Source organism: Paraburkholderia sp. GAS42 (assembly GCF_050436565.1).
Lineage (GTDB): Bacteria > Pseudomonadota > Gammaproteobacteria > Burkholderiales > Burkholderiaceae > Paraburkholderia.
The window spans coordinates 1-230,686 of record NZ_JBNDML010000004.1 but is presented as its reverse complement, the minus strand read 5'-3'; the positions used below and the strand labels follow the sequence as shown (position 1 = coordinate 230,686).

General features: G+C 62.0%; 199 protein-coding genes, 1 tRNA gene and 10 pseudogenes (1 of these 210 cut by a window edge). 77 read left to right on the top strand and 133 right to left on the bottom strand.

What is annotated here, in order from left to right:
* The 6 genes from P3T16_RS08385 to glnT form a co-directional block, all read right to left on the bottom strand.
* Positions 1–919 carry the 5' portion of a bifunctional protein-serine/threonine kinase/phosphatase gene (locus tag P3T16_RS08385; RefSeq protein WP_429341871.1) on the bottom strand. Its footprint begins 899 nt before the window's first position, so the window shows 919 of its 1,818 coding nt (coding positions 1–919); its start codon is at positions 917–919; its stop codon lies beyond the left edge, outside the window.
* A complete protein-coding gene (locus P3T16_RS08380; RefSeq protein ID WP_429341870.1) occupies positions 920–2,356 on the bottom strand; it encodes an APC family permease in 1,437 nt (478 codons plus the stop codon).
* 79 nt (positions 2,357–2,435) lie between these two features.
* The gene (locus P3T16_RS08375; RefSeq protein WP_429255963.1) at positions 2,436–3,797 is read right to left on the bottom strand and encodes an FMN-binding glutamate synthase family protein; all 1,362 of its coding nucleotides are present in this window, start codon (positions 3,795–3,797) and stop codon (positions 2,436–2,438) included.
* 25 nt (positions 3,798–3,822) lie between these two features.
* Entirely contained in the window at positions 3,823–4,512 is a 690-nt protein-coding gene (locus P3T16_RS08370; RefSeq protein ID WP_429341869.1) for a protein glxC, read from the bottom strand.
* Positions 4,500–5,408 carry a class II glutamine amidotransferase gene (locus P3T16_RS08365; RefSeq protein WP_429341868.1) on the bottom strand — a complete coding sequence of 303 codons (909 nt, stop codon included), beginning with the start codon at positions 5,406–5,408 and terminating at the stop codon, positions 4,500–4,502. The genes P3T16_RS08370 and P3T16_RS08365 overlap by 13 nt, the downstream gene beginning before the upstream one ends.
* An 11-nt stretch (positions 5,409–5,419) precedes the next feature.
* Complete coding sequence (gene glnT / locus P3T16_RS08360) at positions 5,420–6,808, bottom strand: type III glutamate--ammonia ligase (protein ID WP_429341867.1); 1,389 nt, start codon at positions 6,806–6,808, stop codon at positions 5,420–5,422.
* Positions 6,809–7,032: 224 nt separating this feature from the next.
* On the opposite strand from glnT, the gene P3T16_RS08355 reads away from it, so the two are divergent.
* On the top strand, positions 7,033–7,635 hold the full coding sequence (locus P3T16_RS08355) for a helix-turn-helix domain-containing protein (RefSeq protein WP_429255967.1): 603 nt from the start codon (positions 7,033–7,035) through the stop codon (positions 7,633–7,635).
* A gap of 248 nt (positions 7,636–7,883) precedes the next feature.
* Here the strand turns inward: P3T16_RS08355 and P3T16_RS08350 are convergent, their stop codons facing one another.
* Positions 7,884–8,849, bottom strand: coding sequence for a LysR family transcriptional regulator (locus tag P3T16_RS08350; protein WP_429341866.1), 966 nt, complete (start codon positions 8,847–8,849; stop codon positions 7,884–7,886).
* Between the two features lie 186 nt (positions 8,850–9,035).
* On the opposite strand from P3T16_RS08350, the gene P3T16_RS08345 reads away from it, so the two are divergent.
* The 5 genes from P3T16_RS08345 to P3T16_RS08325 are packed head-to-tail and all read left to right on the top strand — an operon-like array spanning position 9,036 to position 14,295.
* Positions 9,036–10,223: an NAD(P)/FAD-dependent oxidoreductase gene (locus P3T16_RS08345; RefSeq protein ID WP_429341865.1), complete on the top strand. Its 1,188-nt coding sequence runs from the start codon at positions 9,036–9,038 to the stop codon at positions 10,221–10,223.
* Positions 10,224–10,247: 24 nt separating this feature from the next.
* Entirely contained in the window at positions 10,248–11,021 is a 774-nt protein-coding gene (locus tag P3T16_RS08340) for an electron transfer flavoprotein subunit beta/FixA family protein (protein WP_429342053.1), read from the top strand.
* On the top strand, positions 11,018–11,959 hold the full coding sequence (locus tag P3T16_RS08335) for an electron transfer flavoprotein subunit alpha/FixB family protein (protein WP_429341864.1): 942 nt from the start codon (positions 11,018–11,020) through the stop codon (positions 11,957–11,959). Before P3T16_RS08340 ends, P3T16_RS08335 begins: the two co-directional genes overlap by 4 nt.
* Complete coding sequence (locus P3T16_RS08330) at positions 11,956–12,612, top strand: HutD/Ves family protein (RefSeq protein ID WP_429341863.1); 657 nt, start codon at positions 11,956–11,958, stop codon at positions 12,610–12,612. Before P3T16_RS08335 ends, P3T16_RS08330 begins: the two co-directional genes overlap by 4 nt.
* A 9-nt stretch (positions 12,613–12,621) precedes the next feature.
* A complete protein-coding gene (locus P3T16_RS08325) occupies positions 12,622–14,295 on the top strand; it encodes an electron transfer flavoprotein-ubiquinone oxidoreductase (protein ID WP_429341862.1) in 1,674 nt (557 codons plus the stop codon).
* A 50-nt stretch (positions 14,296–14,345) separates the two neighbouring features.
* Here the strand turns inward: P3T16_RS08325 and P3T16_RS08320 are convergent, their stop codons facing one another.
* From P3T16_RS08320 to P3T16_RS08245, 16 genes are all read right to left on the bottom strand, one after another.
* The gene (locus P3T16_RS08320; RefSeq protein WP_429255973.1) at positions 14,346–15,272 is read right to left on the bottom strand and encodes a flavin reductase; all 927 of its coding nucleotides are present in this window, start codon (positions 15,270–15,272) and stop codon (positions 14,346–14,348) included.
* Positions 15,273–15,283: 11 nt separating this feature from the next.
* Positions 15,284–16,111, bottom strand: coding sequence for an alpha/beta fold hydrolase (locus P3T16_RS08315; RefSeq protein WP_429255974.1), 828 nt, complete (start codon positions 16,109–16,111; stop codon positions 15,284–15,286).
* Positions 16,101–16,688, bottom strand: a complete 588-nt coding sequence (locus P3T16_RS08310; protein WP_429341861.1) for an amino acid synthesis family protein — start codon at positions 16,686–16,688, stop codon at positions 16,101–16,103. The genes P3T16_RS08315 and P3T16_RS08310 overlap by 11 nt, the downstream gene beginning before the upstream one ends.
* Before the next feature lie 186 nt (positions 16,689–16,874).
* Positions 16,875–17,567: a GntR family transcriptional regulator gene (locus tag P3T16_RS08305; RefSeq protein WP_429255976.1), complete on the bottom strand. Its 693-nt coding sequence runs from the start codon at positions 17,565–17,567 to the stop codon at positions 16,875–16,877.
* A 91-nt stretch (positions 17,568–17,658) separates the two neighbouring features.
* Positions 17,659–18,741 (bottom strand): ABC transporter ATP-binding protein, encoded by a 1,083-nt coding sequence (locus P3T16_RS08300; protein ID WP_429341860.1) that lies wholly within the window; start codon positions 18,739–18,741, stop codon positions 17,659–17,661.
* Complete coding sequence (locus P3T16_RS08295) at positions 18,738–19,535, bottom strand: ABC transporter permease (RefSeq protein WP_429341859.1); 798 nt, start codon at positions 19,533–19,535, stop codon at positions 18,738–18,740. Before P3T16_RS08295 ends, P3T16_RS08300 begins: the two co-directional genes overlap by 4 nt.
* A gap of 1 nt (position 19,536) precedes the next feature.
* Positions 19,537–20,370, bottom strand: a complete 834-nt coding sequence (locus P3T16_RS08290) for an ABC transporter permease (protein ID WP_429342052.1) — start codon at positions 20,368–20,370, stop codon at positions 19,537–19,539.
* A gap of 85 nt (positions 20,371–20,455) precedes the next feature.
* Positions 20,456–21,499 carry an ABC transporter substrate-binding protein gene (locus tag P3T16_RS08285; protein ID WP_429314817.1) on the bottom strand — a complete coding sequence of 348 codons (1,044 nt, stop codon included), beginning with the start codon at positions 21,497–21,499 and terminating at the stop codon, positions 20,456–20,458.
* A gap of 78 nt (positions 21,500–21,577) precedes the next feature.
* A complete protein-coding gene (locus P3T16_RS08280) occupies positions 21,578–21,892 on the bottom strand; it encodes an NIPSNAP family protein (RefSeq protein WP_429255978.1) in 315 nt (104 codons plus the stop codon).
* A gap of 10 nt (positions 21,893–21,902) precedes the next feature.
* Entirely contained in the window at positions 21,903–23,375 is a 1,473-nt protein-coding gene (locus P3T16_RS08275) for an aldehyde dehydrogenase (RefSeq protein WP_429341858.1), read from the bottom strand.
* Between the two features lie 47 nt (positions 23,376–23,422).
* On the bottom strand, positions 23,423–24,469 hold the full coding sequence (locus P3T16_RS08270; RefSeq protein ID WP_429341857.1) for an LLM class flavin-dependent oxidoreductase: 1,047 nt from the start codon (positions 24,467–24,469) through the stop codon (positions 23,423–23,425).
* Between the two features lie 910 nt (positions 24,470–25,379).
* Positions 25,380–27,383 (bottom strand): sigma-54-dependent Fis family transcriptional regulator, encoded by a 2,004-nt coding sequence (locus P3T16_RS08265; protein WP_429342051.1) that lies wholly within the window; start codon positions 27,381–27,383, stop codon positions 25,380–25,382.
* Between the two features lie 485 nt (positions 27,384–27,868).
* Positions 27,869–28,375 carry an acetone carboxylase subunit gamma gene (locus P3T16_RS08260; RefSeq protein ID WP_429341856.1) on the bottom strand — a complete coding sequence of 169 codons (507 nt, stop codon included), beginning with the start codon at positions 28,373–28,375 and terminating at the stop codon, positions 27,869–27,871.
* A 43-nt stretch (positions 28,376–28,418) separates the two neighbouring features.
* The gene (locus tag P3T16_RS08255) at positions 28,419–30,743 is read right to left on the bottom strand and encodes a hydantoinase B/oxoprolinase family protein (RefSeq protein ID WP_429255983.1); all 2,325 of its coding nucleotides are present in this window, start codon (positions 30,741–30,743) and stop codon (positions 28,419–28,421) included.
* Between the two features lie 10 nt (positions 30,744–30,753).
* On the bottom strand, positions 30,754–32,901 hold the full coding sequence (locus P3T16_RS08250; protein ID WP_429255984.1) for a hydantoinase/oxoprolinase family protein: 2,148 nt from the start codon (positions 32,899–32,901) through the stop codon (positions 30,754–30,756).
* Between the two features lie 415 nt (positions 32,902–33,316).
* Positions 33,317–35,347, bottom strand: coding sequence for a sigma-54-dependent Fis family transcriptional regulator (locus P3T16_RS08245; protein WP_429341855.1), 2,031 nt, complete (start codon positions 35,345–35,347; stop codon positions 33,317–33,319).
* A 551-nt stretch (positions 35,348–35,898) separates the two neighbouring features.
* On the opposite strand from P3T16_RS08245, the gene P3T16_RS08240 reads away from it, so the two are divergent.
* The 4 genes from P3T16_RS08240 (at position 35,899) to P3T16_RS08225 (ending at position 40,255) form a co-directional block, all read left to right on the top strand.
* A complete protein-coding gene (locus P3T16_RS08240; protein WP_429255986.1) occupies positions 35,899–36,141 on the top strand; it encodes a hypothetical protein in 243 nt (80 codons plus the stop codon).
* 585 nt (positions 36,142–36,726) lie between these two features.
* Positions 36,727–38,283, top strand: coding sequence for a histidine ammonia-lyase (gene hutH / locus P3T16_RS08235; protein ID WP_429341854.1), 1,557 nt, complete (start codon positions 36,727–36,729; stop codon positions 38,281–38,283).
* 114 nt (positions 38,284–38,397) lie between these two features.
* Positions 38,398–39,234 (top strand): transporter substrate-binding domain-containing protein, encoded by an 837-nt coding sequence (locus P3T16_RS08230; protein WP_429342050.1) that lies wholly within the window; start codon positions 38,398–38,400, stop codon positions 39,232–39,234.
* A 91-nt stretch (positions 39,235–39,325) separates the two neighbouring features.
* The gene (locus P3T16_RS08225; protein WP_429255989.1) at positions 39,326–40,255 is read left to right on the top strand and encodes a LysR substrate-binding domain-containing protein; all 930 of its coding nucleotides are present in this window, start codon (positions 39,326–39,328) and stop codon (positions 40,253–40,255) included.
* A gap of 194 nt (positions 40,256–40,449) precedes the next feature.
* On the opposite strand, the gene P3T16_RS08220 is transcribed toward P3T16_RS08225, so the two are convergent.
* The 4 genes and pseudogenes from P3T16_RS08220 to P3T16_RS08205 form a co-directional block, all read right to left on the bottom strand.
* On the bottom strand, positions 40,450–41,580 hold the full coding sequence (locus P3T16_RS08220) for a lipocalin-like domain-containing protein (RefSeq protein WP_429341853.1): 1,131 nt from the start codon (positions 41,578–41,580) through the stop codon (positions 40,450–40,452).
* Positions 41,580–44,150, bottom strand: a complete 2,571-nt coding sequence (locus P3T16_RS08215) for an FtsX-like permease family protein (RefSeq protein WP_429341852.1) — start codon at positions 44,148–44,150, stop codon at positions 41,580–41,582. Before P3T16_RS08215 ends, P3T16_RS08220 begins: the two co-directional genes overlap by 1 nt.
* Entirely contained in the window at positions 44,143–44,859 is a 717-nt protein-coding gene (locus tag P3T16_RS08210; protein ID WP_429341851.1) for an ABC transporter ATP-binding protein, read from the bottom strand. Before P3T16_RS08210 ends, P3T16_RS08215 begins: the two co-directional genes overlap by 8 nt.
* Before the next feature lie 119 nt (positions 44,860–44,978).
* Positions 44,979–45,146: pseudogene (locus P3T16_RS08205) on the bottom strand (RidA family protein); the annotation flags it as partial.
* A 4-nt stretch (positions 45,147–45,150) separates the two neighbouring features.
* On the opposite strand from P3T16_RS08205, the gene P3T16_RS08200 reads away from it, so the two are divergent.
* On the top strand, positions 45,151–45,321 hold the full coding sequence (locus tag P3T16_RS08200; RefSeq protein ID WP_429341850.1) for a hypothetical protein: 171 nt from the start codon (positions 45,151–45,153) through the stop codon (positions 45,319–45,321).
* Between the two features lie 71 nt (positions 45,322–45,392).
* Here P3T16_RS08200 and P3T16_RS08195 read toward each other — a convergent pair.
* Positions 45,393–45,653 (bottom strand): annotated as a pseudogene (locus P3T16_RS08195) (LysR family transcriptional regulator); the annotation flags it as partial.
* A gap of 142 nt (positions 45,654–45,795) precedes the next feature.
* Positions 45,796–46,779, bottom strand: a complete 984-nt coding sequence (locus P3T16_RS08190) for a D-alanyl-D-alanine carboxypeptidase family protein (protein ID WP_429341849.1) — start codon at positions 46,777–46,779, stop codon at positions 45,796–45,798.
* Positions 46,780–47,476: 697 nt separating this feature from the next.
* On the opposite strand from P3T16_RS08190, the pseudogene P3T16_RS08185 reads away from it, so the two are divergent.
* Positions 47,477–47,626 (top strand): annotated as a pseudogene (locus P3T16_RS08185) (DUF3455 domain-containing protein); the annotation flags it as partial.
* A gap of 340 nt (positions 47,627–47,966) precedes the next feature.
* Here P3T16_RS08185 and P3T16_RS08180 read toward each other — a convergent pair.
* A complete protein-coding gene (locus P3T16_RS08180; RefSeq protein ID WP_429341848.1) occupies positions 47,967–48,566 on the bottom strand; it encodes an NADPH-dependent F420 reductase in 600 nt (199 codons plus the stop codon).
* Positions 48,567–48,668: 102 nt separating this feature from the next.
* The gene (locus P3T16_RS08175) at positions 48,669–49,403 is read right to left on the bottom strand and encodes an SDR family NAD(P)-dependent oxidoreductase (RefSeq protein WP_429261043.1); all 735 of its coding nucleotides are present in this window, start codon (positions 49,401–49,403) and stop codon (positions 48,669–48,671) included.
* Between the two features lie 127 nt (positions 49,404–49,530).
* Here P3T16_RS08175 and P3T16_RS08170 point away from each other — a divergent pair, with 127 nt between their 5' ends.
* A complete protein-coding gene (locus tag P3T16_RS08170) occupies positions 49,531–50,106 on the top strand; it encodes a TetR/AcrR family transcriptional regulator (protein WP_429261044.1) in 576 nt (191 codons plus the stop codon).
* A gap of 363 nt (positions 50,107–50,469) precedes the next feature.
* Positions 50,470–50,841, top strand: a complete 372-nt coding sequence (locus P3T16_RS08165) for a YciI family protein (RefSeq protein ID WP_171929655.1) — start codon at positions 50,470–50,472, stop codon at positions 50,839–50,841.
* 402 nt (positions 50,842–51,243) lie between these two features.
* Here P3T16_RS08165 and P3T16_RS08160 read toward each other — a convergent pair whose 3' ends face one another.
* From P3T16_RS08160 to P3T16_RS08150, 3 genes and pseudogenes are all read right to left on the bottom strand, one after another.
* Entirely contained in the window at positions 51,244–51,501 is a 258-nt protein-coding gene (locus P3T16_RS08160; protein WP_429341847.1) for a DUF4242 domain-containing protein, read from the bottom strand.
* A gap of 60 nt (positions 51,502–51,561) precedes the next feature.
* Complete coding sequence (locus P3T16_RS08155) at positions 51,562–55,185, bottom strand: AAA family ATPase (RefSeq protein WP_429341846.1); 3,624 nt, start codon at positions 55,183–55,185, stop codon at positions 51,562–51,564.
* A 320-nt stretch (positions 55,186–55,505) separates the two neighbouring features.
* Positions 55,506–57,574: pseudogene (locus tag P3T16_RS08150) on the bottom strand (putative bifunctional diguanylate cyclase/phosphodiesterase).
* Positions 57,575–57,647: 73 nt separating this feature from the next.
* Here P3T16_RS08150 and P3T16_RS08145 point away from each other — a divergent pair.
* Entirely contained in the window at positions 57,648–58,100 is a 453-nt protein-coding gene (locus tag P3T16_RS08145; protein ID WP_429341845.1) for a hypothetical protein, read from the top strand.
* 464 nt (positions 58,101–58,564) lie between these two features.
* Here P3T16_RS08145 and P3T16_RS08140 read toward each other — a convergent pair whose 3' ends face one another.
* Positions 58,565–59,131: a hypothetical protein gene (locus tag P3T16_RS08140; protein ID WP_429341844.1), complete on the bottom strand. Its 567-nt coding sequence runs from the start codon at positions 59,129–59,131 to the stop codon at positions 58,565–58,567.
* Between the two features lie 100 nt (positions 59,132–59,231).
* Entirely contained in the window at positions 59,232–59,729 is a 498-nt protein-coding gene (locus P3T16_RS08135; RefSeq protein ID WP_429341843.1) for a cupin domain-containing protein, read from the bottom strand.
* Between the two features lie 45 nt (positions 59,730–59,774).
* Between P3T16_RS08135 and P3T16_RS08130 the strand changes: the two are divergent.
* Positions 59,775–59,906, top strand: a pseudogene (locus P3T16_RS08130) (AsnC family transcriptional regulator); the annotation flags it as partial.
* A gap of 32 nt (positions 59,907–59,938) precedes the next feature.
* On the opposite strand, the gene P3T16_RS08125 reads toward P3T16_RS08130, so the two are convergent.
* The 3 genes from P3T16_RS08125 to P3T16_RS08115 all read right to left on the bottom strand — a co-directional run bounded on the left by P3T16_RS08125 (position 59,939) and on the right by P3T16_RS08115 (position 63,275).
* A complete protein-coding gene (locus P3T16_RS08125) occupies positions 59,939–61,024 on the bottom strand; it encodes a branched-chain amino acid ABC transporter substrate-binding protein (protein ID WP_429342049.1) in 1,086 nt (361 codons plus the stop codon).
* A gap of 110 nt (positions 61,025–61,134) precedes the next feature.
* Positions 61,135–62,199, bottom strand: a complete 1,065-nt coding sequence (locus P3T16_RS08120; RefSeq protein ID WP_429341842.1) for an ornithine cyclodeaminase — start codon at positions 62,197–62,199, stop codon at positions 61,135–61,137.
* 44 nt (positions 62,200–62,243) lie between these two features.
* Positions 62,244–63,275: a histone deacetylase family protein gene (locus P3T16_RS08115; RefSeq protein ID WP_429341841.1), complete on the bottom strand. Its 1,032-nt coding sequence runs from the start codon at positions 63,273–63,275 to the stop codon at positions 62,244–62,246.
* A gap of 117 nt (positions 63,276–63,392) precedes the next feature.
* Between P3T16_RS08115 and P3T16_RS08110 the strand changes: the two genes are divergently transcribed.
* Both P3T16_RS08110 and P3T16_RS08105 read left to right on the top strand, forming a co-directional pair.
* Positions 63,393–63,887, top strand: coding sequence for an Lrp/AsnC family transcriptional regulator (locus P3T16_RS08110; RefSeq protein WP_429341840.1), 495 nt, complete (start codon positions 63,393–63,395; stop codon positions 63,885–63,887).
* Between the two features lie 485 nt (positions 63,888–64,372).
* The gene (locus tag P3T16_RS08105) at positions 64,373–64,711 is read left to right on the top strand and encodes an HdeA/HdeB family chaperone (RefSeq protein ID WP_429256004.1); all 339 of its coding nucleotides are present in this window, start codon (positions 64,373–64,375) and stop codon (positions 64,709–64,711) included.
* A gap of 206 nt (positions 64,712–64,917) precedes the next feature.
* On the opposite strand, the gene P3T16_RS08100 is transcribed toward P3T16_RS08105, so the two are convergent.
* The 4 genes from P3T16_RS08100 to P3T16_RS08085 all read right to left on the bottom strand — a co-directional run bounded on the left by P3T16_RS08100 (position 64,918) and on the right by P3T16_RS08085 (position 68,603).
* Complete coding sequence (locus P3T16_RS08100; RefSeq protein ID WP_429341839.1) at positions 64,918–65,358, bottom strand: MarR family winged helix-turn-helix transcriptional regulator; 441 nt, start codon at positions 65,356–65,358, stop codon at positions 64,918–64,920.
* A gap of 11 nt (positions 65,359–65,369) precedes the next feature.
* A complete protein-coding gene (locus tag P3T16_RS08095) occupies positions 65,370–67,277 on the bottom strand; it encodes an FAD-binding monooxygenase (protein WP_429341838.1) in 1,908 nt (635 codons plus the stop codon).
* Between the two features lie 102 nt (positions 67,278–67,379).
* Positions 67,380–68,153 (bottom strand): SDR family oxidoreductase, encoded by a 774-nt coding sequence (locus tag P3T16_RS08090; RefSeq protein WP_429256007.1) that lies wholly within the window; start codon positions 68,151–68,153, stop codon positions 67,380–67,382.
* 36 nt (positions 68,154–68,189) lie between these two features.
* Positions 68,190–68,603 (bottom strand): acyl-CoA thioesterase, encoded by a 414-nt coding sequence (locus tag P3T16_RS08085; protein ID WP_429256008.1) that lies wholly within the window; start codon positions 68,601–68,603, stop codon positions 68,190–68,192.
* 113 nt (positions 68,604–68,716) lie between these two features.
* On the opposite strand from P3T16_RS08085, the gene P3T16_RS08080 reads away from it, so the two are divergent.
* From P3T16_RS08080 to P3T16_RS08060, 5 genes are all read left to right on the top strand, one after another.
* Positions 68,717–69,421 (top strand): Crp/Fnr family transcriptional regulator, encoded by a 705-nt coding sequence (locus P3T16_RS08080; RefSeq protein WP_429256009.1) that lies wholly within the window; start codon positions 68,717–68,719, stop codon positions 69,419–69,421.
* A 144-nt stretch (positions 69,422–69,565) separates the two neighbouring features.
* Positions 69,566–70,933: an MFS transporter gene (locus tag P3T16_RS08075; protein WP_429341837.1), complete on the top strand. Its 1,368-nt coding sequence runs from the start codon at positions 69,566–69,568 to the stop codon at positions 70,931–70,933.
* 59 nt (positions 70,934–70,992) lie between these two features.
* On the top strand, positions 70,993–71,913 hold the full coding sequence (locus P3T16_RS08070) for a 3-keto-5-aminohexanoate cleavage protein (protein ID WP_429341836.1): 921 nt from the start codon (positions 70,993–70,995) through the stop codon (positions 71,911–71,913).
* Between the two features lie 3 nt (positions 71,914–71,916).
* Positions 71,917–72,858: a 3-hydroxyacyl-CoA dehydrogenase NAD-binding domain-containing protein gene (locus P3T16_RS08065; protein WP_429341835.1), complete on the top strand. Its 942-nt coding sequence runs from the start codon at positions 71,917–71,919 to the stop codon at positions 72,856–72,858.
* Positions 72,859–72,982: 124 nt separating this feature from the next.
* On the top strand, positions 72,983–73,270 hold the full coding sequence (locus tag P3T16_RS08060) for a GYD domain-containing protein (protein WP_429256013.1): 288 nt from the start codon (positions 72,983–72,985) through the stop codon (positions 73,268–73,270).
* A gap of 266 nt (positions 73,271–73,536) precedes the next feature.
* On the opposite strand, the gene P3T16_RS08055 is transcribed toward P3T16_RS08060, so the two are convergent.
* On the bottom strand, positions 73,537–73,884 hold the full coding sequence (locus P3T16_RS08055; RefSeq protein WP_429341834.1) for an MTH938/NDUFAF3 family protein: 348 nt from the start codon (positions 73,882–73,884) through the stop codon (positions 73,537–73,539).
* 337 nt (positions 73,885–74,221) lie between these two features.
* Positions 74,222–74,527, bottom strand: a complete 306-nt coding sequence (locus tag P3T16_RS08050; RefSeq protein WP_429341833.1) for a hypothetical protein — start codon at positions 74,525–74,527, stop codon at positions 74,222–74,224.
* Between the two features lie 430 nt (positions 74,528–74,957).
* Here P3T16_RS08050 and phaZ point away from each other — a divergent pair, with 430 nt between their 5' ends.
* The 7 genes from phaZ to P3T16_RS08015 all read left to right on the top strand — a co-directional run bounded on the left by phaZ (position 74,958) and on the right by P3T16_RS08015 (position 83,706).
* Positions 74,958–76,193, top strand: coding sequence for a polyhydroxyalkanoate depolymerase (gene phaZ / locus P3T16_RS08045; RefSeq protein ID WP_429341832.1), 1,236 nt, complete (start codon positions 74,958–74,960; stop codon positions 76,191–76,193).
* Between the two features lie 512 nt (positions 76,194–76,705).
* Positions 76,706–78,346, top strand: a complete 1,641-nt coding sequence (locus P3T16_RS08040) for a DUF3300 domain-containing protein (RefSeq protein ID WP_429341831.1) — start codon at positions 76,706–76,708, stop codon at positions 78,344–78,346.
* A gap of 781 nt (positions 78,347–79,127) precedes the next feature.
* Entirely contained in the window at positions 79,128–80,276 is a 1,149-nt protein-coding gene (locus P3T16_RS08035) for a c-type cytochrome (RefSeq protein WP_429341830.1), read from the top strand.
* 13 nt (positions 80,277–80,289) lie between these two features.
* Complete coding sequence (gene ctaD, locus P3T16_RS08030; RefSeq protein WP_429341829.1) at positions 80,290–82,044, top strand: cytochrome c oxidase subunit I; 1,755 nt, start codon at positions 80,290–80,292, stop codon at positions 82,042–82,044.
* Positions 82,041–82,652, top strand: a complete 612-nt coding sequence (locus P3T16_RS08025) for a cytochrome c oxidase subunit 3 (RefSeq protein WP_429341828.1) — start codon at positions 82,041–82,043, stop codon at positions 82,650–82,652. Before ctaD ends, P3T16_RS08025 begins: the two co-directional genes overlap by 4 nt.
* Positions 82,649–83,356 (top strand): heme-copper oxidase subunit III family protein, encoded by a 708-nt coding sequence (locus P3T16_RS08020; RefSeq protein ID WP_429341827.1) that lies wholly within the window; start codon positions 82,649–82,651, stop codon positions 83,354–83,356. The genes P3T16_RS08025 and P3T16_RS08020 overlap by 4 nt, the downstream gene beginning before the upstream one ends.
* An 8-nt stretch (positions 83,357–83,364) precedes the next feature.
* On the top strand, positions 83,365–83,706 hold the full coding sequence (locus tag P3T16_RS08015) for a cytochrome C oxidase subunit IV family protein (RefSeq protein WP_429341826.1): 342 nt from the start codon (positions 83,365–83,367) through the stop codon (positions 83,704–83,706).
* A 19-nt stretch (positions 83,707–83,725) separates the two neighbouring features.
* Here P3T16_RS08015 and P3T16_RS08010 read toward each other — a convergent pair.
* Positions 83,726–83,860: pseudogene (locus tag P3T16_RS08010) on the bottom strand (PLP-dependent transferase); the annotation flags it as partial.
* Between the two features lie 75 nt (positions 83,861–83,935).
* Here P3T16_RS08010 and P3T16_RS08005 point away from each other — a divergent pair.
* A pseudogene (locus P3T16_RS08005) lies at positions 83,936–84,121 on the top strand (IS3 family transposase); the annotation flags it as partial.
* A 95-nt stretch (positions 84,122–84,216) separates the two neighbouring features.
* Here the strand turns inward: P3T16_RS08005 and P3T16_RS08000 are convergent.
* Together P3T16_RS08000 and P3T16_RS07995 are read right to left on the bottom strand one after the other, a co-directional pair.
* Complete coding sequence (locus P3T16_RS08000) at positions 84,217–84,774, bottom strand: hypothetical protein (RefSeq protein WP_429256022.1); 558 nt, start codon at positions 84,772–84,774, stop codon at positions 84,217–84,219.
* Between the two features lie 95 nt (positions 84,775–84,869).
* Positions 84,870–85,001, bottom strand: a pseudogene (locus tag P3T16_RS07995) (DUF1488 domain-containing protein); the annotation flags it as partial.
* A gap of 379 nt (positions 85,002–85,380) precedes the next feature.
* Here P3T16_RS07995 and P3T16_RS07990 point away from each other — a divergent pair.
* Positions 85,381–85,902, top strand: a complete 522-nt coding sequence (locus tag P3T16_RS07990) for a hypothetical protein (protein WP_429341825.1) — start codon at positions 85,381–85,383, stop codon at positions 85,900–85,902.
* A 315-nt stretch (positions 85,903–86,217) separates the two neighbouring features.
* On the opposite strand, the pseudogene P3T16_RS07985 reads toward P3T16_RS07990, so the two are convergent.
* From P3T16_RS07985 to fdnG, 12 genes and pseudogenes are all read right to left on the bottom strand, one after another.
* Positions 86,218–86,325 (bottom strand): annotated as a pseudogene (locus tag P3T16_RS07985) (SAM domain-containing protein); the annotation flags it as partial.
* Between the two features lie 413 nt (positions 86,326–86,738).
* Positions 86,739–87,383 carry a hypothetical protein gene (locus tag P3T16_RS07980; RefSeq protein ID WP_429341824.1) on the bottom strand — a complete coding sequence of 215 codons (645 nt, stop codon included), beginning with the start codon at positions 87,381–87,383 and terminating at the stop codon, positions 86,739–86,741.
* Positions 87,384–87,687: 304 nt separating this feature from the next.
* Entirely contained in the window at positions 87,688–87,897 is a 210-nt protein-coding gene (locus P3T16_RS07975; protein WP_429341823.1) for a hypothetical protein, read from the bottom strand.
* Positions 87,894–88,334, bottom strand: a complete 441-nt coding sequence (locus P3T16_RS07970) for an SET domain-containing protein (RefSeq protein ID WP_429341822.1) — start codon at positions 88,332–88,334, stop codon at positions 87,894–87,896. Before P3T16_RS07970 ends, P3T16_RS07975 begins: the two co-directional genes overlap by 4 nt.
* An 855-nt stretch (positions 88,335–89,189) precedes the next feature.
* A complete protein-coding gene (locus P3T16_RS07965; RefSeq protein ID WP_429341821.1) occupies positions 89,190–90,092 on the bottom strand; it encodes a PDDEXK nuclease domain-containing protein in 903 nt (300 codons plus the stop codon).
* 316 nt (positions 90,093–90,408) lie between these two features.
* Positions 90,409–90,501: transfer RNA gene (locus P3T16_RS07960), tRNA-Sec, on the bottom strand.
* A gap of 35 nt (positions 90,502–90,536) precedes the next feature.
* Positions 90,537–92,459, bottom strand: a complete 1,923-nt coding sequence (selB, locus tag P3T16_RS07955) for a selenocysteine-specific translation elongation factor (RefSeq protein ID WP_429341820.1) — start codon at positions 92,457–92,459, stop codon at positions 90,537–90,539.
* A complete protein-coding gene (selA, locus tag P3T16_RS07950) occupies positions 92,456–93,892 on the bottom strand; it encodes an L-seryl-tRNA(Sec) selenium transferase (RefSeq protein WP_429341819.1) in 1,437 nt (478 codons plus the stop codon). The genes selB and selA overlap by 4 nt, the downstream gene beginning before the upstream one ends.
* A gap of 14 nt (positions 93,893–93,906) precedes the next feature.
* Positions 93,907–94,833, bottom strand: a complete 927-nt coding sequence (gene fdhE, locus P3T16_RS07945; RefSeq protein ID WP_429342048.1) for a formate dehydrogenase accessory protein FdhE — start codon at positions 94,831–94,833, stop codon at positions 93,907–93,909.
* 828 nt (positions 94,834–95,661) lie between these two features.
* The gene (locus P3T16_RS07940) at positions 95,662–96,288 is read right to left on the bottom strand and encodes a formate dehydrogenase subunit gamma (protein ID WP_429341818.1); all 627 of its coding nucleotides are present in this window, start codon (positions 96,286–96,288) and stop codon (positions 95,662–95,664) included.
* Positions 96,278–97,198: a formate dehydrogenase subunit beta gene (gene fdxH / locus P3T16_RS07935; RefSeq protein ID WP_429256030.1), complete on the bottom strand. Its 921-nt coding sequence runs from the start codon at positions 97,196–97,198 to the stop codon at positions 96,278–96,280. The genes P3T16_RS07940 and fdxH overlap by 11 nt, the downstream gene beginning before the upstream one ends.
* Positions 97,199–97,218: 20 nt before the next feature.
* Positions 97,219–100,290 (bottom strand): formate dehydrogenase-N subunit alpha, encoded by a 3,072-nt coding sequence (gene fdnG, locus P3T16_RS07930; RefSeq protein WP_429341817.1) that lies wholly within the window; start codon positions 100,288–100,290, stop codon positions 97,219–97,221.
* Positions 100,291–100,545: 255 nt separating this feature from the next.
* Between fdnG and P3T16_RS07925 the strand changes: the two genes are divergently transcribed.
* Together P3T16_RS07925 and P3T16_RS07920 are read left to right on the top strand one after the other, a co-directional pair.
* Positions 100,546–101,838: a YhjD/YihY/BrkB family envelope integrity protein gene (locus tag P3T16_RS07925; RefSeq protein WP_429341816.1), complete on the top strand. Its 1,293-nt coding sequence runs from the start codon at positions 100,546–100,548 to the stop codon at positions 101,836–101,838.
* Positions 101,839–102,241: 403 nt separating this feature from the next.
* On the top strand, positions 102,242–103,399 hold the full coding sequence (locus tag P3T16_RS07920; RefSeq protein ID WP_429256033.1) for a porin: 1,158 nt from the start codon (positions 102,242–102,244) through the stop codon (positions 103,397–103,399).
* 154 nt (positions 103,400–103,553) lie between these two features.
* Here P3T16_RS07920 and P3T16_RS07915 read toward each other — a convergent pair whose 3' ends face one another.
* The 16 genes from P3T16_RS07915 to P3T16_RS07840 form a co-directional block, all read right to left on the bottom strand.
* Complete coding sequence (locus tag P3T16_RS07915; protein ID WP_429341815.1) at positions 103,554–104,438, bottom strand: peptidase; 885 nt, start codon at positions 104,436–104,438, stop codon at positions 103,554–103,556.
* Positions 104,439–104,566: 128 nt separating this feature from the next.
* Positions 104,567–105,367: a transglutaminase family protein gene (locus P3T16_RS07910; RefSeq protein ID WP_429256035.1), complete on the bottom strand. Its 801-nt coding sequence runs from the start codon at positions 105,365–105,367 to the stop codon at positions 104,567–104,569.
* A gap of 13 nt (positions 105,368–105,380) precedes the next feature.
* Positions 105,381–106,331: an alpha-E domain-containing protein gene (locus P3T16_RS07905; RefSeq protein ID WP_429256036.1), complete on the bottom strand. Its 951-nt coding sequence runs from the start codon at positions 106,329–106,331 to the stop codon at positions 105,381–105,383.
* A 134-nt stretch (positions 106,332–106,465) separates the two neighbouring features.
* Positions 106,466–107,875 (bottom strand): circularly permuted type 2 ATP-grasp protein, encoded by a 1,410-nt coding sequence (locus P3T16_RS07900; RefSeq protein WP_429256037.1) that lies wholly within the window; start codon positions 107,873–107,875, stop codon positions 106,466–106,468.
* 383 nt (positions 107,876–108,258) lie between these two features.
* Positions 108,259–108,705, bottom strand: coding sequence for an HU family DNA-binding protein (locus P3T16_RS07895; RefSeq protein WP_429256038.1), 447 nt, complete (start codon positions 108,703–108,705; stop codon positions 108,259–108,261).
* Between the two features lie 308 nt (positions 108,706–109,013).
* Positions 109,014–110,474 (bottom strand): PLP-dependent aminotransferase family protein, encoded by a 1,461-nt coding sequence (locus P3T16_RS07890; protein WP_429341814.1) that lies wholly within the window; start codon positions 110,472–110,474, stop codon positions 109,014–109,016.
* Positions 110,475–110,507: 33 nt separating this feature from the next.
* Entirely contained in the window at positions 110,508–111,446 is a 939-nt protein-coding gene (gene panE / locus P3T16_RS07885) for a 2-dehydropantoate 2-reductase (RefSeq protein ID WP_429341813.1), read from the bottom strand.
* 135 nt (positions 111,447–111,581) lie between these two features.
* Positions 111,582–112,766 (bottom strand): thiolase family protein, encoded by a 1,185-nt coding sequence (locus P3T16_RS07880; RefSeq protein WP_429256041.1) that lies wholly within the window; start codon positions 112,764–112,766, stop codon positions 111,582–111,584.
* 35 nt (positions 112,767–112,801) lie between these two features.
* Entirely contained in the window at positions 112,802–114,253 is a 1,452-nt protein-coding gene (locus P3T16_RS07875; RefSeq protein ID WP_429341812.1) for an efflux transporter outer membrane subunit, read from the bottom strand.
* A 10-nt stretch (positions 114,254–114,263) separates the two neighbouring features.
* Positions 114,264–115,844, bottom strand: a complete 1,581-nt coding sequence (locus tag P3T16_RS07870; RefSeq protein WP_429341811.1) for a DHA2 family efflux MFS transporter permease subunit — start codon at positions 115,842–115,844, stop codon at positions 114,264–114,266.
* The gene (locus P3T16_RS07865) at positions 115,841–116,947 is read right to left on the bottom strand and encodes an HlyD family secretion protein (protein ID WP_429341810.1); all 1,107 of its coding nucleotides are present in this window, start codon (positions 116,945–116,947) and stop codon (positions 115,841–115,843) included. Before P3T16_RS07865 ends, P3T16_RS07870 begins: the two co-directional genes overlap by 4 nt.
* Positions 116,948–117,052: 105 nt before the next feature.
* Positions 117,053–117,469 carry a MarR family winged helix-turn-helix transcriptional regulator gene (locus P3T16_RS07860; protein WP_429256045.1) on the bottom strand — a complete coding sequence of 139 codons (417 nt, stop codon included), beginning with the start codon at positions 117,467–117,469 and terminating at the stop codon, positions 117,053–117,055.
* A gap of 79 nt (positions 117,470–117,548) precedes the next feature.
* Entirely contained in the window at positions 117,549–117,971 is a 423-nt protein-coding gene (locus P3T16_RS07855; RefSeq protein WP_429342047.1) for a MarR family winged helix-turn-helix transcriptional regulator, read from the bottom strand.
* A gap of 86 nt (positions 117,972–118,057) precedes the next feature.
* The gene (locus P3T16_RS07850) at positions 118,058–118,948 is read right to left on the bottom strand and encodes a transglutaminase family protein (protein WP_429341809.1); all 891 of its coding nucleotides are present in this window, start codon (positions 118,946–118,948) and stop codon (positions 118,058–118,060) included.
* Positions 118,945–121,563: a circularly permuted type 2 ATP-grasp protein gene (locus P3T16_RS07845; RefSeq protein ID WP_429341808.1), complete on the bottom strand. Its 2,619-nt coding sequence runs from the start codon at positions 121,561–121,563 to the stop codon at positions 118,945–118,947. The genes P3T16_RS07850 and P3T16_RS07845 overlap by 4 nt, the downstream gene beginning before the upstream one ends.
* Positions 121,564–121,589: 26 nt before the next feature.
* Positions 121,590–125,066 (bottom strand): DUF2126 domain-containing protein, encoded by a 3,477-nt coding sequence (locus P3T16_RS07840; RefSeq protein WP_429341807.1) that lies wholly within the window; start codon positions 125,064–125,066, stop codon positions 121,590–121,592.
* A gap of 284 nt (positions 125,067–125,350) precedes the next feature.
* Here P3T16_RS07840 and P3T16_RS07835 point away from each other — a divergent pair, with 284 nt between their 5' ends.
* Positions 125,351–126,481 carry a zinc-binding metallopeptidase family protein gene (locus tag P3T16_RS07835; RefSeq protein WP_429341806.1) on the top strand — a complete coding sequence of 377 codons (1,131 nt, stop codon included), beginning with the start codon at positions 125,351–125,353 and terminating at the stop codon, positions 126,479–126,481.
* A 93-nt stretch (positions 126,482–126,574) separates the two neighbouring features.
* On the opposite strand, the gene P3T16_RS07830 is transcribed toward P3T16_RS07835, so the two are convergent.
* Positions 126,575–126,985 (bottom strand): phasin family protein, encoded by a 411-nt coding sequence (locus P3T16_RS07830; protein WP_429341805.1) that lies wholly within the window; start codon positions 126,983–126,985, stop codon positions 126,575–126,577.
* A gap of 303 nt (positions 126,986–127,288) precedes the next feature.
* On the opposite strand from P3T16_RS07830, the gene P3T16_RS07825 reads away from it, so the two are divergent.
* Positions 127,289–128,713 (top strand): cytochrome P450, encoded by a 1,425-nt coding sequence (locus P3T16_RS07825; protein ID WP_429341804.1) that lies wholly within the window; start codon positions 127,289–127,291, stop codon positions 128,711–128,713.
* 27 nt (positions 128,714–128,740) lie between these two features.
* On the opposite strand, the gene P3T16_RS07820 is transcribed toward P3T16_RS07825, so the two are convergent.
* Together P3T16_RS07820 and P3T16_RS07815 are read right to left on the bottom strand one after the other, a co-directional pair.
* Positions 128,741–129,277 (bottom strand): carboxymuconolactone decarboxylase family protein, encoded by a 537-nt coding sequence (locus P3T16_RS07820; RefSeq protein WP_429256053.1) that lies wholly within the window; start codon positions 129,275–129,277, stop codon positions 128,741–128,743.
* Positions 129,278–129,562: 285 nt separating this feature from the next.
* Positions 129,563–131,206 (bottom strand): alkaline phosphatase family protein, encoded by a 1,644-nt coding sequence (locus P3T16_RS07815; protein WP_429341803.1) that lies wholly within the window; start codon positions 131,204–131,206, stop codon positions 129,563–129,565.
* Between the two features lie 211 nt (positions 131,207–131,417).
* Between P3T16_RS07815 and P3T16_RS07810 the strand changes: the two genes are divergently transcribed.
* From P3T16_RS07810 to P3T16_RS07785, 6 genes are all read left to right on the top strand, one after another.
* The gene (locus P3T16_RS07810; protein WP_429341802.1) at positions 131,418–132,344 is read left to right on the top strand and encodes a LysR family transcriptional regulator; all 927 of its coding nucleotides are present in this window, start codon (positions 131,418–131,420) and stop codon (positions 132,342–132,344) included.
* Between the two features lie 159 nt (positions 132,345–132,503).
* Positions 132,504–133,772, top strand: coding sequence for an MFS transporter (locus P3T16_RS07805; RefSeq protein ID WP_429341801.1), 1,269 nt, complete (start codon positions 132,504–132,506; stop codon positions 133,770–133,772).
* Positions 133,773–134,137: 365 nt separating this feature from the next.
* Complete coding sequence (locus P3T16_RS07800; RefSeq protein ID WP_429256057.1) at positions 134,138–134,323, top strand: hypothetical protein; 186 nt, start codon at positions 134,138–134,140, stop codon at positions 134,321–134,323.
* A 70-nt stretch (positions 134,324–134,393) separates the two neighbouring features.
* On the top strand, positions 134,394–134,828 hold the full coding sequence (locus P3T16_RS07795; protein ID WP_429256058.1) for a universal stress protein: 435 nt from the start codon (positions 134,394–134,396) through the stop codon (positions 134,826–134,828).
* Between the two features lie 33 nt (positions 134,829–134,861).
* Complete coding sequence (locus tag P3T16_RS07790) at positions 134,862–135,134, top strand: hypothetical protein (RefSeq protein ID WP_429341800.1); 273 nt, start codon at positions 134,862–134,864, stop codon at positions 135,132–135,134.
* Between the two features lie 32 nt (positions 135,135–135,166).
* Entirely contained in the window at positions 135,167–135,307 is a 141-nt protein-coding gene (locus P3T16_RS07785; RefSeq protein ID WP_429256060.1) for a hypothetical protein, read from the top strand.
* 414 nt (positions 135,308–135,721) lie between these two features.
* Here P3T16_RS07785 and P3T16_RS07780 read toward each other — a convergent pair whose 3' ends face one another.
* Positions 135,722–136,039 carry a DUF1840 domain-containing protein gene (locus P3T16_RS07780; protein WP_429256061.1) on the bottom strand — a complete coding sequence of 106 codons (318 nt, stop codon included), beginning with the start codon at positions 136,037–136,039 and terminating at the stop codon, positions 135,722–135,724.
* 297 nt (positions 136,040–136,336) lie between these two features.
* Between P3T16_RS07780 and P3T16_RS07775 the strand changes: the two genes are divergently transcribed.
* A complete protein-coding gene (locus P3T16_RS07775) occupies positions 136,337–136,960 on the top strand; it encodes a LysE family translocator (RefSeq protein WP_429256072.1) in 624 nt (207 codons plus the stop codon).
* A 39-nt stretch (positions 136,961–136,999) separates the two neighbouring features.
* Here P3T16_RS07775 and P3T16_RS07770 read toward each other — a convergent pair whose 3' ends face one another.
* On the bottom strand, positions 137,000–138,406 hold the full coding sequence (locus tag P3T16_RS07770) for a PLP-dependent aminotransferase family protein (protein WP_429341799.1): 1,407 nt from the start codon (positions 138,404–138,406) through the stop codon (positions 137,000–137,002).
* Between the two features lie 159 nt (positions 138,407–138,565).
* On the opposite strand from P3T16_RS07770, the gene P3T16_RS07765 reads away from it, so the two are divergent.
* Positions 138,566–139,894, top strand: coding sequence for an aspartate aminotransferase family protein (locus P3T16_RS07765; protein WP_429341798.1), 1,329 nt, complete (start codon positions 138,566–138,568; stop codon positions 139,892–139,894).
* A gap of 265 nt (positions 139,895–140,159) precedes the next feature.
* Positions 140,160–140,411 (top strand): hypothetical protein, encoded by a 252-nt coding sequence (locus tag P3T16_RS07760; RefSeq protein WP_429256076.1) that lies wholly within the window; start codon positions 140,160–140,162, stop codon positions 140,409–140,411.
* Positions 140,412–140,479: 68 nt separating this feature from the next.
* On the opposite strand, the gene P3T16_RS07755 is transcribed toward P3T16_RS07760, so the two are convergent.
* From P3T16_RS07755 to P3T16_RS07715, 9 genes are all read right to left on the bottom strand, one after another.
* A complete protein-coding gene (locus P3T16_RS07755) occupies positions 140,480–141,688 on the bottom strand; it encodes an ABC transporter substrate-binding protein (RefSeq protein ID WP_429256077.1) in 1,209 nt (402 codons plus the stop codon).
* A 275-nt stretch (positions 141,689–141,963) separates the two neighbouring features.
* Positions 141,964–142,677, bottom strand: coding sequence for an ABC transporter ATP-binding protein (locus P3T16_RS07750; protein ID WP_429341797.1), 714 nt, complete (start codon positions 142,675–142,677; stop codon positions 141,964–141,966).
* Entirely contained in the window at positions 142,674–143,471 is a 798-nt protein-coding gene (locus P3T16_RS07745; protein ID WP_429341796.1) for an ABC transporter ATP-binding protein, read from the bottom strand. Before P3T16_RS07745 ends, P3T16_RS07750 begins: the two co-directional genes overlap by 4 nt.
* Entirely contained in the window at positions 143,468–145,408 is a 1,941-nt protein-coding gene (locus P3T16_RS07740) for an ABC transporter permease (protein ID WP_429341795.1), read from the bottom strand. Before P3T16_RS07740 ends, P3T16_RS07745 begins: the two co-directional genes overlap by 4 nt.
* Before the next feature lie 99 nt (positions 145,409–145,507).
* Positions 145,508–145,906 carry a 4-carboxymuconolactone decarboxylase gene (gene pcaC, locus P3T16_RS07735; protein WP_429256081.1) on the bottom strand — a complete coding sequence of 133 codons (399 nt, stop codon included), beginning with the start codon at positions 145,904–145,906 and terminating at the stop codon, positions 145,508–145,510.
* A gap of 2 nt (positions 145,907–145,908) precedes the next feature.
* Entirely contained in the window at positions 145,909–146,694 is a 786-nt protein-coding gene (pcaD, locus tag P3T16_RS07730; RefSeq protein WP_429256082.1) for a 3-oxoadipate enol-lactonase, read from the bottom strand.
* A 5-nt stretch (positions 146,695–146,699) separates the two neighbouring features.
* The gene (locus P3T16_RS07725) at positions 146,700–148,082 is read right to left on the bottom strand and encodes a 3-carboxy-cis,cis-muconate cycloisomerase (protein WP_429341794.1); all 1,383 of its coding nucleotides are present in this window, start codon (positions 148,080–148,082) and stop codon (positions 146,700–146,702) included.
* 110 nt (positions 148,083–148,192) lie between these two features.
* Positions 148,193–148,855: a 3-oxoacid CoA-transferase subunit B gene (locus P3T16_RS07720; protein WP_429341793.1), complete on the bottom strand. Its 663-nt coding sequence runs from the start codon at positions 148,853–148,855 to the stop codon at positions 148,193–148,195.
* 13 nt (positions 148,856–148,868) lie between these two features.
* Positions 148,869–149,558, bottom strand: a complete 690-nt coding sequence (locus tag P3T16_RS07715; RefSeq protein WP_429341792.1) for a 3-oxoacid CoA-transferase subunit A — start codon at positions 149,556–149,558, stop codon at positions 148,869–148,871.
* Between the two features lie 375 nt (positions 149,559–149,933).
* On the opposite strand from P3T16_RS07715, the gene P3T16_RS07710 reads away from it, so the two are divergent.
* Together P3T16_RS07710 and folE are read left to right on the top strand one after the other, a co-directional pair.
* On the top strand, positions 149,934–150,857 hold the full coding sequence (locus tag P3T16_RS07710) for a LysR family transcriptional regulator (protein ID WP_429256086.1): 924 nt from the start codon (positions 149,934–149,936) through the stop codon (positions 150,855–150,857).
* Between the two features lie 58 nt (positions 150,858–150,915).
* Positions 150,916–151,542, top strand: coding sequence for a GTP cyclohydrolase I FolE (gene folE, locus P3T16_RS07705; protein ID WP_429341791.1), 627 nt, complete (start codon positions 150,916–150,918; stop codon positions 151,540–151,542).
* 60 nt (positions 151,543–151,602) lie between these two features.
* On the opposite strand, the gene P3T16_RS07700 is transcribed toward folE, so the two are convergent.
* From P3T16_RS07700 to P3T16_RS07685, 4 genes are all read right to left on the bottom strand, one after another.
* Positions 151,603–152,514, bottom strand: coding sequence for a DMT family transporter (locus tag P3T16_RS07700; RefSeq protein ID WP_429341790.1), 912 nt, complete (start codon positions 152,512–152,514; stop codon positions 151,603–151,605).
* 142 nt (positions 152,515–152,656) lie between these two features.
* On the bottom strand, positions 152,657–153,475 hold the full coding sequence (locus tag P3T16_RS07695; protein WP_429341789.1) for an AraC family ligand binding domain-containing protein: 819 nt from the start codon (positions 153,473–153,475) through the stop codon (positions 152,657–152,659).
* Between the two features lie 42 nt (positions 153,476–153,517).
* A complete protein-coding gene (gene epsC, locus P3T16_RS07690) occupies positions 153,518–154,444 on the bottom strand; it encodes a serine O-acetyltransferase EpsC (protein ID WP_429256090.1) in 927 nt (308 codons plus the stop codon).
* Positions 154,445–154,553: 109 nt separating this feature from the next.
* Positions 154,554–154,787: a hypothetical protein gene (locus P3T16_RS07685; protein ID WP_429256091.1), complete on the bottom strand. Its 234-nt coding sequence runs from the start codon at positions 154,785–154,787 to the stop codon at positions 154,554–154,556.
* Positions 154,788–155,082: 295 nt separating this feature from the next.
* On the opposite strand from P3T16_RS07685, the gene P3T16_RS07680 reads away from it, so the two are divergent.
* Both P3T16_RS07680 and P3T16_RS07675 read left to right on the top strand, forming a co-directional pair.
* Positions 155,083–155,538 (top strand): DUF3005 domain-containing protein, encoded by a 456-nt coding sequence (locus P3T16_RS07680; RefSeq protein WP_429341788.1) that lies wholly within the window; start codon positions 155,083–155,085, stop codon positions 155,536–155,538.
* A 230-nt stretch (positions 155,539–155,768) separates the two neighbouring features.
* On the top strand, positions 155,769–156,374 hold the full coding sequence (locus P3T16_RS07675; RefSeq protein ID WP_429341787.1) for a short chain dehydrogenase: 606 nt from the start codon (positions 155,769–155,771) through the stop codon (positions 156,372–156,374).
* Here the strand turns inward: P3T16_RS07675 and araD are convergent, their stop codons facing one another.
* The 8 genes from araD to P3T16_RS07635 all read right to left on the bottom strand — a co-directional run bounded on the left by araD (position 156,375) and on the right by P3T16_RS07635 (position 166,354).
* Positions 156,375–158,150 (bottom strand): L-arabinonate dehydratase, encoded by a 1,776-nt coding sequence (gene araD / locus P3T16_RS07670; RefSeq protein ID WP_429341786.1) that lies wholly within the window; start codon positions 158,148–158,150, stop codon positions 156,375–156,377. It lies immediately after the preceding gene.
* Positions 158,151–158,163: 13 nt separating this feature from the next.
* The gene (locus tag P3T16_RS07665; protein ID WP_429341785.1) at positions 158,164–159,105 is read right to left on the bottom strand and encodes an ABC transporter permease; all 942 of its coding nucleotides are present in this window, start codon (positions 159,103–159,105) and stop codon (positions 158,164–158,166) included.
* Complete coding sequence (locus P3T16_RS07660) at positions 159,105–159,983, bottom strand: ABC transporter permease (protein WP_429256096.1); 879 nt, start codon at positions 159,981–159,983, stop codon at positions 159,105–159,107. The genes P3T16_RS07665 and P3T16_RS07660 overlap by 1 nt, the downstream gene beginning before the upstream one ends.
* Positions 159,980–161,059, bottom strand: coding sequence for an ABC transporter ATP-binding protein (locus P3T16_RS07655; RefSeq protein ID WP_429341784.1), 1,080 nt, complete (start codon positions 161,057–161,059; stop codon positions 159,980–159,982). The genes P3T16_RS07660 and P3T16_RS07655 overlap by 4 nt, the downstream gene beginning before the upstream one ends.
* Positions 161,060–161,199: 140 nt before the next feature.
* Entirely contained in the window at positions 161,200–162,354 is a 1,155-nt protein-coding gene (locus tag P3T16_RS07650; protein WP_429342046.1) for an extracellular solute-binding protein, read from the bottom strand.
* A gap of 283 nt (positions 162,355–162,637) precedes the next feature.
* Entirely contained in the window at positions 162,638–163,576 is a 939-nt protein-coding gene (locus tag P3T16_RS07645) for an SMP-30/gluconolactonase/LRE family protein (RefSeq protein WP_429256098.1), read from the bottom strand.
* A 178-nt stretch (positions 163,577–163,754) separates the two neighbouring features.
* Positions 163,755–165,335: an aldehyde dehydrogenase (NADP(+)) gene (locus tag P3T16_RS07640; RefSeq protein WP_429341783.1), complete on the bottom strand. Its 1,581-nt coding sequence runs from the start codon at positions 165,333–165,335 to the stop codon at positions 163,755–163,757.
* Between the two features lie 77 nt (positions 165,336–165,412).
* The gene (locus tag P3T16_RS07635) at positions 165,413–166,354 is read right to left on the bottom strand and encodes a dihydrodipicolinate synthase family protein (RefSeq protein ID WP_429341782.1); all 942 of its coding nucleotides are present in this window, start codon (positions 166,352–166,354) and stop codon (positions 165,413–165,415) included.
* A gap of 430 nt (positions 166,355–166,784) precedes the next feature.
* On the opposite strand from P3T16_RS07635, the gene P3T16_RS07630 reads away from it, so the two are divergent.
* Positions 166,785–166,940, top strand: coding sequence for a hypothetical protein (locus tag P3T16_RS07630; protein ID WP_429341781.1), 156 nt, complete (start codon positions 166,785–166,787; stop codon positions 166,938–166,940).
* A 35-nt stretch (positions 166,941–166,975) separates the two neighbouring features.
* Complete coding sequence (locus tag P3T16_RS07625) at positions 166,976–167,680, top strand: helix-turn-helix transcriptional regulator (protein ID WP_429342045.1); 705 nt, start codon at positions 166,976–166,978, stop codon at positions 167,678–167,680.
* Here the strand turns inward: P3T16_RS07625 and P3T16_RS07620 are convergent.
* The gene (locus P3T16_RS07620) at positions 167,664–167,987 is read right to left on the bottom strand and encodes an XRE family transcriptional regulator (RefSeq protein WP_429256101.1); all 324 of its coding nucleotides are present in this window, start codon (positions 167,985–167,987) and stop codon (positions 167,664–167,666) included. The two genes, P3T16_RS07625 and P3T16_RS07620, sit on opposite strands and share 17 nt — an antisense overlap.
* A gap of 159 nt (positions 167,988–168,146) precedes the next feature.
* Between P3T16_RS07620 and P3T16_RS07615 the strand changes: the two genes are divergently transcribed.
* A complete protein-coding gene (locus P3T16_RS07615; RefSeq protein WP_429256102.1) occupies positions 168,147–168,740 on the top strand; it encodes an acyl-homoserine-lactone synthase in 594 nt (197 codons plus the stop codon).
* A gap of 83 nt (positions 168,741–168,823) precedes the next feature.
* Here P3T16_RS07615 and P3T16_RS07610 read toward each other — a convergent pair whose 3' ends face one another.
* Positions 168,824–169,513, bottom strand: coding sequence for a FadR/GntR family transcriptional regulator (locus P3T16_RS07610; protein ID WP_429256103.1), 690 nt, complete (start codon positions 169,511–169,513; stop codon positions 168,824–168,826).
* A 302-nt stretch (positions 169,514–169,815) separates the two neighbouring features.
* Here P3T16_RS07610 and P3T16_RS07605 point away from each other — a divergent pair, with 302 nt between their 5' ends.
* From P3T16_RS07605 to P3T16_RS07595, 3 genes are all read left to right on the top strand, one after another.
* Positions 169,816–170,301: a universal stress protein gene (locus P3T16_RS07605; RefSeq protein ID WP_429341780.1), complete on the top strand. Its 486-nt coding sequence runs from the start codon at positions 169,816–169,818 to the stop codon at positions 170,299–170,301.
* A 98-nt stretch (positions 170,302–170,399) separates the two neighbouring features.
* Positions 170,400–171,161 carry a helix-turn-helix domain-containing protein gene (locus tag P3T16_RS07600; protein WP_429341779.1) on the top strand — a complete coding sequence of 254 codons (762 nt, stop codon included), beginning with the start codon at positions 170,400–170,402 and terminating at the stop codon, positions 171,159–171,161.
* A 143-nt stretch (positions 171,162–171,304) separates the two neighbouring features.
* Positions 171,305–172,612, top strand: coding sequence for an SUMF1/EgtB/PvdO family nonheme iron enzyme (locus P3T16_RS07595; RefSeq protein WP_429341778.1), 1,308 nt, complete (start codon positions 171,305–171,307; stop codon positions 172,610–172,612).
* Between the two features lie 102 nt (positions 172,613–172,714).
* Here P3T16_RS07595 and P3T16_RS07590 read toward each other — a convergent pair whose 3' ends face one another.
* Entirely contained in the window at positions 172,715–172,888 is a 174-nt protein-coding gene (locus P3T16_RS07590; RefSeq protein ID WP_429341777.1) for a DUF2970 domain-containing protein, read from the bottom strand.
* Positions 172,889–173,150: 262 nt separating this feature from the next.
* On the opposite strand from P3T16_RS07590, the gene P3T16_RS07585 reads away from it, so the two are divergent.
* Positions 173,151–174,941: a nitrite/sulfite reductase gene (locus tag P3T16_RS07585; RefSeq protein WP_429341776.1), complete on the top strand. Its 1,791-nt coding sequence runs from the start codon at positions 173,151–173,153 to the stop codon at positions 174,939–174,941.
* A gap of 26 nt (positions 174,942–174,967) precedes the next feature.
* On the top strand, positions 174,968–175,315 hold the full coding sequence (locus tag P3T16_RS07580; RefSeq protein ID WP_429256316.1) for a DUF934 domain-containing protein: 348 nt from the start codon (positions 174,968–174,970) through the stop codon (positions 175,313–175,315).
* 54 nt (positions 175,316–175,369) lie between these two features.
* Here the strand turns inward: P3T16_RS07580 and P3T16_RS07575 are convergent, their stop codons facing one another.
* From P3T16_RS07575 to P3T16_RS07525, 11 genes are all read right to left on the bottom strand, one after another.
* A complete protein-coding gene (locus P3T16_RS07575) occupies positions 175,370–176,809 on the bottom strand; it encodes a PLP-dependent aminotransferase family protein (protein ID WP_429256108.1) in 1,440 nt (479 codons plus the stop codon).
* Positions 176,810–176,880: 71 nt separating this feature from the next.
* A complete protein-coding gene (gene scpA / locus P3T16_RS07570; RefSeq protein WP_429341775.1) occupies positions 176,881–179,025 on the bottom strand; it encodes a methylmalonyl-CoA mutase in 2,145 nt (714 codons plus the stop codon).
* Positions 179,022–179,846, bottom strand: a complete 825-nt coding sequence (locus P3T16_RS07565; protein WP_429341774.1) for a Pnap_2097 family protein — start codon at positions 179,844–179,846, stop codon at positions 179,022–179,024. Before P3T16_RS07565 ends, scpA begins: the two co-directional genes overlap by 4 nt.
* A gap of 13 nt (positions 179,847–179,859) precedes the next feature.
* Positions 179,860–181,158 carry an MSMEG_0569 family flavin-dependent oxidoreductase gene (locus P3T16_RS07560; protein WP_429341773.1) on the bottom strand — a complete coding sequence of 433 codons (1,299 nt, stop codon included), beginning with the start codon at positions 181,156–181,158 and terminating at the stop codon, positions 179,860–179,862.
* Between the two features lie 78 nt (positions 181,159–181,236).
* Entirely contained in the window at positions 181,237–181,521 is a 285-nt protein-coding gene (locus tag P3T16_RS07555) for an MSMEG_0570 family nitrogen starvation response protein (RefSeq protein WP_429256112.1), read from the bottom strand.
* A gap of 25 nt (positions 181,522–181,546) precedes the next feature.
* Positions 181,547–182,719, bottom strand: coding sequence for an MSMEG_0565 family glycosyltransferase (locus P3T16_RS07550; RefSeq protein WP_429341772.1), 1,173 nt, complete (start codon positions 182,717–182,719; stop codon positions 181,547–181,549).
* Positions 182,716–183,702, bottom strand: coding sequence for a sll0787 family AIR synthase-like protein (locus tag P3T16_RS07545; protein WP_429341771.1), 987 nt, complete (start codon positions 183,700–183,702; stop codon positions 182,716–182,718). Before P3T16_RS07545 ends, P3T16_RS07550 begins: the two co-directional genes overlap by 4 nt.
* On the bottom strand, positions 183,699–184,262 hold the full coding sequence (locus P3T16_RS07540) for an MSMEG_0567/Sll0786 family nitrogen starvation N-acetyltransferase (RefSeq protein ID WP_429341770.1): 564 nt from the start codon (positions 184,260–184,262) through the stop codon (positions 183,699–183,701). Before P3T16_RS07540 ends, P3T16_RS07545 begins: the two co-directional genes overlap by 4 nt.
* A 2-nt stretch (positions 184,263–184,264) precedes the next feature.
* Positions 184,265–185,419: an MSMEG_0568 family radical SAM protein gene (locus tag P3T16_RS07535; protein ID WP_429341769.1), complete on the bottom strand. Its 1,155-nt coding sequence runs from the start codon at positions 185,417–185,419 to the stop codon at positions 184,265–184,267.
* Entirely contained in the window at positions 185,373–186,410 is a 1,038-nt protein-coding gene (locus P3T16_RS07530) for a Nit6803 family nitrilase (RefSeq protein ID WP_429341768.1), read from the bottom strand. Before P3T16_RS07530 ends, P3T16_RS07535 begins: the two co-directional genes overlap by 47 nt.
* A gap of 20 nt (positions 186,411–186,430) precedes the next feature.
* Positions 186,431–186,913, bottom strand: a complete 483-nt coding sequence (locus tag P3T16_RS07525) for an MSMEG_0572/Sll0783 family nitrogen starvation response protein (protein WP_429341767.1) — start codon at positions 186,911–186,913, stop codon at positions 186,431–186,433.
* A gap of 384 nt (positions 186,914–187,297) precedes the next feature.
* On the opposite strand from P3T16_RS07525, the gene P3T16_RS07520 reads away from it, so the two are divergent.
* The gene (locus P3T16_RS07520) at positions 187,298–188,689 is read left to right on the top strand and encodes a PLP-dependent aminotransferase family protein (protein WP_429341766.1); all 1,392 of its coding nucleotides are present in this window, start codon (positions 187,298–187,300) and stop codon (positions 188,687–188,689) included.
* A gap of 147 nt (positions 188,690–188,836) precedes the next feature.
* On the opposite strand, the gene benD is transcribed toward P3T16_RS07520, so the two are convergent.
* The 5 genes from benD to catA all read right to left on the bottom strand — a co-directional run bounded on the left by benD (position 188,837) and on the right by catA (position 193,564).
* On the bottom strand, positions 188,837–189,613 hold the full coding sequence (gene benD / locus P3T16_RS07515) for a benzoate diol dehydrogenase BenD (RefSeq protein WP_429341765.1): 777 nt from the start codon (positions 189,611–189,613) through the stop codon (positions 188,837–188,839).
* Positions 189,610–190,632: a benzoate 1,2-dioxygenase electron transfer component BenC gene (gene benC / locus P3T16_RS07510; RefSeq protein WP_429341764.1), complete on the bottom strand. Its 1,023-nt coding sequence runs from the start codon at positions 190,630–190,632 to the stop codon at positions 189,610–189,612. The genes benD and benC overlap by 4 nt, the downstream gene beginning before the upstream one ends.
* 39 nt (positions 190,633–190,671) lie before the next feature.
* A complete protein-coding gene (gene benB / locus P3T16_RS07505) occupies positions 190,672–191,160 on the bottom strand; it encodes a benzoate 1,2-dioxygenase small subunit (protein WP_429341763.1) in 489 nt (162 codons plus the stop codon).
* Entirely contained in the window at positions 191,157–192,515 is a 1,359-nt protein-coding gene (locus P3T16_RS07500; protein ID WP_429341762.1) for a Rieske 2Fe-2S domain-containing protein, read from the bottom strand. The genes benB and P3T16_RS07500 overlap by 4 nt, the downstream gene beginning before the upstream one ends.
* Positions 192,516–192,628: 113 nt before the next feature.
* A complete protein-coding gene (gene catA / locus P3T16_RS07495) occupies positions 192,629–193,564 on the bottom strand; it encodes a catechol 1,2-dioxygenase (RefSeq protein WP_429342044.1) in 936 nt (311 codons plus the stop codon).
* A gap of 175 nt (positions 193,565–193,739) precedes the next feature.
* Between catA and P3T16_RS07490 the strand changes: the two genes are divergently transcribed.
* The 3 genes from P3T16_RS07490 (at position 193,740) to catC (ending at position 196,261) form a co-directional block, all read left to right on the top strand.
* On the top strand, positions 193,740–194,663 hold the full coding sequence (locus tag P3T16_RS07490) for a LysR family transcriptional regulator (protein ID WP_429341761.1): 924 nt from the start codon (positions 193,740–193,742) through the stop codon (positions 194,661–194,663).
* A 105-nt stretch (positions 194,664–194,768) separates the two neighbouring features.
* Positions 194,769–195,896 carry a muconate/chloromuconate family cycloisomerase gene (locus P3T16_RS07485; RefSeq protein ID WP_429341760.1) on the top strand — a complete coding sequence of 376 codons (1,128 nt, stop codon included), beginning with the start codon at positions 194,769–194,771 and terminating at the stop codon, positions 195,894–195,896.
* Between the two features lie 86 nt (positions 195,897–195,982).
* Positions 195,983–196,261 carry a muconolactone Delta-isomerase gene (gene catC, locus P3T16_RS07480; protein ID WP_429341759.1) on the top strand — a complete coding sequence of 93 codons (279 nt, stop codon included), beginning with the start codon at positions 195,983–195,985 and terminating at the stop codon, positions 196,259–196,261.
* Between the two features lie 119 nt (positions 196,262–196,380).
* On the opposite strand, the gene P3T16_RS07475 is transcribed toward catC, so the two are convergent.
* From P3T16_RS07475 to P3T16_RS07450, 6 genes are all read right to left on the bottom strand, one after another.
* A complete protein-coding gene (locus P3T16_RS07475) occupies positions 196,381–197,208 on the bottom strand; it encodes an ABC transporter permease (protein WP_429341758.1) in 828 nt (275 codons plus the stop codon).
* A 27-nt stretch (positions 197,209–197,235) separates the two neighbouring features.
* The gene (locus P3T16_RS07470) at positions 197,236–198,489 is read right to left on the bottom strand and encodes an ABC transporter permease (protein ID WP_429342043.1); all 1,254 of its coding nucleotides are present in this window, start codon (positions 198,487–198,489) and stop codon (positions 197,236–197,238) included.
* Between the two features lie 67 nt (positions 198,490–198,556).
* Positions 198,557–199,603 carry an ABC transporter substrate-binding protein gene (locus P3T16_RS07465; RefSeq protein WP_429256130.1) on the bottom strand — a complete coding sequence of 349 codons (1,047 nt, stop codon included), beginning with the start codon at positions 199,601–199,603 and terminating at the stop codon, positions 198,557–198,559.
* Position 199,604: 1 nt separating this feature from the next.
* Positions 199,605–200,786, bottom strand: a complete 1,182-nt coding sequence (locus P3T16_RS07460; RefSeq protein WP_429256131.1) for an ABC transporter ATP-binding protein — start codon at positions 200,784–200,786, stop codon at positions 199,605–199,607.
* Between the two features lie 32 nt (positions 200,787–200,818).
* Positions 200,819–201,967 carry an SRPBCC family protein gene (locus tag P3T16_RS07455; protein ID WP_429341757.1) on the bottom strand — a complete coding sequence of 383 codons (1,149 nt, stop codon included), beginning with the start codon at positions 201,965–201,967 and terminating at the stop codon, positions 200,819–200,821.
* Positions 201,968–202,155: 188 nt separating this feature from the next.
* A complete protein-coding gene (locus P3T16_RS07450) occupies positions 202,156–203,082 on the bottom strand; it encodes a LysR family transcriptional regulator (protein ID WP_429341756.1) in 927 nt (308 codons plus the stop codon).
* Positions 203,083–203,316: 234 nt separating this feature from the next.
* On the opposite strand from P3T16_RS07450, the gene P3T16_RS07445 reads away from it, so the two are divergent.
* The 4 genes from P3T16_RS07445 to argE are packed head-to-tail and all read left to right on the top strand — an operon-like array spanning position 203,317 to position 207,002.
* Entirely contained in the window at positions 203,317–204,666 is a 1,350-nt protein-coding gene (locus P3T16_RS07445; RefSeq protein ID WP_429341755.1) for a flavin-containing monooxygenase, read from the top strand.
* A 54-nt stretch (positions 204,667–204,720) separates the two neighbouring features.
* Positions 204,721–205,158 carry a RidA family protein gene (locus P3T16_RS07440; protein WP_429256135.1) on the top strand — a complete coding sequence of 146 codons (438 nt, stop codon included), beginning with the start codon at positions 204,721–204,723 and terminating at the stop codon, positions 205,156–205,158.
* A gap of 10 nt (positions 205,159–205,168) precedes the next feature.
* Entirely contained in the window at positions 205,169–205,846 is a 678-nt protein-coding gene (locus P3T16_RS07435) for a DUF1028 domain-containing protein (RefSeq protein ID WP_429256136.1), read from the top strand.
* Complete coding sequence (gene argE, locus P3T16_RS07430; protein WP_429341754.1) at positions 205,839–207,002, top strand: acetylornithine deacetylase; 1,164 nt, start codon at positions 205,839–205,841, stop codon at positions 207,000–207,002. The genes P3T16_RS07435 and argE overlap by 8 nt, the downstream gene beginning before the upstream one ends.
* Here the strand turns inward: argE and P3T16_RS07425 are convergent.
* Positions 206,981–207,382 carry a hypothetical protein gene (locus P3T16_RS07425; RefSeq protein ID WP_429341753.1) on the bottom strand — a complete coding sequence of 134 codons (402 nt, stop codon included), beginning with the start codon at positions 207,380–207,382 and terminating at the stop codon, positions 206,981–206,983. The two genes, argE and P3T16_RS07425, sit on opposite strands and share 22 nt — an antisense overlap.
* A gap of 94 nt (positions 207,383–207,476) precedes the next feature.
* Here P3T16_RS07425 and P3T16_RS07420 point away from each other — a divergent pair, with 94 nt between their 5' ends.
* Positions 207,477–208,526: an alpha/beta fold hydrolase gene (locus P3T16_RS07420; protein WP_429341752.1), complete on the top strand. Its 1,050-nt coding sequence runs from the start codon at positions 207,477–207,479 to the stop codon at positions 208,524–208,526.
* 26 nt (positions 208,527–208,552) lie between these two features.
* On the opposite strand, the gene P3T16_RS07415 is transcribed toward P3T16_RS07420, so the two are convergent.
* Positions 208,553–209,701 carry a branched-chain amino acid ABC transporter substrate-binding protein gene (locus tag P3T16_RS07415; RefSeq protein WP_429341751.1) on the bottom strand — a complete coding sequence of 383 codons (1,149 nt, stop codon included), beginning with the start codon at positions 209,699–209,701 and terminating at the stop codon, positions 208,553–208,555.
* A 795-nt stretch (positions 209,702–210,496) separates the two neighbouring features.
* On the opposite strand from P3T16_RS07415, the pseudogene P3T16_RS07410 reads away from it, so the two are divergent.
* A pseudogene (locus P3T16_RS07410) lies at positions 210,497–210,664 on the top strand (transposase); the annotation flags it as partial.
* 624 nt (positions 210,665–211,288) lie between these two features.
* On the opposite strand, the gene P3T16_RS07405 reads toward P3T16_RS07410, so the two are convergent.
* Positions 211,289–212,059: a TetR/AcrR family transcriptional regulator gene (locus P3T16_RS07405; protein ID WP_429342042.1), complete on the bottom strand. Its 771-nt coding sequence runs from the start codon at positions 212,057–212,059 to the stop codon at positions 211,289–211,291.
* 551 nt (positions 212,060–212,610) lie between these two features.
* Between P3T16_RS07405 and P3T16_RS07400 the strand changes: the two genes are divergently transcribed.
* Genes P3T16_RS07400 through P3T16_RS07390 form a run of 3 tightly spaced genes read left to right on the top strand, consistent with a single transcriptional unit; the run spans position 212,611 to position 218,311 of the window.
* A complete protein-coding gene (locus P3T16_RS07400; RefSeq protein WP_429341750.1) occupies positions 212,611–213,675 on the top strand; it encodes an efflux RND transporter periplasmic adaptor subunit in 1,065 nt (354 codons plus the stop codon).
* On the top strand, positions 213,672–216,845 hold the full coding sequence (locus tag P3T16_RS07395; RefSeq protein ID WP_429341749.1) for an efflux RND transporter permease subunit: 3,174 nt from the start codon (positions 213,672–213,674) through the stop codon (positions 216,843–216,845). The genes P3T16_RS07400 and P3T16_RS07395 overlap by 4 nt, the downstream gene beginning before the upstream one ends.
* 2 nt (positions 216,846–216,847) lie before the next feature.
* Positions 216,848–218,311 carry an efflux transporter outer membrane subunit gene (locus tag P3T16_RS07390; RefSeq protein ID WP_429341748.1) on the top strand — a complete coding sequence of 488 codons (1,464 nt, stop codon included), beginning with the start codon at positions 216,848–216,850 and terminating at the stop codon, positions 218,309–218,311.
* A 439-nt stretch (positions 218,312–218,750) separates the two neighbouring features.
* Here the strand turns inward: P3T16_RS07390 and P3T16_RS07385 are convergent, their stop codons facing one another.
* The gene (locus tag P3T16_RS07385) at positions 218,751–219,506 is read right to left on the bottom strand and encodes a TetR/AcrR family transcriptional regulator (RefSeq protein WP_429341747.1); all 756 of its coding nucleotides are present in this window, start codon (positions 219,504–219,506) and stop codon (positions 218,751–218,753) included.
* Between the two features lie 212 nt (positions 219,507–219,718).
* Here P3T16_RS07385 and P3T16_RS07380 point away from each other — a divergent pair, with 212 nt between their 5' ends.
* The 7 genes from P3T16_RS07380 to P3T16_RS07350 all read left to right on the top strand — a co-directional run bounded on the left by P3T16_RS07380 (position 219,719) and on the right by P3T16_RS07350 (position 229,067).
* The gene (locus tag P3T16_RS07380) at positions 219,719–221,326 is read left to right on the top strand and encodes a bifunctional 3-(3-hydroxy-phenyl)propionate/3-hydroxycinnamic acid hydroxylase (protein ID WP_429341746.1); all 1,608 of its coding nucleotides are present in this window, start codon (positions 219,719–219,721) and stop codon (positions 221,324–221,326) included.
* 13 nt (positions 221,327–221,339) lie between these two features.
* Complete coding sequence (locus P3T16_RS07375) at positions 221,340–222,410, top strand: VOC family protein (RefSeq protein ID WP_429341745.1); 1,071 nt, start codon at positions 221,340–221,342, stop codon at positions 222,408–222,410.
* Positions 222,411–222,444: 34 nt separating this feature from the next.
* A complete protein-coding gene (locus tag P3T16_RS07370; RefSeq protein WP_429341744.1) occupies positions 222,445–223,401 on the top strand; it encodes a fumarylacetoacetate hydrolase family protein in 957 nt (318 codons plus the stop codon).
* Positions 223,398–225,419, top strand: a complete 2,022-nt coding sequence (locus P3T16_RS07365) for an acyl-CoA synthetase (RefSeq protein ID WP_429341743.1) — start codon at positions 223,398–223,400, stop codon at positions 225,417–225,419. Before P3T16_RS07370 ends, P3T16_RS07365 begins: the two co-directional genes overlap by 4 nt.
* Before the next feature lie 509 nt (positions 225,420–225,928).
* Positions 225,929–226,669 carry an OmpW/AlkL family protein gene (locus P3T16_RS07360; RefSeq protein WP_429341742.1) on the top strand — a complete coding sequence of 247 codons (741 nt, stop codon included), beginning with the start codon at positions 225,929–225,931 and terminating at the stop codon, positions 226,667–226,669.
* Positions 226,670–226,856: 187 nt separating this feature from the next.
* A complete protein-coding gene (locus P3T16_RS07355) occupies positions 226,857–227,564 on the top strand; it encodes a TetR/AcrR family transcriptional regulator (protein ID WP_429341741.1) in 708 nt (235 codons plus the stop codon).
* A gap of 480 nt (positions 227,565–228,044) precedes the next feature.
* Positions 228,045–229,067 carry an IS110 family transposase gene (locus P3T16_RS07350; protein ID WP_429341740.1) on the top strand — a complete coding sequence of 341 codons (1,023 nt, stop codon included), beginning with the start codon at positions 228,045–228,047 and terminating at the stop codon, positions 229,065–229,067.
* 227 nt (positions 229,068–229,294) lie between these two features.
* On the opposite strand, the gene P3T16_RS07345 is transcribed toward P3T16_RS07350, so the two are convergent.
* Complete coding sequence (locus P3T16_RS07345) at positions 229,295–229,639, bottom strand: hypothetical protein (protein ID WP_429341739.1); 345 nt, start codon at positions 229,637–229,639, stop codon at positions 229,295–229,297.
* 9 nt (positions 229,640–229,648) lie between these two features.
* Positions 229,649–230,446 (bottom strand): substrate-binding domain-containing protein, encoded by a 798-nt coding sequence (locus P3T16_RS07340; protein WP_429341738.1) that lies wholly within the window; start codon positions 230,444–230,446, stop codon positions 229,649–229,651.
* Positions 230,447–230,686 lie beyond the last annotated feature (240 nt).

Here is a 230,686-nt window from a genome sequence, read left to right as displayed (position 1 = left end):
CATCAGGCACCGCCGGAATCGGCAAGGCGCCGACCACCCGCTCAAGGTAACCGACATCGAGCAAAGGCAGGGCGCCCACATCGAGCACCGCGCTCGTCACGTCGTCCTGCGAGCCGCGTGTGACCGCCAGCGCGCCGAGCCGGCGCGCAGTTTCGAGCGCACCGCCGCGCGCCGCCAGCGCCGTCTGCAGTTCGCGCATCGGCACCCGGCGATAGAGCCCGTCGGAGCACATCAGCAGGCGGTCGCCCTCGCGCAGCTCAAGAGTTTCGATGCGAGTCACCAGCGTCGGAAGCATGCCGACCGCATGCGCCACATAAGAACCGAAGGCGACCGGCACCACATCGTCGTCACCGATCTGGATCAGTTGGCCATCGCGCAGCAGATAGAGCCGCACATCGCCGGCCGCTACCAGATACGCGGTTGCGCGGCGCACGATCAGCGCCGCAAAGGACGCGGCCATCTGCTTCAGTGCGGGGTCGACGCGGCCGATCTGATGCAGCCAGCCGTGTATTGCCTCAAGCGCGCGCGCAGCGGCCACGCCGGGCTGCAAGGTGTCGGCGAGCCCGTAATAGGCATCGATAAAGGTCCGCACCGAGAGTTCGGCCGCGACCCGCCCGCCCGTGCTGCCGCTCACGCCATCGGCCAGGGCAATCACGCTGCCACGCGCAGCGCGTGCCGCCAGATCGCCGAGCATCACGCCGACATAGTCTTCGTTGATGTGATCCTGCCCGCGGGCGCGGGCAGGGAAAGAAACACAACCGATCTCGAGAGCGGCGCACTCGCCGCGCTCCGGCCGCAACTGCAGATCGATTTCCTGGCCGCCCATTCCGCGACCGCTAGCGGGCCTTCCCTCTGGATCGTCTGGCATCCGGCCCGTGTTCGGTGCGGGCAAGCTATCCTCGGAGAAGGGTTCACTCATTTACTTTTTGCCGTGGGTCATCACGTCGCTTGTTTCCAGATCGTGCTCGATCTTCTCGAGCACCTGCGGCGAGCGCTTCTTGAGCATCATCAACCAGACTGCGCCAACCAGCATATACGCAACGAACAGATAGGGCAGGATGTTATACGGATAATCGGGCACCGGATACACGCTGCCGATCACCGCACCGACCATCGCCAGTGCGCCGAGCACGCCCCACACGACGTTGCTCGTCTTGAGCTCGCCCTGCTTCTTCAGATAAACCGGTGCCGCGATTGCGACCAGGAAATACACGACCAGGAAGCCAAAGGTCGCAAACGTACTGGTATAGCCGAAGGTGTTGAGCGGCCCCGTGCCGAGCATCGCGATGCACACCACGAAGGTCACGATGGAGGAAAACGCAACGGCGAGGTACGGTGTCTGGTGCGTGCGGTGCACCATGCCCATCGAGCGGTGCACGAACTGATAGCGGCCCATCGAATACAGCAGGCGGCTGGACGAGTTGATGCACGCAAGCACGCACGAAAACGCGCTGACCGAGGCAATCAGATAAAACACCGGACCGAGCGGCGAGGCGCCGACGCTCGTGAGCAAGGTGCTGAGCACAGCCGAATCGCCGCCGAGCCTGGCTGCGTCGTCGTGGTAGGCGATCATCATCGAATAGGCCACAAACATGAAGAACAGGCCCGACAGGATCACGCACCAGACCACCGCACGCGGAATGACGCGCAGAGGGTTCCTGGTTTCCTGGCCGAGCGAGGCCGCGCTCTCGAAACCCACGTACGAGAAGATGCCGAGCACCATGCCCTGTGCCATGCCCTTACCGCTCACGCCCTGCAGCCCCAGTTGCGTATGGTCGATGATATGGTCCGGATGCAGTGCGAGCACATAGATCAGCACACCGCCCACGATCACCACCGAAGCGGCTTCGATTGCCAGCGACAGGCGCGAGGAGAGCTTCACGTCACGTGCCGAGAAGAACCAGGCCAGGCCGACAAAGATCGTGTAGACCGCCCACGACGGGATATTGATGCCCCAGGCCGAAAAAGCGTTCTGCACGAACACTACGCCTGCGGCGCCAACCCCCATTGCAGTGCCCACGTAAGCCGCGATCAGGCCCCAGCCGGCAATGCCACCCGCCATCGGCCCAAGCGCGCGCGAGATATAGATAAAGAACGAACCAGCCGACGCGATCCGGCTCGAGAGCGCGATGATGCTCATGCTCACCAGCAGCAGCCCGAGCGTCGAAAGACCATAAATCAACCATGTCCCCGCGCCGGCCAGCGCCGCGATCGCGGTCACGTTGATCGACGGCGTGAAGGTCGGAGAAAGGTTCGCGATGGATTGGCCGATGACCTCGGGAAAACCTAACGTACCGGCACGCAGGCCGCCGGATGATGCCGGCGCTGCTTGCGTGCTGCTTTGCGGAGTGCTCATGTTGGGTTCCTGATAGATTGGTGAATCGAGTTGAATGCACTCAACTCTTCCACAGTCAAAAATCTCGAAACAACTTAATTCATTCGGTCCATCCGGGAATCCACGAAGTACCCGCGAGCGGAATGCGCGCCATTGCCGCGGCCTCGACCGTCAGCGCGACCAGATCCTCCGGTTCGAGGTGATGGACGTTCTGCTTGCCGCACGCTCGCGCGATCGTCGTCAGTTCCATGTTCAGCGTCTTCAGGTAGTTGCGCACGCGGCGTGAACCTTCATCGGGCTGCACACGCTGTTCGAGCACCGCGTCCTGCGTGGTCACGCCGACCGGGCACTTGCCCGTGTGGCAGTGATGGCAGAAACCCGGCGACGTGTTCAGCGCCGCGTAGTCCGCCGCCGCCGAATGCAGCGCGCCGTTCTGAAAGTACGTATCGCTGTTGCAGCCGAGCGCCATCAGCATGCCCTGCCCGATCGCCACTGCGTCCGCGCCGAGCGCCAATGCTTTCGCCACGTCAGCACCGGTGCGAATGCCGCCCGAGACGATCAGTTGCACCTGGCCTTTCATATTCAGATCTTCGAGCGCGTCCACAGCCTGGCGAACCGCGGCCAGCGTCGGAATGCCGACGTTCTCGATGAAGCAGGTCTGTGTCGCCGCCGTGCCGCCCTGCATCCCGTCGATCACCACCACGTCCGCGCCCGCATGCACCGCGAGCTTGACGTCGTTGAACGTGCGGGTTGCGCCGACCTTTACGTAGATCGGCTTCTCCCAGTCGGTGATTTCGCGCAGTTCCTGAATCTTGATCGCCAGATCGTCCGGGCCGGTCCAGTCCGGGTGACGGCTCGCCGAACGCTGATCGACGCCGGCCGGCAACGTGCGCATCGAGGCGACACGCGGATTGACCTTCTGCCCGAGCAGCATGCCGCCGCCGCCCGGTTTCGCGCCCTGACCGATCACGATTTCGATCGCATCGGCGCGGCGCACGTCGTCCGGGTTGAAGCCGTAGCGCGACGGCAGGCACTGATAGACCAGCGTCTTCGACGAGCGGCGTTCTTCCTGCGTCATGCCGCCGTCGCCGGTAGTGGTCGAGGTGCCCATCGCGGTCGCGGCCTGGCCGAGCGCTTCTTTCACGTTCGCGGACAGCGCGCCGAAGCTCATGCCGGCAATCGTGATCGGAATGTCGAGCACCACCGGCTTCTTGGCGAAGCGCGTGCCGAGCACTGTCTGCGTCGCGCATTTCTCCCGATACCCTTCGAGCGGATAGCGCGACAGCGAGGCGCCGAGAAACAGCAGATCGTCGAAATGCGGTACGCGGCGTTTCGCGCCCAGACCGCGAATTTCGTAGAGGCCGCGCTGCGCGGCGCTGTGGATATAGTCGATCGTCTTGCGGTCGTAGCCTTGCGACTCTTCCTGCTGCAAGCGGGCGAAGTGAACGGGTTTGGCTTCCATGGGAACCTTCTTCGAGAGCGTGTGTTCAATATTCCTGGTTCGCGTCGGCGTTCCAGTGATAGAGCGTGCGAGCGGAGGCGATCCGTTTGAACGACGCCGGGTCGTGGTCCATGCCGGCGGCGGCGAGCAAAGCGCGTACCGCGTCGATATCCGCCTGCGTCATCTGCTCGTACTGCGCGTCCGCGCCGAGCGATTTCACTTCGCCGCGCACGTACAGCACCGCTTCGTAAAGCGAGTCGCCGAGCGCATCACCCGCATCGCCACAGATCACCATGCGGCCCGCCTGCGCCATGAACGCCGAGAAGCTGCCCACCGAGCCGCCCACCACGATGTCGCCACCCTTCAGCGAAATACCGCAGCGCAGGCCCGCATCGCCGTCGATCACCAGCAGGCCACCGTGCGCCGAAGCGCCCGCGCCGTTCGACGCGAAACCCTTCACATGCACCTTGCCGCTCATCATGTTTTCCGCGACGCCGGTGCCCGCGCTGCCGTCGATCTCGATCGTCGCGTGTTTGTTCATGCCGCCCGCGTAATAGCCGGCGTGACCGGCGATCGTCACTCGCACCGGCGCATCCACACCGACTGCGAGGTTATGCGCGCCGTTTGGCGCGACGACCGTCACCGCCTGGCCCTCCAGTTCGCTCGCCGGTTTGTGCAAGAACTGGTTCAGCTCACGGACTGTCGTGCGCTCCAGATCGAAAGTCAGGCTTTCCATACATACATCTCCTCAGGTGCGGGTTCGAAGACCCTGGCGTTTTTGATATCGGGCAGATGCGCGAGCGAACGGAACTCGGAAGCGATAGCGACGTAGTCGTCGTTTTCCGCGACCACCGCCGGCTTGCACGCGAACGGATCGCGAATCAGCGCGAGTTCGGTCGAGGTGCCCATCAGGAACGTGTAGAAACCGTCGAGTTCTTCGAAACCCTTCTGCAATGCCACCGGCAACGTGTCGCCTTCCCGCAGCCGCCATTCGAGAAAGCGGCAGGCGGCTTCGGTGTCGTTGTCGGTATCGAAGTGAATGCCTTGCGGTTCGAGCTTGCGGCGCACGCCATGCGCGTTCGACAGCGAACCGTTGTGGACGAGGCAGAAGTCGTCGCCGGCCGTGAACGGATGCGCGCGGTCGGGCGTCACCGCCGATTCCGTCGCCATGCGTGTGTGGCCGACCAGGTGCGAGCCTTTCAGGTTCGCAAAGTCATAACGCCCGGCGACTTGCGACGGCGAGCCAATATCCTTGTACAGATCGATCGAGCGGCCGCTCGACAGCAGATACAGCTTCGGATAGCGCTCGCGCAGCCACGTCTTCACGCGCTCGACATTGCCTTGCACCGTCAGTACCGCATGATTGCCCTTCGCATCGACACGGGCGGTCACGTCCATCGCCGCGTTCAATGCGTCCAGCAGCGGTTGCCATGCGAAGTCCGCGCCTTCGTCGGTGAAGCCCGCGTAGATGCTCAGCTTGCGCTGACTCGCATCGACCTGTTTGCCGAACACCGCGAGGCCCGCCGAATCCGGTCCGCGTTCGGTCATGCCGATCAGCATCGGCACCATCAGTTCGCCGAGCCGTTCGCGCAATGCCGGCGTCTTGACCAGCAAGCCTACAATTCCGCACATAGTGCTTCTCCTTAGAAAAATTCGAGGTAGGTCTTCAGTTCCCAGTCCGAGACGTGGCGCATGTATTCGAGCCACTCCATCCGTTTGAGCTTGAGGAATTCATTGGCAACCGGGCCGAGCGCGTCGCATATCATGCGGTCGCTTTCGAGCGCATCGAGCGCCTGCTCGAGGTTTTGCGGCAGCACGCCGATGCCGTGTTCGGAGAGTTTCGCGGGCGACCACTCGTAGAGGTTCTCGTTAGCCGGTTCGCCCGGTGACAGACCACGGTCGATGCCGTCCAGCCCCGCGGCAATCACGGCCGCCGTCGCGAGATACGGATTGCACGCACCATCCGGCAACCGCAGTTCGATGCGCTCGCCGGGCATGCGCACCATCGTCGAACGGTTGTTGTCGCCGTAGCTGATGTAGGCCGGCGCCCACGTTGCGCCTGTCAGCGAGCGGCCAACAACGAGGCGCTTGTACGAGTTCACCGTCGGATTGCACAGCGCGGTCAGCGCCGGTGCATGCGCGAGCAGGCCGGCCGTGAACTGGTAGCCGAGCGACGAAAGCCCCATGCCAAGCTTGTCGGCAGCATCGGCGAACAGGTTGCGTTCGCCGTCGCCGATCGACATATGCATATGCATGCCATTGCCGGGGCGGTTCGCGAACGGCTTCGGCATGAACGAGCAGATCATGCCGAGTTCATTGGCGATCTCGGAGGCGGCCATCTTGAAGAACACGTAGTGATCGCACGACGTCAGGCAATCGGTGTACGTGTAGTTGATTTCGAACTGCCCGTTCGCATCTTCGTGATCGATCTGATAGACGTCGATCCCGACCGCGCGCATCGATTCGGTGAGCTTTTCCAGGAAGACGCGCGTACGCGAGAGTCCCTTGTAGTCGTAGCACGGCTTGGCGAGCGTATCGCTCGGATCGCATGGCTCCAGGACGCCCGATGCCGAACGGCGCAGCAACGAGAATTCCGGTTCGAGACCCGTGAAGAGCGTCCAGTTGCGCTCGGTCATCCGTGCGACCTGCTTCTTCAAGGTCACGCGCGAATCGTATTGCCACGCTTCGCCATCCACATGACCGTCGCAGACGATCCGTGCCAGGCCCGGCTGCCACGGCACCAGCGTGAGCGTCGCCAGATCGCCGACGGCCATATAGTCGGGGCCGTTCGGCTCGATACCTACGCCCCAGATCGCAAACCCCGCGAAACCGGCACCCGCTTTCAACACGCTCTTCAGATGACTGACCGGCACCGATTTCGCCTTGGCCACGCCGTGAATATCGACAAACTGCGCCAGCACGTACTTCACGCCCTGCTGCGTCAGATAAGCTTGCGCCTCTTCCGCCGAGCCGAAGCGGGGCACGCATCCGAGTTCGTTGACCGGCAGCTTGCTCGCATCGTTCAGGTTCATCGCCACTCCTTGCAACAACATCCTTTGTGGTTTGGAAAAGCCACACGCAACGCATGTGACCAGGCTATGCAACACGCTTCCGAACGCCGGTTTCGGCGCGCTTCAAGCTTGTCTTCAATCAAACAGAAACTTTATTGGTGCGCAACTAAGCTTCCCACTGTGAAACTCTTCGCACGCGACCCGGCGCTGCAATCTGCTACGCTTCCCTTTTCCGTGAGGCCTACATGCAAACCGGTGAAGACAATAAAACGCCGCTCGAGCGCTACCTCGGCATCACCATCCGCGAACTACGCCAGCGTCACGGCCTGACGATCGCTCAGGTCTCCGCGCAGGCCGGCATCAGCCGCGGCATGCTTTCGAAGATCGAGAACGCGCAGACCTCCGCAGGTCTCGAGGTGCTCAACCGCATCGCCCAGGCGCTCGGCGTTTCGCTCTCCACGCTGTTCCGCAATTTCGACGTGCCGCAAGGCGGTGCACAACTCGTCAAAAAAGGCGCCGGCATGGAGGTGGTCCGCAAAGGCACCAAACGCGGTCACACCTATCACCTGCTTGCCTACGACCAGGGTCCGCGCAAGCTCTTCGAACCCTTCCTGATCACGATGGAGGACGAGGCTGAACGTTTTCCTGTGTTCGAGCACCCGGGCACCGAATTCATCCACATGCTCAAAGGCGTGATCGAATACCGCCATGGTCAACAAACCTACATCCTTAATCCCGGCGACACGCTCACCTTCCAGGGTGAGATACCGCACGGTCCTGAGCGTCTGATCAAGACGCCCATTCAATTCCTGTCGATCTTTGTGTATCCGCAGTCGAGCGCTGACTGATCGCTCGCTGCGGCCGTCGCAGTCGACGCCTCTATCAATGCAACGTTTGTGCCATGTTTATCTGAGTGAATCAAAGATTCCCACCAATAAACGCTTTGGGCGCCATGCACTGTTCCCGATATCGACGCTGAAAGGCTCATCAGCCTGACTGCGGTGCACATCGTCGTTGTGACTGGTGCGACTTTGCACAAAAACGAGGTGTGCGGTTAAGCAGCGTTAAAAGCAACGCTTATACAAACGGGCGCTATTCAGCGCAATGCATCATCCGGCAGATCGGGCAGCGCCCGCGCCAGCGACGGCTGGATCGCGTTGTCCAGCACGCCGCGCGTCAGCATGACGATGTCGGCGGCGAACTGATCCCATTCACCCTGGCGGTGCAACAGAAAGAAATCGCGCCGCCCAAGACGGCTCGGCGGCAACGGCATCACCGCGATATCGTCCAGATAGTGTCGTGCCTGCCACAGACACAAGGGCGTCGAAATCGCAAAACCCACGCGAGCCGCCACCAGACTCAGCAGCGGATCGGTCGCATCGAACTCGTAACGCCGCGGACTGTTGATACCCAGATGTCGCGCGAAACGCTCGATCTGCTGGCCGATCACTGAGCGCGCCGTATAGCGGATCAGTGGCAGTTCGAGCGCGAGCGTGCGCCAGTCCATATTGCGGCGCCCGCCCAAGTGGCTACGCGCAACCACCACCACGAACGCCTCGGAAAACAGCGGCACTTCGACGATCCGTGCGTCGTTCAGCGTGGTCTGCGTGCAGATCGCGATATCCAGTTCGCGGTCGTGCAACTGTTTGCTCAGGCTCGGCGTGAGACCGGACCACATCGAAATCTGCCGCTCTGAATTCGACACCGCGCGAATCAACTCAGGCCCAACAGTGGCCGCGAACGAATCGACGCAACCCAGGCGCACCGGCATCTTGCCGGTATGCGAGGCATCGCCGATACGGGCGCTCACCATCTGCGCGTGTTCGATCAACGGCCCCGCCAACTCCAGCAACGCGCGCCCCGCTACATTCGGGCGCGGCGGACGGCTCTCGCGATCGAACAGCGTCAGGCCCTGATCGCGCTCCAGCGCGGCAATCGACTGGCTGATGGCGCTCTGGCTCACGCCGAGCTGCTTCGACGCGCCCGTCATCGAGCCGCTGTCGCAGACAGCCACAAAAGCCTGCAACGCGCGCAGATCGATCGGGGTCGGGGTTCGTCTCATGAAATGCTCCGCTCGCGTGGGTGACATGCCGGTCATCCTGTGCGGTACGACAGCATGGTGCCGAGGTTCGCAGGGTTGGTGTGCAGGATGAGAAATTGCATTGGCTCGCCATAAGTTTGCCTAATACAAAATTGGCGCGGCCAACGTTTTCCTAGAATTCGCCTCATTGCCCACACAGAGGTCCACATGAGCCACTACGATTTCATCGTGATCGGCGCTGGTGTCATCGGCGCGTCGGTCGCCCATCATCTCGCCGCCCTGGGCGCGCAAAGCGTGCTGGTTATCGAACAGGGCACGATCGGCGCGGGCACCACGTCACAGTCGTCCGGCCTGTTGCGCACGCACTATTCGGTGCGCCAGAACGTGGAACTCGCGCGCTCCTCGTGGTGGGCATTCAATAACTTCGCCGAGTATCTCGGCGATGACGAAGCGTCCTGTGGTCTCGTCAAATGCGGCTATCTGATCTGCGCGCCCGACGGCGACAAGCTGGAACCGCTGCGCGCCTCGCTCGCCGCGCAGCAGGATATGGGCATCGAAGTGCAACTACTCGACAAGGCGCAGGCGCACGAGCGCCTGCCGATCGCGAACTTCGACGACGCCGCGCTGATCGGCTATGAACCGGAGGCGGGTTTTGCGGATGCCTATCTGGTGGCGACCGGCTTCGCCCGTTCGGCGCGCCGCCGCGGTGTCAAGATCATGGAAGGCGTGACGGTCACGGGCATCGTCCGCGAAGGACGCCGGATCACCGGGGTCGCAACCAGCGCGGGCAACTTCAGCTGCGGCACCCTGATCAGCACGCAGAACATCTGGACGCCGGAACTCGCCGGCTGGATCGGTGTGCCGCTGCCGGTCAAGCCGGAGCGTCACACGGTGCTCGCACTCGAATGCCACGGCGCCGCGTATTCGTTCAAGATGCCCGCGTTCAAGGACCTCGGCTCGGCCGGCATGCTCTATTACCGCAGTTACGGCGGCAGCCAGATGCTGGTGTCGGAAGGTGTGGTGGGCGAAACGCTGAATTCGCCGGAAACGGAACAGGGCGATATCTCGCTCGACTATGTCGCCGAAGTCGGCGCCCAGGTGGCCGAACGCTTCCCGGCTTATGAGGCCGCGGGGCTGGCTTCGTCATGGACCGGTGTGTACGACGTGACGCCCGACTGGAATCCGGTGTTGGGCAAGGTCGGCGATATCGAGGGTCTCGTGGTCGGTTTCGGTTTTTCGGGGCACGGCTTCAAGCTGTCGCCGGGCATCGGCAAGATCCTCGCCCAACATGCGCTCGGCCTGCCCACCGATGTTTCCCTCGCGCCCTACGCGCTCGACCGGTTCGCAAGTGGCGCACTGCTGGTGGGCAAGTACGGCTCGGGCGCGGTCTCCTGATCGAAGGATGCTCCCGTCATGACAATCAACATTCTGGTTCCAGTCAAGCGCGTCGTCGATGCCAACGTACGCGTGAGGGTCTCGGCGAACGGTTCGATCGACACCACCGGCCTCAAGATGTCGCTCAACCCGTTCGACGAATGCGCGGTCGAAAAGGCATTGCAACTCAAGGAAGCCGGCGTTGCGTCGAAGGTGACGGTGATCACGTGCGGCACGAAAGCCAGCCAGGACGTCTTGCGCACGGCGCTGGCAATGGGCGCGGACGATGCCGTGCTGGTCGACACCGCAACGGCGACTTCCACGCTCGATTCTCTGGCGGTGGCGCGTCTGCTGAACGCTCACATGGCGAGTCGGGAATACGGCCTCGTGCTGTGCGGCAAGCAGGCGATCGACGGCGACATCGGCGGTGTCGCCGCCATGCTCGCCGCCCTGCTCGACTGGCCGCAGGCGTTGAACGCAGGCGCACTCTCGGCGGATGGCACAGGCTGGTCCGTCATGTGCGAAGACGACACCGGCACGGCGACGTGGCTGCTCGAGGGTCCGGCTGTCGTCAGCGCGGATCTGCGCCTCGCCGACCCGCGCCGCGTGACCTTGCCGAGCATCGTCAAGGCGAAGCAGAAGCCGCTCGCGATCGTGGACGCCGCCACGCTGGCAATCGATCTGACGCCCCAGAGCCATATCGTCAAGCTCAGCGATCCGCCGGTCCGCCAGCCCGGCATCAAGGTCGCCGACAGCGCCGCGCTCATCGCAGCGCTCACAGAACGGCGCGTATTCGATCAGGCAGGAGTCCCCGCATGAGAAGCCTTGTCGTAGCTGAAAGCGAAAACGGCCGCCTTGCCGAAGCGACGCTTCGCGTTATCACTGCGGTGATGCAACGCGGCCTGCCGGTCGATGTGTTCTTGCCGGATGCCGCGCTTGCATCCACGGTCGAAAGAATCGCCGGTGTCGAGCGCGCTCTCGTGATGGCTGGCGCGACGAGCGAGGACGTTGTGCCTGAAACGCTCGCCGCGCAGTTGTACGCGATGCACGGACCGTATTCGCTGATCGCCGCGAGTCATCGGACGCTCGGCCGTAGCGCCCTGCCGCGCGCCGCGGCGCTTGTCGGCGGTGCATTCATTCCAGATGTGATCGCCGCGGAAGGCGAAGGCGCGTTCGTGCGCAGCCTTTATGCGGGAAGCGTCATCGCCAACGTGAACACGGCCAGCGCCGTGACGTTCGCGACATTTCGGGCGTCGTCGTTCGCGCCGGCGGCCGACAGCGGCGGCAACGGGCAACGCGTGACGCTCGAACCGGCTGCGGGCTTTAGCCGGACGAAGCTCGTCGAGCGCCAGGCATCGGCACAGACCGGCCGCGAGCTGCCTGACGCGCGGATCGTCGTCGCGGGCGGGCGTGGTCTGGCATCGAAGGACAGTATGGACCGGCTCGGCGAACTGGCGGAAAAGATGGGCGCGGCGCTCGGCGCATCGCGGGCCGCGGTGGATGCCGGCTACGCGCCGAATACCGCACAGGTCGGGCAAACCGGCAAGATGGTCGCACCCGACGTCTACCTTGCATTCGGCATCTCCGGCGCGATTCAGCATCTGGCCGGGATGAAGGACTCGAAGACCATTGTCGCAATCAATAAAGATCCGGACGCGCCGATCTTTTCGGTCGCGGACATCGGGCTCGTCGGCGATCTGTTCGAGGTGGTGGGCGAGATCGAAGCGCATGTCGGCGCGGGAGGCACGAGCCGATGACACTTCATCTGTCGGGCGCGTCAACCTCATTGGCCAATGACAAGGCATCGCCGCATCCGGCTACGGGATCACAGCCTGCAGTACGTTTTTTCAATTGCGCCAGTCTGGTGCACGAACCGTGGGCGAACGGCGGCGGCGTTACACGGACCATCGCACGCGGGCCCGAGGATGACACGGGCGTCCATTGGCGCGTCAGCCTGGCAACGCTGAGTGGCGCGGCCAGGTATTCGCAGTTTCCCGGATTCGATCGAACGCTGGTGCTGCTCGATGACGGCTCAGTCGATCTGCATTCGCAGGATGGCCAGTTAATCGCCCACGCGGGGCAACCGGTTCAGTTTTCCGGCGATCTGCATGTGTGGGTCACGTTGGCCGCCAGGCCGGTTCATGTGCTCAATGTCATGACACGGCGCGAGGCGTGCCGCGCGACCGTCAGCATCCACACGCATTCGTTGCGCGTGACGCCCGCAGCCAGTCAGTTGCTGTTATCAGTCGACGGTCAATGGACGCTCTCCAGTTCTCTGCTTCGCAACGTCTCGCTGGCGCCGATGAATGGAATATGGCTCGAAAAACGGCACGAAGCGCTGGATCTCAGTCCGCTCGGACCGGGTGCGAAACTGCTGTCGATCGCGATTGAACCGCTGGCGGACCGCTAGGAGAACCCTATGGCAAGCAACGCACTGATCGAACAGTACGGCCCGCGCGAGTCGATCGAATACGACGTGGTGATTGTCGGCGGCGGCCCCGCTGGGCTGTCCGCGGCGATCCGTCTGAAGCAGCTCGCGGCCAGGAAAGGCGTCGAGATTGGCGTGTGCGTACTAGAAAAAGGCTCGGAGATCGGGGCGCATATCCTGTCGGGCGCGGTGATGGATCCGCGCGCGATCACTGAACTGATCCCCGACTGGAAGGAAAAAGGCGCGCCACTGACGGTGGACGTGACCGAAGACAAATTCCTCTTCCTCACCGAAACCGGCTCGAAGAGCGTGCCCACCTGGGCGCTGCCGGATAACTTCAAGAATCACGGCAACTACGTGATCAGCCTCGCAAATGTGACGCGCTGGCTCGGGCAGCAAGCTGAAGCGCTGGGTGTGGAGATTTTCCCGGGCTTTCCGGCTGCTGAGATTTTGTATCACGACGATGGCTCGGTCAAAGGTGTCGCCACTGGCAATCTGGGTATCGGCAAGGACGGCCAGCCGACCGAGAATTTCCAGCTCGGCATGGAGCTGCACGCGAAATACACGCTCTTCTGCGAAGGCGCGCGCGGGCATCTGGGACGGCAGCTGAACGACCGGTACAAGCTGCGTGACGGCGCCGATCCGCAGGTCTACGGCATCGGCATCAAAGAGCTGTGGGAAATCGATCCGGCCAAGCACAAGCCAGGGCTGGTGATCCACACGGCCGGCTGGCCGCTCGAGAGCGACACCTACGGCGGCTCGTTCCTCTATCACATGGACAACAACCAGGTGATGGTGGGCTTTGTCGTGGGGCTCGGCTATTCGAATCCGTATCTGTCGCCGTTCGAGGAATTCCAGCGCTACAAGACGCATCCGTCGATCCGCGCGTTTCTCGAAGGCGGCAAGCGGGTGTCGTACGGCGCGCGGGCAATCACCGCGGGCGGCCTGATGTCGCTGCCGAAACTGGTATTCCCGGGCGGTGCGCTGGTCGGCGACGATGCGGGCTTCCTGAATGCATCGCGGATCAAGGGTTCGCATGCGGCGATCAAGACCGGCATGCTGGCGGCCGATGCGGCATTTGAAGCCGTGCAGGCTGGCCGTCAGGCGGACGAACTCGCCGCCTATCCGGAAGCGTTCAGGACGTCGTGGCTGCACACCGAACTGTACCGTGCGCGCAACTTCAAGCAGTGGATGAGCAAGGGCCTGTATCTCGGCACGCTGATGGTGGGGCTGGAGCAGAAGGTGCTGGGCGGCAACGTGCCGTGGACGCTGCATCACCAGCATTCCGATCACGAGATGCTCAAGCCCGCATCGCAATGCAAGCCGATCGTCTATCCGAAGCCCGATGGCAAGCTGACGTTCGACCGCCTGTCGTCGGTGTTCATCTCGAACACCAACCATGAAGAGAATCAGCCGGCGCACCTGACGCTGAAAGATCCGGGCGTACCGGTAAACGTGAACCTGAAGACGTATGCGGGGCCGGAGTCACGCTTCTGCCCGGCAGGTGTCTACGAGTTCGTGAAGAACGATCAAAACGAAGACCGCCTGCAGATCAACGCGCAGAACTGCGTGCACTGCAAGACGTGCGACATCAAGGACCCGACGCAGAACATCGTGTGGGTCACGCCGGAAGGCGGTGGCGGACCGAACTACGCGAACATGTGAGCGCCGCAAAAAAGGCGGCTTCGGAGTTCGAAGCCGCCTTTCTTATGCATTCACGCATTCGCCACCAGCGATTGCACGGTCCCTTTTTCGACATCGCCGACATAGATGCCAAACGCATCTTCGGTCCGCTCCTTCACGTAGCGGCGCAGCATCGACTGCACGGCCGGGTCGCGAATCTCGTTCCATGGTATCGCGTCGAGCGGCACATAACGAACGTCCGCGACTGCCGGCGCGTCGTCGACCACGCGCCCGCGATAGTAGATGTGCGTGACGCCCTTCTCCTCGAACACCGCGAACAGAAAATCGAGGTTGACGTTCAGTTTCAGACCGTCAAGCACGCCGCGCAAACTCGTAGCGTCCGCCAGCGGTTCGAGCCGCGTGCCGGTAGGCAACTGCAATCCGCTCGCGGTCCTGGTCAGCACGAGCCCTCTGGCATGTTCGAGAATCGCACCGACCTGCGCACGTTGGCCAGTCGCCGCCAACGCTTCCTGCGACAAACTGAAATCCACATACGCGCCGCGGCAATACCCTAATGGCGTCGCGCTGGAATGCGTGAAGTCCACCACGCGCCCGATCAGGATGATGTGATCGCCGGCGTCCACCACCTGATGCGTCTCGCAGTCGAAGCTCGCCGCTGCGCCGTCCATCACCGGGCTGCCGGTGCGCCGCGCGTGCCACGCGACCTGTGCGAACTTGTCCGCGCTCTTCGACGCGAACACGCCCGACACCGGCCGCTGATCTTCCGCAAGCACACTGACCGCAAAACGCTGCGTCTGCGAAAACACCGGATGGCTCGACGCGGTCCTGGCGATGCACACGAGGATCAACGCGGGATCGAGCGACACCGACGTGAACGAATTCGCTGTAAAACCGCGCGGCGTGCCATCCGGCTGGATCGTCGTCACCACCGTCACGCCGGTGACGAACGCGCCCAACGCGCGGCGAAACTCGATGACGTCAAAAGAAGAATCGGTCATGGTGCTGCTCCTCAGGACTGACGGCTCGCATCGCGAATAAAGTGCAGAAGCCGCTGATTCACAATCGACGGCGCGGTAACGTTCATCATGTGCCGTTCGTTGGCAATAATCTCGGCGCGGCCGAGCGGCGCTGCGGCCGCCATTGACTCCGACATCGCCGGACTCGAATTCGGATCGCATTCGCCGGTCATGAACAGCGCCGGTATCGCGAGTTGCGGCAAGCGGCCCAGATGCGCCTGGTCCGAACTCGCAAACAGCCGGTACGTGCGCGCATAGCCTTCGAGATCGACGCTCTCCAGCAACGAGCGCACGAGCTCCGCGACGTTCGCCAGATGACCCGGCACCGGATCGTCGAACCAGCGGGCGATCGTGGCATTGATGCTCGGCTGGTCGAGCCCGCCGTTCAGCGACGCCGCGCGCTGCATGACGGCGGCCCGTTGCGACGGCGTGCGGTCGTACACCGCGTTGAGCGCGGTGACGCTCGTCACCCGCGACGGGTAACGCAACGCGAATTCGAGCGCGATCAGCGAACCCATTGAATGACCGACGACATGCGCCGTCCTGATGCCGAGGTGATCCAGCAGCGCCAGCAACTGCGCCGCGTATTCGTCCAGTTGCGGCGACGCGGCCGGCAGCCGGCTCGCCCCGTGTCCCAGCATGTCGTAGCTGACGACGCGAAAGTGCGCCCTCAACGCTGCGACCTGCGGTTCCCACACGCAGCGATTCATCCCCACGCCATGGATCAGCACGAGGACATCACCCTCGCCGGCCACGCTGTAGGCCGTGCCGTCGAACACGCCGCTCATCGACGCATTTGCGATGTCGGTTTCACGCTTCATTGGAGCCCAGCTCCTTCAGATCCTGATAGCGGTCGCCGATCCGGTGGTGCGGCCGCCCGCCAATCGACGCGCCGAGCGCAATCACGAGTTCGTCCGGCGCAGGCGCGTCGACGATCGAAAACTGGATGGTCAGGTAGTGCGAGCGCATGCCTTCGTCGCCCTTGTGCATCAGCGGGATCGTGACCGGGCAGTTCGGGCCGCCACGCAGGTTCGTGAAGCTCAGATAACTTTTGGCGCCGACCGCTTCGCGAAACTTGTTGCCAAAGCGCAGCGTATGAATCAGCGCCGATGCGTGCTCGACTTCACCCGACGTCCCGACGATCGCCGCCTTGCCGTAACCCTCCACCGCTTCGCCGGAACCGGCGATGCGCAGAATCTCGGCCGTCAGCACTTCACCGAGTTGCGGCCCGAGCGCGTGAATCTCCGGCTTCAGGTCCTCGACGAAGCCGCGCCCGGCCCATGGATTGCGCAGCACCGCCGCAGCCGCGAACAGTTTCAACGGCCGGGGTGCGGCTTTGCCGCCTTCGATGAACGTGTCTTCCACATAGGTGACCAGCTTGCGAATCTCGAGCTTCATCAGACTTCCTCCGGAGACAGGTGCGCCTTGGCTCAGTGCGCGACGCGTTGGAAGTATTATGGTATTCCATATTAGCGTATGCAAGATTTTTCATCCCGATGACGGGTTTACGAGACTCTCCTTCGATGCACGGACGAAAAAAAACCGTCGCGCGCGACGGTTTTTCTGACGAACGAAACGAGGTGTTCAGGCGCTTTCGCTTTGATCCGTGACCTGCTCGGCGAGCGCGGCCATGGCGATGGCTGCCGTGCGCCGCACATGCTCGAACGACGCGGCAGCGGCCGCAGTGCCGTCCTTCTTTGCAATCGCGGTCAACAGCTTGTTCATTTCGCGATTCGAGTCCACGCCGCGCCCCGGCGACGAGATCGTCACCGAACGCAACTGGTTGATGCGGCCGTTCAGCGATTTGACCACCTGATGCATCATCAGCTTGTGGCCGCCCGTGAACATCGCTTCGTAAAAGCGTTCGGTGTAAGCCAACACCCGGCGGAAGTCGGACTTGTCGAAAGCGTCTTCGATTTCCTTGCGGATTTCGCGCAACTGCTTCACGAGCGCGGGTGTTGCAAGCTCGGCGCAGGCCCGCGCCGCCTCCGACTCGAGCAACGCCCGAATCTCGTAGATTTCCTGCACCTGTTCCGGGTCGAGCCGCGCGACGATGGGACCGGAATGCGCGACCGTCTCCACCAGCCCTTCCGTTTCCAGATGGCGCAGCACTTCGCGCACCACGGTGCGGCTCACGCCAAGCTGATCGCACAATGTTCGCTCGATCAACCGGTCGCCGGGACGATAAAAGCCCTGCGAAATGGCCTCGCGCAGCTTCTCGAGCGTGAGTTCGCGAAGGGTCGGTGCACTACGGTCAACGCGCATCTGTTCGATCATGGCGAGCTTCCCAAGCGAGATTCTGGGTCAGTTGGTTTTTGGAATACCATAGTATCGCACAGTCGTCGGCTACGGACCGCGATGCCGCGCGTCATGCGGGAAACACCTGCGCGTGGGCGCGGTCCCAGTCGAGCCAGGCTTGCGCGCCCACCGCGAGTCCCGCCTCGTGGGCGCCCGCCGCTGTGCGCACCGCGATCTCCTGCTGCCAGGGCGTCGCCACCGAATAGTGCATCGTGTCGCCCAGATACGTGATGTCACGCACGACGACCGGCAAGCCATCGTTCGCCACGTGCGGCGCCTGCACGCGGATACGGATCTGTTCGGGCCGCAGCATCAGCGCGCCGCCGTCGCCCGCGTTAAGCGCGCGGTCGCAGCCCGCGATCGGCACCGGCCTGCCGTTGGGGAACACCGCATGCGAGTCCGAATGGCCGCTGGCCAGCGTGACCGGCAGGAAGTTCGAATTGCCGATGAAGCTTGCCACGAAGCGCGACGCCGGCTTTCGGTACAGATCCTCACCCGTACCGACCTGCTCGATGCGCCCTTTGTTGAACACCGCGATCCGGTCGGACAGGCGCAATGCCTCTTCCTGATCATGCGTCACGTACAGGATCGTGACACCGGTTTGCTGATGAATGCGCCGCAGTTCGGTCTGCAGTTCCTCACGCAGCTTCTTGTCGAGCGCGGACAGCGGCTCGTCCATCAGCAGCACCGGCGGATCGTAGGCCAGCGCACGCGCAATCGCGACACGCTGTTGCATGCCGCCCGACAACTGCCCGGGCATCCGGTCACGGCAATCGGCCAGATGCACGAGCTTGAGCATTTCATCGACTTTCGCACGCACTTTCGCCTCCGCCCAGCGTCGCACGCGCAACGGAAACGCGACGTTCTCGCCGACCGTCAGATGCGGAAACAGCGTGTAGCGCTGAAACACCATGCCGATGTTGCGGCGGTTCGGCGCGACCGACAGCAGCGGCTTGCCGTCGAGCAACACACGGCCGTCGGTCGGCGACTGGAAGCCCGCGACGATGTACAGCGTGGTGCTCTTGCCCGAGCCAGACGGCCCGAGGAAAGTCATGAACTCGCCCTTCTCGATGTCGAGCGACACCTGATCGATGGCGACGACCTGATCGTAGGTCTTGCGAAGACGCTGAATCTGCAAAAACGGTGAGCTCACGATTTACCTCTCTTCAGTACAAGGCTCAGCAACATCAGGACGACGGTCAGACCGACGAGCAATGACGACGCGGCGGCGATCACCGGTGTCAGATCCTGCCGCAGCGTGCTCCAGATGCGCACCGGCAACGTCTGCAGCGTCGGGCTGGCCATGAAGATCGACACGACGACCTCGTCCCACGACGCAAGAAACGAGAAGATTGCCGCCGCGAACAGGCCGAGCCGGATACCCGGCAGCGTGACGCGCCATTTCACTTCAAGCGGCCCGGCGCCGCAGATCAGCGCGGCATCCTCGAGCGACGTGTCGAAACTTTCCAGCGAGTTGCTGATCGCGATGATCGAAAACGGCAACGCGATGATCAGATGGCCGATCACGAAACCGACCAGCGTGCCGGTCAAGCCGATACGCAGGAAGAAGCCATACAGCGCGACGGCGAGCACGACGACGGGCAGCACCATCGGCGTCAGAAAGAACGCCTTGAGCAAGGCACGTCCACGAAAATTGCCGCGTGTCAGCGCCAGCGATGCGAGCAGCCCCAGCACCACCGAAAGCACCATCACGACGAGCCCCAGTTCGACGCTCGTCAGCAGCGAGTCGAGCCAGCCCGGATCGGCAAACAGCGTGCCGTACCACTGCAGCGTCCAGCCGGGTGGAGGAAACATCAGCCATTGCGAATTGCCGAACGAGAGCGCGACGATGAACAGCACCGGCAGCAGCAGGAACAGCGACACCGCGCCGCCGACGCTCAGCAACAGCCAGCGCAACGGGCCAAGACGATCGAAATCGAGCAGCATGTCAGTGAACTCCTGTGGCGCTCACGGCGCGGCTCGAGAAGCGAAGCTGCACCGCGTACAGCGACAACGTGACGAGCAGCAGCACGAACGCGGCCGCCCCCGCCAGCCCCCAGTTGAGCAACTGCTGGACAAGTTGGGCGATCAATTCGGCAAGCATCATGTATTCCGGGCCGCCCAACAGCGCGGGTGTGACGAAGTAGCCGAGCGCCATCACGAACACCATCAGCGCGCCGTTGGCAATGCCAGGCATCGCGAGCGGCACCAGCACCCGCCAGAATGCCTGCCAGCGGGTCGCGCCGCAGATTGCGGCGGCGCGCAGCGTGGTCGGATCGATCGCACGCAAGGTGGCATGCAACGGCATCACGAGAAACGGCAACATGATGTAGGTCATGCCGATTGTCACACCGGTGAGGTTGTTCACGAGCGTGAACGGCTCATGGATCACGCCGAGCCACATCAGCAGACGGTTGACCGGACCAGTCTGTTGCAGCAGCACCATCCATGCGAAAGTGCGCGCAAGCAGATTGGTCCACATTGACAGCAGCAGGATCGCGAACACCAGCTTGCCGATCCAGCGCGGCGCGATCGCGAGCAGCCACGCGGTCGGAAAACCGATCACAACCGTCACGACGGTCACCACCGAAGCGACGAAAAACGTATTGCCGAACACACGCAGATAGGTGCTCGAGCCGAATAGCTGCGCGTAGTTCTGAATGCCGGGCGTCGGCTCCAGCACGCTGCGCAGCAGCAGCGAGAGCACCGGCAACAGGAAAAACACGACCAGCAGCAACAGCGCCGGCGCGATCAGCCGGATTTTCCTGAGGCCGACGGTCATCTTCGGCGCCACGACCGGCGGTTCCGCGATAGTACTGACTGCATTCGACATGATGACTCCTTCGCTGGGTTTGTCCGGCCGCGCTTTACTTCGACTGCCACGCGTACCAGCGCTTCGCGATTTCATCGCGGTGATCGGCCCAGTACTTCATGTCGAGATTGATCTGCGTCGCTTTGTACTGATCCGGCTGGGTCTTCGCGACATCCGGCGGCAGGAGCGCGGCGGATTTCAGATTGACGGGCGCATAACCGGTTGCCGCCGCGAAATCCGCCTGGGCCTGCGCACCCGTCGCGCTGGCAAGGAACTTCATGGCCTCGGCTTTATGTTTCGTGCCCTTCGGCACGACCAGCATGTCGGCTGCGGTCAGGTTCTGATTCCACGATATGCCCACGTCCACACCGGTCTGCTGCAATGCATGCAGCCGACCGTTCCAGAACACGCCGATCGGCGCTTCGCCAGATGCCATCAATTGCTGCGACTGCGCGCCGCCGCTCCACCAGACGATCTGGCTCTTGATCGTGTCGAGCTTTTTGAAGGCGCGATCGAGATCGAGCGGATAGAGCTTGTCGGGCGCGACGCCGTCGGCGAGCAAAGCGACTTCGAGCACGCCGGGCGCAGACCACTTGTAGAACGTGCGCTTGCCGGGAAAGCGCTTCGTGTCGAACAGATCGGCGTAGTTCGCCGGCGCGCCGCTCTTGTACGCCGCCTTGTTGTAGCCGAGCACGAACGAATAGTAAAAGCTGCCCACAGCGCCCGCCGACATGAAGCGCGGGTCCAGTTGCGCCTTGTTCACCACCGAATAGTCGATCGGTTCGACGAGGCCGTCACGCAGCGCCGCATACGCGAAATCGCCTTCGACGTCGACCACGTCCCACTGCACGTTGCCGCTGTCGACCATGGCCTTGAGCTTGCCGTAATCGGTCGGGCCGTCCATCAGGACCTGAATGCCCGATGCCTGCGTGAACGGCTGCGTCCAGTCCTTCTGCTGAGCCGACTGCGTCGTCCCGCCCCAACTGGCGAATACGATCGGCGCGGGGGCCGCTGACACCGGCGCATGGATCAACACGGCCGATGCGGCGGCCACGGCGGTAACCACTGTGACGGCCACTGCGCGCGCCCGCGCGGGCATACGTAGCGCTTGCTTCATGACGACTGCTCCTTGAAAGGATACGGCTGGCTTCGAGAGGACGGTTTGCGAATGCGGTGCTTACTTCAGCGGCGAAAACGCGGCGGGCTTCATGATGTTGCTTTCCATCGTTTCCATCAGCGCCTGAATCTTCGGAATGAAAGCCTGCCATGCGGGATCTTCCGCGAGCCGTTGACGGCGCGCTTCGCGTTCGTCGAGACCCGGATATGCCCACATGTGGACGATCTGGTTCAGCGGCCCGATCTCCGAGAAGAAGTAGCCGACGAGTTCACCCAGATAGCGCTTCTGCAGTTCGATGCCCTCTTCCTCGACCAGCTTCAGATACGCGGGCACCGCGCCTGTTTTGATCTTGTACGTGCGGATTTCGTAGTACATGTCAGCCTCTTTAGCGCATGACGAACGGGTCGGCGATCGGGTCGTCCGACGTGCGGATCCAGACGGATTTGGTACGTGTGTAGTCGAGCACCGCATCGAGGCCGCCCTCGCGCCCGAGGCCGCTCAAGCCATATCCGCCGAACGGCACGATCGGCGACACGGCGCGATAGGTATTGACCCACACGATGCCTGCACGCAATTGCCGCGTAAGCCGATGCGCGCGCGTCAGATCGCGCGTGAACACGCCCGACGCAAGGCCATACTTCGTATCGTTGGCGAGCGCGAGCGCTTCGGCCTCGGTGTCGAAGGTCATGACGCTCAGCACTGGACCAAACAGCTCCTGCGCGACGCTTGGAACGGTGGATGACGGGCAATCGACGATGGTCGGTTCGAAGAAGAAGCCCTCGCCGCGTCCTTCTGGACGGCCGCCACCCGTCAGCAGCGTGGCGCCCGCTTCGAGACTGGCAGCGAGCACGGCTTCGATGTGATCGCGTTGCTTGCGCGTCGCGAGTGGTCCCATTTCGGTATCCACGTCCTGCGGATCGCCGATCCTGATCGCACGTGCTTTTTCGACGATCCGCGCGAGCAGCCGGTCACGGATGCCGCGTTGCACCAGCAGGCGCGAACCCGCCACGCAACTTTGCCCGCTCGCGGCGAAGATGCCTGCGATCACCGCGTTGCTGGCGCTGTCCACATTGGCGTCGTCGAAGACGAGCACCGGCGATTTGCCGCCCAGTTCCAGCGACGTCGCCGCGAGGTTCTCGGCGGAGTTGCGCACGATCTGACGCGCGGTGTCGGGGCCGCCCGTGAACGCGATCTTCGACACGAGCGGGTGACGCGTCAGCGCGCGGCCGCAGTCCACGCCGAAACCGGTCAGAATATTGACGACGCCCCGCGGAAAGCCCGCCTCATGCACGAGTCTGGCGAATGCGAGCAGCGGCGCGGGGCCTTCCTCAGACGCCTTCAGCACGATCGTGCAACCGGCGGCGAGCGCCGGTCCGATCTTCACGGCCGAGAGAAACAGCTGCGAATTCCACGGCACGATACCGGCGACCACACCCACCGGCTCGCGTCGCAGGAAAACGTCCATATCGGGTTTGTCGACGGGCAGGCAGGCGCCCTGGATCTTGTCGGCGACGCCCGCGTAATAGCGGTAGTACTCGGCGACGTAGCCGATCTGGCTGCGCGTCTCGCGAATGATCTTGCCCGTGTCCGCCGTTTCGAGTTGCGCGAGCTCCTGCGCATTCGCCGCGACGAGGTCAGCGAGCCTGTATAGCAGCTTGCCGCGCTGGCTAGCCGTCAGGCCCGCCCACTCCGGCGCGAACAACGCGCGGTCCGCGGCGTTCACCGCGCGGTCCACGTCCGCCGCGCTGGCCGCGGGCATCGTCGCCCATGCGGCGCCGGTCGCGGGATTCACGCTGTCGAAGGTGTCGGCCGCCTCGCTGAACTCACCGTCGATGTAATGCTGGAACGACTTCAACATAACTTCTGCTCCTGAGTGCAGAACGTCGATTCAGGGACGACCGGCAATCAGCCGTGCGCGGCGAAGGCGGGCATCACATCGGAGATGAAGCGTTCGAGCGAGCAGCGCTTGCGCTCGAAGCTCATGTTGCTGTCGACCCAGAAGCTGTATTGATCGAAACCGAGTTCCTCATACTGTTTGAGACGGTCGATCACGGTGCCCGGCTGGCCGATCACGAGATTCTTGCGAATCTGCTCCGGCGCGTATTGCGGGAACGACGCGATGTCGGCGTCGGTCAACGGCTCGATGAAGCCCTGCGTCGCCGGACGCTCGTTTTTGAACCACTTGCTGAAGTAGCAGTAGAAGCGCGACAGGTCTTCGACGGCCGTGTCGACTTCGGCGGCATCCGCGCCGACGAAGGTGTGCATCAGCATCATGATCTGCGGCCGCGGAACATCGGGGTTCGCCTTGCATGCTGCGTTAAAGCGTTCCATCAGACTGACGACTTCGCCGTCGCCCGCGGCTAGCGAGGTCACCTGCACATTGCAGCCGTTGCGCACCGCAAACTCATGCGAGTTCGGATCGCGCGCGGCCAGCCACATCGGCGGATGGGGCTGCTGGACAGGACGCGGTACCGGCGTGGTGGACGGCCACGACCAGAACTCGCCCTGATGCGCGTAATCGCCCTTGAACAACTGGCGCAACGCAGGAACCAGTTCACGCATTCTGGCGCCGGCGCCGAAAGCATCGAGTCCGGGCAACAGACGTTCATATTCGAACGAGTAGGCGCCGCGCGCAATGCCCAGGTCGAGCCGCCCGTTGCTCGCGACGTCGACCATGCCAGCCTCGCCCGCGAGGCGAATCGGATGCCAGAACGGCGCGATCACCGTGCCCGTGCCGAGGCGAATCCGCTCGGTGCGTGCGGCCAGATACGAAAGGTTGATGAAGGGATTGGGCGCGATCGTGAATTCCATCGCGTGATGCTCGCCGATCCAGGCGGTTTCAAAACCGCCCTTTTCCGCGATCTGGACGAGCTCGGTCAGTTCGTCGAAGAGTTGCCGGTGGGGCGTGGCAGCGTCGTAACGCTCCATATGAACAAACAACGAGAATTTCATGATCGACCTGTATGCAGAAAGCTGGGAGTCGGTCCTGCCGCGACCGGCGCTCATTGAAGGACGCCGTCGCTCCGTGTCGACCGCTGGGACGCCGCGGTTGGTATTACGGTATTCCACCCGAGCGCTCAGATCAAGCGTTTCAATATTATGGAATACCATAATATCTCGCGCTATCGCCACGGGGCGCCCCAAAGCGATGGTGCAGGCGTGGTCGGCGAAGAACAGTACTCGCCGAACCTGCTGCAGCGAGCGGCACGGGTCACGTTCAGGCAGGGGTGCGGCGTCGATTTCGTCTAGAGGGGATCAGGGTCCGGCGTCCGTCATCTCACGTGCGCTCAGACGCACCCAGGCGCCGCACCCATCCGGCCTCCCGCGGAGGCTGTTGCCCTGGAAAAAAATCCGTTGCTCGGGGCAAGCAGCTTCTCGCGTACGCTGGAACACGGCGAATGCGCGCAAGCGTTGCGCTGATCGCCGATATCTTTTCGGAAATGCGTGACGACGCGCTCAATCGAACTCATGCTCGAAACCCAGTTGGTCCCGTACTGCAACCGACGAGTCGCGGATGACCGCACCGACAACTTGCCGGATCGAGTCTGTACCTGAATGTCCGGTACCTGGTTGCGGATCCGACGTTCAAATGTCCACGTGAAAACGCAAGCCAATGGCGGCAGTTGGCCCGACTGCCGCCCCACGTGGAGACCTGTAGCCAACCAGCCTCTCTTGCACTACCGAACCCGCGATCGGCCGTCGCCATCTGTGCGAGTGACAGGTCCGCTCGCTTCATGAAGCTGGCGACGTACTTGATTCGCTTCGCCCAAACGTTTGTCCGTAAGGATCGGCAGATACGCGAACGTCGTGTCATCGCGAGTTGACACGTCTACTGCCGCAAAGGCGACAGATTGAATACGGACTACGGTACCGGGTACGGTGAACGCCCGCTCCCCACCTGACTGCCCTCCCCTCGGGCATCGATCAGCGTACGATCCAGACCATATTTCCTGAGCTTCTGATACAGCGTGCTCTTCGCTATACCCAGGTGCCGGGCCGCGGATGTCAGGTTCCCATGAGAGATGATGATCGCGTTGCGAATCGCACCATGCTCCGCCGTTTCCAACGTAACGCGACCGTCGCGCGAAACCGTCTCGTCACCGCCGGCGCTCACCTGCCCGTTGCTCAAACGCAGCTCCGGAGGCAGATCATCGAGCGTCAGCGTCTCTGCGCTTGCTGTGAGAAGCATGCTCTCGACCACGTTGTGAAGCTCCCTGACGTTCCCTGGCCATGAATACGCTTCGAGCGCCTCGATAACGCCGGCGTCAATCGTAGGGCTCGCGCTGCCTTGCCCGGTCGCGAACTGGCGGACAAGATGTTCGGCCAGGCGGCGAATGTCCCCCGGCCGGTCGCGCAACGGCGGAATACGGATACTCGTCACGGCGACGCGATAGAAGAAATCCATCCGGAAACGTCCTTCTGCGACCTCCTTTCTCAAGTCGCGATTGGTCGCCGCAACGAGCCGAAAGGTTACCTTCCTCGGAACGTTTTCACCGAGCCGATAGATTTCCCCCTGTTCGAGTACCCGCAGGAAATGCGGTTGCAGATCTACTGGCATTTCGCCGATTTCGTCGAGAAACAAGGTCCCGCCATTAGCCGCTTCGATCTTGCCAAGTGCGCCGCCTCGGCGTGCGCCAGTGAACGCGCCATCGCCATAGCCGAATAGTTCGCTCGCAAGCAATTCGCGGGACAGGCCACCACAATTGAGCGCAACGAAGGGACCATCGTTCGCCTGGCTTGCCTCGTGAATGCCCCTCGCGAACAGTTCCTTGCCCACTCCTGTCTCGCCTAGCAGCACGACCGGCGCGCGAGAACGGGCGATCTGACGAGCCCTGTCGACGGCGTCGAGCAGTGCTGAGGCCTGGCCCAGAATGCGCTCGAAACCAGCCGCCGCTTTGCCATCAGCGCGGCCATGTGATGTGCCGACAGACCTGCTCGCGGAGGCAGTGTGACGCGCGAACGGAATGATAAGCAAACTGCCGATGCGCCTGCCGTCGTCGATCACCGGCTCGATCCAGTCGGGCTGGATCCAGTGAGGCAGATCAGCTGGCGAGACGTGTGTGCTTGACGAGTCCGTAGCGAGTGCAAGGATGCGCCTCGGTCGGGTGAGAGAAAGATCGCCGCCGGCGGCCGCAATCGCAGCTTCGGCGTGTTCGTTGACCTTGATCGGATAGCCGCCGTGATCGAACACAACCGCGCCATCGGACGCGAGCTTCGCCATTCGGCTTACGCAGCGATCGAGTAGCCGGTAGCGAAGCTCCATGGTCCGCGCAGCCAGACGGCTTTCAATACGGCTGGCGGCTGTGACGACGAGTGCCAGGCTATGACGATTGTAGGATTCAGACAACCCGGACACATCGATGACGCCAATGATCGTGCCGTCGCGCGGATCGCGGATCGCGTTGGCCGAGCAGGTCCAGCGCTTGATGCCGACGCAGAAGTGCTCGGCAGAATGGATCTGCACAGGCTGGCCAACCTCGATCGCGGTGCCGATCGCATTGGTGCCGCAAATCATCTCGTTCCAGGAAGCGCCGGGCAGGAGCTGGATCCCGTGGGCCGACGCGATCGCGGCCGGGTCGCCTTCCAGGTTCAGGATGGTGCCGGCCGGTTCGGCAAGTGCCATGACCGTTTCGGTCTGTGCCAGAAAATCGCGGGCGTGCGCCATCACCGGCGCGCTTGCCTCAACCAGATCGCGATGATTCCGCTGCAACGTGTACAGCAGGTGCTCTTCAAGTGGCGGCGGCGCGTGACCCAACCTGGGATCGACCTGTCGCTCGACGCAGCGTTGCCACGATGTGTCAACGAGGTGCCGCACGACACTGTGCGGTGCTTCCCCGCCGTTCAGGAATCGCTCCCATGCAGCCATGATGACCGCTTCGTCGCCAGGGTTCGAGAACATCTGGGTGGCATCCGACATGCCCATACTTGTCTCCTTTTTCATATCGCCTTGTGCTGACGGTTGGGCGTGTCATGCGGCTTGCGCGGTCATCGCTGCCGCGCTGCAACATGTCAAACCCATTCGGCTCATGCAAGGTGAAGGGCAAGATCGATGCCATCGATTGAATGCCGCAGGAGAATGTTCAGTACGCCACCTGGCGTTCGATTTCCGGACGACCGACGGACAGGCACCGTTCGATTTTCGAACAGTGCCTGCGCGGCAGGGCGCTCATTCGGACAATTCTTTTTGCGCCGCATCAAACTGCGCCGCGCATGGAGCGGCGCGTGAACGCAGCCATGCCGCGCCGCCTTGTCAGGATATGTGTCCGTCCACGCGACTGCGCCACCCGGCAGGATGGCGCAGTCGCGTGCGGGACAACCGGGCGCAATAAAAGCCGCGTCCTCCCCTTTACGCTAGTCAGCGCGCTCGGGAACCGGCAACTGCAACCACTCCTTGTAGAACGCCTCGATATCCGGTTCGAAATCGTGAATCACCGGATACCACGGCGTCGGCGCTTCGACGTCGTGCATGGTTGCGCAACCTGGACAGTAATACTCGCGGTAGACCTGCCACTGTGTGTCGGGCGCCATGAGCTTCGGATAGACCTCGAGCATAGCCTCTTCGGTGTCGCGCACGTAGACATTGGCGTGCAATTTCCAGTTTTCCCGGTAATCGCAGAACTCATGGCCACAGTCGCACTTGATGACCCAGTGCTTGCTCTTCGCGGCCTGCACGATATGCAGGTGCGGCCCAAGCGGCAAGACGATCTTGTCGGGCCATGCGACCTTGCCCTGCAATACTTCGAGGTACTGGCTAAAGCGCTCGTGATCTTTCGGCATGGACAACATGCGCACGGTCGTATCCCAGTCGAGTCGTCCGTCGACCAGATTGCTGACCTGTTCTTTCGTGTAAGCAGACATTTCGATACTCCTTGATTCGCTTCGATATCGATACCGGTATGGATTACTCTTCGACCTGAACCACCGTGGTCACGTCGGGCAACAACGAAAGATCCATCCGGTATTTCGAGCCGTAGGACGGAACGTCCAGCTCTGCCTCGGTCATATTCCAGTCGGCAGGCAGGTCCCAGAACTTGCGGAAGTCGTTGAGGAATTTCTCCGACAACCCGAAGCTGGTCGCGAACATGTGACGCACTGGGCGCGACGCATGTTTGGTAAGGACGCGCTCGCGCTCTTCCTTCATCCATTCCCGCGTCGGCAACGAGCGCGCGAGCCGCTCCTTGCGGATTTCGCCGCGACGCTTCACGGTTTTTTTCGCATCGACCGTCCAGATACCCGTTGCGTCCTGCGACAACACCGCGCCGTAGACCTTCTCGGCAAACTCGGGGAGCAGAAAGCCGTTGTTGAGATCCTTCGCAATCGCTTCCGTCTCCCGATCGAGCGGGTCGCCAAAGCCCGGACCTCCGCGCAGGTAATTGAGGTACAGGTCGTGGTTTTCGTAGCAATCCTCGGTGGTCATGCATTGCTTGTCGCGTTTGACCCTGGAAGTCGCATCGATGTGCCGCTCGTAGTCCGGTGCGTCGGGATTCGTGTCGCCGCCGAGCGGCAGCGAGAGCCCTTGCGCGATGCGCTCTTTCAGACCCGTCTTGTGCGCTTCGAACCGGTAGCCGGTGGCAGACGGATAGCCGCCCATAAACCCCCAGTCGCTGTTCATGTAGCCATTGCCCATGAAGAACATGGTCCAGTCCTGGGCCTTCCAGACCATGCGCAGGGTTTCGAAACCACACCCGCCGCGGTATTTGCCGTAGCCGCCGGAATTGGCTTTGACGTTGCGCCCGAGATAGAGCAACGGCTCAGCCATCTCCCAGATCTCGATGTCGCCCATGTCGCCTTCCGGGTTCCAGATCGCCGCGGCGTGATTGAGGCCGTCCTTGATGGCGCCGGCGCCCGTGCCGCACGAGGAGGCCTCGAAGCTGTTGACCGCGTGCACCTCGCCGTCCTGGTTGATGCCGCCGCCTTGCAGCCAGTTCGACGTATTGGCGTTGCCCGCGTTGACTTCTTCCAGATAGCCACGGCTGAAATACGCCTGGCCGAGCCCCCGCCACATGGCGCTCCACCCCGACACCAGGAAGTGCCATGCATAGGCGTGACCGGTGCGGCGATCGTCCGGATTCATCCATGTGCCCTTGGGCAAGCGGAACTCGGTGCCGAAGTAGGCACCGTCGTTGATGCGCTGGGTCGGCACCAGGGTCTGGGTCATCATGACCCAGATACCGCTCGTGAATGCCACGTGGTGCGCGTTATAGGTGTGCCAGCCCCAGCGGCTCGCGCCTTCGAAATCCAGCCGCCACGTGGCGTCGGGGCGGATCGTCATTTCCACCGGCGAGTGCATGATGGTGTCGATCTTCGCGAAAGCCGAAGGCGTCTGGATATCTTCGTGGGCGTAGGGCACATCCACGAAGGCGACCTTGCGGTATTTGCCGGGCAGCGTCATCGCCTTGATGCGGCTTTGCAACCCGCGACGGCCCTCTTCGATGACCTCGTAGCTGAACTTCTCGTAGGCTTCCAGCCCCTCGGTGGCGATGATCTCCTCCACCATGTCGCGGATCATGTGGCAACCGGCGATCCGGGTGCGCTCGTCCAGGATCCAGTATTTCGGCGTGCGCACCGAACGCTGGCTTTCATGAAGCCAGTCGCGCAGCGGCTGGTCGTTCACGCCGGTCTTGCGGCAGGTGATCTGGTAGCCGTCGCCGAAGCGCTGGACCTGGCCCGTCGACATCGATCCCGGCGTTACCGCACCGGTGTCGATCACGTGGGTCACACCGCCCACCCAGCCGATCAGTTTGCCGGCCCAGAAGATCGGCACGATCGTCGCGATGTCGCAAGGGTGAACGTTGCCGATCGAGCAGTCGTTATTGGTGAACATGTCCCCCGGGTTAATGCCCGGGTTGTCCTCCCAATTGTTCTCGATCATGTACTTGATCGCGGCGCCCATCGTGCCGACGTGGATGATGATGCCGGTCGAAGTCAGCACGCAATCGCCGACCGCGTTGTACAGCGTGAAGCACAGTTCGCCCTCCTGCTCCACGATCGGCGACGCAGCGATCTTCTTCGCGGTTTCGCGAGCATGCACGAGTCCGCCGCGAATCTTGGAGAACAGCTTCTCGTAGCCGATCGGGTCCTTTTCGCGCAACTCGAGTCGCGCGAGCCCGTTGTAGTGGCCCGTCTTGCCAGTGCGCTCCATGATCTCGGCGCGGAACGCTTTCAGCGTCTTGCCGTTGGCGAGCAGCTCGGGTTGGCCGACTTCCTTCGATGACATGAGGTTCATTTTCGTCTCCTTACTTTACTTCTTGCAGATGGAACAGACGATGCTTGTCGAGCGTGGTTTCGAAACCATTGGGCACAACGAAGGTGGTGGACGCGGACTCGATGATGGCCGGCCCCACGATGTGGTTACCCGCCAGGAGCGACTCCATCTGCCAGATTTCGGCTTCGACCCACTTCTTGTGGCGATAGAACGGGCGCTTGCCCAGATACGCAGATTTGGGCGGTACGATGCCCGCCTCCGGGTCTTCCGGCAGCACAGGCTTCTGCGTGGCGACAAGACCGCGCATGATGGCACCGGTGGCGCTGAAGCCCAGTTCCGGTGAGCGGGCAGAACTCGCGTACACCCTCGAGTAGGTTTCCTCAAACGCGTCGGTGATCTTCTTCCAGTCCGCTGCGGTGGTTGCGGCGTTGATCGGCGCGGTGATCTCCAGATCGTTCAGTTGTCCCATGTACTGCATCCGGTAGCCGGGCAACAGCGTGATGTCTTCCAGCTTGAAGCCGTTGATGACGAACTCCTCGACGACCTTGTCGGCCAGTTCCTTCCACGCGTCCTGAATCACCGAGCAGGCCGCCGCTTTCTGTTCATCGGGGGCGTCCGGCGCGACCGCGATATCCACGCTCTTGTCGTAGCGGTACTCAAAATCGGCGCATGCGCAACCGAACGCAGAAAACCCGGCTGCCCACGCGGGGACGATCACGTCCTTGAAACCGAGGCCTTCCGTATATCCGTAGGTATGCACCGGCCCTGCCCCGCCATACGAGAAGCACACGAAGTCGGTAGGGTTGTAGCCCTTCGCGCTGATGTTGGCACGCAGATACTCGTGCAGGCTGAGATCGAGCAGTTCGATCACGCCCGCTGCGGCGTCTTCCACGGAGAGGCCAAGCGGATCGGCGATCTGGGCCTTGATGTGTTGCCGCGCGCGTTCGACGTCGAGCTTGATGGCCCCGCCGAGGAAGTTAAGGGGGTTGAGATAGCCCAGCACCACATGGCAGTCGGACACCGACACCGTATCGAGTCCGCTTTCCGGCCAGCATGTGCCGACGCGATAGCCCGCGCTGTCGGGCCCGAGTTTGATGGAACCGCTGTAGGGATCAAGCCGCACAAAGCTACCCGCTCCCGCGCCCACCGAATCCATCGCCACCAACGGCAGCGACAGCACGAGACGCGCCATGTCCGGATCGGAGGCGATCGCAAAGTTGCCCTTGGTTATCAGCGCCATGTCGAAACTGGTGCCGCCGATATCGCTGCATGCGATGTTCTCGTAGCCCAGTTTTTCGCCAAGCAGGCGCGAGCCGATCACGCCGCCGATCGGACCGGAGACGATCGTGCGGGCGAGCTCCTTGGCCTTCCAGCTGATCGTCCCGCCGTGCGTGGCCATCACGCGCAGGTCGAACTTCGCGCCGTGCTTCCTGAAACGATCACTGACCTTCTTCAGTGTCTGACGGGACGGCTCAGCCGCGTAGGCTTCGAGAATGGTGGTGTTCGTGCGGTGGCTTTCCTTGCGCGACGGGTAGTAGTCGACTGATGCGAAGACCGGGATGTCCACGCCGATTTTCTTCAGTTCGTCGAGACAGACATCGCGAGCGCGCTTTTCACTCGACTCGTTCTTGTGGGACTGAAGGAGGCAAATGGCAATCGCCTTCGATCCGGCGTTCACGAGTTCCCGCGTCGCCTTGCGTACTTCGTCTTCGCGCAAGGGAATCACGATTTCACCCTGAACATCGGTGCGTTCCGTCACACCGCGGGTGCGCGTAAGCGGGACCAGCGGTTCGTCGTAGCGGTGGGTGTTGAGGTGGATGCGCTCTTCCAGCGCGTAGCCGAGATAACTCTGAATGGCCCGCCCCATCGAGTGAATCTGTTCGAAGCCTCGATTGCAGATGAGTCCGGCATCGAGGCCTTTGCGCTGAACCACGCGATTGAGCATCGCCGTACCGGAATAGACGCAGGTCACCAGTTCAGGGTAGACCTCGTCCACTTCGCGGGCCCACTGCGTCAGCGCGTCTTTTGACGATTCCAGAATGGCCAGTGACTCATCCGCGGGATTGCTTTGGGCTTTGCCGACCACGAAGCGGCCATCCGAACGCACGAAGAAGGTATCGGTCATCGTGCCGCCGGCATCGATGCCCAGTACCTGGACGTGTGAAAGTTGCTGTTCCATTAGTGTCTCCAGCTCTCCTTGATTGAACATCGCCTCAACGGGAGGCGCGATGCGAAGCGAGCATTGCGATTCGCTTCGGAGGAGATAATTGCAAGGGGTGTGCCACTGGACGGCCGAATCCACACGTAATCGCCAGGCCCCTGACTGGCGTGGCTCTTCAGGGCGTCTGCTGATGGACTGGAAATGGACGACGCGTTCGTGCAGCGTCCGATTCCCAGACGGTCGGCCGTTTGGAGAGCGGATTTCGAACGCAGGTCTGAAGGGGTGAGCGAAGCGCAGGAGGATCTGCGTGAATGCGTGTTACCGCGGCCGCGGCAGCGGTGGACCGCGAGGTTCGGTGGCGCATCGCCACAGCCAGCTCAAGCGGGGGATTCAGCGCAGCGGCGTCGAGATCCCCTCTCGCAGTCGACGACGCTCAATGTCGCCGGGTGATCTGCCGGGTGGTTCCGAGGTCCTGCGTCAGCGCGTACTTCCTGATCTTCTGATACAGCGTGCTTTTTGCTATGCCTAGCTGGGCAGCTACCTGGGTCAGGTTGCCCCGGCTTTGCTGGATTGCAACGCGGATCGACTCGGCTTCTGCCATTTCCAGCGAGCGGACCTTCTGGAGCGCAAGCGAGGATTGCGCGGAGGGCGCCTTATCTCGCGCGCCAGCCGGAACGGCTGACGCGCCGATTTCGGGCGGCAAGTGGTCTACCGTAATGATCCCGTCCCCGGCCATAAGCACCGCGCCCTCGATCGCGTTGCGCAACTCGCGTACGTTGCCGGGCCATGCATAGTTCAGCAGACATTCGTACGCGACATCGTCGAAGACGACATGGGCAACGTCGTAGCGTTGACGCGAGACGCGCACCCAATGCGTGATCATGTCGGGCAAGTCCGCCTTGCGTTCACGCAGGGGTGGTATCGAGATGTTCGTGACAGCCAGCCGGTAATACAAATCCATGCGGAATTTGCCATCGGCCACGTCGGCACGCAGGTCTCGATGCGTGGCAGCGATCAGGCGGAAGTTGACCTTACGAGGCGTGTTCTCGCCCAACCGATAGATCTCCCCTTCCTCCAGTACGCGCAGCAAATGCGGCTGGATGTCGAGCGGCATTTCGCCGATTTCGTCGAGGAACAGCGTGCCGTGACTGGCCGCTTCGATTTTCCCCGTCATGCCGGATTTGCGCGCGCCAGTGAATGCTCCTTCCGCATAACCGAACAGCTCACTGGTCAACAGGTCGCGGGACAAGCCGCCACAATTCAGGGCGACAAAGGGGCCGTCAGCCCTCGCGCTCGCCTGATGGATGCCTTGCGCAAACAACTCCTTGCCGACGCCCGTCTCGCCGACAAGCAGCACCGCGACCGTGGCTTTGGCAAGCTGCTGCGCTTTCTGGACAGCCGCAAGCAGTGCGGGACTCGTGCCGACGATACGGGAGAACGCCAGCGTGGGCGCGGCTTCAGCGGTCGGCACCGCGTCAGGCAGCACAGCGGCGCGCCGGCTAGCAGCCGGGGCGATCAGTATGAAGCCGAGTGTATCGCCGTCTTCCTTGACTCGCTCGATTCGTGCGACGCGCAGCCACGCCGGTGATTGCGGCGACATGGCGCCATCGGCAATCTTCGCGATGTCGGGGATGGGAAAAGCGCCTTCCAGTGCGCCTGACAGACCGAGACGAGCAAATGCGGCTGGCGCCTGCGGGTTGGCTTTGACAAGCCGTCCGCACTCGTCCACCACCACGACGCCATCCGCACGCCCGGAACAATAGGCCATGCACCGCTCCATCAGGCGCAGGCGTCGCTCCATGGCGAACCTGGCGAGCCGGCTCTCGATACGCCCTGCCATTGAGACGATGAACGCCAGACTATGCTGGCTGTAGGTTTGCGCCAGCCCCGAGACGTCCAGCACGCCGAGCACCCGGCCATCCAGCGGATCGCGGACCACCGTGGCGGAGCAGGTCCACTGCTTGATGCCGGCGCAGAAATGCTCGGAACCATGGATCTGCACCGGTTGCTGCAAAGCGAGGGCCGTGCCGATCGCATTGGTGCCGCAACTGAGTTCTGTCCAGTTGCAACCGGGTATCAAGCGGACTTCGCCTGCCGGCTCAACGATGCGCGTATCGCCAGCCAGGTCGAGGATCATGCCGTCGGGATCGGCGAGCAGCAGGATGGTTCCCGTCTGCGAAAGGAACTCGCGTGTCTGCTGGATAAGCGGCACGCTGGCATGCATCAGGCGGTCGTTCCTGGCTCGCAGGTCGAACAGACGCCCTTCTTCCAGAGGCGGAGGCGCAGAAGTCGTACCGGGGTCCACGCTTGCGTCCAGGCAGCGGCGCCAGGAATCGTCTACCACCCCACGCAGGGCACCATCGGCTGACTTGTCACCTTGAATCAAACGTTCCCACGCCGCCATGACACTAGCGTCGCGATCCGGACTGGAGAACCAGTCCATTGGCGTACCTGTCTCTTTCATGCCGTCTCCGTATGAGCATGACTATCTCGCCTGACCAGCGGGCTCACCCTGCCTCATGGTGTTTTTCTTTTTTTGGTCGTGAAGCGCGATTGGCCCGGTTGATATCCCGACGCCTCCGGTGCACGGCGGTGAGCGCTGGGACGGCCTCGATGGCTCGAGCGTAGTGTTTTCGAACGCTTCGCTGTCCGATGCAGACCGATGCGCTATCGGAGCCGTCGGTCAGGCCATTCCTGAAGCCGTGGCTGCGCTCATCAGCGCTCTGTCACGACGCAGTCGCCATGCAGACACGGGCCTCCGTCCAAATTCTATCCCTGAAATACAGGACCGTCCGGAAATCGAACGATTTGTGCAACTGGCGCCCGTTTGAGCGGCAGCCTTACAGAACAAATATGCATCGAATCAATAACTTACTAACGAATCGGAGATGCTGGCATAGCCCATGCGATTAACTGGGCGGAGGCGGGCCGCAATGGTCGTTTCCGGGTTCGGTCCGGTAGCCGAAGCAGCGGTTGACGGAGCACTTGACGACAATCAGGTTGAAGGAGAAGGCGATGAACACCGGTCAGATGTCCTTGCGTTTGCTGGTCGACAAATGGTTGGCGCCGACCCCGGCGATGCCTGTTCGTGTCACACGCTTCAGCCGCACGAGCTCGAACCACAGACGCTATGTACGCGTCGAGGCATTGCGTCCGACCGGCTTGCTGGCCATTCTTTTCTTCAGGCACGACGACGGCTCGTGGTGTGTATTCCCGCCCAGCATCGAAAGTGAACGGCCAGCCATGAGGTTGTATTAGTCTGGATAACGAACTGATCCATCGCATTCCCAAGGCAAGGCTCCCACAAGGCCGCGCCCTGGGGGAGCCACGCTTGCCGTTCTTCCACTTGGTCAGCACGCTGTAACGCTGTCAACGCAGCGCTGAAAGCCTTAAGCCTGGGAATCTTTTGTGTCGCAACGGCGCAAAAGGGCTGACACCTGGGGCCGCGCCGGAATAGCCGCTCTTCCGACTGCCATTTCGTTGACGACGCGGTCCTTTCGGTCGAGCAAGCGGCCGCGTATCCCTGCCCACCCAGGAATTCAAGAAAAACATTTACATAGATCAAAAATCGAAATATCGAGATTTTCTGGTAACCCCACAATAGTCCGAGAAAATTATTTTCTCGAATTAAACAGAACTCATCCTTTAGACAGTCAAATTTAATATGACGCAACAAATCCGACTTTAGAAAAACTAAACACGAGACTCAAATCAAATCGTTTGTGCGCCAACACCGCCGACGCTACTCTGCCCTGCAATGATCTTCGGCAAACATCGCGCTTTGAAGCTGATTTTGCCACCCCCTTCATTTCATGTATTCGACAGAGGAAATTCAGAATGAGTTTGGCGCACATCGAATCTCGACCAGGCAAGATATCCGAAGTTCAGCTCGGAGAATCCGATATTTCGATCGAGCAATTCATTGCCGTAGCCCGACATGGCGCACAGATAAAGTTTTCCCCTGTCTATCGCGAGCGCGTGTTGAATTCGCGCCGCCTGGTCGATCTTTTTCTGAGCGAGAACCGGCTTGTCTATGGCGTGACGTCTGGCTTTGGCGCAAATTCGACACGCGTCATCAGCCCGGACGACGCCGAGCAGCTTCAGCGAAATATCGTGCGCTCCCATGCCGTCTCGGTCGGCGAACCGCTGCCTCGTGAAGTTGTCCGAGCCACGCTCCTGATGATGCTGATCAGCCTCGGCAAGGGTTATTCCGGCGTAAGCCTCGAATTGCTGCAGCAAATCGCCGGGCTGCTGAACAACGACATCACGCCGTTCGCGCCGGGCGACGGATCGGTCGGTTATCTCGCGCCCGAGGCACATATGGCGCTCGTGCTGATCGGCGAAGGAGAAGCTTTCTGCCGCGGTGAACGCATGAGTGGCGCCCAAGCATTGGAGCGAGCGGGGCTGAAGCCGCACTCGCTGCGCTGCAAGGAGGGGCTTTCGCTCACCAACGGCACCACGTCAGTGACCGCGATCGGGATGCTGGCGCTTTACAACGCCATCGAACTTTCGAAAGTTGCGGACATTGCCGCATCGATGTCCCTGCAACCGCTCAAGGCCACCACGCGCTCGCTGGATGCCCGATATCACTCCGTCAAGAAACATGTCGATCAGAGGAACACGGCCGACAACATCCGGCGGCTGCTGGCCGGAAGTGCGCTATGCGATCGCTTTGCCGATTACCGACTGCAAGACGCCTACAGCCTTCGCGGCATTGCTCAGGTACATGGGGCGTCCAGGCGGGCGATCAAGGACGCGTACGACGCCATTCTCGATGAAGTGGGGTCGTGCGGCGACAACCCTGTCATCCATCCCGACGGCGAGGATGGTACCGCGATATCCGGTGCCAACTTCGACGGTACGTTCGTCGGCATCGCGTGCGATCTCCTCTGCATCGCCATGACCACGCTCGCGAAGATCTCGGAGCGCAGGACGGACCGCCTCGTTAACCCGTACTTCAGCGAACTGCCCGCGTTCCTCGCGAAGGATCCCGGGCTGAACAGCGGTTACATGATCATTCAGTACACGGCGGCTGGATTGCTGGGCGAGATGCGCACGCTCGCTCAACCAGCAAGCGTCGACAGCGTGCCGACGAGCGGCAACCAGGAAGACCCCGTGAGCTTCGCCTATCACGCGGCACGGAAAGCCTACGCAACTTCGCAGAAGTTGCAGCACGTGCTGGCAATCGAGCTGCTCACCGCCGCCCAGGCGCTGGACTTCTTCGATCCGGCCGACGCATCACCGGCAACCGCGGCGGTGTATGCGCGAATTCGACAGGTTGCCCCGACTGCAGAAGGCGATCGGTTTTTCTATCCGGACATGATGGGAGTCCACCGGCTCGTCGAACAGGGCGACTTGCTGAGCATCGTGGAAAACATCGCCGGCACATTGCACAGCTGAAGCCGGTAGCGCGCGCAATCCCGCGGAGCGTGACGATCCGGGTATTTCCAATCCAGGCACGACCTTGATTCGGCACTATGGAGGTGTAATGTGAATACGATTTCCACAAAAATCCTGAAGGCTTCTCTCGTCACCTTTCTCGGCGCGCTGGTACTGGCAGGAAACGGCGCTCAAGCAAAGGAATGGAAGACCGTGAAGGTTGCCCTGGAAGGCAGTTATGCTCCGTGGAATCTGACCTTGCCGAACGGAAAAATCTCGGGATTCGAACCGGAATTAATCGACAATCTGTGCAAGCGGGTCAACCTGCAATGCGAAACAGTCGCCCAGGACTTTGACGGCCTCATTACCGGCCTGCAGGCCGGCAAATTCGATGTTGTGATGGATGCCCTTGCAATCACACCAGAACGTCAACAGGTCATTGCCTTCTCCAGGCCCTACGCTGCAACGCCGGCCGCATTTGCGGCGGTAGACGGGCATGGATTGGCGAACACGACAGGAACAATCTCTTTCCTCAAGCTGACTGGCGACCCCAAAATCGACGGACCCATGATCGCCCCGCTGCGCGATCAACTGAGAGGGAAATCGATCGGCATTCAATCCGGCACGGTGTACACCAGGTTCATCACAGACAACTTCAAGGACATCACTTCCGTACGCCTCTACAAGACCTCGGCCGAACGTGACCTCGACCTGGTCAACGGACGCGTCGACATAGCCTTCGACGACGTAACCTACTACGCCGGGATCGCCGACAACAAGGAGACCGCCCGAATCCGGATCGCCGGACCAATGATCGGTGGTGCGGTTTGGGGGCCGGGAGAAGGTCTTGGGTTTCGCAAACAGGATACGGATCTGAAAGCAAAATTTGATGCAGCCATCACGGCAGCACTTGCAGACGGGACCGTGAAGCGGTTGTCGGAAAAGTGGTTCAAAACCGACGTGCAACCGTAATCGTGCGGCATTGCAGGAAGCCGTTGCGCGTCGAGGCGGAGATCAGTCTTTGCTAGACTGGCTTCACGATGGCATTTGCCAGGTCAACGACATGAACCGCCTTCCTCCTCTTCGAGCCTTGCAGATATTCGATGCCGTCATTCGTTACGGGGGCGTCGTGGCCGCCGCGGAAGCGCTTCACGTGACGCCCGGTGCGATTAGTCAGCAGATTCGCGTCCTTGAAGACTTTCTCGGGGTCGCGCTTTTCGAGCGGGAAAACACGGGCCTGCGACCGACCCCGCTCTGCGAGCTGTACCACTCGCACATCTCCCGGGGATTCGAGTGCTTTCATAGCGCCCAGGCGGCGCTCAAGGCGCAGACGGGCCGCCGACTCACCCTGATGACATTTCCGTCAGTCGCGACCCATTGGCTTGCCTCCAGATTGGATACGTGGCACACCATCTGCCCTCACGTGCAGGTCCATGTCGAGGTCGTCGACCACGAAACCAGTATCGGCGCGAGAAGTGCCGACGTCCGGCTAACGTATGGCGCACTACCGAATGACGGAACGCCCTATCACGTCGTCTTTACGGACAGGGTTGCACCCGTGTTTGCACCCTCGCTGTTGCAGGCGGAAAAACCAGTCTCGCAACCGGCGGATATCTTGCGCTACCCGCTGATTCACGTCGAGTGGGGATGGGCAAACTTGTCACCACCAACGTGGGGACACTGGTTGCATGCGGTTGGCGTGCCTCTACCCGAGGTGTTGGCGCCACTCACTTACTCCGTTTCCGGCATGGCAATCGATGCGGCAATTCGGGGAAGAGGCATTTCGTTGGGACAGGGCTTTTTTGCCATTGATAGCATCAAGCGACACGAACTTGTCGCGCCGTTCAAGGTCGCCCTACCCATGCCGTTCCCATACTTCATTTGCTGGAAGCGAACTGCGGCAGACTCCCCTGCAACCAGGCAATTTCTCGACTGGCTAATTGAGGAAGCCGAGCAGACGGGACGCGACATAAAAGCCATGTTTGGCGACTGAGGCGCGCAAGTCATCGGCCTTTGCGGTCATCCGCACCCCACCAGATTCCATGCTCAACGAACGGCTGCTTACGCGCGAAGCCTGGGACCGGAGTCGACCCCATGCCGTCATTCAGGTCGACGCGACGGCAACGGCCGTTCTCCAGGCTTTCTGAAGAAGGGTTAACCCCCTAATTCGTATCTAAAAGCGCCGAACTAGCGCCGTTCGAGCTTCAACGCCTTCGCATAGCCCGTCAGCTCGAGGTAGCCGCGGCCGACCGGTTGTCCATCGCGGGACAGATTCACCGCCCCTTCCCAGTACACCGCGCCCGTCGATTCGCGCGAATCGAGTTCCTGATCGTCGAGCAGCGGCGTAAGTTGCCAATGCAGGTCGCCGGTTTTGACCGTCGTCGCGACGGGATACAGTGTATTCGTGCGCGGCGACCGCCATTGCCGGATGGGCGTGAAATCGACTTCACCGGGGCCGTATTGCGTCACCCGTCCGTCGGCGCGGCGCAGTGCTGCGTGCGCCCACACCGCATGGCCGTCGACGCCGCGCACCTTGAACGCCATCAGCGCCGAGCCGTCCGCGAGGTTCGCGCCGAGCCAGTCCCAGCCGGACGCGTCGGCGGCGAGCAGCGTGCTCGACCATTCGTGATCGAGCCATGCCGAGCCGGTGACGGGTGTAGCCGAGGCCGCGCGGCCGCCGCTCGTAGCAGGCCGCGTCACGCTGCCGCCGACGCGCAATTGCGGCTCGCTGTAGTAGTTGCTGGCCTGCTCGGGCAGCGGACCTTTGCGCGAATAGCCGCGCTCGCCCTGGAGCAGCGGCGGTTGCGTCGGCGTGAGCGTCAGATGCAGCGCGAAGTCGGCGGCATCGACGCTCACGTCGTAGTGGCCGTCGGGCGCGCGCACCATGCGCCATTCCTCGAGGCGCACGTCGGTGTTGTCCGGCTTCGCAGACGCAAGACCGAAACCTTGCCGCGCGATCTTCTGGTCATGCACGAGGCGCCCGAACGCCGGATCGCTCAGCGCGGCGTGCGCAATGATCAGCTGCGTCGGCGCGAACGCACTCGGGTCGGCCGAACTGTGGCCCGTCGCCGAACGAAAGAACGTGATCTGGAAGCCGAGCGGCTTGTGATCGGGCATGTCGAGCCAGCCCGTCGCGTACCACCACTCGGTGCGATACGCCGGATGCGCGCCGCTGTCCTGCGGGAACGTCACGGGCCGGTCCGGCGACACGGCGGCGAATTCGTGCTCGGCGCCGGGCGAGGGCAGCGCGAACAGCGTGCACAGGGCAAACGATGAGACCAGCACGAGCCTGCGTGCAATCCGCATCCGCATCGGCATCACCAGTCCTCCCTGACGGCGCGCACGGCATCGATCGACACCGCGCGGCGGCCCGCCGCCACCGCCGTCGTACATGACGACGCGAGCATCACGAGCGCAATCACCGACAGCAGCGCCCACGGAATATGCAGCGACATGCTCCAGTGGAACGATTGAGGATTGACGACGAACACGAGAATCAGGCTGATCGCGAAACCGAGCGCGCAGCCCATCGCGATGCCGAGCGCGGTCAACAGACCGCCTTCGGCGGCGAGCAGCGCGAGGATCTGGCCGCGCGTCACGCCGACGTGCCGCAGCATCCCGAACTCGCGCGAACGCGACAGGGTCTGCGCGGAGAACGTCGCGGCGACGCCGAACAGCCCGATCACGATCGCCACTGCTTCGAGCAGATACGTGACGGCAAAGCTGCGATCGAAGATCGTCAGCGTGCGGGCGCGGATGTCGCCGGGTTGCGAGAAGTCGAGCGCCGCGGCGAACGGCAGCGCGCGCAAGGCGGGAATCGCCTGTTCGGCGCGCACGCCGTGTTCGAGCGTCAGTGCGGCGTCGGTGGCGTTCGTGTCGCCCGTCAACTGGCGATAGTCGGCGAGACGGATTTGCAGCGCGCCTGTCTGCCGCACGTAGTCGCGCCATACGCCCGCGACGACGAACGTGTGGCCGTGCTCGCCGAGCGGCAGCGAGAGCCGCTGGCCGACACGGTAGCCATATAGATCGACCATCGCTTCCGATGCCCACACCGGTGTTTCGTCCCGACGCCAGGCAGTGGGCGTCAAGGTTGCGCCCGTCAGTTGCAGGTTCGCGCCGGGATCGGTCGCGTCGATTTCACGCGCGAGCAGCGCGACGGGCGGACGCGACGGATCGAGCGTCAATTGCGATGTGCGCGCGAATGCCGCGTGTCTGATGCCGGGCGTCGCGGCGATCAGCGCCTGCTGGTCGGGCCGCAAGCCGCCGGTGTCGCCGTTCGGCGCGACGCGCACGTAGACGTCGGCGGACAGCAGATGTACGAGCCATTCCTCGACCGACACGCGAAAGCTCGACACCATGATCGCCATCGCGACGATCAGCGTGAAACTCGACAGCACGCCGCCCATCGCAATCGACACCTGGCCCGGCGCGTTCGCGAGCCGCGCGAGCGCGAGCGTCATCACGGGTGCGCCCGCGCGAGATGTGCGCGTGCGGCTGAACGTGCGGAACAGCATCGACGTCAAGCGCGGCATCAACGCAATCCCGCCGATCAACAGCAACGCGACGGCGAGATACCCGGCAATCGGCGTATCGAAGACAGGCGGCGCCTGCGTCAACGCCGCCGCGAGCGCGATGCAGACCAACGCGGGCCACGGCGTCGTGAGCCGCCCGAGCGCGCTCTCTTCGCCGCCTGCCTTCAATGCGGGGGCAGGGTGCGCGCGCGCCGCTTCGAGCGCGGGAACGAGACTGCCGAGCAGCGACACGCCGATGCCGAGCGCGAGAAATATCGCGCTCGCAACCGGCTCGAAGCCGACCGTCGGCTGCACGCCGGGAAAGTAACCGCCGCCGAGATCGCTGCCGAAAAAGCGCAGCACGACCGACGCCATCGCGAAGCCGACCGCGATGCCTGCCACTGCACCGAGCGTGCCGAGCAACGCGCCTTCGAGCAGGATCTGCCGCAGCAACTGCGCGCGCGTGATGCCAAGCACGCGCAGCATCGCGAATTGCGCGCGACGCCGCACGACGCCCAGCGCCTGCGTCGAAAACACGAGGAACGCGCCGGTGAAGAGCGCGACGAGCGCGAGCACGTTCATGTTGATCCGGTACGCACGCGAGAGCCGATCCGTGCGGCTTTCGACGTCGCGCGTTTCGGACACCACGAAGCGGTTGCCGAGCTGTTCTTGCAGCGTGCGCCGAAAGCGTTCGCGATCGACGCCGCGCGCGAGTTGCAGATCGACGCGCGACAGCTTGCCGACACGTCCAAAACGCCACTGCGCGGCGGCGATGTCCATTACCGCGATCCGTTGGCCGGGGCGCGTGCGCACAATGCCGCCCGCGACGCGCAAGCGCACGATCGACGTGCCGCTGCGCAGCGCAACCGGATCGCCGACATGCACGCCGAGCCATTCCTGCGCAGCCGACGACAGGAAGATCGCATCGTCGGCGAGCGTATCGAAGGGCCGTTGACTGTCCGGCACGCCCGTCAGGTCTGGCGCGATGCGGCTCGCTCTGAACACGTCGATGCCAAGCACCTTGAGCGGCGCGTTGCGGTCGGGCACGGTCACGTCGAGTTCGAGCACAGGGCTGGCGAGAGCGACACCCGCATGCGTCGCCAGTGGCGGCCAGGCGCTGTCCTCGAACGTGGGCTGCGCGCTGCGCACCTGCAGATCGGCTTCGCCCGACAGGCTGCGCGTCGCCGCCGAAAACTCGTTGAAGGCCGCGCTGTTGATCAGCTGCACGGCATAGCCGAGCGCGACGCCGAGCGCGATTGTCGCAATCGCAATCAGCGCGCGGCCTTTGTGGCTGCGCCATTCGGCGGCAAGCAGCCAGCGCGTGAGCGTCCGCAGTCCGTGCGTGTGCGCGCCTCGCCGGCTTGCGACGTCACTCATGCGAAGGACGCAACGCGTGCGAGGACGAAAAATCGGCGGCGTGCAACTTGCCGTCGCTCAGAATGAGGACGCGGTCTGCGACGGCTGCCGCCGCTTCCGAATGCGTGACCATGATCGTCGCCGCGCCATTCGTCCTGGTTTCGGCGCGCAGCAGCGCGAGCACTTCATACGCGGTATCGGGGTCGAGATTGCCGGTGGGTTCGTCGGCGAGAATCAACGTCGGCTGGTGGACGAGGGCGCGTGCGATCGCGACACGCAGCAATTCGCCGCCCGACAGCTGACGCGGCAGGTCGTCGCCGCGTCCTTCGAGGCCGACGGCCGCCAGCATGTCCAATGCGCGCGCCGGCGCAATGCCGTTCAGCAGCAGCGGCAGCGCGACGTTCTGCGTGAGCGTCAGATGCGGCAGCACATGAAACGCCTGAAACACAAAGCCGAGCTTCTGACGCCGGAGACGCGTGGCCGCGTCGTCATCGAGACTGGAAACCGGCAAGCCGTCAATCAGCACGTCGCCGCTATCGGCATGATCGAGGCCCGCGATCAGGTTCAGCAGCGTCGATTTGCCGACGCCCGAATCGCCCATGATCGCGACAAATTCGCCCGCGCCGAGTGCGAAATCGAGGTGGTCGAGCACGACGCGTTTTGCATCATATGTTTTACTCAACGCGCGGCATTCGAGCGCGGGCAGGACATGACTGTCTGAAGGCTGCATGGGTCTCCGGCTAAGCGGCATGGATGCGTGAGAGCGTTCGCATCATCCGTGCTGCACGCGTGAACGCCCGCCGATCGCCGCAGTATAGGCGGGATTTACGTCGCGAGGATTGGGCCGCGCTAGCGCTTCAGTTCGAAGATGCTCTCGATCTCGACGGGAATGCCCATCGGCAGCGTCGCCATGCCGAGCGCGCTGCGTGCGGGCAGTTTCTCTGCGCCGAACACATCGAGCAGCTGGCCGTTCGCACCGTCCGCGACTTTGGGATGCTGCGTAAAGGACGAGACGGCGGCGTTGCTGCGCGCCGGGCTCAACGAGAATCACGCGCGGCTCATCACCGAGCTCTACGACGCGCAGAACGCGGGACGAATCGATGTCGAAGTGGGCAACAGCGAGCGGCGTTTCGGTGAGACCGAGCTGGTCGAAGTGTTTGCCTCTTTGAGGGCTGCGCTCAACGCAAGCTGATCGTGAATCGATTTCAAGGGAGGCACCCGATCGGCCGTGATTGAGGCAACCGGGCCTTTCGACCCTGAGTGCTATTTCTTTTGCTGCACCCTTGCTTTGCGGACATCCGTTGCCGTGTCCGCAAACAGATCGATCACTACTCCGCGCAGCCAGCCTTTGCCTTCGTCCTGCTGGACTCGTGTGTGCCAGAGCAGATGAATCGGCGCGGCGGGCAGCGCCATGGGCAACGCGCGCAGGCTGAGCGAGAAAGGTGTTGCCAGTTGCAGGGCAAGTCGCTCCGGCACCGTGGCGATAAGATTGGTGCGTTGCAGGATGTAGCCCACGCTCATGAAGCGACCAGAGTCCGGCCATCACGAGCCATTGGGTGCGAGTCGCATCCGGCACGGTTGAGCCGCTCCGCGAAGCTGCGGATGTGCGTCGAACTCATGCAGGAATATTTCGCGCGCGTGGCGCGAGGCGTCATATAGCCGTAGCTCAGGCGGCAACAGGCGTGTGGTGTTCCCGCTTGCCGGCATGGTGCTTGACGGTCTGCCGGTGCGCGCCGGACGCCGAATCTGTCCGGTACGATGCGAACCGCACCTTGACGCGATGCGAACGCGCGAGCATCGAATGGTGATGATGCAGCCGAGCGTTTGCGTAATAGGGCGGCTCGACGACCGGCGTTTCGTCGCCGTTCAGCCATCGGCGTATCGTGACGAGATCGGTGGAGCGGCCCCATGATGTTTGCGAGCCGAGCAGCGCAATCATCACCTGGCCATTCGGCATGTTCGCATCGACCACGATGCAGCGCCCCGCCTCGCGGATATAGCCGGTCTTTGCGACCAGAACGTCCCAATCGGCTGCGCGGACTATCGGGTCGGTGTTGTGATAGAACCTCGTCCTCGTGCCGATCTCCTCTTCATAGCGGGGAAGCGTCGTGTATTCGCTGATCAACGGATAGTGCGCCGCGGCTTCCGCCATCTTCGCGACGTCGCGTGCCGTCGAGAGATTGTCCGGCGAGAGCCCGGTTGGATCGTCGAAGTGCGTATTGGCCATATGCAGCGCGTGCGCCTTTTCGTTCATCTTCTGGATGAACGCAGGCTGGCCGCCCGGGAACGCACGCGATAGCGCGGACGCCGCGCGGTTCTCGGACGACATGAGCGCAAGGCGCAGCATCTCTCCCCGTTCGAGTGACGCACCGATCGGGATGCGGGACCCCGAGTGCTTGAGCCGATCGATGTCGTCATCGTCGACGGTCACCGTGTCTCCCAACGACTGGGCGCTGTCCAGCACGACCATCGCCGTCATCAGCTTGGTGAGCGACGCGATCGGCTGGACGTCGTCGGCGTTCTTTTCCAGCAGGACTTCGCCGCGCCCGACGTCGTAAACGATTGCGCTACGTGAATAGAGGAATGGCGTTTCGGCCCACGCGACGAACGGCGCAGAGGCGAGCAGTAGCGCGCTGAGGAAGTTCTTCATGGCGTTCACACCTTGGAACAGCAATCAGGTGATGGCGGGTCCAACGTGCAGGATTGTCCCCAACAACTAAACTGTAGTTGCTCATTGCAGGGATGAGTGTGTGAAAGAGGAAGGAATTTTTTGTCCCTGGAAGACCAACGATGAGGCCTGACGCTGGTCCGGCGAAGCCTGCTGAAATAGCGGACGGATGTCCGCGCTCTCGGGGCCGATCCAATCAATGGCCTCGAACGCGCTTGGGCCACCTACCGGTTCAGGAAAACCGCTCCCTGGCATGTGCGATATACGCCACCTCCCGTCTGGGAGCGCTTTGCCCGGCTTCGAGCAGCGCAATTTCAGCCCGTGACACATCAAACAGCGCCCTGACGGCGGCCCCCCACTTCGTCGTCACGATCCGGCCGTGGTCGTCAGGAAGGCCTCAAGCGTCCCACGTTCGGATTTGATCCGATGCAGTCTCATGTGCGCCTGGCAGCGCCGTCAATTCATCCTCGCCGACGCCCGGCGAAGGTGAATCCTTCGCGATCGTGGCCGTCCACTTCCGCAAACGGGCTAGCGCGGCCCGTGCTGCTGGATCCTGTCCGAAGTTCAGGATCTCTTCCCAAGGCGTGTCTGCGTTCGGTTCGGGCAAGGTGTCCAGGATCATTCGGATCACCGTCGAAGGGCCCGACTCAACGGGTGAGTCCTCCACACCGGTCGCAACGCGGCGAACGTTCCCAATGGCACGCTCTCCGGCGTACGCTTCGTCCAACGGCTCGACACCGCTGGCGGTATGCCACTAACTGCTTCCTGCCCCGCCGGGCACGCGATGGCGCGCTTTCCGTATTTCGCGCGATACGTGTTTTTTAAGTGATCGGCAGAATCTCTCGCGCCTGCCAGAGCTGTTCGCGCGAAGCGCGAAACAGTTCCACGGACCGGACGTGGGCACCGGACCGCTGCCCGACAAGTCGATCTTGCGACGACGGGCTGCAGTCGACCCCGAGCCGTCATTCGGGTCACCGTGTTGGCAACGGCCGCTTTCCAATTCCGAACGGACATCCGTCCGCACCACGTCTGCAGTACGGGCGCTCGCGGCCGACGGGTCGCGAGCGGCCATCATGCACTCGCTCAGAAGCGCCAACGGAATCTCGGTCAAATCACCAGCAAGCGTTTAGCGATGTGCGTGGCCGCTGTGACTTCGTCGTGAGGCGCCGCTATTTGAACTTGACGAGATCCTTGAAGATCAGTTGACCCCAGGTATTCCCCCTGCCTTGGACAAGCAAGCCGCCATCCTTGAGCGGTCCTAGCGCAATCGGCGCGAAACCGAGTTGTTCGGCCAAAGCAGCGACCGGTGCCACCGCATTTTCGTCATCGCTCGACAAAAAAACGACGCGGCTTCCGCCATTCACGCTCGGATCAGCGGCCAGGGCGGCAGCAGGCAGATGGTTAAAGCCCTTTACGAACCTGGCGCCGGTAAACGCCTTGGCGACAACCGCGGCCGGCGGCTGACCTTCCAGGTCTTCAACCGGAACACCGAAAGCATTTGTCGTGTCGATGATCGTCTTGCCCTGCCAGGTTGTGATCTGCTTCGCGACTTCGCGATGGTCCCAAAACGGAACCGCGAGGAAGATCGTGTCGGACGCAATTGCATCCTGCAGCGTCCCGGGGACAACGGTGGGGCCGATCGCTCGTGCCCGTTGCATCAGCGTCTCGGGAGGGCGCCGGCTGGCGACGGTCACATCGATGTTCTTTCTTGCAAACGCTCGGGCGAGGGCCTGGCCTACCGCGCCGAAGCCAATAATCGAATAGTTCATGCGAACTCTCCATTCAGTATGGTAAGAAATCCATATTTATTGACACAAATCAGATCACCTTCGTCGAGTTGAAAGATCCTTCTACACGCTTTCGGCGCGATTTCAGATGGCCGAGAAGCCGCCGTCGACAGACAACTCCACCCCATTCACGAAGCTCGAATCGTCTGAAGCAAGAAACAGCGCGACCGTCGCAATTTCCTCAGGACGCCCCATCTTTCCCCGCGGGATCAGGGATTCGAACATCCGCTTCGCCTCCTCGGTGAGAACCTGGTCCTGCATCGGTGTGGCGATCGGCCCCGGGCTCAGCACGTTCACCCGGATATTCCTGCCCTTCAGTTCGTTAAGCCACGTGCGTGCGAATGAGCGCAACGCCGCCTTGCTCGCCGCATACACGCCATAACCAGGAAAACCTTTCACCGAAGCAACTGACCCGGTCATGAAGATCGACCCGCCATCGTTGAACAGCGGCAACGCCTTCTGAACCGCAAACAGCGTTCCGCGCGTATTCAGACCGAAGGTCGCATCGAAGTGCTGCTCGGTAATCTCGCCCAGAGGGACGGCTTCGCCCGTGCCTGCGCTCGCGAACAGGATGTCAATCTTGCCCTTTTCCCGCTTGACTGTATCGAACAGGCGGTCGAGGTCGTCCAGATTGGCCCCGTCGCCGCGCACGCCGGTCACGTTCCGGCCAATCAGCTTGACGGCCTCGTCGAGCGCCTCCTGCCTCCGGCCCGTGATGAAAACATACGCGCCTTCTTCAACGAACCGCTTGGCGCTCGCCAGCGCCATGCCGCTCGATCCACCCGTGATGACTGCAACCTTACCCTCAAGCTTTCCCATGACATCTCCTTTCGTGGTGTCGTCTGCGCCTGTTCCCATCTGCACAAATGTGCTGTATCTTGTGGATCACTGATCCGGATACAGGTTCATTATATTCGGATCACTGATCCGTTTGTCAAGGCAATTTATGCGAGCTGACGCCAGAAAGAATTACGACCATCTCCTTGCAGTCGCGCGTGACGTCGTCACCGAGCATGGTGCCGATGCGTCCATGCGAGATATCGCCCGCCGGGCCGACGTCGGGCTGGCCACACTATTTCGCCATTTCCCGACACGAGAAGCCTTGTTCGAAGCGTTGCTGCGCATGAACGTGGACGAACTGATACAGCAGGCGGCCGAACTCGAAACGTCGAACCCACCTGACGAAGCGCTGGTGTCCTGGTTTCGCGAAGGGGTTGCATTCGTTCATACCTATAACGGTATTTGCGCCTTGTTTGCGACCGCGCACGCGGACCCGGACTCCGCGCTTCACGCTTCGAGCACAGCGCTGCGTTCAGCGGGTGCGCGACTACTGCTCCGCGCTCAAGCCGAGGGAACGGCGCGCGCCGATATCGATGGGGTCGACCTGTTCGCCCTGATGTCGGCGCTCGGCTGGCTCGTCGGCCAGCCCGGATTCGCGCCACGGGGGGATCATCTCTTTCACGTTATTACGAGCGCCATCCTGACAAATCGGCCTGGCAACGATATCAAGAAGGCAACGTAACCGAGTCCAACGAATTGTTGTCTGCATTGCGTCGGATGGCGTCCTCTATGACCGACGCCGGCGACACTATGCGCAAAAGTCTTGGCAAAGGTGACGAATGCAACTGATCGTGTTGGGAGTTTTGAGCGGCTGTTGACGAAGGCGATAAGACGTTGGAGCGGCTGAGCTGTCGCACTACCCAGCGACCGCACATGGCCGACCTCTGCCTCACGCGATCCGCATGTGCAGCACGAGCCCGGCGGTCGGCACCGCGCGACCCCAAAAGCGGACAGTCTGGCGAGACCCGCTACAAACTTTTCAGAAGATTGTCGATTTTCGATCATCAGCTTCGTCGTCAGGTTATTCACACCCAAAGGATCTCCCATGAAATACCTCGGCTTGGCCTACTTCACCCCCGATAAATTCGCCGCGATGGCGCCAGACGACGTCAAGAAATTGGTGAGCCAATGCCCCGCATTGGACGACAAGATGCGGGCTACCGACAAGGTACTGATTTCCGCATCGCTTGGCGATCTGGACAACTGGAGGACGCTCCGCCCGCGCAGTGGCAAGACGCACGTCACCGATGGGCCCTATACCGAGTCGAAGGAAGTCGTGGGCGGCCTGTTCATCATCGAGGCGGATACCCATGACGAGGCGTTGCGCATCGCCTCCATGCACCCGGCGGCCACGCTGGGCGAAGAAGGTGGATGGGTCGTCGAGCTTATCCCCGTGGATTTCTACTGGTCCCGATGAGGGCTTGGACGCGTGTCTCAAATATGCGTTGGGGCTCTGTTCTCCTCAAACACCTTCACGGCTTCGTGAGTCATCGCGACAATGCTACTTCTGGGCCGAGCGGCGACGCCTGTCGACCCAACTCGGCCACCGGACGAGGCTTGATATCAATGGCGGCTTCCAATGTACAACGGTCATCTGCATGTTCTCAACGGCCGGCATGTCCGAGGCCTTTTCCGCCTCTCGGTGCCTCGACCTCTACGGCCCAACCCGGTCTCCGGCCCCCGGGTAAATTGTCACGGCTCCCTGTTATGGCTCGAGCCATTCGCTCCAGCGTTGTCGCCGCTCCCATGGCGCGAGCAGGGTTCCTCCTGTCGTTGCCTCCTCCTCTGCGAGACAACGCTGGCTCTTGCACCCAGTCTTCTAGTTGAACATTTCCGGCCGCAAGTCACTCACCTCGATGATCACATCAGCCGGCAGGTTCGCCCGGCGTGCGGCAGTGCGGATGGCTTCAGCATTGGGCGCCTCGTACAGGCAGTAAGTCTTCTTCTTGTCCGCGCTGAGAAATGAAAAGAGCCATTCGATGCCCTCCTCGTCGTTGATCCGCTTCACAGCGTCCGCACTTTCTCTGGTGACCTCGAGCTGTTCTGCAAAGCTTCGTTCAATCATAAAACGTGGCATGAGATTCTCCTGAGAGTAATGGCCACATCGCCGCAGTTCGAACTGCGCGATAGGCGTGCACTAGTTTCCGAGCGCTGTGTTCGCACACACGCCAGCGATGCGCTCGACGAGAGCAAACATCTTCAGTTCCTTCGCAGCGGCGGCCGCATCGGCTAGCAAGGTCTGTGCCCGCGCCCTATCTCCTACACCATTGCGCGCTGCCAGCATTCGCGCGAATTCGTACCGGCCATGCGCGAGCCAGGGCCACGCTCGCAAGCGCTCGTCCATGCGTAGCCCGTATTCGAAATGCTCTTCGGCGGCAGACCAATCGCCCAGTGCATGGGCGAGCATGCCGAGATACCGTGCCGCGGATCCGCAGCACAGCGTAAAGACAGGAACGGTGACGACCTGATCCCGGAACGGCAGGAGAAGGGTATAAACCTGTTCGGCGCGCTCGACGTCTCGGAGCCGCGCAGCAACTTCCGCCAGATACGTCAAGGTCACGAGCCGCTTGCTGTCGAGAGGGATGCTGGAATCCGATTCTGCGAGCCGATCGAGATTGTCGCGGGCCTGCGCTTCCAGGCCGAGATCGCTGCAGAGCAACATGAGCCCGGGCCGCCACGCTGAGTTTTCGGAATGCTCGTCGACGAACCGCTTGAAGAGCGGCGCTACCTCGGCGAGCCGTCCTTGTTCGCGGCGTATTGTGAACATCTGCATGCCGTACACGCCCGTTGCGAGTGTCGCGTCGACGGTCTGCGCCATCTGGAACGACTCTCGCGCCTTGTGCTCCGCCACGGCGAAGTCCCCGACGAGTACGGCGCGCATTGCCTGCGCACCAGTGACGCACCACTTGTCGACGAAGTGCTGTCCACTGGTGGCAATTTCCCGATACCTTTCCAGGGCACTCTCGAAGCGTTCTACGTCGCCGATCTCCAGGTAGCCGGCAAGACATCGAGCGCATGCGTGACCTATGGTGTCCGCATCACCGAGATCTTCTGCGATCTGGCGCAGCTCCTGCAACACGCTTTGGCGCTCCGCAAACTTGCCCACATTTAAAGGACGGGCCCCGACATGCATCATCTCGCACACCAATGCGTCGAATAAGCTCGGCAGGTCGTTCAGGCGTCTGGCGAGGGCGACAGCCTCCAATGCCAATTCGCCAGTTTGCTCACGCGCACCGGTCATGTGAACGGTGCGGACCAGTCGACTCAACAGGCGACAACGCTCGATCGACTCCTCGGTTCCGATCAAGGCGAGCACCTCTTTGAGCAAGGAAAGCGATGCTTTGCCGGAGCCTTCGAGGAACGTTTCCGCGGTGTCGAATCCCAAGGCCGCCTGCACAAGAAACGACAGAAGCTTCTGTTCGCGGGCAATCTGCGCCGCCTGGCGGAAGGTCGCTTTCGCTTCGAGAAGGCCCAATCTGAACTCCGCTCCACCTCTTGTCAGCAGCAAGGGTAATAGGTGCGCGGCCCGATCCTGATCACCGTAGGTGCATCGATTGAGCAGTTCAAGCCCGTGCTGTGCATGTGCGATAGCCTCCTCGTAGGCCGCGCCCGAAAGTGCCCGTTCTCCGGCACGCTGCCAGTAGCTGACTGCGCGAACCGGCAGGTCTGCCGCAGTGAAGTTCTGAGCGATCAGTTCAGGTTGCCGCTCGGCTATTTCCGGATAACGGTCCTCCAGAGCAACCGCGATCAGCGCATGGTATTGGCGACGGCGCGCAAGCAACAGGGATTGGTACGCGATCTCCTGGACCAACGCGTGCCGAAACTGATACGTGTCTCCCTCCGCTGGCGTACCGGAAGCGGGCACGATGATTTCCGCCGCAACAAGGCAGTCAAGTGTGTCCTGCAGTTCATTCTCTGGCTTCGATGCAATCAGGCCAAGCAGCTTCCTGCCGAACTCCCGCCCCACTGTGGCCGCGATCTGGGCGGTTTCCTTGACGGTCGGCTCCAGCCGGTCGAGCCGCGATAGCAGGGAGCCCTGCAGCGTGTCCGGAATCGCAATTGTCTGCGGCGTTCCTTTCAACTCGTAGCTGATGCCAGCATCCTGCAACCAATCGCCCTGCAGGACGGTCTTCGTCAGCTCCTCGACGAAAAGCGGCACGCCGTCCGTTTTTGAGACGATCTGATCGAGTACGAGACCCGGAAGCCGTTTTCCATCCGTCAGCCGTTCGATCATCGCGATGCAATCGCGGCGCGAGAGCCGATCGAGATTGATTTGTACGAGATGAGGGGAAGCCCATCCTGGTTCGAACTCGGGCCGCGCCGTGAGCAGTACAAGCAGCGGGGCGGCCACCAGGCGCTCGAGCACGAGCCGGACGAGCTCCTGTGAAGACGGATCGATCCAGTGCGCGTCCTCGACAACGACGAGCACCGGCTGAACCCGGGTCGACCTTTCGACGATGGCGACGAGCACGTCCAGCGTCCGTCGTTTGAAGGAAGGAGATGAGACGTCGGTCGCCTGATGGCGCGCGGCCGCCGGAATTCCCAGCAAGGTTGTGAGTACGAGAACCGTTTCGTCGACATCGACTCCTAGTCTTGCGATTCCAGCCTCCAGCAGTTCAAGATCCGAAGCGCGGGGCGGGTCGAGTCCGAGCTCAAAGACGCGCCGTAGCCAGCGCAACACCGGCCAAAAAGGGCTGTTGCGATAGTACGGGGAACAGTGGAGCGAAATGACCGCATGGGTGTCTCCACTGATGCTGTCGCCGAATGCTCGCAGCAAGCGGGATTTTCCGATTCCCGGCTCGCCGATCAGCAGCACGCAGCGCATCTCGCCGTCGACGCTCTGCTTCCAGCGCTGCCGGATCATGTCGAGTTCCGCGGCCCGTCCGATGAGCGGCGTCATGCCGTAGCCCGCCCTGACTTCGAAGCGGTCGATCGCATCCAGTTGCGCGAGCACGCGCTGGACCTGAACCGGACCGGAAACCCCTTTCAGTTCTTGCCTACCGAGGTTTTCGAGCAGGAACGATCCTTCGATCAGGCGTTGCGTGGCCGGGCCCACGACGACCGCGTCGGGCGGTGCGAGTGCCTGCAGCCTTGCGGCGAGGATTGGCGCCTCTCCGACAATCGCCTGGCGATCCAGCGAAGATCCAGCGCCAATCGCGCCGGCGACGACCAGTCCCGTCTCGATCCCGATACGTACCTGTAGTCGTACGCCGTGCTCAACTTCGATGCGATTGTTGGCCTCGCGAAGCGCCGAAACGACGGCGAGCGCGGAAAGTACCGCGCGCACGGCATCGTCTTCGTGTGCATTCGGGTAGCCGAAATAAACGAGCAGTCCGTCACCGAGGTAAAGCGCGATGTGACCTTCATGAGCTTCGATCGCCCTTGCGCAGGCTTGATGGTAGAACCCTAGCAGGCGTCGCATGTCCTCAGGATCGAATCGTTCCGCGAGCCCCGTCGAATCAATAAGGTCGACAAACATCACAGTGAGCTGCCGCCTCTCGGCCTCGACGGCTACGGACGCAGATGACGAAGGTCGTTCTCTTCGTTCCCCCGCGCGTTCGAGCGATCGCGCGTGAGCGTCGGCCAGTGCCGCAAGTCCTTTCGCGAGCCGCTTGCGGTCACCGAGCGTCAGGCCGAGCTCCTTCAGCTCATGATCGGAAAGATCGCCGAGGACATCCCAGTCGATCCCTTCCGAGGCGAACTTCGCAGCGTGCTCACCGAGGCCGATCTGCACCAGCCATGTCGTCAGATCGTCGGTCATCGCTGGATCTCTGGCATACCATTTAGGCTATGATCGGCGAGGGAACCCAACTTGTCCATGCGCCTTCGCACGCGTTCCAACGATTGCTTGATAAAGCGCCGTACATGGCAGGCGCGTGCGTCGATATCGCTTAAGTAAGAGCACCGGACATTGCGCTGTGTGGTGATTCGGCGAGTATGGATATGAGGCTCTTCACACGTTCGGCGGGAAGCCGACGTTCGAATGCTCGTCTTGACGGGCAGGCCAGCGTCCACAACTGGCCGGCTGCCGTCCCATGTCTGATCACCCCGGAACGGGCTTTCGGGATGGTCAGGACGGCATCAGACACTGGCCGTACGCGCCTGCAGCAGTGCGCCGAACGCGTCGGCCGTGAGCGGCCGGCCGAGCAGAAACCCCTGCATTTCGTCGCACATCAGGGCTTTCAGCTGGTCGTGCTGGGACGCGGTTTCGACGCCTTCGGCCACCACGTCCATCCGGAGGGAGTGCGCGAGCGCAATGATTGCCGAAACGATCGCGCTGCCCTCCTGGCCGTGCGCGTCCAGGCCGTCGGTAAAGAAGCGGTCGATCTTCAGCTGTTTGACGCGAAAGCGCTGCAGGTAGGCCAGACTCGAATAGCCGGTGCCGAAATCGTCGATCGCGATCTCGAATCCGCTGGCCTGGAACGCGCGGATCATCTCGATCGTCCGGGGCGCATCCTGCATTGCCACGGTCTCGGTAATCTCGAACATGATCCGGTCGCATGGAACCTGTTCCGACCGGACGATATCGAGCATCGTCGCGATCAGATCCGACTGCGCGAGCCGCCGCGGCGACAGGTTGATGGCCACCTTGATCGCTGGCAGGCCGGTTATTTGCCAGCGGCGAATCTGCCGGCAGGTTTCGAGGACGACCCAATAGCCGATCTGCACGATCTGGCCGGAGCGCTCGGCAATCGGGATGAATTCCAGCGGGGGCAGCGACCCAACCTCCGGGTGGTTCAGACGCAGCAACGCCTCGGCGCCCGCCAGGTCGCCATTGCTGCCGCGGAATTTCGGCTGGAAGTGCAGTGAGAAATAGCCCGCGCCGAGCGCCTCGTGCAGCGCACGCTGGATCTGTAGCGTACGGGTGGCCGCCTCGTTCATGCTCGCCTCGAAGAAGCGGTAGGTGCTGCGCCCGCCGCGTTTGGCTTCGTACATCGCGGCGTCCGCGTGCTTCAGCAGCGCGTCGACGGCCTCGCCATCCTGCGGGAACAGCGCAATGCCGATGCTGGGCATCACCTGCAGGGGCTGGCTGTCGGCCCAGACCCCTCGCGCATCCGTTCAAGCACGCTCTCCGTCATCTTGCCCGCATCATCCGGCGACGCGAGATTGTCGAGCAGGACCACGAATTCGTCGCCGCCCAGCCGGGCCACCGTGTCGCCGCCGCGCACGCAGTGCAGCAGCCGCTGCGCGAAGGCCTTCAGGACTTCGTCGCCGATCGTGTGCCCGAGCGAGTCGTTTATGGTCTTGAAGCCATCGAGATCCATGAACAGGATCGCAAACAGGGTCTGCTTCTGCCTGGCCGTCTGAATCGCGCGTTCGATCCGTTCTGTAAGCGTCCGGCGGTTCGGCAGATCGGTCAGCGTATCGAAGGTCGCCATGCGCACGATCTGGCCGTTCAACTGCGACACCGAACCGACCAGCAGGGTGGTTCTCGCATCGAAGCGCGACAGCATTAGCGTTACGGTCAGGATCGCGAACGTGAACAGCGTGATTGTGACAGCAAGCCAGTGGCCATCGAGGGCATTGGCCGCACCGCAGATCGACCCAAGCGGGAATTCTGCCGCAGCGCTCCCGGTATAGTGCATGCCGGTGATCGCAATCCCCATCACGAACGCGGCGCCGACACGCTTGGCGATCAAGTGGCGCTGATCGGCTGCGCTGAGCGTTCGCGCGATCCACAGTGCCACGCTGAACGCGGCGATTGCGATCGCGATCGAGGCGATAAACAGCACCGGGTCGTACTGGATGGGGGGCTGCATGCGCATCGCAGCATCGCCGGTGTAGTGCATCCCGGCGATCCCGAAACCCATCAGGATGCCGCCGCTAACGAGCCGACGCAGGGTCAGTTTGTTGCGTGTGATCACATACAGCGCAAAGTACGACACCAGCATCGCGATCATGAGCGAGAAGGCGGTGATGCCCAGATCGTAGCCCAGCGGGATCGGCAGCGAGAATGCCAGCACGCCGATGAAGTGCATCGACCAGATGCCGACTCCCATCGCGGCGGCGCCGCCCGCGAGCCATGCGTGGCGCAGTCCCGCCTGGGATAGCTGGGAAATACGGCCTGACAGATCCAGTGCGGTGTACGAGGCGAGCGTTGCGACGACCAGCGACAGCGCAACCAGCCAGAGGTTGTAAGTGGCGTGCATGTCGATTCCGTTATCAGGATTTTGATCGCTATCAGTTTGATATCGGCAGCACAGCCATTTTCTTTATGGCGTGGTGACGTCGATTCAGACGAGGCATATCGCGCGTTGCCTGTTCCTGATTCGCGTGCTATTTAAAACCCATACCGGACGGCAGCAAAATGGCCCTTCAAAACGTGCCATTATTTGCGGCTGCAGGATGAATAATAAAAACGCGATAAATACCGATACTGACGCAGCCAGATCCGGGAAGCCTGAATCAGGCCTGCAGCCCCACGAGGTGCCGGTCGGGACGCCGCTCGACTGGCCGGTGGTCGGCGCCGGCGGCATGCCGCTGTTCGGTCGCGGAGCGATCCTCGCACGCCCCGAGGACCGCGACTTCCTGTTCCGGCACTTCCAGCCGCACCGGGAGGATCGGGTCACCCAGTCTGCGTCCGTTTTCCGGAGCGGAGCGGCGATCGACCCGCATTCTCCGGCAGCCCGCTCGCCCCCACGCCGGGCGATCGCCTGCGCGTGGCTTTCCGGATAAGGGCCGACGACGTCAGCCTCGACATCGAGGCGGTGGCGATGCTGCGTAGTACGCATACCTCTATTCATCGGTCGGCGGGACGGAGGGAGCTGACGACTCGGGGCCTGGCGATACCCTGCTGGGATACTCGTTCGCCCTGACGGACACATCCGGGCGCGGCCTGCCAGGTTAGGACGCGGTCAGGTTTTCCGCTCGGCCTCACCGCAGATCGAGCGTCTCGTTTCGGTCCGAACTCGGCGCTTCGACGCAGTATCGGGATTGCGCAAACGAACGTTTGTGCAACAATGCAATGCTCTAGGCTGTGACTTTCGGCAATAAATGGCGGGGAAATTCCAGCGCTATGTGACGCCGATAACGAGGGTGCTGCGGGCGGCTTCGACGCGATGATCCAAGGGCAGTTCGCGACCCAAAGCGGTCTTCGGACGTCGTTACTCAATCCACTCAGTAGCGGACACTCATGGAGTTCAAATTTGCGTATCGCCTTTGAGCCCGTCGCGGAACTGGTCGATCACAGCACGTAGATCCTTGGTCGCGACCACCATGTCAGTGAACACGGTTTTCGCCTTGTCGCGGAGACGAAGTTCTTTCGCACCACCAGCGAACGCGCCATAGGTTGCGTGTTTGGGGTCGATTAGTTCAAGGCGCGTAGACGGAGGGCGCTTGCCCCATAGGTTCGTGTCCATGGCGAAGTGCATCGCCACATAGTCCAAGATACCTTCGGGCGTATTCGAGTTGCCAAGCCGCTCGGCAGCCTCTGCCCAGATCGACCCGCTGGCGCGGGCTTCCTCATAGGCGATTCGAGCAGCGTCCGGGAGCGGAATGCGACCTCCAAATCGCATGATGCGGAACCCATCAAGCTTGCGCCGGAAGTGCGTCGGCCACTCCCACCACCTGATAACAACATAGGCTGCCATGGCAAGTGTGACGACCCAGCACACGTAGCCTAGCTGTTTGCTGTGCACATCGCCAAGCTGCAGCGCAGTGCCGACGACGAACAACAGCACAGTCAGGAAGTTTGGGTTCGCAAACATGGGCCGACTCCCGTAGTTGTGGCTGGCATTCTACCCTGGCGACGGGCCGCTCTTGGCCGGTTCATGCCTGACGTGGCCAACGCTGTATGACCCTAAACCGTCATCCGCGTAAGCCTTGGTCAGGCATCCCGTTATGGTCACCGAGCGGTCTGGTCGGCCAGTCCGTCCAGCGGTCCGCGCGCGTAAGTTCGTGCGCTTCGTTGAGCGGATACCGGATACGGTTGTCATCGCGCGGACGTTCGCCGATCACCATCAGCCTGACTTCATCTTTGGTATTGTTGATAAAAGTGTGGCAGATGCCGGTGCCTGCCGGAAACGCAACTGAGTCGCCTTCAGCAACAGGGTGCAGCACGCCGTCGATCCAGACATCGGGCCTGCCCTGAAGCACATAGACGAACTCCTGCTCGGTACTTTCGGCGTGCGGATATGAAGTGCGCCGACCCGGCAAAAGCCTCACATGATGAATGCCAATCCGCGTAATGCCCATCGCAGCGGAAAGCGGCGCGTCAAAGCCCATCGGCTCAGAATCGCCGCGATAGCAATGCGCATGGGGTTCTTCCAGTTCGGTCCAGTGTTTGATGAAATCCGGGCGGCGCATCGCTTGTTCTCCTTTAGGACGAGCAACGATGATAGCGGGTTGCCGGATATGGAGCAGTTCAACGAGCTGACCCGACAACTGTTCTTCTCGAACAACAACGTCAAGCGCCTCAAGACCCTGGTCAGCATGAGCCGGGGCAAGGTCGACCCGACGGTGTCGGTCGACCTCAAAGACTAGCGGACAGCCCATCATCCGCCTCTCGCACCGCGTTACATCCGCACGATGTCCAGCAGTGCTTTCTTGCCGCCCTGGTATGAGAACACCGAAATGGCGCCGTGCTTCAGGTCGCCTTGCGCGTTGAAGCTCGTTTCACCGATCACGCCTTGATAGTCGGTCGACGGCATCGCGGCAAGCACCCTGGCGGCGTCGATTGAATTCGCGCGCTTCATCGCGTCGACGATGATGTACACCGCGTCATAGGCGAACGGCGCATAGACCTGCAACGGCTGATGGAATCGCGCCTCGTACTTGCGCACGAACGCCGCGCCGCCCGGCATCTTTTCGAGCGCCATACCCGCCTCCGAGCAAATCACGTTGTCGGCAGCCGGGCCGGCCAGATTGGGCAGGTCGGTCGAGCACACCCCGTCGCCGCCAAGTATCTTTCCGCGTACGCCGAGTTGCCGCGCCTGCCTGGCGAAAGGGCCGCCCGTTGCGTCCATGCCACCGTACATGATGGCGTCCGGATTCTCGCCTTTGATCTTCGTGACGATCGCCCGGAAGTCGACGGCTTTATCATTCGTCGCGTCGTGCGACAGCACCCGCAGGCCCGCCGCCTTCGCCGCCTTCTCGAACTCGTTCGCCAGTCCCTGGCCATAAGCGGTCGAGTCATCCACGATCGCAACCGTCTTCACATGCAGACTGTTTGCCGCGTAGGCGGCGAGGGCCGGTCCCTGCTGGGCGTCGGTGGCGACCACCCGGTACGTGGTCTTGAAGCCCTGTTGAGTGTACGCAGGATTGGTCGCCGCCTGTGATATCTCGACAATCCCCCCATCGCTATAGATTCGCGATGCCGGGATCGACGTCCCCGAGTTCAGATGACCCACCACGCCGACAACCTTGTCGTCCGCGAGCTTTTGCGCCACCTGCGTAGCCGTGCGCGGATCACCGGCGTCGTCCTGCGGATCCAGTTGCAGCGTCACACGCCTGCCGCCGATCGACAGCCCCTTCGCGTTGATTTCCTCGACCGCAAGGCGCGCACCGTTCTCGCTATCCTTGCCGAGGTGCGCAATCGCTCCCGTCAGCGGACCCACGTGCCCAATCCGCACGACTTCGTCTGCGTTAGCCTTAAGCGTCATACTCAATAACGTCACGGCCACTGCAATGCGTGCCGCGGACTTCTGATTCATTTGCATGATTGTTTTTCCCAGGAACGTTTTACGCCATCTCGTGTTGTACGCCGGGCCGTTCAGGCTGCCGTCATGCAGGCAACGTCATGCGCCGGCGCTTGAACGTTGCGGCCCATTGCCACGCCATATAGATCTTTCGGATCGAGCGGCGCGGGGATCAACTCCAGCTCGGTGCCGATGTTCCGCCCGGACGAAACCGCGCTGAGATAGCGCAGCGCCGAAAAATCCTCCAATGCAAAACCCACCGAATCGAAAACCGTGACCTGTTCATCGGTTTCACGGCCTTTCTCGTCGCCGCGGACAATCGTCTGGAACTCTATGACAGGAAAGTCAGCGGACAATTGCTGGATATCGCCTTCGATACGCGTCTGAGGTTCGTATTCGACAATGACGCGCGCGCGACGCAGTATGTCCGCATGAAGCTCCGTCTTGCCCGGGCAGTCTCCGCCTACCGCATTGATATGCATGCCCGGTTCGATCATGTCTGGCGTGAGTATCGTTGCGTTCGTCTTGTCGGCCGTGACGGTGGTCACGATATCGGCGCCGCGCACGGCGTCCGCGGCGGAATTCGCCCTGACGACGCGCAAAGTCCTGAACGGCGCAAGGTTGCAGATGAGCTTGTCAGTCGCGGCCTCGTCGACATCGAACACGCGGATTTCTTCGATGCCCAGCATGTCGTGGAAAGCAAGCGCCTGAAATTCACTTTGCGCGCCGTTGCCGATCAGCGCCATCGAACGCGAATCGCGGCGCGCAATGAAGCGCGCAAAGAGCGCCGACGTTGCCGCCGTGCGTATTGCGGTCGTCAATGTCATTTCGCTCAGCAGCAACGGATAACCCGTATCGACATCGCACAGCACGCCGAACGCCATCACCGTCAGCAAGTCCGCCTTCGTATTCTTCGGATGGCCATTCACGTACTTGAACGAGTACAGTCGAGCATCGGAAGTCGGCATCAGCTCGATTACACCGTCCGTTGAGTGACTCGCCAGTCGCGCGGTCTTCTCGAAGGCATCCCAGCGCCGGTAGTCCTGCTCGATGTACGAAGCCATCGTCCTGATTACGTTGGCGATGCCGACCTCCGACACCAGTTTCGAAACATCCTTCACGTCTATGTATCGCGTCATGCCAGTTGCTCCTTTGTTAGCGGTCGACGCATGCATCGAACCGATTACGCGCGCCCTTCAAAACCGAGCAGCACGTTTACCGCGTTAATGCCGATTTCGTCGACCATGTAGCCGCCCTCCATCACAAACAGCGTGGAGACGTTGAATTTCGCAATTGCCTCGCCGATGCGCAGGAAGTCCGGCGTGCGCAGGCTGAAGTGGCTGATGGGATCGTCTTCGAATGTGTCGACGCCGAGCGAGACGACAAGCACATCGGGTGCATGGGCGGCAATCGCGCCGCCGGCATCGCGCAGCGCCTGTTCGTAGCCGCGCCAGGCGGTGCCCTTCGCCAGCGGCAGATTGACGTTGAAGCCCTGTCCCGCGCCCGCGCCACGCTCCGACGCGTGTCCGGAAAAGTAAGGGAACGACACGGCGGGGTCGCCGTGAATCGACACGAACAGCACGTCCGCGCGATCGTAGAAAATGTCCTGCGTGCCGTTGCCGTGGTGAAAGTCGATGTCGAGTACCGCGACGCGTTTCGAGCCGTTACGCAGGGCGTGCTGCGCGGAAATGGCCGCGTTGTTCAGATAGCAATATCCACCCATATATTCGCGGCCCGCGTGATGCCCCGGCGGACGGCACAGCGCGAATGCCGAGCGCGCCCCGGCGGATAGCGCATCGACGCCGGTCAGTGCGCAGTTCGCGCTCGCACGCACGGCATTCCAGGTGCCGGCGTTGATCGGAGATCCGGCGTCCATCGAGAAGAAACCCAGCTTGCCGTCGATAAAGTCGGGCAACTCCACACTGGGCAAGCCGCGTACCGGCCACACGAGCGGCAACGCCTGGCACATACGCCCCGACGCGGTCCACTCTTCCCAGGCGCCGGCCAGAAAATCGACGTAACGCCGGCTATGCGCGCCGACGTAGTGCTCGCGCCGATAGCGCTTTGGATCGATCACATCGCCGAGCTCTGTTGCGCGCACCTGCGCCAGCACGGTCTCGGCGCGGCTGGGTTGTTCGAACGACGGCGTGATCGCGCCGTCCTTCAGTTCGACGCCGTGATGCAGGCGGTGATCGCCGCTGTAGATGGTAAGCATGGTTGACTGTCGCGTTGAAAACAGCCACCAGTTTACGGAGAGGCAGGAGCATTAACTTTGCTTTCGTTTGCGCCAGACCCTACACTTAACGCACAAATTATCTAACCATGATCCAGAATGGGCACAAATCGTTCAAAAGTCGAACTGGATGCAGTCGACCGTTCAATGCTGCGTCTCTTGCAGGACGACGCGTCGATGTCGAACGCGGCGTTGGGCGAGAAGCTGTCGCTCAGCGTGACGCCGTGCTGGAGACGGCGCAAACATCTGGAAGACACCGGCGTGATCACGGGCTACCAAACGACCATCGATCGACGCGCGGTCGGCATGAACCTGTTTGCATTCGTGCATATCGTCTTCAACATGCATTCGGATAAAACGGCGGACAACTTCGAAGCGGTGATTCGCAATCGCCCGGAAGTCCTTTCGTGCCACAAGATCACCGGCCAGGCGGATTACATTCTGCAGGTGGTCGCGACCGACCTCGATGCGTACGGTGAGTTTGTCGAACGAGTGTTACGCAGGCAAGCCGGCATCGCATCGATACAGTCGAGCCTGTCGCTGCGTGAGGTGAAGCTCTCGTCGAAGATACCGATTCCTGAAGCGGACGATTGAACGTGTCGGCCATTAGCCTATGTAATTGGGCGGTCACGAAGATGGTCGGACACTCCTGGAATCGCAGAACCAACTGTGCAAAGGAGGCTGTGATGACTTACTACACCGGGCTGGATGTGTCGCTGCGTTCTGAAAATACGGAATGCCCCGGAACCCTTGCCGGGCGGAAGGCAGCAGGAGTCGAACCTGCCAGAGAGTGTCTGACACCCCCAACTGGGTTTGAAGCCCGGTCTTTTTGCCCGGCCGCCAAGGGTTCTGTGGTTTTAAGAGGAAATTGGACCTTGGTCCAATATAGGCATCCCCACTAACCACCTAGTCTATTGCGTAGGTGAACGTGGTTGAAAGTGCGTTCCGGCACGAGGCGCTCGGAGGAAATCAAGGACCAGGCCATCTCGACAGGAGCGAGGACTCCGGCGCCGCCGTTCGCGGATGCCGCCATCGCTCAATACCGGAACCGATTGTTACTGTTACTAGAGGAGAGAGACGTGAACACGAGCAAAGCAGCAGTCTGTCTCATTGGTATCACCCTGTCGGTGTCCTGCCTTGCCGATGCCAACAAGGAAATGAAACCAGCCAAAATGACATGCCAGGACTTCATCGTGATGGATGATGTGTACAAGCCACAGATGGTGTACTGGATGGACGGCTACAACAACAAAGGCAAGCTGCAAACCGAAGATGTCGTCATGGTCGGTCAGGACGAAACCGTTGCCGCTCTGGTTGAGGAATGCAAGGCGACGCCGAAGCAGTCCTTTGCCAAAAAGGTGAAATCTTTCTTTGCGCACGGCAAAACGCCGATCAGCAAGACCTATGCGCACGAGTGACGAACTGGCGTCGAGAGTGGGTGCGCCGGGAGACCGGCAAGGAGTAAGGGGTGAAAGTCCGGTCCTGTGGCACGGACCCGCGTGTGCCGCTCATGTGACACAGGCACCTCGATCGGTCCGAGTTGGTGCAGTTTGTGCTTTGCATTCTCGAACTGCTGGCGTATCAGCCACAATCCCGAGCCCACTCACTTACGTGAGACTGAACGCTATTCCCCCGGCGGCAACAGTGCCGAAAGCAGGCGCCGCAACTCCAGACATTCGCGTGAAGTCAATCGCGCAGTGAGAATGCGCTCGACCTCCTCGACACGTGGACGCAACGTCGCAAGATTTCTCTTGCCTTCGGAGGTAAGGAACAGCACATAGCTACGTTTGTCGACGGGATCGTCCGAGCGTTCGATCAAATCATTGCGAACCATGCGCGCGACGAGATCGGCGATAGTCGAACGGTCCACGTCGAGTTCATCGCCGAGTTGTCGTTGATTTATGCCGGGCGTTTTCTGCAAGATTTCGAGCGCCGCGTACTGGACGCTCGTGATCTCGGTAGAGACTTCGCTGAGCCATACCGCTACGTGGCGCTGCTGGGCGCGGCGTACCAGGCTGCCCGTGAATTTCGAAAGCGCTTCGGGGTAGTTGTGTTTGGTTGGCAATTTCCAGGCGTTTAACGAGAAGGTGTGTTCGTTCGGAAAATGGGCCGCAAAAACGCATGCAATTCGGCGTAGGCGTCCAGCGGAAGTACATGCGCGACGTACTGGTCCGGACGGACCACGACGAGCGCGCCCCGTTCGCGGTCGATGCCGCGCGCATTGAAGATATCAGTCGATGCGTCGCTCGTAAATGCTTTCTCGTAGTCGATGAGGCCGTAGCGGCCCTTGCGCGGCACCAACAACGCATGTAGATCTTCGAGTCGTACTTCGCGATGAGGCCGCTGCAACACCGCGCGCAGATCGAAGACGCTATCCGCATCGGCACCTTCTGGCGTGAAAAGACGCAAGACAGAATCGGGCGACGTGGCGAGATGTTCGCACAGCGCATTGAGCGCGCTTTCGTTCGCGTCCGAAAAAGCGTACAGGCGCCAGCGACCGTCGGCGCGTGCCGTGTGGCCGAGCTGCATCGGTTTCGCATCGGCGAGACGAACAACCGGCGAAGAATGAAAGCGCGTGCCGATGGTGAAGCCGCTGGCGAGCGTTTGATATGTCGATTCGCCTGTCAACGCGCCCGGCCGATATCGCGTCGCGACGCCCGCCGTATAGCGGCCCGCACGCACGAAGTAAGCCTGAAGCTCCGCGGGATCGACACCGCCCGCTTCGGGTCGACTGGGATCTTTCGGCGGCGCGGCCATCATCGCCGACCATTCCTTGTCGAAGTCGATCAGCTCTTGCGCGATGGGCTGGCGTTCATCGGAATACGTGCGCAAAAGGTCGATGCCGGCAAGTCCTTGCAGCGCCGCGCCGAGCTTCCAGCCGAGATTGAAGCCGTCCTGCATCGAAACGTTCATGCCCTGACCCGCTTTCGCGCTATGCGTATGACAGGCATCGCCGGCGATGAATACGCGTGGCTCGCGAGATGTTCCGTCGGCGTCGATTGCGTCGTCAAAGCGATCGGTCAACCGCTGTCCCACTTCATAAACCGAGAACCACGCAACCTCCTTCACGTCAAGCGAATAGGGATGCAGAATCCGCTGCGCCGTCTGAATGATGCGCTCGACCGTGATCTGCCTGATGGCGTCGCGATTCTCAGGCGTGACTTCGCCGAGATCGACGTAAAAGCGCACGAGATAGCCGCCTTCGCGCGGAATGATGAGCAGATTGCCCTTGCTCGCAGATTGAATCGCAGCCTTCAGCCGGATGTCCGGAAAGTCGGTCACGGCGAGCGCATCCATCACGCCCCACGCATGATTGGCGGCATCGCCGCGCAGCGTTTGGCCGATGGCCGAGCGCACGCGACTGCGCGCGCCGTCGCAGCCCACGACATAGCGCGCACGCACGACGACCTCTTCATCGAGTCGCGCTGCGCCCGTGCGACGTAGCGTGACGCGCACCGGATACTCGCCCTCGCTATCGCGTTGCACGTCAACGACTTCGAGATCGTAATCCGGCTCGAGCCGTTGCGCGGAACGGCGCATCACATCGAGCAGATAGTCCTGCACGCGCGCCTGATTGACGATGACGTGCGGGAATTCCGACATACCTGTTTCGGTATCCTGAACACGTCCGGTACGCTTGATCGCGCCACGGTCATTTGCATCGGGTCGCCAGAAGACCGTCTCGTTGACCCAATAGGCTTCGCGCAACAAGCGGTCGCTCAGGCCGAATGCATTGAACATCTCGACCGTGCGGCACGCGACGCCATCCGCTTGCCCCATCATCAACGGTCCCGAGCGACGCTCGACGATACGCGTCGTGATCGACGTAAACTGCGACAACTGGGCTGCAAGCACGAGCCCGGCTGGACCGCTCCCGACGATGAGCACATCGACCGTATCGGGCATGTCGACGCGAGGCGCGCCATCGGCGGCAGGCTCGATCGTCGGGTCACCGACGCGGAAACCGTTGAGATTAAATTGCATGATGTCTTCCTCCAATCTGTCTCGACCATCTTGATGACGAATATACTCCGTACACCAACTATTTAGAAGCACTTCATGTCGTTATGGATGTTTACCCTGATCTCAGGAGGCGCTTTGCGAATCGCCGTCAATCGGGATCATTTGCCCCGAAATGGAACGCCCGGCATCGGACGCCAGAAAAACAGCGAGCGCCGCGATGTCCGCGGGATCGACGAAATGCCTGATGGACTGATTGGCAAGCGCAGCCGCCTCTTCCTGCGCGACGGTGCGGCCGCTGGCTGATGCGCGTCCCGCCAGCACCTGCTGAATTCGCGGACCTTCCACGGCGCCCGGCAGGATCGCATTGACTCGTATGCCGAATTCGCCCAGCTCACGTGACAAGGTCTTTGCGAATCCGATGAGCCCCCATTTGGTCGTTGCGTACGGACTGCGGTTCGGGTAACCGAAGCGGCCGGCGAGCGACGACATGATGAGAATCACGCCCGCGCCCGATTGCTTCAGGAAAGGGATGGCCTGTTGCGTAACCATGAATGTGCCGGTGAGGTTCAGACGAAGCACAGCTTCCCACGCGTCCGGATCCATCTCCGCGACACTCGCGGTCGGTCCAGCAATCCCCGCGTTGTTGATCAGGACGTCCAATCCGCCGAGAGCGGACGCGGCGTCCGCGACCATGCGCGAAGCCGCCACGCGATCGGCGATGTCGCACACCGATGTCCTGACGCCCGGCAATTGGGCCTGCATCTGTTGAAGCGCTGCTTCGTCGATGTCGCAGACAAAGACGCTCGCGCCCGCAGATACGAATGCTTCCGCGATGGCGCGCCCTATCCCGCCTGCACCCGCCGTCACCAGCACGCGCAGGCCTTTCGATGTGGTCATGAAATCCTCTTTTCTGACTTGGGTCACGCACGCCGCTCAATCGCAGGCGGCACGTATGAACTCGGGCACGGGGACGGCCTTCAGCCGTCCATCGTCCTGTTTGATACACAAAGCGCGTGTCGCGCGACCCTCGCAGATCAGCGTATCGTTGCGCATGATTCGATGGCTTTGGATAAAGACTTTGCCTCGCCATTCCTCAATGCGGGTATGCACATCCAGACTTTCGCCGTAGGTCGCCGAGGTGTGAAAGCGAGTGTGCACCTCCAGCAGCGGCGCACCAATGCAATGGGGCAGCGTTTGCATCTCCCGCCATGGCGGCAGCCCGCACTGTATAAAATAATCGTGCGAAGCGGCGTCCATCCAGCGCGAGAAGTTCGGAAAAAAGACGATTCCCGCCGGATCGCAATCGCCGAATTGCACGTCGACACGATAGACAGTTTCTTTACTCACGGACCTATGCTCCAGTTTCCAGTCCGACCATTGTGCGTGCATTGCACCCGCAACACTGTCACTGCGGCGACAGTTCGCGTTGACCGCCGGACGAGCGGCCCTGGGAGCAGGGAATGACCAGACAAAAGCGGATGGTCACTGTTTCGCTTACGCTCGACGAACTACTCGCACAGTCGCCGTGGTTCGTCGGGCTGGACGAACCCGTGAAGGCTCGCGTGCGCGCTGACGCGTCGGAGCGCGCCGTCGCCGCAGGTCAGACCCTCGGGCACCACGGCGAACGACAACATGTGTGGTTCGGCATGCTCGAAGGCCTCATCAAGTGGTCGATCACCGCGCGCGACGGACAGACGGTGACTTTAGGCGGACAATCCGTAGGCAGCTGGTTCGGAGAAGGCACCCTGATTCGCAACGCGCCGCGCGAGTCCGATCTCATCGCGTTGCGCGACAGCCGCGTCGCGCAGATTCCACGCACGACGTTCAACTGGCTGCGCGAGCATCAGCCGTCGTTCAACGAATTTCTGCTGCTCCAGGTCAACGAGCGTCTGCACTGGTTCATGGGCGCCGTCGCCGCGCACGGATTGCTCGACACCGACAGTCTTGTCGCACGGGCGCTGGTGGGCATGGTGCAACCATTGTCGAATCCGGGCGGCGTGGGGCATCTGCCGATGTCTCAGGAAGAACTCGCCAACCTGGCCGCCGTGTCGCGTCAAACCTGCAACAAGGCCATGACCCGCTTCAAGAACGCTGGCCTCGTGCGCACGGAGTACGGCGGCATCGTCGTGCTGGATTTACCTGGGCTTCACGCCTTGGCACGCTAGCGCCGCGTATCTTTCTTCGCGAATCGTTGCCGACGGCGTTCGTGCATTGCCTGGTGTTTACGCTGACTCCAACTGTCGCGCGATCGACAGTCGTGGCAGCGGTCGCTCGAAATAATGCGTGTCATACAAGACCAGGAGACACGCATGATTCCCGCTCGTCCGCTGCCCGCCGCAGCCGCGTTCGTCGAGAGCCCGACGAATCACATAGTCGAAGACGCCGTCTTTCGTAAGATCAGTTGGCGCGTCATGCCGCTCGTCTTGATCGCGTATGTCTTCGCGTTCCTCGATCGGATCAATATCGGATACGCGCAGCTGCAGATGAAGCAGGACCTTGCTTTCTCCGATGCTGTGTATGGACTCGGCGCGGGGGTCTTCTTCGTCACCTATCTGCTGTTCGAGGTGCCCAGCAATCTGCTACTCGAAAAGATAGGCGCGCGACTAACCTTCCTGAGGATCATGGTGCTGTGGGGCCTCGCGTCCGCGGCGACCGCTTTCGTCACGGCACCGTGGCAGTTCTATGCCATCCGGTTGCTGCTGGGCATGTTCGAAGCAGGCTTCTTCCCGGGCATCATTCTGTATCTGACGTACTGGTACCCGAGCCAGCGCCGCGGTCGTGTGACGGGTCTGTTCCTGTTCGGCATGCCGATCACGGGTGTCCTGGGCGGCCCACTGTCGGGAACGATCATGAGCGGCATGGAAGGCCTCGGCGGCATGCACGGATGGCAGTGGCTATTCCTCGTCGAAGGCTTGCCGACCGTTCTGCTTGGGTTCGTGCTGTATCGCATGCTTCCGAACGGGCCGGCCCGCGCGCCGTGGCTGAACGACGCCGAGAAAGTGCTGGTCCAGTCGATCCTTGATGCTGACCACCTGGGCGAGCCAAAGGCTGGACATCATGGCAGGCTCGCCGCGGCGCTGGCGGACCCGAAAACCTACGTGCTGGCCTTCGTCTACTTCTGCTGCGCTTGCGCTGTCTACACGCTCACGTTCTGGCTGCCGACCATGATCAAAGGCCTCGGCATCGCACCCATCGCGACGATCGGCTGGTACACGGCGGTGCCCTATATCTTCGGTGCGCTTGGCGTACTCATCATCAGCCGCAGTTCGGATCGTTTCAAGGAGCGTCGCTGGCATGTCGGCGGAACTCTGGTCTTCGGCGCGGTGGCTCTCGCCTCCACCTCCTTTCTTGGCGCCGCGGTCATCCCGGTGATGGTCCTGCTGTGTGTTGCCTCGTTCTTCATCTTTGGCGGCGGCTCGCTGTTCTGGTCGATTCCGCCGACCTACCTTGGCCGCGACGCAGCCGCAGCTGGCATCGCGGTGATCAGTTCACTGGGCATCCTTGGCGGCTTCGCCAGCCCGACGCTGATCGGCTGGATCAAGGGCTCGACGGGCAGCATCCAGATGGGTCTGCTGGGCTTGATCGCACTTGTCATTGGCGGCGGCCTGACGATCCTGCTGGGCCTGCCAAAGAGCGCGGTCCGCGTGGGCCCCGGCGATGGCGCGAGCGTGCACTGACCCGGCAGCCATAGTCAATTTTGTCCTTTAGACCCATTTCTTCTCCGGAGAAGACCAGCATGAGCAAGCCCAAAGTCATCGTGACGGTTGCCCCGACGGGCGGCATGGCCAACAAGAAAATGAACCCGAACCTGCCGACACAGCCCCAGGAGATCGCCGACGACACCTACCGCTGCTACAACGCAGGTGCGAGTGTCGTGGCAGTGCATGCACGGCGTCCCGACGACGAGGCCACCTGCGATCCCGCCATCTATAGCCACATCAACCGGCTGATTCGCGACCGGTGCGACATCGTTCTGAACAACTCCACCGGCGGCGGCATCAACGGCGACATGGTTCGCGAACTCGACAACGGCCTGTGGGAAATCCAGTGGGAAGAACGCCTCAAAGGCATGCAGGGTGACGGCGTCGAGATGTGCACGCTCGATGCACAGACCGTGATCGCAAGTTTCAGCGGTAAGGAAATCCTGGTGGCGACGCCGCCCTCGCGAATCCGGCAGATCGCCGAGATGATGAAAGCGCGCGGCATCAAGCCGGAATGGGAAGTGTTCGGTCTCGCCGACATCGTTCAGGATGTTCAGCGGGCCATCAACGAGGGCCTCGACGATGCCCCGCACTTCATCAATATCGTCATCGGTGCCAATGCCTTCCAGGGCGCATTGCCCTACACGCCTCGCCTGTTGCAGACTATGGTCGACCATCTGCCCCGCAACACCGTCTTCAACGTCAGCGCCATCGGCGCGGCGCAGTTGCCCGCCGCGATGAACTCGCTGTTACTGGGAGGCCACGTGCGCGTCGGGCTCGAAGACAACCTGTATTACAGGCAGGGCGAGTTGGCCACCAATGTGCAACTGGTCGAGCGGCTCGTTCGCCTCGTGCGTGAGATGGGTTACGAGCCGGCCACGCCGGCTGAGGCACGGGAGATCATCGGGCTGCGGCCGTTGCGCGAAACAGTCAACGCTGCCTGCCTGGAGAGTTAGATCATGACAAAGCAAGCCGTTAACATCGCCATTGTCGGCACGGGCGTCATTGGTGCAGGCTGGGCGACACACTTCCTGGCGCAGGGTTTCGCGGTCACGGCGACGGATCCCGCCGACGGGGCCGAGACGCGCCTGCGCAACTGGATCGACGACAGTTGGCCTGTTGTCGAGAGACTCGGGCTGGCGAATGGCGCCTCCCGGGAAAACCTGACTTTCTCGACTGATGTGGGCGCGGCGGTGCGCAACGCGGACTTCATTCAGGAAAGCGGCCCCGAACGACTGGACGCCAAACACGCATTGATCGCAAGCATCGAATCGGCCGCAAGGGCAGACGCGATCATCGCGTCGTCATCGTCGGGGCTGGCAATCAGCGAGATTCAGGCAGGCGCGAAACATCCGGAACGAATTGTCCTTGGTCATCCATTCAATCCGTCCCACATCATTCCGTTGGTAGAGGTCGGTGGCGGCAGCCTCACATCGCCCGAAAACATAGCGAGAGTGATGGCGTTCTATTCGTCAACGGGCAAGAAGGTCATCAGGATCAACAAAGAGGTCAAGGGCCATATCGCCAACCGTCTACAGGTGGCGATATGGCAGGAAGCCATTAGTCTGGTACAGCGCGGGGTCGCCTCTGTGGAGGACATCGACGCGGCGATCTCCTACGGCCCGGGCCTGCGCTGGGCGTTGCTCGGACCGTTTCTCAACCTTCACGCTTCCGGAGGCCCCGGCGGGATCACGCATGTGCTACAGCACTTAGGCGCGGCTCAACGCGAGTGGGCCCGGGACCTGGGCACGTATCCCGAGACAGACGATTACATCGAGTCGATCGCGAAAGGCGTCGAGGCGGAACTGCAGGCGTACGATTTTCCAGAAATGCTGCGCCAGCGCGATCAATTGCTGGTTCAGCTACTGGAGACGAAGCGAAATCTCTCTCAGATTCCGTAGGTAAACGGACATGGGGCACAACTATAATCAACAAGCACGGGGACGCTTCCGGTTGACGGGAGGCTATTCCCGCGTGTGTCTGCCATGCCCAATTACGGGTCAATTTTTTGTACGGAGGTATTCCATGGCCACGTACGTCATCCTCAGCCGCTTGTCTCCTGACGCGTTCAAAGACCCCAAAGACCTGAAACAGCTCGCCGCCACCGTTGCCGAGAAAATCAAGGCCGAATGTCCTGCGGTCACCTGGAAAGACAGCTATCTGACACTCGGGCGCTTCGATGTGGTGGACATCGTCGAGTCTGACGATCTGAAACAGCTCGAGAGAGCGGCGTTGATCATCCGCGCCTGTGGACACGCCACCACCGAGACCTTGCAAGGGACCGCGTGGGACGAGTTTATCGCGACGCTATAACGGGGTTGCCCGCCACCCCGTTGCAAAAGCGCCGAGACAAGGTCGCCCGCCAGGCGCTTCGCGACAAGGCGTCCTGGCGACCTGTGGCGTTTCAGTCGGGTTGTCGGCAAAAAAGTGAGAGCACCTGGGGCGCACTGAAGCGACGCCACTTTCCGCTCGAGGCGGTCCTCATCAGGGAGCGCTGGTGCGCCGCGTACGTATGCCGGCGATGGAATGCTAGCGGTTTTCGGCACCTCGTGTCGTTGAGGGCTGGCACGCCAAATGGCCTAGCACGTGACATGCAGGATGGCATTGGCCTCGTCAGGGTGCTCCTTCAGATTGGCGATGGCCTCTGCTGTCGGCAGGATGACCAGTTCGACTTGCCGACGCCGGGCCTCGAGCTTCACCTCTTCCATTACCGGTAACGCCCCGGTGCCGGTACCTATCACCAGCCGCCCGCATTTCCAGGGTATGTCCTCCGCCACTGACAGCGGTGTGTGCCCAAAGGTCTCGCGGAACGCCTTGGATGGATTCTTCTTGCGTTTGCGAACCTGTCCGTGCTCGATCACCACGTCATGCTGGTAGGTGACGCCATCAATACGGATGGAACCAAAGGAAAATGCTTCGAAGCGCATGCCCATCTCCGCCGCTTTTGTGCTGGTAGCCACTCATTGCGCCAAGACCCAACAGAGTGGTCGTCCAACACAATCATTATAGGTTGGAGGCAGCGTTGTGCGGATGTGTCCCGCCGGCGACCACGAGAGGTAAGCAAGCGCTTCGTGAAGCGCCGACAGTTGGCTCGGCGGATTTTGTGGCGGGGTCTGACGGCATCGTATTCTCCCGATGACTGGGGAAAATCCCCATCACCACACTAGCACTGAACATCCGGCGTGGCTTGCGCGCGGAACGCCTGGACTACCAGCCGCGCATTGGTGGCAGATGCTACGATGGCTGAAAATCGCTGCGGAGGTCTCAATGCAAAGCCCCGCTCTGTTCCACGTGCTTCTCGATCACCTCGAAGCGAACGGCACCCAGCCTGTCGACATTCAGCGGTTCATTGACCGGTGGCACCGACTTCGATCGCACGACGCGTTTCCGTGCCCAGTCTGCTACCTCGCCGGCGAGGAACAGCCGCTCGCAGCATTGCCGGCGCAAGGTAGCTTCGAGCCATTCAAATGCCCAGGTTGTCGAACGCAGTTCGACGTACCAATCGACGGGTAACGCCACGTCTTCCGAAGTGAAAGGGACAGGGAAAAACGCGGGTTTCCACGAGCGCATCGCCTAAAATCCAGGCATGCGGGCGACCTGGCAAGGACGCTGCCATGGTCGTGTCGATGACGGGAGTGCTGTTCGGGGTGATCGCGCCGATCATGGCTGCAATATTGGTAGCAGAGCACTACCCATGAATGAAGATCCCTGTTCATCACGGAGTTCGAGGGCATCAATGACAACGCGGCGTGGTTCATACACGTGAAATTCCAGGCCTTCGGGCCAAGCCATGTTAACCACCGGCGCCACAGTCCAGCGGTCGCGTCGTCCGGCATGCCATCAGATGGACGCTTCATTCGATCCGAAAACGCGACGCCGGATCGCTTGCGTCAGATCAACAATTTCGCGGCGTGTGGATCGCCGTTAAGCGCCGTTCGTTCCCATTTATCCGGTGGCCCTCCGGCCTCGACGGCGGAAGGAACGAGACGCTGGAGACAGCATGTGGTACGCGTGCATTGAAGCTCAGCGTGACCTGATACAGTCGATCAGTGACTGGGCGATGCTGGGATGCGACGTCTGGACGTCGCCGGCGATGTCTTGCACGCCCGTCGCTGCTGCCGGCTATGACTGGCTGTACCGGCTGGTTCGACCGCCGCCCGAGCCACCGCCGTTCGGCATCCCGGTGGTGACGGTCGGCGACCGGTCGGTACCCGTGGTCGAACGGGTGGTCGACAGCACGCCGTTTTGCGCGCTGCGGCAATTCATGCGCGCGCCGGCGCCAGTTGCACCCAGGCGCGGTCAAAACCGCACTGCGCCACCGGATATCTTCCTCTGCACGCCGCTCGCGGGACACCACGCGGTCATGCTGCGCGAGACCGTCGAAACGCTGCTACAGGACGGCGATGTGTACGTTACGGACTGGGCCAACGCGCGTGACGTGCCACTTGCCGCAGGCCGCTTCGGACTCGACGACTATGTGTTCGCGCTCGAGCGCTTTCTGCGAAAACTGGGCTGCGCGCATACGCACGTCATCGCCGTTTGCCAGGCTACCGCTCCGACCCTTGCGGCAGCGGCATTGCTGGCGAGACAAGGAGAAGCGCCGCCGCTCAGCCTGACGCTGATGGGCGGGCCGATCGATACGCGCCTCAATCCGACGGCCGTCGACCGGTTGGCGCAAAGCCACAGCCTCGACTGGTTTCGCGACACGGTGATCGAAACCGTTCCGCCCCGCTACGTCGGTTCCGGTCGCCGGGTCTGTCCGGGCTTCATCCAGCATGCGGCGATCGTCGCCGCACATCCGCACCGCCAGTTGGCACTCGAATCGCGCTACTGGTCGAGCCGCCTCTCAGCCGATGCGGCGGCCATCGCGAACAGCCTGCGTTCATTGAACGAATACGCCGCGGCCCTCGACATGACTGAAGATTATCTGCTCGACACGATCCGCGTGATCTTTCAGGAACAGCACCTTGCCCGTGGGGAATGGCGCGTCGGTGGAAGCTGTGTGCAGCCGCAGGATCTCGCATCCATGGCGCTTTGTACCGTCGAGGGCGATCGCGACGACATTGCCGGCGCGGGCCAGACGCATGCCGCTCACACGCTGTGCAGTGCGATCCCGGTACAGCAGCGCTGCCGTTGGACGATATCGGATTGCGACCACTACGACCTGTTCACTGGACCGAGGTGGCACGAGGTGATTCACCCCGCCGTGGTCCGGTTCTGGGCGTCGGTGCGCTGACCGGGGTGCCCTTCCTTGTAAGTACGCCCGAATCTCTGCCATCGTCACAGGCAAACCGCAAGAAATGCCGAGGGAGATGCGGGTAGAGGATGGCCAAAAAAGCGAACGCCGCCCTGCAATCTGGCGGGCAGGGATTGAGCTGCGCGGCGACATCATCCCACGCGAAAGCGGGCAGACTCGACCAGGGCGCCGCAGGCGGGCGTCACTCACGATTCGGTCCGACCTCGAGCGTTCGACGCTGCGCACCGCGCATCCCAACATCCCAATGTAATCGCCCTGACGACGGCGCAATCCCCGCGTTGGAACCCGATCGCGCGGGCGGCGCTGGAATTTGCCACCCGTCCCGATCGTTCTTTCCACTGTAACAGCGGTAACGATTTTGACCGGGCAGCAGCCCCGCGTTCGCGAATTCGCACGTTCGAACGGAGTCAAAAGTGCAACAGACCAGCGATGTCTGGTTCGAGGGCGATCCGCAGCCGATCTGCGTGGATCGCGCCTTGCGAGGAGGGAAAATGAAGTCGACCATGTTCCGGATTCTCGCCGGGATGCTGGCAAGCCTGATCCTCGGAGCATCATCGGGAGTGCATGGTGAGAGCGAGGTCCAGCTGGCGCCGCAGGCCGCCGCGCCGTTGACGGCAGAGCAGCTCGATCAAATGCTCGCGCCGATCGCGCTCTATCCTGATCCGCTGGTCGCCCAGATCCTGATGGCGGCGACCTATCCGCTGGAAGTCGTCGAAGCCGATCGCTGGGTTCAGCAGCCGGGCAACGCAGCGCTCCAGGGCGGGCAGTTGACTGACGCGCTCGAGCAGCAGCCCTGGGATCCGAGCGTGAAGTCGCTCGTGCCGTTTCCACAGGTGCTGAGGATGCTCGATGACAATCTCGAGTGGACCGAGCACATTGGCGACGCCTTTCTGGCCAGCCAGCCGGCGGTCATGGATTCGATCCAGCGCCTTCGCCAGCGTGCGCAGGCGGCAGGCACGCTGCAGTCGATACCGGAGGAGGCGGTCAACAAGGTCGGGCAGGACATCACGATTCAGCCCGCCAGCGCGGACACCGTCTACGTTCCGGTCTACAACCCGACGGTCGCCTATGGCGCCTGGCCTTATCCCGCTTATCCGCCCTACTATTTCCCAAATAACTTCTACGACGCGGTGCCCGGTCCGTTCGGTTTCGGCTGGGTGAGCGTAGCCATAGTCGTTCCGCTGTGGGGTTGGGAGCATTGTGACTGGCATCGGCACCACATCGACCTCGACCGCGACCGCTTCGCCGACCTGGACCGCCACCATCGGCCGTCGGGAGTCGAGTGGACGCACGATCCGTGGCATCGGCACGGCGTTCCGTACCGCGACCCGGTCGTGCAGAGCCGGTTTGCGTCGAACGCCGCGTCGCCGGATGCGCGTCCGGCCTCGCGCGGAAATCCGGCAGCGTTGGCCGCTCCTTCATCGCGCACCGTGCCGGCCGTCGCGGGGATGCCGGGAGGCGCGCATCCGCAGGCGGCTCCGGTGCCGGCGCCGCAGGGTCCTCATGCGCAGATGCCTCAGGTATTGACGACGCCCGGCGCACAGGTGCCCGAGTCACCGCAGGGTCCTCATGCGCGGACGCCTCGGGTGTGGACAGCGCCCCACGCAGCGGTGACGTCGGCTCCACAGGTTCCGCACGCGCAGATGCCTCAGGTATGGACGGCGCCGCGCGCGCAGATACCTCAGCCACCGCAGGTTCCGCACGCGCAGACGCCTCAGGTATGGACGGCGCCCCGCGCGCAGGTACCTCAGCCACCGCAGGTTCCTCACGCGCAGACGCCTCAGGTATGGACGGCGCCCCGCGCGCAGGTCCCACCGGCGCCGCAGGTTCCTCATGAGCAGATGCCTCAGGTATGGGCGCCCCGCGCACAGGAACCTCTGTCACCGCAGGTGCCCCACGTACAGGCGCCTCAAGTACTGCGGGCGCCTCCAGCGCAGATGCCGCCCCCGATGCCGCGGCCAGCCGCTGTGGTGATGCCGCACGTCGCGCCAGGCTTCGTGTCGTCCGGTCGCGGCCTTGGCATGCAGGCGCCAGCCATGCCCGGACGCGTCAGCGGCATGCCAGCGCCCGTATTCCGTCCTGCGGGCGGGGTGACGCGGCCGGCGACGTCGGACGGCGCCGGGGCACACTGAAGAGCGGCATATCGGCCGCCTGCGGACAACCACGAACAGCGCATCCGGCACAGGCGTCTGACGTATGGGACCTGCAACGATGGACGGCCAGCGGCAGCCCGGATCGGATCCGCGCGTTCACACGTCATCCGGAATCGGGTTGCAAGAGCTGATGAACCGATCAGGCTGATCGAGAGTCATCGAGGAAAAAAAACGAGTGAAGACAACGGTTGCCCAGCGAGGCTGCCAATAACTATTGAAGCAGCTTACGGCCTGAACCGCTGTGAACTTTTGTCAAATGCGCGAGGCAATGACCGATTTGCTGTTGCCTTCTGGCGTATCGGCAGGACCGGCGCAATGCGCGCTGACATCCTGATGTGACGAGCTGGCCGCAGACAATCAACGTCGACATTTTTCCCCGCAGTTGTGACCTGGAAGAGCGGCGGTGTCATGCCCGATGCGCGCTTCATGCAGTTCAACGCGAATCAGGTTCGCGCCTTTTCGAAGTGTTCAGAAATGCTGACTTTGGTGGCGCCTCAGAAGCACGTTAGTGGGCGATCGTCGCAAAACGGCTGGAGGCGGCCGTTTTGCATTGCATCGCAGCAAGTGACTCCTCCATTTGCGCGATCCGTATACGGGGCACGCTTCCCCCTTGCGCTGCCTTGCACGATGCAGAGGAGAGGACTACCTTTGCTCTAGAGACGTGCCGGCGCAGACAGTACCGAAGTACGGCAAGGCGGCACAACGACGCCTGGAGCGTTTTGTTAGCGGCTCCAGCGAGTGACACGCAGCGAGGTGACCTATGTCGCTTGCGATTGCCTTGATCCTGATCATCGTATTGGCGGTGGGGTTTCACTTTGCCAGTCCCTGGTGGATCACGCCGATCGCCTCGAACTGGGTGCGCATGGACGACATGCTGACGATCACGATCGTCATTACCGGCGCGCTCTTCATCGCGATCAACCTGTTCATCGTGATCGCACTGGTGCGCTACCGCCACCGCAGGGGTCATCGCGCTGCTTACGAGCCGCACAACAAGCGGCTGGAATGGTGGCTGATCGGCCTGACCTCTGTCGGCGTGGCAGCGTTGCTGGCCCCGGGGCTCTTCGTCTACGCGGACTACATACGGCCCCCGCCCAACGTGCTGCAGATGGAAGTGCTCGCCCAGCAATGGCAATGGCGCTTCCGCTTTGCCGGCCCCGGTGGCAAGCTGGGCACGACGGACGTGCGCTACATCAGCAACGACAACCCCTTCGGCCTGAACCCCGGCGACCCCAACGGCCGTGACAACTACCTGATCGAGTCGCCCGAGGTGCACCTGCCGCTCAACCGGCCGATCCTGGTCCTGACACGGTCGCGCGACGTGCTGCACGACTTCTACGTACCGCCGTTCCGTGCGCGCATGAACATAGTGCCCGGCATGGTGACCACCTTCTGGTTCACGCCGACCAAGGCAGGGCGTTACGACATCCTGTGCGCGCAGCTTTGCGGTATCGGGCACGCCAACATGCGCGGCGTGGTGGTGGTGGAAGACGAAGCATCGTTCTCGCGCTGGCTGGCGCGGCAGAGCACGTTCACTCAGCGGCAGCAGGCCAGGGTGCAGGCCGCACCCGCCGCTGCAGGCGGCAGCGCCCAGGCGCTTGCTGACCAGGGCAAGGCCCTCGCAGAGGCCAAGGGCTGCATCGCCTGCCATACCGTGGACGGCAGTCCGCGCGTGGGCCCCACCTGGAAGGGCCTGTACGGCAAGACCGAAACGATGGCCGACGGCAGCACCGCGAAGGTGGACGAAGCCTATCTGCGCGCCTTCATCCGTGACCCGAAGGCTCGCGTCGTGAAGGGCTTCTCACCCATCATGCCGAACTTCGACCTGAGCGAGCAGGAGCTGACCGCGCTGGTGACCTACATCGAATCGCAAGGCGGCCCGGCCGCCAGCAGCGCAGCCCAACCCTAGCGGAGCAGACGCAATGTCCTACGCGCACACCGACCACGTCCCGCAAAGCTTCTGGACCCGCTATGTCTGGAGCCAGGACCACAAGGTCATCGCCGTGCAGTATTCGCTGACGGCCATCTCCATCGGCCTGGTCGGCCTTGTGTTGTCGGACCTGATGCGGTTGCAGCTCGGCTTTCCGGGCAAGTTCAGTTTCATCGACGCCAACCACTACTACCAGTTCGTCACCATGCACGGGATGATCATGGTGATCTACCTGCTGACGGCGCTGTTTCTGGGCGGCTTCGGCAACTACCTGATCCCGCTGATGCTGGGCGCGCGCGACATGGTGTTCCCGTTTCTCAACATGCTGAGCTACTGGGTCTACCTGCTAGCCGTGCTGGTGCTGATGGCGAGCTTCTTCGTGCCAGGCGGGCCGACCGGCGCGGGCTGGACGCTGTATCCACCCCAGGCCATCCTGCCGGGCACGCCGGGCGTGGAATGGGGCATCGTGTTGATGCTGGTGTCGCTGGCGATCTTCATCGTCGCGACAACGATGGGCGGCTTGAATTACGTCACCACCACGCTGCAGGCGCGCACGCGCGGCATGACGCTCATGCGCATGCCGCTCACGGTGTGGGGCATCTTCGTGGCGACCATCATGGCGCTGCTGGCGTTTCCGGCGCTGTTCGTGTCGGCGGTGATGATGCTGCTCGACAAGACACTCGGCACCAGCTTCTTCATACCGGCCGTGGTGTCGATGGGGCAGACGCTCAAGCATGCCGGCGGCAGCCCGCTGCTGTTCCAGCACCTGTTCTGGTTCTTCGGGCATCCGGAGGTCTACATCGTCGCGCTGCCGGCCTTTGGCATCGTGTCGGACCTCATCAGCACGCACGCGCGCAAGAGCCTCTTTGGCCACAAGATGATGGTGTGGGCCATCATCATCATCGGTGCGTTGAGCTTCGTGGTCTGGGCGCACCACATGTTCATCGCCGGCATGAATCCGTACTTCGGCTTCTTCTTTGCCACCACCACGCTCATCATCGCCATCCCGACCGCCCTCAAGGTCTACAACTGGGTGCTGACGCTGTGGCGCGGCGATATCCACCTGACCGTGCCCATGCTATTTGCCATCGGCTTCATCAGCACCTTCGTCCTGGGTGGGCTGACCGGGCTCTACCTCGGCAACGTGAGCGTGGACATTCCGCTGTCGAACACGTACTTCGTGGTGGCGCACTTCCATATGGTGATGGCCGTGTCGCCGATCCTTGTGGTGTTTGGCGGTATGTACCACTGGTATCCGAAGGTGACGGGCCGCATGCTCAACGACACGCTCGGGCGCGTGCACTTCTGGGTTACCTTCCTCGGCACCTATGCGATCTACTTCCCGATGCACTATCTCGGCATCCTGGGCATGCCGCGGCGGTATTACGCGTATGAGGGCTACAGCTTCATTCCGTCTTCGGCGCAGACGCTCAACACCTTCATCACCGTCGTTGCGCTGATCGTTGGGGCGGCGCAGTTGCTGTTCTTGTACAACCTGGCGTGGAGCCTGGTGCGCGGCAAGCGTGCCGACAGCAACCCCTGGCGGGCCACCACGCTGGAATGGCAGACGCCGCAAACGCCGCCAGTGCACGGCAACTGGGGCGCCGCACCGCCCGTCGTCTACCGCTGGGCGTACGAATACAGCCCGCCGGGGCACGAGGAAGACTTCGTCCCGCAAAACCAGCCGCCTGCGACGGCGCCTGAACCGGTCCACCCGACGCTTGAACCCGGCGAGGCACGCGAATGACCACACTGCGCCGCTCCTTCGTTCCTGACGCGCCACCTGTCTTGCCGAATGCGAGCCGCATCGGCCTGATCGTCTTCATGGCGGTGGCAACGACATTGTTTTCACTGCTGCTGTTCGCCTATGCAATGCGCATGCGCGAGCCCGACTGGCAGCCGATCCCGCATCCGGCGCTGCTGTGGTGGAACACCTGCGCGCTGGTGCTGGCAAGCATTGCCATGCAGCGTGCCCGGCAGCTGACCTTACACCGCGCGGCGTGGCTGGTGTCCAGCGGTGTGCTGGCGGCCGTGTTCGTGATCGGACAACTGACCGCCTGGCGCATGCTGTCGGCGGCCGGGCAGACCGTCACCGTCAATCCTTCCAATAGCTTCCTCTACCTGCTCACCGGCCTGCACGGGTTGCATGTGCTGGGCGGACTGGTGGCCTGGGCCGTGACGATCGCGCGTCTCCAGCGCGGGGACCCCTTCAGAACCCAGCGCGCCATCGCGCTGTGCGCCATCTACTGGCATTTCCTGCTGGCTGTCTGGCTCGTGCTGCTGGCGGCGATGTGGTGGATCACCCCTGGGTTCGTCGCCGCCATCTGCGGGCCGCTGTATGGAGCCGCGCCATGACCACGCCCACGCTCCCCACCGAATCCGCTGCCACCACGCCCACCGACGCCGGACCTGACGGCTGGCGCGGCATCGTCACGGACTGGTCGGCCGACCGCGAAGCCTTCAAGGTGCCGTGGGGCAAGGCAATGATGTGGATCTTCCTGCTGTCGGACACCTTCATCTTCAGCAGCTTCCTGATCGGCTACATGACGGTGCGCATGTCGACCACGGTGCCGTGGCCTGACCCTTCCAAGGTGTTCGGGCTCACTGTGGGCGGCGTGGATGTGCCCTTGCTGCTGATCGCCATCATGACGTTCACCCTGATCACCAGCAGCGGCACCATGGCGATGGCCGTCAACTTTGGCTACCGGCGCAACGCAAAGCGCGCCGCCGCACTGTTGCTGGCGACCGCGCTGCTGGGCGTGACCTTCGTGTCGATGCAGGCCTTCGAATGGACCAAGCTGATCGTCCATGAAGGTATCCGCCCCTGGGGCAACCCGATGGGCGCGGCGCAGTTTGGCGCGTGCTTCTTCATGATCACCGGGTTCCACGGCTTTCACGTGAGCTGCGGTGTGATCTACCTGCTGCTGATCGCACGCAAGATCCTGCAGCCGGGGTTCACCGGGCACGGCAACTTCCAGATCGTCGAGATTGCCGGCTTGTACTGGCACTTCGTCGACCTGGTGTGGGTGTTCATCTTTGCGCTGTTCTATTTGTGGTGAGGCAGACCATGGACCACACCGATCCTGCCCATCGGCCCGACGCCGCGCACGGCCAGCAGCATCCGATCGGCATCTACCTGAAGATCTGGGGCCTGCTGTTCGTACTGAGCACGATGTCGTACATGGTGGATTACTTCCACGTGCAGGGCCTGCTGCGCTGGGCGCTGATCGTCGTGCTCATGATCGCCAAGGCCGGGCTGATCGTGTCGATTTTCATGCACATGATGTGGGAGCGGCTGGCGCTGGTGTACGCCATCCTGATACCGCCCCTGTGCCTGCTGGTGCTGCTGGTGCTGATGGCTGCCGAAGCCAATCACACCTTCGGCATGCGGGAACTCTTCTTCCACTGACCCCTGCGCCGACCGTTCCTCAGGCGACGGGCGTTGCGTCCAGCGCCTGGGTGAAATCAGTCAGCAGGTCGGCTTCGTCTTCAATGCCGACCGAGACGCGCACCAACGAATCGGCAATGCCCATCGACGCGCGACGCTCGGGGCCCATTTCCCAGTTGTTGTGGCGCCCGTCAGAGCGCCAGCCGCTTACTACCGATAGATTTCGACTCATGCCGATTAACGCCTGGCCGCGGTCATGGAGAGCTTCTTCGGCACACTGAAGTCCGAGTTCTTCCGGCTCAACCGCGCCGCCAATATCGAGCAGTTGCAGGCCGGACTGCGCCGCTACATCCACTACTACAATCACGAGCGCAGCAGGCTCAAACTAAACGGGCTGAGTCCTGTGCAATTCAGGACCCAGCCCGTGGCCGCGTAGCTTTTAACTGTCCAACTTTGAGGTGTCAGTTCACAAATGCCGAGCCGTTTTTGTTTCCGTGCTCGCTAAAAATCTCAGCGAAAAACGCCTTCAAATCAGGCGTGCTTCTCACTGGATTCGTTGAGCGGCACAGGCTGCTTGAGCGGATCGAAGTCGGCCCACCGCCCTTGTTGCCAGCGGCCGGTTGCGCGTTCGATCGCCGCGCCTCCCGCATCGCGCAGCACCCGTGCGGCGTCCGACTGGCTGTCCGGCGACACGTGTACGGCCACCAGCACGCCGGAATCACGGGTTTCCTCGTTGCTGGCTTCAAGCGTGCGCATCATCGCGCCGACCAATGAACCGACATACGCACTCACCCCGGCCGCGACCAGCGACATGATAAGCGGCGCCGAAAACGCCGCGAAGATCCCGACGCCGACCACGGCGCCAACCGCTGCGCCAATCGCGACGCCTATCTCGGCACCCTTCGGCGCCTCCCTCGCGTTTGCGTCGCTGCTGGTATCGCCGCCGGGCCGAAAACGTGCGTGCTGGCCGGGCGGATTGACGAAAAACAGTGTGACGTCCTCCTCGACGAAACCGGCATTGAAGAGCCGTTGCGCCGCGTCTTCAGCGGCGGGGAATGTCGTAAAGCGTGCTGCGACGATGAGTGACATGTGGCCTCCTTCTATCGTTGACTAGCGGTTGCAGACTATGCGGCCCCACCTCACCCGCGCCGAGGCACAGGTGCATGCGGTGGCACGCGCCGGGACTATGCCGTGGTGCCGCGACCGGGTTCCATGCCGTCCACTCTGAACAGTCCGCTATGTAACACTACGCCTTTGCCGCCGTTCTGGTCGATCGCTTCCGCGCAAACCGAACGGATACGATTGCGGTCGCGCTCGGCGGGCCACGTCAGCAGTCTGCGGTTTCGCTGAAGGCAGCCGGATACGGGGCTTGGGGCGCTACGTTCTGCGTCTCCGATCGAAGTAAGATGGCGGTTGCCGGTCACGTCAGCATAGGAGGAAATCATGCCCTCAGACCCGACCACACGACCGATTCACCGGCCCGGGCTTCCGGACCACCCCGTCCACGGCGTTACGCCAGGCACCAGGTCGCCGGCGCCGAAAGCCACGCCGGGCACTCCGGGTGACGTTCCGTCGTCGCCAGAACGAAGATCATCCGTCGGGGTGGCGATAGCCATGCGGCGCTATCAGTCTCGCGGGCTGGAGGACTAGAATGAATTATCCTAATCAATCGGGAGAGAAATTGTGCAACTTCACATGGATTCCCATCATTTCACACACGGCCAGCCCGACTGGCGGGCAGCCGTGCTGGCAGGCGTCATCGCGGGCGCTGTGTTCCTGGCGCTAGGGGTTATCCTGATGGCACTGACGACGGGCGGAAGTCTGCTGGAGCCCCCACGCATGGTCGCCGCGATCATTCTGGGACGAGGCGCATTGCAATCGCCGCAAGCATTCTCAATTGGCATCGTGCTCGCGGCCTTTATGGTGCATTTTGCCCTTGCCATCGTATTTGCGCTTATCCTCGGTCTGATCATGACGTCATTCAACCTTGACTCGAGCATGGGGATGGCTTCACTGGCGGGTGGCGCTTTCGCTGCAGCCGTTTACCTGATTAATTTCTACGGCATGACACAGTTTTTTCCGTGGTTCGCAGAAGCGCGCAACGGGGCCAGCCTGTTCGTTCACCTCGTCTTCGGTATCGTGGCGGCGAACCTGTACATGAGACTGGAGCGCAACACATCCCGCAGGGTCAAGGCGGACGCGGGCGGCCCGTCGTAGATAACCAGAATAGGCCAGCACACCATCACCCATGTACTGGGCAATGAAGCCACCGGCCTTGGTAATGATATCCGCGCAACCCCGGTAATAGGCGCCGAGGATCTTCCGCATGTCTTCCGGATCGAGCCGCTTCGAGAGGGCAGTCGAGCCGACGAGATCGCAAAACATGACGGTGAGCTGGCGTCGGTCCGCGTCATCACGTGGTACGGGCGCGGCTGAGATTGGAAATATTGCAACGGCGCTGTCGCCAGGTTGGGCGATAGCGCGTAGCATTTTGCGGCGATGCCCAAGCAAGACGCCAAGATCCTTGAGATCCTGGTCCGTGAGATCGCGAAGGACCGAGCGATCGATACCATTCTCGGCAAAGAGCTGGGCATACTCGGACAAGCCGAGTGATGCTAACCACTCTGCAATGCTCCCCACCGCTTATCTCCTGAAGGCGGCTGCCTCATGCAATGGTAGGAAAAATATTTGTTCCGCGCTTGTCGACAATCAGCGCGGCGGCCGGCTGCAACCAGAAGTGGTTGATTCTCTATTCGTTGTGCGGTGCGGCTAACGTACGATTTATTCCGCTTCCTGACGGCACGCGAACCTGACTGTGAGATTGTTGCTTGCCCGTGGATCCGGGTCCAAACCTGCGTGTCAGATCTTCCCGCGGAGGCTGAGGCGCGGGACGTCTGTTATCTGACCGGAACGGTCCTCTGAATGGCGGTGTAAGGACGAGGGCGAACGGCTGCAGTTGGCCGAACTCGGAAGCCCCCTCAAGCGATGACCCTTGCTTCCGCCTCCGTCGAACCGGGTGCAGTAGACGCGAGAATAGAGCCCCAAGAAATAGCTTAGCTCTGGATGTTTTCCTCGCAATCTTCCCAGTACCGCAGCGGGTCGCGATGTTGTGGATAGTGCAAGTTGAGCCACGCCGACAGCCTGCTCCAATCTGGATGGTTCGTACCAGTTTGGGCAGACCAGATCGACGACCTCTCAAGAATCTGACCGTTCACGCGATCACGGACAAGCAAGCTGCCTAGTCCGCTTGAACTGTTCGCCTGTGATTCAACCAGATACCGCGGCAGAATCCTGAGCTCAGCATCCTCGGCCCACCCGTATAAGGCGCGGACCACGCCGGAGGGATCTCGCAGCTCTATGGGTCCGCTTTCCGGGCGAACGGCTGTCCATCCTTCAGGAAACTCAGTAACAACCTCGGTTTTGCCTTCCCTCACCCACTTCACGCGCCATGCCCTCGCCATCGACTCGCGCATGCGAGATACCGACTCGTAGCCAGCAGGCAACTCGATCGCCATCGGAAGAGTAATGAGGTTGTCTTTCCAGAGTCTGGTTTCGTCGTCGACGCGCTCGACCACATCGAACGCCCCTGCTTCGAATGGGTTCTCCGGCCGGCTCGATACTCTCACGTTCCCGTGAGGCAGTCCCTCGAAAAGGCGCTCGGCATCATGACGGGTAAGTTTCGTCTTTCCTTTCTTCATTGGTTTCTCTGCGCCTCGCGGATTCAAGAAAATAGCGGCAAGGATTCGACAACCATTTCGCGTCGACGTCGCGAAGGTGCCCGCCGACTGGTCCGCGCAGCAGCTTTATCGCTGGCCGCGCCGAGTGATCGGTTCAACGCCGACAGTGCCCGGCAGACAGACGTGCGAGGAGGTGTCACCTTTAAGGCCACTTCGAGCTGGTCGAGCAGTGCCGGCAGATTCGTTTCCGTTGTCCTGGAATGTGCAAAGTTCCTTGTTTGCATAAGGCCGCCCTCCTTGTTCTGCCGTTCCCATCAGCATGGCGTCACTGCACGTCTTCAAGATCGAGCAACATTTGATCCGTCGTGTTCGCGCGATGGGTTTCCACGGATACGATTTGCGTCTGCAGCGCCATTTTCAGCACATCGAGATGGAAAACGACTCCCGCGCCGATCCTGACAGTCGAAGGTGGCAGGTCACCGCCGTTCCCGGCGCTGACCTGTTTTTCTTTCACCTTCTCAACCGGCGTGTTCAAGCGGCATTCGCCAACATTGAGCGACGGCAGCCGGCCGCCGCACACTGGCACGCGTATTGGCTTCGAACGCCCTCGTCCAGAGGATCGTCTACCGAGAGCAGGTATTCGATGAACAGTTCTTCGCCTGCCCGGATTGGCCGGAGCGTATAAATGTAGATGCGGCCGGCGTCTTCGATTGTCTCGCAATTAGGCGCGCACGCGTGGTTGAGCCATCGTGCGCTATTGCCGCCGCGGCTGCCGTCGATCACGCGTCCATCCGACAGCCCGAAAAGGAACGTATGCCCCTCGATCCCATCGCGCCGGTGCCGGCGCACGGCTTCCCGCCAGCTTGTTATCTCACCCTTATATTCGAACACGCGCTCACCCGCCCCGAGCGATCGCATCGCAAACACACCCTTGCCATGAATTGACGAACGCCGGACGATCACGCGCCGCATACTGTTTCCTTCACTGATATCCGCACCAGTATAGACGCGGCCAATTTCTGCATCCACTGCTCCGTGATGTACGAGTCATAGCCCGATCGGGCTTTCCGCTCAACGTTGAAGTGAGAGATGCAAGCGGCTCAATCCGCTGGCGAGCATCCCATGTGGGTGTCCAAGCAAATGGGGCACACGGACCAGACGATGATCGCGAGAGTATATGGACGATGGATGCCCGAAGCAGACCGCGGAGCCGGCTCGCGCGCCGTCGCCATGTTCTCACCGACAAAAGTGGCATGAGAGCGTCATTCCAATGAAGAAATTCGGGGGAACCGGGGGAACGATTTGCATCGGAGTGAGTTCTCGTTTGCCCGCAAACCCTAATAAAATCAAGGGCGGAAGGCAGAAGACCGCAACAACCGCCCGGAAAGCCCCGCTAGATTTGGCTCCTGCATTCCTGGAGGGTGGCTATCCATACTCCTACCCATATTGCGAAGGTGCATGCCGCGGCGGCTTACCGTCACGGCACCCGGCCCCTCCCATCGCTCCTGCGTAGTAGCCTCCCCAGTCGGTCGAACGACGAGCACGGATCGAATGCCACTTATCGCCAACAGGCGCAGAACGGTCATCTACCGACGGCGTCCAACGCTGCAGCATGGAGGTTCGAACTTCGGCTTCACCCAGACAACGGATCTTCGTGCTCGAATCATGTCCGCCAGGTTGTCACCAATGACGCGACGGTCAAGTGTGGCACCGAAACGCCAGTTGCCAAAAGTAGGCGAAACGTTCGAGCGACCGAGCCGACCGGCGCATTCTCGCGTCACCCCGGAGGGGCCTGGCCAATCGAGATATACCGCCCCTTTCGCGAAGTCACGACTCGTCCTCTTTGCCGCCTTGTAGACGTCGCCGGTCCTCGAGTTCTTGCCGCGAACGCTGCAACGCATCGGCAATCAGTTGCTCGTCGGGCAGCACCGTCTGGTACTCTGCTGCCAGAACCTTATTGGGCAGATTGTCGAGGGCGTAGTGTGCCTCGGCCGCCCCCTTCTCTGCGCACAGGATGAGACCCACGGGCGGATTCTCGCCAGGCATCATCCAATGCTCCCTGGCGTAATTGAGGTAGAGATGCATTTGCCCGGCATCGGCGTAGCCGAAGCGCCCAGCCTTCAAATCGATAATGATCAGGCAGCGAAGACGGCGGTGGAAGAAGACGAGATCCACGCGAAACCATGTGTCATCGATGCGCAATCGCCGCTGACGACCAATGAAGGCGAACTCATCGCCCAGTTCCAGGAGGAAGTCCGCCAGACGCTGAATCAGCGCGTCTTCCAGGTCGCTTTCAGAGTACTCGTCCTTAAGGGCTAGGAACTCGAGGACGAAGGGATCCTTGATCGCCGCCTCCGGAGTCACCAGGTCAGGAGGCTCCGCGAATTCGGCCGTCTTTAGCATTGCCGCCTTGTTCTTTGACACCGCGATCCGCTCGTAGAACTGGCTTTCGATCTGCCGGTCGAGTTGTCGCACGGACCAGCCACACCGCAAAGCCTCGGTCTGGTAGAAGGCGCGAGCGCCTGGATTCCTGACAGATAACAGTCGTACATAAGCTGACCACGGAAGTGGGAAGCATGCGGCGAGCTTCGCGAGATCCAGGATTTGGAGGTGACTCGTCTGCGTCGGTGATTTTTCAGACACCGTCTGAAGTTTGTCCACGTCTCGCCCCTCGCCGGCCTGCTCAAACTCGATGATACGTCGGCCCACCAGCCAGTATGCGGCAGTCATGACCGCATTGACGTGGCGCACGGCGGCTTGGCGCGCGGACTCGACAACGCCAATATATCGGCTTGAATCCCGGCATAGGTCGCTGGCGCGATGTCGAAGTTCTTCATGGAATACTCACCCCATCATTAGCTGCTTGCCAGCGGTGTGTCCCGCCGACGCATCTTCGGTCTGCGGCGTTTGCCCCATATTTCCAGCAGAAATTCTGCGAGGCGGAACCAGCATCCGCAACACGTCGCCTCCCTCGAACCCGCACAATATCCAGAGTCCGTGAGCATCGACGAGAACGAGGGTGTGAGAAAGTTTGGGGCCATTCGGGCGGAAGGCAGCAGGAGTCGAACCTACCAGAGAGCGTCTGACGCCCCCAACTGGGTTTGAAGCCCAGCCGCACCACCGGATACGGATGCCTTCCTTCGGTGAGAAATCACAAGCTGCGCAACAGAACGGTCAAACCACATCCAGCAGACGGCTATCGATACGCAACAGGTGGACGTCGCGGTGGAAGCGAGTATATCCAACGCGATCGAAGAACTCCAGAATCTGGATCGATCGCTTGCGCCCAAGGCCCGTCAAGTCACGGAATACCGATGCGCTCACTGCACCATCGTGCTGCTGCGCCAGGTCGCTCACCGCGCGCGCCATCTCACGCACCACGTCACGGTGATAAAACAGATCGCGCACGACCTGATGCACATCGCCCTGTCGTGCGAGTTTTCGCATCAGGAGCCGCACGCGCTCTTCGGGCTCGCCTAGCTGACCTGCAAGATCGCGCACCCATGGCGGATCGAAGCGTCCCTGCGCGACCAGCGGCAAGAGTGAACGGGCGAGCGCTTCTTCGGCCGCGTCGAGCGTCACCGCATGATCCGGCAGATGCAGCCACGGCCCGCTCTTCGCGATCGCACCGTCCGCGATCATGGCGTCGATCAGTGCGCTCCATATTGCATCGGGCCACAGCGGCGCCGCTATTCGCCGCAGACGTGCCGCGTCAGGCCCCTGCTCGTCGGGCGAGCGCGCATGGAAATTCGACAACGCCTCGATCGTTCGCTGCTGCATGCTGCCAAAATGATGACGCATGACGATGAACGCATCGTCGGCGGTCTTGCCGTGCAGCGGAATTTCGATTGCATCGACAGGCAAGCGAAGCGCCTGCGATGGCATGCCCGTGAGGTGCATCAGCATCGAGCGCAACATGCCGCGCGGCGACTGCGTCAGCAGCGGTTCGAGACGTGCTTCGTCGAGCCATGTCGTCAGCGCGTCGAGCCACGCGCGCCGCTCCGGCGTGCGTCGTTTGCGCGCGGGACCGAACGGATCGAGAACCCGACCGCCGCCGACAGTGCGCGTCGCCTGCGCATTGCGCACGATGAAGCGATCGCCGGGCAACGCGCTTATTGGCGTATCGAACACGAGTTGCACGCGTGCCTGATTGCCCGTCGCCAGCGCATCGCCTTCGAGTAGCGCGACATGTGCGACGTGATGCGTCGTTCCCAGGTGCACGTGCAACGGTGCCCAGTGTTGCAACGTCATGCCTGCGTCCGGCAGCAACGTCAGCTCGACATCAAGCCGCTCCGATGGCGTAGCAAGACGCGCATCCACGATCCAGTCACCACGGGAAATGGCGTCCTTGTCGATACCGGCAAGATTTAAAGCGCAACGTTGGCCCGCACGCCCGACGTCCGCCGCGCGGTTCTGCGCGTGAATGCTACGCACGCGCACGGAAACGCCCGCAGGCGCGAGCGTCATCGTTTCACCGGTTGCGACCTGACCCGCGAAAACGGTGCCCGTTACGATCGTGCCCTGCCCCGCGAGCGTGAATACACGATCGACAGCGAGACGGAACAGACCATCGTCGCGACGCGCGTTCCACGCCATCGCGGCCGATCGAAGATATGCATTCAATGCGGCGACACCAGCGTCGTCCGCATACATCGCATTCGTTTCAAAGATGGGCGCGTCGACGAATGAAGTTGCCGCGAGAAAAACAGCAATTTCATTGCGCACTTCGACAAGCCGCGCTGCGTCGACGCGATCGGTCTTCGTGAGAGCGATCGCGCCACGTGTGACGCCAAGCAGCTGGAGAATCGCGAGATGTTCACGCGTCTGCGGCATGACGCCGTCATCGGCGGCGATCACTAGCAATGCGAAGTCGATGCCGCATGCACCCGCGGTCATCGTGTGAACGAGCTTCTCATGACCGGGTACGTCGATCAGACCGAGGACGTCGCCATTGTCGAGCGGCGTGTACGCGTAGCCGAGTTCGATCGAAATGCCGCGCGCTTTCTCCTCCTTCAGACGGTCGGTTTCGACGCCGGTCAGCGCGCGCACCAGCGTCGTCTTGCCATGATCGATATGGCCGGCGGTGCCAACGATCATGCGCGCAGCTCCACGCATTGCGCAATGAAGCGCGCTTCATCATCGGCTTCGAGACAACGCAGATCGAGTCGAAGCGCATCGTCGGCGATACGGCCGATGACCGGACGCGGTAATTCACGCAGTGCCTTCTCCAGCTTCAGCAGCGCGCTGCCGCTACGTTTGCCGGATGCATTGCGCACGACAAGCCCGTAACCCGGCAACTGGTCGACCGGCAATGCACCACTGCCGATCTGGCTGGACATGGGCTCGGCAGCGACGCTATACCGCTCGCCTAGCGCCTGCTGCAAGGCAGGCATCACACGTTTAGCGGTGGCGTGAATCTCCGCTGCAGGACGCGTTAGCAGACGCAGCGTCGTCAGACGTTCACGCAAAAATTCCGGCGATTGATAGAGACGCAGTACCGGTTCAAGTGCGGCCAACGTCAGCTTGCCGACGCGTAGCGCACGCTTGAGCGGATGCTTCTTGATCTTCGCAATCAGGTCCCTGCGTCCGACGATGAGTCCTGCCTGCGGCCCACCAAGCAACTTGTCGCCGCTGAAGGTGACGAGATCAGCGCCGGCGGCGATCGTTTCGCGCACGGTCGGCTCGCTGGGCAATCCCCATTGCGTGAGGTCCACGAGCGTCCCGCTGCCGAGATCGACCGCAACCGGCAAGCTGTGCGCGCGGGCGAGCGGCACAAGTTCATCGAGCTCGACCGATCTGGTGAAGCCGCTGATCGCGTAGTTGCTGCAATGCACTTTCATCAGCATCGCCGTCCGCACGCTGATCGCTTCCTCGTAATCCTTCAGATGCGTGCGATTGGTCGTGCCGACTTCGCGCAGCCGCGCGCCGGCACGGTTCATGATGTCGGGAATGCGAAACGCGCCGCCAATCTCGACGAGTTCGCCGCGTGACACGATGACCTCTTTCTTCGACGCCAGCGCGGATAGCGTCAACAGCACGGCTGCGGCGTTGTTGTTGACGACGGTCGCGGCTTCGGCGTCGGTGAGTTCGCAAATGAGCGCATCGATCAGGTCATCGCGATCGCCACGCTGTCCTGTCGCGAGGTCGAACTCGAGATTGACGGGATGCGTCAGCGCGTCGACCACGGCGCGCACGGCTTCGTCGGGCAACAGTGCGCGACCGAGATTCGTATGAAGCACTGTGCCTGTGAGATTGAACACGGCGTGAACCCGGCTTTGCGCGCGTTGTGCGAGCAGGCGGGCGACGTCGGTGGCGATGCGGGCTTCGTCGAGCGCTGCAGCGGAGGCGTTCGCCGTGCCCGCCTGTAAGTGGGTTCTGAAGTCGTCGAGGGTCGCGCGCACGGCGGCGAGCACCTGCGTGCGGCCGTATTCATCGATCGACGGCTGCATGGCCGCCGACGACATCACGCGCTCGACCGAAGGCACGCGCGCCAGCAGCGCATTCAATCCGTTACCCGACACTTCGCTCACTCGCAGTTCTCCGCTTACGCCTCGGACGGCAGTTCAGGCCATAGTAGCGGATTTGGCGCACTGCGCTGATAACCGGCGTCGTTCATCAGCAGATCGAGCATGAGGCTGGCGAGATCGTCGGCGAGCGGTTCGATGTCGTAGTCCTTCTCCTGATAGCCGATCTTGCGATACGTGTGGCATTCGTCGCACGATTCCGCCTTGAGCGCCTCGTTGCCACCTTCAATGCCGTGATACGCGATGCCTTTGGTCGAATCGCAATTCGAGCATTTTGCGCGGACCATGTGCCATTCGTTCGCACACAGGCCGCATTGCAGATAGCGATAGCCCTGGTACTGTCCGCCAACGCGCACAATGCTTGCGACCGGCAGCGAACCGCAGACGGGGCAGACGCCTGGGGCGTCGACATAGGGAATATCGCGTTGATCAAGACGGCTTGCGAGGTCTGTCCACACGACCTGCAGCGCAGCCATGATGAACGGCGCGGCGGCGGGTTCGATTTCGTTGTAGCGGTACGCGAGGATGGCGTCGGCTTGCGCGTCGAGATCCGGTCTTGTTTTTGCCCGCAGCGCGTCGAGGACTTTCGCGAGAGGCGGTGTGATGGCGCCCGCAGCTTCTACGCTGTCCAGCAGGCGGTAGAGGATGCCATGCCATGCCTGGCTTGATGCTTGCGCGGGGATCAGCGGCATGGAGTGTTCCTGTGCCTGTTTGATCGTCGCTTCCGATGGCATCGGGGTTTCGGCTTTTTCTACGAGCTTTTGCTGGGCGTCTGCCAGCGTTGCCATCAGTCTGACGTAACCGCCGATCGGGTTTGTGTCGGCGAGTTTGCGCATGCGCGCGGCTCTTGCCGAGAACGTTGTGGCCCGTTCGGGCAGGCGGTTTCGTGGGATCGATGTGTGGTCCAGCGATTCGATCTGGCCTGGGTCTAGTATGCGTTGCACCATGGTTTGCTTCCATTTCATTTCAGCTGTTTCTGGAGTTCGTTTTTTTGCTGCGCTGGTCTGGATGGGGTTGGTTTTTGCTTTCCGGTGGTTGGGGCTTTGCTTTGCTTTGCCTTGCTTTGTTGGCCTTTCCTTGTGTTCATGTCGGTCTATTTGCGTCGCCCCTGTGCGGGGCGGCACCTACTTTTCTTTGTCCTTGCCAAAGAAAAGTAGGCAAAAGAAAGGCGCCGAAAACTCCGCTCTTCCGGGCTGTGTGACACGCCGGGAACGGCACCCCATGAGATGTCGCCATCGCATTTCACCCGGCATCGGCCCGCGCACGATCGGATTCCTCGCGCAGCACACCTCGTGACAAAGGGCTCATCCACTCCACTCCGCACTACGTGCGTCGCCGCCCAGCAATAATCTTCGCCCCCCCGGCCGCGCCCAGTTCGTCATCTATCGCTGACCTAACCGCCCGCGTCCCGCTATCGCCTGCCCCCTCCGCGGCGCACGCAGTGCGAAGCGGCGTGAATGAACGCCTTGTCGCCAGGTTAAAGGGCGCGGGTGACCAGATCGTGCGCGGACCGGTGTCGCGTGAGGCGCGGGGACGACACTTCATGGGGTGCCATTCCCCGCGTGCGACACAACCCGGAAGAGCGGAGTTTTCGGCGCCTTTCTTTTGCCTACTTTTCTTTGGCAAGGACGCCCCGAAGGAAGTCCCCTTGGGGGACAAAGAAAAGTAGGTGCCGCCCCGCACAGGGGCGACGCCAATAGACCGACATGAACACAAGGAAAGGCCAACAAACCAAAAACCAACCCAAACCCAAACCCAAACCCAAACCCAAACCCTTACTTAACACTCTCCCGAAACCACCGCGGATGATGCTTCCGCGCCCACCCATAGGTAACGGTCCCCCTCACCATAGCGCCGATAGACCCCTTGATCCAAAGCGCAGCGTAGATATGCACAACAATCCCACAGATAACAACAAACGCAGCAACAGCATGAACAACCGCCGCAAGGCGAATCACATCGACAGGAAAGTAGAAAGAAAAATACCGTCTCCAGATCACAATCCCGCTGCAAAGCAGCAAAACCAGACACGCGACCATAACGAAGAACAAAAGCTTCTGCCCGGCGTTATATCGCCCAATCTCGGGCAACCGATCCTCCCGATTGGCAAGCACATCATCGATCTGCTTAAGCCACTGAACATCGCTGCGATCCAGGTAGTTGTGATGCCAGAACCTCAAGACCAGAACAAGGAACGACAAAAACATCACAATACCCACAAACGGATGCAGAATCCGCGTCCACTGCCCTCCGCCAAAGAGCGCCGACATCCAGAACATCGAAGGATGAAACATCGACAGCCCGGAAAGCGCGAGCAATACAAACGTGATCGCCGTAATCCAGTGGTTCGTGCGCTCATTCGGCGTGTAACGCACAATCAACCCAGGTTCGTCATGTCTCATCTGCGCGCTCCCTGATCCGGCGCGCCTCGTCATGAGCGGCCAGTTCTTCCTCTTCCGTCACTTCGTTCGGACCAACCCTCGTGTAGTGGAAGAATCCCGCCAGCGCGGTCAACGCAATACCCGCCACCGCCAGCGGCTTCGCAATCCCCTTCCACAACTGCACCATCGGGCTGATCTTCGGATTGTCCGGCAACCCGTGATACAGCGACGGCTTGTCCGCGTGATGCAGCACATACATCACATGCGTGCCGCCGACGCCCGCCGGATCGTACAGCCCGGCATGCTCGAAACCGCGCTCCTTCAGGTCGACAATCCGCTCGGCCGCGTGCTGCTTCATGTCGTCCTTGGTACCGAACACGATCGCGCCAGTCGGACAGGTCTTCACGCACGCTGGCTCCTGGCCTGCCGCGACACGATCCGAACACAGCGTGCATTTGTACACACGATGATCCCGCTTCGAAATGCGCGGAATGTTGAATGGACAGCCGGCGATGCAATAGCCACAGCCGATGCAGTTTTCCTCATGGAAATCGACGATGCCGTTCGTGTACTGGACGATCGCGCCCGGCGAAGGGCACGCCTTCAGGCAGCCGGGATCTTCGCAATGCATGCAGCCGTCCTTGCGGATCAGCCATTCGAGGTTGCCATCCGGATTCTCGTATTCGGCGAATCGCATCACCGTCCACGAGTGCTCGCTCAGGTCGGGCGGGTTATCGTAGACGCCGACGTTCGTGCCGATTTCGTCGCGCAGGTCGTTCCACTCCATGCATGCCGTCTGACATGCCTTGCAGCCGATGCACTTGGTGACGTCGATCAGCTTCGCGACGCTGCCCGTAGCCGGCTCGCGCACTGACGGCGGCTGCACCGTGGTGGCCGACACGCGCCTGATATCGAGCGATTGCAGTGCCATCGTGTTCTCCTATCGCGTGTTCAAGCTTTCTCGACTTTCACGAGGAAAGACTTGAATTCCGGCGTCTGCGTATTGCCGTCGCCAACCACTGGCGTGAGCGTATTGATCAGATAGCCCGGCTTCGCGAGGCCCTTGAAGCCCCAATGCAACGGAATGCCGACGGTCTGCACCTTCTTCCCGTCAATCATCAGAGGTTTGATGCGTTTGGTGACCACTGCAACCGCAACGATGTGTCCACGATTGGACGACACCTTCACGCGGTCGCCCGCCACCACGCCGACCTCCTTCGCGAGATCCTCGCCGATCTCGACGAACTGCTCCGGCTGGATGATCGCGTTCAGCCGCACGTGCTTGGTCCAGTAGTGAAAATGCTCGGTGAGCCGATAGCTCGTCGCTGTATGCGGGAAATCCGCCGCCTTGCCGAACGCCGCGCGATCGTTCGGGAACACACGGGCGGCCGGGTTGCTCGTCGCCTGCGCATTTTGCGGATGCAGCGGGTTGTAGCCGAGCGGCGTCTCGAACGGCTCGTAGTGCTCAGGGAACGGACCTTCGGCCATAGCGTCACGCGCAAAAAAACGCGCCACACCTTCCGGGTTCATGATGAACGGCCCCATGCCGGTTTCGGGCGGTTCGTCCGCCTTGTAGTCCGGCACGTCGGCGCCGCTCCACGTCTTGCCGTTCCAGGCGATCAGCTTGCGCGTCGGATCGAACGGCTTGCCGTTGACGTCGCACGACGCGCGGTTGTACAAAATCCGCCGGTTCGCCGGCCACGCCCACGCCCAGCCAAGCGTCTGGCCGATGCCCGTCGGGTCTGCATTGTCCCGTCGCGCCATCTGGTTGCCCGCTTGCGTCCATGCGCCGCAGAAGATCCAGCAGCCGCTCGACGTGCTGCCGTCGTCTTTCAGTTGCGCGAAGCCTGCGAGCTGCTCGCCCCTCTTCACGAGCACCCTGGTCGGGTCCTTCGGGTCCGTCAGGTCTGCCAATGCCTTGCCGCTGAATTCCATCGCTATTTCTTCCGGCGTCGGCGCCGACGGAGTCGCATAGGGCCAGCTGAGATTGACCATCGGATCCGGGAATTTGCCGCCCTGATTCTTGTACAGCTTGCGGATCAGCACGAACAAGCTCCCCATGATCTCCAGATCAGTCTTCGCCTCGCCCGGCGGCTCGGCACCCCGCCAGTGCCATTGCAGCACGCGCCCGGAATTGACGAGCGAGCCGTTCTCTTCGGCAAAGCAGCTTGTCGGCAGCCGGAACACTTCGGTCTGGATCTTCGACGCATCGACGTCGTTGAACTCGCCATGGTTCTTCCAGAACTCCGACGTCTCGGTCGCGAGCGGGTCCATGATGACGAGCCACTTCAGCTTCGAAAACGCGACGGTCATCTTCGCCTTGTTCGGTGCAGCGGCAAGCGGGTTGAAGCCCTGCGCCAGATAGCCATTGATCTTGCCCTGAGACATCAGTTCGAACACCTGCAACATGTCATACGGCTTGTCGAGCTTGGGCAGATAGTCGAAACCCCAGTTGTTCCCGGCGGTCGCCGCGTCGCCCCACCACGCTTTCATCAGACTAACGAAGAAGCCCCGATAGTTCTTCCAGTAGCTCAACTGGTTCGGTCGCAACGGCTGCGCTGCGCGCTTTGCGATGTAGGCGTCGTAATCCTGCTCGGCTTGCGACGGCAGCGTCATGTAGCCCGGCAGCAGGTTCGACAGCAGGCCGAGATCGGTCAGCCCCTGGATGTTCGAGTGGCCGCGCAACGCGTTCATGCCGCCGCCCGCAATGCCGATATTGCCCAGCAGCAGCTGCACCATCGCGCCCGTGCGGATCATCTGCGAACCGACCGAATGCTGGGTCCAGCCAAGCGCATACATGATGGTGGCGGCGCGCGTCGGCGACGCGGTCGAGGCGAGCATTTCGCACACCTTCAGGAACTTGTCCTTAGGCGTGCCGCAGGTCTTCTCGACCATCTCCGGCGTGTAGCGCGTGTAGTGCTGCTTCAGCAGGTTGTACACGCAACGAGGATGTTGCAGCGTCGTGTCGACCTTCACGAAGCCGTCGTCGCCCCGCTCGTAGTCCCACGTCGATTTGTCCGGGTAGCCGTGTTTCTCGGCGTCGTAGCCGGAAAAGATGCCGTCGTTGAACGCGAAGTCCTCGCGCACGACGAACGGCAGGTCCGTGTAGTTCTTCACGTACTCGTGCTGGATCTTGTCGTTCGTCAGCAGGTAGTTGATGACCCCGCCTAGGAACACGATGTCCGTGCCGGTGCGAATCGGCGCGTAAAAGTCAGCGACAGATGCAGTGCGCGTAAAGCGCGGGTCGACCACGATCAGGCGCGCCTTGCGGTGTGCCTTCGCTTCCGTGACCCATTTGAAGCCGCACGGGTGCGCCTCGGCAGAATTGCCGCCCATCGCCAGAATGACGTCCGCATTCTTGATGTCGACCCAATGGTTCGTCATCGCTCCACGGCCAAACGTCGGGGCAAGACCTGCCACCGTCGGACCGTGTCAGACACGCGCCTGGTTGTCGAATGCAAGCATCCCCAGACTGCGGGCCACCTTGTGCGTCAGGTATCCTGATTCGTTGCTGCTTGCCGATGCCGCCAGCATGCCCGTGGTCAGCCAGCGATTGACCTTCTTGCCGTCTGCCGTGTTCTCGACGAAGTTCGCGTCGCGATCTTCCTTCATCAGCTTCGCGATGCGGTCGAGCGCGTCATTCCACGAGATGCGCTGCCACTGGTCCGAACCCGGCGCCCGGTATTCCGGATGCGTGAGACGGCTCGGACTGTGGATGAAGTCGATCAGGCTGGCACCCTTCGGACACAGCGTGCCGCGATTGACAGGGTGATCGGGGTCGCCTTCGATGTGGATGATGCTGGAGACCGCGTTCTTCGCGCCATCGCCGAGGCCATACATCAGGATGCCGCAGCCGACAGAGCAGTACGGACACGTATTGCGTGTTTCAATGGTTCGCGCCAGTTTGTACTGCCGGACTTCAGCGAGCGCGGCGTCCGGTGAGAAGCCCATCAGGGCTAGGCTCGATCCGGCCAGCGTGGTCGCTGTCACCTTCAGGAACTGACGCCGGGACATCTGGAGCATGATTGCCCTCGGCCTGTGTGTGGGTACTCAAAAGTATATGTGGTTTGCCGTGTCGTGACAGCATCACGAGCAAAAGTGTTAAGGAAAGCGTTTTATTTGATCTGACCTGGCCAGACGGTCATGGGCGGCGTGCGTTGATATAGTGGGAGGCATACGGTTTGCGGCACTGCATCTAAACGCCTGAACGCCTCTACGCCAGGGCAACGGGCCGGCAGGCGCCGCATCGACGCAACGATTCCGCGACGAAGGACGGCCATGGATACCCTTTCCACCGACAAGCTGCAGACTGCCGCCCGCAAGCACGCATCGTGGGCCGTCGGCGCGTTCAAACAGTTCGCGGAAGACCGTTGCGCGGCGATGGCCGCGAGCATTGCGTTCTACGCCGCCTTCTCGCTGGCGCCAACCCTGGTGATGGTGATCGCGGTCGCCGGCTGGTTCTTCGGCGCGGACGCGGCGCGCGGCGAGCTGTTTCGCGAAGTGCATGGCGTGCTTGGCGACGACGCCGCAGCCGGCGTGCAGACCATCGTGCAGAACGCCCACCACAGCGGAAGCGCCGGCGGCATCGCGGCGATCATCTCGTTCGTACTGCTGGCTGTGGGCGCGTCCGCGACGTTCTCTTCGCTCAACAACGCACTCAATATAGTGTGGCCCGCCACGGGGCCGCGCACGTCGAGCGTGATCGCGCTCGTTCGTGTCCGGCTGATCTCGTTCGGGCTGGTACTCGGCGTCGCATTTCTGCTGATCGTTTCGCTCGTGCTCGACGCCGGCATCACGTTCGTCGGCAACTGGCTACTCGGCGATTCACCCTACATCGTGATCGCCAATCTGCTACAGCTGGTAGTCGGCCTGCTGGTGCTGGCCGTCGCCTTCGGGGGGCTGCTCAAGTTTCTGCCCGATGCGCCCGTGCAGTGGCGCGATGCGATGGTCGGCGGACTCGTCGCAGCCGCGCTGTTCTCGGCAGGCAAGAAGATGTTCGCGCTCTATCTGGCGCATGCCGGCATGGCGAATTCATTCGGCGCGGCTGGCTCGCTGGCGGTGCTGCTCATGTGGCTGTATTTCTCGGCGGCCGTGCTGCTGCTCGGCGCCGAGTTCTCGGCGGCCCGTGGAAGGCTGCACGATCCACGCGGACCATGGGCCATGCATGACGACACACCGCCACCGGGCAGCCGGGCGATGCTCGCTTCAGTGATGGCGGCTTCGACGATGCCGGCGGTGTTGGCGGGCAGCGCGCAGAAAAGTGGAGTAACGGCTGCTGCCGCTGATACCGGTATGGTGCCAGCCGGTAACGTGGCCATGGCAACTGACGCAATGCGTGGCTCGCGACCGTCGACGGCGGAGACGGCGATGAACATCGGCCGCTCGGTGGCGCGCGCCGAAACGAACGCGACTCGCGCAGCCGCCGGAACGATTATCCAGACCGACCGCTACGTTCGAAAGCATCCGTGGGGTTCCGTGCTGCTCGCAGTTGCGGCGGCGTTCGTCGTCACGACCTTCGCAGGACGTCGCGATGCGGGGAACGTGGATCCGGGCGCCATCGATCATCCTTAAGCGCCGCGGATCGCGCCTTAAAACACGTCTACCGCCAACCCGACAGACGCGGAAACCCGCAGCCGTCCGCAGGCGCCCAGCCAGTCAGTCTCTACTGGCCCCAAAAGCGTCGACCGGCCCACGCAACACGCGACCCGATTAGCCGACTTATTTACAATTTACCTTCAACACAGCAACATTTTCAGCAATTGTCGACGATCACTGTCAACGAAACAACAATATTGCGCGGTCAACGATTCAATATTGCTGTTTTAGCAATACTGGCTGGCAAGCTTTATTTATAAGGCGTCTGGCCCTGTGTCACTTTTTAGAGACACTCATTTTTTTTCAGTTCTTACCTTAAGACACACTGAGCTATTCTCCAATCCGCAACAACTAAACCAATCATTTGCGTGGAGAAATGATGAAACGATTCGCACTATCTACCCTCTCGCTGGCACTGCTGGGCACCGCGGGTGCGGCGCACGCTCAAAACAGCGTTACCCTCTACGGCGTGCTGGACGACTCGATCCAGTACGTTTCGAACGTCGGTGGCCACAGCCTGTGGAACATGGCTGCAGGTAACCTGCAGGGCAATCGCTGGGGCCTGAAGGGTACGGAAGACCTGGGCGGCGGCCTGAAGGCGATTTTCCAGTTGGAAAGCGGTTTTGACCCGAACACCGGTAAATCGAATCAAGGCGGCCGCTTGTTTGGTCGTCAATCGTACGTCGGCCTGACGGGCGACTCGTGGGGTACGGCTACCATCGGTCGTCAGTACGATCCGGTGGTTGACCTGGTCCAGCCGCTGACGGCTGATAACTACTGGGGCAGCACGTTCACCACGCCAGGCGACGTCGACAACAACGACAACAGCTCGCGTACGAACAACGCAATCAAGTACGCTTCGCCGGTTTGGGGTGGCTTCCAGTTCGAAGGTATGTACGCGCTGGGCGGCGTCGCAGGCAAGACGGGCTCGGGCCAGACGTGGGCCGCTGCTGCAACGTACGCAACGGGTCCGTTCGCGATCGCTGCTGGCTACATCCGCATGTCCAACACGTCGACGACCGCAGTCGTTCGTCCGGGCTGGAGCAGCACGTCGGACGGTACGTTTGACGGCGGCATCGAAAACTCGGCCTACGCTGGCGCCAAGTCGATCGGCATTGGCTCGGTCGCTGCGCAATACGTGGCAGGTCCGTTCACGTTCGGTCTGCGTTACAGCAACGCACAATACAAGTCAGACGCGCAATCGGGCTTCGGTTCGACCGAGCGTTACAACGTCGGTGCAGGCTTCGTGAACTATCAGGTCACGTCGGCAGCGCTGGTGGGCTTTGGCTATACGTACACGCACGGCGCAGGCGACTCGAGCGCGTCGTACAACCAGATCTCGCTGGGCGGCGACTACAACCTGTCGAAGCGCACGGACGTGTACCTGGTCGGCGCATGGCAACATGCTAACGGACACCAGCGCGATGCAGCTGGCGCTCCGCTGACGTCGTCGGTGGCGTCGGTGGCTGACTATGGCTTCAACTCGGACAGCGTCAACCAGACGATCGTCAGCCTGGGTATCCGTCACAAGTTCTAAGCACAGAACCTGTTACGCAGCTGAAGCAGACGCTGTAGAAAGCCAGCCGGAGGCGCAAGTCGATGGCTGGCTTTTTTACTTCCGCCGAAGCTGGCGTCAGAAAGCAGAAAAGCCGGACAATGTCCGGCTTTTCTGCTTGTAGCGGTTCGGGTAACTAGCGCTGCTTCTTCTGCGCATCCGCCTGCGCAAGCGTCTGCGCAGGCTGCATGTCCGCGTGCCCGGCCAAATTGTCGGACGCCTCATGCGGCGACACGACCGGCGCCCGGCCGCGTTTGCGCAGCGGCACGTCACCCGAGTTCTCCCACGCCGGATCGGGGATCCCGCTGAACACCTGGCGCAGCTGCTCGCCCCACGTGCGGTGAATCATCTGATAGTAAGCATTGTCCTGATCGACGGAGACGAAGCGCGTCACACGCAGCGTGTCTTTTTCGTAGACGAGCAGATCGAGCGGCAGCCCGACCGACAGATTCGAGCGCAGCGTCGAATCCATCGAAATCAGAGCACATTTGGCTGCTTCATCGAGCGGCATCGACGGCGTGAGCACACGGTCGATGATCGGCTTGCCATATTTCGACTCACCGATCTGGAAATACGGACTGACGCTCGACGCCTCGATGAAATTGCCCGCCGAGTAGATCATGAAGAGACGCGGCGCTGAAGCCGCGCCGCCTTCCGCCGACTCGATCTGTCCGCCCAGAATGAAGCTGCAGTTGAAGTCGACGCCGAATTCCTGCAATGCCTGCGCCTCACGCTGATACACCTGGCGCACGGCATCGCCGACCACGCGGGCCGCTTCCGGTACCGTTGCGACCGTCCACAACGTCGGTTTGCCGGGCTCCGTGGGCTCGCTGAGCGCCTGGAGCACCGCCTGGGTCAGCGAGAGATTGCCGGCGCCCAGCAGCACGAGCACGCGCTCGCCGGGCTGTTCGAACACGGACATCTTGCGCGCCGTGCTGATGTGATCGACGCCCGCGTTGGTGCGCGTGTCCGAGAGAAACACGAGCCCTTCATCCACGCACATCGCCACGCAGTAAGTCATGATTGCCAACCTGGAAAACGACAGAACGCCGCTATTGTAATGCGCCGGCACACTGCCTCTGACGCTTCCTTCGGTATTGCGGCGCTTCAGCGGCCTTTTGAAGGCCGCATCAACCCCTGGATGAAGCTCTACTGCGGCGTCTGCGCGCTGACCGACACCGACACATGGAGCTTCTCTTCCCGGCCGCCGATCCGTCGACCGCGCACGGGCGACGCGGCTTCATAATCGCGGGCCACGGCAAGCCGGCAATAGATTTCGCTGGCGAAAGCCGCATGCGTCACGTCGATCGACGTCCAGCCCACCCCATCGATCCACACATCGACCCACGCGTGGCTCGCGCCATGCTCGACGTCGCCGGGTTCGATATAGCCGCTCACATAGCGCGCCGGCACGCCGCGCGCGCGGCAGCACGCAAGCATCAGATGCGCGTGGTCCTGACAGACGCCCTTGCCGAGCGCCAGCGCTTCAGCCGCGGTACTCGTGACCTCGGTCACGCCCGGCTGGAACTGCACGCGCTGCATGATCTGCTCCGACAACGCGATCAGCGAAGCCGGCGTATCGAGCGAAGCCACCGAAGCCGCAAGTTCGCGCACCGCCGCATCGCATTCGGTCAGGGGCGTCGAGCACGTGAAGTGCTCCAGTGGAATCGGGCCGACGCCATCGGGCAGCAGGCCATTGATCAGCGGAAAGGTGTCGATTTCCCCGGACACACGCACGCGAATCTCATTGTGCGGCTTGTTCAGCACGAGCGTGTGCAGCACGTTGCCATAGGCGTCGAGCGTGGAATCGAGCTTGCCTGGCGCATCGAGCGTCCAGCGACGCACGACCTGCGCCCCGCCGCTTGCGGGCGTCAGGCGCAATTGCTGGATCGAATAGTGGACCGTCGCTTCATAACGGTACGAGGTGTCGTGGCGAATCGTCAGATACATGAATAAGGCTCCGTCAGGCGACCGGCAACATCAGATAGGTGCGCGCGACCAGTCCGCCGAGTTCGAACACGCGGGCAAGAAACTGCGTCAGATACGCGTGCAATCCCGCCTCGAAAATCTGCCGGATGTCGGAATACACCAGTTCCGCTCGCAGTTTTCCGGCAAAACGCTCGCACTGGTTCGATCCCGACGTGCGCAGCATCGCGAGATTCGCGCACACGCCTTCGAGCGACGCGAGCAGCGAACGCGGCATCTGCGGATTCAGGATCATCAGTTCGACCACGCGCGCCGGCGTGACGACATCGCGATACACCTTGCGGTAGATCTCGAGCGCGGACACCGAGCTCAGGATCGACGTCCAGTAATAGAAATCTTCGAGCTGACGCGCAGCGTCGCGCGAATTCGGCTCGACGTCGGCGAAACGCACATCGAGAATCCGCGCGGTGTTATCGGCGCGTTCGAGGAACGTGCCGAGTTGCGTGAAGAAAAACGCGTCGTCCTGCAGCGCGGTGCCGAGCGTCACGCCGCGCGACAGATGCGAGCGGAACTTGACCCATTCGAAGAGCGCCACCGGATGCGCCATCAACTGCCCGGAAGACGCACGCTCGTTGAATTCGAGCCACGTATCGTTGATCGTTTCCCACCATTCGGTGGTCAACGTGCCGCGCACGGCGCGCGCGTTTTCGCGCGCCGCCTGCAGGCATGAATAGATACTCGACGGATTGTCGGCATCGGCGACCATGAAATGCAGCACATGTTCGCGCGTGGGCTCGTCGTAGCGCTCTGCAAACGCGCCTTCGAGTTCGGAGATGCGCAGCACCGAACGCTGCGCACGCGCTTCCTGTTCAGGCGTCTGCGGCAGCAGCAGCGCTTTCAGGTTGATGTCGAGCATGCGGGCAGTGTTCTCCGCGCGCTCCATGTAACGGGCCATCCAGAAGAGATGATCGGCAGTGCGGCTTAGCATGACGGCTTTCCGTTATCGATGAGCGCAAGACTTGAAGCCTCAAGGCCTGCGCTGGTTACCGGGCATTTTCCGTTCGTCACCGGCGAAATATCTAGCCGGCGCGTTCCTCACTGGTTGCAGATGCAACCACCCTTTCAGTCGACCATCCACGTGTCTTTGGTCCCGCCGCCCTGCGACGAGTTGACGACGAGCGAGCCTTCCTGCAACGCGACACGCGTGAGACCGCCTGCCACCATCGTCGTTGTCTTGCCGGACAGCACGAACGGCCGCAGATCGATGTGACGTGGCGCGATGCCCGATTCGACGAACGTCGGACACGCCGACAGCGCCAGCGTCGGCTGCGCGATATAACCGGCCGGCCGCGCGATCAGCCGCGCGCGGAACGACTCGATTTCAGCAGCGGTCGAAGCCGGCCCGACCAGCATCCCGTAGCCGCCCGCGCCGTGCACTTCCTTCACCACGAGCTCGGGCAGATGCGCGAGCGTATAGGCGAGATCGTCAGGCTTGCGGCACTGGAACGTAGGGACGTTATTGAGGATTGGCTTTTCGCCGAGGTAAAACTCGATCATCTCCGGTACGTACGGGTAGATCGATTTATCGTCGGCGATACCCGTGCCCATCGCATTCGCGAGTGCGACACGGCCGGCGCGATACGCCGTCAGCAGACCCGGCACGCCCAGCGCGGAATCGCTGCGGAACGCAAGCGGATCGAGAAAGTCATCGTCGACACGGCGGTAGATCACGTCGACGCGCTTCGGCCCCTGCGTCGTGCGCATAAACACGTAGTTGTCGTCGACGAAGAGATCCTTGCCTTCCACCAGTTCGACGCCCATCTGCTGCGCGAGGAACGTGTGCTCGAAATACGCCGAGTTGTACATGCCCGGCGTCAGCACGACGACCACGGGTTCATCGACGCCTTCAGGCGCGACCGAGCGCAGCGTATCGAGCAGCAGGTCAGGATAGTGCGCGACCGGCGCGATACGGTTCTGTACGAACAGCTCCGGGAACAACCGCATCATCATCTTGCGGTTTTCCAGCATGTAGGAGACGCCGGACGGCACACGCAGGTTGTCTTCGAGCACGAAGAACTGGCCGTCGTCGCCCGCGCGCACGACGTCGACGCCCGCAATATGCGCATAGATGCCGAGCGGCACCTTCACGCCCTGCATTTCCGGCCGGTACTGTGCGTTCGTATACACCTGCGCCGCGGGCACAATCCCGGCGCGCACGATGTTGCGATCGTGATAGACGTCGTGGATGAAAAGGTTGAGCGCCTGCACGCGCTGGCGCAGGCCCGCTTCGAGCGTTTGCCACTCGCTACGCGGAATGATGCGAGGAATCAGGTCGAAAGGGATCAGCCGTTCAGTGCCGGAAAGATCGCCGTTGACCGCAAAGGTGATCCCGACGCGCCGGAACAGCAGGTCTGCTTCGGCACGCTTGCGGGCAATCGCATCCCCGCCCTGCTGGACAAGCCAGCGTTCAAACCGCGCATAGTGCGGCCGCACGACCTCGTCGTGATGACGCATCTCGTCATAGCATCGCATGTCACGCCCCGCTCTTTTTGTCGGATAGAAGGCGAATGCGCTGCGCATTCGGTGTTCGACAACAGTAAAGCTTCAAGCAAGCGCTATGCCATTCACTTTCACGCTAAATTCGGGCGCTCAATGCACCCGAAGAGCGCATCCGGCCGGCATGGACGACATCTCCATCGTACCGCTGCGCAGATCAATGCGCTACTGCGGTGCATCAACGTCTGCCGGAAGTTCTGTGACAAAACCGTCGTTCGGGCGGCGGAAGGGGAAAACGACCCAAAAAGGGCGGACGAAAAAAATCCCCCCGGACTTTCGCCCGAGGGGACTCTTGTGCTGCATCTTGCGTGACAGATCGCGACCGCCGCCCGAAAGCGACCGGTCGGAACCTGAAACACCTAGCCGCCTGCTGCGTCCTTCAGCTTCTTCAGCGCGCGTGCCTTGATGCGCACGCTAGCCGGCTTGGCCGGGAACCAGCGCTCTTCACCCGAGAACGGGTCCTTGCCGAAGCGCTTTTTCTTCGCCGGCACGGCTTGAACAACGATCTTCAGAAGACCGGACAGCGTGAATTCGCCAGCGCCCTTCTTGTGCACGGCGCCGAGGATCGTATCTTCGAGCGCGGCCAGGACAGACTTGGCAGCCTTCAGATCAACAGCGGAACGTTCTGCGACGTGTGCAGCCAGCGAGGCCTTCGTGAAGGTGTCCTTGATCGGCGACGGTGCGCCGGACGCCTTCACGGCGACCTTCTTAGCTGCTACTTTCTTCGCAGGCACTTTCTTCGCTGCAACCTTTTTGGCCGGTACAGTGGCAGCCTTCTTGGCCACCTTTTTTGCGGAAGTCGGCATGTTTCTCCTACCTGTTGTGGTCAGTGAATGCACTTGAAGAGCACGCGGTATGCGCGCACTTCAACGCCGGATTCTACAAGCGCTCTAGCGTTTCGCGCGAATCTTTTATGCATAACACCGCAGGTTTGTTGCGTGGCGCAGACTCCGTGACACATTTTGACGCCTGTTTTAGCGGGTAAAACGTATATCGGGGATCGCTGGACGGATGTCCTGGAGAGTGAGGTAAACACCAGGGCATCGCGAAATCAACAGCGCGATGACAGGTAGAAACGAGCGAATGAGCGCCTGTATCAGGTGCTTTTCGAAGATCAGCGCGCGAGCTTCGGCATCAATCTGGCGAGCGTGGTGAGCGCCGTGTCGATCTGCTCGACGCCGATTCCACCGTAGCCAAAGATCAGCCCGGGCCGCGCCTTTTCGCGCACGTAAAATGGCGCGATCCCATACAGCCCGATCGATGCGGCGCGTCCTGCCTCGACCACTGCGGCTTCGGTAAGCGGCTCTCTGAGCCTTGCGGCAAGGTGAATGCCTGCGGTCGGCACGATCGGATCGAACCACGGCGCGAGCCCGTTTTGCAGATGCGAAAGCAGCATCGCGCGCCGCGCCGCGTAGTGTTTGTGCATGCGCCGCAGGTGTTTTGCGAAGTCGCCGTTGAGCATGAACGTGGCGAGCGCGGTCTGCGTCAACGTGCAGCCGTGCCAGTCGCCGACCTGCCGCGCGCGGCGAAGTGGTCCCAGCAGCGAAACTGGCGGCACGACATAACCCATGCGCAACTCGGGAAAAATGGTCTTCGAAAACGTGCCGACGTATGCAACGAGCCCCGCGCGATCAAGGCTCTTAAGCGGCTCCATCGGACGCCCTTCAAAGCGGTATTCGCAGTCGTAGTCGTCTTCGATGATGACGGCGCCGCGTTGCTGCGCCCATTCGAGCAGCTCGACGCGCCGCTCCAGACTCATCGGCATGCCAAGCGGAAACTGGTGCGAAGGCGTGACGTACACGACGCGCGCATTCTTCGGCAGCCTGCTCACGACGAGCCCCTGTTCGTCGACGGGAACCGTTACCACCTTCGTGTCCAGCGCGGCAAAACATGCACGCGCGGGCGGATAACCGGGGTCTTCGACCGCGACGACTTCACCGCGGCGCAGCATCACGCGCGCGACCAGATCGAGCGCCTGCTGCGCGCCCTGCGTGATGATGACGTCGTCCCAGTTACTTACCACGGCGCGGTTGAACGCCAGGTAGCGTGATACGGCAAGCCGCAATTCCTGCTCACCCGCGGAGTCGTGATAGGTCCCGCGGCCGCGCGCCTGCGCGCGCAGCGCGTGATTGATGCAGGTACGCCACACGTCGAACGGAAACAGCGCTTTGTCCGTCACCCCGCCGACAAAATCGAACGTTGCCTGTGCGTGCTGCTGTGGGAGCGCGAGCGGAACGGCAAGCTCGTCCCAGATCTCGCGTGCTTTTGCCCTGGGTTGCACCTTCGCCGCTTCGGCGGCTTTAGCGTGCGACGACTTTTCGCCGGGCAGGCGCTGCAAGCCATCGGCGACGAACGTACCGGCGCCCGCCCGCGCCGACAGAAACCCTTCAGACAGCAGACGCTCGAACACATCGAGCGTCGTCTTGCGCGATACACCGAGTTGCGTCGCCAGATCGCGTGTCGACGGCAACTGAACGCCACCCGCCAGCCGGCCTTCGACAATGCCCGCCCTGAGCTGTCGATAGATCTGCCCGGCCAGATCCTGGCGACCCTGAATCGTGATGTGGATGTCCATCCGGCTGGCTACCTGAAATATGCATGCGGGCGATTATGCTTCGCGCGCCTGCCGCGCTTCGTAAGCCTTCAGATGGTTGTACGCAAGACGCAGAAGCGAGAGCTGCGCGTCGTTGTGCTGCTCGACGCCGCCACGGCGGATCAGGTCACCGAGAATGTGATCCGCCTCGATGCGCGAGCGGTTTTCGACATCGCGCAGCATCGACGCCGTCATCGGCGAGCCCTCGGCGAAGAGCGTGCCGCTCACGCGCGCCACGAAGTCCTCGCCCATCGGGTAGCCATTGTGCGCGGATACTGCCCGACACTCCGACAGAAAGCCTTCAATCACACGCCTGCCATCCGGCGCCGCGAGAATATCGCCGACAGATGCACGAAAAAGACACGTGCTGGCCGCGAGCGTCGCGAGAAATACCCACTTTGCCCACATCTGCTGAAGAATGGATTCGCTCGCCGCGACGTCGAAGCCTGCGCCCTGCAAGGCTTCGTCGATAGCGCGGGAACGGTCGCTCGAACCGCCCGCCAGTTCGCCAAACGTGATCGAATGCAAGTCGTTCAGATGCACGATTTCGCGCTCGCGGTTCAACGTCGCGGCGATCACGCACTGGCCACCCAATACCTGCGAAGCGTCGAATTTCTCTTTAAGCGCATCGATATGCGCCATGCCGTTCAGAAGCGGCAGAATCGCCGTGGACGGCCCGACGAACGGCGCAAATGCCTTCACCGCATCGTCGAGGCTGTACGCCTTGCAGCTGAGCACGATGAGATCGAACGGTTCGGCCGTATCGCTGGCCTGAATGGTTTTGACGTCACGCAGCGTGAGATCGCCGCGCGGGCTTCTGATCACAAGCCCCGTGCGCTTCAGTTCTTCCGCCCGTTGCGCGCGAACCAGAAACGTCACGTCGCGTCCTGCCGCGGCCAGACGCCCGCCGAAATAGCCGCCCACTGCGCCCGCGCCCACCACCAGTATTCGCATCTTGTCTCCCTGGGATAAACCGTTCAGCGCGTGCGCGCCGTCCGTCTGTGCTTATGCAGAATGTAGCAAAGTTTCTTCTGATGCATGGACGGCAACGCACGCTGCATTACGCCATCGAACGCGCTCCGGATGACGTCAAAGCACTTCGAGCGCGAGCGCAATGCCCTGCCCGCCACCGATACACAGCGTGACGATACCGCGCTTCAGCGCGTCGCGTCGCATCGAGTGAATCAGGCGCGTGGTCAGCACCGCGCCGGTTGCGCCGATCGGGTGACCATGCGCGATTGCACCGCCTTCGACGTTGATGATGTCGTCCGGCAGACCGAGTTTTTGCGCGACGGCGATCGGAACGGCAGCGAATGCTTCGTTGATTTCGACGCGTTCGATATCCGCGAGCGTCCAGCCCGCCCGTTCGAGCGCCATCTGCACCGCCGGAACCGGACCCAGCCCGAACATGCCCGGCTCGACCGCCGCCACGCCATAAGCCACGATCCGCGCGAACGGTTCGATGCCGTGCGCTTCCGCAAAGCCTCGTTCAGCGACGAGCATCGCCGCCGCGCCGCTATTCAGGCCCGGTGCGTTGCCCGCGGTGATCGTGCCGTCCGGGCGAAACGCAGGACGCAGTTTCGCGAGAATCTCGACGGTCGTGTCACCGCGTGGCTGTTCGTCGCGCGCGAAGCGTACGGGCTCCTTGCGTCCCTTGACTTCGACGGTGACGAGTTCCGCGTCGAACGCGCCGCGTTCCTGTGCGGCGACAAAGCGTTGCTGTGATCGTGCGGCCCAGCGATCCTGCGCTTCGCGCGTGATCGAAAGCTGCGTCACCAGATCTTCAGTGTGCCAGCCGGAATGCTCGCTGGAAAACGCGTCGACAAGACCGTCGCGCAGCATGCTGTCGTAAATCTGCGCGTTACCCATGCGATAACCGTGGCGGCCACCGTCGAGCAGATAGGGCGCGCGATCCATATTCTCCATGCCGCCGGCGACAGCCACATTGCCGAGCCCAAGCGCGATCTCCTGTGCCGCCGAAATGACCGCCTGCGCGCCCGAACCGCACACCCGGTTCACGGTCAGCGCAGGAACCGCGACGGGCACACCGCCGCCAATCGAGGCCTGCCGCGCCGGGTTCATCCGGTTGCCTGCCTGAATCACATTGCCCATCACCACCGAAGCGAGGCCTGCCGCATCGATACCGCTGCGGCGCAGCGTTTCGCGCACGGCGGCCGCGCCGAGATCCGTTGCGGGCACATCCTTCAGCGTGCCGTTGAAGGCGCCAATCGGCGTTCTGACCGGGTTGCTGATCACAATTTCACGTGTACTCATGGTCGTCTCTCTCTGGTTGAGTTTCAGGTTCAGCTTCAGTTCGTCACGGCGGGCGTGACGGGAGTGCTCGCGACATCGGTGGAATCCTGCGCATCCCAACCCCCGCCCAGCGAGCGATACAAGGCAACCGCGGCAAGCGCATGTTCGCGCTTTGCCTGGTTCAGCGATTCCGAGTCCTGCAGATACGCTTCCTGCGCTGCGAGCACATCGAGAAAACTCGACGCGCCGCCCTTGTAGAGTTCGCTCGACAGACGCAGCGCCTGGTTCGACGCGTTGAGCGCACCGCCAAGCCGTTGCACCTGCTCCGAACTGCTGACGAGATCGCTGCGCGTGTCCTCGACCTCCTTCAGGGCCTCCAGCATCGTCTGACGCAGGCCGAGCTGCGATTCACGCATGCGGCTCTCGCTTTCATCAATGCCCGCATTGATGCGACCGGCGTTGAAAATCGGGCTCGTCGCACTCAGGGCCGCGCTGAAGAGGTTGTCAGTCAGCGTCGGCAGACCGAGATACGACGCGGCAAGCAAACCGTCCGAGAGATTGAGCTTGAACTGCGGATAGCGCTGCGCCTTCGATACGCCCACTTCCGCAGCGCGTTGTTCGACGCCCGCATACGCGGTGCGCACATCCGGGCGACGCAGCAACGCCTCGGACGGCAGCGTCTGCGGCACGCTTTGCGACGGCACGGGGATCGCCTGCGCGTTGGCGAGCAACAACCCGTCGACGCTCTCCGGCGTGCGGCCCGAATACACCGCAATCAGGCTGAGTTGATGCTGGATCGTCGACTGCACGCGCGGAATCTGCGCCTGAAGATCGGACAACTGGTTCTGCGCACGCGCTACGTCGAGCTGCGTCGACAGACCGTAATGCAGGCGCTCCTGCGTCAGACGCAGCGCGCGGCTACGGATCTGCTCGTTATCCTTGACGATCTGCAGCTGCGATTGCGCCCAGCGGAGGTCGATATAGGCAGCCGCCGTGTTCGCGGCAAGCGCGAGGCGCAACGCGTTCAACGCTTCCTTGCGGCCCGATACCTGCGCCTGCGCCGCGAGCAGCGCGAGACGCTCACCGCCGAACACGTCGGGTGTCCAGCTGGCGTTGAGGCCGATGCCCGCCTGCCGCACATAACCCAGCGGCGGCGGTGTGTTCTGGCGTGTATCCGATGCCCGCGCGACTGCGTCGAGTTCAGGCAGCAGATCCGCGTGACGTTGCGTCGCGATCGACTGCGCCTGCTTGACGCGCTCAGCGGCGGCCTGCACGTCGAGGTTGCCGTCCAGCACCGACGCCACCAGTTGATGCATGACCGGATCGCCGAAGTCGTTCCACCACGCGTCAGCGTTCACGGAGGCCTGCGGGGCGTCGACGCTCCACGCGTCGGGCGCAACCGTCTGCACCGTTTGCGACAGATCGGCGTGCGTTTCGGGCTGCACGGCGCAGCCGGCGAGACTCAGCACGGCGACGCCTGCCAGAGCCTTTGCAATGATCGATTTCATGTCGGGTACCTTAGTGAGCGTCGGGAGGCGGCGCGGTGTTGCCGAACGGGCGCGAAAACAGCACGCTAGCGAGGCCCACCACAAAGCAGAGCGCAACCGCGAGGAATGCGTCAGAGAAAGTCAGCACGAGCGCTTCGCGGATCAGCAAAGTGTGCAGAACGTCGAGACCGGCTGTTGCTGCGTTGAGCGCATCGCCGCCCACTGCGGCCAGATGCGCAGCCTGTTGACGAAGCACAGCTTCGATAACGGGCCGGCCAGCCGTCACATGCTCGTCGAGACGTTCGTAATGCAGGTTCAGCCGGTCGTTGAGCATCGTGCTGGCAACGGCGATGCCGATGGCGCCGCCCAGATTGCGCATCAGATTGAAAAGCCCGCTGGCGGATTTAAGCCTGGACGGCGGCAGCGACCCGAGCGCCATCGTGACAATCGGCGGAATGCAGAACTGCTGGCCGATACCGCGTAGCGCCTGAGGAATCAGCAGTTCCTGCCAGCCCCACTGGTTCGTCAGCGGCACGTAGAGATACAGGCCGACGCCAAAGCATACGAGACCGAACACCATCAGCCAGCGCATATCGATCACGCGAGCGAGCTGCGAATAGGCCACCAGTGCGACAAGCTGAAAACATCCGACCGACAGCAGCGCAAGCCCGATCTGCAGCGAATCGAAACCACGGACGCGGGCAAGGAACACTGGCGTGAGGAACACCGCGCAAAAGATGCCGATGCCGGTAATGAACGACAGCAGGCTGCCGATACCGAAGTTGCGGATCGCAAGTGCGCGCAGATCGACAATCGGCTCTTTCGCCGTGAACGCATGCACGAGGAAGAGAAATCCGCAGATACCGCAGATCCATGCACACGTCAGGATCACGTGATCGCCGAACCAGTTCTTGCGCGGACCTTCCTCAAGCACATATTCAAGGCAGCCCAGAAAGCCCGACATCAGCACAATGCCGGGATAGTCGCCCTTCTTCAGAAGCGAAAGATCGACGTCATCGATGTGGACGAACTTCGGCACCAGCACGGTCACAAAGATACCCGGCACGAGGTTCAGATAGAACAGCCAGTGCCACGACCATTGAGACGTGATCCATCCGCCGATCACCGGGCCAATCGTCGGCGCAAGCGATGCGAGCGCGCCGATCGTCGTGGACGCAACCAGCCGCTGCTTGCCGGGAAACAGCACGAAAGCCGTGGTAAACACGGTGGGAATCATCGCGGCGCCGAGCGCGCCCTGCAAGCCACGAAACAGGATCATCGAGTTGATGTCCCACGCCAGGCCGCACAACATGCTCGTGATCGTGAAGCCAAGCGCGGATGCAGCGAACAGCCAGCGCGTCGAGAACACACGCGTGAGCCAGCCGGACATCGGAATCACCAGGATTTCGGCGATCAGATACGACGTCTGCACCCAGGATAGTTCGTCCTGACTGGCGGACAGGCCGCCGCCAATGTCCCTCAGCGATGAAGCGACGATCTGGATATCGAGCGTCGCCATGAAGAACCCGAGGCACATCAGCGCGAACGCGAAGACTTTCGTGCGCATGGGCTGATCGGCGGGGTTGGCGGGGTGCGCGTGTGTGCGGTTCATGATGGGGCGCCTTGCGCTTCCGCGTGACCAGCGAGGTGAACCTTCACCGTCGCCGAGAGACCGGGACGCAGCACGCCCTGCATTTCCTTCGGCACATCGAGACGGATACGTACCGGCACACGCTGCACGATCTTCGTGAAGTTGCCGGTGGCGTTTTCCGCGGGCAGCACGCTGAAGGTGGCACCCGTCGCCGGCGCGAGGCTTTCGACGACGCCGTGGATCGCCTCACTGGATGCATCCAGATCGACATCGACGCTGTCGCCGGCGCGCATCTTCTTTAGCTGGTCCTCCTTGAAGTTGGCGTCGATCCACAGACCGTTCGACGGCACGACCGTCAGCAGCGAAACACCCGTATTTGCGAGCAGACCGACGCGCGCGGTGCGGTTGCCGACGTAGCCGTCGATCGGCGAGCGGATCGTCGTGTACTCGACGTTGAGCGCCGCCACGCGCTGCGCCGCCTGTGCGGTGGCGATACGCGCCTCTGCATCGCCGATCTGCGCGTCGAGCACGGCCAGCTGGCGCTGTGCGGCGATGAAAGCGGCATTGCTGCGGTCAACGGCGGCATGCGCCTTCAGCAGATCCGCGTCGGCACGTTCGACGACCTGGTTCGATACTGCGTCGTCTTTCACGAGTTCGCGATAGCGCGTCTGGTCGGCTGCGCTGCGCGTCAGCTCGGCGCCGGACGCCCGCACTTCCGCCGACTGTTCGTTGATCGTCGCGAGCTGCAGCGATTTCTTTGCCTGCAGTTCGGTGACCGCTGCTTTCGCGCTGTCCACTTCCGCGTCGGCCTGTGCGAGCCGTGCGTCGTAGTCGCGCGCATCGAGCCGGATCAACACCTGATTCACATGGACATGCTCGTTGTCTTTCACGAGCACGTCGGTCACGAAGCCATTCACCTTCGGCGCCATCACGGTGACGTCGCCCCCGATGTACGCGTCATCGGTGGTTTCGACGAAACGGCCGGCGAAGAACCAGTACGATCCGGCCGCAACCAGCACGACGAGAACCGCAACGACCGCAAGCAGCATCCATGGGATACGCCGGGCGGGATTGGCACGGTCCGCCGCGCTGGCGGGTGCGATAGTCGAAGGAGTAGTGGACATGTTGATATGTGCGTATGCACTTCGTTACCTGAAAAAATCGGCGCAATGGAAGCGCCGGCCGGATGCTGCTTTCCCGCCTTGCGCGGGCTTTAAATCTTCAAATCGCTAGTCTCGGGTCATGGCGAACAGTTCGCGTCGCAACGCTTCAGCACGCTCAGCGCCGAAGCGCTTTTCGAACTCTTCCTGCGCGGCATACCAGTGAACACGCGCCGCAAGGATCCGCGCTTCGCCGGCTTCAGTCAGACCAATCGACAGTTCGCGCCGGTCTGGTTCGAGCGCTTCGCTAAACACGAGTCCGTCGCGACGCAGCGGCTGGATCGCGCGTACCAGCGTCGTACGTTGCATCACCATCTCATCAGCAAGCTGCTTCATCGTCGCGCGGCGTGCGCGCCGGATTCGGCCCATGATCGAAAACTGCGTCGTCGTCAGACCCACCTGCGCGAGATGACGGTCGTAAAGCTGGGAGACATACCGGGCCGCCTGACGGATAGCGAAGCAGTCGTCTTCTGTCGGAAATGACATGGATACAGATTCCATCTACAAGTGCGTATGCACACATTTAGGCGAAACAACCGCGGGCGAAAGCATCGCTCGCGGCGCGTTATTCCGTGATGTCGAACAGTTCCGAGCGCAGCGCTTTTGCACGGGCCCGGCCGAATTTGCTTTCGAACTCGTCCTGCGCGGCACGCCAGGCAATGGCGGCCTGATCGAAGGTCTTTTCGCCCTTTTCGGTGAGACTGAACACAAAGGTACGACCGTCATGTTCGGCCGACTCGGTGACAACAAGCCCATCGCGTTGCAGCGGCTTCATGGCGCGCACGAGCGTGGTGCGGTCCATGACCATCGCGTCCGCCAGATCCATCATGGTCAGGTTCGGCGTGCGCGCGAGCTTGGCGAGAATCGTGAAATGCGCCGCCGTCAAACCCACGGGCGACAAATGCCGCTCGTATATCTGCGTGACATGCCTCGCCGCCTGACGCAGCGCGAAGCAGTTGCATTCATCGTAGGAAAGAGGTCGGTTCATGAGAGTCAGTGTATATGTGCATACGCACACTGTCAAGTATTTTTGCTGAACGGCCACGAGGCTGGTTGATTCCTGCGCCTGCAGGATCAAAGCGCCAGCACGCTCACACCCACCTCGACGCGGTGCGCGCCGCCGCCGAGGATCATCCCGCGCAGCAGCGACACATCGCTGTAATCGCGGCCGGTGGCAAGCGTGACGTGATCCATGTCGGCGAGCACATCGTTGGTCGGATCGAGATCGATCCAGCCGCTGCCCGGACAATAGACCGACACCCACGCATGGGAGGCATCCGCGCCGATCAGGCGTGCCTGTCCGGGCGGCGGATCGTTGCGCAGATAGCCACTTACGTAACGCGCCGGCAGGCCGAGCGAACGCAGGCAGCCGATCATCACCTGCGCGAAGTCCTGACAGACGCCTCGCTTCAATTCGAACGCCCGTTCGGCGGGCGTATCGAACATCGTCGCCGAGGGTTTGTATTCGAAGTCCGCGTGAATGCGATGCATCAGATCGACCGCGCCCGCGGCGATCGGCATGCCCGGCGGAAAGCTCGATAGCGCGTACTCGCGTAACGCGGGACGCAGCACGATATTCGGCGACGCGAAACAGAACTCCGTTTCTGGCCTGAACTGTCCGCCGACGCTAAAGCGCAGCCCATCCGCCACCGCATCCCACTCCGGGGTCGACTCAGGATCGAGCGACGTCCAGCGCGGCGTCAACTGCACCGTCGTTTCACTGACGAGTTGCAGGCGCTCGTGCGGCGTATCGAGCGCGAAATACAGCACGTCGTTACCAAATGCGTCGATGCGGCTATGCAAATAGGATGGCGTCGGCTCGATGCGTTCGGTGTGGTTCACGACGCGCTGCCACTCGCACGCGAGCGGCCGGATCGTGGCCAGATGCTGGGCCGTTTCGACGAACGTCGAATAGCGATAGGTCGTGCGATGCGAGACCGACAGCACGGCATGCGCGGCCGTCATGACGACACCCGCAAGGCCAGCGTATTTGCGTGACTGAAATAGCGCGCGCTGATTTCATTCGCCGCGAGCGCGACCAGCGCGTTCAGTTCATTGCACAAATCGACGAGTTCCGTATGGACGCCGTCCTCATCGGTGGCGCAGAGCTGTTCGAGCGTCGGCAGACTTTCGGTGGGCCGCATGAGGCCGGAGAACGTCGTGTGCCGCGAACTGCCTGCGGCGACCGATATCTCATCGAGCTTGCGGCACAGACGCTCATAGACGCCATACAGCCCACGCGGATTGGTCGGCTCGACCACCAGCAGGTCGAGCAGCGCAGGCACCTCCAGCCGGCCCGGATAAAGCGAGCGATACGTCAGCGTGCTGTCGAAAAGTTGTAGCAGCAGATCGAAGCCCGCGGGCGTCGCGAGTTGCTGCCCCTCGGCGACGACGCGCAGATACGCCGTCATCGCCGACACGCGCTCGATATGTCGTCCGACGAATAGCAGACGCCACGCTTCATCGCGCGTCATACGGTCGCCCTGCGCACCGCTGATCGCGGACAGTTGCGTCGAAAGATGTTCGAGCGCGTTAATCAGAGTGACGCGATCGTAGCGGTCATGACGTCCAGCCTGCCCGGCCGCAAAAAGGGACAAAGACGCTGGCGAAAACGAAGAAGGCGTCAGCGTCGTCAACGCGTCGCGGAAATCATTGCGCGCGGCAACGATCGTGCGCCAGTGGTCGCTCGAGAGACGGCCGCGAATCTCGCCGCTCGCGCGCGCCTGCGACGCGAGATTCTGACCGACGCTGGCCGCGCCCGTGTGCTCATTCAGGTTCGCCACCAGCGTGCGCTCGAACGCCTGCGGCGAACGCTGTGCGAGCAGGTCGACCGCCGGCACGAGGCCGCTCTGCAGCGCGAGTTCGACGAGCGTCGAAAACATCGTGTCGGTGTCGTTGCTTTCCAGCGAGCCGAGGATCAGGCGCAACAGGCGCACGTTGTTTTCCGCGCGTTCGCCGTAACGTCCGGACCAGAACAGGTTCTCCGCGGCGCGGCTCGACACCGTGCGATGCTTGCGCGAAAGGTCGCCTGGTTTAATCGGCGAAGGCAACAGCGAAAACGTCGAGAGCGGCTGGCTCGACAGCACCCATGTATCGACGCTGCTGCCGCCGAACTGCATCGACACCGTGCTTTGACGTTCAGCGGCAAGACGCGTGAAGCCGCCCGGCATCACATGCCACACGCCGTTGTAATCGGCGATCGCGAACACACGCAGCACCGAAGGCCGGTTGCCAATCGTGCCGTCTTCATAGCGCGGCGTGCAGGAATAGGGCAGCGGTTGCTGGACCGTGAACGCGTCCGGCATCGTCTCAATGCGTTCGCGCCACACGTCGAGCCGCTGCGCGCCCAGCGCCATGCCAGGCGGCCCGTCGCGCTGCGATTCGGGCCACGTCGGCACGAGAAACGCTGCATCCTGCTGGGCGAAGACATCCGCGCGCGCGGCGTCTTCGCCGCACCACCACGTGGGCACATCGGGCAATACGAGTTCTTCGTCGAGCAGCGCATCCGCGATGCCCGCCATGAATCCATGCAGCGCCGGCGATTCGGCGAAACCCGCGCCGGGCACATTCGATACCACCACGTTGCCGGCCCGCATCACCTGAAGCAGACCGGGCACGCCAATCGTCGAATCGGCACGCAGTTCAACCGGATCGCAGAACGCGTCATCGAGCCGGCGCAGCACGACGTGCACGCGTTCCAGCCCTGCGAGCGTCTTCAGGAACAGCATGTCGTCGCGCACCGTGAGGTCCTTGCCCTCGACCAGCGTCACGCCGAGATAGCGCGCAAGAAACGTATGTTCGAAGTACGTTTCGCTATACGGCCCCGGCGTGAGCAGCGCGATATGCGGCGCCTCGTCGTGACCGGCGCGCATCGTGGCGCGCGCCAGCCGTGCGAGCGTGCCGACCAGTTGCGAGAACGACGAAGCGAGGCGGCTCACACGCATCGTACGGAACGGATCCGTGAAGAGGCCCGACACGATCATCCGGTTTTCGAGCGCGTAGCCGAGGCCGGACGGTGCTTCCGTGCGATGCGCCATCACGGTCCACCCGCCGTTCGGCGCACGTGCCAGGTCGATGGCGACGAACTGCAGATACTGGCCGCCCGGTGGCACGTAATCCTTCACCGCGCGCAGATAGCCCGGATGACCGAATACGAGCGCGGGCGGCAACAGGCCGCGCTGCAGCAGCGTCTGCGGACCGTAGACATCCGCGACGATCGCGTTCAGCAGGTGCGCACGCTGCGTGACGCCGCGCTCGATCTCCGCCCATTCCGCTTCATCGATCAGGAATGGCAGCAGGTCCAGCGACCACGGACGCGACTCGCCATTGTCCGCGTAGACGTTGTAGCTGATGTCGTTGTCACGGATCTGCTGGGCGATGGAAGCTGCGTCCTGATCGAGGTCCGCAACGCCCTCCTCGCCGAGCAGCTCGAAAAACCGGCGCCACGGCTCACGCAGCGTCCCTGACGCGTCGCGCATCTCGTCCCAATGTCCCTCGCGAACGGGCAGCGCGCGCAGGACCGCGAGCGCGTCGGCGAGGCCCGCGTTCGGCTCGAAGGGAAAAGTCGATTGAAAAGCCAAGATCGTGTCGCGTGTTGTTTTTCAGTTCACCAGTAGCGTAGATCCAGCGTGAAGGGAAATTCAAGGCTGCGCTGCGGCGCTTCGACGGAAAGCGGCCCCGGTGTATGGCCGATCGTGAAGAAGCGCGCGCGTCGCCGGCTCTCGGCTTCGTACGCGTTCACCGGGAACGTCTGGTAGTTGCGTCCACCCGGATGAGCGACATGATACTGGCAACCGCCGATGGAGCGCCCTGTCCACGTATCGACGATGTCGAAAGTGAGCGGCGCATCGACGCCAATCGTCGGATGCAATGCCGACGGTTGCGACCACGCACGAAAGCGCACACCCGCCACATGTTCACTGACGCGTCCTGTCGGTTGCATCGGCAGAGGCACGCCATTCACCGTGATCACGTGACGGTTTTCGTTCAGCCCGAGCGCACGCACCTCGATCCGTTCCACTGACGAATCGACATAGCGCACGGTGCCGCCGGGCGAACCTTCTTCGCCCATCACATGCCACGGCTCGAGCGCGCTGCGAATCGTCAGAGAAATGCCGCTCGTCGTGATTTCCCCGACCAGCGGGAAGCGGAACTCGAAGTGCGGCGCGAACCACGACGGGTCGAACGCGTAACCGGCCGCGTTGAGGTCGGAAAGCACATCGTCGAAATCCATCTGCACGAAACTGCCGAGCAGGAAACGGTCGTGCAGTTCCGTGCCCCAGCGCGTGAGACGCGTCGTGTACGGTTTGTCCCAGAAGCGCGCGACGAGCGCCCGCAGCAGCAGTTGCTGCACGAGGCTCATGCGCGCGTGCGGCGGCATTTCGAAGCCGCGCAGTTCCAGCAGGCCAAGGCGGCCGGTCGGGCCATCGGGCGAATACAGCTTGTCGATGCAGAACTCGGCGCGGTGCGTGTTGCCGGTCACGTCGATCAGGATATTGCGCAATGCACGGTCGACGAGCCACGAGGGCAACTGCCAGCCATCGCGTCCACCGAGCCGGTCGATCTGACGTTGCAGTTCGAGAAACGCCAGTTCAAGTTCATAGACCTGATCATTGCGCGCTTCGTCGACGCGCGGCGCCTGACTCGTCGGTCCGATAAACAGCCCGGAAAACAGGTACGAAAGCGAAGGATGGTTGTGCCAGTACGCGATCAGGCTCGACAGCAGGTCCGGGCGGCGCAGGAACGGACTGTCGGCGGGCGTCGCGCCACCCAGCACGAAGTGATTGCCGCCGCCGGTGCCGGTATGGCGGCCATCCAGCATGAATTTCTCGGTCGACAGATACGTTTCGTGCGCCGACTGATACAGGTATTCGGTGTGATCGACGAGCTGGTCCCAGTTCGACGCCGGATGGATATTCACTTCGATCACGCCCGGATCGGGCGTCACCTGCAGCATCTTCAGACGCGGGTCACGCGGCGGCGGATAGCCTTCGATAATGACCTTCATCTGCAATTCGGCCGCAGTGGCCTCGATCGCGGCGAGCAGGTCGAGGTAGTCGTCGAGCACGGTGAGCGGCGGCATGAAGACGTGCAGCAGCTTGCGTCCGCTGCCGAATTTCTCCGCCTCCACTTTCGGGCCCGCCGCGCGCGCCGGATCGCGTGCTTCGACACACAGCGCCGTGCGCGTCATCCAGCTCGCGGATTCGCCACGCTCGGGCATGCGCTCCGCGGCGCGCGCCCACGCGGCGGCGTCGCCATCGCCCTCGCCTGCGGGACCGCCTTCGTGCGACGCGCCGTTGTCCGCGCCGAACGCAGCGGCTGTCGCCGGCGCGACCGGTTTGCCTGTGAAACCCGCTTCGTATTGCATCCGCAACTGCGTAGCCGACCGCAACGGCGCAGGCGGCGCAAACGGATCGTGCGTGTGCTGCCACGGGTAATCATTCGACGACACCCACGGCAGCGATTCCAGTGGCAGCCGGTAGCCCATCGGCGAATCGCCGGGGATCAGATACATCCGCTGGTCGCGGAAGAACCACGGCCCGCTCGCCCACTTCGGCCCGTTCAGCGGCGTGTGGCTCGCGCGCGCCAGCGGCAGCACGTAGCCGGTCACGCTGGAAAGCCCCGCATCGAACACGCGACGTAGACGCACACGTTCGAGTTCGTCGTCCAGCTCCGATTCGAACGGGTCGACGTTCACCGGCAGGCGACGCTCGCGCCACAGGTAATACCAGGTGTCCTCGTAGCCGGGCTGGATCGTCTTCGCTTCGAGCGACAGCTTGCCGGCCAGATGATGGATAAAGCGCTGCGCGTCTTCCGCCGTATAACGGCCCGGGTCGCGTTCGTCGGCGAAGAGCGACGGATCCTGCCAGCACGGCTCGCCGTCGGCGCGCCAGTAAAGTGACATCGCCCAGCGCGGCAACTGCTCGCCCGGATACCACTTGCCCTGCCCGATATGCAGGAAGCCATTCGCGCCGTAACGCGTGCGCAGCTTGTCCATCAGCGCGACCGCGTAGCCGCGTTTGGTCGGCCCGAGCGCGTCGGTGTTCCATTCGGCCGCATCGCGATCGCGCACGGCAACGAAAGTCGGCTCGCCGCCCATCGTCAGACGCACGTCCATATCGGCGAGTTGCTGGTCGACCTGCGCGCCCATCTGCAGCACGTCGGTCCACACTTCTTCCGTGTAAGGCTTCGTCACACGCGGCGTTTCCAGCACGCGCTGGATCGTCATCGTGTGCTCGAACTCGACTTCGGATTCGTCGACCGCGCCCGAAATCGGCGCGGCGCTACCCGGCTCCGGCGTGCACGCAACGGGAATATGCCCTTCGCCCGCGAGCAGCCCGGACGTCGGATCGAGCCCGATCCAGCCCGCGCCCGGCAGATAGACCTCGCACCACGCGTGCAGGTCAGTGAAGTCGACTTCGGTGCCGCTGGGGCCGTCGAGCGATTTCGTATCGGGCGCGAGCTGAAGCAGATAGCCGGACACAAACCGCGCCGCCAGGCCCAGCTGGCGCAGCGTTTCCACCATCAGCCAGCCCGAGTCGCGGCACGAGCCCGACGCGTTCACGAGCGTCTCTTCCGGCGTCTGCACGCCTGGCTCCATCCGGATCAGGTAGCGGATATCGCTTTGCAGACGCTGATTGAGCTCGACGAGGAAATCGGCGGTCTTACGCGGCGTCCGGTCGATGCTCGCGACGAATTCCGCGAAACGCGGCGTCGGCTCGCGTTTCGCGCGGTACGGAGCGAGTTCGAGCGCGAGGCCCGGATCGTATTCGAAGGGAAATTTTTCCGCGGACGGTTCGAGGAAGAAATCGAACGGGTTGTAGACCGCCATCTCCGCGACAAGATCGACGGTTATCCTGAACTCGCGCGTCTTCTCGGGAAAGACGAGCCGCGCCTGATAGTTGGCGAACGCGTCCTGCTGCCAGTTGGTGAAATGCTCTTCCGGGTCGACCCGCATCGAATACGACAGAATGGGCGTTCGACAGTGGGGCGCCGGCCGCAGCCGCACCACCTGCGGCGAAAGTGCGACCGGACGGTCGTAACGATAATGTGTGACATGGGTCAACGCGACACGTATAGACACACCGGACTCCTGCGCAAGGGATGGCAGCCGCAAAAAGCAAGCTTCATGCCGTTTGTTGTGAGACCTCTTGGCCCCGCCCGACAAGGCGGGACGACCTGACCGAACAGATTCATACGACGCGACCGGCGCATTTCCGGTCCGCGCACCAAAGCGGCGCAGCGCTCATGCCCCATCATGCACATAATGCGTGAGAAAGAAATGTTCGGCGACAGGCGCGGCACGGAGATTGCGTCGATGACGCTTTCCGTCGCGCCTTCCCGCGTCCCACCTCTTCAGCGACATCCATGAAAACCTTCCATTGCAACCGGTGCTCACAGTTCGTCTTCTTCGAGAACGTGCTGTGCGAGCGCTGCAACGCGTTGCTCGGCTACGTGCCGGAGCTAAGCGAAATCAGCGCCTTCGAGGACGCGGGCGATGGCCAGTGGCGCAGCCTGCATCCGCGTGCCGGGGGCGCGTTGTACCGGCAATGTCACAACTATGAGGTCGAGAAAGTCTGCAACTGGATGATTCCGGCCGGTTCCGAGGACACGTTGTGCGCCGCCTGCCAGTTGACGCAGACCATTCCCAACCTCAGCGAGCAGGACAATCGCCTGTACTGGTTTCGCCTTGAGAACGCGAAGCGGCGGTTGCTTTACACGCTGGCATCGCTGGGGCTGGAGGTCGAATCACGGCAAAGCGACCCTGACCATGGGCTGGCGTTCGAATTCCTCGAAGATGGGGGCGATGGCGAGCGGGTCATGACTGGCCACGACAACGGCCTGATCACGCTGAACATCGCCGAGGCCGACGACGCGCACCGCGAGCGCGTGCGCAGTGCCATGGGCGAGCCGTATCGCACGCTGCTCGGGCATTTCCGGCATGAGAGCGGTCATTATTTCTTCGACCGGCTGATCGACGGAGGCAAGTGGGTCAAGCCGTTTCGCAAGCTGTTCGGCGACGAGCGGGCCGATTACGGCGAGGCGCTCGATGCCTACTATCAAAGCGGGCCGCCTGCCGACTGGAGCAACGCATATATCAGTGCGTATGCAACCATGCACCCGTGGGAGGACTGGTCCGAGACGTGGGCGCACTACCTGCTGATTGTCGATGCGCTGGATACGGCCGCGTCGTACGGTCTTGCGCTGCTGCCCGACGACCCTGATGAGCCGACGCTCACCGACGCGACGCCCGTTGAGGATGCGAGCTTCGATAACCTGATCAGGCGCTGGTTTCCGTTGACCAACGTGCTGAACAGCCTGAACCGGAGCGTCGGCGTGGCCGATGGCTATCCGTTCACACTGGCGACGGCCGTCATCGACAAGCTGCGCTTCGTGCATCGGGTGATCGTGGCGTCGGCGGTAAAGGACACGGCGCCCCCGAAGAAGGCAGTCCTCTCGCGGACGCCCCGTACCGCTGCGGCGCCGGGGAAGTCATAAGCCCATCAACCCATCAACCCATAAGAAAAGGGCCGCGACAGTCAGACTGTCGCGGCCCTTCCCTGTCGCCTGTTTCGAGGTGGGTGCGCGAGGCTACTTCTTCTGCTGCATCAACGTCCTCAACTCCTCGACGTTTTCCTCCACGCGCTTCTGGATCACAGCATACGACTCCGCCTGCGACTGATACGCAGCCTGCGCCAGTTGTTGCATGTTCGCGAGTGCCTTATGCAGCGTCTGCTGAACAAGTTCGGCCGCCTGAGGCGACGCGCCGCCGCCTGCTGTGGCCAGCGCCTGGAGTTCGCTCAGCGTCGTGCGCAGCATTTCGCCCTGCTTCTGCGCGAGCGACTGCATGCCCTGAAAGGCCGTCTGGTTGGCCGTGACGAGCGCCTCGACGTCCTTGCGCCGCGCTTCCATGATGGCGGGCACGTCGAAGCCAGGCAGTTTGAACTGCTCGAGCATTTTGGTGAATTCGCCAAACGGATTGGCGGTGTCAAATTTTTCCATGCTGGATCCTCCCGGGATTCGTGAACACACAGCCAGACGCGGACATTCAACCTGACCTGCCCGCACATACCGGCCGACCTTTGACATGACATGGCGCGCCGCCCTGAATCCCGATGCCTGCCGGGTAACGGGGACACGTCCCCGGATCATGCGCTTTCTGCCCGCGTTGCGCCAGCGAACGATTCCTGGACGGCAGCGCACACTGCATGGCGGAGACGGTCGGCATTCAAGGCTCAATGCACTATCCTCTGTAACTGGAGCGACGCGCCAGACACCCAGGCGGCGCCATGAGAGGGCCTGAATATGGATGCAGCGACGAGTAATGCGACCCGCATGCGGCGTGTCGCCGATCTGCCTTGCCCAAAGGGCTTGCCGCTGATCGGCAACCTGCATCAGCTTGCACCGGCGAAACTTCATCTGATCCTGGAGCGCTGGGCGGAAGAACTGGGTACGCCGTTCAGATTCCAGATCGCCGGGATGCCCGTCACCGTCTGGACCGATACCGAGCTTTGCCAGACCATCATGCGCGAGCGTCCGCACCGCTATCGCCGGTATGCGACACTCGAATCGACGCTGGAGGAAATCGGCTGCAACGGCCTCTTTTCCGCCGAAGGGGCGGCGTGGGAGCCGCAGCGGCGGCTCGTGATGCAGGCGCTTTCCATTCCGCATATCAAGGCGTTCTATCCGACGCTCAGCGCGATCACCGAACGCCTGCGCGTGCGTTGGGCACGGGCTGCTGAGCAGGGCAGCGTCGTCGAGATGACGGAGGACCTGAAGCGTTATACGGTGGACGTGACGAGCGCACTCGCGTTCGGCGAGGACCCGCATACGATCGAGAAAGACCGTGGCGTGATTCAGGAGCACCTCGCGCTGATCTTCCCGATGCTGATGACACGCATCAACGCGCCCTTCCCCTACTGGCATTACGTGAAGCTGCCGCGCGACCGGCGTGTCGACCGTGCGCTGGTCGAAGTGCATCGCTATGTGCGTCAGATGATGGAGCGCGCACGCGAGCATATGCGCGACGATCCGGCGGAAACGCCGCGTCATCTGCTTGAAGCGATGCTGATGATGCGCGACAAACCAGATTCGGGCATCACCGACGACCAGGTCGCCGCCAACGTGCTGACCCTTCTGCTGGCGGGCGAAGACACTACGGCCAATTCGATCGCATGGGCCCTGCTCTATCTCGCCAACGACAAGCCATTGCAACAGCGTATGGCCGATGAAGCGCGCGGCGTGCTGGGCACATCGCCCGTATGTCCGGACTATGGCGCGTTGAAGTCGCTGGATCTGTTCGAAGCGGTATGTACCGAAGCGAGCCGTTTGAAGCCGGTTGCCGCGGTGAACTCGTTCGAACCGCTGGAAGATGTGTGTCTGCAGGACGTGGTGCTGCCGACCGGTTCGAAGCTTTTTTTCCTGAACCGTCCCGCGATGCTCGATGCACGCAATTTTGCAGAGCCGCTGAAATATGATCCGGACCGCTGGTTGCACCAGCGCGATCCGTCCCAAGGTGCGCATGACATGCGTGCCTATCTGCAGTTTGGTGCGGGGCCGCGAGTGTGCCCGGGGCGACATCTGGCGAGCGTCGAAATGCGGCTTGTGCTGTCGATGCTGATGTCGAATTTCACCGTCGAACTGGCGGTCGACCCGGACACCATCGAAGAAATCTCTGCTTTTACGATGGTGCCCAGTTCGATGCCGGTGAAGCTGGCAGTGCGGCCTTAAGTGCTGCGGCCGCTTTAACGCGGCGTGTTACGCAACCGCCGGGAAGTCGAGCGTCGTGTCGTTCACGCGGTTCACGAGGTTCGTGAACGTAATCGACGCCACCGCCAGACAGATTTCGATCACCTGGCGTTCGCTGTAGCCTGCATCACGCACCGCGTCGAGCTCAGCGGCGGGCACGGTGCCACGCGTATCGACCAGCGTGCGAACAAAGCGCACCAGCGCGTCGCGCTTTGCGTCGCCGGTTGCATCGCCTGCGCGGACCTGCTTCATTGCGTCCTGTGAAAGACCCGCAAACTTGCCCATTAGCGTATGGGCGGCAATACAGTAGTCACAGCCTGCGATTTCGCTGACGGCAAGCTTGATGGTTTCAACGTCGGCCTTTTCGAGGCTGCCGTGCGAGATAACGCCGTCGACGGCGAGCATCGCACCGAGTCCTTCGGGGCTGTGCGTGCCGATGGTGGCGTAAGCGTTCGGCACCTTGCCGGCGGCCTTCCTGATCGCGGCGAACAGGTCGGCGGTAGCGCCGGTGGCTTCGTTAGGGTTGATAGCGGAAAGACGTGACATGATTGGCTCCATGAGTGTTGGGTTTCGTCTGCTAGCCATGTCATATGGCATGGAAGTCAGTTTAGGCAGACAACGTGAGTTGTTTAATGCCTCAACACTTCAAAGTTATGCTCAATCGGCTCACGCAATGACAGCGGCGCGGTTCGCCCTTTCCTGAGCAAACCGCGCCGCTTACATTGCAAAACTTCCGGACATCAGACGGCCAGCGCGTTCAGCTAACGCGCCGGAGCCGCCCGCCATCGCCACGCCGGGCGCTCCCGGCCGGCGGATCGCATCAAGCAGACGCTATTTGCGCTCGATTCCAAGACCCGGCAGGACCCGCGTCCCTTCTACCTGGACTGAGTGAAGCAGTTCCGGGTCAAGATCGAGAACGCGGAGAATCGTCGGCGCGACCTGTGTGGTGAGCACGGGCCTGGACACGGTTCGACCGTGCCGGAGTCCCGGGAACGACACCACGAGACCCAGGTGATTGTCGTCAGGCGCATTTCCGCCATGCTCCTCGTCCTTCGACATGCTGGACGTGTAGATCACACCGGGGTTCGGCTGCACGATGATGTCCGGGGTCCGGCCGCGTGCAGGATCGCCAAACAGGGCAGCAAGGCGCGGACCGTACAGGATGTACGCTTCGAGACCGTCCGCACAGATGCCTGGCGCGTTGCAGCTGCGGTTCGCGTTGAGCGTCTTCACAACCGCATCGAGCTGACTGCGGTTGCGCAGCCAGATGAGACCGACGTCGTCGGATTGCACCATGCCCGTATCAACGAGACCCGTACCGTCGTTCAGATTGCCCGACGTCGTGGCGTTCTGGCCAAAGTTGCCCTTGGGGTCGAGATAGTTGCTGGCTTCCAGCAGTTTCGTCAGCGTATCGCCGTTCTTCACCAGCTTCGTATGATCGGTGGGCGACTGACCATGCTTGGCCGTGACGATAATGACCGTCGAGGTATAGAGGTTTTTCTCTTTCAGTTCGGACACGATGCGGCCCAGTGCGTCATCCGCATAGGCAATCGCCTTTGAGACTTGAGGACCCGGCGTGAAACTCGCGTCGAGGTACCCCCCGCCTGTTTCTACGGTTGCCTTTTGAGCCACGCTCAAGGTCTGGAAGTTCGTACCGAACACCGTCGGCACCGAAGCAGCCTTTCCAGTCGAATCTTTACCATCGATCTGGTTGATGATCGCCTGCACGTGGAAGTTATCGAACTGCTCCGTGTGCGTATAAACGTCGGTGTAGTTCTTATTGGTCGCAGGGTCGATCGAGTTGATCTCGGTACGCGCCAGGTCGTCGACACCGCGCCCGGATGGTCCATTGACCCAGTCATAACCCCACGCATGCTTGTCCGCCCAGGCGGTACGCGCACCATGAATGTGTTCCTTGACGACTTCAAAAACGGTATTCGTCTTGATGTAGTTATGCGGGTAGACGGGCGTGCAGACGCCATCTTTCAATGCACGCGGAATGGCCTGCGGATTGAACGCGCCACCGCCGTCGAGATGGATCAGCGGACCTCCGTTCTGTCCGTCGATTCCGGTTGTCTCATCGAACACGACGTTCCATCCCTGCTTGCCCGTGCAGTGCGTATCCGACGGGGCATAGAGCGTACGGTCATACGACACGTCATAGAAGAGACCTGCGCTCTTCGGCGAGCCGCCTGTCACGAGTGCGGCAAGACCGGGAAAGGAATCCGACAGACCTGGCGTATGCGCATCCGTGTATGTCACGCCTGATTTCGCCAGCACGGCCAGATTCGGGCACGCGTTCGCGCCGATGCAGCGGGCGACATCCTGCTCATGCAAACCATCGATACTGATGAGAAGCACGCGTTTCGCGTCTTCCATTTCATGAGCCTGTGCCGCCGGGTGCACACCAGCCAGTGCCATCACACCGGCACCGAATGCTGCGCTGAACCCGGACCACTTCCTGGCTTTATCCATGTCTCACCTCGTTGTTGGGCATTGGGGGACCGACCTGCGCCGGCCGATCAATATGGATCCCGTCTGCGAACCTGTGATGAAGCGAGACTTTCAATTGTCTAACGGCTTGCGTGCCAGGTGTGCGCAATGTCGATGGCAGTCGGCCGTGGCGTACCCGACCCGCAAGACTGATACGATGGTCAATCCACTTTGTCATGACGTTACGTCAACGATGGATCGAATCGACGCGATGAAGGTATTCGTAGCCACGCTTGACGAAGGCAGCCTTGCCGCGGCCGGCCGGCGGCTCGGCCGCTCGCCCGCCGCGGTCAGTCGGGCCATCGCGTTTCTCGAAGCGCACGTCGGCATGGCGCTACTGCATCGCACGACGCGCACGATCAGGCTGAGCGAGGCGGGCGAGCGCTACGCCGCGTCGTGCCGTCGAATCCTGACCGACCTGGAAGAGGCTGATCTGCTGATTGCCGGGGAGCGCTCGGCGCCACGCGGCACGCTGACGCTAACCGCACCCGTTGCAGCGGGGCAGGACTTTCTGCGCCCGCTTCTCGATGAGTTCGTGGATAAGTATCCGGACGTCACGGCCCGATTACATCTGCTCGACCGCCCGGCGAACCTGATCGACGAAGGAATCGACGTCGCGCTGCGCATTGCGCATCTCGCCGATTCGACGCTCGTCGCACTTCCGCTCGGCGAAGTTCGCCGTGTCGTCGTTGCGTCTCCGCGCTATCTCGCCGGACATTCACCCATCGACGAACCCGCCGATCTCGCGAACCACCAGATCATCTCCATGACGCATTTCGGGGTCGATTCGTGGAGCTTTCCTTCATCGAACAATTCCGCCGTGCCTCAAACAGTGCAATTCACGCCACGTTTGATCGTCAACAGCGTAGCGGGCGCGGTGGCTTCCGCCGTCGAGGGACACGGCGTGACGCGGCTCTTTTCCTATCACGTCGCCGATCAGGTGCGGGACGGCTCGTTGCGGATCGTGCTCACCGGCCACGAACACGCGCCGCTTCCGGTTCATCTGCTCACGCCGCATGGCCGCCTGACCGTGCCGAAAGTCCGCTCGTTCGTTGACTTCGCGGTTCCGCGTCTGCGCGCGCTCTTCAGCGAACTAAAGGGCATCACCGATCCCGATTGAACCGCTGCACGGAAGAATGTCTACCGCACTGCGGCGATTCTCTCGCGCCGCGTTCGCATCTAGACTCCTTCCATCAGAAGCGGTGCCAGAGGAGTCAATCATGTCCCTTCAGAAGCGGCTCGATGCCATCAAGGCGGACTTCAACGTCGAGGAGGCCGTATGAGCCAGCCAGCCAATGTGCTTGCCCAGACGGCGAACTTCGCGGACCCGGCCAGCTATGCCGGCCGCAACACGCTCTACTGGCGCCGCAACCTCGTCATTTGCGTGATCGGCTCGTTCACCACGCTCGTCAGCCTGAGCATGTTGCTGCCGTTTCTTCCACTCTATGTACAGCAACTCGGCGTCACCTCGCCGGCGGCGGTAGTGCAGTGGTCAGGTGTCGCCTTCGGTGCGACCTTCCTTGGCACTGCCCTCACGGCACCGCTCTGGGGTCGTCTCGCCGACCGGTACGGCCGCAAACCGATGCTCGTACGGGCAGCGGTCGGCATGGCCATCGTGATGTCGTTGATCGGCATGGCGCACAACGTCTACGAACTCGTGGCGCTGCGGCTGGCCGCCGGATTGATCGGAGGATATGCATCGGCGTCGATCGTGATGATCGGCACCCAGGCGCCTCGCGAACGTGCCGGCTGGGCCCTCGGTATCCTTTCAACCGGGGCGCTCGCAGGCAACCTGGCCGGTCCGCTGGTGGGCGGGTTCCTGCCGTCGCTGATCAGCATTCGAAGCACGTTTTTCGCGGGCGGCGCCATGATTGCTGTGGCCGCCATCCTCACGGTCCTGCTGGTGCGCGAAGATTTTCGCCCCGCGTCCGATGTAAAAAATCGCCCCGCGGCCAACGCGGTCGCATCGAAGACCGCGAACCGCGCGGTTACGATCACCCTGCTTCTGACCGCGATGATGGTGCTCCTTGCCAACATGTCGATCGAGCCGATCATCACCGTGTATATCGGGCACCTCAACGTGCCGGCAGACCACCTTGCGCGCACCGCCGGCATCGTGATGGCATGTTCCGCGTTTGGCAGCATGCTGACCGCAGCACGCCTCGGCGCGCTCGCCGATCGCATTGGCAGCTGGAACGTGATTATCGGCTGCCTGGTGCTGACCGGCCTGGTGATGGTGCCGCAGGCGTTCGTCACACACTGGTGGCAACTGGCGGCCTTGCGTGGATTGATGGGCATGACGCTCGCCGGCTTGCTGCCGTCGATCGCGAAACTGGTACGGCATTCCGCCGCTGACCACGAGTCGGGAAAGATGCTCGGCTATCTGCAGTCGGCGCAGTTCGCCGGTCAGGTTGTCGGGCCGCTGATTGGTGGATTCATCGGCGTGCACATCGGGCTGCATTCGGTGTTCTTCGTTACAGGCTCGTTGCTGATCGCCTGTGCGGTGCTGGGCCAGTGGGCGCGTAACCGCCCGGGGCAAGCCGCGTGATGTTTCAACCAGCCGGATTTGACATGGGTCGAACGGCGATTTGTCTCTCCGCCGCAAATGCACGTGCGGCCTGAAATGCGATCGGTTGCGCAAGGCGCTGACACGCTGACCCCGGCGCGGTGAGGCGTCACTCATGGAAACAGTCGTTCGCCTCCCGGCCGGCCCGGTCCGAGGCTTTAGCCGGCCGATCACATATATCATGTTGTGATATATAATTGAATCAAAGTCCAGACACCGGGATCTGGTTTGGATCGAAGACACGACTGCAGCCCGGACACCTGAACCGGCGAGGGCAGTTGCGTTGCCGCTGCAAAGGACTTCAGGGATTTCCGGGACGTCATGTCGGGTGACGCAAAGGAGGCGTGATGGTCATCAATAGCGACTTTGAGATCGGCTATCTGCTGATCACATTCGCGCTGCTGGGCATCATCCTGGTTGGCGACCTGCTCAGCGCGCTGCAGTTGCAGCGCTGGCACCCCAAGCTGCTGGGTGCAGCAGTCGGTGCGTTATTGGGCTTCGCGCTGATCGAGGCTGTGCCCATGTTCACCTGAACAATTTCGCGGCGGAACCGATTCGCTCACTCGATAGACGACATCGCGAAAGCCTGTAAAGGAATCGATGATGGCCCCGTTCAACCGGATCCTGCTCTGCTACGACGCCACACCGGAGGGGCAGCTTGCTCTTCGCTGCGGTGCAGCGCTTGCGCAGCAGTTGCACGCGGAGACCCATCTGCTCTCGATCTTCGACTGCACATACTGGTCAAGCGGATTCGACGTTCTGTCGTCGATGAAATTCGAGATCGATGAGCAGGCGGCAAGGGAGACGCTACGCGAGGGTATCGAACGACTGCGGGCATGGGGGGTGACTGCGACGGGACACTATTCGACAGGAAACGCGGTCGACCACATTTCCCGCCTCGCGGATTCTTTGAAGGTCGACCTCATCGTCATTGGACATCATCCGCACGGATTTTTTGCGCGATGGTGGGAGGGAGAAAACCACGCACTGCTGCTCGACCGCGTGTCTTGCGGCGTCCTGTTCGAGGTGGCCAGGTGACGGCCATGCGTGGGTTCGAAACGGGATGGCGCAATGAACGAGCAGTCGTACGAAAACTACAGGGGCTTCCAGATCTGGGCATGCGCACAGATTGATCCGGTGGCCGGTGAAGGCCTGGAACTGGGCGCCATCTACCAACCGGTGGCCGTGATCCAGTGGGACGACTGCACCGGCGCATCCAGGAAGAAGCTGCTGTGCGATCCGAAGCTACGGGGTTACCAGAGCTCCGGAGATGCCCTGAGAATCGCCGCCGCAATGGCGAAGCGCTATATCGACACCACCCTTACGGGCGTCTGCGTCGCGTAAGCGGACGGGGTCGAAGGCGAAAGGAGATTGCTATGAATATCGACTTTTACTGGGTGCTGTTCTTTCTCGCATTATTCGTCTTTGCCGCGATCGGATTCGGACTGTCCGCGCTTGTCCCTGGTGGACGTGTCAACCACCAATCGTCTATCAAGCACCGCGGAAGACATTCCTGAGGGAAACAGGAAAAAGCTGGAATCTGCATGTCAATCAGCTACGTCATCCTGATCGAAAGCACGCCATCAGGAAGTAGCGGCTGTAATCGAAACGGAGGCGGCAATGATGGATCTTCTTGTGCAGTTCGTTGTTGTGGCCGCAATACTTGCGATGCTGGTTCTTTTCATCGTGGCACTCGATCGCCGGCCCCATCTCCGTGAACGGGAGCCACGGCAGATATCCCGCCGGCACTGGCGGAGCCGCATGCACAACGGACACTGACGGACAATGGCGCTACCGCGGCGCCGGTCTGGCGATCGGCGCCTGCGTCCGTCTGCTGCCCGGACAGCAGCCATCTGGCCACTTCGACAATCATGGCCTCCCAGTATCAAACCGATGTCCAACGGGCGTCAGCCTGCGGTGCACCACGACGTCTACAGCCCCCAGATGATGTCGGCATTCTGTTTGCGGGCTTCACGCATCATGTCGAGAAACGGCCATGCCCGCTGCGAAAGTCCACCGCCTGATTCCTGGCGGCGCTCGCGGGAATATTGCAGTGATTCGAGTGCAACCTCCGCCTTCTCGTCGTTCGAGATAGCCGCCTCCAGGCGGCTGATGGCACGGGGCAGTTCGTCGTGCAGGATGACGCCACGCGTATCGAGGTGCTTGCCGACGAGCCCCAGCAGGTACTGGGCGAGATCCCTCAGCATCACGACATCAGGCGTCGCGGGCGATTGAAATGTGATCAGCATGATGGCTCCCTGCTTCGATGTGTATCGCACCATCGCACCGGAAAGCCGTTGGGGGCAACGCGATTGTCTTCCGGCTTGCTCCTGCTCAATTACCAGTGACGAGGAGATCTGCCTTCATTTTATATCACAATGTGATCCATTCAAGCTGGAAAGACTATTGCTGTCGTCCTATGGGCAGGTGCACGATCCTTGAAGCTCGAGGAAGCCGTACCGGACATCATCTCTAAATCTGTACCGGTACTGTACCGGCTCCGTTCGATAGACTGCATCAACAGTCACCGAACCCGGAGCCCCGCCATGCCTCTCGACTCCCTGCTCACACTCAGTGCCCTGCCCGCCGGCATCCTGTTCGCGCTTGTCACGACCATCACGCCCGGCCCGAACAACACGATGCTGCTGGCGTCGGGCGTCAACTTCGGCTTTCGCCGCACGGTGCCGCATCTGCTCGGGATCAGCGCGGGCGTCGCGCTGTTGATGCTCTCAGTGGGATTCGGGCTCGGTGAGGCGTTCCGCCGTTTTCCGATGCTCTACACCGTGCTGGAAACTGCCAGCGTCGTGTATCTGCTGTATCTCGCGTGGAAAATCGGCACGTCGGGTGAGGTTCAGGTGCGCAAGGGCGAGCGCCGGCCGATGCGTTTTCACGAAGCCATCGCGTTCCAGTGGATCAATCCGAAGGCGTGGATGATGGTGCTGACCGCCGCGACGACGATTCATCTGAGCGCCGACTTCGGCTTCAATGCGCTGATGATGGCCGTGCTGTTCTATGTGATCGGGTTGCCCTGCATCTGTCTGTGGGCCGCGTTCGGCACCAGCCTGCGGCGCTTTCTGTCGAATCCGCGGCGGCTGCGCGCATTCAACATCGTGATGGCGACGCTGCTCGTGCTGTCGATGTATCCAGTCGTGCTGCATCTGCTCGGTTGAGCATTGCGATAGCGGCTCCGGCGGCGTCCACGCGTTCCACTAGCGGATGCCGTCGATAAAGCGCCACAACGCGTCGTCGGTCGAGTAGGGAGCGTTGAAGCGAAACCACGCGCTCGGCGCATCGTCAGGCCGGAAATATGAACCCGGGGCGAGCCAGATACCGTCACGCAAAGCGGCCGTCGCGATTTCGGCCGCGCGCTCCGGTTCGACCGGCAGTTTCGCCCACAGAAAAAGGCCCGCGCGTGGCCGGTGAAAGAGTTCAAGCCCGGCCGCGTCGATGCGCTCCTCGACCTGCATGTGCGCGGCCTTCAGGCGCTCATTGACGGTCTCGACATGACGCGCATGACGGCCTTCGAGCAGTACCTTGTCGACGATCCGCTCGATCGATTCCGACGACGTCAAACCCACCGCCATTTTCGTGCGCGCCAGTTCGCGCAGCACGTCGCGCTCCGCGACGACATATCCGCAGCGCAGCCCCGGCGTCACCGTCTTCGAAAAGCCGCTGACGTACAGCACGCGATGCAGTCCTTCCATCGCCGCCAGAAGCGGCGCGCCAGCAGGCGCGAGTTCGCGGCTGACATCGTCTTCGATCACCCACATGCGCTGCCGCTCGGCAATCTGCAACAGCCGGAACGCCGACGCCATGCCGAGCGTCGTGCCGGTCGGGTTCTGCAGCGTCGTGTTGACGAACATGGCTTTAGGCCGATGCGCGGTGACGAGAATTTCGAGTGCGTCGGCATCGAGACCCACGGGTGTACGCGGCACGCCGTGCACGTTGAGCCCTGCCAGCTTGAGAATCTGCAGCAGATTGCAGTAACCGGGGTCTTCGACCAGCACGGTGTCGCCAGGACGCAGCAGCGTGCGCACGATCAGATCGAGCGCCTGGGTCGCGCCCTGCGTGAGCAGCACATTCGACAGATCGACCGGTAGACCGCGCCGGTCGAGCTGTTCGGCGACCCGTTCGCGCAGCGGCGCGAATCCGTACGGATGACCGTAATCGGCGAGACGTCCGGGCGGCACACGGCTCATTGCGCGCAGTGCGTGCTGCAATCCCGAACCATTGATCCACTCGTTCGGCAACCAGCCACATCCGGCCTTGATCGGCACGGAGTGGTCAGCGTACACATCCGAGAGCAGCCACGTGGCGGTGAGGCTGGGCGGCTGCCAGTCGGACGCGCTCGCGCGCGCCGCCGGCGCATCGAGCGTCGCAACCCGGTATCCCGAGCCGCGCCGCGCGACCACCAACCCCATCGAAACAAGGCGGTTATAGGCTTCCGTCACGGTGAAGGTGCTCAGTCGATGCGTCTCTGCCAGTTGTCGTACCGAGGGCAGCAACGCGCCCGCGCGCAGCGACTGCGATTCGATAGCCGATGCAAAGCCTTGCACGACCTGCTCGACCAGTGTCGATGTACTGCGACGGTCGCGTTCCAGTTGAAGTTCGATCATGGCGAAGAAGGGCGACAGATGACGACGATGAGTCCGATTTGACCACTACAGTCAGCGCGAATTAACCAGCACAGTTACCAGCGCAGATGAGCCAACTGTCTATGCCGACATTAGACCGCGAGCGCTACAGTTTCGCTACCACTTCGAGGAGAAAAACCCATGACTTCGCGCCCCGTCATCGACGACCTGTCGTCTTTCTGGATGCCTTTTACCGCCAACCGCCAGTTCAAGGCTGCGCCGCGCCTGCTGGAATCGGCCAAGGGCATGTATTACCGCACGACGGACGGTCGCGAGGTGCTGGACGGCTGCGCCGGTCTCTGGTGCGTGAATGCCGGTCACAGCCGCGATGAAATCGTCGCGGCGATCGCGAAGCAGCTGTCGACGCTCGACTTCGCACCGACGTTCCAGATGGGCCATCCGCTCGCATTCGAAGCAGCGTCGAAAGTCGCCGGGCTCATGCCGGAAGGCCTCGATCGCATTTTCTTCACGAACTCGGGTTCTGAATCCGTCGATACCGCGCTGAAAATCGCGCTTGCGTATCACCGCGCGCGCGGCGAAGGTCAGCGCACGCGGTTGATCGGCCGCGAGCGCGGCTATCACGGCGTGGGCTTCGGCGGCATTTCGGTCGGTGGCATTTCGCCGAACCGTAAGACGTTTTCGGGTGCATTGCTGCCCGCCGTCGATCATCTGCCGCACACGCATAACCTCGAACACAACGCGTTTTCGAAGGGACAGCCGGCATGGGGCGCGCATCTCGCCGAAGAACTCGAACGGCTCGTCACGCTGCATGACGCATCGACGATCGCCGCAGTCATCGTCGAGCCGGTTGCGGGCTCGACTGGCGTGCTGATTCCGCCGCAAGGCTATCTGCAGAAGCTGCGCGACATTTGTACGAAGCACGGCATCCTGCTGATTTTCGACGAAGTGATTACCGGTTTCGGCCGCCTCGGCAAGGCAACTGCGAGCGAGTATTTCGGCGTGACGCCCGACCTGCTGACGATGGCCAAGGCGATCAACAACGCGGCCATTCCGATGGGCGCGGTCGCGGCAAGCCGCACGATCCACGACACGATCGTGAACAGCGGCGCACCCGGCGCGATCGAACTCGCCCACGGCTATACGTATTCGGCGCACCCTGCCGCCGCTGCAGCCGCGATCGCGACGCTCGACCTGTATCGTCGCGAAGACCTGTTCGCACGCGCAAATTCGATGGCGCCGAAGTTCGAAAGCGCCGTGCATGCGCTGCGCGATGCGAAGCACGTCAAAGACATTCGCAATCTTGGGCTCGTCGCAGGCGTCGAACTCGAATCGCGTGACGGGGCGCCGGGCGCGCGCGCCTATGAAGCCTTCGTCAAATGCTTCGAAGCGGGCGTGCTGGTCCGCTTTACGGGCGATATCCTTGCGTTCTCGCCGCCGCTCATCGTCGAAGAAGCGCAGATCGACCGCATTTTCAGCACCGTTCGCGAGGTGCTGGCAACTGTGCAATAACGCGCTCAGCGGCGCGATACGCGTCTAGTGATGTGCACGGGCGGCCCTGGTATGGGCCGCTTTTTTTGCGGAGAAAAGTGAAGAAAACGCGCTCGAAAATCGTGTTTTGCGTGGCATTCGCCAGCGAGACTGACGCAAATTTGCACGGCCTTGCAGGAAACTCACGGTCGGGCAGCGATTCAACAAAGGATGCGCCAAACGTTCCGAGCGCCTATTGTTAGAGCAAGAGCGGCGCTTTACGCCAGCTCGATCGGGAGACGCAGACATGAAACCACCTGTTATACGTGCGGGCACGCATATCGAAGGTGTCCACTGGATCGCCGAATATATCGAAACGGCCCATGAGATCCGTCTGTATCGCGAGGGCCAGGAAGTGGATGTCCACGACGCGCCATCGGCGCTATTTGGCGACGAGGAGAACGCCGGCTCCAAAAACGGCGCCGATCACCGCGCCGCCGAAGCGGCCGTGCTCGCCTATCTACGCCACTTCGTCGCCGAACACGACCACGAGGAATAGCGCGCGACGCGCGGAGGCGTTCACCGCCCCCGCGTGATACCTGCGCCTGCGCTGCGCCAGCTTCGCGTTTATTCTGCTGCGCGCAGTTTCTTCACATCCGCGTCGGATGGCTGCACGCTTGCGCCGTCGATGTACCGATACGACGTCATCACGCCCTTGCCATCCTTCAAGCCCGTTACGCCGACGTACGCGCCCATCGTCGACTGGTTGTCCTGCGCGCGATAGGTGATCGGTCCGAACGGCGTATCGACGCCAAGACCCTTGAACGCTGCGGCGAGCTTGTCAGGATCGGTCGAGCCGGCTTTCTTGATGCCGTCCGCAATCGACATCAACGCCGAATAACCCACCACCGAGCCGAGCCGCGGATAGTCGTGATATTTCGCCTGGTACGCATCGACAAACTTCCTGTTAGCCGGCGTATCGATCGAATACCACGGGTAACCGGTGACGATCCAGCCAGTCGGCGCTTCGGCGCCGAGCGGATCGAGATAATCCGGCTCACCGGTCAACAGCGACACGACACTACGATCCTTGAAGAGGCCGCGCGTATTACCTTCACGCACGAACTTGCCGAGGTCGGCGCTGAACAGCACGTTGAAAATCGCGTCCGGCTTCGAATCCGCAAGCGCCTGCGTGACCGCGCCCGCATCGAGATTGCCGAGCGGCGTCGCCTGTTCGGTAACGAATTCGACGTCGGGTTGCGCGGCCTTCAGCAGCTTCTTGAAGGTCGCAACGGCCGATTGCCCATACTCATAGTTCGGATACACCAGCGCCCAGCGCTTCTTCTTGAGCTTCACGGCTTCCGGCACCAGCATCGCGACCTGCATATACGTCGAAGGACGCAGACGGTACGTATATTTGTTGCCGTCGGCCCAGACGATCTTGTCGGTCAGCGGCTCGGCGGCGAGGAAGAAAATCTTGCGCTGCTTTGCGAAGTCGGTCAGCGCGAGGCCCGTGTTCGACAGGAAACCGCCGAACAGCAGCTGCACCTGCTCACGCGCGATCAACTCCTGCGCGACGCGGATGGTGTCGCCAGGATTGCCGTTGTCGTCGCGCGAGACGACTTCGATCTGCTTGCCGAGCACGCCGCCTGAAGCGTTGATCTGGTCGAGCGCGAGATTCCAGCCGTTCTTGTAGGGCCCGAGGAAAGCGGGTTGTGCCTTGTAGCTGTTGATTTCGCCGATCTTGATCGTCTGCTGCGCGTTCGCGCCGAGCGCGGCAAGCGAGAGCGTCAGCGAAACCGTCATGCGTGTGATCCATCCTGCGCGCGTGGTCATTGCTTTTCTCCGTTATCGAGGAATTGCGGGATGCTGCGAGTTCGGTGTTACCTGAAACCGGGTCGTCCGGCAGGGCCGGCCGCCCGCGAGCTGCTCACGCAGGCGCGAGGCGGGTTCTGTGATTGCACATCGTTGAAGTTTTCGCGACAAGCCGGCATCGTACCGGGTTGCGGCCGTGCATGTTGGACGATGCGCGAGAACCACGCGAGTCAGGTTATCCGGCGTCTCGACGTCGGCGTCCACGACGCCGAATCGGAGCCCGCGTTCAACATTGGTCAAACGCTCAGATAAGCGCGCCTGACGGTTTCATTCTGTGCAAGTTCGGCGATCGTGCCGCTAAAACAGATCTGCCCTTTCTCAAGCACGTACGCGCGATCGCTGACCAGCTCCGCGAAATGCAGGTTCTGTTCCGACAAAAGAATCGACAGCCCTTCGCGCTTTAACTCGAGAATCATGTTCGCCATCTGTTCGACGATGACGGGCGCAACGCCTTCAGATGGTTCATCGAGCAGCACGAGATACGGATTGCCCATCAACGTGCGCGACACGGTCAGCATCTGCTGCTCGCCGCCGCTCATCTGTCCACCGGGACGTTTCGGCATTTCACCGAGATTGGGGAAAAGACGAAAGAGCTTGTCGGGCGTCCATTGCGGCGCGCCCTCGCGCGGCGGCTGGCGGCCCGTGTCGAGGTTTTCCATCACCGTGAGATCGGCAAACACGCGTCGATCTTCCGGTACGAAGCCCATCCCCATCCGCGCGATGCGATAGGGCGGCAGCGTCGTGATGTCGGCGCCGCGAAACATGACGGAGCCCTGTTTGCGCGGCAGCAGGCCCATCACCGCTTTCATCGTGGTCGATTTGCCCGCGCCATTGCGGCCCATCAGCGCAACCACTTCGCCGCGTCCGACTTCAAGGCCGACGTCGAACAGAATGTGCGCGCGACCATAGAACGCGTTGAGGCCAGACACTTTCAGCATCGGCTCGCTCATTGCGGCGCTCCCTCTGAACCGGCATCGGCAAGCGGCGCGCGGGGCTGAAACGTCTTGCCCGTGCCGAAATACACTTCCTGCACGCGCGCATCGTTACGGATCGCCTCGGCACTGCCTTCCGCGATCAGCTTGCCGCGCGCAAGCACGATCATTTTGTCTGCGTAAGCGAAAACGACGTCCATACTGTGCTCCGTGAACAGCACGCCGATCTGGTGTTCGGTGACAAGGCGTTGAGTCAGCGCCATCAGGTCGTTGCGCTCTTTAGGCGCCATGCCCGCGGTCGGCTCATCCATCAGTAACAGCTTGGGGCGATTTGCTAAAGCGATCGCCAGTTCGACGCGCTTGACGTCGCCATAAGCAAGCACACCGCACGCGCGATGCGCGTCGGCGGCCATGCCGACCTGTTCGAGCAGATTCATCGCTTCATCCGCGAACCACGACGACGCCGCTTTCCACAGGCCGAACAGCTTACGTTCGCGCGAGACGAGCGCCATCTGCACGTTTTCGAGCACTGTCATTGAGTTGAAGGTCGCGGCGATCTGGAACGTGCGTCCGACACCTAGCCGCCAGACATCGCGCGGACGCTTGCCGACGAGCTCGTGGCCATCGAACACGATTGAACCTGACGAGGGTCGCAGTTGCCCGTTCACCATGTTGAAGCAGGTCGATTTGCCGGCACCGTTCGGTCCGAGCAACGCAAGCAGTTGCCCCGCTTCGAGATCGAACGAGACTCCATCGACGGCCGTAACGCCGCCAAACGACTTCGAGAGTCCGAATACGCGCAGGAGACTCACCGGCCCTCCTTTACCGCAGCGCCCGGCGCTTTAGCGGTCGCGGCACCGTTCTTCGTGCTTTCGTCATCGTCGCCAAAGCGGTCGCGAACAAAACCGACGATGCCTTGAGGAAACGCGATCACGAGCAGCAGGATCGCGAGGCCGAGCAGCGCCTGCCAGTAATCCGTCTGACGCGCGACCGTGTCCTCTAGCCACGTGAACACCGCAGCGCCGATGACCGGTCCCGTCAGCGTCTGCAGACCGCCGAGCAGCACCATGACAAGGCCATCGACGGAACGGCTTACGCTGATCACCTCCGGAGAAATCGTGCCCTTGGAGAACGCATACAGCGACCCGGCGAGCCCACAGAACAGCGACGCGATCACGAACGCGGCCCATTGCACACGCTTGACGTCGATGCCGATCGCTTCGGCGCGCAGCACGGAATCGCGCGACGCGCGCATCGCATAACCGAGCGGAGAAAACAGCATTCTGCGCAGCAGCCACACACCCATGGCCGTGCATATGAGCGTCAGGTAGTAGTACGCAACCGGCGATGACAGCCAGTTCGATGGCCACAGTCCAAGAATGCCGTTGCTGCCACCTGTGACGTCGTCCCACTGGAAGACCACGGACCAGACAATCTGTGCGAACGCCAACGTCAACATCGCGAGATAGACGCCGGAGAGTCGGACGCAGAACCAGCCGAATACGAGCGCGCCACCCACCGCAAGCAACGGACCAAACAGCAACGCGGCTTCCATCGGCAGATTCAGGACCTTGAGAAAAAGCGCTGCGCCGTAAGCACCGAGCCCGAAATACGCCGCGTGCCCGAACGAGTGCATCCCGCCCGGTCCCATGATGAAATGCAGGCTTGTCGCGAACAGCACAGCGATCAGGATTTCGACGAGCAACACCGGCATGTAGGGAAAGGCATTGGCGGCAAGCGGTGCAAGCGCAAGCACGACAAGCGCAGCAATGGCCAGCACACGCAGGCGCTTGCCCGCGGGACGCAATGGCGCCTCAGCGGCGGCCATGCCGCGCACGGCCGTGGTAGCGCGACCCAGCAAACCCCACGGGCGCACCACGAGAACGATCGCCATCACGACGAATTCGGCTACCAGCGTGAACTTGCTAAGCGAAAGATCGATACCGCCGATCGACACATGACCGATCCCGATGCACAGGGCCTTGATCTCCGCGATCAGCAAAGCCGCGACGAACGCGCCCGGAATGGAGCCCATACCGCCGACCACCACCACCACAAACGCATTGCCGATCGTCTCCAGATCCAGCGACAGATTCGCCGACATGCGCGGCATCTGCAACGCGCCGCCCAGGCCCGCGAGAAACGCGCCGATAAAGAACACACCGGTAAAGAGCCACGCCTGATTGATGCCCAGCGCGCCGAGCATCTCGCGATCCTGCGTCGCGGCACGCACGAGCGTGCCCCACCGCGTGCGCGTCAGGCCGTACCAGAGCACCAGCAACACCAGCGGACCCATCACGATCAACGCGATATCGTAGGTCGGCAGCGGATGGCCGAGCAGATCGACCGCGCCTGCCAGATGCGGCGCGCGCGGACCGAACAGATCCTGCGGCCCCCAAAGCCACAACGCGGCATCGCGGAAAATCAGCACGAGCGCAAACGTGGCAAGTAGATGAAACAGTTCAGGCGCGCGATAGATGCGCCGAAGCACAACCATCTCGACCAGCGCGCCAAGCGCGGCGACAACCAGTGCGGCCGCAAGTACCGACAGCCAGAAGCCACCCGTGGTCGCGCCAAAGCGGCTCGCGATGCTGTACGCCACGTAAATGCCGATCATGTAGAACGAACCGTGCGCGAAGTTGACGATGCGCGTCACGCCGAAGATCAGCGACAGTCCCGCCGCGACGAGAAAAAGCGCTGACGCATCGGCCAGTCCGTTGACAAGCTGTACCAGCAGATTCGAAAGCATCGTTGCCCCAGGCGGCCTGCGATTCAGCGCCACTCAGGCGCATCGGGAAAGTTCGGTTGAACCCGACACGTTAACAGCGAATTTAATCAGCGCAAACCTTTAAGGCTTTGCGGCAGCCGCGGCGTCGTCTTCACGGAACAGTTTATCCGCGAGATGAAACGCCGAATTCGCAGCCGGCACGCCGCAGTAAATCGCGGTCTGCATGAGGACTTCCTTGATCTCGTCGCGCGTCACGCCGTTATTTTTCGCGGCGCGCAGATGCAAGGCCAGCTCTTCGCTGCGGTTGAGCGCGACCATCATCGCGATCGTCAGGAGACTGCGCGTGTGACGCGGCAGGCCTTCGCGCGTCCAGATTTCACCCCACGCATAGCGCGAAATAAAGTTCTGAAATTCCGTGGTCAGCTCGGTGCGATTCGCCAGCGACCGCTCGACGTGCGCGTCACCCAGCACCCCGCGCCGCACGTTCAGGCCGGCTTCGTAGCGTTCGTCATCGGTCATGCTTACTCCGCCAGAAAGTCGAGCACGGTCTTCGTGAATACGTCGGCCTGCTCGATGTTGGAAATATGCGCGGCGTCGAGTTCGACATAACGCGCACCCGTGATCGATTCAGCCAGTTCGCGGCCCTGAGCGGGCGTCGCGGCGAGATCGTGCGTGCCGGAGATCACCAGCGTCGGCAGCTTGATGCCCGGCGCTTCCGGACGCAGATCGGTGGCGTCGATCGCATCGCAGTTCGACGCATAGCCTTCGTTGTCCGTATGCACGAACACATCGCGGATCTGCGCGATCACGAGCGGCTCGCGCTCGAAGAATCCTGCAGTGAACCAGCGCGGCAGCACCGCATCAGCGAGCGCGAGCATGCCTTCGCTACGTGCTCGCGCCGCACGCGGTACCCACACTTCCGGTGAGCCGATGCGCGCCGCCGTGTTGCACAACACGACGCGATCCAGACGATCCGCGTGACGCGCGGCGAGGCCGACGCCGGTCAGGCCGCCCATTGACACGCCGCAGTAATTCGCGCGCTCGATCTTGAGCGCATCCATCAAGCCGAGCACGTCGCCCGTCAACTGCTCGATCGTATACGGCCCCTTCGGTACGCCGGAATGCCCATGACCGCGCGTGTCGTAGCGCAGCACGCGGAAGTGCTTCGAGAATGCTGAAACCTGCGGCGTCCACATCGAGAGGTCGCTGCCAAGCGAGTTGGAGAACACGATCCACGGGGCGTTGCGGTTCTGCTCGCCATCCACACGATAATGAAGCTCAGTGCCGTTCACTGCGGCGTAGGGCATTGCCGTTACTCCTGATAATGGTTGGCGCGATCTGCGCGCGCGGTGTAAAGAGCCAGCGTAGCGTCCACATATGCGTGGGCCTGGCCGACATACTGTGCGGGATCGAGCAGCCGTTGCAGCTGCGCGACCGGAAGATGGTGCGTGACGTTCGAATCGGCGGAAAGCACATCGAACAGTGAGCGGCCCGTCTGCACGGCCGCTTTCGATGCATGCTCAACGAGATGATGCGCGTCGAGCCGGCCGATCCTGTCACCAAGCGCGAGCATCACCGCTTCGCCGAGAATCAGCCCATGCGTGACGTCGAGATTGGCTGCAAGTCGCTCGACATTCACGTCGAGGCCGACCGTGATCTGTTCGATATTCGCGAGTGCGCCACCCGCGAGACGCGCGAGATCAGGCAACGCGTCCCACTCGGCCTGCCAGCCGCCCAGCGCGCGTTCATGCTCCTGAACCATGCCGGAAAGCACCGTCGCAACGAGACCCGGTGCGCGTGCCGCGGCCGTCAGCACCGCCGCGCAACCGACGGGATTGCGCTTGTGCGGCATCGTCGATGAACCACCTTTACCTGCGGCCGCCGGCTCGCCGAGTTCGCCGAGTTCGGTCTGCATCTGCAGCGAAATATCGCGCGCGATTTTGCCTAGCGTGCCGATCAACATGCCGAACACGGACGCCGTTTCTGCGATGCGATCGCGTTGCGTATGCCACGGCAGCGTCGGCACGGCCAGATCGAGGTCTTTCGCGAGCGCCTGCGTCACGGCAGGCGCGGCATCGCGAAGACTCGCGAGCGTGCCGGCCGCGCCACCGAATTGCAGTACAAGCACACGCGAACGCAACACGTCGAGCCGCTCCTGATGACGCAGCAATGCATCGAGCCATTGCGCGAACTTCAGACCCAGCGTGATCGGCAGCGCCTGTTGCAGCCACGTGCGGCCGATCATCGGCGTCGCGCGATGCCTGAGCGCGAGCGCGGCGATGGCGTCGCACGTCGCGCGCAGGCTTGAATCGAGCAGATCGAACGTATCGCGCAGTTGCAGAACCGTCGCCGTATCGATGATGTCCTGGCTCGTCGCGCCCCAATGGACGTATTTCGACGCTTCCGTATCCGCCGCTTTCACGCGTGCAGTCAGCTGTTTAACGAGAGGGATCGCGAGATTGCCGCCGAGTGCAGCATCGCGTGCGAGCGTGTCGGCGTCGAGTTGATCCGCCTTGCACGCCGCTTCGATCGCGGGTACGGCCGCTTGAGGAATCACGTTGTGCGCCGCCGACGCACGCGCCAGCGCCGCCTCGACGTCGAGCATCCGCTGCAATGTGGCACGCGGCGACCAGAGGTCGTTCATCGGCTGCGTACCGCAGATGAGGCCCGTCAGACGGGCGCTGGATTCGAGCATGGTGGCGTCAACCATCGAGGAGAGAGACGATAGCCGCGTGTGCCGGCAACATGGCAAGCGCGGCGCCAGGCGTCATTGTCGCCGGGCACCGCGTCACCGTCACGCCGTGTTTACGCTGCGCCTGCGGATGCCTGCATGGCGTTGATGAGCGGAATGCCCGTCAGTTTCTGCAATTCGTCGAAGCCGATATCCGAGAAGATCTCGCGCACTGCGAGCCCTTCGGGCGTCACATCGATCATGGCGAGATCAGTATAGATGCGGTCGACGCAGTTCACACCCGTCACCGGATACGTGCATTCAGCGGCGATTTTGCTTTCGCCTTGCTTCGTCAGATGTTCCATCATGACGTACACCCGCTTCGCGCCGATCGCCAGATCCATCGCGCCGCCCACTGCGGGAATCGCGTCGGGTGCGCCGGTGTGCCAGTTCGCGAGGTCGCCTTTGGCCGACACCTGGAACGCGCCGAGCACGCAGAAGTCGAGGTGGCCGCCGCGCATCATTGCGAACGAATCCGCATGATGGAAATAGGCGCCGCCGGTCAGCAACGTGACGTGCTGCTTGCCGGCGTTGATCAGTTCGTCGTCTTCCTCGCCTTTGGCCGGTGCCGGGCCCATGCCGAGCAGACCGTTCTCGCTGTGCAGGAAGATTTCCTTGTTCGCATCGAGGTGATTCGCCACCAGCGTCGGCACGCCAATGCCGAGATTCACATACGCGCCTTCGGGGATGTCCTGGGCGACGCGCTTCGCCATTTCATCGCGGGTCAGTCGTTTCATATTGTGTCTCCTCTCAGGCCGCTGCGGTGTGTTGGGCAGCTTGCGGCAGCGCGATCACACGTTGCACGAAGATGCCAGGCGTCACGATGACTTCAGGATCGAGCGCGCCGAGCGGCACCACTTCCGATACCTGCGCAATCGCGACTTTCGCAGCACTCGCCATGATCGGACCAAAGTTGCGCGCGGTCTTGCGATAGACCAGATTGCCCCAGCGGTCGCCTTTGAGCGCCTTGATCAAGGCAAAATCGGCATGCAACGGCGCTTCGAGCACATAGTGCCTGCCATCGATAAGGCGCGTTTCCTTGCCTTCAGCGAGCTTCGTGCCATAGCCGGTGGGCGTAAAGAAACCGCCGATGCCCGCGCCCGCCGCGCGGATACGTTCCGCGAGGTTGCCCTGCGGCACGAGTTCGAGTTCGATCTCGCCTGCGCGATAGAGCGCGTCGAAAACATACGAATCGGTCTGGCGCGGGAACGAGCAGATGATCTTGCGCACGCGTTTCGCCTTCAGCAACGCGGCAAGGCCGATGTCGCCGTTGCCGGCGTTGTTGTTGACGATCGTGAGTTCGCGCGCGCCCTGCTCGATGAGCGCATCGATCAGTTCGGACGGCATGCCCGCCGTGCCGAAGCCGCCGATCATGACCGTTGCGCCGTCGTTGACGTCGGCCACCGCTGACTGAAGTGATTCGAAAATCTTGTTGATCATGCCGGTTCCCTGTTGGACGCCTTGCGCCGCGCCGCTCAAGGAAGCTGCATGGCACCGTCTCCGCGTCGTGATGACTGCGCGCTGCCGGGTTCCGGATGCGCGCGACATGCCCGCTATATGCTGGTCTGCCCGCGACTGCTGTTTTTGCGAATTTGTTCTATACGCGAACAACGATTCGTTTAGCGAACGTTCGGGTGCATTATGGTCGGCGTCCGACCCGCTTGTCAAGGACCGGACTTCCATGATCTACCTTGCGCGGCAAAAGGCAAGGTGACGCGTCGAACTGAACCGCCGGTGGGCGCTTTCCCCAATATGCGGCAATGCGATTTTGCGGTTACGGTGTATACGTCATCGCGATACTGCCCCGCCGCCGTCATGCCTGAACTCGACCTGAACCTGATTCCTTACCTCGTTGCGATGGAGGACACGCGCAACGTGAGCCGCGCCGCCGAACGCCTTGGCGTGAGCCAGCCGCGCGTCAGCACAGCGCTCGGGCGGCTGCGCGAATACTTCGGCGATCCGCTCTTCGTACGGACATCGCGCGGGATGGAACCGACGCCGCGTGCGCTCGCGCTGATCCCGGCCGCGCGCGAGGCGCTCGGACGCATCGAGACCGGCCTGCTCGATTCGCAGGAGTTCGATCCCGCGACGTCGACGCATACGTTTTCGATCGCGCTTTCGGACGTCGGCGAGATCGTGTTCCTGCCGAGACTCCTGCAGATGTTCACGGAGCGCGCGCCGCACGCGAATCTGCGCTCGGTCACGCTGCCGCCGGCGCAGGTGGAACGCGGGCTTGAATCAGGCGACATCGATCTGGCGGTCGGGTTTTTCCCGGATCTGTCGGGCAACAACTTCTTTCAGCAGCGGCTTTTCACGCATCGCTTCATCTGCCTGATGCGCACCGGTCATCCGCTTGCGAAGGCGCCGCTGACGCTCGAGCAGTTCATCGCATGCGGGCATGCGGTGGTGCGCGCCGAGGGCCGCAGCCAGGAAGTGCTCGAACAGTTTCTGGAAAAGAAACGCATCCGCCGGCGCGCAGTCCTCGAGACGCCGCATTTCATGAGCCTGCCGTTCATCCTCGCGCGCACCGATCTGATCGCGACTGTGCCGCACGCGATCGGCTTCGCGTACGTGTCGGAACATGCGTCGATCACGATCGTCGAACCGCCGATGCAGTTACCGCGTTTCGACCTCCGGCAACACTGGCATCGCAAGTTTCACAACGACCCGCGCGCGGGCTGGCTGCGCGGCGTTGTATCGGAGTTGTTCAACGATGCGATGGACGAATGGCCTAAGTGACAGCATTTCGCAAAACATGGAACAATGACCGACAGATATGACCTGACAGGAGCGGTGGATGACCCGAACAACAAAATCCGAAGAACCGGCCACTCGCCCGACGCGCGAAGAAGCTGAAGCGGCGGTTCGCGTGCTATTGCGTTGGGCTGGGGACGATCCCATGCGCGAAGGGCTGCGCGATACGCCCGCGCGCGTGGTGCGCTCGTACGAAGAGTTTTTCGCGGGCTACACGGTTGATCCGAAGGAACTGCTGGTCCGCACGTTTTCCGAAGTCGACGGCTACGACGAAATGATCGTGCTGAAAGACATCCGCTTCGAAAGCTACTGCGAGCACCACATGGTGCCGATCATCGGGCGCGCGCACGTGGCGTATCTGCCGGAACATCGCGTGGTGGGTATCTCGAAGCTTGCGCGGCTCGTCGATGCGTTTGCGAAGCGTCTGCAGATCCAGGAAAAGATGACCGTGCAGATCGCCGACACGCTGAACGAAGTGCTGCAGCCGAAGGGCGTCGGGGTGATTCTCGAAGCCTCGCATCAATGCATGTCGACGCGTGGCGTGCACAAGGCAGGCGTCGAGATGGTCACGTCACGGATGCTCGGCACGTTTCGTACCGATCCATCGACCCGTCGCGAGTTTCTGTCGATCGTGGGGAATCCTTCGACGCTTAGTGTGGCGAATACCTGAACCTCGCGCACTTTTTCCGTTCGTGCCTGCGGGTACTGGAATGCTGAAACGCTCGCAAGCTCACACGCTCACGCGTCTGCGCGCACGCACGAAGCCGTCCATGCTCGCCAGCAGCACCGCGCCCAGCACGCAGGTCACGCCGCCCAGTTGCGCGAGGCTCACCGGCTCGCGCAGCAGCCACGCCGCGAGCGCGACCGCGGATACAGGCACGAGCGCAGTCGTCAGGCTGGCTTCGGCGCCGCTGATGCGGGCCGCACCTGCGTACCAGAGCACGAAGCCTGCCACGGTCGGCACCAGCGCGTAGTAGATCACGCCTGAGATCGCCGCTACGTCGACGTGTCCGAGCCACGGTTTTTCAAACAGAGCCGGCACAACCGCGACTGCAAATCCGATACCGCTCATCAACGCCGACAGTGGCAGCGCCGGCACGGGCGTCTTGAGCTTGCGGTTGAGCAGGATGAACAACACTTCGCAGACGACCGCTGCGAACACGAGTGCGTCGCCGGCCAGCACGCGAACGGTCCTCGCCCCCTCGATGTCATCGAGGCGCACGGTACAGGCCAGCACGCCGGCTGTCGCCAGCAGAACCGCGCCGAGCAACGCGGGTCGCGGCCGCTCCCCGAACGCGATCATCGCGACGGCCGCCGTGACTGCGGGCAGCGTGCCCGCGATGACGCCCGCATCCGCGGCCGATGCGAGCCTCATGCCACTGATTAGCAGCACCGTATAACCGACGCTGCCCGCGCCTGCCTGCGCAATCACGAGCAACGTATCGCGCCGGTTCAGGCGCGGGAATGTCGCGCCGCGTATGCGCATGATCAGCACAAGAACGGGAAACGCAATCGCGAACCGCAATGCCGTTGCGGAGAAAGGCGGCAGGCCGGCCGCGATCGTCTTGCTGACCACCACCGTACTGCCGACGCCGATCATCGCCAGCGCGCAAAAGAGATAGCCGATCGAGCGGGAATTCATGCCGCGTCCTTGTCCGTTGGGAATGTGGACGCAGCGTAGAGCGAGTGGGAAAGCGGGTCTTGAACGAAATTGCAGCGTTCGGGCGGCCGGCGTTCCAGCGGCCGGTTCCGGCGGCCGGCGTTCCAGCGGCCGCCGCTCGGGCTCAGGGACGGCGCGTCGCCGCCGCGTAGCCCGCGGGCGTGATGCCGAGCAGGCGCACGAACGCGCGGGTCATGTGGCTCTGGTCGGCAAATCCAGCGCCAGCGGCCGCGTCGGCGAGCGCCGCGCCTGTCGCGATGAGCCGGCGCGCGAGCGCCACACGCCGCTGCATCCGGTATGCATGCGGCGGCAAGCCGAGTTCATGCGCGAAACTGCGCAGCAACTGGAAGCGGCTCATACCCGCCTCGCCCGCCAGATCGGCGAGCGTCAATGCCGACGATGGATCATCGTCGATGCGCGCCTTCGCCCGCGCGATGGGCACGGCCGTCAGACGGGGCGCTGCCAGTGTCGTGTGCTTCGCGCCGACATGGGCGAGCAACGCGAGCAGCGCCTCTTCGCGCGCCATGTCGTCGACGTGCGCGGCATCGTCGACGGCGGCCGTAAACACGCGCTCGAACAGCTGCTTCAACAGGGGATCATGTGCGACGGGCTGCGTCAATTCGACGGAGCGCGAGGGGGTGAGCGTCAGCTCGCCCGCGGCTTCGAACATCAGCGATGGCGCGAGGTACAGCATGCGCCAGGCGCGGCCGCGCGCGTCGAGCGGACTGCCGTCGTGGATTTCGCCGGGATTGCAGGTGATCACATCATTGGCGCGCGCTTCGACCGGACCGCGACCGCTCGCCGAACGCTGCCCGCCGCGCACGATCACGCCAATACCGAAGCCATCATGTGAATGACGCGGAAAGGCATGCGCGGTTTCCGCGACCGTCGCTTCGACGCCGTCAATGGCACAGCGAACCATCTGGACGCGGCCGCGCTGCATGCTGATCTCAGCCGGTGAGCGTCGCGGGCGGGCGTGGCGACATCAGCGTTTGCCCTCGTCGCTGCGATCGCCTTCGCGGATCTTGCCCTGCGACACGCTGCTGCCCGCCGGCACGCTGTGCGTGAGCCACACATTGCCGCCGATCACCGAGCCACGGCCGATCGTCACGCGGCCAAGAATCGTCGCGCCTGCGTAGATCACGACATCGTCCTCGACGATCGGATGGCGCGCGTTGCCCTTCACCAGCGAGCCGTCGACGTCCGCCGCAAAACTCTTCGCGCCGAGCGTTACCGCCTGATACAGACGCACGCGTTCGCCGATGATCGCGGTCTCGCCGATCACCACGCCCGTGCCGTGGTCGATGAAGAAGCTGGGCCCGATCGTCGCACCCGGGTGAATATCGATGCCGGTGGCCGAGTGCGCGATCTCGTTGATAAATCGCGCGAGCAGGGGTACGCCGAGCCGGTGCAGCGCATGCGCGAGACGGTGGTGCGTCATCGCCCATACGCCCGGGTAGCAGAGCAGGATTTCGGTGATGTGCTGCGCGGCGGGGTCGCCGGTGAACGCGGCCTGGATGTCGCTCACGAGCATCGCGCGGATGCCGGGCAACTGCTTGCCGAATTCACGCGCGACGTCGAATGCGTGCACGCTGAGTTCGGCGTCGGGCGTCTCCGCGTATTCCGGCAGAAAACGCAGCGCGCGGCGGATCTGTTCGGCGAGCAGTCGCAACGTGCTTTCGAGCGTGTGGCCGACGTAATAGTCGACGCTCTCATCCGTCAGGTCGGGCGCGCCGTAATGCGTCGGAAACAGCGCCGCGCGCAGACCCGCGACGATATTAATCACGCCATCGCGCGACGGCAGTTCGCGAATACCGCGAGGGTGGCGTGTTCGATGCAGTTCTTCGCGCGACGCCCGCAGTTCGGCGACGATCTGTTCGAGACCCCAGTTATGAGAAGACACATTTGACATGATGAGGACGGCGCCGGCGTGCGGTTCAAGGTGAAGTGTCCCCAAGATTACCGCGTTTTGTGTCCGTCCGCGTGACGCACGCTGCGACGGAGCGCGGCCGGCGCCGCAGTCAGATTGTCACGCTGCTCGCATCGATCCAGCGCACTGCCCAGTCACGCGCGTGTGCGATCGCAGAGGCTTCGTCAGCGAAGCGGAGATCGACGGGGAAAAACCGGTTGGCGACGAGCTCACCGTCGCTGGAACGCGAGATCACCACATACGGCTGGTACATGCCATCGCCGGCTCGCGCCGGCGCACAGTTCAGCAAGTAGCCGCGATGTGTGAATGCAGCATCGAAGTGCATGAGTCACCCGCCCTGACTGCCTCGTAGATGATGTGAGTGACGCGCGGTATTGTGTTGCGGCCGGGCCGCCAGCGGCCGTTCACAGCGGCCGTGATTTGATACGCGACATCTCGTTCGGACTAAGATCATACTCTGTAGAAAATGCGTGTTCCACGGAAAAAAAGCAAAAATTTGCTGGACATGCGAGCAAGCTAAACGGCACCCAGGCGGGCGTTGAATGAGCGGTTGCCGGAACGGGTCTTGCTGGCAGTACGGGTAGGTGTTTCGCCCGAAGTTCCTGAATGGAGGTACCGCTATGGACAGCATCGACGTGAAAAAACCGCAGGGTGACGCCGCGAAGCCGGTCGCCAAAGGCCCGGTCAGCGCGGAGATGCATAACGACCGCACGCATGACAGCACCGTCGATACCGACGGCAAGAACCACGAAGCGGCACGAATTGCCGGACAAGGCCGGATCAGTCCGGACGAAATGACCTGCAGCAATGCATCGCTTGAAAACAGCGTGCCCGATATGCTTGGCGAGATCGCCGGCTTCGATAGCCGCGTGGGCGGCAACCATCTTCTGCTGGCTCTGGAGCCGGGTTACACGCTGATCGATAAAGGCATGGTCGTGCCCGAGAAACCGCATGACCTCGACTATCAGTTCGACGACCCACGCACCGTCGGCGCCCGACAGTATCGCGGCCGCATTCACTATGCGCTGAACCATCTGCGGCCCGCGCGCGTGATCGAAATTCAACGCGGCAAGTAGGCCTCTTTCGTCTGTCCTGTGTTTGATTTGCCCGTGTATCGCTTGCGGCACGCGGGCTTTCTTTTTGAATTGCGTTTGATTCGGGTTTTGTCAGGCCACACGTTGCACGATTGCGAACTGCAGGTTTCGACACCTGTGCCCGCGCGCATCTTTATCGCGTGCCCCGATGCCTCGACAATCGGGGTTAGCCATTTCCCGATTTTCTCATTCCCCATTTGTGGAGTATCAACATGAACAAGGTTATCGTGATCGGCGCAACGGGAACGCTTGGGCAGGCCGTCGCCAGCGAACTCAAAGCGAGGCATGAAGTCATCGAGGTCGGCGCGACGCGTGGCGCATATCGCGTCGACAGCACGAATCCGGCAAGCGTCGAGCGTCTGTTCCGCGAAGTCGGCAAGGTGGACGCTGTGGTCACCACGATCGGCAAGGTGCACTTCGGCCCGCTCGCCGACATGACGGTCGAGCAATTCTGGGTCGGCCTGCGCGACAAGCTGATGGGTCAGATCAATGTCGTACTCGGCGCGCATCAATACGTCAACGACGGCGGCTCGTTCACGCTGACGAGCGGCATTCTCGCTGACGAGCCGATCCGCCTCGGCGCGAGCGCGACCTCGGTGAATCTGGCGCTGGAAGGTTTCGTGCGCGGCGCGACCATCGAACTGCCGCGCGGGATCCGCATCAACGTCGTGAGCCCGACGGTGCTGGAAGAGTCGATGGACGCGTATGCGCCGTTTTTCCGCGGCTTCGAGCCGGTGAGCGCGAAGCGCGCGGCGCTGGCTTACCTGCGTAGCGTTGAGGGCGCGCAGACCGGGCAGGTCTATCGCGTCGGGTACTGATCAGTGAATCTCAGGCTCGTCTTTGCTCTTCGCGCCGCCGCGTTGCAGGAAGTCGAAATCGCATCCCTTGTCGGCCTGCAGGACGTGGACCTGGTGCATCGCGCCGTAGCCACGTTCGAAGCGCGGCGCGGGCTGCACCCACGCGGCCTTGCGGCGCGCGAGTTCCTCGTCTGATACGAGCACGTTCAGCTTGCGCTGCGGCACGTCGAGTTCGATCAGATCGCCGTCCCGCACCAGCGCAAACGGCCCGCCGATGAACGATTCCGGCGCGACGTGCAACACGCACGCGCCGTAGCTCGTACCGCTCATCCGCGCGTCGGAAATGCGCACCATGTCGCGCACGCCCTTTTGCAACAGCTTCTTCGGAATCGGCAGCTGGCCCCACTCCGGCATGCCCGGCGCGCCGACCGGCCCGGCGTGCTGCAGGACGATGACGCTGTTCTCGTCGATGTCGAGTGCATCGTCGTCGATGCGCGCCGCCATATCGTTGTAGTCGCTGAAGACGACCGCGCGGCCCGTATGCACATGCAGTTTCGGATCGGCCGCGCCCGGTTTGATCACTGCACCATCGGGCGCGATGTTGCCGCGCAGAACCGCAAGACCGTTGTCCGGCAACAGCGGCGCGTGACGGCGGCGGATCACGTCGTCGTTGAAAATTTTCGCGTCCGCGATGTTCTCGCCGATCGTCCGGCCATTTACCGTTTTCTGCGACCGGTCGATCAGGTCGCCGAGTTCTGACAGCATCGCCGGCAGGCCGCCTGCATAGAAGAAGTCTTCCATCAGATACGAGCCCGTCGGACGGATGTTCGCAAGCACCGGCGTGCGGCGCGCGATGTCGTCGTAACGGTCGAGCGTGAGTTCAACGCCCGCGCGGCGCGCGAGCGCAATCATATGGACGATCGCGTTCGTCGAACCGGACAGCGCAAGACAGGTCGTCACGGCGTTATCGATCGAACCGGCCGTGATGATGTCCGATGGCTTCAGGTCTTCCCAGACCATTTCGACGATGCGCATGCCCGTCTTCGCCGACATCTGCGCGTGGCGGGAATCGGGCGCGGGAATCGACGCAAAGCCGGGCAGCGTGAAGCCGAGCGCCTCGGCAGCGCTCGTCATCGTCGAAGCCGTGCCCATGGTCATGCAGTGGCCCGGCGAGCGCGCGATGCCGCCTTCCACACCCTGCCAGTCTTCTTCGGTGATCTTGCCCGCGCGCAGGTCGGCCCAGTATTTCCAGGTGTCGGAGCCGGAGCCGAGCGTTGCGCCGTTCCAGTTACCGCGCAGCATCGGGCCTGCGGGCAGGAAGATAGCCGGCAGATCCATCGAGATCGCGCCCATCAGCAGCGCGGGCGTGGTCTTGTCGCAGCCGCCCATCAGCACGACGCCGTCGGCAGGATAGGAGCGCAACGTCTCTTCGGCTTCCATCGCGAGGAAGTTGCGATAGAGCATCGTCGTCGGCTTCTGGAACGGCTCGGACAATGTCTGCACAGGCAGCTCGATCGGGAAGCCGCCGGCCTGCCAGATGCCGCGTTTCACTTCCTCCACACGCTGCTTGAAGTGCGTGTGGCACGGATTCATCTCGCTCCACGTGTTGAGGATGGCGATCACCGGCTTGCCGGCATATTCCTCGCGACTGAAGCCCATCTGCGCCGTACGCGAACGATGGCCGAACGAACGCAGGTCGTTCACGCCATACCAGCGATGGCTGCGCAGTTCTTCGGGCGTCTTCCGTTTGGTCACACTCTCTCCAGCCACGTCCTGGTTACATACAACGTTGCGCATGCATGCGCACGCGTCACGCTTTCTGTTGTTTCACGCGCGACACGATCTGCGTCGGGCTCACGAACTGCAACGCGATCAGCACCCAGATCAGCGTAATGGCCATATAGATCATCGCCATCGCGTCGATCGACTGCGGCGCGCGTACACCGGTTGAAAACACAGCGTAATACAACGCGACGACGAGCGTCTGCGTGGCCGGTCCGGCGGTGAAAAATGTCAGCTCGAACATGCCGATCGTACGCACCAGCACCAGCAGCCCGGCCGCCAGCATACCCGGCACGAGCAGCGGCAGCAGCACGTAGCGAAAATACCGGAACGTGTTCGCGCCGAAAATGCGCGCCGCCGATTCAAGGTTCGGATCGATCTGTTCGATAAACGGTGTCATCACGAGAATCACGAACGGCAGCGCCGGCACCAGATTCGCGAGGATCACGCCAGACAGCGTGCCGGCCAGGCCGACCTTGTACATCACGGTCGCCATCGGAATACCGTACGTAACGGGCGGCACCATCAGCGGCAGCAGGAAGACGAGCATGGCGAAGCGCTTGCCGGGAAACTGCACGCGGGCAAGCGCATAGGCCGCCGGCACGCCGAGCGCGACCGACAGCAGCACGACCGCACCGACGACTTCAACGGTCACCCACAATACGTTCGCCAGCTGGAAGTCGCGCCACGCCTGCGCGTACCAGTGCAGCGTGAAACCTTGCGGCAACAGCGTGCCAAACCAGCGCGTCGCGATCGAGTTGACCGCGACTGTCGCGATCAGCAGCACGACGTTCAGCAGGAAGAAAGCCATCACCCCCCACACGAACGCTTTCCATAGACGATCCGTCAGACTCGTGCGCTGCTTCTCCGTACGCGACGGTTGCGCGCCATCGTTACCCCCCTTGCGATTATCGTCAGACTGCGTCGCCGAAGGTGGCCACGGACGCGTGGCGTGGTGATCGGTTGCCATCAGCCCTTCCCTCCCGTCACCGGTCCGCTATAGAAGAACCGACGCGCGCCGAGCATCGCTGCAACGACCACCAGCTGCACAAAGCCCATCACCATCGCAATGGCCGATGCGAGCGAATAGTCGTAGCTTTCGAACGCGGCTTCAGCGGCCGCGATCGACATCACGCGTGTCGGCCCCGCCGGTGCGCCCAGCAGCACCGCCGACGGAAACACGGAAAACGCCTGCACGAACGACAGACACGCGGCCATCGTCAGACCGGGCACCAGCAGCGGCAGATAGATCTGGCGGAACTGCTGCCACGAACCTGCGCCAAGCGTCGCGGCGGCACTGGCGAGCGTCGGATCGATGCCGGTCACGTAGGAGAGCGTCAGCAGAAACGCAAACGGAAAGCCCGACACAATCAGCGAGATCAGCACGCCCCAGTAGTTATGCGTGAGCCGCACTTCGCTGGAATAGAGATGCAGGCCCTGCAACGCCTGCGGGAACCAGCCGTTCGGACCGAAGTACGTCAGCATGCCGTCGGCGATCAGCACGGTGCCGAGCGTGACCGGAATCACAAGCAGTGTCGTGACGAACTTCTGGTACGGAGAATTGCGGCGCAACGCGAACGCGACGGGAATCGACACACCGACGTTGATCAGCGTCGCGGGTACGGCGAGCTTCAACGTGACGATGATCGTCGGCCACATCGACGTGTCGGAGAAGAACGTCCTGTAGTTGCCCCACACGCCGCCACCGTTCATCGGCTGGAACGACAGCACGAGGCCGTAGGCAAACGGATAGATGAAGAGCGCAAGAATGAAGATCAGCGCAGGCGCGACGAGCCACGCCCTGGTGTCGCGCGGCGCGCGCGGCGGCAACAGCAGCGCCGTGCTCATGACGCTTCTCCGTCATACACCAGCGTGCGCGACGGCGGCACGCGCAGACTGATGCGCTCGCCTTCGGTGAACTCGCCCGCGAGACGCGCCCAAAGCTCGCCGAACGCCGTCTTCACGCGAATCAGCGAATCGCGGCCGCCGTATTCGACGGTCGTCACGTCGGCGTCGAATGCGTTATCCGCGCCTGGCGCTGCGCGCTCCAGGTCTTCGGGACGCAGGGCCACGCTCACGCGTTTGCTGTTGAATCCTTCCATCGGCGTGCCGACAAGCCGCACACCGTTCGCCGTCATCGCGACCCCTTCGCCCTGCGTACCCTCGAGCGTGAATTCAGCCACGTTGCGATAACCCATGAAACGCGCGACGTGCAGATTCTTCGGCCGGCCATAGACTTCCTTCGGCGATGCGACCTGCTGCACCACGCCTTCCTTCATCACGACGATACGGTCCGCCATCGAGAGGGCTTCATCCTGATCGTGCGTCACGTAGATCGTCGCGCGTTCAAGCTGGTTGTGGATACGGCGGATTTCGGCGCGCATTTCGATGCGCAGTTTGGTGTCGAGATTGGACAGCGGCTCGTCCATCAAAATGAGCGGGGGCTCGATTACGATCGCGCGCGCAATCGCGACGCGCTGCTGCTGACCGCCCGACAACTGCCCCGGCAGCTTGCGTTCGTGACCAACAAGCTGCACGAGTTGCAGCGCTTCGCGCGCGCGACGCGCGGCTTCGCTTTTCGGAACGCCGCGCATCTTCAGACCGAAGCCGACGTTCTCCAGCACCGACATGTGCGGAAACAGCGCGTAGCTCTGGAACACCATGCCAAAGCCGCGCTTTTCCGGCGGCAACACGTCGATGCGTGTGTCGTCGAGCCAGATGCCGCCGCCCGTTAACGGCTGAAGGCCCGCGATGCAATTCAGGGCAGTGGATTTGCCGCAACCCGAAGGCCCAAGCAGCGCGATGAATTCGCCGCGCTGAATGTTCAGATCGAGACCCTGCAGGGCCGCAATCGCATGGCCTTCGGCATTCGCGAAACTGCGGCTGACCGAATCGAGACGCAACTGCTCAAAGTGATGCTTCATGACGGTTTCCTGATACTGGCGACGGCACCGCGAGATGCTTCAGCTCCACCGCGCCGATCGTATAAACGTGCCTTTGCCATGGCTGCCGCGTGAAGGGCAGCGCGGAAAAGCGATACCCTTAACGCGACCTGGAAACACCCTTACTTCGTCTTCTGTGCGCCGACTTCGCGGTCCCACTTCTGGAACGCAGCAACCATCGCGGCCGCGTTCAACGGCAAAACGTGCGGACGATCCGCCAGCAACTTCGCATACTCGGGCCGGCCGAACTTCTTCAACACGTCCTGACTTTGCGCGGGCGCCTGTTCGATCGTCACGCCCTTGATCGCCGGGCCTGGATAGAAGTAGCCGTCGTCATAGGTCAGTGCCTGCTGCGCCGGCTCCAGCATGAAGTTGATCAGCTTGTAGAGCACATCGAGCTTTTCCTTCGGCACGCCTTTCGGAATCACCATGAAGTGGGCGTCGTTGACCCACGTCATGTTGTCGAACGCCTGCACGCGGAATTCAGCCGGCACGATACCGAGCGCACGCGGGTTGATGTCCCAGCCCGTCACGCTGACGGTCATGTCGCGCGTGCCTTCGCCAAGCTCCTTCATCACGGCCGATGTGCCGCCCGGGTAATACGGAATGCAGTCGTTCAACTGCTTGAGGAAAGCCCACGTCTTGTCCCAGCCGTTGATCGGATCGTGCGGATCCTTGTCGCCAAGAATGTACGGCAGGCCCATCAGGAACGTGCGACCCGGGCCGGAGTTAGCCGGACGCGCGTAGATCAGCTTGTCCGGATGCGCCTTGCACCATTGCAGCAACTGCTCGGGCGTCTTCGGTGGATCGCTGACCTTCCCCGGGTTGTACTCGAGCAGCGGGCCCGCCGGCATGTACGCCACTTCGAGTCCGAAGCCTTGCGCGAGGTCCTGCATCTTGCGCGGACCCGGCGCGTATTTATCGAGCACGCCCGGGAAAGCGGCCGCGCTGTCCGGCAGCAGCTTCTGCCACAGGTTCTGTTCGATGCCGGCGGCAAGCGCATCGGTGCCCGTCAGCACGAGATCGATGTCGGAACGGCCCGCGGCCTGCATCGCCTTGATCTTGCCCGGCAGTTGCGGCGCAGGTGCGTTGGTGTAAGTGATGTTCGAAACGAGGTTCGGGTACTTCGCCTTGAAAGCCTCGAAGCCCTTCTGCGTCAGTTGAAGATCGCCCGCGACGTCGACGACGTTCAGCGTCACCGGATCCGCCGCGCGCGCCGCAGGCGCGAATGCCGCGCCGACCGCCAGACAGACAGCCGCAATCCTCACTGACAACATGCCGGAAATAGTCATTGCATCTCCTCGCTTCGTTGGTATGGAAGTCCGCCAGTTCAGGTGCGCTGCCGGCGGTACGTGTCTCGCGTTATGGAACATTGCCAACGCGCACATCTGACGTCAAGCAAATTGTAGGGTGCCGGCTACGCTTTCCCGTGAGCTGTGATTTCCGTCAATCCCTTTATATACAATGGCTTAACGGCATATTGATTTCCCAGAAAGCGCGCCGCTCTACGGGTTTAGCCCGGTACATGTCAGGCAACTCTATCCGCTTGCAGTCGCCTGCCTAGCCGCCTTTTACCCCCTGGGTATTCACGTACAGTGAGTACAGGCCGTGGCTCGCCGCCATGAAGAGCCGGTTGCGATGGCGTCCGCCGAAGCACACGTTCGCGCACCGCTCCGGCAGCGCGATATGTCCGATCGCCTCGCCATGCGGCGTGAACACGCGGACGCCGTCGAGTTCGTCCGTGCCCATGCCCCAGCCGCACCACAGGTTGCCGTGGATATCGACGCGAAAGCCGTCTGGCGTGCCTTTGCCGGCATCGATCAGTACGCGGTTGTTATCCACCGTGCGGCCATCGGGGGCGACGTCGAACACGCGTATCGTGCGCGGCGACTCGCGCGATGCAACCACATACAGTCGCGATTCATCGGGCGAAAATGCCAGTCCATTCGGACCTTCGATATCGTCGGCGACGAGGGTAACTTCGCCGCTCTGCCCGTCGATGCGATACACGCATTGCGGCAATTCCGGCTCCGCCTTTTCGCCTTCGTAAAAACCATCGATGCCGAAGCTTGGGTCAGTGAACCAGATCGAGCCGTCCGACTTCACGATGACGTCGTTCGGCGAGTTCAGGCGTTTGCCGAGATAGCCGTCGGCGAGCACGGTGATCGTGCCGTCGTATTCGGTGCGCGTGACGCGGCGCGTCAGGTGCTCGCAACTGACAAGGCGTCCTTCGCGATCGCGTGTATGGCCGTTTGCGTTGTTCGACGGCTGACGAAACGGCGTGACCGCGCCGGTCTCTTCGTCCCAGCGCAGGATGCGGTTGTTCGGGATATCGCTCCACAGAAGATAGCGCCCGTCACCGAACCACACTGGCCCTTCGGACCAGCGCGCGCCTTGATACAGGCATTCGACCGATGCCGAAGCGATGCGCAGCGCGTTGAAACGATGATCGAGAACGCGGATGGCGGGATCGGGATAGCGACGGTTGTTGTCTGTCATGAGTCTCCTTATGCGCTTCTTGTGTGCTTCTTGTGTGCGATGCGCGGTGGATGGAAGCGTGCCGCTGGCGGATCGCGCCGCGCGTGCTGTGCCGGTTGCCGCCGCGCTCCCGTTGCTGGTGACGGGAGCGGAGCACATCGCGACGCGCGACAACGTTCGTCAAACAATCAACCGACGATCAGCTCTGCCCGAGCTTGCCGTCACGCAGACGCCACAGCTTCAGCGGATTGTCGTCGTGCAATGCTTCAGGCAACAGCGCCGCCGGCAAATCCTGATAACACACTGGCCGCAGGAAGCGCTCGATCGCCGTTGCGCCGACCGATGTCGCGCGCGAATCCGACGTAGCCGGGAACGGCCCGCCGTGCACCATCGCGTAGGACACTTCGACGCCCGTCGGAAAGCCGTTCGCGAGAATTCGGCCGGCCTTGCGCTCGAGTGTCGGCAGCAGCTTGCGCGCGAGATCGTAGTCGTCCGGCTCGAGTTGCAATGTGGCCGTGAGCTGGCCTTCGATATACCCGGTCACCTTGATCATTTCGTCGATGTCGCCACACGTGACGATCAGTGAAGTCGGCCCGAAGATTTCGTCTTCAAGTTCCGCCGCAGCAAGAAACTGCGCGGCGCTCGTCGTGAAGAGCGCGGGCAGCGCCGGACACGATGCGCGCGAAGGCGTGCCCTGCGCGACGCTGCGCACGCCATCCGTTTCGGCACGTTGCTCGACGGCAGCCTTGTACGCCGAAGCGATGCCCGGCGACAGCATCGTCTGCGCTTCTTTTTTTGCGAGCGCCTGCGCGGTGGCGTCGATGAACGCCTGCGTGTGCGGGCTATCGAGCACGATCACGAGACCGGGGTTCGTACAGAACTGGCCGACGCCGAGCGTCACCGAATCGACGAGGGCGGAAGCGATCGCCTCACCACGCTTAGCCAGTGCGCCGGGCAGCAGGAAGAACGGATTGATGCTGCTCATCTCGGCAAATACCGGAATCGGCTCGCGACGCTTCGATGCAATATCGACCAGCGCAAGACCGCCGCGACGCGACCCCGTGAAGCCGACCGACTTGATCACCGGATGCGCGACCAGCGCCTCGCCAACTGCGTTGCCCGCGCCGACGAGAAGCGAAAACACGCCTTCCGGCAAGCCCGTGTCGGCGACCGCTTTCTGGATCGCGCGACCGACGAGTTCCGACGTGCCGAGGTGCGCCGGATGCGCTTTCACGACAACCGGGCAGCCCGCCGCCAGCGCCGACGCCGTGTCGCCGCCAGCCACCGAAAACGCGAGCGGAAAATTGCTCGCGCCAAAGACGGCGACAGGTCCGACGGGAATCTTCTGCAGACGCAGATCGGGACGCGCCAGCGGCTTGCGATCCGGCAACGCCGAATCGAGCGTCGCGGTGAGCCAGCGGCCTTCGCGCACGAGCGAAGCGAAGAGCTTTAGCTGACCGACGGTGCGGCCGCGCTCGCCTTCGATGCGCGCCTTCGGCAAAGCCGATTCGATATGCGCGCGTTCAATCAGTTCGTCGCCGATTGCGACGATGTTGTCGGCGATCGCTTCGAGAAAGCGCGCGCGGGTTTCGAGCGGCGCGCTGCGGTACGGATCGAACGCGAGCGCAGCGAGTTTGCACGCCCGGTCGACATCGGCGGCGCTGCCCGCGCCAAAGACGGGTTCGATTTCCGCGTTGCGGGCCGGGTCGAACGCGCGCAGTGTGCCCTCGGCGCCCCGCACCGCGGACGCGCCGATGAGCATGTCTCCTGTGATCTGCATCTTGCAACTCCTGTCGAACGTTGCGGGCGACAGCCTTCCCTCGCCACGCAGCGCAAATCAGATAGTGGGAAGCGGCGTCAGGCCTTCGCTGACGGTTCCGCGTATTGATGCTCGAATGCGAGCAGCGCCTCAGCCGCAGCGTTGATCTTCGCATGATGTTCGACCGGCGTCGAACTGAGCAGTGGCAGGATCGCGCCCATGTCGGCGATCTTCGAGAAGGTCACCGCGTCGTGCAGGACGCGGATCAGCGAGATGTCATCGCGCAGCGTTTCGAGCGGCATGAAGGCGTCGTAGATGCGCTGCGCCTCGGCCGTGCGGTTTTCTTTCGCGGCTCGCAGGAGCGCCATCACCGAATGCGGCGCGATGCAGCCCGAACCGGTGGTCCACGCGGCGAGACCGAAGTCGCGCACATGCACGAGCGCCGGCCGCTCGCCCATGCCCGAGATCACCTTCGACGGGCTCACGCTTTCGAGCAGACGCCGAAGGTAAGCGTCATCGCCGGGATTGTCGCGCACGATGGCGTATTTCACGGCGATCAGCGTGCCGCGATCGACGAGACGCGCGAGCGTATCGACGTCGACGTAGTCCTCGCTCTTGATATAGAGCGTAAGCGGCATGCCCGCCACATCGACGATGCGCGTGAGGCCTTCCTCGACGCCTTCCGAAGTTGTGAAGCCGCCGAGCGGCAGAACCATCGCGGTGCGGTAGTTCGTCTGCGCGAGGATGCGCGCCTGATCGAGCATCTTGCCGTAGTCGGGGCCGATCGCGGGAATCACGCGCGTCTCGTGACCGGCGCTTTCCGCGAGCAGATCGAGCAGTTCACGATATTCGCTGACCGCGACGTGATAGAGATTCGCGTTGCCGCCATACAGCAGCGTGCGCACACCGCCCGACTCGATGTGCCGGATCAGCTTCTGGTTCTCGACAGCATCGAGCGAATAGTCGGCGCGGCGGGCAAGCGGCGGCACCGCCATCACGGTGGCGGCAAACTCGCTGTCGGAAATCGGGGAGACGTTCATGGCACCTCAGCAGCACGGATCGGGTCGGGGCGTGCATGCCAGGGTAGCACCGTGCACCCAAGTTGTCAAACAAATCGGGCGACTGCCTGATCCGTACCGGAGAGGTCGATCCACGCCGCGACGCAGCATGGAAGCCTGATTCTCAACCGGTTTTATGACGCTTTCCAGCTGTCTGCGGCGCGATATGTCGATTTATCGTTATCTGTCTCGTATGACAACACGAAGCGCTCGTCACGCGAATCCGCCGTTTGCGCGTGGGTGCGCCAAAAAGATTTCCGTCGGCCTCGCGTCAACGAGGAAATTAATCGACTGATATCGACACGGTTCAATTAAATCCGATTCAAAACGCCGCATTTTCCCGCTATGTCCCTGCTGATATAGCGTCCAGTCGCCACACAGCAAAGACGCCCGCTGGCAGGGGCGAGGCAAAATGCAAAAAATCAACGCGGAATGCCGCTTTCTGAAACCCGCAATGTTCATACGGCTTGCGGGGCAGAATAAAAATGGTGATAGATTAATGAAGCAGACAGGCGCAAACCACGCGTTCGCACCGTTATTATTAGCGGCCTGGCCCGCCGCGATCTGAGGGAGTCGCCCGTGCCATTACATTTTATTGAGCAGATGTCACCGCTGCTCGAGGCCACCGAAGAAACCGCCTGGTTCGACGCCATCACGCGTCTCGCCGATGGATGGGGCTTCAACCAGGTTCTGCTGGCGATGCTGCCGCGCCCGGGCATGCGTCTGGAGGACGCCTATGTGCGCAGCACCTACGCGCCTTCCTGGCGACGCGCCTATGTCGAGCAGGGCCACATGCACATCGACCCGACCGTCTCGCACTGCGCGACCCGCTCCTCGCCGCTCGTGTGGTCGCCCGAAATCTTTGCGACCGAGCCGCAACAATCCATGTACGAGGAAGCCCGCGCGTACGGCCTGCGCGCCGGCGTGACGCTGCCGATTCACGGGCCGAGACAGGAAGCGGGCATGCTGTGCTTCGTCAACGACAGCTCGCCGACTGACGATTTCTGGCGGCATGTGGATGTCGCGCTGCCGAATCTTGTGCTGTTGCGCGATCTGGTGATCGATACGAGCCAGCGTCACGTGAACGCACATACGCAGGAGTTGATCCCGAAGCTCACGCCGCGCGAACGCGAATGTTTGAAGTGGACTGCGCGAGGCAAGTCCACGTGGGAGATTTCACACATCCTGAACTGCTCGGAAGCCGTCGTGAACTTTCACATGAAGAACATCCGGACGAAGTTCGGCGTGAACTCGCGGCGCGCGGCCGCGGTCATCGCAACGCAACTCGGCGTTATTGACCCTGATTGACGAGGTCGAACACCTTGCGGTCGTGCAGCGCACGTTCCGCCCGGCCAAGATCGCTGTCGGAGACCGTCCGGGTGAAGTAAAGACCGAGCAGGATCGACACCGGCGCCGGAATCTCCGCGCCGGACTCAAACCGGCTGCCACGCGATTGCGTGACGCCGAACCGCGCCCAGAAGCGCCGCTGGCTCTCCTTCTTTTTTTTCCGGAACGCGATGATCAGCACGCGGTCCACGGACGAAGACGCCTCCGACGAACGGTCCGCGCTGGCCGCGCGATGAGCCGGTTGCCAATAATTTTCTAGTAGTTCCATGATGTTCGCCTGTTTGACTGGCTGCTGCCGGGATCGGTAAACCGATTCTCCACGGACTCCGGAACGGGGCACACCTATCCAGGTAGGTAGGTGGTATTTCGACCCGAAATGCATAAGTTTTCATGCGTATTGGCTAACCAACGCGTAATGGAGAACGACATGCAAGCAGCTATCCGGATTGGCCTGCGTCAAGAATTTGACAACGATCACATCAACGAGATGTACCGGCTGCGCGCCCGTGTGTTTCATGGGCGGCTTGGATGGGACATTCCGACGATCGCGGGGATGGAGATCGACGGCTATGACGCACTCGGCCCGCATTACATGCTGATACAGGACAAGGCGGGCGCCGTGCGCGGCTGCTGGCGCCTGATGACGACCGAAGGCCCGAACATGCTGAAGGACACGTTCCCGCAACTGCTGCATGGCGACGCAGCGCCGGTCGGGCGGCATATCTGGGAACTGAGCCGCTTTGTCGTCGAGACCGGCGGCGAAGAGCAAACGTTTGGCTTTGCCGATCTGACGATGCACGCGATCCACGAACTCGTGACATTCGCCGACCGGATGGGCATCACGCGCTACGTCACGGTGACGACGACGCCGATCGAGCGCCTGCTGCGCAAGACGGGCATCGAACTGCGACGGCTCGGGCCGCCGCTGCGGATCGGCGTGGAAAATGCGGTGGCGCTGGAGATCGCGGTCAGCCCGCAGACGCGGGCCGCGCTATTCGGGCCGATGGCTGCCGCAGCTTGATGCGTGCGGGTTGCGGCCCGGCGTACAGGCCGGGTTGCGGACGGTTGCGGACGGTTGCGGACGGGGCGGCGTTTATTCGCCGCTCACGACCCGAACATCCGGTTGAGTGCGTTTTCGAGGTGAGCGCGCATGGCCTGGCCAGCGGCGGCGGAGTCCTTGCTGCGGATCGCCTCCAGCACGGCAAGATGTTCGCGCTGCACGAGACGCTGCCGCTCCAGCGTTTTCACGAGCGACAGATTGCGGGACAGGTTCATGCTGAACACGATCTGCTCTTCGATGAACGACATCACGGTGATGAAAAACTGGTTCTTCGACGCCCGCGCGACTGCCAGATGGAATGCGAAGTCGTCTTTTGCGCCAATGCCCTGTGTTTCGATGATGCGTTCGAGTTCATCCCATGCATGCTGGATCGCCGCGACATCGTCGGCTTCGGCCTGCTGCGCGGCCAGCGCCGCAGCGCCCGCCTCCGTGACGATGCGAAATTCGTAGCAGCGACGGATGTCCGAGAGCGTTTCGAGCGGCGCGAAGCGGCGCACGTCCGGATCGGGCCGGCGCGCGACCGTGGTTCCCGAACCGTGCCGCGTGACAATGATGCCGTCGGCACGCAGACGCGCGAGCGCTTCCCGCACCGTCGGGCGCGATGTCTCGAAGCGCTCCGCCAGCGCGTGCTCGGTGGGCAACCGCTCGCCCTCCTTGTACTCGCCTTCCAGGATCTGGTTCAGGATGTCGCCGTAGATCTTTTCGGGCAACCCCGAGGATTTCCGCTCGTTCATCATCGATGCCGCAGCTTGTCTGAATAGAGCATGATTGTAAGGCAAACTTTGCGCCGTGCCCGCCTGATTCTGATAGACGGCAAGCCGTGTGGCGGCTGAAAGCCTCGCCCGGTATGGCTCCGCTGCTTCCTTGCGGTCAAGTACCCCGACCTTACGACTTGATTTACATCAAGGAAATGTCTGCGGTTTTAGGTGATCATTTAATCTCAGGCTTTAATCAAGTGCGCTCGTAGTGTTCTCGAAGTGCCCTTTCTCCCGGGTCGTTCCGCATCGTGCGTCGACCCCTCTGTTGCGGAGGTCTCATGTACTCACGTATCCTGGTTGCGGTCGACGGCAGCGAAACGTCGCGCCGTGCGTTCCACGCTGCGCTCGATCTCGCGAAGTCGAACGGTGCAGTCTTGCAGGCGTTCTACGCCGTCGAGAACTCGCCCATGTATTTCGACGCGCCCGGCTATGACCCGTCGATCCTGCGCAACAGTCTGATCGCACAGGGCAAGGAACTCGACGCGGAATTACTGCAGCTCATGCGTGACGCCGGCGTACAAGGCGCCGTCGCGACGGGCGAAGCCTCGTCGCTCGAGGATGTTTCCGTGCTGGTGCTCAAGGCCGCCGCCGCGTTCAACGCGGATCTGCTCGTGATGGGCACGCACGGCCGGCGCGGCTTTCAGCGGCTGATTCTCGGCAGCGTCGCGGAACGCTGCGTACGGCAGGCAAAGGTGCCTGTCTTGCTGGTGCCTTCCGCAGTCGGAGACGAGCAACCGTCGCCAGAAAAAGCCAGCGCCGCCTGACATTTTCAGACAAGACGCCCACGCGTCCTTTTGTCACTCAGGCCATGCAGAGGCCGGTGGGACAATCAGGACATCATCACTTTCCCGGCCTTCCGAACATGCTCACTCCCGTCGCGCTTTCCCAGTCTGCCGCGCATCGGTCCGCCCGCGCTGTCCCGTCCGTGCGCGCCGGGCGCGATGCGGCCCGCTGTTCGACGTGCTCGATGCGGCAGCTTTGCATGCCGCAAGGCCTGCGCGCCGAAGATCTGCCAAAGCTCGAGGCGCTCATTTGCAATGCACGCACGGTGCGACGTGGCGAAGCGCTCTATCGGACCGGCGACCCGTTCGATAACCTGTACGCCGTCCGGTCGGGCGCGCTGAAAACGGTGATGGCACACCGTCTCGGCCGCGAACAGGTAACCGGGCTGAAACTCGCAGGCGAGCCGCTTGGCCTCGACGGCATCAGCACCGACCACCACGCGTGCAGCGCGGTCGCGCTTGAGGACAGCTCGGTATGTATCGTCCCGTATCCGGCGCTCAAACGTCTGTGCCGCGAAATCGGTTCGATGCAGGACCGGCTGCACAAACTGATGGGCGATCAGATCGTGCGCGAGGCGAAGCAGATGATGGTGCTCGGCTCGCAGAGTGCCGACGAGCGCGTGGCCGCTTTCCTGGTGGATGTGTCCGAACGCAATGCGCAGCGTGGATATTCGTCAAACGAATTCAATCTGCGCATGACGCGTGAGGAAATGGGCAGCTATCTTGGCATCACGCTCGAAACGGTCAGCCGTACGCTGTCAAGATTTCAAAAGCGCGGCCTGATCGACACGCAGGGCAAATTCATCCGCATCGTCGATTTTGACGGGCTGCGTCAGCTCTAGTCAGCGCACGCGGCCGCCGCCTCGGTCGCTCCGGGCCGCGCGCAAGAGCGCGGCCGCAAAATGGCGGATATCATTGCGGTTTGGCATGCCTTCTGCAAGCAGGTACAGTTTCCGTACCGTGCCCTCCAAGGAGACCCGGCGCAATGAATCGCGATCCCGCACTGCAGCACCCGCTCGTCCATCGACTCATCGAAGCCCGCCGCGTCACCGACGCGTTGTTTGCCGTCGTCAAACCCGAGTTTCTTTACGAGCGTCCGATCCGTGAACGTCACCGGATCGTGTTCTACATCGGCCATCTCGAAGCGTTCGATCGAAATCTCTTCGATCGACGCCTGTTCGACCTCCCTGCGCTCAGTTCCGAACTCGACCAGCTTTTCGCGTTCGGCATCGATCCGGTCGACGACGGCTTTCCGACTGATGTGCCGTCCGACTGGCCATCACTCGAGGTCGTCAGTGAATATGCCGCGCAGGCGCGCGCGCAGATCGACCAGAAGCTCACGTCGCTGGAAATCACGAATGAAGGCATGCGCACGGCGTCAGCAGAGCAACTGCTGCACGTCGCGATCGAGCATCGGCTGATGCACGCCGAAACGCTCGCGTACATGCTGCATCAGTTGCCCATCGAGCAGAAGGTCGTGCCGCAGCAATCCGTCAACACGACGTTCGGGAGCGGCGAGATCACAGGCAATTCGATGGTCAGCGTCCCGGCTGGCTCGACCGTTCTTGGTATGTCGCGCGAAGCCGGCGCCTTCGGCTGGGATAACGAATTCGGCGAACTGCGCGTCGATGTGCCCGCGTTCGAGATCGACCGTCATATGGTGACAAACGGCGCGTATCGCGCGTTCGTCGAGGCAGGCGGTTATCGCGACAAGTCGCTGTGGACCGACAGGGACTGGACGTGGAAGGAAGCCGAACACATCGAACACCCCGCCGGCTGGTCGCTGCGCGAAGGTAACGGCGATGGCGCGCGCGGCTGGCGCTTGCGCACGATGTTCGACGATATTCCGCTGCCCGAAAACTGGCCCGTGTATGTGAGCCACGCCGAAGCCAGCGCGTACGCACGCTGGGTCGGCAAGACGCTGCCGACCGAAGCGCAGTGGCAACGCGCCGCGCACGGCGCGCCGCACGCGGCGTCCGGCAATTTCGATTTCCGTAGCTGGGATCCTCAGGCCGTCGATGCGCATCCGGATAACGTCAGCGCGTTCGGCGTCGAAGGGCAGTTCGGCAACGGCTGGGAATGGACGTCGACGTTGTTCGATGCGTTGCCAGGCTTCGAGGCATTTCCGTTTTATCTGGGCTATTCGGCGAACTTCTTCGACGGCCAGCATTACGTGCTCAAAGGCGGATCGGCGCGCACGGCGGCGTGCATGCTACGTCCGACGTTTCGCAACTGGTTCCAGCCGCGATATCAATACGTGTATGCGGGGTTTCGCTGCGTGCGTGGTAACTAATAAAGCGAAAGTTGGAAACAAATTTGACCTATTGGTTTAACGCAAATTTTTTCAACTGATGCTTCATCAGTCAGCACACGTCATCCGGTGTGCTCAGATGGCTCAGTGCGCTACGGTCGTCGCAAACCGCGCAAGGCAGAATAAGAGCACACCGAAACCTCCCGCTAGCCCAATCGCCACCAAGGGCAGAAACGGCAATTTTATCGCCGCCATGTCGGCCTGATGCGACGCGCCCTTGCGTACACCAAAAAAACTCCACAGCACGATTCTCAACATTCTAAGGAAAGTCACGGCACACCCCTCGCGGTTGACCAACGGCAAAGCATTGCCCTCCACTTGATCATAAAGCGGCCGCGGCGCACGAGACAGCAGCAGTTGGCTCCTGTTTTACGACAGCAGGCGGAAACGGGTCACACGCGTCGGGCGAGGTAAACCGGAAACCCGTCTGCTGCGTTCGTTTCGTCGACATCTGCTTCTTGTCTCGCGTGCGCGCGACAGCTAACTTCGGCTACCGCGACACGTCCGCAGAAACTTCCCCATGTATCAATACACCGAATTCGACAAGGCGTTCGTGCGCAGCCGCGCTGCGCAGTTCCGTGATCAGCTCGAGCGCTGGCAGGCCGGCAAGCTGGACGAGGACGCATTCCGTCCGCTGCGTCTGCAGAACGGCTGGTATGTGCAACGCCACGCGCCGATGCTGCGCGTCGCCGTGCCATACGGTGAACTGTCGGCCGCACAGCTGCGCGTGCTGGCGCGCATCGCGCGCGAATACGACGCGCCCGAAGCGAATGTGTACGAGCTCGCGTCAACGACCCAGCGCAAGCTGGGCACGTTGAACCTGCCGACGCATTACGCGCACTTCACGACCCGCACGAACGTACAGTTCAACTGGATTCCGCTGTCGAAAGCAGCCGACGTGATGGATCTGCTGGCAAGCGTCGATATGCACGGTATCCAGACGAGCGGGAACTGCATTCGCAACATCTCGTGTGATGAACGCGCGGGCGTGGCGCCCGACGAAATCGCCGACCCCCGTCCTTTCGCCGAAATCATGCGGCAATGGACGACGTTGCATCCCGAGTTCGCGTTCCTGCCACGCAAATTCAAAATCGCGATAACGGGGGCCATCGACGATCGCGCGGCCACCGATTGGCATGATGTAGGCTTGCGACTGCTGTCGAATGAACACGGCGATCTGGGCTTTCGTGTCTCCGTGGGCGGCGGCATGGGGCGCACGCCGATGACCGCGACGGTGCTGCGCGAGTTCCTGCCGTGGCAGCACATCATGAACTACATCGAGGCGGTGGTACGCGTGTATAACCGCTATGGACGGCGCGACAACAAGTACAAGGCGCGCATAAAGATCCTCGTCAAGGCCGAAGGACAACGCTACATCGACGACGTCGAAGCGGAATTCCGCGCGATCGTCGAAGAGGATGGCGGGCCTCACACGATTCCGCAATCGGAGCTCGATCGCGTGCGAGCGTCGTTCGTGCCGCCGCAGCGACGCGCGAGAACCGCGCACGACCCGCAAGCCTCTTTTGCCGCGCTGAACGCGATGGCTGCGCAACATCCCATGTTCGCGCGCTGGCTGCAGCGCAACATCGCGTCGCATAAAAATCCATCGATGCGTATCGTCACGCTCTCGTTCAAGCGCTTGAACCAGGCGCCGGGCGATGCGTCGGCAGAACAGCTCGATCTCGTCGCCGATCTCGTCGAGCGCTTTTCTGCCGGTGAAGCACGCGTCACGCATACGCAGAATGTCGTGCTGCCGTGGGTGCATGTCGACGACCTGTTCGATCTCTGGCAGGCAGCCCGCAGCGCGGGTCTCGCGAGTGCAAACGTGCATCTGTTGACCGACATGATCGCGTGCCCCGGCGGCGACTTCTGCGCACTCGCCAACGCCCGTTCGATTCCCATTGCTGAAGCCATTACGGAGCGCTATCAGGATCTCGACGAACTGCACGATATCGGCGAAATCGACCTGCACATCAGCGGCTGTATCAACTCGTGCGGCCATCATCACAGCGGTCATATCGGCATTCTCGGCGTCGACAAGGATGGACAAGAGTGGTATCAGGTCACGCTAGGCGGCGCCGACGGTTCCAATGCAAGCGGCGCCGCGCGCGCGGGGAAGGTGATCGGGCCGTCGTTTTCGGCGGCGGAAGTGCCGAACGTCGTGGAGGCGCTTATCGCCACCTATCGCGACGCGCGATGCGATGTGGAAGGACAAACGGAACGGTTCACCGAAACCGTCCAGCGTATCGGACTGGGTCCGTTCAGGTCGGCGGCCGACGAAGTCCGCGTCAAAGTGGAGGATCTCGCATGACAACGGAGCGCATCCGGCTTCTGACGATGCCCGAGCACCAGGCGGAGTACGCATTGCGCGTGCTCAGACTCGCTAACGACGAAGACCCGTTGTCGTTGAAAGACACGTTAGATGGCATTGACCGCATCGAGCTCGAGTTTCCGCAATTCACCGATGGCCGCGCGTATAGCCAGGCGTATCTGCTGCGTCGCCGGCTCGGTTTCAAAGGCGACTTGCGTGCAACCGGTGACGTGCTCGTCGACCAGTTGCTCCAGATGGAGCGCACGGGTTTTTCGAGCGCTGTGTTGAACGAGGGCCTCGATCCAGCGGACGCGCGGAAGCAGTTTGATCGATTCCCAGCGTTTTATCAGCGCGATCTGACGCATCGCGTGTAAAGAAGGGCCACTCGTTTTCAGTGCAACAGGTGGCGGTAACGTGTTAAATGTGACTCACGAGTGCCGGGCGTTATCGCGCCGTATCGCCTGCTGCACGAGTTCGGCGAGGACACGCATTGCGCGATCGATTTTCGCGCTCCATGGATGCCCGAAGTTGAGCCGCACACAGTTTCTGAACGCTCGGGTCGCCGAGAAAATGGGTCCCGGCGCGAGGCTGAATCCATGTTCGATCGCAAGCCTGTGCAGTTCCAACGCGTCGATCTCGTCGGGGAATTCGAGCCACACGAAATAACCGCCTGCCGGCAACGTCCAGCGAACGCTGGGCGGCATCCAGCGGCGCAGCGCTGCATCCATCGCTTCGCGCTGCGCGCACAACGCAGCGCGAAGCTTACGCAGGTGCTTGCCATAGCCACCGTGCTGCAGATAGTCCGCGATGCCCGCTTGCGCGGGAATGCTCGACGAAAGCGTCGTCATCAGTTTGAGCCGCTGCACCTTGTCCGCAAATCCACCGGCGGCCGCCCAGCCGATTCTGTAACCGGGCGCGAGCGTCTTCGAGAAAGAACTGCAGTGCATCACAAGCCCTTTCTTGTCGAATGCAATCGCAGGCAATGGATAGTCAGCCTGGAAATGCAGTTCGCCGTAGACGTCGTCCTCAATTAACGGCACGTCATGTTGCGCGAGCAATTCGACTAACGCCTTCTTCTTCTCCAGCGACAACGTTGCGCCAGTGGGATTCTGAAAGTTCGTCATGAACCAGCAAGCGCGGATCGGATGTCTGTCCAAAGCTTGGGCGAGCGCGTCGAGGTCGAGGCCAGTCAGCGGATCGACCGGAATTTCGACGGCACGCAAGTCGAGCCGTTCGATCGCCTGCAGCGCCGCATAGAAACCAGGTGACTCCACCGCGACCACATCGCCTGGCCGCGTCACTGCCATCAGGCACAGGTTCAACGCCTCCAGCGCACCGTTGGTCACGACGATCTCCTCCATCGGCTGCGAAAGGCCCATGCCAAGATAGCGAAGCGCAATCTGCTGACGCAGCGCCTCATTGCCGGGCGGCAAATCGACCACCGTGCTCCACGGACTGATAAGCCGCACCGATTGTGCAAGCGACTTTGCAAGCCGTGGCAACGGAAACAGCAACGGAGACGGAAACGCCGAGCCGAGCGGCACCACGCCCGGATGTCTGGCAGCTTCAAGAACGTTGAAGACCAGCTCGCTGATATCGACCTTCGCAGAGTCGGCAAGCGTCCGCGCCGGCCGCGGCGCCCGTTCGCCCGACACCGCGGCGCCCCGCGCAACGTAGTAGCCAGAGCGCTCCTGCGCGCGAATGAGGCCCCACTCTTCAAGCAGATAGTACGCACGAAACACAGTGGACTGGCTGACACCATGCTGCACGATGACCTGACGCAGCGAGGGCATACGCGCACCGACGGCAAGGCTGCCCGAGCGTATTTCTGTCGCCATCGTGTTGGCGAGTACTTCGTATCGTCTCATCAAACGTCCGTCGTTCCGGCGCGCGGGAATGCGCCTGAGCCTTTCATATTAACGGCGACAACGCCGTGCAATCAACGTCCGATTCGACACACCGTTCGCTCGCCCATTTCGCCCGCTTGCCGGTCTGCGACGCCCTCCACGAGCCGCGCCATGCGCAGCACGATTTCGTGCATACGTGTGCCAGGCAGAAAAAAATCGGCGACGCCCAGCGCTTTCAGCACACTCGTGCTTTCCGCCTGAACGTTCCCGCCCAGCACAACGGGTATCGAGGCACGACACACGCGCAGTTCATGCATCAATTGCGACGTCAACTCGACATGCGCGCCCGCGAGCGACGACACGCCAATCATGTCGACGTCATTCGCCAGCGCGCGCTGCGCAACGTCCGCGGGCGCGATGAAGAGTTCATTGGACACGACGTCGAAGCCCGCATCGAACAACGCGGCAGCCACCGCTTGCGCGCCGCGATCGTGGCCATCCTGCCCGAGCTTCGTGATCATCACGCGGGGCTTGCGTCCCAGCGCCGATGTCAACCTGTCGACCTGGTCGCAGGCAGCCTTCCACATTGCATCCGATGAAAGCGTTTTTTCATAAATGCCAGCGCTAGCATGCAAACTGATCGCATGACGTGGCCACACGGCTTCGAGAGCGCGCGTGCATTCACCGACTGTCGCGCGCGCACGCATGCAGCAGATCGTCAACGCGAGCAGATTGCCTGTGCCCTCGCGCGCGGCCGTTTCAAGCGCGCCCAACGCACGCGCCACAAGCTCCGCATTGCGCCGCAGTTTGACCTCTGCGATTCGACGCACCTGGTGGCCGCGCACCTGTTTTCCGTCCAGCTCGAAACATGCGTGGGCTTCGTCCGCATCGCCATGAACGAACGCATTGACGCCCACCACGATTCGTTGCCCGCTATCGATTTCCGCTTGCAGCGTCACAGCCGATTCGTGAATGCGTTCGCGAATCCATTCCGAGCGGATCGATTGCACGACGCCGCCGCGCGCGTCGATCTCGCCGATCAGCGAACGGACGCGTGCCGCGATGTCGGCCGTCAACGCTTCCATCATGTACGAACCGGCCCACGGATCGACGACGTCGCACAGTCCCATTTCGTGCTGAAGCATGAGTTGCGTGTCGCGAGCGAGGCGCGACGACGATGCCGACGGCAAGGCGAGCGCTTCGTCGTAAGCGTTCGTATGCAGCGACTGCGTGCCGCCGAATACGGCCGCCAGCGCTTCGACGGTGGTGCGCACGATGTTGTTCGACGGCTTCTGCGCGGTCAGCGACCAGCCGGACGTCTGGCAATGCATCCGGAGAGCGCGCGCTTTATCGGAAGTCGCACCGCACTGTGTTGCCAGTTCCGACCAGACGAGACGCGCCGCGCGCAGCTTCGCCACCTCGACATAGAAATCCGTGCCGACGCCGAAGAAGAAGCTCATGCGCTCACAGGCGTCGTCGGCACTCATTGCGCGCTCGCCAAGCGTTTCGACGTAAGTGCGCGCATTGGCCATCGTCAGCGCCAGTTCGAGCACGGGATCGGCGCCGGCCTCCTGAAAGTGATAGCCGGACACCGATAGTGCGTTGAAGCGGGGAGCATGCTGCGCAAGATAGTCGACCACATCGGCTGCAATTCGCAACGACGGTTCAGGCGCGAAGATGCAGGTGTTGCGCACGATGAACTCTTTGAGAATGTCGTTTTGAATCGTGCCGGTCAGCTGTGCCGCGTCCACGCCGCGCTCGTCGGCCGCAACGATGAAGGCAGCCAGCACCGGCAGCACCGCGCCGTTCATCGTCATCGATACCGACGTTCGGTCGAGTGGAATGCCCACGAAAAGACGCGTCATATCTTCGACTGTATCGATCGCGACCCCGGCCAACCCGACATCGGCGCTCGCGCGCGGATCGTCCGAATCGTAGCCGCGCTGGGTCGGCAGATCGAACGCAACAGACAAACCCTGCGCTCCTTCCTCGAGCGCAGTGCGAAACGCGAAGTTCGAATCGGCGGCTTCTGCGTAGCCTGCGTATTGTCGAATCGTCCACGGCTTCGCCGTGTACATCGACGCGTACGGACCGCGCACGAACGGCGCAGTGCCAGGCATGCTGTTCAGATGCGCGACGTTGGCTAGATCGGAGGCGGTATAAAGCGTCTTCAGCGGAACGGCGCGTCGTCGGGACCGCACTCGCATCGGCGCCTCGCGTCTGACGGCGGATCTCATCGCTGTCTCCAGTGTTTTTCCGTGACGACATCGGCGATCTTCAGGTTGTCGCTGCCACGTCGCACTTCACTCCAATGCGTGATGCCCTGCCCGTTTTCGCGCTCGCCAATGACCCGCACGCTCAATGCGTCGCCGACATTGACGTTGCCATAGAAGTGCAGCGACCGGCTCGCGATCACGGGCGGCTCCGCAAACCGGTGCCGTTGCCATTCGGCGCGATCAACGAACGACTGGAAGCTCGCGAAGTAGAGAAAGTCCGCGCCGTTGAAGTCGTTGTTCGGGCATGGAAGAAACCCGGCGGCCTCGTGCCCGGCAGGCGCAAGACCTTCGCATGATGCCCAGTCTCCTGCCCTCAGGCGCTTGCCCGTTTGCGTCATGGCAAGCGCTTCGTCGGGCGCCGGACTGACCGCACCCGCCAGCGCGGCAAGCGTTGCGCGTGCGACCGAGCGATTGTTACGCGCTTCTCCGCGCGTGACGAACGTCGACGACATCGACACCTCCGCGATCGACGCACCGCCACGCACGATGCGGTGAGTGCTGAAGTGCCGGACCGGACCGGTCCTGCATAACGCGGTGTGAATCTCGAAGTCGTCGTTCTCGCGCACGGCATCGAAACCGCGCGCCCACAGGCGGATCGCGGTGAAGGCGGCATATGATCGGCCGCCGTTGTCGTCGCTGAAATCCGGCGTGGCTCGCCCCGTGTGCGCGGCCAGCGCCACCCAATGGCGATGCCCGCATTCCTTCAATAGCCAGTTCTCCGACAGGCCGGTGAAGCACAATTGCGGCATGCCGGCGCGATAGCGTCCAGTCGTGTTCTGCATAGGCTTCGGTCGGTCAGGCCGCGAGACTATCGGTTGCCGGGACGGACGCATCGACCGACGCACGAATCGCCTCGACGACATAAGCCGCGTCACGCGCGACGCCCGAGAAGCGCCCCGAACCCCACGTATGCAGCCACGGCAAGCCGATGAAATACAGCCCCGCTTGCGGCGTGATGCCCCGCGTGTGCGCCGGATAGCCGCGTCCATTGAACACGGGCGCATCGATCCAGTTGAAGTCCGGCGTGAAGCCGATGCACCAGATGATCGACGTGATGCCGCTCGCCGCCAGATCGAGCGACGTGCGCTCGCCGTCCGGCCGCCATGCCGGCTCATAGGCCGCTTCGCGCGGCGCGTCGATGCCCTGCTTGTCGATGAACGCATCGATGCTCGCGTTGATACGGTTGTAGGTATCGTCCGCGCTATCCAGGTTCTCGATCAGGTTCGGCGCGAACTGCAGGCGGCCGTCGCACAGATCCTCGAGCCGGCCATACAGTTCCATGCCTTCGAGCGCGAAACGCCGCAGATCGATATCGCGTCCGCCGTCGCGGCCTGTCACGTAATGGTTCGTGTTGTCGCGCACGCCTTCGCGCAACGGATGCTGCTCGACGGGCATGTCGTAGTAGTGCATGTCCGCGAGCCAGTCGACCACGTCGCGTCCGCGATAAAAACGTGCGCAGCGCGGCGCCTCGCCGACCGCGAGGTACACCTTGCGCCCGGCCAGATGCAGATCTTCGGCGATCTGCGCACCCGACTGCCCCGAGCCGACGACGAGCACCGCGCCATCCGGCAAGACCTCAGGATTGCGATATTGCGAAGACTGTATCTGCACGATCCCGGCGGGCAGACGCTCGGCCATGCGCGGCACGATCGGCGTGTGATAACCGCCCGACGCCACGACGACGTGATCCGCGGTGAACTCGCCATTCGACGTCGACACGTTGTAGCGTCCATCGGCGTCACGCTTCACGCGTTTGACCTCGGTGTGTTCGAGCACCGGCGCGTCGACCATCGCAATGAAGCCATCCAGATACGCGATGATCTGATCCTTCTTCATGAAGCCATGCGGGTCGTCGCCACGATACGGGTAGCCCGGCAGTGCGCATTGCCAGTTCGGCGTGACGAGACAGAATGCGTCCCAGCGTTGCGAACGCCAGGTGTGCGTGACTGAATGCTTCTCGAGGACGAGATGATCGATGCCTGCCTCTTTCAGGTAGTAGCTGATTGACAGGCCAGCCTGGCCGCCACCGGCGACGATGACCGTGTAGTGACGATTCGCATGTGCCGCTTGAAGGCTAACGGTTGTGTTCGACATGGTTTTTTCCTGGCTTCCGTATGAATGTTCCGGCGCCCACTGCCATCGCTTCATCAAAGGGCACGCCGCATTCAGGTTTCACAAAAGTTCGACGACCTTCACGACCGCCAGCGGGTTCGACGAAAAGCCCTCGGCCTGCTGCTCGATCTGCGCGAGCTGATCCATTGCGGCGGAACAGGCGAAGCCGTACTTCTCGCGCACGCGCTCGGAGCCGATATGCAAAGCCTCGCGCGAGCGTTCGACAAATTCGCTTAACGCGTAGCTCTCGCCCGCGGCAAAGAACTCTCCGACTACCGTCGACGGCGAATAGCAGTTGGCCTCGGTGCCATCGGGCCACTGGACCCTGAAGTGCATGACTGGCATGACATATCCTCGATAAGTGGTTGGTTCAGGCGGGCGTGAGTTGCAGTTGCCGCCTGTATAACGCGATGTGACGGCGGGCGCTCTCGGTCCAACTGAAGCGCTGCAACAGCTCAGGTACCGCGTGGGAGAAATCGATGCCCCCGCGCGCATCGAGCGAACGGCGCAGCGCGCTAGCGATGCTGTGCGCGTCGTGAGGCTGCGCCCAGCAGCAGACGCGTTCATCGAGGTACTCGATGAACGGCGCAATCCGCGAGACGACAACCGGCGTGCCTGACGCCAGCGCTTCCAGCACGACCAGCCCAAAACCCTCGCGCAACGAAACCATCGATACGACATCGGCGCGGCGCAAGAGCGCGGGCATGACGTCGTCGTCGAGCGGGCCGGTGACGACGATCGGACAGCCCGCGCCAATCGCAAGATCCAGCGCCGCCGCACGCTCGGAAAACCGCCGGCCATAGGCGTCGTGATCCAGAAGACTCGCGCCACCCGCCACGACGAGTTGCGCATCGGCATGCGTCTGCCTGAGCGCCGCGAACGCTTCGAGCAGTTGCAGTGTGTTCTTGCGTTCCTCGATGCCGCCGACAGCCAGCACGACGGGCGCGCCGACGATGCCGAATCTTGCGAGCAACGCCGTGTCCTCGGAATTGTCACGTGTCGCCGTGAAGCGCTTTAAATCGACGCCGTTCGTCACGGTCACCGCGTTCACGCCGAAGTCGCGCAGCATCCGGCACGTCCACGCATCGCTGACGCAATAAACGGCATCGGCATCTGCATACGCGCGCCGCTGCCATTCGGCGAGGCGCGGCACGGTAAAGTCATCGAGATGGTGGACCGTTCGCACGAACCCGCGGATCGCGCCTTCATGCCGAAGCTCGGCGAGCGCGTTTCCGCTGATGCTGTCCTGCGCGTGGAGAACGTCGAAGCTCGCCGGATCGCTGGCCAGCAATGCGGCCTTTAACGCGTCGATACGCGTCTGCACCATCGATACTGTGTCGCTGGCGTTCGCCGCGACGCGAGCGAGCACGATCCGGCACGGCGACACCCGGAACATCGCGGCCCCGCCGGCCGACGGCGCAAAGATCGTCACGCGATGCCCTGCGTCATGCAACGCACGCGCGAGTTCGAGCGTGTGCACGACGCCGCCGCGCGGGTTCACCGAATGCGTGAAGAGCGCGATTCGAAGGGAACGTGCCTTCATGTGCGCGCTCCCGACGGCGCGCCGATGAACGGCCCGTCGCCAAAATTCCAGAGTAGCGCTGCGTCGCCGCGCTGAGTGAGCACCACTTCGCGCGATGTATCGACTTCGCCGATCACCGCGCACGCCAGGTCGCGCGCATCGAAGCGCGCGAGCACTTCGTCAACGTGTTCCGCGCGCACCGACAGCACGAACCCGAAGCTCGGAAACCCGCCGAGCCAGCGCTCGAAGTCGACGCCCTGCGGTCGTGGAATCGCGTCCAGATCGATTCGCGCGCCCATCGCCGAACATTCGAGCAGCATCAACGATGTGCCCAGCACGCCGGCCATGCTGATGTCCTTCGCGGCATCGCACAGGCCGCATTCTGCGAGTGTGGGCAGCAGTTCGAGATCGTCGCGCAAGCGCTGCGCCGGCGCGCCGACCGATGCGTTCCAGAACGGATATGGGTCTTCGAAGCGGCCACGCAGATCGACGGCCATCACCAGGCGATCGCCTGCGCGCGCATTGAAGCTCGACAGCAACGCGCGCGCACGGCCCACAATCGACACCGCGAGTTGCGGCTGCGCGCTGCGCGTATTGCTATGCCCGCCAACCACCGGCACGCCGTACGCAACCGACGCCGCCGCGATGCCGGCCAGCACTTCTTCGGCCGCGCCGAGACCGTCGCTCCACAACGCATCGACGACGGCAAGCGGCCGGCCGCCCATCGCGTACACGTCGCTGATGTTGACCATCACGCTGCTGTAGCCCGCGAACCACGGCATGGCTTTCACGAAATCGCTCACCAGCCCTTCGATCGCAAAGAGCAGGTAGCTGTCGCCGTCGCGGATCGCCGCGCAGTCGTCGCCGACCTCGACCGCCTGCGCGAGATCGCGCACGCCGTGCGGCATGCGCTGCGCCAACGACGCGACGACTCCCGCAATATCGGTCTTATGCCGGAAGCCGCGGCTCTCCCTTAGCCGTTGAACGAGCGAAGCGATGCTCATGAGCGTCCCCGCGACGACGTGACGAGCCCGCTCTCCGGCGTAAAGCACGACGGATAGTGCGCAAGGTCCGCTTCCATCAGATGATGCGCACGGCCGAACAGCATCTCCTCGCCAACCGATTGCCAGTGCAGACGCCGGAACAACGGCACATTCTGGCTTTGCACATGTGCAAGAAAAGTTTCGCAACCGAGCGCGTGCGCGCTGCTCACGGCGAGCCGGATCAGCGTCGAGCCGAGCTTGCCGTGCGAGCGGAACGCCGCATGCACCGCGAGCCGCGAGCCCAGCCACACGTGCGGCTCGGTCTCGTGAATCCGTACGGTGCCGACTACCTGCTCCGGCACGCCCGCGATGCAACTCAAGGCGACCAGCAGCTTCGCGTGAGCGTCGATTTCATCGCGGTCGTCGCCGGCGAAGATGCCCTGCTCGACGCAAAACACCGCGCGTCGCAGCGCATAGGCTTCGTTGCTCTCCCACGGTAGCGTCGCCCATTTCACGCGGTATTCCGCCGGCGTGAATGCAATCGGCAATGCGTCCAGCTCATCGACGGCTTCGCAGAACATGGCTACTCCTCGTACGATGCCAGCGACGAACATGCGCCGCATTTGCCGCAGCCCGCCTTGATGTCGGCGGAACGCATCTGCGCGTCGCGCAGCATCGCACCGAGCGGAGCGAGCACCGATTTCATGAACTCCGGCGTCGGCGCCGGATGATCTTCGAGCGGCGTGCCGCTGATCGGCACGAACGGCACGACGAACGGGTAGACGCCGAGCGCAATCAGTTCACGCGAGATCGACAGGATCGCGTCGGCGGTGTCGCCAAGTCCCGCGAGAATGTACGTGCTCACCTGCCCCCTGCCGAACACCGCGACGGCGGCCTTGAACGCCTCCATATAGCGCGACACGGGCACGCTCGCCTTGCCGGGCATCACGCGTTCGCGCACGGCAGGCGTCACCACTTCCAGATGCATGCCGAGCGTATCGATACCGCTCGCTTTCATCCGTTCGAACCAGCGATCGTCGTCGGGCGGCTCGCATTGCGCCTGGATCGGCAAATCGACAGCGGCCTTGATCGCGAACGCGCTTTCGCACAGGATCTGCGCGCCGCGATCGCTCGTCGGCGGCGTGCCCGTCGTCAGCACCATGTGCTTGACGCCGTCGAGCAGCACGGCCGCGCGCGCGACTTCGGCGAGCTGTTCAGGCGTCTTGCGCGCAATCGTGCGGCCCGCCGCAAGCGACTGGCCGATCGCGCAGAACTTGCAGGTCTTGCGGCGGCTTTCGTAACGGATGCACGTTTGCAGCACGGTCGTCGCGAGCACATCGGTACCGTGCAGCGTGGCGATGTGCGAATACGGCACGCCGTCCAGCGTTTGCAAACGCGTGAAGCGCGGCGCCTTCGGAAAACTGATGTCCGCGATCGGTATCGTGCCGCGCAGCAGCGCGCTCGCGCCCGCTTCATCCGGCGCACTGGCGACGAATGGCGAGTTCCACGCCGAACTCGTATGCACCGGCACCATGATCGTCACGCCGTCGACGGTGACCGCCTTGTGATCCGACGGCCCCGCGCCGCCGCGCCGGCTCGCGACGCCCGCATTCGGATCGACCAGACGCAGGCCCGCAGACTGCAACTCAGTGCGCAGTTGCATCATCTGCCTGTGCCGTTCGGTTCCCACTTCAGTTGACTGCCGGCTCATGGCCGGCAGATTCGCGCTGGCATTCATCCTGACCTCCACCCGTGGTATCGAAAGCGGCATCGGCGCCGGGTCGCTCGAACGCCGTGTTCATCGGCGCGACCGGGGTCGCGGGACGATCGTTGATCGCAAGGCTCAGCAACTCGGGCCGCGCGTAATGGCCGACCGAGTCCATCATCCGTTTGCGCTTCGTGATCAGCGACATGTCGAGATCGGCGACCACCATCCCTTCGCCTTCGCGCAACGGCTCGGCGAGATGCTGTCCTTCCGGCGACACGATCGCGGTATGACAGCCGCCACGCAGTGCCTTTTGCAGCTTCGGATCGCTCGTGACCGAATCGATTTGCGCTTCGCTCAGCCAGCCTGTCGAGTTGACGACGAAGCAGCCTGATTCGAGCGCGTGATGACGGATCGTGACCTCGATCTGCTCAGCGAAGATCGGCCCGACGAGCGATCCCGGGAACTGGCTGCAATGGATCTCTTCGTGCTGCGTCATCAACGCATAGCGCGCGAGCGGGTTGTAGTGCTCCCAGCACGCGAGCGCGCCGACGCGCGCGATGCCCGTATGCGCGACCTTCAGTCCCGCCGCGTCCCCTTGCCCCCAGATCATCCGCTCGTGAAAAGTCGGCGTGATCTTGCGGCGTTTGAGCACGAGGCGGCCATCGACGTCGAACACGAGCTGCGTGTTGTACAGGCTGCCGTGATCGCGCTCGTTCACGCCGAGCACCACCACCATCGCGTGACGGTGCGCGCGTTCGGCTACCGCCTGCGTCACGGGCCCCGGCACGACGACGGCCCGCTCATACAGCCGCATGTGGTCGGCGCCCGACGCGACGGGCGGACGCACGAACGAAAAGTACGGGTAGTACGGCACGAACGTCTCGGGGAAGACGATCAGTTGTACGCCTTTGGCCGCGGCTTCGTCGATCGCGGTGCACACCTTGTCGAGCGTGCCGCCGGGACGATCGAACTCCGGTGCAATCTGCACCGCGGCCGCTCGAATGATTCGCTGGTCGGACATGATCGGCATCCGGCCCGCGCTCAAACGGTCCACGTGTGGATGACCAGCGCGTTCTCCTTGCGATGGAGAAGCTGGATATCGAGCACGTCGAGCGGATTGACTGGACGGATGCCTTCGATCAGCGACGCTTCGCCATGACCGTACAGCGCCTGCAATGCGAAGCGGCAGGCGTACACTTTGCCGCCCTCTTCCATGAACTTCGTCAGTTGCTTGTTGAAGTTCAGATGACCCGGAAAGGCTTCGTCGCCGAGCGTCGGAAAGCCGCGTTGCAGACCGAGCGTGACGCCCGGCCCGTACAGCAACACGGATGTATCGAAGCCCTTGCGTTGCAGACGCGTGGCCTGCAACAGATTGACGAAACCGATCGAGCCTTCGAACGCGACGGTGTGAAACGTCACCAGCGCCTTTTCGCCGGGTTCGGCTTTGACGTCGGGGAAAACCTTCTCTTCGTAATCGACCAGAAAATCGCCTTTCTGATGCAAAGGTTTATTGACGGCAGGCATATCACTCTCCAATAAGTCGTGTAATTGATCGTATCTGGCCACCGGAAAATGGCCGGCTGGCGAATTCAATAACGCAACGGATATGCCATCATCCGGCCCGAAACATGCGATCAACTTCCGATCATTCAAACGGCAATTGTTCGAGTGACCCGAAAAAATCTTTGAATGCCTTGTTTGACGCGGCTTTGCGCCGAATCGCGAAGCCGACTGCGCACCGTCTCAGCGCAGCGCAAGATATGTTCGTGCGTGCGCATGGTGCGGCAAACCCCGAAAACGTGCATTCATCCAATCAATGCGATCAACTGTCAGACCGGATGAGAAATGATTTATTTTTATTGCGAGCCGCGTGCTACTTTTGATCGACCGCATTAAGGAATGTTTAGCATGGACAGTCTCTCGCATCACTGGCTCAAGCGATTGACCGATAGCCGCAAACCGGCTTATCTGGTGATTCCGGATCTGATTGAAGAAGATCTCGCGAGCGGGCGTCTGCGTCCGCGTGACCGTCTGCCGGGTCTGCGCGATCTGGCGGCCGCGCTGCAACTGAACTACACGACCGTCGCGCGCGCCTATGCCGAAGCGCGCAAGCGCGGCCTGCTCGATGCGCGCGCCGGCAGCGGCACCTTCGTGCGCGGCCGGACGCAGACGTTGCCGCTCGCGGGCGGCAGCAGTGTCGAGATGTCGATGAACATGCCACCCGAGCCGCCCGAACTTGCGGCGCGTCTGAGCGAGTCGGCTGCGAGTCTTTTCGCGCACGCCGATCCATACCGCCTGCTGCGCTATCAGGATTTCGGCGGCACGCCCGACGATCGCGCGGCGGGCCGCACCTGGCTGAAGGAGCGTCTGCCCCATTGCGCAGACGATACCGTGCTCGTCTGCCCGGGCATTCATAGCGCGCTCGTTGCGCTCGTTTCGCAACTCGCGCGCCGCAGCGAGACGATCTGCCTCGACACGCTCGCGTATCCAGGCATCAAGGCTATCGCGTCGCAACTCGGCGTGCGCCTGCAACCGCTGCCGCGCGACGACGAAGGGCCGCTGCCTCATGCATTCGAAGCGCTATGCAAGAGCGAAAAACCCGGCGCGTTCTATTGCAATCCGACGCTGCAGAATCCAAGCACGCTCACGTTGTCGGGTCAGCGCCGCGAAGCGCTGGCCGACGTCGCGTTGCGCTATAGCGTGCCCATCATCGAAGACGACGCATACGGCTGGCTGCCGACGAGCAAGCCTGTCGCGCTTGCCGCGCTCGCACCCGAGTTGACCTATCACGTCACCGGCTTTTCGAAGACACTCGGCGCCGGTTTGCGCGTCGCCTACCTGCGCGCGCCGACTGCGCGGCAAACACAACGCATTGCCGGCGCGTTGCGCGCAACGACGGTGATGCCCAGTCCATTCACGGTGATGCTGGCGACGCAATGGGTCAACGATGGCACCGCGCGCGAGATGCTCGACGCGATTCGTGTGGAGGCCAATGCGCGCCAGGCGATCGCCGCGCAGGAACTGGCGGAATTGCGCTACGACGCGCACGTCGACGGCTTTCACCTGTGGCTGCCTGTTCCGGCGCAATGCAACTGGAGCGCACCCGAGCTGGCGTTGCAACTGCGCAATCAGGGCGTCGGTGTGGTGGCAGGCGCCGCGTTCTCGACTGACGGCAATCCGCCCAACGCCATCCGCGTGTGCCTCGGCGGGCCGCAAGATCGCGACGATTGCCGCGACGCTTTACAACGCGTCGCGGAGACGCTTAACGATCCGCATCATTTACATATGCCGATGATGTAGACGGTCACGTTGATCATGCAACGTCGCAGCCATTACGTCGACCCTGCTCCGAAATTGACTACATGTCACGTTGGGAAAAGCGGCCGCAGTTGTCTGTACAGAGCTCGATACGACGTGTCGGCGCAGTTGGCTCAAAGCATGCCTGAGTCAGCCGGTGTCACCACCGGCAACTGGCAATATGGTGCCGGTGATATAGCTTGCCTCGTCCGAAGCGAGGAACAGAATCGGCGCGACCTGTTCGTCGATGCTGCCGTAGCGCTTGAAAAAGGTTGATTCGGTGACCTGCTTCACCGCATCTCCCATCCAGGCCTTCTCCTGCTCGCTGTCGCCCGCGGCATTGCGAGGGACACGTCGCGGAGGCGCGTCGGTCCCGCCCGGCGCAGTGGCGACCACACGGATGTTGTGCTCCGCGTATTCCATCGCCAGTGACTGCGTAATCGCGTTGACACCGCCCTTCGCCGCCGAATACGGAACGCGGCGGATACCGCGCGTGGCATTCGAGGACACGTTGACGATGGTGCCGCCGCGGCGCTCAAGCAGGTGCGGCAGAACAGCATGGCAGGCATACAGCGTAGGCATCAGGGAGCGCCGAATTTCCGCATCAATCTGTGCGGGTTCGAACTCAGCGAATGGACGCATGCGAATCGCGCCGCCGACACCATTGACCAGAATGTCGATGCCACCAAACCTGCGCACGGCAAAGGCCATCGCCGACGCAGCGCCTTCATACGTCTCGAGGTCGGCGACAAACCCGGCGGTGTCCGCGCCACTCGCTTCCGCGGCAACCTCGGAGACGAAGTCGGCGCGGTCGACGAACAGCACCTTGCCGCCCTCGGCGGCCGCACGAAGCGCCACCGCGCGACCAATGCCCTGTGCGGCGCCGGTGACCACCATGACCTTGCCAGCAAATCGTTGCGTGCTCATGCCGTCCTCGGTGCTGCGTTGGGAGTGAACTTCTCGTAGTGGAAGCTGTTGGGCTTCACGCCGTTGTCGTCGAAATGCTTACGCACCGCATCGACCATCGGCGGCGGTCCGCACAGGTATACGTCCACGTCACCATCATTGACGGCCTCCGCCGGCATGTGCTGCGTCACCCAGCCCTTGCGGGGATGGGTCGAATCCGTGTCGGCCACGACGGTGCTGTAGGTGAAATTCGGCAACTTCGCCACGTACGCGTCGATTGCATCGACTTGCACGAGATCGAGGTCTCGCGTTACGCCATAAATCAGATGAACCTTCTGCTGCGAATTCGCGCGAGCCAGCACTTCGAGCATCGACAGGAACGGTGCCAGGCCTGTGCCGCCGGCGAGGAACAGCAACGGCCGCTCAACAGCGCGCAGATAGAAGCTGCCGAGCGGTCCGGTCAGCTCCACCTTGTTGCCTGCCTGTGCGGATTCGAGCCAGGTGCTCATCACGCCACCGGCAATCTTCTTGATCAGAAAGCTGATTTTCGACTCACCCGGCGCCGACGAAAAAGAATACGAACGGTGCTGGCCGCTGCCTGGAACATCAATGTTGACATACTGGCCTGGCAGGAATACCGGCGCGGTCGCATCCACATCCAGTTCGAGCACGATGGCCGCATCGTTGTGCGGCTCCACCTTTGATATGGTCGCGGCGAACTTGCTTTGCTCGGTCTTGCATGCAGTGGAAGATGCCGGCACTGCAATCACACAGTCGCTTTCTGGCACCATCTGGCAGGTCAGCACGAGACCACTTTCCTTCTCGTCCTCGCTCAGCGCATCTTCGATGTAGTCATCGCCAAGATCGTAGCTTCCACTCTCGGCGCGGCACTTGCAGGTACCGCACACGCCATCAGAGCAATCCATCGGCAGGTTGATCTTCGCGCGAAAGGCGGCATCAAGCACCTTCTCGCCCACCTTGCATGTGACGAAGCGGGTCACGCCGTCTTCAAAATTCAGTGCAATGTTGTAGCTGGACATCTTGCCTCCTGTACTTCTGATTTCCGCCGATGCTCGACATCAAACGTGATAGACGTCGAGCACCTGGCGGATGTAGTCGTCCTTAAGCACAATTCGCTTGCAGGAAATCAACAGTTCATCGTTGACCTTTCGCAGAGTCACGAACATCGTGCCGAAGAACTGGTCGGTGGTTTTGTATCGGTGGCTGAGCGTGTTGAAGTTGTAGCGCACGTCCACTTCGTTGTCGCGCCCGGCCAGCACTTCCACATTGGTGACGTTGTGACTGGTACGTGGTTCAGGCATCGAAGCACCACTGCGTTCGGTCTTGATGCGGAACACACGGTCTTCCAGGCCGCCACGGTCGGGGTAATACATCAGCGAAATCTGACTCTCGTGGTCGTCGGTGAGCTGGTCATCGTCATCCCACGCCGGCATCCAGTAAGTGACGTCTTCGGTATAGCAGGCAAGCCAGTCGTCCCATTGACGGTCGTCGAGCAGGCGCGCTTCGCGGAACAGCGCGGCGCAAATTTTCTGATAATCGAAGCTCATGCCAAGGCCTCCCCTTGTTCCTTTTTGAGTGCGTCGCGCATCAGGTGCACCCAGTATTCGTGTTGACACACAAACAGGCCTTCGTCTTCGCTACGCTCGCCTGAGATGCGCGGCTTCAGGCCCATACTTTTCGCGTTTGCGTCGGGACCTTCGACCCACAACGGCGCCCCGCGCGAAAGGTCGTTCCACAACGCAGTGGTGCCGGCATAGCCAGCCTGGCAGGCGCGAAACTCTTCGAGGTCGTCTGCGGTGCCCATACCCGAGACGTTAAAGAAGTCTTCGTACTGACGGATGCGGGTAGCCCGGTCGGCTGCGCTCTCGCCCTTCGGAGCGAAACAGAAGATGCTGACTTCGGTCTTGTCCACGCTGACTGGACGTACGACGCGAATCTGCGTGCTGAACTGGTCCATCAGGAACACGTTCGGATACAGACAAAGATTCCGGGTCTGGTTGACGATGAAGTCCGCCTTCACGTCGCCAACACGTGCCTTGATTTCGTCGCGGTATTGATAGACCGGTCGCACTTCCGGGTTCATCGTCCTGGTCCACAGCAGGATGTGGCCGTGGTCGAACCCGCAGACTCCGGCTACCGACTTGCTCCAGCTGTTCGCATCCACGGCCTTGGTGCCCTCGACCTTGCGCCGGTCCATCGTCGCAGCGTAATTCCAGTGCACGGTGCTGACGTGGTAGCCGTCGCAGCCGTTCTCCATCTGCATCTTCCAGTTACCGTCGTAGACGTACGATGAATTGCCGCGCAACACTTCCAGCCCGTCCGGGGCCTGGTCAACGATCTGATCGATGATGACCCTGGTCTCGCCGAGGTAGTCCTCCAGTGGAATCGCGTCCGCGTTGAGGCTGCCAAACAGGAAGCCGCGATAGCTCTGGAAGCGTGCGACTTTTTTCAGGTCATGCGAGCCGTTGGTATTGAATTGCACCGGGTATTCGGTGGTCTTCACATCTTTCACTTTCAGCAGCTTGCCGGTGTTGGCGAAGCTCCAACCGTGGAAAGGACACGTGAAGGTGCCTTTGTTGCCGTGCTTTTTCCGGCACAGCATCGCGCCCTTGTGCGCGCAGGCGTTGATGACCGCATGCAGTTCGCCGCTTTTGTCACGCGTTAGCACGACAGGCTGGCGGCCGATCCAGGTGGTGTAGTAGTCGTTGTTGTTGGGAATCTGGCTTTCATGCGCCAGGTACACCCAGTTGCTCTCGAAAATATGCTTCATTTCGAGCTCGAACAAATCGGCGTTCGTGAAGATGTCGCGGCGGCAACGGAATACACCGTTTTGCTTGTCGTCCTGAACGGCGGTGTGCAGCAGTTCATCCAGTTGCGAGGCTTTGTCGATAATTGCAGACATGAGTGCTCTCCCTACGCGTGCTCCTGGTTATGGAACACGCGCATCGGTGTCGAAAGATTCTTGCGAAGAATTGGGCGGCAGCAGTGGTACGACGTAGCAGCCGCGTTCAGCGGTCAGGCGTTAGCAGACGCACGCAGGCGATGGACGACCTGGTTATCCTTGCCCTGAACCAGCGGAGTCAACTCGATGTTGAACTCGATTTCCTTATACGTATCGGCTTTCATACCCAGCGCAGTGCCGCCCGTCTTTTCGACCACATGGGGAATCAGATCCTCGCGGGTAGCGTAGGCAAAGTCGTCCCAAATCAACGGATCGCCCTCAATGTTGATTTGCGTCGTCAGCTTGCGGTACTTGTCGGTGGTGACGAAGAAGTGCACATGCGCTGGGCGATTGCCATGGCGGGCGAGCACGTTCAACAGTTGCTGGGTCGCGCCATGCGGCGGGCAGCCATAACCGACCGGCATGAGCGTACGGAACTCGTACTTGCCGTCGGGACCGGTGCTGACCGCTCCGCGCAAGTTGAACTCGCTCTGCGCGCTGGTCGGGTCGAAGTGCGAATAGAACCCTTTCGAGTTGGCGTGCCAACATTCGACCACCGCCCCTGCAACGGGCTTGCCATCTGGACCGGTTACCGTGCCGTGGATGACCAACGGGCCGGCATCCTCGTCCGGATTGATATCAATTTTCGATACGCCATCGCGCACCGGCGCACCGGCGACATACAGCGGACCTTCGATGGTACGCGGCGTGCCGCCGGTGATTTCAGCCGCCTTGTCCTCCGCATCCATGCGGATGTCGAGGTACTTCTCCAGACCGAGACCAGCAGCAAGCAGCGCAGCTTCGCCGTCCTGGCCGAGCTTGTTGAAGTAGTGGACGCCAGCCCAGATTTCGTCGGGCGTCATGTCGAGGTCGTCGATGGCCTTGAACAGGTCGCCCAGCAGGCGACTGACAATCTGCTTTGCGCGAGTATTGCCATCCTGGCTTCCAAGATTCGCAGCGGCCTTCAGCAGGTCCTGCACTTCCTTTGTATCAAACACTTCAACGCTCATGTCTGCTCCTGAAACTCTATTTTCTGGTGGGGTTAACCCTTGGTTTAGCACCCATTTAAATATGCTTGGGAGGTATAATCGGGCACTGAAACAGAGTGTGAAAGCAGAATAATGGGCGTCGGAAGGCCCCGTCCAACACTGATTTAGTATCGGTCTATATCTACGAGGTATTGAGATGGAACTGCGGCATCTTCGCTATTTTGTCGCTGTAGCCGAGGAACGCAATTTCACGCGCGCGGCACAGCGACTGAACATGGCCCAACCGCCTTTAAGTCGTCAGATACAGCAACTTGAAGAGATTCTTGAGGTGCAGCTATTCCAGCGTGACTCGCGCCCTTTGAAGCTAACCGAGACGGGTAAGTTCTTCTATGCTCACGCCGTCCAGTTGCTGGCTCAGACGTCCGAACTCGAATCAATGACGCGGCGCGTGGGCAACATCGAGCGCAGCCTCTCTGTCGGCTTCGTGGGTTCGACGTTGTACGGAATGCTGCCCAAAATCATCCGGCGCTTCCGCGATGAGAACACTACAGTCGAACTCAGCCTCCACGAGATGTCGACGATGGACCAGATTAGAGCGCTGAAGGACGGTCAGATTGATGTCGGGTTCGGCCGTATCCGGCATGAGGACGCAAACATCCGTCGGGTGATTCTTCGCGAGGAGAAGATGATTGTTGCATTTCCGGAGGGCCATCCACTCTCACTGGTCAAGCCCGTCCTCGCTCTTAGCGACCTGGTCAACGAGACCCTGATTGTTTTTCCTAAGGCGCCGCGACCGAGTTACGCAGACCAGGTGCTATCGGCATTCGAAGACCGTGGTCTCAAACCTCGCCGGATATATGAAGTACGTGAGTTGCAGATTGCGCTAGGCCTCGTAGCAGCGGGGGAAGGAATTTCTGTTGTGCCGAGTAGTGTGTACGGCCTGAAGCGGGACGATGTGAGCTACAAGGAACTGGACGACCCCACTCTGGTTTCCCCAATCATCATGAGCATGCGTGCGCTCGACGAGTCGCGGGACATTCGGGAAATGCTTGAACTCATCTATCGGCTGTACGAGGAGGAAAGGATACCCTACGCGCCTCGCAACGACGTCGGGCGGTGATATCTGCCATACCCCGGAGGTATGGCACTAGACGTCGATGGTGTTGGACAGGGGGTTATTGGGCACGCAATACTTCAGCGACCCCTCAACTCCAACATTCCAGGTATGAACGCCCAAATCACCTCCGTCGAAGCGATTCTGGTTGACCTCCCAACCATTCGCGCGCATCAGCTAGCAATGGCGACGATGCAGCAACAAACCCTGGTCGTCGTCCGTCTGCGCTCAAGCGATGGCATCGAGGGTATTGGTGAAGCCACTACGATTGGCGGTCTGTCGTACGGCGAGGAGAGTCCCGAAGGCATCAAGCTGACCATCGATACTTACCTTGCACCTGCAATCGTTGGGCAAGACGCGACCAACATCAACGACGCGATGCTCAAGCTGAACAAGGTTGCTCGGGGAAACCGGTTCGCCAAGTGCGCTCTTGAAACGGCTCTGCTGGACGCTCAGGGCAAGCGCCTGGGGGTTCCGGTTTCAACGCTTCTTGGTGGTGCTGTCCGCAAGACGCTTCCGGTCCTGTGGACGCTCGCAAGTGGCGATACCCAACACGACATCGATGAAGCAGAAATGCTGCTTGCCGAACGTCGCCACAATACTTTCAAGCTCAAGATTGGCCGGCGTAGCGTTCGCGATGACGTGGCGCACGTATCGAAAATCAAGGCCGCGCTTGGCGACCGAGCCAAAGTCACGGTAGACGTGAATCAGGCCTGGAACGAGGTTGATGCAGCGCTCGGCATCGAAGCGCTCGAAGCTGCTGGCATTGACCTCATCGAGCAACCCACTCCGCGAGAACAGCGCGGAGCCCTCGCCAGACTTGCATCACGTTTCATCGTGCCCATCATGGCTGACGAAGCAGTGACAGGCCCGGAGGACGCCCTTGAACTCGTGCGCGGTGCATGTGCGGACGTGTTTGCGCTGAAGATTGCGAAGTCCGGTGGAATCTACGGAATGATGCGTACAGCCGCCATTGCGGACGCAGCCGGCGTGTCCCTGTATGGTGGCACGATGCTTGAAGGCAGCATTGGGTCGATTGCATCAGCACACGGATTCACCGCCCTTCCACAACTTGCCTGGGGTACAGAGTTGTTTGGACCGCTCCTGCTGAAAGATGACATCGTCACTGCGCGCCCCCAATACCGGGACTTCGACCTTCATCTGCCAGAAGGACCGGGCCTGGGCCTCCATATCGATGAGGAAAAGCTCGCCTTCTACCGTCGCGACAAAAACATCTGAGCGCACGCGCTCAACGCAGAACCAACCACCTCGGACTTTTCCTGCCAGTGAACTGGCAGGGGTGTCACATTATTCGGAAAAGAACCATGCTTTATCTCGTAAGAATGGACGTGCACCTGCCGCACGACATGCCAGCTTCTCAGGCCGATGAAATCAAGGCTCAGGAGAAGGCATACTCGCAAGAACTTCAACGGCAAGGCAAGTGGCAGCAATTGCATCGCGTGGTCGGTGAGTATGCGAACTACAGCGTCTTCGACGTCGACTCGCACGACGAACTGCATACCATCCTCTCAGGTCTACCTTTGTTTCCGTATATGACGATGAAGGTGACCGCGCTCGCACGTCATCCGTCGTCCGTCCGCTAAAGCTGCAACGGATGTCATGAATCGCGACACCGAGGGTGCTTTGGTGTCTGCCGCTCAAAAAGGGACCTGGCCCGTGCTGGCAGTAACCGCTGGGCAGACGGCGTTAGCGACCACGACGGTCAAACGAGCGCCTGGCTGGCTGCAGCCGAGCGGCTCCGCAGCCAGTTGATGCCCGCGAAAAGAAGTACGGCGAACACGATTAACATCGTGGCCACCGCGAGTATCGAAGGATCGATCGAGTCGCGAATGCCGCTCCACATTTGCCGCGGCACGGTCCGTTGATCTGGCCCGCCGATGAACAGAATGACGATCACCTCGTCGAACGAGGTCGCGAAGGCAAAGACGCTACCTGTCGCGACCGCTGGCGTGATGAGCGGCAAGGTCACGCGCCTGAACGTGACCCAGGGCGTCGCGCCGAGACCGGACGCTGCGCGCAAGAGACTCTGATCGAACGAAAGCAGCGATGCAGTCACGGTGATGACCACGAACGGCGCGCCGAGCGCCGCATGCGCCAGCACCACGCCGGGGTACGAGTTCACGAGACCGAGCGGCGCGAAGATCAGATAGAAGCCCGCGGCGACAACGACGATCGGCACGATCATCGGCGAGATGATGATCGGCATGATCAGCGAGCGCAGCGGAAACTGCGCCCGGCTCAGGCCCAATGCGGCCAGCGTGCCGAGGCACGTGGCGATCAACGTGGATGCCGCGCCGATGCCGATGCTGTTCGCAAGCGAACGCTGCCAGTCCGCGCTCGTGAGCGCCTGTTCGTACCAGCGCATCGAAAACCCCTGCATCGGATACGAGAAGTACGATCCCGAATTGAACGAGAGCGGGATGATCGCGAGAATCGGCGCAATCAGAAAGAACAGCACGAGCGCGGTATGCAAGCGCACCCAGCGCGCGGCAATGCGTTCCGTCAGCACCTTGTTGCGTTGGTCTTGCATGTCGATCCCTCGTCGTATCCGTATCGTTCAACCAAAGCGCAGCCGGTCGATGCCGACGATCCGGTTGAACAGGAAATAGAAAATCGCCGTGAAGATCACGAGGTACGCCGAGAGCGCACCGGCGAGCCCCCAGTTGAGCTGCGTGTTCGTCTGTATCGCGATGAGCTGGCTGATCATTTCGTCGCCTGCGCCGCCGAGCAACGCAGGCGTGATGTAATAACCGAGCGCGAGCACGAAGACGAGGAAGCAACCCGCGCCCACGCCCGGCAGCGTTTGCGGTATGTAGACGCGCACGAACGCGGTGAGCGGATGCGCGCCGAGCGACTGCGCCGCGCGCACATACACGGGCGACACACCCTTCATCACCGAGTAGATGGCGAGAATCATGTAAGGCAACAGCACGTGTGTCATGCCGATGAGCACGCCCGCGCGGTTGAAGATGAGCGCCACGGGATGCGTGGCGAGGCCGAGTCCCATCAGCAGACTGTTGATGACGCCGCCTGGTTGCAACAGCACATACCATGCGGTCGTGCGCACGAGCAGCGAAGTCCAGAACGGCACGATCACGAACAGCATCAGCCGGTTGCTGCTTTTCGCGGGCAGACTGGCGAGCAGCCAGGCGACTGGATAGCCGAGCACGAGGCACAGCAGCGTGACGGTGGCGCTGATCGATATCGTGCGCACGAACGCCTGTCGATAGATCGAAGCATTGTCCGGCACGGATGCGACCGAGCCGTGCGGCGTCACTTGAGCATCGACGGCTGCGAGCAGATAGTCCGGCGTGGGCGACGCGGCGGCGCGCTTCAGCAAGCGCCAGATCTCCGGCGAATTCCAGCGCTCGTCGAGCTCAATGAGCGCGGGCTTCCACGCGGGCGGGGCGTCGGCCGGCAGTCCGCGCGCAGTGTGCATCAACAGGCTTCGGAACTCGGGCTGAGCGAAATTCAGACGCCGCGCGATGGTGCCGAGCTGTCCGCTCTGCTGCGCTTGCCTGAGTCCCGAAGCGAGCAGGACAAACATATGCTCGTCCGGTACGCCACGCCCGTCCCAGGCATCGAGCGCACGCGTGAGCGCGGGCATGCTGTCGGGCACTTCGCGGTTTTCGACGCTGCGCGCGAGCAGCAGCGCGATCGGCGCGATGAAGGTGGACAGCAAAAACGCGATCAGCGGCAGCGCAAGCAAAAGCGCTTGAACTGCCGCGCGGCGGCGCGCCTTCTGATACGACGCGCGGCCGCCGGCTCTCGTTGGAGAGCTTGAGGGCGCGGTCGTGGTCGAAGCGGGCATGTTGGTGGTCGCGGTCAATTTGTGCTCTCGTCGAACGGTGACGCTTCAAGACATGCAAATGACGGCGTTACTGCGTCAGCCACACCTGAAAGCGCTTGTTGATCTGGTCCGCGTTGTCGGCCCAGAAGTTCGCGTTGATCTGCACGGCGCGCTTGAAGTTGTCGGGCGCGGTCGGCAGATCGGCAAGACGCTGCTTGTCGACGAGCGCAATCGCATCCTTGCGCGGCGGCGCATACGCGATGTACTTCGAAAGGTCCGCATACGCTTTCGGCTGCGAAGCGGAGACGATGAATTTTTCGGCAGTGTCGGCGTGCTTCGCGCCCGTCGGAACGCCCCACCAGTCGAAGTCGTACACCTGCGCGTCCCAGACCGCCTTGAAGGGCTTGTTGTCCTTTTTGGCGGCATCGTCGATGCGGCCGTTATAGGCCTGCGTCATCACGACCGCGCCATCCGCGAGCAGTTGCGGCGCCTGTGCGCCCGACTCCCACCACACGATGTTCTTCTTGATGGTGTCGAGCTTCCTGAATGCGCGATCGACGCCGGCTGGCGTGCCGAGCACCTTGTAGACATCCTTCGGGTCGACGCCGTCCGCAATCAGCGCCCACTCCATCGATACCTTCGGCGACTTGCGCAGGCCACGTTTGCCAGGGAATTTCTGCAGATCGAAAAAGTCGTTGACGGTCGTCGGCGCCATCTTGAGCTTGCTCGCATCGTAGGCGTAGACGGTGGACCAGACCATGCTCGCCACCGCGCAATCGCTGATCGAGCCCGGGATGAAATCGCTCGTCTTGCCGAGCGACTTCCTGTCGAACTTCTTGAGCAGGCCTTCGTCGCAGGCGGTGATCGCATCGTTCGTTTCGAGGTCGATCAGGTCCCACGTGGTGTTCTTCGCCTGCTCCATGGCGGAGAGCTTGGCGAGGCCGCCGTCATACGATTCGGTCGAGAAGCCGACGCCTGTGGCTTGAGTGAACGGCTCGAAATACGCCTTTTTTGCGGCCGCCTCGTATGCGCCGCCAAAGGTCACGACGGAGAGCGTCTCCGCTGCCTGAACGGTAACGTTGGCGAACGCGAGTACGGCGAGTGCGGCGTATTGGGCTTTGATGAAGGTGCGCATATCAGTTGGCTCCTGCTGTAGCGGGCGTGATGATGGAAGTTGACGACGGTGTGGAGGAATGCAGCGCGGACGTCCTGCGTGGAGCGCTCATCGCGAGGATCTTGCAGTCGTCGTGGCGCCATGCGATATCGATCGCACTGCCGGGCGCGGGTAGCGCGTGGCGTTGCGTATTGGGCAGCTTCACGACGATGTCGTCCCGCGAGCCGAGCTTCAGATGCACGCGATGATGATCGCCGCAATACACCAGTTCCTCGACGCAGGCGTGGACCACGTTGCTGTGCTCGTCGACGTGCGTGCCCTCCGCGCTCGGGATATGCGCGCGCTCGGGGCGCAGCGCGAGCATCGCTTCATCGCCCGCGCGCAGGCCGCGTTCGCAACGTCCGCGAATGACGCTGCCATCCGCTAGCGCGAGCGTCGCCCAGTCGTCACTCGCATTGACGACGCGTCCGGTCAGCCCGTTGTTCTCGCCGACGAAGTTCGCGACGAATGCGTTCTGCGCGTTTTCATAGAGTTCGCTCGGCGCGGCGGCCTGCTGAATACGGCCGTCGGAGAAGACGGCGACGCGGTCCGACATCGTCAGCGCTTCGGCCTGATCGTGCGTGACATACACGATCGTGAGCGAAAGTTCGCGATGCAGGCGCATGATCTCGTACTGCATCGTTTCGCGCAGACGCTTGTCGAGCGCGCCGAGCGGTTCGTCCATCAGCACGACGCTCGGTTCGAACACGAGCGCCCGCGCGAGTGCCACGCGCTGCTGCTGGCCACCGGAGAGTTGCGCGGGACGCCGGTTGGCAAGGTGCGGGAGCTCGATCATCTCGAGCGCGCGCTTCACGCGCATCTTCTGCTCGGCGCGGCTCATGTGCCGGACAGAAAGCGGAAACGCGACGTTCTCGGCAATCGTCAGATGCGGAAAGAGCGCGTAGTTCTGAAACACCATGCCGATATCGCGCTGATGCGGCGGCTTGTCGTCGAGACGCCGGCCGGCGAGGCGAATCTCGCCTTGCGTCGGCGATTCGAATCCGGCGAGCATCATAAGGGTGGTCGTCTTGCCCGAACCCGACGGCCCGAGCAGCGACAGGAATTCTCCCTCGCGCACGTCGAGGTTCAAATCTTCCACGACATGATGCACGCCGTCATACGATTTGCTCACGCCCGAGAATGAAATGAAGGAAGGGTTTGACATCGTGATCGCGTCCTGTCGGAGTGCTGCCATATTCAATGCTCGCCGAGCTTCTTCGCGAGATAACGCGCGAAGTCATAGTTAGGGCGTTCGAGATGGCTGAGATGGCCGGGCTTCGCAAGTGGCGCCTGCACGCCGCGAAAGACGGCTTCCACGCCGCGCCTGTCTTCCGCGTTGACTTCGTCGAGCAGCGTCTTTAGCGTCGCCATGTGAGCGTTGCCCTCGGGATCGGCGATGAACTCCGGCGCAAGCCCGCCTCCGAAGCGGATGTGCACGCGCCCGACCCCTTGCGGTTGCAGCACGAGATACCAGAAGTAACCGGGCGTGAGCGTGACGAGATGCGTCGGGTAGATTGCGAGCAACGCCGTGGTCTTGCGCCAGTGTCCCGTGAGACGTGTGTTATCCGGATGCGCGTTGCCGATGGGCAAAGACGCTTCCTTCGTGATCCAGTGATAGTTGAAGCCGGGAAAACCTGCCGGGCATTCCATTTCATCGAGCCGCGAATGCGGTCCTACCGTCGCGCGATGCAGCATCGGCAAGTGATAGCTTTCCATGAAATTCTCGGCAAGGATCTTCCAGTTGGTATCCCACACGTGCTCTTCATAGAAAGTTTCGATGTAGTCAGACATGCCGTATGCGCCGATGAGTCTCTCAAGTTCGGCAAGCTGCGCATGAACGGGCGGCGCGTTCTCGTCGAGCGTCACGTAAATCCAACCCTGCCATTCTTCGCAGCTCACGGCGGGCAACTTATAGCTGTCCTTGCAGAAGCCCGCTTGCTGATCCATGAGCGGTGCCCCTCGCAGCTCGCCATCGAGCGAATAATTCCACGCGTGATAAGGACACACGATCCTGCGCACATTGCCGCGTCCTTCGAGCAGCACCGACATGCGATGCAGGCACACGTTCGACATTGCCTTGAGTTGCATCTGCTCGTCGCGCAAAATCACGACGGGTTGTGCGCCAATACGCGCCGTCAGATAGTCGCCGGGGGCCTTCAACGCGCTTGCGCGGCCGACGCACTGCCATTCGTGTTCGAAGATATCGCGCTCTTCCAGTGACAGGAATTCGGGCGACGTATAGACGCCAGGCGGCATGGAACGCGCATCGCTGAACGACCGCTCGCAACCGGCCTGCAACCCTTCTACCAGCGCTTGCGCCGCGATCGTCCTTGCGGGGTTTGCCATGGAGCCCTCCTTGATCAATCCCTGTGGGAGCGCGCCAACGTGAGGTATTGCGGCGTTGCGCTCAACATGGTCAGAAATCTATCAAGCCAAATTGCCAGTCAAAATATTGTTTTCGGATACAAAGCAAAGCTTTTACCTATGCAGCGTGGAACAGCTTCGACGCAAGCCCGGGCACAAGCGTCCTCAAGTCACGCGTCGAGATGCAGCCGCTGTATATAGGTCTCGCAGAACGACGCGAAGCGTTGCACGACTTGCCGCGGTTTCATCGTGCGCGATTGCGCGATGCCGAGCGTTGTTGCGTTGACGCTGTCCTTGAAGCGTTTAATGACGAAGTCTTCGCCATCCACGGTGCGGTTCGATTTGAGCGGGAAATTGAGGATGCTGTAGCCAAGGCCGTTGGCCACCATACCGCGCACCACCTCCGGCTGTGAGGAGCGAAAGGCGGGCACAGGACGGTTGCCCACCGCGTCGAAGAGCGCGGCGAAATACTCGCGGCTATGCGGCAGATCCAGCATCACATACGGCTCGGGCAGCAAATCGGAGAGCGAAACCTTGCGCGCGCGGGCGAGGCGGTGCGTCTTCGGCAGGATCACATAAGGCGGCAGCGAAAGCAGCGGCGTAAAGACGATGTCCTCGGTCAAATCGAGGCTATAGGTCAGGGCGATGTCGAGCGAGCCATCGTGCAGGCCTCGCAAGAGACCGTCCTGATGCGCCTCGACGGTGCGAAACGAAATGCCCGCGTGCTCGCCCGTGAACCGGGCGATGAGTCCCGGCATGAGCGGCGGCGCGAGAGAGACGAGGCAGCCGAGCGCGATGGCGCCCGTCATGCCGCCGTCCATTTCCTTCGCGGCCATCTGCAATTCTTCGGCAATTTTGAGCAGATTGCGCGCCTGCCCGAGCAGATCGCGGCCGGCTTGTGTGAGCGACAGGCCGCTCGCGTGATGCCGTATGAAGAGTTGCACGCCGAACGAGACTTCGAGGTCCGCGAGCGCCGTCGAAATCGACGGCTGGGAGATGTGCAGCCGCCGCGCGGCGGCGGTAAACGACAGCGCTTCCGCGGTGACGACGAAATAGCGCAATTGCCGCAACGAGTAGCGCAAGGGGTGGTTTTCCATCCGTAATGCTCCACGATCGAGTCTCCAATGGGCCACATTGTGAGGTGCTCAAAAAGGCTTGCATAGCCAAAACCGATGCTTTGCATTTTTTTAATATATTTTTCGAATTCTAAAGGCGGGCGTAAATTTGCTCCGCGAACAACACCGTGACCTGATCAGCGACGGTCGCGAGCGCTCATTGGCGGCGAAGCCATGACCGACCCGAATCGAACCGCCTTTCAGAAGGACACAGCCATGACCGTGGAAAGAACGTCAATCGACACGCTGGTTGTCGGCGCCGGCCAGGCCGGCGTCGCCATGAGCGAACACCTGAGCAAACTTGGCGTGCCGCACCTCGTCCTGGAACGTGATCGTATCGCCGAGCGCTGGCGCACGGGACGGTGGGATTCGCTGGTTGCCAATGGCCCTGCATGGCACGACCGTTTCCCCAGTCTTGAGTTCGACGATCTCGATCCAGACGCTTTTGCCTCGAAAGAGCAGGTTGCGGACTATTTCGTAGCCTATGCCAGGAAGTTCGACGCTCCTATCCGCACCGGCGTGGAAGTGAAGAAGGTTGTGCGCAATGCTGGCCGGCAGGGTTTCACCATCGAAACATCCAAAGGCACGATCGAGGCCAACCGCGTGGTTGTCGCGACCGGACCTTTCCAGCGCCCTGTCATTCCGCCAATCGCGCGAGGAGCCGCGAATCTCACACAGATTCACTCCGCCGACTATCGCAACCCAGAGCAATTGCCCGAAGGAGCCGTAATGGTGGTGGGTGCGGGGTCGTCGGGTGTGCAAATCGCGGATGAGCTGCAGCGGGCGGGCAAGCAGGTCTATCTGTCGGTTGGAGCGCATGATCGTCCCCCGCGTGCATATCGCGGCCGCGACTTCTGCTGGTGGCTGGGCGTTCTCGGCGAATGGGATGCGGAGGTCATGAAGCCCGGCCGGGAACACGTCACCATTGCAGTGAGCGGTGCGCGTGGCGGTCATACAGTGGACTTCCGGCGTCTTGCGCACAAGGGGATAACGCTCGTTGGCCTGACGAAGTCATTCGATGACGGCGTAGTGACGTTCGAATCGGATCTTGCGGTGAACATTGCCCGAGGCGACGAGAACTATCTGTCGCTGTTGAACGCAGCTGACGCATATGTTGCCCGCAACGGTCTCGACCTGCCGGAAGACCCGGAAGCCCGAACCATTCCTTCGGATCCGGAATGCGTGACCCATCCCATTCTCGACCTCGATCTGGCGAAGGCCGGCGTGACCTCGATCATCTGGGCAACCGGCTATGCGGTCGATTTCAGCTGGCTGAATGTCGACGCCTTCGACGAAAAGGGCAAGCCGAAACATCAGCGCGGCGTTTCGAGGGAACCCGGCATTTATTTCCTCGGTTTGCCGTGGCTGTCGCGTCGCGGCTCCGCTTTCATCTGGGGCGTCTGGCACGATGCCAGGCATATCGCCGACCATATCGTTACACAGCGAAAATATCTCGCTTACCGCGATGCCTCGCAACGTCATGCAGACGACCATCGTGAGGAAAGCCCCGACGGCGCACACCGCGATTCGCGCGTGCTTAAAGCTAGCGAGATGGGTGTGAGTTGATGACTGCTCCTGCTTAAGCTGCGATCCATTTCTTCCAGGCATTGAGGTGCATTGATGAGCCAACCTACGCATACCCGCATCCGCATGTTCAACACGAAGGATACGTATCCGAACCAGACGCTCGACAACGATCTTTGTCAGGCCGTGCGCGCCGGCAACACCGTCTACGTGCGCGGCCAGGTGGGTACGGATTTCGAAGGCCGCCTGGTAGGGCTCGGCGATCCGCGTGCCCAGGCCGCGCAGGCGATGAAGAACGTCAAGGAATTGCTTGAAGAGGCGGGAAGCGATCTGTCTCACATCGTCAAGACAACAACGTTTCTGATCGACCCGCGCTATCGTGAGCCGGTGTATCAGGAGGTCGGAAAGTGGCTGAAGGGCGTGTTTCCCATTTCGACCGGTCTGGTGGTGAGCGCGTTGGGGCAGCCGCAGTGGTTGATGGAGATCGATGTGATCGCGGTCATCCCGGATGGCTGGAAGCCGAACCAGGCCTAAGGAGTCAGCGATGACATTTTCCGTTATCGGACGTTGCCCGGAAACCGGTCAGCTCGGGATCGCCATCAGTTCATCCAGTATCGCGGTGGGCGCACGATGTCCGTGGGTACGCGCAGGAGTGGGCGCGGTGGCGACGCAGAACGTCACGCTGCCTGCGCTCGGTCCGCAGATTCTCGATCTCCTTGAAAGCATGCAGCTCGCTCCTGAGGCGGCGCTGGAGCGTGCGCTCAATGCGAACGACTGGAGCCAGTATCGCCAGGTGACGGTGATCGATGGTCAGGGTCGTACGGCGTTCTTTAGCGGTAAGGAAGCCCTTGGACTACACAACGCCGTGGCGGGAGAGCAATGCGTAGCCGCCGGCAACATGCTGGCGGGTGTTGAAGTCATCGAAGCCATGATTCCTGCATTCGAGAATGCGCACGGCATGCTCGCCGACCGGCTGCTCGCGGCCATGCACGCCGCGATGGCCGCCGGTGGCGAAGCGGGGCCCGTGCACTCGGCGGCGGTCAAGGTAGTGGGCGACCTGACCTGGCCGATCGTCGATCTGCGGGTCGACTGGGCGGATGAAGATCCGATCGGCCAGCTCGACGGTCTATGGCAAGCCTATCGGCCGCAGATGCAGGACTACGTCACTCGGGCGTTGAATCCGACCGCGGCTCCGAGCTACGGAGTGCCGGGCAATGAATGAAATGTCCAGCCGTGAGCTGCTAGAACGGCTGATTGGCTTCGCCACGGTGAGTCGGGATTCCAATCTGGGACTGATCGATTTCATCCGGCAATACCTTGCGGAACTCGGCGTCCAGAGCGAGCTGTTCTACAACCCTGAGCGCACCAAGGCCAATCTGTTCGCCACCATCGGCCCTCGTGACCGGGGCGGCGTCGTGCTCTCCGGCCACACCGATGTGGTCCCGATCGATGGTCAGGCCTGGACGCTCGAGCCATTTCGCCTCACCGAGAGAGAGGGACGGCTATACGGCCGCGGCACGGCCGACATGAAGGGCTTCATTGCTTCGGTGTTGGCGGCGGTACCGCTCTTTCTCAAGCAAACGCTCAAGTTGCCAGTACACCTCGCCTTCTCCTATGACGAGGAAGTCGGATGCCTGGGTGTGCGACCGATGCTGGCCGAACTGGAGAAGCGTCTGCACAAACCAGCCTTGTGCCTGATCGGCGAACCGACCGAACTCAAACCGGTGCTGGGCCACAAGGGCAAGCTGGCGATGCGCTGCCATGTGAAAGGCGCCGCCTGCCATTCGGCCTACGCGCCCTATGGTGTCAATGCCATTCAATATGCGGCGCGACTGATCGGCCGGCTAGAAGAGATCGGCGAGCAGTTGTCCCAGCCTGAACATCATGATCAGCGCTTCGATCCGCCGTTCTCGACCGTGCAGACCGGCGTGATCAACGGCGGTCGCGCGCTCAACATCGTGCCGGCTGAATGCCAGTTCGATTTCGAAGTGCGCACTCTTCCGGGCTTCGATGCCCTTAAAGTGGCAGATGAGTTGCAGACCTATGCCGAGGCCGAGCTGCTGCCGAAGATGCGTGCGGTGAAATCCGACACCGACATTCGCCTCCAGGTGCTAAGCGCGTATCCGGGACTGGCCACCCCGCCCGACAGCGAGGCGGCACGTCTGTTGACACTGCTGAGCGGCTCCACGGAGTTCGGTACGGTCGCCTTCGGCACCGAGGGCGGACTCTTCAATCAGGTGGGCATTCCCACGGTGGTCTGCGGACCGGGAAGCATGGATCAAGGGCACAAGCCGGACGAATTCGTAACGGTCGAGCAACTGGGCAACTGCGATGCAATGCTGGCTCGCCTGGCGGACTACCTCTCGACCGCGTTCTGACGCGCCAACGCCAGGAATCTGCCGTAGCGCCGCTTCATCAGGTAGCGATCCCTTCCCGGCAGAAGTCCCCGAACAATTGAGCCGGCCTGGTCAGTTAGCCACGCTTGAGCGTCGCTTTCCAGCGCTAAAGAAACCGTGGACACATTGAATCTGGCGTCGGTCAGTGTTTCAAAGGGCAGCGATGCCTCGTAGCCAATGAGGCGGCATTCGTCACGCAGTTCAACGACAAGTTCAAAACCAGATTCGCTCTTCGTGCATCGAACCGCCCGAGTGGGATGGCACGGATTCGCTGCCCCATTCGGGCTTAGGGACGTGGTCGAATCATTTCCGGCAACCGCGGCACGTTGCGCATAATATTCCACGTGTCGATGGCGCGGCATCACGGCCTCTTGCCATCCATTGCTCAATGGCCGCTAGCCCTCTGGCTGTGAAGCGACGTTTTCGAGCACCTTGATCATGAAGAGGAGAGTACTGATGTCGAATGAGATGAACACTCGTCGTCGACGCTTTCTTGGGAATGCAGCCGTCAGCGTCGGCGCGATGGAGCTGGTCTTGAGCGGGTTGGCGCACGCGCAGTCCGCAGGCCAGGACGCAAACCCGCACGCAAACGCAGCAGCGTCGAATGCATCGTTTGCCGAGATCAAGCAGATCGACGCCGGCGTGCTGAACGTCGGATACGCGGAAGTCGGCCGAGGCAACGGCCCGGTGGTGATCTTGCTCCACGGCTGGCCTTATGACATCCACAGCTTCGCCGACGTCGCGCCTCGGCTCGCGTCCGCAGGCTATCGGGTAATCGTTCCGTACCTCCGCGGCTATGGCACGACGCGTTTTCTTTCCGGCAATACGGTCCGCAATGGCCAGCAGTCGGCGCTCGCCGTCGACCTCATCGCGCTGATGGATGCGCTGAAGATTCAGAAGGCGATACTCGGCGGCTTCGACTGGGGCGCGCGCACAGCCGATGTCGTCGCCGCGCTGTGGCCAGAACGCTGCAAGGCATTGGTCTCGGTGAGTGGCTATCTGATCGGTAGCCAGGCGGGCAACAAGGCGCCCTTGCCGCCGAAGGCGGAACTCGCATGGTGGTATCAGTTCTACTTCGCGACGGAGCGCGGCAGGCAGGGCTATGAAGCGAATCGGCACGACTTCGCGAAGCTCATCTGGCAACTTGCGTCGCCGAAATGGAACTTCGACGATGCGACGTTCGAGCGATCTGCAGGTGCTTTCCAGAACCCGGACCACGTTGCGATCGTGGTCGACAACTACCGCTGGCGATTGAGTCTCTCGAACGGAGAGCCGCAATACGACGCGCTGGAAGCGCGTCTCGCGGCCGCGCCGGTCATCACCGTGCCGACGATCACCCTCGAAGGCGACGCGAACGGCGCGCCCCATCCGGAGCCTGCGGCGTATGCGAAGAAGTTCGTCGGCAAATACGGGCACCGCACCGTCACAGGTGGAATCGGCCACAATCTGCCGCAGGAGGCGCCCAAGGCCTTTGCAGACGCAGTGATCGAGGTTGCCAGCTATTAGGCGCTCACGCACAACCGCTCAGCAAGTCACTCTGCGCTGATGGTCGTCACAGGTTTCCACTTGGCGCCTTTTACCTGATAGAGCGTCGACGTGGGGTGTTTCAGGTCACCGTACGAATCGAATTCAATCTTTCCCGTGATGCCGTCGTACTGCATAGTTCGCAACGTAGGCATGAATACTTCGGGTTTTGCGGAATTCGCCTGTTTCATAGCGTTGATAGCCACCCACGCACAGTCATAGGCGAATGGCGCGTAAGTCAATGTATCCGCGCCAAATCTCTTTTTGAATTTTTCCGCGAACGCTTTGCCTTGGGGAAGGGACTCGACAGGCCGTCCGTACTCCCACGCCATTGCACCCTCGGCAGCACTGCCCGCGACGCCGAGGAAGATGCTGTCGGCAATGCCCCCGCTTCCTACGAACTGCGTCTGCATACCGAGTTGTCTCATCCGCCTGGTCAGGAGCGCCGCCTGGTTATCAAGGCCGGCAAAGTACAAGAGGTCTGCGTTTGCCGCCTTGATATTCGTGAGCTGCGCGTTGAATTCGACGGCCTTGTCGTTGGTGTATTCCGACGCGACAATTTGGCCGCCGGCCGCAATGACCGCCTTCTTGAATTCTTCCACGGCCCCCTGGCCAAATGCCGTGCGGTCGTCCATCACTGCAATGCGCCGCGCCTTGGTGACCGTTACCGCGTACTTTCCTGCGTTGCCGGAGTTCTGTGCGTCGGTGGCGATAATACGGAAGACGTTCTTCAGCCCTTGCCTGGTTATGGCCGGATTCGTGGCGGCGGGGTCTATCAACGGAATGCCGGCCCTGGCAAATATCGGCGACGAAGGCAACGCGACCCCGGAGTTGTAGTAACCCACCACGGCCGCCACCCCATCGTCGACGAGTTTCTGGGCTACTTGCACGCCAATGCGCGGGTCGCCCTGATCATCGACGGAGTCCAGTTCGAAGCGCACCTCCTGCCCGTCCAGCTTCGTGCGCTGGGCGTTGGCTTCTTCGATGGCGAGGCGAACACCATTCTCGATGTCCTTCCCGTTTGCAGCTCCGGCGCCGGTCAGCGGGGCCGACACTCCGATCTTCACTACTTGCTGTGCAAACGATTGGCTGCTTGCTAGCAACATGGCGACGGCAGCCAGCCCGGCGGCAAAATATTTTCTCGAGGTGTTGAGCATCGGTTCACTCCCGAATGTGACAAGAATCGGCGCGAGACAGCAAACACGCGCTGACAAAGCGATTTCACAGATTGTTTTGGTGCATCCTGCAGCCAGGCAGCGTGCCCCGAATGCGCGATGTTCTCGCTCAAAGCAATGACAGGCGGATTGGCACTGCAGCGTAGCAAGCCAAATTGCCCCTTCCAGCTACATTTTCTGCGCTCTTTCCCATACCTTTGGTAATGAAAGGCGCTTGTGTAGTGTCCGCAGAATGGAACCCCATCGAAAATGGTGAGCTCGCAACGCCATTGCTGGCGAGTGTTTGCGGCCACAATGACCGCGATAGCCGGGCGTCCCAAAGCCTCCGACCACTGATCGGTAAGCCCGGCTTCATAGGGCATGTCCTATGGATAACACTGGTTGGAATCGATACCTGGTCACAAAGAACGGACATCAGGCCACGGCGGACGGATTGACCTCGACCGTCGCGTGCGAAAGACCTTTGAAGCCGGAAATCGCAAGTCGCGAAAAAACTGCCATTACCAAAGGTGTGGGCTATGCCCAAGAAAATGTTTCCGAGGCCTTGGGATTTGACTGGGTACGCTGTGAATCGTGAGCATGTCGGGTGCGGCGCGAAGAGAGTTGACTTAAGCGATCGGTGTCGGGTTCAGTGCTCCTCATCGATAGAGGAGAGTCAACCGTAACCTTTAAGAGAACGCCTGAAGCTGGCTCCAGAGCACGGACGTGAAATCACCCGCATTTCTGCACTGATTCCCGAACGGCCGTTTCGACCGATAGCGCAGCGTTCGACGCAAAGCGAATGGCCTGTTAAGACAGTACTTCCCTAAAGGGACCGACCTGTCAGTGTATTCGCAGGCCAAACTCAACGCCGTGGCGAGACGATTGAACGAGCGTCCGAGAAAGACCCTGGACTACGAAACGCCAGCCGAGCGATTCCAGCAAACTATTGCATCCACCGGTTGACTCCGCCAGGTACAACGGCCATTCGCCTTTCTGGTTCGTCCAGCAGATCATCGGCCTTTCCGGTCATACAAGTGTCCTCCGTATTGCGGTCGGCGAACGGCCGCTTCGGTGGAAAGTCTGGGCAGCAGATGACCCGGCACGGACGCTCAATTTACGGACCTACTGGGCGACGTTTCGTGTGTGACTGCGCGGTCGTGACTCAGATTTTCCTCCTTAAGTTAAATGAGAGTGGCTGGCGTGACGAGCGCCGACGCGTCCGCGCAGGTCACAGTTCAGGAAAATTGGCGTGCGCTGCCGGGCGGCGCTCGACGCAGCCGGCCTAAAAGCGGCGGCCCGAAACCACTCGCCGAACGCATGCGGCGCGCTGTCGCAGATGAAAAGCTCGTACGGCTTCTGGGCCATGCGCAGCTGGTTAGTAAATCCGCCAATTTCCCTCCGGCTGATCAGGCGGTTCCAGTCGCCGTTGGGAGCACAGCAACGGCGCTTTTAGGGACTCAGCGATATCAACCGGTGCCATGCGCTTGATTGATGTTCACAGCGCCGTTTCCCCCGATTCCCAGCTGCCTCGATTCTCGTCTCGCCGTGCGTCTATCCGTGCCCAGAAGCTGGAGATCGTCCATCCAATCATCGGACGCGCGTTTTTGTTCGACAGACCTTGATTTCCGGCTTACCCGGTAACGGCAGCCGCGCAATTCTCTCCGCCTCTGCGCGCTTGAGTCCGAGCGCCTGTAGCACGACCGTCGCAGCACGCTCGGCGAAGTTCTGTTCATCGAGTCCAGATGCATTCGGCCGCTCGACTACTGGTGTGACGCGGGCGGAATAGTGCAGCTCAGATGCGATTGCCGCGAAGATGATGCCCGTAACGGAAATGAGACACAGGAAGTGGTCCGGGACGACAAAGCGTTTCGCGGAAATACCGCTTTGACTATCGCGCAGCAGTCGCTGACCGAGACCCCAGCTCAGCGCATGCACCGAAAAACCCTCGCGGATAAGAAGCAGTCCCCACACCGGCTCGCGGCGGACGCGCATCAGCGTATGGCGCACACAGACAGCGACCACTTCTGCCGGATCGGACAGTCCGCTGGCGAGGCGGTCGAGCATATCGGCAAACTCCTCGAACACCCACTCGACGAGCGCGGAAAAGAGCCCTTCCTTCGACTCGAAGTGGTTGTAGAAGGAGCCGAAACCGACGTCTGCGGCTTCGGTGATGTCGTTGATGGCCACCGAATCCATCCCTTTTTCGGCCACTAACCTGAGCGCTGCATCGAGCAGGCGGGCGCGAGTCTCCCGCTTGCGGCGGGCACTGCGCTGCTGGCGCCCTTCGGTCGCCTCGGCCGGAGCTGGCAGCTTTTGTTTGCGCTGCCGGGTTGCACGGGAGTTCGGGGCATCAGGCATCTCGGTTCCAGATTTCTGTAGCGTCGTATTATAGATTTTTATGTCATTATTGACAAATGTATCAGTTATGGGATGTAATGTCACTGCCGCGAACGGATCAGCGGCCGCGTGGATCGATGAATTGAGTTGCGACGGTCCCTGGAACAGGGTGTTGCGGCGCTAAAGATGGGGCATCCACTGCCGTCCCGATCCACCAGCGCCGGGCTCGGGGCGAGGATCTGTTTTACGCTCGTTCTCTAGCTGTTTCGTGGGGAGTGGCCGCGTGCGATGTCGAAGTACGAAGAGTTGCAAGCGGTTTGTATTAGACGCAGCGAGTAGGAATACTAAGTTACAGGCATGCCGAATCGAGTGCTCGCGCACTTCGCAAAGCATGCTGCCAGACACACCGTGTCTTCCGATGCCTCGCCCATTTTTATTGCTGGACCATCACCTGCCTTGTGAACATCGTGAAACTTTCCGGTCTTAACGCGCAGACGCTTGCGCGTCCTTTCCTGCCGTCCGTCGTCCGGCCATGCCTCCGGGGGCGTCTTCTGATTGCGGCTTGCGGCGCAATGCTGCTAGCGGCCTGCCACCAGCGCGAAACCGTCGCTCCCGAGCCCAAGCCCGTCGTTGCTGTCACGGTTCATCCCGACGGGCGCACGGCGAGCGCCTCGTTGCCGGCTCAGATACAGGCGCGGTATTCGACGCCTCTTTCGTTCAGGATTGGAGGCAAAGTCACCGAACGGCGGGTGCGCATCGGCGATACCGTCAAGGCGGGACAGGCCGTTGCGCTGCTCGACCCTACCGACCTGCGCAACAACCTGGTCAACGCGCGAGCGCAGCTCGACGCCGCCGAACATCGTCTCGTGTACGCCAAACAGCAGCTCGATCGCGACCGCGCTCAGGCGCAGGCAAACCTGATCGCAATGGCGCAGATGGAGCAGACCCAGGACGCCTACGCTTCCGCCCTCGCGCAGCGCGATTCGGCGCTCGCCCAGATGGCGCTCGCCACGGATCACCTGCGCTACGCCACGCTCACGGCAGACCACGACGGCGTCATCACGTCGGAGGACACCGACACCGGCCAGAACATTCAGGCAGATCAAGCCGTCTATCACCTCGACTGGACGGGAGACGTGGATGTTGTCTGCGACGCGCCCGAGCAGACGCTTGGCGCATTGACCGTCGGCAGCAATGCGCGCGTGAGCCTGTCTGCGCTGCCTGGTAAGACCTTCGAGGCGCGCGTGCGCGAGGTGTCGCCCGCCGCCGACCCGCAAAGCCGCACCTGGCGCGTGAAGCTCACTCTGGCCGCGCCGAGCCTCGAAGTTCGCTTCGGCATGACGGCGAGTGTTGCGTTCGATGCCGCCGGCGACGCGGCAACGGCACGTCGGTTCGCGCTGCCTGTGACGGCGCTCTTTCACAAAGGCGAGGACCCCGCCGTGTGGGTGGTGCGCGCGGGCAGCGACACCCTTGAGCTGCGCCCTGTCAGCATCGCGCGCTACGACGAGCGCACGGTCTCCGTCACCGGCGGCTTGCACGACGGCGACCGCGTCGTGATGCAGGGCGTGCACGCAGTGAGCGCAGACCAACACGTGCAGGTGGTGGCCCCGTTGCATCCCGAGGATTTTTCGTCATGAACGCACGCGACCGTGAAACCGCGCGTGACAGCGCGCCCGTCACCCCGTCCGACTCCGAGACACATGACGAAGGTGGCTTCAATCTCTCCGCGTGGGCGTTGCGCCATCAGCAACTGGTGATCTTTCTGATCGGGCTTGCAACCCTGTTCGGCGTGATCGGGTATACGCAACTTGCGCAGTCGGAAGACCCGCCGTTCACGTTCCGGACCATGGTGGTCAAAACTTACTGGCCGGGCGCAACTGCCCGCGAGGTGCAGGAACAGATCACTGACCGGATCGGCCGTCAGTTGCAGGCGGCGCCGTATGTCGACAACATCAAGAGCTACTCGCGGCCAGGCGAGTCGATGATCTTCTTCGCCATGAAGGACTCGGCCCCGGTCAAAGAGGTCCCAGAGACCTGGTATCAGGTGCGCAAGAAAGTGGGCGACATCGCGGCGACGCTGCCCAAGGGGACGGTTGGACCGTTTTTCAACGACGAGTTCGGTGACGTCTACACAAACATATATGCGCTTGAGGGCGACGGCTTTACGCCTGCGCAACTGCACGACTACGCCGACCAGTTGCGCACCATCCTGCTGCGCGTGCCCGGCGTCGCCAAGGTCGACTACTTTGGCGACCCGGACCAGCACATCTTCGTCGAGATATCGAATGCAGAACTGACGGGGCTCTCTATCACGCCTCAGCAGCTCGCCCAGGCAATCGACGCACAAAATACGGTGGCACCCGTTGGCACCATTACGACGGCGGACGACCGGGTGTTCGTGCGACCGAGCGGCGCGTTCAAGGACGTGCAGGCTCTCGCCGACACGCTGATCACCGTGAACAAACGCGCGTTCCGGCTCGGTGACATCGCGAAGATTACGCGCGGCTACGACGATCCGCCCGTCACCCAGATGCGCGTCGGGGGCCAGGCGGTGCTCGGCATCGGCGTGACGATGCAAAAAGGCGGCGACGTGATCAGCCTCGGCAAGGCGCTCGACGCGAAAGCCGCCGAACTGCAGGCTGCCATGCCGGCGGGACTCAAGCTGGCTCCCGTCTCGAGCATGCCTCACGCAGTCAAGCATTCGGTGGACGAGTTCGTCAGGTCGGTCGGCGAAGCGGTAGCCATCGTGCTGGTCGTGAGCCTCGTTTCGCTCGGCCTGCGCACTGGCATGGTCGTCGTGATCTCGATTCCGATCGTGCTCGCCGTGACGGCGCTGTGCATGCATGTGTTCAATATCGGGCTGGACCAGGTCTCCCTTGGCACGCTCGTGCTCGCGCTGGGGCTGCTCGTCGACGACGCGATCATCGCCGTCGAAACGATGGCCGTGAAGCTCGAGCAGGGGTGGAGTCGCCCGCGCGCGGCGGCCTTTGCCTACACGAGCACCGCATTCCCGATGCTGACCGGCACGCTCGTGACGGTATCGGGCTTCCTGCCGATCGCACTCGCGAAATCGAGTACGGGCGAATACACGCGCTCGATCTTCGAAGTGTCGGCCATCGCGCTGATCGTATCGTGGTTCGCGGCCGTCGTGCTGGTCCCCTTGCTGGGCTTCCATATGTTGCCCGAGCGCAAGAGCCACGATAGTGGCGGGCACCATCACGAGCACGACGTTTACAGCACCGGCTTCTACCGGCGCCTGTCAGGGTGGGTTTCGTGGTGTATCGAGCGTCGCTGGGCCGTGCTCGGCGTCACTGCCGTGCTCTTTGCGATCGCGATGGCGGCCTTCACGCGCGTGCCGCAACAGTTCTTCCCCAACTCCGAACGGCCAGAGCTGCTTGTGGACCTGCGGCTGCCGGAAGGTGCTTCGTTCGAGGCGACCCTGCGTGAAGCGAAGCGCCTGGAAAAGGCGCTCGGCGGCAATCCCGGGATCGACCACTTCGTCGACTTTGTGGGCATGGGCGCACCGCGCTTTTACCTGCCGCTGGACCAGCAGCTTCAGCAGCCTAACTTTGCGCAGTTCGTGATCACGGCAAAAAGCGTCGAAACCCGCGAAGAGTTGATGCGCTGGCTCGATGCCAAACTCGGGAGAGAGTTCTCCGGCGTGCGCACGCGTGTGGCGCGGCTCGAGAACGGTCCACCGGTGGGTTTCCCGATCAAGTTCCGGGTGAGCGGCAACGATATTGCGACCGTGCGCTCGATTGCGGAAACGGTCGCCGGGAAGGTCCGTGCCGACTCCCGCACACGCAATGTCCAGTTCGACTGGGACGAGCCGGCGGAACGGTCGATCTCGTTCGAGATCGATCAGAGCAGGGCGCGCCAGCTTGGCGTCACGTCGGAGGACATATCGAACTTCCTGGCCATGACGCTCTCGGGGTACACGGTCACGCAGTACCGTGAACGCGACAAGCTGATCAACGTCGATCTGCGTGCGCCGAAGAGCGAGCGTGTTGATCCCACGCAGCTCACGAGCCTCGCGATTCCGACGCCGAACGGCCCGGTTCCGCTCGGTTCCCTCGGACATGTTCGGAACACGCTCGAGTACGGCGTGATCTGGCAGCGCGACCGGCAGTCGACGATCACCGTGCAGGCTGACATTCGGGGCGACGCGCAGGGCATCGACGTGACCCGCGATATCGAGCACGCGCTCGCCGGGGAACAAGCGAGACTGCCTGTGGGTTATCGCATCGAAGTAGGCGGCGCGGTCGAAGAAAGCGTGAAAGGCCAGACCTCGATCAACGCCGAGATGCCGCTCATGATCATCGCCGTGCTGACGCTGCTCATGATCCAGCTGAAGAGCTTCCTGCGGACGTTTATCGTCGTGCTGACAGCACCGCTCGGGCTGATCGGCGTCGTGGCTGCGCTGCTCCTGTTCGGCAAGCCCTTTGGTTTCGTCGCGTTGCTCGGCGTGATTGCCATGTTCGGCATCATCATGCGCAACTCCGTGATTCTGGTCGACCAGATCGACCAGGACATCGCGGCGGGGCAAGGGCGTTTCGACGCGATTATCGGTGCGACGGTGAGGCGCTTCAGGCCGATCATATTGACGGCCGCCGCCGCTGTGCTCGCCTTGATTCCACTCTTGCGCTCAGCGTTCTTCGGGCCCATGGCGACTGCGTTGATGGGGGGTATCACGATTGCCACGGTACTGACTGTGTTCTTCCTGCCGGCACTTTACGCGACGTGCTTCAAGGTCCGGCGCAACGAGTGCGGGATGCAACCGGTCGTCGTCGAGCATACGGAGATTTGATCATGAAGCTTGCCTATAAGACATCCGTTCTCGCCGTCGCTACGGCGCTCGCGCTGACGGGCTGCTCGTTCGGCCCCAGCGGCGAGCCGCCGGCGATGCCTTCGCCCGAGCACTACGGGGCGCAGGCGCAGCCCTCGAAGACTGTTGCCGCAGGCGGTATTGCGCAGCGGTTCGATATCGGCGCGACATCGGTGCCGCAGTGGTGGCGGCTTTACCGGTCCGACGCGCTCAATGCGCTCGTCGAGGAAGGCCTGCGCAACAGTCCGACGCTTGCAGGTGCGCAGCGAACGCTCGCGGCCGCGCAAGAGGGACTTCGCGCGCAGGTCGGCGCTTCCACGCTGCCCTCAGTCGACGGTGTCGCCCAGGTTGAACGCGCGCGTTCACCCGTCGTACCGGGGCTCGGCCCTGAGCAGGTGCAGTACAACTTTTTCGCCGGGCAGCTTCAGGCGCACTACACATTCGACTTCTTCGGCCAGACGCGCTACGCCAACGCGGCGGCTGCCGCTCGCGTGAATGTGCAGGCGTATGAACTGGAAGCGGCCCGGCGCGCGCTCGCCGCCAACATCGTCGGCACGGCGATCAATGTGGCGGCGCTCGATCGCCAGATCGCGCTCACCGAACGGCTCGTCGCCGTGGCGAGCGAAACTGCAAACGATGATCAGCAACGATACGTGCTCGGGTCCATTTCGCACGTGCAGGCGCTCAACTCGACGCAGGACGCAGATTCGATCGCAGCGAGTCTTCCGGCCTTGCGCCAGCAGCGCACCTCAGCCGTCCACGCGCTGGCGGTACTGATGGGTCGTACGCCGGATAACGCACCGACCGTTCCCGATCTCGATAGCCTGTCTTTGCCCGACCATGTGCCGGTCGTCGTCCCGTCGGACCTCCTGCGTTCGCGCCCGGACATTCAGGCGGCCGACGCCGCCGTGAAAGCCGCCGCAGCCGACGTTGGCGCTGCGACTGCGCAACTCTTTCCGAGCCTGTCACTGACAGCCTCGATGGGCCGCGGCGGCTTTAGCTGGCCGGCGATGCTTTCAGGCGCGGGGGGGCTCTGGGCGATCGGTGCGGGCCTGTCGCAGCCGCTCTTCCATGGTGGGGCGTTGTTTGCACAACGCAGAGCCTCGATCGATAGCTACGATGCCGCGGTTCTGCACTACAAGTCGACGGTCCTGTCGGCATTCCAGGATGTCGCGGATTCGCTTGCCGCACTGGACAACGACGCGCAGACGCTGGTATCAACCGAAAGAGCGGCACAGGCAGCCCATGCGGCATTCGACGAAACGGCGTCGCGCGCCCGCCTGGGTTCCCTGCCGTCAACTGCACAGCACGCCAGCGAGCAGCGATTTCTCGATGCACAGCTTGGCGCCGTCCGCGCAGGGAGCCAGCGCATGAGCGATACCGCCGCACTGTTCCAGGCGATGGGCGAATTGCCGGACGATCAGCCGCACGTGACGTCAAGAGAATGAACTTGATTCCGTGAGGTCGAGGAGAGCGTCGCGATGAATCGGTTCGCTCTCCATTGGGCGACACCTGCGGTGCCAGGTCAGCCCGACCAGTTCGTTATGCAAGAAATAGGGGGCGCCGTCGGCTAAAGAAATTGAGCCGGCGCTACCGCCTGCGCCGGATGGCGCCGAAATTTCCCTTGTCGCGTCCCAGTATCGAATATCCGAATCTGATTGCCTGCCACGAGTGTGATCTGCTATTCCGCAAGCCTCCACGGCTGGGAGGGTTGGTCACGCGTTGCACGCGCTGCGGAGCGGGTCTGAAAGGAATGCATCGCGTCGGCGGTTGAGCGGAGCCCAGACCCAGAAACCGCTTGATGGGCAAGGCCAACCGGAAAGCACTTTTGCTCATCGAGCCGGGTCGGTGACCCTAATCCCGTAACGTACGTTGTCGTTGCCCGTCTCATTCCCCATCGACTTCCGCCTCGACGAGCGGCAACGCTCGCATTGCAATCTTCTCCGCTTCCGCGCGCTTGAGCCCGAGTGTCTGCAGAAGCGTTGCTGCCGTGCGCTCGGCGAAGTGCTCTCCGCTGAAGCCAAGTTCGTCGAGCAGCTGCGCCGCTGGCGCGCCCGGTGCGACAAAATTCAGCTCGGCCGCAATTGCCGCGAGCACCGTGCCGCCCACCGAAAGAAAACCGATGAAGGGGTCGTTCACCATAAGGCGCTTGGCGGCGATGCCATTGCCGATATCCCGCAGCAGCCGCTGACCCAGCCCGCGGCTCAGGATGCCCGCTGAAAACCCTTCGCGTATCAGGAAGCGTCCCCATACGGGATCGCGCCGCGCACGCATCAGGGTATGGCGCACCGAGACGGCGATCACTTCAGCGGGGTCGGACAGGCCCCCGGTGAGGCGATCGAGCCTGTCGCCGAACTCCTCGAACACATTGTTCACAAGCGTCGCATAGATGGCTTCCTTCGACTCGAAGTGGTTGTAGAACGATCCGAAGCCGACGTCGGCGGCCTCGGTGATTTCGTTGATGGCTACGCCTTCCATGCCCTTTTCGGCCATCAGCCGGAGGGCAGCGTCGAGCAGGCGGGCGCGCGTCTCGCGCTTACGACGGGCACCGCGCGGCTCGCGTTCCTCGGGAACGGCAACCGGGGAGACTGGCGCCGCACGGGTAGGACGCTTTGCTGTCGGGCGATTCGAAGTGTTCGGCATGATCGGTCCAGTTTTAGCCATACGGAAGTATAGATTCTATTGTCTATGTTGACAAAATTATCATCTATGACTTTAATGTCACTAACGGCCGACTAGCGCCGGTCTAACAAACAACAGACGGAGTGACTGTGGAGACAGCAGCAAAAGATGGTTCCGCGCCGTACAGCCGGGATGGCGAGGGTCGTGCGCCGATCGGGGCATTTCCGCGAGCCGTGGACGTTTTATTGGTGGGTTGCGGACCGGTGGGTGCAACGATTGTCAATCTGTTGGCACAGCACGGCGTGAACGTGATGGTTGTCGACAGGTCGACTGAAGTATTCATGGCGCCCCGTGCGATCGCGCTCGATAACGAAGCGCTGCGCATCCTTCAGCTTGCCGGCGTTGCGGAGAGCGATTTCGAGACGATCGCCATACCGTACGTCCGCATGAGGTCGCCCATGTTGGGACTGTTCGGCAGGGTGAATTCGCTGGGCAGCCTGGATGGTCATCCGAAGCTCGTCACCTTCTACCAGCCAGACCTGGAGCGGTGCCTACGCGCCCGGCTCGCGACATACGACTGTGTGCATGTCGCGTTTGGGGTTGAGCTCAAGAGCTTCACAGAAGAACGGGATCATGTGCTCGCATCGTTAGATCTTGGCCAGGGGCGCACTCATGTGGTCCGGGCCCGCTATCTGGTCGGCGCGGACGGGGCGGGTTCATTGGTACGCCAGCTCATTGGGCAGGAATTCAAGGGCAAGACGTTCGCCGAGGACTGGCTGATCGTCGATGCCCGCAACGTACCGCGTCCGATCGATCACATCGAGTTCATCTGCGATCACCGTCGGCCGATCCCGCACATGGTCGCGCCTGGCGGTCGCGAACGCTGGGAATTTATGCTCCGGCCTGGCGAGCGCCGCGAGGATATGGAATCCGAGTCGTGTATCCGGGATTTGCTTTCCCCCTGGGGCAATGTGGAAGACATGATCATCGAGCGCAAGGCCGTGTATCGCTTCCATGCGCGCGCTGTCGATGCATTCAGCAAGGGCCGGGTGTTCCTGGCAGGCGACGCGGCCCACATCACGCCCCCATTCGTCGGGCAGGGATTGGTCGCAGGTCTTCGGGACGCCGCCAACCTTTGCTGGAAGCTCGCATGGGTGGTGCAAGGACGTGCCGATCCAGAGATTCTCGATACCTATGACGAGGAGCGGCGCCCCCACGCGAAGGCGATGATCAACCTCGCGAAGTTCATGGGCAAGCTCGTCATGCCCCGGAGTGGTGTCGTCGCCTTATTGACCCACGGGTTGATGCGTCTGTCGAGACTGGTACCGCGCCTGCGCGCGCAATTCGAGGAGCTGCAGATCAAGCCGAAGAATGCATTCCGCCACGGGCTGTTCGTCAAGGGCCGCTCGTCGACGAAGCTTGTTCGTGGCGCAGTCATCGCGCAAGGCTGGGTGAGAGGTTCGGATGGCACCACGCGTCTGAGCGACGACGTGCTCGGGCAGGGTCTCGCGCTGATTGGGTTTGGCGTGGACGCGGCGGCTGCGCTCGAGCACGCGACGGCCGCAGCGTTTGCGCGTGCCGGAGGGCGCGTTGTCCAGATTGCCCATCGGGGGCAACGACTGCATCTTGCTCCGCGCGACAGCTGGGAAGACCTCGAAGGCGTATTTCTTCCCGGGCTGGTGCCCCTCGGGTGGGCTGCCGTAGCGCGGCCCGACAAGACGATCGTCCACGACGGCCCGGCCACCGATGTAAACCGTATCGTGCGCGAGAGTCTCGCCTTGCTGGGTAATCCCTTGAGCGTGCGGACACCGGAAGTCGAAACCGCTATTCGAACCGCCTGATTTCCTATCCGTTATGAAACTGACCACTGCACAGCCGGCTCATCACCCTGATCCCACGACGAAAGCGTCGGCATTAGCCTATCTGATATTCGAGCGGCCAGACCTCGAGAAAGCCGAGCAGTTTCTCAATGACTTCGGGCTACAGACTGTATCGCGCGGTGAAGCGCTATTGCTTCTGCGGGGAACAGGTGCTTCGCATTTCTGCTATGTCGTCCGCAAGGCGCCGAAATCCCGGTTCGTCGGTTTTGGGCTGCAGGTCGACAGCAGGGCCGATCTTGATGCACTTGCAATGCTGCCAGGCGCCTCCGAGGCCGAACGGTCGCCCTTCCCCGGCGGCGGCTACATCGTTAAGTTAACCGACCCTTCCGGCTTTCGCGTCGATGCAATATGGGGCCAGGCGCCAGCTTCGACGCTATCCCATAGGCCGCCGTTGCCGTTCAACTCCGTGGATGTGGCCGTCCGGATTAACGGGACGCAGCGACCGCCCGAGCGAGCGCCCGAAGTTATCCGGCTCGGACATGTCGTGCTCGAACTGGCCGACTATCAGGAAACGTGCGCATGGTATACGCAGCATTTCGGCTTCATCCCGAGCGATGTGCAGGTGCTTCCCGATGGCTCGCCCGTCGTCGCGTTCATGCGGCTTGATCTTGATGACAAGCCGGCCGATCACCATACGCTCGCGCTTGCACAAGGCTTCCTGCCCACCTACAGCCATAGCGCCTACGAAGTCGTCGATGCAGACGCGGTCGGCATGGGCCAGCGCGTCCTGCGCGAGAAGGGCTGGACGCACGCGTGGGGGATCGGCCGCCATATCCTGGGTAGCCAGATCTTCGACTACTGGCAGGACGCGTGGGGCGACAAGCACGAGCACTATTGCGACGGCGATCTCTTTACGGCCGATGCGCCGACCGGGGTCCATGCCGTGAGCCGTGAGGCGATGGCGCAATGGGGACCGGCAATGCCCCGCAGTTTCACAAAACCCAGATTCACGCCCACGAGCATCGTGGCGCTCTTCAGGAACCTGCGTCGCAGCCCTGACCTGACGCTAAGCAAGCTGCGCTCGCTGGCAAAGATTTTCGCCTGAACCAACCCCTTCCATAGAATCCGGAGATCTATAAATGGCACTTCACGTTCTGCATTATTTGCATCAAGGCCGCGCCGAGTGGGGCGTGGTCGCTAATGGCGCTATCACGCCGATTCCTGGCGAATTCAAGTCGACCGCCGAGTTTATCGAGGCCAATCCGGTCGAACGATTGGTCCTGCTAAGCGGTCCGACGATTCCCGAGTCGGAAGTGCAATGGTTGTCGCCCGTGACCCCCAATCAGCAGTTCATCTGCCAGGGCGCAAACTATCGCCAGCATATGATCGAGTCCGGAATGGACCCGGATGTGAAGAAATTCAACATGATCTTCACGAAGGCGAGTAGCTGCATCGTTCCGGCCGACTCGGCCGTGGTTAAGCCAAATGGAGTGCGGTTCCTCGACTACGAGATCGAACTCGGTCTCGTCCTCAAACGCGACATTACGTGCCGGGAAACTGTTACCGAGGCGAATCTGCACGACTACATCGCCGGCGCCGTGATCGTCAACGACTATTCCGCGCGGGATATCCAGATTCCGCAAATGCAGTTCTACAAGGGCAAGAGCTATCGCACTTTCGGTCCTGTCGGCCCTTACCTTTGCCTCCTGGAGAAACAGGATGTTCCAAAACTGAAGGAGCTCGTGCTGACGCTGACGGTAAACGGTGCTGTCCGCCAGAACGACTCCACGGCGGGCCTCGTCTATGGTCCGGCAGAGACCTTAACAGAGCTTTCCGGCGTACACGATCTGCGCGCCGGTGACCTGCTCGCGACCGGCACGCCCTCCGGCTGTGCCCTGAGCATTCCGTCACCGGAAAAGATGCGCGCCGCGGCGCAGTTGCCCGATGCGGAAAAATGGCGTCTTTTCCTGAAGATGCAGGAAGAACGGCCGCAATACCTGCGCGCGGGTGACGTCGTGGAGGCGCGTATCGTCAGCAATGACGGCTCGATCAATCTGGGCGTACAGCATAACGTCGTTGTGGAAGAGGCGGCATGAAAGGCGTCGCAAACGTACGCGATGTACTTGACATTGAAGCGTGGGTGCAGCCGGCGGATCTCCCGTCGAGTACCTACGAGACGATCTGTCGGGGCGCCGCCATCAATCCATCGGCACCCGCACTTTCGTTCTTTGCAACGGCCGACAATTACCGGAACGCCGAGTGCTGGACGTATAGCGAACTGGTGCGTGATGTCACGCGAACCGCGAATATGTTTGCGCGCCTCGGAGTCCAGCGCAACTCGGTGGTCGCATACGTACTGCCCAACCTCCCTGAAACGCACTTTGTGATCTGGGGCGGGGAAGCCGCCGGGATTGTCTGCGCGATCAACCCGCTGCTTGAGCGCGAAGCGATCGGCGAACTGCTTAACGCATCAGGAGCGAGCGTGCTAGTAACCCTGGCGCCGTTCACCGGAACCGACCTTTGGCAGAAGGTGCAAGCGGTGCTGCGCAAGCTCCCTTGCCTGCAGCACCTGGTGCTCGTGAATCCGGCCGACCGCATGCCGGGCGAAAAGGGAGTTGCGGCCCGGATGCTTCAACGTGGCGAGTGTTCAAGACTGCATGGGCCTGGCGGCATTCACGGTGCCGTTCCTGCGCATGTCGGCATCCATGAGTTCAGTACGGCAATCGCGCGAGAATCCGGGGCGGCGCTCAGCGGCACGCGTCGAACGAGCATCGATGATATATCGTCGTTCTTCTGCACGGGCGGAACCACGGGACTACCTAAGATTGCGATTCGCCGGCACGGCAACGAGGTGGCCAATGCATGGAGCGCGGGTCAATTCTTCGGTGAAAGCATTGGTCCTGGGAAAACGATTTTTTGCGGATTGCCGCTTTTCCACGTCAACGCCGTGATCGTGACGGGCCTGCTGGCGTTCTCGCGTGGTGCCCACGTCGTGCTCGGGACACCTCAAGGGTATCGGGGCGATGGCGTTATAAAGCGCTTCTGGGAAATTGTTGAGCATTACCGCGTCAACTTCTTCAGCGGTGTCCCGACACTCTACGGATCGCTGCTGGACGTCCCGGTTGGCGAGCACGATATCAGTTCGCTCGAGTATGGACTGTGCGGCGCCGCCCCGATGCCGGTGGAATTACTTCGCGCTTTCCAGGATCGTACAGGAATCAGAATCCTTGAGGGTTACGGCCTCACGGAGGGTACCTGCGTTAGCAGCGTTAACCCGCCGCTTGGCGAGCGCAGGGTCGGTTCGATTGGTCTTCGTCTGCCCGGTCAGGCGATGAAAGCAGTGGTGGTCGACGCAAGCGGCCGGTATGTACGGGATTGCGTTGCGGATGAGGTTGGCCAACTGGTTATCTCCGGGCCAAACGTGTTCGTTGGCTATACCCGGCTGGAGCAGAACAGTGGCATCTGGATGGAAGATGGTGACGGCGGGCGCTGGCTCAACACCGGAGATCTCGGACGCTGCGACCCCGATGGTTACTTCTGGCTAACCGGCCGGAAGAAGGAGCTGATTATCCGGGGTGGACACAACATCGACCCTGCAGCAATCGAAGAGCCGTTGCATCGCCATCCCGCAGTTCAGATCGCCGCAGCCGTAGGGCGCCCCGATGTGCATGCGGGCGAATTGCCGGTGGCCTATGTCCAGCTAAAGCCAGGCATAACCGCAACCGAAGCGGAATTGGCCGAGTTTCTGCGTCACGAGATCAACGAACGCGCCGCGTTGCCAAAGGGGATACGGATCGTGGACACGATGCCGTTGACGGGCGTCGGAAAGATCTTCAAGCCGGCGCTGAAACTGCGCGAAACGGCAGACGCCCTGGAGTCGGCCCTCGTAGAGGCTGGCGTCGAGGATGCAATCGTTAGCCTCATTGATGACACCTCGCTCGGAATGTCACTCCACGTCGAACTTGCCGACCCCGCGTTCGAAGCGTTGGCGGCTTCCGCGCTCGGGCGCTTTCCGTTCGCATTTTCGATCTCGGCCGCGGCAAGGCCATCACGGGCCGAGCAACCGACGGGGACAGACGACGCATCGACAGATACGCGGGCCAGCCCAACGTGACACGAGCCCCGAGATCAAACGGACGCGCTCGGTCATGCGCCCAGATTAAAGGCTAGTCAGCGCATACGCGCCGCGATGCGGCGGTTCAAATGCATGCCAATGTCTATAGGTTAGAACACCTAATTGCCTGGATGGAAAGAAGATGGGTGTCGCATCAGAAAGGTCTTTGCGTTCGCAGGTTGAAAAATGGCTCGGGCCGACTTCTTCGATGCCGGTTCGGGTTACCCGATTCAACCGCGCGCGCTCGAATCAGAGACCGTGCGTGCGTATCGAGTTACTGCTACCGACAGGCCCGCTTGGATTCCTTTTCTTCCGGCACCGTGACGGTACTTGGTGCGTGTTCCCGCCTGAGACGGAGCGCCTGGCCATGCCCGCTTATTAGGGTGCAGGGCGATCGGAGTGTGCCCATTGTGTCTATACGAAAACGGGAAAACAAACAATTGAACGGATCGAACGGCAACACCACTGATTCATAAAGAATTTCCAGACAGAGAGACAGGAGAAGAGACATGAGGAATTACAAACGCGCAATCAGTTCGGTCGGTATGGCAGCTTGTATCTGCTCGGCGGCGCTTATCGACAATGCCAATGCCCAGTCGGCCGGAAGCGCGACACTGTCGGCAGGATGGCTTCACATTGCGCCACAGGGCAACGCAACGCCACTAACCGTGGAGAGCATTGGCGGCGTAGCGGTGAACCAGCAGCTAGCCGGTACCGGGGCGCATGCCAGCTCGACGGATACGGTGGGAATTACCACCGAGTACTATGTCACGGACAACATTGGTGTTGCCACGCTGTTTGGATTGCCACTGAAGGTGAATCTGGTTGGCGATGGTACGCTGCAGAAGTATGGCAACCTTGGCTCGACGAGGCCGATGCCGCCCGCCCTCGAACTTCGATACCACCTGTTTTCAGCCGAATCGAAATTCCGTCCGTTCGTCGGACTCGGCGTGAACTATACGTGGTTCACCCAGGTTCGGACAACCAATAGCCAGTTTGTCTCTGATAGCCTCGGTCCAGGTGGCTCGGCACGAGCGACCCTCAGTTCATCGTGGAATCCTGTATTCGAGGCCGGGGCAAATTACGCGATTACAAAACATTGGTCGGTCGGAGCCTCTCTCGGCTACGTTCCAGTGAAGACCCACCTGACGCTTTACGGGCAGACCGCGACTGGAACGCAGATCGTTTCCAGATCGACGCTCCGGCTCGATCCGCTTAACGTCTTCCTGAACGTCGCCTATACGTTCTAGCGCGTACAGGTCGTCGACGCGCCAATAGAGGGGTTTGAACGCTAATCGAAGACACGGAAGTTATTTTTTCGCCACCAGGACCTGACTGCAGGCCGCGATCTCACGGTCGATTACACATATTGCGACACACGCTGCTGCAAAGGGGCCCGGCGATGCCGGGTCTCTGATCCGACCGGTATGTTATGCCATGAAACGGGAACGCCTGACACACGCACAGCGCAGGGAACAGACGCGAGAGCGTCTGCTTGAGGCTGCGCGGAAGATGTTCGTCAAAAAGGGATTGGCCGCTACAAGCGTGGAGGACATCGCCGAGACGGCCGGCTACACGCGCGGCGCGTTCTACTCGAACTTCGACGGTAAGCCGGAGCTGCTGCTTGAGTTGGTGCGCCGGGACCACGATAGCGCGCAGGTCGATCCGCGGGCGGTCATGGACGAGGGCAGCACGCCCGCGGAAGTGAAGGCGCGCGCCATCGCGTACTACGGCCGGTATTTTCGTGATCGAGACTGCTTTCTGCTTTGGGTCGAAGCCAAACTACTCGCGTATCGGGACACCGCGTTTCAGGAGCGCTTTAACGCGTTCCGGCACGAAAAGGTCGACCAGATCAGCACGTACATCCGCACGGCGTCGGAGCGCGACGGCAGGCCGTTGCCCCTGCAGGCGGACGCGCTCGCGCTCGGCTTGGTGAGCCTGCGCGAGGGTGTGCAGTTCTCCAGAATGTGCGACCCGCAGAGGGCGAGCGACAAGGTAATGCAGATTGTCCTTGCCGGATTTCTTTCGTGCGTATTGTGGCGGCAACCGGAAGAAATACCTCACGCCGATCATCGCGCGGGAGCGCCCGGGCGCGGCCGCAGACGTCGGACGCCCACCGCGGGCGCCGACAAAATCCGTGACTAGGGTCCAGCACGATGAAATTGAAGGCAACTGCCTGGGCAACGCGCTGTACCGCGCTCAGCCTGTCGGTCGTCAGAACTCGTCCCCGACAGACCCCTTCAGTCTCGTACGGTTGGCGCGGGTAGTTGTGTATGTCAAGCCGTCAAAGGAGATAACCATGTCTTACGACCACACGAATTTCCAGAATATCGATCCCCGAAGCAGTAAGAATGATCGGAGCGACGTGGATTCAGCGTCGAACCATGTTGTCGAGGTGATTAATCCCACTCTGCCAAGGATCTGGGCATGGGCGCACCACAGCGACTCATACGACTGGATGGACTGGCACTGTCCGTTTCCCGCGATAGGCCCAGATGGAATGGACACCGTCCTCCCTTCGGGGACGCAGGGTCCAGCAGGAACGCGGAGGCCCTCCAGAACCGAACGGCATCAATGTGCCAGAGTGGAGTTTCGACACGTCCACTTGAGGAACGGAGGGCCCAAATGAATGCTACGACATACGGACTGGATGTTGCAAAGAAGATTTTCCAGATGTACTGGGTCGACGCGCAAACCGGCGAAATAGCCAATCGACGCTTTCGACGCGACGAGCTGATCGCGTTTCTGGCGCAGCGGCCTGCGGGCCGGGTGGCGCTTGAAGCATGCGGCAGCGCGCACTGGTGGGCCCGCAAGATCAAGGCGCTCGGGCACGAGGTGGTGCTGTTGCATGCGAAGTTCATCCGACCGTTTGTCCAGACGAACAAGACCGACGCGGCGGATGCGCGGGCAATCTGGACGGCGGTACAGCAGCCGGGGATGCGAACGGTAGCGGCAAAGACGGAAGACCAGCAGGCGATGCTCGGCCTTCACCGGATGCGCTCGCTGCTGATCAAGTTCCGCACCATGCAGGTGAACCAGTTACGAGGCCTCCTCTACGAGTTCGGTGTGTCATTCCGGGCAGGACGCGTGGCCGGTCTCACCGAGATGCGGGCTCGCATGGCAGAGCTCGAGGATGCGCTGCCGGGAACCATGTTCAGCAGTCTGCACGACCAGTTGAGACGCATCGACGGGATCGAGCAGGATATCGACCAGCTTGAGAAGCAGATAAGTGGCTGGCACAAGCAGGAGGCTGCGTGCCGGGCAATCGCGGAAGTGCCAGGCATCGGCAGGCTTACCGCGACTGCGCTGGTCGCTACGATTGGGGATGCAAAAACGTTCAGGTCCGGACGCGAGTTTGCCTCGTTCCTCGGGCTGGTGCCCAGGCAAAGCGGCACCGGCGGCAAGATCCGGCTGGGATCGATCTCCCGGCGAGGTGATCCGTATCTGCGCACGCTGTTGATCCACGGCGCGCGCTCGGTGATGTGTCACGCCAAAGTGCCGACTACATGGCAGAAGGCAATCCAGGAGCGACGACCAGCGAATGTTGCAGCGGTGGCCCTCGCCAACAAGATGGCACGCACCGCATGGGCCATTCTGGCCCACGGCAGGACGTACGAGAAGAATCACGTCAGCGTGAAACCCGCTTAGCAGATGAGCAACGAAAGACGAGGTGAAGTGCCGATAGGTTGCTGAGGTTGATTAACATGTGATGGCGAAACAGGTCGGACCGCAGGAACATAAACCTGAACACAGCCTTGCGCTTAAAAGTGCGTGGCCCAGATGAGGATGTTCCCGGCGAATTCCATCAGGGCCCGCGGGCTTCGGCTTGCACTACAGGCCGGATATAAGACCGCAGCCGATACCTCGTTTGAACATCACATCAAGATCAACTTGGCAAACCGGACGGTGTCCATATAAGCGGTGTGAACGCGGTATGGCGGCGCTACGCTATCGCTGAGCGGAAGCAACTGTTCGACTCGACAGTTTTCGCTGACCCAAGGAACATTCGATTTTCTCGACAGCGGCCATTCGCGACCGAAATATTTGCCCGGTTGCGGATGATGGGAATGGCCGATGACGGGATGCACATCGTCGGTGGTCGAAGGACCGTTGACGGAGCGAAGCGGTCGCACGAGTGTCCAAATGGCGGCCACGACGAATGACTCCTCCTGGCCGTTCCCGGAAAGCCGGCCACTCAGGTCGAACGGCGCATAGGACACGCGTTTCGCTCATTTCGCAGGCTTCGCCGAAAGCGGTTCGAGCCCGGTCCTCGAAATCGCGGGCGCCGCGTCCGGCGACGACAGAAAATGAATCAGCGCCTCTGCGCCGGCTGGATTTTTCGCATTGGTGGCGATACCCCCGGAGAACACCGTGTACCTCTGCACTTCTGCGGGCAAACTGCCGACCACCGTCACCCCCTTCACCGGCAACAGTTCGACGACCTGCTGAATTCCGATCTCAGCTTCTCCATTCGCGACGGCATCGGCGACCTGCGCAGCCGGAATCATGCGGCTCTTGCTCTCCATCGGCCCCGCGATGCCGAGACGCCAGAACAGTTCGCTGCCGACATAGACGCCACTCGGGCTGTCCGGATAGACGATCGACTTCGCTGCGAGCAGCGCTCGCCGCAATGCGTCGGCCGAGCTGATATCCGGCTTCGGCGTCCCCTCGCGAACCACCATTCCGATTGCCGAGCGTGCGAAGTCCACCTTACTGTCAGGCAAGACCCTGCCCGCATTGATCTGTTCATCGAGCGCATACCCAACCACGATCAGCACGTCGGCCCACTCGCCGCGCGCAAGCCGCACAGGGATCGCATTCGCGGCCGTACCCACCGCGGGCCCCCAGACGGTGCTTAGCTTACGGCCGGTCGCCTCCTCGAATTGCGGGCCCAGTTCGCGATAGGCTGACGCAAACCCGCCCGAAATCATCACCTTGACTTCGTCTGCCAATGCGGCCCCGCTGCCCAGTAACGCGCCCGCTACGCAGAACGCGAGTGCGCGAATCGTCAGCTTGCCGATGGTCACGGCCCCGCCCTATGTCGATCGGATGACCCAGTCCGGATATGCATCGAGTCCGGATGCCAGTCATGATGTTAGCCGGCATCGAGTGCGGCAGCGAGACTGCCGCAAACCTGTCAGCTCACTACCGCCGTCGACTGGCGCTGTTCGACCGATTCTGTTGAAAAACTCGCCCGAGAAGTGGAATCTTGCGTATCCTGGTAGACATCGATCGACGGGAGCGCATCGTCATGATGGGTCAACAAG

What these genes read in the sequence shown, in the direction of transcription:
- P3T16_RS08380 (WP_429341870.1), bottom strand. Translation starts at nt 2,356, where the DNA reads ATGAGCACTCCGCAAAGCAGCACGCAAGCAGCGCCGGCATCATCCGGC.
- P3T16_RS08375 (WP_429255963.1), bottom strand. Translation starts at nt 3,797, where the DNA reads ATGGAAGCCAAACCCGTTCACTTCGCCCGCTTGCAGCAGGAAGAGTCG.
- P3T16_RS08370 (WP_429341869.1), bottom strand. Translation starts at nt 4,512, where the DNA reads ATGGAAAGCCTGACTTTCGATCTGGAGCGCACGACAGTCCGTGAGCTG.
- P3T16_RS08365 (WP_429341868.1), bottom strand. Translation starts at nt 5,408, where the DNA reads ATGTGCGGAATTGTAGGCTTGCTGGTCAAGACGCCGGCATTGCGCGAA.
- glnT (WP_429341867.1), bottom strand. Translation starts at nt 6,808, where the DNA reads ATGAACCTGAACGATGCGAGCAAGCTGCCGGTCAACGAACTCGGATGC.
- P3T16_RS08355 (WP_429255967.1), top strand. Translation starts at nt 7,033, where the DNA reads ATGCAAACCGGTGAAGACAATAAAACGCCGCTCGAGCGCTACCTCGGC.
- P3T16_RS08350 (WP_429341866.1), bottom strand. Translation starts at nt 8,849, where the DNA reads ATGAGACGAACCCCGACCCCGATCGATCTGCGCGCGTTGCAGGCTTTT.
- P3T16_RS08345 (WP_429341865.1), top strand. Translation starts at nt 9,036, where the DNA reads ATGAGCCACTACGATTTCATCGTGATCGGCGCTGGTGTCATCGGCGCG.
- P3T16_RS08335 (WP_429341864.1), top strand. Translation starts at nt 11,018, where the DNA reads ATGAGAAGCCTTGTCGTAGCTGAAAGCGAAAACGGCCGCCTTGCCGAA.
- P3T16_RS08330 (WP_429341863.1), top strand. Translation starts at nt 11,956, where the DNA reads ATGACACTTCATCTGTCGGGCGCGTCAACCTCATTGGCCAATGACAAG.
- P3T16_RS08325 (WP_429341862.1), top strand. Translation starts at nt 12,622, where the DNA reads ATGGCAAGCAACGCACTGATCGAACAGTACGGCCCGCGCGAGTCGATC.
- P3T16_RS08320 (WP_429255973.1), bottom strand. Translation starts at nt 15,272, where the DNA reads ATGACCGATTCTTCTTTTGACGTCATCGAGTTTCGCCGCGCGTTGGGC.
- P3T16_RS08315 (WP_429255974.1), bottom strand. Translation starts at nt 16,111, where the DNA reads ATGAAGCGTGAAACCGACATCGCAAATGCGTCGATGAGCGGCGTGTTC.
- P3T16_RS08310 (WP_429341861.1), bottom strand. Translation starts at nt 16,688, where the DNA reads ATGAAGCTCGAGATTCGCAAGCTGGTCACCTATGTGGAAGACACGTTC.
- P3T16_RS08305 (WP_429255976.1), bottom strand. Translation starts at nt 17,567, where the DNA reads ATGATCGAACAGATGCGCGTTGACCGTAGTGCACCGACCCTTCGCGAA.
- P3T16_RS08295 (WP_429341859.1), bottom strand. Translation starts at nt 19,535, where the DNA reads ATGCTGCTCGATTTCGATCGTCTTGGCCCGTTGCGCTGGCTGTTGCTG.
- P3T16_RS08290 (WP_429342052.1), bottom strand. Translation starts at nt 20,370, where the DNA reads ATGACCGTCGGCCTCAGGAAAATCCGGCTGATCGCGCCGGCGCTGTTG.
- P3T16_RS08285 (WP_429314817.1), bottom strand. Translation starts at nt 21,499, where the DNA reads ATGCCCGCGCGGGCGCGCGCAGTGGCCGTCACAGTGGTTACCGCCGTG.
- P3T16_RS08280 (WP_429255978.1), bottom strand. Translation starts at nt 21,892, where the DNA reads ATGTACTACGAAATCCGCACGTACAAGATCAAAACAGGCGCGGTGCCC.
- P3T16_RS08275 (WP_429341858.1), bottom strand. Translation starts at nt 23,375, where the DNA reads ATGTTGAAGTCGTTCCAGCATTACATCGACGGTGAGTTCAGCGAGGCG.
- P3T16_RS08270 (WP_429341857.1), bottom strand. Translation starts at nt 24,469, where the DNA reads ATGAAATTCTCGTTGTTTGTTCATATGGAGCGTTACGACGCTGCCACG.
- P3T16_RS08265 (WP_429342051.1), bottom strand. Translation starts at nt 27,383, where the DNA reads ATGGCTGCATGGGAGCGATTCCTGAACGGCGGGGAAGCACCGCACAGT.
- P3T16_RS08260 (WP_429341856.1), bottom strand. Translation starts at nt 28,375, where the DNA reads ATGTCTGCTTACACGAAAGAACAGGTCAGCAATCTGGTCGACGGACGA.
- P3T16_RS08255 (WP_429255983.1), bottom strand. Translation starts at nt 30,743, where the DNA reads ATGAACCTCATGTCATCGAAGGAAGTCGGCCAACCCGAGCTGCTCGCC.
- P3T16_RS08250 (WP_429255984.1), bottom strand. Translation starts at nt 32,901, where the DNA reads ATGGAACAGCAACTTTCACACGTCCAGGTACTGGGCATCGATGCCGGC.
- P3T16_RS08245 (WP_429341855.1), bottom strand. Translation starts at nt 35,347, where the DNA reads ATGAAAGAGACAGGTACGCCAATGGACTGGTTCTCCAGTCCGGATCGC.
- P3T16_RS08240 (WP_429255986.1), top strand. Translation starts at nt 35,899, where the DNA reads ATGAACACCGGTCAGATGTCCTTGCGTTTGCTGGTCGACAAATGGTTG.
- P3T16_RS08225 (WP_429255989.1), top strand. Translation starts at nt 39,326, where the DNA reads ATGAACCGCCTTCCTCCTCTTCGAGCCTTGCAGATATTCGATGCCGTC.
- P3T16_RS08220 (WP_429341853.1), bottom strand. Translation starts at nt 41,580, where the DNA reads ATGCCGATGCGGATGCGGATTGCACGCAGGCTCGTGCTGGTCTCATCG.
- P3T16_RS08215 (WP_429341852.1), bottom strand. Translation starts at nt 44,150, where the DNA reads ATGAGTGACGTCGCAAGCCGGCGAGGCGCGCACACGCACGGACTGCGG.
- P3T16_RS08210 (WP_429341851.1), bottom strand. Translation starts at nt 44,859, where the DNA reads ATGCAGCCTTCAGACAGTCATGTCCTGCCCGCGCTCGAATGCCGCGCG.
- P3T16_RS08190 (WP_429341849.1), bottom strand. Translation starts at nt 46,779, where the DNA reads ATGAAGAACTTCCTCAGCGCGCTACTGCTCGCCTCTGCGCCGTTCGTC.
- P3T16_RS08180 (WP_429341848.1), bottom strand. Translation starts at nt 48,566, where the DNA reads ATGAACTATTCGATTATTGGCTTCGGCGCGGTAGGCCAGGCCCTCGCC.
- P3T16_RS08175 (WP_429261043.1), bottom strand. Translation starts at nt 49,403, where the DNA reads ATGGGAAAGCTTGAGGGTAAGGTTGCAGTCATCACGGGTGGATCGAGC.
- P3T16_RS08170 (WP_429261044.1), top strand. Translation starts at nt 49,531, where the DNA reads ATGCGAGCTGACGCCAGAAAGAATTACGACCATCTCCTTGCAGTCGCG.
- P3T16_RS08165 (WP_171929655.1), top strand. Translation starts at nt 50,470, where the DNA reads ATGAAATACCTCGGCTTGGCCTACTTCACCCCCGATAAATTCGCCGCG.
- P3T16_RS08160 (WP_429341847.1), bottom strand. Translation starts at nt 51,501, where the DNA reads ATGCCACGTTTTATGATTGAACGAAGCTTTGCAGAACAGCTCGAGGTC.
- P3T16_RS08155 (WP_429341846.1), bottom strand. Translation starts at nt 55,185, where the DNA reads ATGACCGACGATCTGACGACATGGCTGGTGCAGATCGGCCTCGGTGAG.
- P3T16_RS08140 (WP_429341844.1), bottom strand. Translation starts at nt 59,131, where the DNA reads ATGTTTGCGAACCCAAACTTCCTGACTGTGCTGTTGTTCGTCGTCGGC.
- P3T16_RS08135 (WP_429341843.1), bottom strand. Translation starts at nt 59,729, where the DNA reads ATGCGCCGCCCGGATTTCATCAAACACTGGACCGAACTGGAAGAACCC.
- P3T16_RS08125 (WP_429342049.1), bottom strand. Translation starts at nt 61,024, where the DNA reads ATGACGCTTAAGGCTAACGCAGACGAAGTCGTGCGGATTGGGCACGTG.
- P3T16_RS08120 (WP_429341842.1), bottom strand. Translation starts at nt 62,199, where the DNA reads ATGACGCGATACATAGACGTGAAGGATGTTTCGAAACTGGTGTCGGAG.
- P3T16_RS08115 (WP_429341841.1), bottom strand. Translation starts at nt 63,275, where the DNA reads ATGCTTACCATCTACAGCGGCGATCACCGCCTGCATCACGGCGTCGAA.
- P3T16_RS08110 (WP_429341840.1), top strand. Translation starts at nt 63,393, where the DNA reads ATGGGCACAAATCGTTCAAAAGTCGAACTGGATGCAGTCGACCGTTCA.
- P3T16_RS08095 (WP_429341838.1), bottom strand. Translation starts at nt 67,277, where the DNA reads ATGCAATTTAATCTCAACGGTTTCCGCGTCGGTGACCCGACGATCGAG.
- P3T16_RS08090 (WP_429256007.1), bottom strand. Translation starts at nt 68,153, where the DNA reads ATGACCACATCGAAAGGCCTGCGCGTGCTGGTGACGGCGGGTGCAGGC.
- P3T16_RS08080 (WP_429256009.1), top strand. Translation starts at nt 68,717, where the DNA reads ATGACCAGACAAAAGCGGATGGTCACTGTTTCGCTTACGCTCGACGAA.
- P3T16_RS08075 (WP_429341837.1), top strand. Translation starts at nt 69,566, where the DNA reads ATGATTCCCGCTCGTCCGCTGCCCGCCGCAGCCGCGTTCGTCGAGAGC.
- P3T16_RS08070 (WP_429341836.1), top strand. Translation starts at nt 70,993, where the DNA reads ATGAGCAAGCCCAAAGTCATCGTGACGGTTGCCCCGACGGGCGGCATG.
- P3T16_RS08065 (WP_429341835.1), top strand. Translation starts at nt 71,917, where the DNA reads ATGACAAAGCAAGCCGTTAACATCGCCATTGTCGGCACGGGCGTCATT.
- P3T16_RS08060 (WP_429256013.1), top strand. Translation starts at nt 72,983, where the DNA reads ATGGCCACGTACGTCATCCTCAGCCGCTTGTCTCCTGACGCGTTCAAA.
- P3T16_RS08055 (WP_429341834.1), bottom strand. Translation starts at nt 73,884, where the DNA reads ATGCGCTTCGAAGCATTTTCCTTTGGTTCCATCCGTATTGATGGCGTC.
- P3T16_RS08050 (WP_429341833.1), bottom strand. Translation starts at nt 74,527, where the DNA reads ATGCGCTCGTGGAAACCCGCGTTTTTCCCTGTCCCTTTCACTTCGGAA.
- phaZ (WP_429341832.1), top strand. Translation starts at nt 74,958, where the DNA reads ATGTGGTACGCGTGCATTGAAGCTCAGCGTGACCTGATACAGTCGATC.
- P3T16_RS08040 (WP_429341831.1), top strand. Translation starts at nt 76,706, where the DNA reads ATGAAGTCGACCATGTTCCGGATTCTCGCCGGGATGCTGGCAAGCCTG.
- P3T16_RS08035 (WP_429341830.1), top strand. Translation starts at nt 79,128, where the DNA reads ATGTCGCTTGCGATTGCCTTGATCCTGATCATCGTATTGGCGGTGGGG.
- ctaD (WP_429341829.1), top strand. Translation starts at nt 80,290, where the DNA reads ATGTCCTACGCGCACACCGACCACGTCCCGCAAAGCTTCTGGACCCGC.
- P3T16_RS08025 (WP_429341828.1), top strand. Translation starts at nt 82,041, where the DNA reads ATGACCACACTGCGCCGCTCCTTCGTTCCTGACGCGCCACCTGTCTTG.
- P3T16_RS08020 (WP_429341827.1), top strand. Translation starts at nt 82,649, where the DNA reads ATGACCACGCCCACGCTCCCCACCGAATCCGCTGCCACCACGCCCACC.
- P3T16_RS08015 (WP_429341826.1), top strand. Translation starts at nt 83,365, where the DNA reads ATGGACCACACCGATCCTGCCCATCGGCCCGACGCCGCGCACGGCCAG.
- P3T16_RS08000 (WP_429256022.1), bottom strand. Translation starts at nt 84,774, where the DNA reads ATGTCACTCATCGTCGCAGCACGCTTTACGACATTCCCCGCCGCTGAA.
- P3T16_RS07990 (WP_429341825.1), top strand. Translation starts at nt 85,381, where the DNA reads ATGGATTCCCATCATTTCACACACGGCCAGCCCGACTGGCGGGCAGCC.
- P3T16_RS07980 (WP_429341824.1), bottom strand. Translation starts at nt 87,383, where the DNA reads ATGAAGAAAGGAAAGACGAAACTTACCCGTCATGATGCCGAGCGCCTT.
- P3T16_RS07970 (WP_429341822.1), bottom strand. Translation starts at nt 88,334, where the DNA reads ATGCGGCGCGTGATCGTCCGGCGTTCGTCAATTCATGGCAAGGGTGTG.
- P3T16_RS07965 (WP_429341821.1), bottom strand. Translation starts at nt 90,092, where the DNA reads ATGACTGCCGCATACTGGCTGGTGGGCCGACGTATCATCGAGTTTGAG.
- selB (WP_429341820.1), bottom strand. Translation starts at nt 92,459, where the DNA reads ATGATCGTTGGCACCGCCGGCCATATCGATCATGGCAAGACGACGCTG.
- fdhE (WP_429342048.1), bottom strand. Translation starts at nt 94,833, where the DNA reads ATGGTGCAACGCATACTAGACCCAGGCCAGATCGAATCGCTGGACCAC.
- P3T16_RS07940 (WP_429341818.1), bottom strand. Translation starts at nt 96,288, where the DNA reads ATGAGACATGACGAACCTGGGTTGATTGTGCGTTACACGCCGAATGAG.
- fdxH (WP_429256030.1), bottom strand. Translation starts at nt 97,198, where the DNA reads ATGGCACTGCAATCGCTCGATATCAGGCGCGTGTCGGCCACCACGGTG.
- P3T16_RS07925 (WP_429341816.1), top strand. Translation starts at nt 100,546, where the DNA reads ATGGATACCCTTTCCACCGACAAGCTGCAGACTGCCGCCCGCAAGCAC.
- P3T16_RS07920 (WP_429256033.1), top strand. Translation starts at nt 102,242, where the DNA reads ATGAAACGATTCGCACTATCTACCCTCTCGCTGGCACTGCTGGGCACC.
- P3T16_RS07915 (WP_429341815.1), bottom strand. Translation starts at nt 104,438, where the DNA reads ATGACTTACTGCGTGGCGATGTGCGTGGATGAAGGGCTCGTGTTTCTC.
- P3T16_RS07910 (WP_429256035.1), bottom strand. Translation starts at nt 105,367, where the DNA reads ATGTATCTGACGATTCGCCACGACACCTCGTACCGTTATGAAGCGACG.
- P3T16_RS07905 (WP_429256036.1), bottom strand. Translation starts at nt 106,331, where the DNA reads ATGCTAAGCCGCACTGCCGATCATCTCTTCTGGATGGCCCGTTACATG.
- P3T16_RS07900 (WP_429256037.1), bottom strand. Translation starts at nt 107,875, where the DNA reads ATGCGATGCTATGACGAGATGCGTCATCACGACGAGGTCGTGCGGCCG.
- P3T16_RS07895 (WP_429256038.1), bottom strand. Translation starts at nt 108,705, where the DNA reads ATGCCGACTTCCGCAAAAAAGGTGGCCAAGAAGGCTGCCACTGTACCG.
- P3T16_RS07890 (WP_429341814.1), bottom strand. Translation starts at nt 110,474, where the DNA reads ATGGACATCCACATCACGATTCAGGGTCGCCAGGATCTGGCCGGGCAG.
- panE (WP_429341813.1), bottom strand. Translation starts at nt 111,446, where the DNA reads ATGCGAATACTGGTGGTGGGCGCGGGCGCAGTGGGCGGCTATTTCGGC.
- P3T16_RS07880 (WP_429256041.1), bottom strand. Translation starts at nt 112,766, where the DNA reads ATGAGTACACGTGAAATTGTGATCAGCAACCCGGTCAGAACGCCGATT.
- P3T16_RS07875 (WP_429341812.1), bottom strand. Translation starts at nt 114,253, where the DNA reads ATGAAATCGATCATTGCAAAGGCTCTGGCAGGCGTCGCCGTGCTGAGT.
- P3T16_RS07870 (WP_429341811.1), bottom strand. Translation starts at nt 115,844, where the DNA reads ATGAACCGCACACACGCGCACCCCGCCAACCCCGCCGATCAGCCCATG.
- P3T16_RS07865 (WP_429341810.1), bottom strand. Translation starts at nt 116,947, where the DNA reads ATGTCCACTACTCCTTCGACTATCGCACCCGCCAGCGCGGCGGACCGT.
- P3T16_RS07860 (WP_429256045.1), bottom strand. Translation starts at nt 117,469, where the DNA reads ATGTCATTTCCGACAGAAGACGACTGCTTCGCTATCCGTCAGGCGGCC.
- P3T16_RS07855 (WP_429342047.1), bottom strand. Translation starts at nt 117,971, where the DNA reads ATGAACCGACCTCTTTCCTACGATGAATGCAACTGCTTCGCGCTGCGT.
- P3T16_RS07850 (WP_429341809.1), bottom strand. Translation starts at nt 118,948, where the DNA reads ATGACGGCCGCGCATGCCGTGCTGTCGGTCTCGCATCGCACGACCTAT.
- P3T16_RS07835 (WP_429341806.1), top strand. Translation starts at nt 125,351, where the DNA reads ATGAAAACCTTCCATTGCAACCGGTGCTCACAGTTCGTCTTCTTCGAG.
- P3T16_RS07830 (WP_429341805.1), bottom strand. Translation starts at nt 126,985, where the DNA reads ATGGAAAAATTTGACACCGCCAATCCGTTTGGCGAATTCACCAAAATG.
- P3T16_RS07825 (WP_429341804.1), top strand. Translation starts at nt 127,289, where the DNA reads ATGGATGCAGCGACGAGTAATGCGACCCGCATGCGGCGTGTCGCCGAT.
- P3T16_RS07820 (WP_429256053.1), bottom strand. Translation starts at nt 129,277, where the DNA reads ATGTCACGTCTTTCCGCTATCAACCCTAACGAAGCCACCGGCGCTACC.
- P3T16_RS07815 (WP_429341803.1), bottom strand. Translation starts at nt 131,206, where the DNA reads ATGGATAAAGCCAGGAAGTGGTCCGGGTTCAGCGCAGCATTCGGTGCC.
- P3T16_RS07810 (WP_429341802.1), top strand. Translation starts at nt 131,418, where the DNA reads ATGGATCGAATCGACGCGATGAAGGTATTCGTAGCCACGCTTGACGAA.
- P3T16_RS07805 (WP_429341801.1), top strand. Translation starts at nt 132,504, where the DNA reads ATGAGCCAGCCAGCCAATGTGCTTGCCCAGACGGCGAACTTCGCGGAC.
- P3T16_RS07800 (WP_429256057.1), top strand. Translation starts at nt 134,138, where the DNA reads ATGGTCATCAATAGCGACTTTGAGATCGGCTATCTGCTGATCACATTC.
- P3T16_RS07795 (WP_429256058.1), top strand. Translation starts at nt 134,394, where the DNA reads ATGGCCCCGTTCAACCGGATCCTGCTCTGCTACGACGCCACACCGGAG.
- P3T16_RS07790 (WP_429341800.1), top strand. Translation starts at nt 134,862, where the DNA reads ATGAACGAGCAGTCGTACGAAAACTACAGGGGCTTCCAGATCTGGGCA.
- P3T16_RS07785 (WP_429256060.1), top strand. Translation starts at nt 135,167, where the DNA reads ATGAATATCGACTTTTACTGGGTGCTGTTCTTTCTCGCATTATTCGTC.
- P3T16_RS07780 (WP_429256061.1), bottom strand. Translation starts at nt 136,039, where the DNA reads ATGCTGATCACATTTCAATCGCCCGCGACGCCTGATGTCGTGATGCTG.
- P3T16_RS07775 (WP_429256072.1), top strand. Translation starts at nt 136,337, where the DNA reads ATGCCTCTCGACTCCCTGCTCACACTCAGTGCCCTGCCCGCCGGCATC.
- P3T16_RS07770 (WP_429341799.1), bottom strand. Translation starts at nt 138,406, where the DNA reads ATGATCGAACTTCAACTGGAACGCGACCGTCGCAGTACATCGACACTG.
- P3T16_RS07765 (WP_429341798.1), top strand. Translation starts at nt 138,566, where the DNA reads ATGACTTCGCGCCCCGTCATCGACGACCTGTCGTCTTTCTGGATGCCT.
- P3T16_RS07760 (WP_429256076.1), top strand. Translation starts at nt 140,160, where the DNA reads ATGAAACCACCTGTTATACGTGCGGGCACGCATATCGAAGGTGTCCAC.
- P3T16_RS07755 (WP_429256077.1), bottom strand. Translation starts at nt 141,688, where the DNA reads ATGACCACGCGCGCAGGATGGATCACACGCATGACGGTTTCGCTGACG.
- P3T16_RS07750 (WP_429341797.1), bottom strand. Translation starts at nt 142,677, where the DNA reads ATGAGCGAGCCGATGCTGAAAGTGTCTGGCCTCAACGCGTTCTATGGT.
- P3T16_RS07740 (WP_429341795.1), bottom strand. Translation starts at nt 145,408, where the DNA reads ATGCTTTCGAATCTGCTGGTACAGCTTGTCAACGGACTGGCCGATGCG.
- pcaC (WP_429256081.1), bottom strand. Translation starts at nt 145,906, where the DNA reads ATGACCGATGACGAACGCTACGAAGCCGGCCTGAACGTGCGGCGCGGG.
- pcaD (WP_429256082.1), bottom strand. Translation starts at nt 146,694, where the DNA reads ATGCCCTACGCCGCAGTGAACGGCACTGAGCTTCATTATCGTGTGGAT.
- P3T16_RS07725 (WP_429341794.1), bottom strand. Translation starts at nt 148,082, where the DNA reads ATGCTCGAATCCAGCGCCCGTCTGACGGGCCTCATCTGCGGTACGCAG.
- P3T16_RS07720 (WP_429341793.1), bottom strand. Translation starts at nt 148,855, where the DNA reads ATGAAACGACTGACCCGCGATGAAATGGCGAAGCGCGTCGCCCAGGAC.
- P3T16_RS07715 (WP_429341792.1), bottom strand. Translation starts at nt 149,558, where the DNA reads ATGATCAACAAGATTTTCGAATCACTTCAGTCAGCGGTGGCCGACGTC.
- P3T16_RS07710 (WP_429256086.1), top strand. Translation starts at nt 149,934, where the DNA reads ATGCCTGAACTCGACCTGAACCTGATTCCTTACCTCGTTGCGATGGAG.
- folE (WP_429341791.1), top strand. Translation starts at nt 150,916, where the DNA reads ATGACCCGAACAACAAAATCCGAAGAACCGGCCACTCGCCCGACGCGC.
- P3T16_RS07700 (WP_429341790.1), bottom strand. Translation starts at nt 152,514, where the DNA reads ATGAATTCCCGCTCGATCGGCTATCTCTTTTGCGCGCTGGCGATGATC.
- P3T16_RS07695 (WP_429341789.1), bottom strand. Translation starts at nt 153,475, where the DNA reads ATGCAGCGCGGCCGCGTCCAGATGGTTCGCTGTGCCATTGACGGCGTC.
- epsC (WP_429256090.1), bottom strand. Translation starts at nt 154,444, where the DNA reads ATGTCAAATGTGTCTTCTCATAACTGGGGTCTCGAACAGATCGTCGCC.
- P3T16_RS07685 (WP_429256091.1), bottom strand. Translation starts at nt 154,787, where the DNA reads ATGCACTTCGATGCTGCATTCACACATCGCGGCTACTTGCTGAACTGT.
- P3T16_RS07680 (WP_429341788.1), top strand. Translation starts at nt 155,083, where the DNA reads ATGGACAGCATCGACGTGAAAAAACCGCAGGGTGACGCCGCGAAGCCG.
- P3T16_RS07675 (WP_429341787.1), top strand. Translation starts at nt 155,769, where the DNA reads ATGAACAAGGTTATCGTGATCGGCGCAACGGGAACGCTTGGGCAGGCC.
- araD (WP_429341786.1), bottom strand. Translation starts at nt 158,150, where the DNA reads ATGCGCAACGTTGTATGTAACCAGGACGTGGCTGGAGAGAGTGTGACC.
- P3T16_RS07665 (WP_429341785.1), bottom strand. Translation starts at nt 159,105, where the DNA reads ATGGCAACCGATCACCACGCCACGCGTCCGTGGCCACCTTCGGCGACG.
- P3T16_RS07660 (WP_429256096.1), bottom strand. Translation starts at nt 159,983, where the DNA reads ATGAGCACGGCGCTGCTGTTGCCGCCGCGCGCGCCGCGCGACACCAGG.
- P3T16_RS07655 (WP_429341784.1), bottom strand. Translation starts at nt 161,059, where the DNA reads ATGAAGCATCACTTTGAGCAGTTGCGTCTCGATTCGGTCAGCCGCAGT.
- P3T16_RS07650 (WP_429342046.1), bottom strand. Translation starts at nt 162,354, where the DNA reads ATGTTGTCAGTGAGGATTGCGGCTGTCTGTCTGGCGGTCGGCGCGGCA.
- P3T16_RS07645 (WP_429256098.1), bottom strand. Translation starts at nt 163,576, where the DNA reads ATGACAGACAACAACCGTCGCTATCCCGATCCCGCCATCCGCGTTCTC.
- P3T16_RS07640 (WP_429341783.1), bottom strand. Translation starts at nt 165,335, where the DNA reads ATGCAGATCACAGGAGACATGCTCATCGGCGCGTCCGCGGTGCGGGGC.
- P3T16_RS07635 (WP_429341782.1), bottom strand. Translation starts at nt 166,354, where the DNA reads ATGAACGTCTCCCCGATTTCCGACAGCGAGTTTGCCGCCACCGTGATG.
- P3T16_RS07630 (WP_429341781.1), top strand. Translation starts at nt 166,785, where the DNA reads ATGCAAAAAATCAACGCGGAATGCCGCTTTCTGAAACCCGCAATGTTC.
- P3T16_RS07625 (WP_429342045.1), top strand. Translation starts at nt 166,976, where the DNA reads ATGTCACCGCTGCTCGAGGCCACCGAAGAAACCGCCTGGTTCGACGCC.
- P3T16_RS07620 (WP_429256101.1), bottom strand. Translation starts at nt 167,987, where the DNA reads ATGGAACTACTAGAAAATTATTGGCAACCGGCTCATCGCGCGGCCAGC.
- P3T16_RS07615 (WP_429256102.1), top strand. Translation starts at nt 168,147, where the DNA reads ATGCAAGCAGCTATCCGGATTGGCCTGCGTCAAGAATTTGACAACGAT.
- P3T16_RS07610 (WP_429256103.1), bottom strand. Translation starts at nt 169,513, where the DNA reads ATGAACGAGCGGAAATCCTCGGGGTTGCCCGAAAAGATCTACGGCGAC.
- P3T16_RS07605 (WP_429341780.1), top strand. Translation starts at nt 169,816, where the DNA reads ATGTACTCACGTATCCTGGTTGCGGTCGACGGCAGCGAAACGTCGCGC.
- P3T16_RS07600 (WP_429341779.1), top strand. Translation starts at nt 170,400, where the DNA reads ATGCTCACTCCCGTCGCGCTTTCCCAGTCTGCCGCGCATCGGTCCGCC.
- P3T16_RS07595 (WP_429341778.1), top strand. Translation starts at nt 171,305, where the DNA reads ATGAATCGCGATCCCGCACTGCAGCACCCGCTCGTCCATCGACTCATC.
- P3T16_RS07590 (WP_429341777.1), bottom strand. Translation starts at nt 172,888, where the DNA reads ATGTTGAGAATCGTGCTGTGGAGTTTTTTTGGTGTACGCAAGGGCGCG.
- P3T16_RS07585 (WP_429341776.1), top strand. Translation starts at nt 173,151, where the DNA reads ATGTATCAATACACCGAATTCGACAAGGCGTTCGTGCGCAGCCGCGCT.
- P3T16_RS07580 (WP_429256316.1), top strand. Translation starts at nt 174,968, where the DNA reads ATGCCCGAGCACCAGGCGGAGTACGCATTGCGCGTGCTCAGACTCGCT.
- P3T16_RS07575 (WP_429256108.1), bottom strand. Translation starts at nt 176,809, where the DNA reads ATGAGACGATACGAAGTACTCGCCAACACGATGGCGACAGAAATACGC.
- scpA (WP_429341775.1), bottom strand. Translation starts at nt 179,025, where the DNA reads ATGAGATCCGCCGTCAGACGCGAGGCGCCGATGCGAGTGCGGTCCCGA.
- P3T16_RS07565 (WP_429341774.1), bottom strand. Translation starts at nt 179,846, where the DNA reads ATGCAGAACACGACTGGACGCTATCGCGCCGGCATGCCGCAATTGTGC.
- P3T16_RS07560 (WP_429341773.1), bottom strand. Translation starts at nt 181,158, where the DNA reads ATGTCGAACACAACCGTTAGCCTTCAAGCGGCACATGCGAATCGTCAC.
- P3T16_RS07555 (WP_429256112.1), bottom strand. Translation starts at nt 181,521, where the DNA reads ATGCCAGTCATGCACTTCAGGGTCCAGTGGCCCGATGGCACCGAGGCC.
- P3T16_RS07550 (WP_429341772.1), bottom strand. Translation starts at nt 182,719, where the DNA reads ATGAAGGCACGTTCCCTTCGAATCGCGCTCTTCACGCATTCGGTGAAC.
- P3T16_RS07545 (WP_429341771.1), bottom strand. Translation starts at nt 183,702, where the DNA reads ATGAGCATCGCTTCGCTCGTTCAACGGCTAAGGGAGAGCCGCGGCTTC.
- P3T16_RS07540 (WP_429341770.1), bottom strand. Translation starts at nt 184,262, where the DNA reads ATGTTCTGCGAAGCCGTCGATGAGCTGGACGCATTGCCGATTGCATTC.
- P3T16_RS07535 (WP_429341769.1), bottom strand. Translation starts at nt 185,419, where the DNA reads ATGAATGCCAGCGCGAATCTGCCGGCCATGAGCCGGCAGTCAACTGAA.
- P3T16_RS07530 (WP_429341768.1), bottom strand. Translation starts at nt 186,410, where the DNA reads ATGTCCGACCAGCGAATCATTCGAGCGGCCGCGGTGCAGATTGCACCG.
- P3T16_RS07525 (WP_429341767.1), bottom strand. Translation starts at nt 186,913, where the DNA reads ATGCCTGCCGTCAATAAACCTTTGCATCAGAAAGGCGATTTTCTGGTC.
- P3T16_RS07520 (WP_429341766.1), top strand. Translation starts at nt 187,298, where the DNA reads ATGGACAGTCTCTCGCATCACTGGCTCAAGCGATTGACCGATAGCCGC.
- benD (WP_429341765.1), bottom strand. Translation starts at nt 189,613, where the DNA reads ATGAGCACGCAACGATTTGCTGGCAAGGTCATGGTGGTCACCGGCGCC.
- benC (WP_429341764.1), bottom strand. Translation starts at nt 190,632, where the DNA reads ATGTCCAGCTACAACATTGCACTGAATTTTGAAGACGGCGTGACCCGC.
- benB (WP_429341763.1), bottom strand. Translation starts at nt 191,160, where the DNA reads ATGAGCTTCGATTATCAGAAAATTTGCGCCGCGCTGTTCCGCGAAGCG.
- P3T16_RS07500 (WP_429341762.1), bottom strand. Translation starts at nt 192,515, where the DNA reads ATGTCTGCAATTATCGACAAAGCCTCGCAACTGGATGAACTGCTGCAC.
- catA (WP_429342044.1), bottom strand. Translation starts at nt 193,564, where the DNA reads ATGAGCGTTGAAGTGTTTGATACAAAGGAAGTGCAGGACCTGCTGAAG.
- P3T16_RS07490 (WP_429341761.1), top strand. Translation starts at nt 193,740, where the DNA reads ATGGAACTGCGGCATCTTCGCTATTTTGTCGCTGTAGCCGAGGAACGC.
- P3T16_RS07485 (WP_429341760.1), top strand. Translation starts at nt 194,769, where the DNA reads ATGAACGCCCAAATCACCTCCGTCGAAGCGATTCTGGTTGACCTCCCA.
- catC (WP_429341759.1), top strand. Translation starts at nt 195,983, where the DNA reads ATGCTTTATCTCGTAAGAATGGACGTGCACCTGCCGCACGACATGCCA.
- P3T16_RS07475 (WP_429341758.1), bottom strand. Translation starts at nt 197,208, where the DNA reads ATGCAAGACCAACGCAACAAGGTGCTGACGGAACGCATTGCCGCGCGC.
- P3T16_RS07470 (WP_429342043.1), bottom strand. Translation starts at nt 198,489, where the DNA reads ATGCCCGCTTCGACCACGACCGCGCCCTCAAGCTCTCCAACGAGAGCC.
- P3T16_RS07465 (WP_429256130.1), bottom strand. Translation starts at nt 199,603, where the DNA reads ATGCGCACCTTCATCAAAGCCCAATACGCCGCACTCGCCGTACTCGCG.
- P3T16_RS07460 (WP_429256131.1), bottom strand. Translation starts at nt 200,786, where the DNA reads ATGTCAAACCCTTCCTTCATTTCATTCTCGGGCGTGAGCAAATCGTAT.
- P3T16_RS07455 (WP_429341757.1), bottom strand. Translation starts at nt 201,967, where the DNA reads ATGGCAAACCCCGCAAGGACGATCGCGGCGCAAGCGCTGGTAGAAGGG.
- P3T16_RS07450 (WP_429341756.1), bottom strand. Translation starts at nt 203,082, where the DNA reads ATGGAAAACCACCCCTTGCGCTACTCGTTGCGGCAATTGCGCTATTTC.
- P3T16_RS07445 (WP_429341755.1), top strand. Translation starts at nt 203,317, where the DNA reads ATGACCGTGGAAAGAACGTCAATCGACACGCTGGTTGTCGGCGCCGGC.
- P3T16_RS07440 (WP_429256135.1), top strand. Translation starts at nt 204,721, where the DNA reads ATGAGCCAACCTACGCATACCCGCATCCGCATGTTCAACACGAAGGAT.
- P3T16_RS07435 (WP_429256136.1), top strand. Translation starts at nt 205,169, where the DNA reads ATGACATTTTCCGTTATCGGACGTTGCCCGGAAACCGGTCAGCTCGGG.
- argE (WP_429341754.1), top strand. Translation starts at nt 205,839, where the DNA reads ATGAATGAAATGTCCAGCCGTGAGCTGCTAGAACGGCTGATTGGCTTC.
- P3T16_RS07425 (WP_429341753.1), bottom strand. Translation starts at nt 207,382, where the DNA reads ATGCCGCGCCATCGACACGTGGAATATTATGCGCAACGTGCCGCGGTT.
- P3T16_RS07420 (WP_429341752.1), top strand. Translation starts at nt 207,477, where the DNA reads ATGTCGAATGAGATGAACACTCGTCGTCGACGCTTTCTTGGGAATGCA.
- P3T16_RS07415 (WP_429341751.1), bottom strand. Translation starts at nt 209,701, where the DNA reads ATGCTCAACACCTCGAGAAAATATTTTGCCGCCGGGCTGGCTGCCGTC.
- P3T16_RS07405 (WP_429342042.1), bottom strand. Translation starts at nt 212,059, where the DNA reads ATGCCTGATGCCCCGAACTCCCGTGCAACCCGGCAGCGCAAACAAAAG.
- P3T16_RS07400 (WP_429341750.1), top strand. Translation starts at nt 212,611, where the DNA reads ATGCTGCTAGCGGCCTGCCACCAGCGCGAAACCGTCGCTCCCGAGCCC.
- P3T16_RS07395 (WP_429341749.1), top strand. Translation starts at nt 213,672, where the DNA reads ATGAACGCACGCGACCGTGAAACCGCGCGTGACAGCGCGCCCGTCACC.
- P3T16_RS07390 (WP_429341748.1), top strand. Translation starts at nt 216,848, where the DNA reads ATGAAGCTTGCCTATAAGACATCCGTTCTCGCCGTCGCTACGGCGCTC.
- P3T16_RS07385 (WP_429341747.1), bottom strand. Translation starts at nt 219,506, where the DNA reads ATGCCGAACACTTCGAATCGCCCGACAGCAAAGCGTCCTACCCGTGCG.
- P3T16_RS07375 (WP_429341745.1), top strand. Translation starts at nt 221,340, where the DNA reads ATGAAACTGACCACTGCACAGCCGGCTCATCACCCTGATCCCACGACG.
- P3T16_RS07370 (WP_429341744.1), top strand. Translation starts at nt 222,445, where the DNA reads ATGGCACTTCACGTTCTGCATTATTTGCATCAAGGCCGCGCCGAGTGG.
- P3T16_RS07365 (WP_429341743.1), top strand. Translation starts at nt 223,398, where the DNA reads ATGAAAGGCGTCGCAAACGTACGCGATGTACTTGACATTGAAGCGTGG.
- P3T16_RS07360 (WP_429341742.1), top strand. Translation starts at nt 225,929, where the DNA reads ATGAGGAATTACAAACGCGCAATCAGTTCGGTCGGTATGGCAGCTTGT.
- P3T16_RS07355 (WP_429341741.1), top strand. Translation starts at nt 226,857, where the DNA reads ATGAAACGGGAACGCCTGACACACGCACAGCGCAGGGAACAGACGCGA.
- P3T16_RS07350 (WP_429341740.1), top strand. Translation starts at nt 228,045, where the DNA reads ATGAATGCTACGACATACGGACTGGATGTTGCAAAGAAGATTTTCCAG.